The 225,770-nt window shown below is 68.1% G+C and carries 214 protein-coding genes and 2 pseudogenes (2 of these 216 cut by a window edge); 127 read left to right on the top strand and 89 right to left on the bottom strand.

Annotation, left to right across the window (positions count from 1 at the left end; genetic code table 11):
- A protein-coding gene (locus tag AB0M15_RS01895) for a toxic anion resistance protein (protein WP_363812937.1) crosses the window boundary here: on the bottom strand, positions 1-949 show its 5' portion. 332 nt of this gene lie to the left of the window's left edge; the window shows 949 of its 1,281 coding nt (coding positions 1-949); the start codon lies at positions 947-949; the stop codon falls past the left edge of the window.
- A gap of 218 nt (positions 950-1,167) precedes the next feature.
- Between AB0M15_RS01895 and AB0M15_RS01890 the strand changes: the two genes are divergently transcribed.
- Positions 1,168-2,988, top strand: a complete 1,821-nt coding sequence (locus tag AB0M15_RS01890) for a hypothetical protein (protein ID WP_363812935.1) — start codon at positions 1,168-1,170, stop codon at positions 2,986-2,988.
- Here the strand turns inward: AB0M15_RS01890 and AB0M15_RS01885 are convergent.
- Complete coding sequence (locus AB0M15_RS01885) at positions 2,985-3,443, bottom strand: dihydrofolate reductase (protein ID WP_363812933.1); 459 nt, start codon at positions 3,441-3,443, stop codon at positions 2,985-2,987. The genes AB0M15_RS01890 and AB0M15_RS01885 overlap by 4 nt on opposite strands.
- On the bottom strand, positions 3,440-4,231 hold the full coding sequence (locus AB0M15_RS01880) for a thymidylate synthase (protein WP_363812931.1): 792 nt from the start codon (positions 4,229-4,231) through the stop codon (positions 3,440-3,442). Before AB0M15_RS01880 ends, AB0M15_RS01885 begins: the two co-directional genes overlap by 4 nt.
- A gap of 49 nt (positions 4,232-4,280) precedes the next feature.
- On the opposite strand from AB0M15_RS01880, the gene AB0M15_RS01875 reads away from it, so the two are divergent.
- Positions 4,281-4,955, top strand: coding sequence for a peptidyl-tRNA hydrolase (locus AB0M15_RS01875; RefSeq protein WP_363812929.1), 675 nt, complete (start codon positions 4,281-4,283; stop codon positions 4,953-4,955).
- 54 nt (positions 4,956-5,009) lie between these two features.
- Positions 5,010-5,342: a hypothetical protein gene (locus AB0M15_RS01870; RefSeq protein ID WP_363812928.1), complete on the top strand. Its 333-nt coding sequence runs from the start codon at positions 5,010-5,012 to the stop codon at positions 5,340-5,342.
- Between the two features lie 5 nt (positions 5,343-5,347).
- On the opposite strand, the gene AB0M15_RS01865 is transcribed toward AB0M15_RS01870, so the two are convergent.
- The 3 genes from AB0M15_RS01865 to AB0M15_RS01855 are packed head-to-tail and all read right to left on the bottom strand — an operon-like array spanning position 5,348 to position 6,746.
- Positions 5,348-5,932 (bottom strand): dihydrofolate reductase family protein, encoded by a 585-nt coding sequence (locus tag AB0M15_RS01865; protein ID WP_363812926.1) that lies wholly within the window; start codon positions 5,930-5,932, stop codon positions 5,348-5,350.
- On the bottom strand, positions 5,929-6,411 hold the full coding sequence (locus tag AB0M15_RS01860; protein WP_363812924.1) for an SRPBCC family protein: 483 nt from the start codon (positions 6,409-6,411) through the stop codon (positions 5,929-5,931). The genes AB0M15_RS01865 and AB0M15_RS01860 overlap by 4 nt, the downstream gene beginning before the upstream one ends.
- The gene (locus AB0M15_RS01855) at positions 6,408-6,746 is read right to left on the bottom strand and encodes a metalloregulator ArsR/SmtB family transcription factor (protein ID WP_363812922.1); all 339 of its coding nucleotides are present in this window, start codon (positions 6,744-6,746) and stop codon (positions 6,408-6,410) included. Before AB0M15_RS01855 ends, AB0M15_RS01860 begins: the two co-directional genes overlap by 4 nt.
- A 125-nt stretch (positions 6,747-6,871) precedes the next feature.
- On the opposite strand from AB0M15_RS01855, the gene AB0M15_RS01850 reads away from it, so the two are divergent.
- Genes AB0M15_RS01850 through AB0M15_RS01840 form a run of 3 tightly spaced genes read left to right on the top strand, consistent with a single transcriptional unit; the run spans position 6,872 to position 8,222 of the window.
- Positions 6,872-7,096 carry a hypothetical protein gene (locus AB0M15_RS01850; RefSeq protein ID WP_363812921.1) on the top strand — a complete coding sequence of 75 codons (225 nt, stop codon included), beginning with the start codon at positions 6,872-6,874 and terminating at the stop codon, positions 7,094-7,096.
- Positions 7,096-7,587 carry a Clp protease N-terminal domain-containing protein gene (locus AB0M15_RS01845; protein ID WP_363812920.1) on the top strand — a complete coding sequence of 164 codons (492 nt, stop codon included), beginning with the start codon at positions 7,096-7,098 and terminating at the stop codon, positions 7,585-7,587. Before AB0M15_RS01850 ends, AB0M15_RS01845 begins: the two co-directional genes overlap by 1 nt.
- Positions 7,587-8,222 carry a DUF998 domain-containing protein gene (locus AB0M15_RS01840; protein WP_363812918.1) on the top strand — a complete coding sequence of 212 codons (636 nt, stop codon included), beginning with the start codon at positions 7,587-7,589 and terminating at the stop codon, positions 8,220-8,222. Before AB0M15_RS01845 ends, AB0M15_RS01840 begins: the two co-directional genes overlap by 1 nt.
- Here the strand turns inward: AB0M15_RS01840 and AB0M15_RS01835 are convergent.
- From AB0M15_RS01835 to AB0M15_RS01810, 6 genes are all read right to left on the bottom strand, one after another.
- Positions 8,219-9,739 carry a multicopper oxidase domain-containing protein gene (locus tag AB0M15_RS01835; protein WP_363812916.1) on the bottom strand — a complete coding sequence of 507 codons (1,521 nt, stop codon included), beginning with the start codon at positions 9,737-9,739 and terminating at the stop codon, positions 8,219-8,221. The two genes, AB0M15_RS01840 and AB0M15_RS01835, sit on opposite strands and share 4 nt — an antisense overlap.
- Positions 9,736-10,089 (bottom strand): hypothetical protein, encoded by a 354-nt coding sequence (locus AB0M15_RS01830; RefSeq protein WP_363812914.1) that lies wholly within the window; start codon positions 10,087-10,089, stop codon positions 9,736-9,738. The genes AB0M15_RS01835 and AB0M15_RS01830 overlap by 4 nt, the downstream gene beginning before the upstream one ends.
- Before the next feature lie 20 nt (positions 10,090-10,109).
- Positions 10,110-10,475: a hypothetical protein gene (locus tag AB0M15_RS01825; RefSeq protein WP_363812913.1), complete on the bottom strand. Its 366-nt coding sequence runs from the start codon at positions 10,473-10,475 to the stop codon at positions 10,110-10,112.
- A gap of 61 nt (positions 10,476-10,536) precedes the next feature.
- A complete protein-coding gene (locus AB0M15_RS01820; RefSeq protein WP_363812911.1) occupies positions 10,537-10,881 on the bottom strand; it encodes a hypothetical protein in 345 nt (114 codons plus the stop codon).
- A 75-nt stretch (positions 10,882-10,956) separates the two neighbouring features.
- Entirely contained in the window at positions 10,957-11,178 is a 222-nt protein-coding gene (locus AB0M15_RS01815; RefSeq protein ID WP_363812909.1) for a hypothetical protein, read from the bottom strand.
- Between the two features lie 73 nt (positions 11,179-11,251).
- Positions 11,252-12,292 (bottom strand): LacI family DNA-binding transcriptional regulator, encoded by a 1,041-nt coding sequence (locus AB0M15_RS01810; protein ID WP_363812908.1) that lies wholly within the window; start codon positions 12,290-12,292, stop codon positions 11,252-11,254.
- 122 nt (positions 12,293-12,414) lie between these two features.
- On the opposite strand from AB0M15_RS01810, the gene AB0M15_RS01805 reads away from it, so the two are divergent.
- The 3 genes and pseudogenes from AB0M15_RS01805 to AB0M15_RS01795 all read left to right on the top strand — a co-directional run.
- Positions 12,415-13,119, top strand: coding sequence for a copper homeostasis protein CutC (locus tag AB0M15_RS01805; protein WP_363812906.1), 705 nt, complete (start codon positions 12,415-12,417; stop codon positions 13,117-13,119).
- Positions 13,116-13,385, top strand: a complete 270-nt coding sequence (locus tag AB0M15_RS01800) for a DUF4031 domain-containing protein (RefSeq protein WP_363812904.1) — start codon at positions 13,116-13,118, stop codon at positions 13,383-13,385. The genes AB0M15_RS01805 and AB0M15_RS01800 overlap by 4 nt, the downstream gene beginning before the upstream one ends.
- A 102-nt stretch (positions 13,386-13,487) precedes the next feature.
- Positions 13,488-14,312, top strand: a pseudogene (locus tag AB0M15_RS01795) (serine hydrolase domain-containing protein); the annotation flags it as partial.
- A gap of 40 nt (positions 14,313-14,352) precedes the next feature.
- On the opposite strand, the gene tuf reads toward AB0M15_RS01795, so the two are convergent.
- Positions 14,353-15,540: an elongation factor Tu gene (tuf, locus tag AB0M15_RS01790; RefSeq protein WP_363812903.1), complete on the bottom strand. Its 1,188-nt coding sequence runs from the start codon at positions 15,538-15,540 to the stop codon at positions 14,353-14,355.
- 286 nt (positions 15,541-15,826) lie between these two features.
- On the bottom strand, positions 15,827-16,393 hold the full coding sequence (locus AB0M15_RS01785; RefSeq protein ID WP_363812901.1) for a TetR/AcrR family transcriptional regulator: 567 nt from the start codon (positions 16,391-16,393) through the stop codon (positions 15,827-15,829).
- Between the two features lie 108 nt (positions 16,394-16,501).
- On the opposite strand from AB0M15_RS01785, the gene AB0M15_RS01780 reads away from it, so the two are divergent.
- Positions 16,502-17,935, top strand: coding sequence for a DHA2 family efflux MFS transporter permease subunit (locus tag AB0M15_RS01780; protein ID WP_363812898.1), 1,434 nt, complete (start codon positions 16,502-16,504; stop codon positions 17,933-17,935).
- On the opposite strand, the gene AB0M15_RS01775 is transcribed toward AB0M15_RS01780, so the two are convergent.
- The 3 genes from AB0M15_RS01775 to AB0M15_RS01765 form a co-directional block, all read right to left on the bottom strand.
- Positions 17,889-18,551: a DNA alkylation repair protein gene (locus AB0M15_RS01775; RefSeq protein ID WP_363812896.1), complete on the bottom strand. Its 663-nt coding sequence runs from the start codon at positions 18,549-18,551 to the stop codon at positions 17,889-17,891. The genes AB0M15_RS01780 and AB0M15_RS01775 overlap by 47 nt on opposite strands.
- A 140-nt stretch (positions 18,552-18,691) precedes the next feature.
- Entirely contained in the window at positions 18,692-19,618 is a 927-nt protein-coding gene (gene bla / locus AB0M15_RS01770) for a class A beta-lactamase (RefSeq protein ID WP_363812894.1), read from the bottom strand.
- 21 nt (positions 19,619-19,639) lie between these two features.
- Positions 19,640-22,021, bottom strand: a complete 2,382-nt coding sequence (locus AB0M15_RS01765) for a hypothetical protein (protein WP_363812892.1) — start codon at positions 22,019-22,021, stop codon at positions 19,640-19,642.
- Between the two features lie 102 nt (positions 22,022-22,123).
- Here AB0M15_RS01765 and AB0M15_RS01760 point away from each other — a divergent pair, with 102 nt between their 5' ends.
- The gene (locus AB0M15_RS01760) at positions 22,124-23,008 is read left to right on the top strand and encodes a Gfo/Idh/MocA family oxidoreductase (RefSeq protein WP_363812890.1); all 885 of its coding nucleotides are present in this window, start codon (positions 22,124-22,126) and stop codon (positions 23,006-23,008) included.
- Here the strand turns inward: AB0M15_RS01760 and AB0M15_RS01755 are convergent.
- On the bottom strand, positions 22,992-25,256 hold the full coding sequence (locus AB0M15_RS01755; RefSeq protein WP_363812888.1) for a PQQ-binding-like beta-propeller repeat protein: 2,265 nt from the start codon (positions 25,254-25,256) through the stop codon (positions 22,992-22,994). The genes AB0M15_RS01760 and AB0M15_RS01755 overlap by 17 nt on opposite strands.
- Before the next feature lie 70 nt (positions 25,257-25,326).
- Entirely contained in the window at positions 25,327-25,641 is a 315-nt protein-coding gene (locus AB0M15_RS01750) for a helix-turn-helix domain-containing protein (RefSeq protein WP_343979849.1), read from the bottom strand.
- Positions 25,642-25,732: 91 nt separating this feature from the next.
- Between AB0M15_RS01750 and AB0M15_RS01745 the strand changes: the two genes are divergently transcribed.
- The gene (locus AB0M15_RS01745) at positions 25,733-26,923 is read left to right on the top strand and encodes an MFS transporter (protein WP_363812886.1); all 1,191 of its coding nucleotides are present in this window, start codon (positions 25,733-25,735) and stop codon (positions 26,921-26,923) included.
- A 12-nt stretch (positions 26,924-26,935) separates the two neighbouring features.
- Here AB0M15_RS01745 and AB0M15_RS01740 read toward each other — a convergent pair whose 3' ends face one another.
- The 6 genes from AB0M15_RS01740 to AB0M15_RS01715 all read right to left on the bottom strand — a co-directional run bounded on the left by AB0M15_RS01740 (position 26,936) and on the right by AB0M15_RS01715 (position 34,257).
- On the bottom strand, positions 26,936-27,808 hold the full coding sequence (locus AB0M15_RS01740) for an RNA polymerase sigma-70 factor (RefSeq protein ID WP_363812884.1): 873 nt from the start codon (positions 27,806-27,808) through the stop codon (positions 26,936-26,938).
- A 16-nt stretch (positions 27,809-27,824) separates the two neighbouring features.
- A complete protein-coding gene (locus AB0M15_RS01735) occupies positions 27,825-29,834 on the bottom strand; it encodes an AAA family ATPase (RefSeq protein ID WP_363812882.1) in 2,010 nt (669 codons plus the stop codon).
- A 47-nt stretch (positions 29,835-29,881) separates the two neighbouring features.
- The gene (locus AB0M15_RS01730; RefSeq protein WP_363812880.1) at positions 29,882-30,679 is read right to left on the bottom strand and encodes a phosphatase PAP2 family protein; all 798 of its coding nucleotides are present in this window, start codon (positions 30,677-30,679) and stop codon (positions 29,882-29,884) included.
- 168 nt (positions 30,680-30,847) lie between these two features.
- Entirely contained in the window at positions 30,848-31,735 is an 888-nt protein-coding gene (locus AB0M15_RS01725; protein WP_363812878.1) for a carbohydrate ABC transporter permease, read from the bottom strand.
- Positions 31,732-32,634 (bottom strand): ABC transporter permease subunit, encoded by a 903-nt coding sequence (locus AB0M15_RS01720; RefSeq protein WP_363812876.1) that lies wholly within the window; start codon positions 32,632-32,634, stop codon positions 31,732-31,734. The genes AB0M15_RS01725 and AB0M15_RS01720 overlap by 4 nt, the downstream gene beginning before the upstream one ends.
- Positions 32,635-34,257, bottom strand: a complete 1,623-nt coding sequence (locus AB0M15_RS01715) for an extracellular solute-binding protein (protein WP_363812874.1) — start codon at positions 34,255-34,257, stop codon at positions 32,635-32,637.
- A 59-nt stretch (positions 34,258-34,316) separates the two neighbouring features.
- Here AB0M15_RS01715 and AB0M15_RS01710 point away from each other — a divergent pair, with 59 nt between their 5' ends.
- The 3 genes from AB0M15_RS01710 to AB0M15_RS01700 are packed head-to-tail and all read left to right on the top strand — an operon-like array spanning position 34,317 to position 36,980.
- Positions 34,317-35,366, top strand: a complete 1,050-nt coding sequence (locus AB0M15_RS01710) for a sialidase family protein (RefSeq protein ID WP_363812872.1) — start codon at positions 34,317-34,319, stop codon at positions 35,364-35,366.
- Positions 35,363-36,304, top strand: coding sequence for a dihydrodipicolinate synthase family protein (locus AB0M15_RS01705; RefSeq protein ID WP_363812870.1), 942 nt, complete (start codon positions 35,363-35,365; stop codon positions 36,302-36,304). The genes AB0M15_RS01710 and AB0M15_RS01705 overlap by 4 nt, the downstream gene beginning before the upstream one ends.
- Positions 36,305-36,308: 4 nt before the next feature.
- A complete protein-coding gene (locus tag AB0M15_RS01700) occupies positions 36,309-36,980 on the top strand; it encodes an FCD domain-containing protein (protein WP_363812868.1) in 672 nt (223 codons plus the stop codon).
- A gap of 116 nt (positions 36,981-37,096) precedes the next feature.
- On the opposite strand, the gene AB0M15_RS01695 is transcribed toward AB0M15_RS01700, so the two are convergent.
- The 3 genes from AB0M15_RS01695 to AB0M15_RS01685 all read right to left on the bottom strand — a co-directional run bounded on the left by AB0M15_RS01695 (position 37,097) and on the right by AB0M15_RS01685 (position 40,325).
- Entirely contained in the window at positions 37,097-38,737 is a 1,641-nt protein-coding gene (locus AB0M15_RS01695; protein ID WP_363812866.1) for a DNA repair helicase XPB, read from the bottom strand.
- A 174-nt stretch (positions 38,738-38,911) separates the two neighbouring features.
- Entirely contained in the window at positions 38,912-39,535 is a 624-nt protein-coding gene (locus AB0M15_RS01690) for a carbonic anhydrase family protein (RefSeq protein ID WP_363812864.1), read from the bottom strand.
- 28 nt (positions 39,536-39,563) lie between these two features.
- On the bottom strand, positions 39,564-40,325 hold the full coding sequence (locus AB0M15_RS01685; protein ID WP_363812863.1) for a carbonic anhydrase family protein: 762 nt from the start codon (positions 40,323-40,325) through the stop codon (positions 39,564-39,566).
- Between the two features lie 152 nt (positions 40,326-40,477).
- Here AB0M15_RS01685 and pepN point away from each other — a divergent pair, with 152 nt between their 5' ends.
- Complete coding sequence (pepN, locus tag AB0M15_RS01680) at positions 40,478-42,910, top strand: aminopeptidase N (RefSeq protein WP_363812861.1); 2,433 nt, start codon at positions 40,478-40,480, stop codon at positions 42,908-42,910.
- Between the two features lies 1 nt (position 42,911).
- Here pepN and AB0M15_RS01675 read toward each other — a convergent pair whose 3' ends face one another.
- Positions 42,912-45,200: a helicase C-terminal domain-containing protein gene (locus tag AB0M15_RS01675; protein WP_363812859.1), complete on the bottom strand. Its 2,289-nt coding sequence runs from the start codon at positions 45,198-45,200 to the stop codon at positions 42,912-42,914.
- A gap of 58 nt (positions 45,201-45,258) precedes the next feature.
- Positions 45,259-46,065, bottom strand: coding sequence for a GNAT family N-acetyltransferase (locus tag AB0M15_RS01670; protein WP_363812857.1), 807 nt, complete (start codon positions 46,063-46,065; stop codon positions 45,259-45,261).
- An 81-nt stretch (positions 46,066-46,146) separates the two neighbouring features.
- Between AB0M15_RS01670 and AB0M15_RS01665 the strand changes: the two genes are divergently transcribed.
- Positions 46,147-46,929, top strand: coding sequence for an alpha/beta hydrolase (locus AB0M15_RS01665; RefSeq protein ID WP_363812855.1), 783 nt, complete (start codon positions 46,147-46,149; stop codon positions 46,927-46,929).
- On the opposite strand, the gene AB0M15_RS01660 is transcribed toward AB0M15_RS01665, so the two are convergent.
- From AB0M15_RS01660 to AB0M15_RS01640, 5 genes are all read right to left on the bottom strand, one after another.
- Positions 46,916-47,293, bottom strand: coding sequence for a DUF427 domain-containing protein (locus tag AB0M15_RS01660; RefSeq protein WP_363812853.1), 378 nt, complete (start codon positions 47,291-47,293; stop codon positions 46,916-46,918). The two genes, AB0M15_RS01665 and AB0M15_RS01660, sit on opposite strands and share 14 nt — an antisense overlap.
- Positions 47,294-47,361: 68 nt before the next feature.
- Positions 47,362-48,153, bottom strand: coding sequence for a metallophosphoesterase (locus AB0M15_RS01655; protein WP_363812851.1), 792 nt, complete (start codon positions 48,151-48,153; stop codon positions 47,362-47,364).
- Positions 48,154-48,160: 7 nt separating this feature from the next.
- Positions 48,161-49,396 carry an Nramp family divalent metal transporter gene (locus AB0M15_RS01650; RefSeq protein ID WP_363812850.1) on the bottom strand — a complete coding sequence of 412 codons (1,236 nt, stop codon included), beginning with the start codon at positions 49,394-49,396 and terminating at the stop codon, positions 48,161-48,163.
- A gap of 90 nt (positions 49,397-49,486) precedes the next feature.
- Positions 49,487-50,248 (bottom strand): hypothetical protein, encoded by a 762-nt coding sequence (locus AB0M15_RS01645; RefSeq protein WP_363812848.1) that lies wholly within the window; start codon positions 50,246-50,248, stop codon positions 49,487-49,489.
- A gap of 60 nt (positions 50,249-50,308) precedes the next feature.
- Positions 50,309-50,929, bottom strand: coding sequence for an SIMPL domain-containing protein (locus AB0M15_RS01640; RefSeq protein ID WP_363812846.1), 621 nt, complete (start codon positions 50,927-50,929; stop codon positions 50,309-50,311).
- Between the two features lie 27 nt (positions 50,930-50,956).
- Here AB0M15_RS01640 and AB0M15_RS01635 point away from each other — a divergent pair, with 27 nt between their 5' ends.
- Positions 50,957-51,898 (top strand): DUF6454 family protein, encoded by a 942-nt coding sequence (locus AB0M15_RS01635; protein WP_363812844.1) that lies wholly within the window; start codon positions 50,957-50,959, stop codon positions 51,896-51,898.
- Here the strand turns inward: AB0M15_RS01635 and AB0M15_RS01630 are convergent.
- From AB0M15_RS01630 to AB0M15_RS01620, 3 genes are all read right to left on the bottom strand, one after another.
- Entirely contained in the window at positions 51,891-53,354 is a 1,464-nt protein-coding gene (locus AB0M15_RS01630; RefSeq protein WP_363812842.1) for a restriction endonuclease, read from the bottom strand. The two genes, AB0M15_RS01635 and AB0M15_RS01630, sit on opposite strands and share 8 nt — an antisense overlap.
- A gap of 161 nt (positions 53,355-53,515) precedes the next feature.
- The gene (locus AB0M15_RS01625) at positions 53,516-53,893 is read right to left on the bottom strand and encodes a HEPN domain-containing protein (RefSeq protein ID WP_363812840.1); all 378 of its coding nucleotides are present in this window, start codon (positions 53,891-53,893) and stop codon (positions 53,516-53,518) included.
- The gene (locus AB0M15_RS01620) at positions 53,893-54,558 is read right to left on the bottom strand and encodes a nucleotidyltransferase domain-containing protein (RefSeq protein WP_363812838.1); all 666 of its coding nucleotides are present in this window, start codon (positions 54,556-54,558) and stop codon (positions 53,893-53,895) included. The genes AB0M15_RS01625 and AB0M15_RS01620 overlap by 1 nt, the downstream gene beginning before the upstream one ends.
- A gap of 91 nt (positions 54,559-54,649) precedes the next feature.
- On the opposite strand from AB0M15_RS01620, the gene AB0M15_RS01615 reads away from it, so the two are divergent.
- On the top strand, positions 54,650-56,272 hold the full coding sequence (locus AB0M15_RS01615) for an AMP-binding protein (RefSeq protein ID WP_363812836.1): 1,623 nt from the start codon (positions 54,650-54,652) through the stop codon (positions 56,270-56,272).
- Here the strand turns inward: AB0M15_RS01615 and AB0M15_RS01610 are convergent.
- Positions 56,208-57,377 (bottom strand): MFS transporter, encoded by a 1,170-nt coding sequence (locus AB0M15_RS01610; protein ID WP_363812834.1) that lies wholly within the window; start codon positions 57,375-57,377, stop codon positions 56,208-56,210. The two genes, AB0M15_RS01615 and AB0M15_RS01610, sit on opposite strands and share 65 nt — an antisense overlap.
- A 38-nt stretch (positions 57,378-57,415) precedes the next feature.
- Here AB0M15_RS01610 and AB0M15_RS01605 point away from each other — a divergent pair, with 38 nt between their 5' ends.
- The 10 genes from AB0M15_RS01605 (at position 57,416) to AB0M15_RS01560 (ending at position 66,651) form a co-directional block, all read left to right on the top strand.
- Positions 57,416-57,853, top strand: coding sequence for a helix-turn-helix domain-containing protein (locus tag AB0M15_RS01605; RefSeq protein WP_363812832.1), 438 nt, complete (start codon positions 57,416-57,418; stop codon positions 57,851-57,853).
- A gap of 160 nt (positions 57,854-58,013) precedes the next feature.
- On the top strand, positions 58,014-59,309 hold the full coding sequence (locus AB0M15_RS01600; protein WP_363812830.1) for an MSMEG_0569 family flavin-dependent oxidoreductase: 1,296 nt from the start codon (positions 58,014-58,016) through the stop codon (positions 59,307-59,309).
- A gap of 10 nt (positions 59,310-59,319) precedes the next feature.
- Positions 59,320-60,138, top strand: coding sequence for an amidohydrolase family protein (locus tag AB0M15_RS01595; protein ID WP_363812828.1), 819 nt, complete (start codon positions 59,320-59,322; stop codon positions 60,136-60,138).
- A 15-nt stretch (positions 60,139-60,153) separates the two neighbouring features.
- Positions 60,154-60,675 carry an MSMEG_0572/Sll0783 family nitrogen starvation response protein gene (locus AB0M15_RS01590; RefSeq protein WP_132190819.1) on the top strand — a complete coding sequence of 174 codons (522 nt, stop codon included), beginning with the start codon at positions 60,154-60,156 and terminating at the stop codon, positions 60,673-60,675.
- A 42-nt stretch (positions 60,676-60,717) separates the two neighbouring features.
- Positions 60,718-61,791 (top strand): MSMEG_0568 family radical SAM protein, encoded by a 1,074-nt coding sequence (locus AB0M15_RS01585; protein WP_363812826.1) that lies wholly within the window; start codon positions 60,718-60,720, stop codon positions 61,789-61,791.
- Entirely contained in the window at positions 61,788-63,263 is a 1,476-nt protein-coding gene (locus tag AB0M15_RS01580; RefSeq protein ID WP_363812824.1) for an MSMEG_0567/sll0787 family protein, read from the top strand. The genes AB0M15_RS01585 and AB0M15_RS01580 overlap by 4 nt, the downstream gene beginning before the upstream one ends.
- Positions 63,260-64,099 (top strand): carbon-nitrogen hydrolase family protein, encoded by an 840-nt coding sequence (locus AB0M15_RS01575; RefSeq protein WP_363812822.1) that lies wholly within the window; start codon positions 63,260-63,262, stop codon positions 64,097-64,099. The genes AB0M15_RS01580 and AB0M15_RS01575 overlap by 4 nt, the downstream gene beginning before the upstream one ends.
- A gap of 34 nt (positions 64,100-64,133) precedes the next feature.
- Positions 64,134-64,949 carry a carbon-nitrogen hydrolase family protein gene (locus AB0M15_RS01570; protein ID WP_363812820.1) on the top strand — a complete coding sequence of 272 codons (816 nt, stop codon included), beginning with the start codon at positions 64,134-64,136 and terminating at the stop codon, positions 64,947-64,949.
- A complete protein-coding gene (locus AB0M15_RS01565; protein WP_363812818.1) occupies positions 64,949-66,013 on the top strand; it encodes an MSMEG_0565 family glycosyltransferase in 1,065 nt (354 codons plus the stop codon). The genes AB0M15_RS01570 and AB0M15_RS01565 overlap by 1 nt, the downstream gene beginning before the upstream one ends.
- Before the next feature lie 23 nt (positions 66,014-66,036).
- Positions 66,037-66,651: a hypothetical protein gene (locus tag AB0M15_RS01560; RefSeq protein ID WP_363812816.1), complete on the top strand. Its 615-nt coding sequence runs from the start codon at positions 66,037-66,039 to the stop codon at positions 66,649-66,651.
- On the opposite strand, the gene AB0M15_RS01555 is transcribed toward AB0M15_RS01560, so the two are convergent.
- From AB0M15_RS01555 to AB0M15_RS01540, 4 genes are all read right to left on the bottom strand, one after another.
- On the bottom strand, positions 66,648-67,121 hold the full coding sequence (locus AB0M15_RS01555; RefSeq protein WP_363812814.1) for a GtrA family protein: 474 nt from the start codon (positions 67,119-67,121) through the stop codon (positions 66,648-66,650). The genes AB0M15_RS01560 and AB0M15_RS01555 overlap by 4 nt on opposite strands.
- A gap of 27 nt (positions 67,122-67,148) precedes the next feature.
- Positions 67,149-68,099 (bottom strand): R2-like ligand-binding oxidase, encoded by a 951-nt coding sequence (locus AB0M15_RS01550; RefSeq protein WP_363812812.1) that lies wholly within the window; start codon positions 68,097-68,099, stop codon positions 67,149-67,151.
- Positions 68,096-68,683, bottom strand: coding sequence for a TetR family transcriptional regulator (locus AB0M15_RS01545; RefSeq protein WP_363812810.1), 588 nt, complete (start codon positions 68,681-68,683; stop codon positions 68,096-68,098). Before AB0M15_RS01545 ends, AB0M15_RS01550 begins: the two co-directional genes overlap by 4 nt.
- A gap of 62 nt (positions 68,684-68,745) precedes the next feature.
- Entirely contained in the window at positions 68,746-69,666 is a 921-nt protein-coding gene (locus AB0M15_RS01540) for a TauD/TfdA family dioxygenase (protein ID WP_363812808.1), read from the bottom strand.
- A 90-nt stretch (positions 69,667-69,756) separates the two neighbouring features.
- Here AB0M15_RS01540 and larE point away from each other — a divergent pair, with 90 nt between their 5' ends.
- Complete coding sequence (gene larE, locus AB0M15_RS01535; protein ID WP_363812806.1) at positions 69,757-71,238, top strand: ATP-dependent sacrificial sulfur transferase LarE; 1,482 nt, start codon at positions 69,757-69,759, stop codon at positions 71,236-71,238.
- A 128-nt stretch (positions 71,239-71,366) separates the two neighbouring features.
- On the top strand, positions 71,367-71,750 hold the full coding sequence (locus AB0M15_RS01530; protein ID WP_363812804.1) for a cold-shock protein: 384 nt from the start codon (positions 71,367-71,369) through the stop codon (positions 71,748-71,750).
- A 9-nt stretch (positions 71,751-71,759) separates the two neighbouring features.
- On the opposite strand, the gene AB0M15_RS01525 is transcribed toward AB0M15_RS01530, so the two are convergent.
- A complete protein-coding gene (locus AB0M15_RS01525) occupies positions 71,760-72,485 on the bottom strand; it encodes a TetR/AcrR family transcriptional regulator (protein ID WP_363812802.1) in 726 nt (241 codons plus the stop codon).
- Positions 72,486-72,595: 110 nt separating this feature from the next.
- On the opposite strand from AB0M15_RS01525, the gene AB0M15_RS01520 reads away from it, so the two are divergent.
- Positions 72,596-74,191, top strand: a complete 1,596-nt coding sequence (locus AB0M15_RS01520) for an MFS transporter (RefSeq protein ID WP_363812800.1) — start codon at positions 72,596-72,598, stop codon at positions 74,189-74,191.
- 175 nt (positions 74,192-74,366) lie between these two features.
- Here AB0M15_RS01520 and AB0M15_RS01515 read toward each other — a convergent pair whose 3' ends face one another.
- Positions 74,367-76,403 carry an MFS transporter gene (locus tag AB0M15_RS01515; protein ID WP_363812798.1) on the bottom strand — a complete coding sequence of 679 codons (2,037 nt, stop codon included), beginning with the start codon at positions 76,401-76,403 and terminating at the stop codon, positions 74,367-74,369.
- An 85-nt stretch (positions 76,404-76,488) separates the two neighbouring features.
- Between AB0M15_RS01515 and AB0M15_RS01510 the strand changes: the two genes are divergently transcribed.
- A complete protein-coding gene (locus AB0M15_RS01510; protein ID WP_363812796.1) occupies positions 76,489-77,511 on the top strand; it encodes a DUF3027 domain-containing protein in 1,023 nt (340 codons plus the stop codon).
- A gap of 22 nt (positions 77,512-77,533) precedes the next feature.
- Here the strand turns inward: AB0M15_RS01510 and AB0M15_RS01505 are convergent, their stop codons facing one another.
- Positions 77,534-77,851: a DUF2530 domain-containing protein gene (locus tag AB0M15_RS01505; protein WP_363812794.1), complete on the bottom strand. Its 318-nt coding sequence runs from the start codon at positions 77,849-77,851 to the stop codon at positions 77,534-77,536.
- Between the two features lie 63 nt (positions 77,852-77,914).
- Between AB0M15_RS01505 and AB0M15_RS01500 the strand changes: the two genes are divergently transcribed.
- The 3 genes from AB0M15_RS01500 (at position 77,915) to AB0M15_RS01490 (ending at position 81,961) form a co-directional block, all read left to right on the top strand.
- Complete coding sequence (locus AB0M15_RS01500) at positions 77,915-79,357, top strand: NCS2 family permease (RefSeq protein ID WP_363812792.1); 1,443 nt, start codon at positions 77,915-77,917, stop codon at positions 79,355-79,357.
- Between the two features lie 118 nt (positions 79,358-79,475).
- On the top strand, positions 79,476-81,515 hold the full coding sequence (locus tag AB0M15_RS01495) for an AAA family ATPase (protein WP_363812790.1): 2,040 nt from the start codon (positions 79,476-79,478) through the stop codon (positions 81,513-81,515).
- 161 nt (positions 81,516-81,676) lie between these two features.
- Entirely contained in the window at positions 81,677-81,961 is a 285-nt protein-coding gene (locus tag AB0M15_RS01490) for a LuxR C-terminal-related transcriptional regulator (RefSeq protein WP_363814544.1), read from the top strand.
- Positions 81,962-82,018: 57 nt separating this feature from the next.
- Here the strand turns inward: AB0M15_RS01490 and AB0M15_RS01485 are convergent, their stop codons facing one another.
- Positions 82,019-83,371, bottom strand: coding sequence for an FAD-binding oxidoreductase (locus AB0M15_RS01485; protein WP_363812788.1), 1,353 nt, complete (start codon positions 83,369-83,371; stop codon positions 82,019-82,021).
- A 174-nt stretch (positions 83,372-83,545) separates the two neighbouring features.
- Between AB0M15_RS01485 and AB0M15_RS01480 the strand changes: the two genes are divergently transcribed.
- Positions 83,546-85,618, top strand: a complete 2,073-nt coding sequence (locus AB0M15_RS01480; RefSeq protein WP_363812787.1) for a prolyl oligopeptidase family serine peptidase — start codon at positions 83,546-83,548, stop codon at positions 85,616-85,618.
- Here AB0M15_RS01480 and AB0M15_RS01475 read toward each other — a convergent pair.
- Entirely contained in the window at positions 85,551-86,648 is a 1,098-nt protein-coding gene (locus AB0M15_RS01475) for a hypothetical protein (protein ID WP_363812785.1), read from the bottom strand. The two genes, AB0M15_RS01480 and AB0M15_RS01475, sit on opposite strands and share 68 nt — an antisense overlap.
- Before the next feature lie 58 nt (positions 86,649-86,706).
- On the opposite strand from AB0M15_RS01475, the gene AB0M15_RS01470 reads away from it, so the two are divergent.
- The 3 genes from AB0M15_RS01470 (at position 86,707) to AB0M15_RS01460 (ending at position 89,968) form a co-directional block, all read left to right on the top strand.
- Positions 86,707-87,156, top strand: coding sequence for a MarR family transcriptional regulator (locus tag AB0M15_RS01470; protein ID WP_343979687.1), 450 nt, complete (start codon positions 86,707-86,709; stop codon positions 87,154-87,156).
- Positions 87,153-88,484 (top strand): MFS transporter, encoded by a 1,332-nt coding sequence (locus AB0M15_RS01465; protein ID WP_363812783.1) that lies wholly within the window; start codon positions 87,153-87,155, stop codon positions 88,482-88,484. Before AB0M15_RS01470 ends, AB0M15_RS01465 begins: the two co-directional genes overlap by 4 nt.
- A gap of 86 nt (positions 88,485-88,570) precedes the next feature.
- Complete coding sequence (locus AB0M15_RS01460) at positions 88,571-89,968, top strand: mycothione reductase (RefSeq protein WP_363812781.1); 1,398 nt, start codon at positions 88,571-88,573, stop codon at positions 89,966-89,968.
- 193 nt (positions 89,969-90,161) lie between these two features.
- Here the strand turns inward: AB0M15_RS01460 and AB0M15_RS01455 are convergent, their stop codons facing one another.
- Both AB0M15_RS01455 and AB0M15_RS01450 read right to left on the bottom strand, forming a co-directional pair.
- Positions 90,162-90,854 carry a VOC family protein gene (locus tag AB0M15_RS01455; RefSeq protein ID WP_363812779.1) on the bottom strand — a complete coding sequence of 231 codons (693 nt, stop codon included), beginning with the start codon at positions 90,852-90,854 and terminating at the stop codon, positions 90,162-90,164.
- A 29-nt stretch (positions 90,855-90,883) separates the two neighbouring features.
- On the bottom strand, positions 90,884-92,365 hold the full coding sequence (locus AB0M15_RS01450; RefSeq protein ID WP_363812777.1) for an LLM class flavin-dependent oxidoreductase: 1,482 nt from the start codon (positions 92,363-92,365) through the stop codon (positions 90,884-90,886).
- A 110-nt stretch (positions 92,366-92,475) separates the two neighbouring features.
- Between AB0M15_RS01450 and AB0M15_RS01445 the strand changes: the two genes are divergently transcribed.
- From AB0M15_RS01445 to AB0M15_RS01420, 6 genes are read left to right on the top strand one after another with little or no spacing between them, the layout of a single operon-like run.
- Positions 92,476-93,249 (top strand): polysaccharide deacetylase family protein, encoded by a 774-nt coding sequence (locus AB0M15_RS01445; protein WP_363812775.1) that lies wholly within the window; start codon positions 92,476-92,478, stop codon positions 93,247-93,249.
- 16 nt (positions 93,250-93,265) lie between these two features.
- The gene (gene thpR / locus AB0M15_RS01440) at positions 93,266-93,829 is read left to right on the top strand and encodes an RNA 2',3'-cyclic phosphodiesterase (protein WP_363812773.1); all 564 of its coding nucleotides are present in this window, start codon (positions 93,266-93,268) and stop codon (positions 93,827-93,829) included.
- Positions 93,830-93,871: 42 nt separating this feature from the next.
- On the top strand, positions 93,872-94,720 hold the full coding sequence (gene efeU, locus AB0M15_RS01435; RefSeq protein ID WP_363812771.1) for an iron uptake transporter permease EfeU: 849 nt from the start codon (positions 93,872-93,874) through the stop codon (positions 94,718-94,720).
- Positions 94,717-95,853, top strand: coding sequence for an iron uptake system protein EfeO (efeO, locus tag AB0M15_RS01430; RefSeq protein WP_363812769.1), 1,137 nt, complete (start codon positions 94,717-94,719; stop codon positions 95,851-95,853). The genes efeU and efeO overlap by 4 nt, the downstream gene beginning before the upstream one ends.
- Positions 95,853-97,100 carry an iron uptake transporter deferrochelatase/peroxidase subunit gene (gene efeB, locus AB0M15_RS01425; protein ID WP_363812767.1) on the top strand — a complete coding sequence of 416 codons (1,248 nt, stop codon included), beginning with the start codon at positions 95,853-95,855 and terminating at the stop codon, positions 97,098-97,100. The genes efeO and efeB overlap by 1 nt, the downstream gene beginning before the upstream one ends.
- A 52-nt stretch (positions 97,101-97,152) precedes the next feature.
- The gene (locus tag AB0M15_RS01420; RefSeq protein ID WP_363812765.1) at positions 97,153-97,809 is read left to right on the top strand and encodes a hypothetical protein; all 657 of its coding nucleotides are present in this window, start codon (positions 97,153-97,155) and stop codon (positions 97,807-97,809) included.
- A gap of 1 nt (position 97,810) precedes the next feature.
- Here the strand turns inward: AB0M15_RS01420 and AB0M15_RS01415 are convergent, their stop codons facing one another.
- From AB0M15_RS01415 to AB0M15_RS01400, 4 genes are all read right to left on the bottom strand, one after another.
- On the bottom strand, positions 97,811-98,650 hold the full coding sequence (locus AB0M15_RS01415; RefSeq protein WP_363812763.1) for a carbohydrate ABC transporter permease: 840 nt from the start codon (positions 98,648-98,650) through the stop codon (positions 97,811-97,813).
- On the bottom strand, positions 98,643-99,620 hold the full coding sequence (locus tag AB0M15_RS01410; RefSeq protein ID WP_363812761.1) for a sugar ABC transporter permease: 978 nt from the start codon (positions 99,618-99,620) through the stop codon (positions 98,643-98,645). Before AB0M15_RS01410 ends, AB0M15_RS01415 begins: the two co-directional genes overlap by 8 nt.
- A complete protein-coding gene (locus AB0M15_RS01405) occupies positions 99,620-100,939 on the bottom strand; it encodes a sugar ABC transporter substrate-binding protein (RefSeq protein ID WP_363812759.1) in 1,320 nt (439 codons plus the stop codon). The genes AB0M15_RS01410 and AB0M15_RS01405 overlap by 1 nt, the downstream gene beginning before the upstream one ends.
- 132 nt (positions 100,940-101,071) lie before the next feature.
- The gene (locus AB0M15_RS01400; protein WP_363812757.1) at positions 101,072-102,109 is read right to left on the bottom strand and encodes a LacI family DNA-binding transcriptional regulator; all 1,038 of its coding nucleotides are present in this window, start codon (positions 102,107-102,109) and stop codon (positions 101,072-101,074) included.
- Positions 102,110-102,152: 43 nt separating this feature from the next.
- Between AB0M15_RS01400 and AB0M15_RS01395 the strand changes: the two genes are divergently transcribed.
- Positions 102,153-103,817 carry an acyltransferase gene (locus AB0M15_RS01395; protein WP_363812755.1) on the top strand — a complete coding sequence of 555 codons (1,665 nt, stop codon included), beginning with the start codon at positions 102,153-102,155 and terminating at the stop codon, positions 103,815-103,817.
- Here AB0M15_RS01395 and AB0M15_RS01390 read toward each other — a convergent pair.
- Complete coding sequence (locus tag AB0M15_RS01390) at positions 103,807-104,913, bottom strand: helix-turn-helix transcriptional regulator (protein WP_363814542.1); 1,107 nt, start codon at positions 104,911-104,913, stop codon at positions 103,807-103,809. The genes AB0M15_RS01395 and AB0M15_RS01390 overlap by 11 nt on opposite strands.
- 218 nt (positions 104,914-105,131) lie before the next feature.
- Here AB0M15_RS01390 and AB0M15_RS01385 point away from each other — a divergent pair, with 218 nt between their 5' ends.
- Together AB0M15_RS01385 and AB0M15_RS01380 are read left to right on the top strand one after the other, a co-directional pair.
- The gene (locus AB0M15_RS01385; protein WP_363812753.1) at positions 105,132-106,472 is read left to right on the top strand and encodes an FAD-binding oxidoreductase; all 1,341 of its coding nucleotides are present in this window, start codon (positions 105,132-105,134) and stop codon (positions 106,470-106,472) included.
- Between the two features lie 92 nt (positions 106,473-106,564).
- Positions 106,565-107,632 carry a hypothetical protein gene (locus tag AB0M15_RS01380; RefSeq protein WP_363812751.1) on the top strand — a complete coding sequence of 356 codons (1,068 nt, stop codon included), beginning with the start codon at positions 106,565-106,567 and terminating at the stop codon, positions 107,630-107,632.
- Between the two features lie 15 nt (positions 107,633-107,647).
- Here the strand turns inward: AB0M15_RS01380 and AB0M15_RS01375 are convergent.
- Both AB0M15_RS01375 and AB0M15_RS01370 read right to left on the bottom strand, forming a co-directional pair.
- Positions 107,648-108,799: pseudogene (locus tag AB0M15_RS01375) on the bottom strand (MFS transporter); the annotation flags it as partial.
- Positions 108,796-109,374: a helix-turn-helix domain-containing protein gene (locus AB0M15_RS01370; RefSeq protein ID WP_363812749.1), complete on the bottom strand. Its 579-nt coding sequence runs from the start codon at positions 109,372-109,374 to the stop codon at positions 108,796-108,798. The pseudogene AB0M15_RS01375 and the gene AB0M15_RS01370, both read right to left, overlap by 4 nt.
- Before the next feature lie 157 nt (positions 109,375-109,531).
- Here AB0M15_RS01370 and AB0M15_RS01365 point away from each other — a divergent pair, with 157 nt between their 5' ends.
- From AB0M15_RS01365 to AB0M15_RS01355, 3 genes are read left to right on the top strand one after another with little or no spacing between them, the layout of a single operon-like run.
- Positions 109,532-109,897, top strand: coding sequence for a hypothetical protein (locus AB0M15_RS01365; protein ID WP_363812747.1), 366 nt, complete (start codon positions 109,532-109,534; stop codon positions 109,895-109,897).
- Positions 109,898-109,949: 52 nt separating this feature from the next.
- Positions 109,950-111,197 (top strand): SAM-dependent methyltransferase, encoded by a 1,248-nt coding sequence (locus AB0M15_RS01360; protein ID WP_363812745.1) that lies wholly within the window; start codon positions 109,950-109,952, stop codon positions 111,195-111,197.
- Positions 111,194-112,303 (top strand): hypothetical protein, encoded by a 1,110-nt coding sequence (locus AB0M15_RS01355; protein ID WP_363812744.1) that lies wholly within the window; start codon positions 111,194-111,196, stop codon positions 112,301-112,303. The genes AB0M15_RS01360 and AB0M15_RS01355 overlap by 4 nt, the downstream gene beginning before the upstream one ends.
- Here AB0M15_RS01355 and AB0M15_RS01350 read toward each other — a convergent pair.
- The 3 genes from AB0M15_RS01350 to AB0M15_RS01340 form a co-directional block, all read right to left on the bottom strand.
- A complete protein-coding gene (locus tag AB0M15_RS01350) occupies positions 112,300-112,785 on the bottom strand; it encodes a GNAT family N-acetyltransferase (protein ID WP_363812742.1) in 486 nt (161 codons plus the stop codon). The two genes, AB0M15_RS01355 and AB0M15_RS01350, sit on opposite strands and share 4 nt — an antisense overlap.
- A gap of 83 nt (positions 112,786-112,868) precedes the next feature.
- On the bottom strand, positions 112,869-113,996 hold the full coding sequence (gene serC, locus AB0M15_RS01345; RefSeq protein WP_363814540.1) for a phosphoserine transaminase: 1,128 nt from the start codon (positions 113,994-113,996) through the stop codon (positions 112,869-112,871).
- Positions 113,997-114,097: 101 nt separating this feature from the next.
- Positions 114,098-114,931 (bottom strand): phytanoyl-CoA dioxygenase family protein, encoded by an 834-nt coding sequence (locus AB0M15_RS01340; RefSeq protein ID WP_363812740.1) that lies wholly within the window; start codon positions 114,929-114,931, stop codon positions 114,098-114,100.
- 90 nt (positions 114,932-115,021) lie between these two features.
- Here AB0M15_RS01340 and AB0M15_RS01335 point away from each other — a divergent pair, with 90 nt between their 5' ends.
- The gene (locus AB0M15_RS01335) at positions 115,022-115,798 is read left to right on the top strand and encodes an AraC family transcriptional regulator (RefSeq protein WP_363812738.1); all 777 of its coding nucleotides are present in this window, start codon (positions 115,022-115,024) and stop codon (positions 115,796-115,798) included.
- Here the strand turns inward: AB0M15_RS01335 and AB0M15_RS01330 are convergent.
- Positions 115,795-116,910, bottom strand: coding sequence for a citrate synthase 2 (locus tag AB0M15_RS01330; RefSeq protein WP_343979616.1), 1,116 nt, complete (start codon positions 116,908-116,910; stop codon positions 115,795-115,797). The genes AB0M15_RS01335 and AB0M15_RS01330 overlap by 4 nt on opposite strands.
- A 211-nt stretch (positions 116,911-117,121) precedes the next feature.
- On the opposite strand from AB0M15_RS01330, the gene AB0M15_RS01325 reads away from it, so the two are divergent.
- The gene (locus AB0M15_RS01325; protein WP_363812735.1) at positions 117,122-119,149 is read left to right on the top strand and encodes a hypothetical protein; all 2,028 of its coding nucleotides are present in this window, start codon (positions 117,122-117,124) and stop codon (positions 119,147-119,149) included.
- Between the two features lie 10 nt (positions 119,150-119,159).
- A complete protein-coding gene (gene pdxH / locus AB0M15_RS01320) occupies positions 119,160-119,798 on the top strand; it encodes a pyridoxamine 5'-phosphate oxidase (protein ID WP_363812733.1) in 639 nt (212 codons plus the stop codon).
- On the opposite strand, the gene AB0M15_RS01315 is transcribed toward pdxH, so the two are convergent.
- A complete protein-coding gene (locus AB0M15_RS01315) occupies positions 119,767-121,944 on the bottom strand; it encodes an MMPL family transporter (RefSeq protein WP_363812731.1) in 2,178 nt (725 codons plus the stop codon). The genes pdxH and AB0M15_RS01315 overlap by 32 nt on opposite strands.
- Positions 121,945-122,054: 110 nt before the next feature.
- Here AB0M15_RS01315 and AB0M15_RS01310 point away from each other — a divergent pair, with 110 nt between their 5' ends.
- From AB0M15_RS01310 to AB0M15_RS01300, 3 genes are all read left to right on the top strand, one after another.
- Positions 122,055-122,771: a TetR/AcrR family transcriptional regulator gene (locus AB0M15_RS01310; RefSeq protein ID WP_363812729.1), complete on the top strand. Its 717-nt coding sequence runs from the start codon at positions 122,055-122,057 to the stop codon at positions 122,769-122,771.
- A 284-nt stretch (positions 122,772-123,055) separates the two neighbouring features.
- The gene (locus tag AB0M15_RS01305; RefSeq protein WP_363812727.1) at positions 123,056-123,682 is read left to right on the top strand and encodes a CGNR zinc finger domain-containing protein; all 627 of its coding nucleotides are present in this window, start codon (positions 123,056-123,058) and stop codon (positions 123,680-123,682) included.
- Positions 123,683-123,750: 68 nt separating this feature from the next.
- Positions 123,751-124,515 (top strand): GDSL-type esterase/lipase family protein, encoded by a 765-nt coding sequence (locus AB0M15_RS01300; RefSeq protein ID WP_363812725.1) that lies wholly within the window; start codon positions 123,751-123,753, stop codon positions 124,513-124,515.
- Here the strand turns inward: AB0M15_RS01300 and AB0M15_RS01295 are convergent.
- A complete protein-coding gene (locus tag AB0M15_RS01295; protein WP_363812723.1) occupies positions 124,508-125,230 on the bottom strand; it encodes a hypothetical protein in 723 nt (240 codons plus the stop codon). The two genes, AB0M15_RS01300 and AB0M15_RS01295, sit on opposite strands and share 8 nt — an antisense overlap.
- A gap of 192 nt (positions 125,231-125,422) precedes the next feature.
- Here AB0M15_RS01295 and AB0M15_RS01290 point away from each other — a divergent pair, with 192 nt between their 5' ends.
- The 5 genes from AB0M15_RS01290 to AB0M15_RS01270 all read left to right on the top strand — a co-directional run bounded on the left by AB0M15_RS01290 (position 125,423) and on the right by AB0M15_RS01270 (position 129,978).
- Positions 125,423-126,061, top strand: coding sequence for a TetR family transcriptional regulator (locus AB0M15_RS01290; protein ID WP_363812721.1), 639 nt, complete (start codon positions 125,423-125,425; stop codon positions 126,059-126,061).
- Between the two features lie 75 nt (positions 126,062-126,136).
- The gene (locus AB0M15_RS01285; RefSeq protein ID WP_363812719.1) at positions 126,137-127,090 is read left to right on the top strand and encodes an ROK family protein; all 954 of its coding nucleotides are present in this window, start codon (positions 126,137-126,139) and stop codon (positions 127,088-127,090) included.
- Entirely contained in the window at positions 127,087-128,217 is a 1,131-nt protein-coding gene (gene nagA, locus AB0M15_RS01280; protein WP_363812717.1) for an N-acetylglucosamine-6-phosphate deacetylase, read from the top strand. The genes AB0M15_RS01285 and nagA overlap by 4 nt, the downstream gene beginning before the upstream one ends.
- Positions 128,205-129,125: a hexose kinase gene (locus AB0M15_RS01275; protein ID WP_363812715.1), complete on the top strand. Its 921-nt coding sequence runs from the start codon at positions 128,205-128,207 to the stop codon at positions 129,123-129,125. Before nagA ends, AB0M15_RS01275 begins: the two co-directional genes overlap by 13 nt.
- A 16-nt stretch (positions 129,126-129,141) precedes the next feature.
- Positions 129,142-129,978, top strand: a complete 837-nt coding sequence (locus AB0M15_RS01270; protein WP_363812713.1) for a class II fructose-bisphosphate aldolase — start codon at positions 129,142-129,144, stop codon at positions 129,976-129,978.
- On the opposite strand, the gene AB0M15_RS01265 is transcribed toward AB0M15_RS01270, so the two are convergent.
- A complete protein-coding gene (locus AB0M15_RS01265; RefSeq protein ID WP_363812711.1) occupies positions 129,975-130,229 on the bottom strand; it encodes a hypothetical protein in 255 nt (84 codons plus the stop codon). The two genes, AB0M15_RS01270 and AB0M15_RS01265, sit on opposite strands and share 4 nt — an antisense overlap.
- 82 nt (positions 130,230-130,311) lie before the next feature.
- Here AB0M15_RS01265 and AB0M15_RS01260 point away from each other — a divergent pair, with 82 nt between their 5' ends.
- The 3 genes from AB0M15_RS01260 (at position 130,312) to AB0M15_RS01250 (ending at position 132,830) form a co-directional block, all read left to right on the top strand.
- On the top strand, positions 130,312-130,872 hold the full coding sequence (locus AB0M15_RS01260) for a TetR/AcrR family transcriptional regulator (protein ID WP_363812709.1): 561 nt from the start codon (positions 130,312-130,314) through the stop codon (positions 130,870-130,872).
- 85 nt (positions 130,873-130,957) lie between these two features.
- Positions 130,958-131,479 carry a hypothetical protein gene (locus AB0M15_RS01255; RefSeq protein WP_363812707.1) on the top strand — a complete coding sequence of 174 codons (522 nt, stop codon included), beginning with the start codon at positions 130,958-130,960 and terminating at the stop codon, positions 131,477-131,479.
- The gene (locus AB0M15_RS01250) at positions 131,472-132,830 is read left to right on the top strand and encodes an APC family permease (RefSeq protein WP_363812705.1); all 1,359 of its coding nucleotides are present in this window, start codon (positions 131,472-131,474) and stop codon (positions 132,828-132,830) included. Before AB0M15_RS01255 ends, AB0M15_RS01250 begins: the two co-directional genes overlap by 8 nt.
- Here AB0M15_RS01250 and AB0M15_RS01245 read toward each other — a convergent pair.
- From AB0M15_RS01245 to AB0M15_RS01230, 4 genes are read right to left on the bottom strand one after another with little or no spacing between them, the layout of a single operon-like run.
- Entirely contained in the window at positions 132,811-133,857 is a 1,047-nt protein-coding gene (locus tag AB0M15_RS01245) for an ABC transporter permease (protein ID WP_363812703.1), read from the bottom strand. The genes AB0M15_RS01250 and AB0M15_RS01245 overlap by 20 nt on opposite strands.
- Positions 133,854-134,744 (bottom strand): ABC transporter ATP-binding protein, encoded by an 891-nt coding sequence (locus AB0M15_RS01240; RefSeq protein ID WP_363812701.1) that lies wholly within the window; start codon positions 134,742-134,744, stop codon positions 133,854-133,856. The genes AB0M15_RS01245 and AB0M15_RS01240 overlap by 4 nt, the downstream gene beginning before the upstream one ends.
- Positions 134,741-135,133, bottom strand: a complete 393-nt coding sequence (locus AB0M15_RS01235) for a GntR family transcriptional regulator (RefSeq protein WP_363812699.1) — start codon at positions 135,131-135,133, stop codon at positions 134,741-134,743. The genes AB0M15_RS01240 and AB0M15_RS01235 overlap by 4 nt, the downstream gene beginning before the upstream one ends.
- Before the next feature lie 60 nt (positions 135,134-135,193).
- Positions 135,194-136,450: a deoxyribodipyrimidine photo-lyase gene (locus AB0M15_RS01230; protein ID WP_363812697.1), complete on the bottom strand. Its 1,257-nt coding sequence runs from the start codon at positions 136,448-136,450 to the stop codon at positions 135,194-135,196.
- A gap of 97 nt (positions 136,451-136,547) precedes the next feature.
- Here AB0M15_RS01230 and AB0M15_RS01225 point away from each other — a divergent pair, with 97 nt between their 5' ends.
- The 6 genes from AB0M15_RS01225 (at position 136,548) to AB0M15_RS01200 (ending at position 141,891) form a co-directional block, all read left to right on the top strand.
- Positions 136,548-137,252: a metal-dependent transcriptional regulator gene (locus AB0M15_RS01225; RefSeq protein WP_363812695.1), complete on the top strand. Its 705-nt coding sequence runs from the start codon at positions 136,548-136,550 to the stop codon at positions 137,250-137,252.
- A gap of 74 nt (positions 137,253-137,326) precedes the next feature.
- Positions 137,327-138,100 (top strand): methyltransferase domain-containing protein, encoded by a 774-nt coding sequence (locus AB0M15_RS01220; RefSeq protein WP_363812693.1) that lies wholly within the window; start codon positions 137,327-137,329, stop codon positions 138,098-138,100.
- A gap of 55 nt (positions 138,101-138,155) precedes the next feature.
- Complete coding sequence (gene pabB, locus AB0M15_RS01215; RefSeq protein WP_363812691.1) at positions 138,156-139,517, top strand: aminodeoxychorismate synthase component I; 1,362 nt, start codon at positions 138,156-138,158, stop codon at positions 139,515-139,517.
- A complete protein-coding gene (locus AB0M15_RS01210; RefSeq protein ID WP_363812689.1) occupies positions 139,514-140,212 on the top strand; it encodes an aminotransferase class IV in 699 nt (232 codons plus the stop codon). The genes pabB and AB0M15_RS01210 overlap by 4 nt, the downstream gene beginning before the upstream one ends.
- 548 nt (positions 140,213-140,760) lie before the next feature.
- Positions 140,761-141,675 (top strand): SPFH domain-containing protein, encoded by a 915-nt coding sequence (locus AB0M15_RS01205; RefSeq protein ID WP_363812686.1) that lies wholly within the window; start codon positions 140,761-140,763, stop codon positions 141,673-141,675.
- A 9-nt stretch (positions 141,676-141,684) separates the two neighbouring features.
- Positions 141,685-141,891 (top strand): hypothetical protein, encoded by a 207-nt coding sequence (locus tag AB0M15_RS01200; RefSeq protein WP_363812685.1) that lies wholly within the window; start codon positions 141,685-141,687, stop codon positions 141,889-141,891.
- Here AB0M15_RS01200 and AB0M15_RS01195 read toward each other — a convergent pair whose 3' ends face one another.
- Positions 141,892-142,290 (bottom strand): VOC family protein, encoded by a 399-nt coding sequence (locus tag AB0M15_RS01195; RefSeq protein WP_363812683.1) that lies wholly within the window; start codon positions 142,288-142,290, stop codon positions 141,892-141,894.
- Between the two features lie 97 nt (positions 142,291-142,387).
- On the opposite strand from AB0M15_RS01195, the gene AB0M15_RS01190 reads away from it, so the two are divergent.
- From AB0M15_RS01190 to AB0M15_RS01170, 5 genes are read left to right on the top strand one after another with little or no spacing between them, the layout of a single operon-like run.
- Positions 142,388-142,747 (top strand): GntR family transcriptional regulator, encoded by a 360-nt coding sequence (locus AB0M15_RS01190; protein ID WP_363812681.1) that lies wholly within the window; start codon positions 142,388-142,390, stop codon positions 142,745-142,747.
- A complete protein-coding gene (locus AB0M15_RS01185) occupies positions 142,744-143,652 on the top strand; it encodes an ABC transporter ATP-binding protein (protein WP_363812679.1) in 909 nt (302 codons plus the stop codon). Before AB0M15_RS01190 ends, AB0M15_RS01185 begins: the two co-directional genes overlap by 4 nt.
- Positions 143,649-144,419 (top strand): hypothetical protein, encoded by a 771-nt coding sequence (locus tag AB0M15_RS01180; RefSeq protein ID WP_363812677.1) that lies wholly within the window; start codon positions 143,649-143,651, stop codon positions 144,417-144,419. The genes AB0M15_RS01185 and AB0M15_RS01180 overlap by 4 nt, the downstream gene beginning before the upstream one ends.
- Before the next feature lie 39 nt (positions 144,420-144,458).
- On the top strand, positions 144,459-145,397 hold the full coding sequence (locus tag AB0M15_RS01175) for an ABC transporter ATP-binding protein (protein ID WP_363812676.1): 939 nt from the start codon (positions 144,459-144,461) through the stop codon (positions 145,395-145,397).
- Positions 145,394-146,122, top strand: a complete 729-nt coding sequence (locus AB0M15_RS01170; protein WP_363812674.1) for an ABC transporter permease — start codon at positions 145,394-145,396, stop codon at positions 146,120-146,122. Before AB0M15_RS01175 ends, AB0M15_RS01170 begins: the two co-directional genes overlap by 4 nt.
- A 397-nt stretch (positions 146,123-146,519) precedes the next feature.
- Here the strand turns inward: AB0M15_RS01170 and AB0M15_RS01165 are convergent, their stop codons facing one another.
- From AB0M15_RS01165 to AB0M15_RS01145, 5 genes are all read right to left on the bottom strand, one after another.
- Positions 146,520-148,991, bottom strand: coding sequence for a glycogen debranching protein (locus AB0M15_RS01165; protein WP_363812672.1), 2,472 nt, complete (start codon positions 148,989-148,991; stop codon positions 146,520-146,522).
- Positions 148,992-149,174: 183 nt separating this feature from the next.
- Positions 149,175-150,185, bottom strand: a complete 1,011-nt coding sequence (locus AB0M15_RS01160; protein WP_363812670.1) for a LacI family DNA-binding transcriptional regulator — start codon at positions 150,183-150,185, stop codon at positions 149,175-149,177.
- 138 nt (positions 150,186-150,323) lie between these two features.
- Positions 150,324-151,112 (bottom strand): LLM class flavin-dependent oxidoreductase, encoded by a 789-nt coding sequence (locus AB0M15_RS01155; RefSeq protein ID WP_363812668.1) that lies wholly within the window; start codon positions 151,110-151,112, stop codon positions 150,324-150,326.
- 106 nt (positions 151,113-151,218) lie between these two features.
- Entirely contained in the window at positions 151,219-151,959 is a 741-nt protein-coding gene (locus AB0M15_RS01150) for an SDR family oxidoreductase (protein WP_363812666.1), read from the bottom strand.
- 73 nt (positions 151,960-152,032) lie between these two features.
- Entirely contained in the window at positions 152,033-152,479 is a 447-nt protein-coding gene (locus AB0M15_RS01145; RefSeq protein WP_363812664.1) for an SgcJ/EcaC family oxidoreductase, read from the bottom strand.
- 77 nt (positions 152,480-152,556) lie between these two features.
- Here AB0M15_RS01145 and AB0M15_RS01140 point away from each other — a divergent pair, with 77 nt between their 5' ends.
- Genes AB0M15_RS01140 through AB0M15_RS01120 form a run of 5 tightly spaced genes read left to right on the top strand, consistent with a single transcriptional unit; the run spans position 152,557 to position 156,229 of the window.
- Positions 152,557-153,012, top strand: a complete 456-nt coding sequence (locus tag AB0M15_RS01140) for a MarR family transcriptional regulator (protein ID WP_363812662.1) — start codon at positions 152,557-152,559, stop codon at positions 153,010-153,012.
- A 35-nt stretch (positions 153,013-153,047) separates the two neighbouring features.
- Complete coding sequence (locus AB0M15_RS01135) at positions 153,048-154,559, top strand: AlkA N-terminal domain-containing protein (RefSeq protein WP_363812660.1); 1,512 nt, start codon at positions 153,048-153,050, stop codon at positions 154,557-154,559.
- Positions 154,556-155,104: a GNAT family N-acetyltransferase gene (locus AB0M15_RS01130; RefSeq protein ID WP_363812658.1), complete on the top strand. Its 549-nt coding sequence runs from the start codon at positions 154,556-154,558 to the stop codon at positions 155,102-155,104. Before AB0M15_RS01135 ends, AB0M15_RS01130 begins: the two co-directional genes overlap by 4 nt.
- Positions 155,105-155,106: 2 nt before the next feature.
- Positions 155,107-155,592 (top strand): methylated-DNA--[protein]-cysteine S-methyltransferase, encoded by a 486-nt coding sequence (locus tag AB0M15_RS01125; RefSeq protein ID WP_363812656.1) that lies wholly within the window; start codon positions 155,107-155,109, stop codon positions 155,590-155,592.
- A gap of 46 nt (positions 155,593-155,638) precedes the next feature.
- On the top strand, positions 155,639-156,229 hold the full coding sequence (locus AB0M15_RS01120) for a YdeI/OmpD-associated family protein (protein ID WP_363812654.1): 591 nt from the start codon (positions 155,639-155,641) through the stop codon (positions 156,227-156,229).
- A 77-nt stretch (positions 156,230-156,306) separates the two neighbouring features.
- Here AB0M15_RS01120 and AB0M15_RS01115 read toward each other — a convergent pair whose 3' ends face one another.
- Together AB0M15_RS01115 and AB0M15_RS01110 are read right to left on the bottom strand one after the other, a co-directional pair.
- On the bottom strand, positions 156,307-157,527 hold the full coding sequence (locus AB0M15_RS01115; protein WP_363812652.1) for a cation:proton antiporter: 1,221 nt from the start codon (positions 157,525-157,527) through the stop codon (positions 156,307-156,309).
- Position 157,528: 1 nt separating this feature from the next.
- Positions 157,529-158,005 (bottom strand): TrkA C-terminal domain-containing protein, encoded by a 477-nt coding sequence (locus AB0M15_RS01110; RefSeq protein WP_363812650.1) that lies wholly within the window; start codon positions 158,003-158,005, stop codon positions 157,529-157,531.
- A gap of 138 nt (positions 158,006-158,143) precedes the next feature.
- Between AB0M15_RS01110 and AB0M15_RS01105 the strand changes: the two genes are divergently transcribed.
- A complete protein-coding gene (locus AB0M15_RS01105) occupies positions 158,144-158,689 on the top strand; it encodes a PadR family transcriptional regulator (protein ID WP_363812648.1) in 546 nt (181 codons plus the stop codon).
- Positions 158,686-160,689 carry an NADPH-dependent 2,4-dienoyl-CoA reductase gene (locus AB0M15_RS01100; protein ID WP_363812646.1) on the top strand — a complete coding sequence of 668 codons (2,004 nt, stop codon included), beginning with the start codon at positions 158,686-158,688 and terminating at the stop codon, positions 160,687-160,689. The genes AB0M15_RS01105 and AB0M15_RS01100 overlap by 4 nt, the downstream gene beginning before the upstream one ends.
- A 98-nt stretch (positions 160,690-160,787) precedes the next feature.
- Here AB0M15_RS01100 and AB0M15_RS01095 read toward each other — a convergent pair whose 3' ends face one another.
- Positions 160,788-162,203, bottom strand: coding sequence for a M1 family metallopeptidase (locus tag AB0M15_RS01095; RefSeq protein WP_363812644.1), 1,416 nt, complete (start codon positions 162,201-162,203; stop codon positions 160,788-160,790).
- Positions 162,204-162,310: 107 nt separating this feature from the next.
- On the opposite strand from AB0M15_RS01095, the gene AB0M15_RS01090 reads away from it, so the two are divergent.
- The 8 genes from AB0M15_RS01090 to AB0M15_RS01055 all read left to right on the top strand — a co-directional run bounded on the left by AB0M15_RS01090 (position 162,311) and on the right by AB0M15_RS01055 (position 172,568).
- Positions 162,311-163,606, top strand: a complete 1,296-nt coding sequence (locus tag AB0M15_RS01090) for an alpha/beta hydrolase-fold protein (protein WP_363812642.1) — start codon at positions 162,311-162,313, stop codon at positions 163,604-163,606.
- A 67-nt stretch (positions 163,607-163,673) separates the two neighbouring features.
- Positions 163,674-164,498 (top strand): ABC transporter ATP-binding protein, encoded by an 825-nt coding sequence (locus AB0M15_RS01085; RefSeq protein WP_363812640.1) that lies wholly within the window; start codon positions 163,674-163,676, stop codon positions 164,496-164,498.
- 9 nt (positions 164,499-164,507) lie between these two features.
- The gene (locus tag AB0M15_RS01080; protein WP_363812639.1) at positions 164,508-165,479 is read left to right on the top strand and encodes an iron-siderophore ABC transporter substrate-binding protein; all 972 of its coding nucleotides are present in this window, start codon (positions 164,508-164,510) and stop codon (positions 165,477-165,479) included.
- Entirely contained in the window at positions 165,476-167,572 is a 2,097-nt protein-coding gene (locus tag AB0M15_RS01075; RefSeq protein ID WP_363812637.1) for an iron ABC transporter permease, read from the top strand. Before AB0M15_RS01080 ends, AB0M15_RS01075 begins: the two co-directional genes overlap by 4 nt.
- A gap of 142 nt (positions 167,573-167,714) precedes the next feature.
- Positions 167,715-169,016 carry a metallophosphoesterase gene (locus AB0M15_RS01070; protein WP_363812635.1) on the top strand — a complete coding sequence of 434 codons (1,302 nt, stop codon included), beginning with the start codon at positions 167,715-167,717 and terminating at the stop codon, positions 169,014-169,016.
- A gap of 104 nt (positions 169,017-169,120) precedes the next feature.
- The gene (locus AB0M15_RS01065; protein ID WP_363812633.1) at positions 169,121-170,278 is read left to right on the top strand and encodes an MFS transporter; all 1,158 of its coding nucleotides are present in this window, start codon (positions 169,121-169,123) and stop codon (positions 170,276-170,278) included.
- Positions 170,275-171,306 (top strand): hypothetical protein, encoded by a 1,032-nt coding sequence (locus tag AB0M15_RS01060; RefSeq protein ID WP_363812631.1) that lies wholly within the window; start codon positions 170,275-170,277, stop codon positions 171,304-171,306. Before AB0M15_RS01065 ends, AB0M15_RS01060 begins: the two co-directional genes overlap by 4 nt.
- 53 nt (positions 171,307-171,359) lie before the next feature.
- Complete coding sequence (locus AB0M15_RS01055) at positions 171,360-172,568, top strand: YibE/F family protein (RefSeq protein WP_363812629.1); 1,209 nt, start codon at positions 171,360-171,362, stop codon at positions 172,566-172,568.
- 798 nt (positions 172,569-173,366) lie between these two features.
- Here AB0M15_RS01055 and AB0M15_RS01050 read toward each other — a convergent pair.
- On the bottom strand, positions 173,367-173,954 hold the full coding sequence (locus AB0M15_RS01050; protein WP_363812628.1) for an HhH-GPD-type base excision DNA repair protein: 588 nt from the start codon (positions 173,952-173,954) through the stop codon (positions 173,367-173,369).
- A gap of 124 nt (positions 173,955-174,078) precedes the next feature.
- Here AB0M15_RS01050 and AB0M15_RS01045 point away from each other — a divergent pair, with 124 nt between their 5' ends.
- Positions 174,079-174,669 carry a TIGR03086 family metal-binding protein gene (locus AB0M15_RS01045; RefSeq protein ID WP_363812626.1) on the top strand — a complete coding sequence of 197 codons (591 nt, stop codon included), beginning with the start codon at positions 174,079-174,081 and terminating at the stop codon, positions 174,667-174,669.
- Positions 174,670-174,754: 85 nt separating this feature from the next.
- Here the strand turns inward: AB0M15_RS01045 and AB0M15_RS01040 are convergent, their stop codons facing one another.
- Entirely contained in the window at positions 174,755-175,717 is a 963-nt protein-coding gene (locus AB0M15_RS01040) for a DJ-1/PfpI family protein (RefSeq protein ID WP_363812625.1), read from the bottom strand.
- A gap of 133 nt (positions 175,718-175,850) precedes the next feature.
- Between AB0M15_RS01040 and AB0M15_RS01035 the strand changes: the two genes are divergently transcribed.
- Positions 175,851-176,480 carry an HD domain-containing protein gene (locus tag AB0M15_RS01035; RefSeq protein ID WP_363812623.1) on the top strand — a complete coding sequence of 210 codons (630 nt, stop codon included), beginning with the start codon at positions 175,851-175,853 and terminating at the stop codon, positions 176,478-176,480.
- On the opposite strand, the gene AB0M15_RS01030 is transcribed toward AB0M15_RS01035, so the two are convergent.
- The gene (locus AB0M15_RS01030; RefSeq protein WP_363812621.1) at positions 176,452-177,660 is read right to left on the bottom strand and encodes an FAD-dependent monooxygenase; all 1,209 of its coding nucleotides are present in this window, start codon (positions 177,658-177,660) and stop codon (positions 176,452-176,454) included. The genes AB0M15_RS01035 and AB0M15_RS01030 overlap by 29 nt on opposite strands.
- Before the next feature lie 99 nt (positions 177,661-177,759).
- Here AB0M15_RS01030 and AB0M15_RS01025 point away from each other — a divergent pair, with 99 nt between their 5' ends.
- From AB0M15_RS01025 to AB0M15_RS00980, 10 genes are all read left to right on the top strand, one after another.
- Positions 177,760-178,755, top strand: a complete 996-nt coding sequence (locus tag AB0M15_RS01025) for a GntR family transcriptional regulator (RefSeq protein ID WP_363812619.1) — start codon at positions 177,760-177,762, stop codon at positions 178,753-178,755.
- A gap of 53 nt (positions 178,756-178,808) precedes the next feature.
- The gene (locus AB0M15_RS01020; protein WP_363812617.1) at positions 178,809-179,690 is read left to right on the top strand and encodes a hypothetical protein; all 882 of its coding nucleotides are present in this window, start codon (positions 178,809-178,811) and stop codon (positions 179,688-179,690) included.
- A 10-nt stretch (positions 179,691-179,700) separates the two neighbouring features.
- On the top strand, positions 179,701-180,375 hold the full coding sequence (locus AB0M15_RS01015) for an SDR family oxidoreductase (RefSeq protein ID WP_363812615.1): 675 nt from the start codon (positions 179,701-179,703) through the stop codon (positions 180,373-180,375).
- 66 nt (positions 180,376-180,441) lie between these two features.
- Complete coding sequence (locus tag AB0M15_RS01010; protein ID WP_328328766.1) at positions 180,442-180,708, top strand: hypothetical protein; 267 nt, start codon at positions 180,442-180,444, stop codon at positions 180,706-180,708.
- A 331-nt stretch (positions 180,709-181,039) separates the two neighbouring features.
- Entirely contained in the window at positions 181,040-182,671 is a 1,632-nt protein-coding gene (locus tag AB0M15_RS01005; RefSeq protein WP_363812613.1) for an LCP family protein, read from the top strand.
- A gap of 112 nt (positions 182,672-182,783) precedes the next feature.
- A complete protein-coding gene (locus AB0M15_RS01000; RefSeq protein WP_363812611.1) occupies positions 182,784-183,161 on the top strand; it encodes a YciI family protein in 378 nt (125 codons plus the stop codon).
- Between the two features lie 137 nt (positions 183,162-183,298).
- A complete protein-coding gene (locus AB0M15_RS00995; RefSeq protein ID WP_363812609.1) occupies positions 183,299-184,549 on the top strand; it encodes an RNA polymerase sigma factor in 1,251 nt (416 codons plus the stop codon).
- A 96-nt stretch (positions 184,550-184,645) separates the two neighbouring features.
- Positions 184,646-185,422, top strand: a complete 777-nt coding sequence (locus AB0M15_RS00990; protein ID WP_363812607.1) for an alpha/beta hydrolase — start codon at positions 184,646-184,648, stop codon at positions 185,420-185,422.
- A complete protein-coding gene (locus AB0M15_RS00985) occupies positions 185,419-186,210 on the top strand; it encodes an alpha/beta hydrolase (RefSeq protein ID WP_363812605.1) in 792 nt (263 codons plus the stop codon). The genes AB0M15_RS00990 and AB0M15_RS00985 overlap by 4 nt, the downstream gene beginning before the upstream one ends.
- Before the next feature lies 1 nt (position 186,211).
- Positions 186,212-186,658: a YdeI/OmpD-associated family protein gene (locus tag AB0M15_RS00980; RefSeq protein WP_363812603.1), complete on the top strand. Its 447-nt coding sequence runs from the start codon at positions 186,212-186,214 to the stop codon at positions 186,656-186,658.
- A gap of 185 nt (positions 186,659-186,843) precedes the next feature.
- Here the strand turns inward: AB0M15_RS00980 and AB0M15_RS00975 are convergent, their stop codons facing one another.
- Both AB0M15_RS00975 and AB0M15_RS00970 read right to left on the bottom strand, forming a co-directional pair.
- Positions 186,844-187,473: a superoxide dismutase gene (locus tag AB0M15_RS00975; protein WP_363812601.1), complete on the bottom strand. Its 630-nt coding sequence runs from the start codon at positions 187,471-187,473 to the stop codon at positions 186,844-186,846.
- A gap of 176 nt (positions 187,474-187,649) precedes the next feature.
- Complete coding sequence (locus tag AB0M15_RS00970) at positions 187,650-188,468, bottom strand: alpha/beta hydrolase (RefSeq protein WP_363812600.1); 819 nt, start codon at positions 188,466-188,468, stop codon at positions 187,650-187,652.
- Between the two features lie 84 nt (positions 188,469-188,552).
- Between AB0M15_RS00970 and AB0M15_RS00965 the strand changes: the two genes are divergently transcribed.
- Positions 188,553-189,530, top strand: coding sequence for a LysR family transcriptional regulator (locus AB0M15_RS00965; protein ID WP_363812598.1), 978 nt, complete (start codon positions 188,553-188,555; stop codon positions 189,528-189,530).
- 25 nt (positions 189,531-189,555) lie between these two features.
- Here the strand turns inward: AB0M15_RS00965 and AB0M15_RS00960 are convergent, their stop codons facing one another.
- A complete protein-coding gene (locus tag AB0M15_RS00960; RefSeq protein WP_363812597.1) occupies positions 189,556-190,512 on the bottom strand; it encodes an NADP-dependent oxidoreductase in 957 nt (318 codons plus the stop codon).
- A 62-nt stretch (positions 190,513-190,574) separates the two neighbouring features.
- Between AB0M15_RS00960 and AB0M15_RS00955 the strand changes: the two genes are divergently transcribed.
- The 5 genes from AB0M15_RS00955 to AB0M15_RS00935 all read left to right on the top strand — a co-directional run bounded on the left by AB0M15_RS00955 (position 190,575) and on the right by AB0M15_RS00935 (position 201,638).
- Positions 190,575-190,955, top strand: a complete 381-nt coding sequence (locus tag AB0M15_RS00955; RefSeq protein ID WP_363812595.1) for a helix-turn-helix domain-containing protein — start codon at positions 190,575-190,577, stop codon at positions 190,953-190,955.
- A gap of 87 nt (positions 190,956-191,042) precedes the next feature.
- Complete coding sequence (locus AB0M15_RS00950) at positions 191,043-194,030, top strand: glycine--tRNA ligase (RefSeq protein ID WP_363814538.1); 2,988 nt, start codon at positions 191,043-191,045, stop codon at positions 194,028-194,030.
- Positions 194,031-194,328: 298 nt separating this feature from the next.
- Complete coding sequence (locus AB0M15_RS00945) at positions 194,329-196,431, top strand: hypothetical protein (protein WP_363812593.1); 2,103 nt, start codon at positions 194,329-194,331, stop codon at positions 196,429-196,431.
- A gap of 358 nt (positions 196,432-196,789) precedes the next feature.
- The gene (locus tag AB0M15_RS00940) at positions 196,790-197,959 is read left to right on the top strand and encodes an InlB B-repeat-containing protein (protein WP_363812591.1); all 1,170 of its coding nucleotides are present in this window, start codon (positions 196,790-196,792) and stop codon (positions 197,957-197,959) included.
- A 268-nt stretch (positions 197,960-198,227) separates the two neighbouring features.
- Complete coding sequence (locus AB0M15_RS00935) at positions 198,228-201,638, top strand: CHAT domain-containing protein (protein ID WP_363812589.1); 3,411 nt, start codon at positions 198,228-198,230, stop codon at positions 201,636-201,638.
- Here AB0M15_RS00935 and AB0M15_RS00930 read toward each other — a convergent pair.
- The 4 genes from AB0M15_RS00930 to AB0M15_RS00915 are packed head-to-tail and all read right to left on the bottom strand — an operon-like array spanning position 201,623 to position 204,680.
- Positions 201,623-202,555, bottom strand: coding sequence for a hypothetical protein (locus AB0M15_RS00930; protein ID WP_363812587.1), 933 nt, complete (start codon positions 202,553-202,555; stop codon positions 201,623-201,625). The two genes, AB0M15_RS00935 and AB0M15_RS00930, sit on opposite strands and share 16 nt — an antisense overlap.
- Complete coding sequence (locus AB0M15_RS00925; protein WP_363812585.1) at positions 202,552-202,944, bottom strand: hypothetical protein; 393 nt, start codon at positions 202,942-202,944, stop codon at positions 202,552-202,554. The genes AB0M15_RS00930 and AB0M15_RS00925 overlap by 4 nt, the downstream gene beginning before the upstream one ends.
- A gap of 53 nt (positions 202,945-202,997) precedes the next feature.
- Positions 202,998-203,999, bottom strand: coding sequence for a GDSL-type esterase/lipase family protein (locus AB0M15_RS00920; RefSeq protein WP_363812584.1), 1,002 nt, complete (start codon positions 203,997-203,999; stop codon positions 202,998-203,000).
- Positions 204,000-204,005: 6 nt separating this feature from the next.
- Positions 204,006-204,680, bottom strand: coding sequence for a GntR family transcriptional regulator (locus tag AB0M15_RS00915; protein WP_363812582.1), 675 nt, complete (start codon positions 204,678-204,680; stop codon positions 204,006-204,008).
- A 171-nt stretch (positions 204,681-204,851) separates the two neighbouring features.
- On the opposite strand from AB0M15_RS00915, the gene AB0M15_RS00910 reads away from it, so the two are divergent.
- The gene (locus AB0M15_RS00910) at positions 204,852-205,943 is read left to right on the top strand and encodes an isocitrate/isopropylmalate family dehydrogenase (protein ID WP_363812580.1); all 1,092 of its coding nucleotides are present in this window, start codon (positions 204,852-204,854) and stop codon (positions 205,941-205,943) included.
- Positions 205,940-208,378 (top strand): aconitate hydratase, encoded by a 2,439-nt coding sequence (locus AB0M15_RS00905; protein ID WP_363812578.1) that lies wholly within the window; start codon positions 205,940-205,942, stop codon positions 208,376-208,378. Before AB0M15_RS00910 ends, AB0M15_RS00905 begins: the two co-directional genes overlap by 4 nt.
- Here AB0M15_RS00905 and AB0M15_RS00900 read toward each other — a convergent pair whose 3' ends face one another.
- On the bottom strand, positions 208,379-209,251 hold the full coding sequence (locus tag AB0M15_RS00900; RefSeq protein ID WP_363812577.1) for an LLM class flavin-dependent oxidoreductase: 873 nt from the start codon (positions 209,249-209,251) through the stop codon (positions 208,379-208,381). It abuts the gene before it with no gap.
- Between the two features lie 145 nt (positions 209,252-209,396).
- On the opposite strand from AB0M15_RS00900, the gene AB0M15_RS00895 reads away from it, so the two are divergent.
- From AB0M15_RS00895 to AB0M15_RS00885, 3 genes are read left to right on the top strand one after another with little or no spacing between them, the layout of a single operon-like run.
- The gene (locus tag AB0M15_RS00895; RefSeq protein ID WP_363812575.1) at positions 209,397-210,116 is read left to right on the top strand and encodes a VIT1/CCC1 transporter family protein; all 720 of its coding nucleotides are present in this window, start codon (positions 209,397-209,399) and stop codon (positions 210,114-210,116) included.
- The gene (locus AB0M15_RS00890) at positions 210,113-211,963 is read left to right on the top strand and encodes an FAD-binding protein (RefSeq protein ID WP_363812573.1); all 1,851 of its coding nucleotides are present in this window, start codon (positions 210,113-210,115) and stop codon (positions 211,961-211,963) included. Before AB0M15_RS00895 ends, AB0M15_RS00890 begins: the two co-directional genes overlap by 4 nt.
- Before the next feature lie 25 nt (positions 211,964-211,988).
- Positions 211,989-212,573 (top strand): Chromate resistance protein ChrB, encoded by a 585-nt coding sequence (locus AB0M15_RS00885; RefSeq protein ID WP_363812571.1) that lies wholly within the window; start codon positions 211,989-211,991, stop codon positions 212,571-212,573.
- Positions 212,574-212,582: 9 nt separating this feature from the next.
- Here the strand turns inward: AB0M15_RS00885 and AB0M15_RS00880 are convergent, their stop codons facing one another.
- Positions 212,583-213,515 (bottom strand): MurR/RpiR family transcriptional regulator, encoded by a 933-nt coding sequence (locus AB0M15_RS00880; protein WP_363812569.1) that lies wholly within the window; start codon positions 213,513-213,515, stop codon positions 212,583-212,585.
- A 171-nt stretch (positions 213,516-213,686) separates the two neighbouring features.
- Between AB0M15_RS00880 and AB0M15_RS00875 the strand changes: the two genes are divergently transcribed.
- The 12 genes from AB0M15_RS00875 to AB0M15_RS00820 form a co-directional block, all read left to right on the top strand.
- On the top strand, positions 213,687-214,874 hold the full coding sequence (locus AB0M15_RS00875; RefSeq protein ID WP_363812567.1) for a C45 family peptidase: 1,188 nt from the start codon (positions 213,687-213,689) through the stop codon (positions 214,872-214,874).
- A 46-nt stretch (positions 214,875-214,920) separates the two neighbouring features.
- A complete protein-coding gene (locus AB0M15_RS00870) occupies positions 214,921-215,943 on the top strand; it encodes a Fe(3+) dicitrate ABC transporter substrate-binding protein (RefSeq protein ID WP_363812565.1) in 1,023 nt (340 codons plus the stop codon).
- 1 nt (position 215,944) lies between these two features.
- On the top strand, positions 215,945-217,006 hold the full coding sequence (locus AB0M15_RS00865) for an iron ABC transporter permease (RefSeq protein ID WP_363812563.1): 1,062 nt from the start codon (positions 215,945-215,947) through the stop codon (positions 217,004-217,006).
- Positions 217,003-218,031: an iron ABC transporter permease gene (locus AB0M15_RS00860; protein WP_363812562.1), complete on the top strand. Its 1,029-nt coding sequence runs from the start codon at positions 217,003-217,005 to the stop codon at positions 218,029-218,031. Before AB0M15_RS00865 ends, AB0M15_RS00860 begins: the two co-directional genes overlap by 4 nt.
- Before the next feature lie 10 nt (positions 218,032-218,041).
- A complete protein-coding gene (locus tag AB0M15_RS00855; RefSeq protein ID WP_363812560.1) occupies positions 218,042-218,851 on the top strand; it encodes an ABC transporter ATP-binding protein in 810 nt (269 codons plus the stop codon).
- 10 nt (positions 218,852-218,861) lie between these two features.
- Positions 218,862-219,842, top strand: coding sequence for a threonine/serine dehydratase (locus tag AB0M15_RS00850; protein WP_363812558.1), 981 nt, complete (start codon positions 218,862-218,864; stop codon positions 219,840-219,842).
- Positions 219,843-220,017: 175 nt separating this feature from the next.
- Positions 220,018-220,812, top strand: coding sequence for a hypothetical protein (locus tag AB0M15_RS00845; RefSeq protein ID WP_363812556.1), 795 nt, complete (start codon positions 220,018-220,020; stop codon positions 220,810-220,812).
- Entirely contained in the window at positions 220,809-221,027 is a 219-nt protein-coding gene (locus AB0M15_RS00840) for a hypothetical protein (protein ID WP_363812554.1), read from the top strand. Before AB0M15_RS00845 ends, AB0M15_RS00840 begins: the two co-directional genes overlap by 4 nt.
- Positions 221,028-221,235: 208 nt before the next feature.
- The gene (locus tag AB0M15_RS00835) at positions 221,236-222,687 is read left to right on the top strand and encodes a TldD/PmbA family protein (protein ID WP_363814536.1); all 1,452 of its coding nucleotides are present in this window, start codon (positions 221,236-221,238) and stop codon (positions 222,685-222,687) included.
- Positions 222,684-224,033 (top strand): metallopeptidase TldD-related protein, encoded by a 1,350-nt coding sequence (locus tag AB0M15_RS00830; RefSeq protein ID WP_363812552.1) that lies wholly within the window; start codon positions 222,684-222,686, stop codon positions 224,031-224,033. The genes AB0M15_RS00835 and AB0M15_RS00830 overlap by 4 nt, the downstream gene beginning before the upstream one ends.
- 70 nt (positions 224,034-224,103) lie before the next feature.
- A complete protein-coding gene (locus tag AB0M15_RS00825; protein WP_363812550.1) occupies positions 224,104-224,721 on the top strand; it encodes an MBL fold metallo-hydrolase in 618 nt (205 codons plus the stop codon).
- Between the two features lie 8 nt (positions 224,722-224,729).
- Positions 224,730-225,770: the 5' portion of an aminotransferase class III-fold pyridoxal phosphate-dependent enzyme gene (locus AB0M15_RS00820; protein ID WP_363812548.1), read on the top strand. 1,239 nt of this gene lie beyond the right edge of the window; 1,041 of the gene's 2,280 nt are visible here — the first part of the coding sequence; its start codon is at positions 224,730-224,732; the stop codon falls past the right edge of the window.

The following is a 225,770-nucleotide window of genomic DNA, read 5'->3' as shown; positions in this document are numbered from 1 at the left end:
TGCCCAGCGCCTGCGCGACGATGACCGCGGTCCGGAGCGCCGAGACGGTCGTCGTGGACGCCCGGTCGACACCCTTGATCAGCTCGATGTTGTTCTTGATCACGATGTCGATGGCCAGGTAGTTCTGGATCGACACGGCCAGCTGGACCAGCAGGTCCTGGTGCTTCTGGCGGACGTAGAACAAGACGTCCTCGCGCAGCGCCCGGGCCTTGTCCGGGTCGGTCGCCTCCAGCTCGGCGATGGTCGCCGACAGCCGGGCGTCGAGCCGCTCGGCGACGTACACGTACTGGTTCAGCCGGCCCATCGCGTCCCAGAGCTGCTGCTTCTCCAGGTTGAGCGCCGCATTGTCCTTGCCGAGTTCGTCCTGGCCGTTGCGCAGCGAGTGCAGGATGCCCTCGAGGTGGCTCTGGGCGCTCTGGTACTTGCGGAAGTAGTCCTCGATCTTGTCCCCGAACGGGATCATCCCGAGCAGCTTCTTCGGGCCGGTGGCTTCTTTCGGGTCCAGGTTCTCGACCGTACGCCGAAGCTCCAGCAGCGTCTTGCCGACCGTCGAGCCCTCCGCCAGCCCGCCGCTGGTCAGTGCCTTGACCGGCGACTGCAGCAGCCGGTTCGAGCTCTCCGCGGCGTGCCGGATGTCGACGTCACCCATGCTGCGGACGTCGCCGGCCTTCTGGGCGAACTCCGGCGAGCGCGGCGCGGCGGTCATCAGCGAGGTCAGGAACGAGTCGACCTTCGAGTCCAGGCCGGGCAGTGCGGCCGGGTCGACCGCCGGGGCCAGGCTGGGCGCCGCAGTGGCCGCTACTGGCTGTGTCGGTGCCGGCGCGGTTAGTATCAGGCCAGGCGCGGTCGCGGTGGGCGGCTGCAGTGGCGACATAGCCGGTGCAGCGGCTGCTTGCTGCGCTGCTGCCGGTGTAGCCGCGGCGCCCTGTGTGTTGTCAGCTTCGGTCATCGTCGTTCCCCTCGGTGGCCTACCGCGAGCCTCCGGCTCGCGTCCCCTGTCACACACTCCGTGACGCGCACACAATCTACGCGGTTCCCGGTCATCTGCGGGGAACCTTCCCCGATCCGTGATCAGCTCCTTGCCAGAGACCGATGGCGGAGCCCAGAATCGGTGACTGACCGAGGGGGGCCTCGATGAAACGGTTACAGCGTGGAGTGAACATCCGTTTGCTCACACTCGTATTCATAGGAACATTGATCGCGGTACTGCTGACCGCAACCGGCGGCCGCACGGTACAGGCCGCCACCGATCCCGGCTACGACTGGGACGACGGAACTCTTCAGGGGTGGAGCCTGGACTGGGGCGACGCAGCTCCGGTGAACTCCACGACAGCCGCCCGCAGCGGCGACCGATCGCTGGCGCTGCCGGTGGACGGGGACGAGTACCCCGGCTTCCAGTCGCCTGCCAAGCCTGCGGGACTCGGCGTCGGGTCGGTGGTGACGTACCACGTCTATGCGCCGAGAAATGCCAGGACGCTCGCTGTCCAGCCTTACGTGACCGACGATGCGTTCCTGGAACACTTTGGCGCCAAGGTGGACCTCAAGCCGGGCGAGTGGACCACGGTCACGTGGACGGTGCCGTCGGTACCGAACCTCCACCACTTGGGCATCGAGGTCGACAGCGCTTCGTGGAGCGGACGCGTGTATCTGGACGACGTGCAGTGGACGGCACCGACCGAGTTGCCGCCCATCGTGACGACGGGGCCGGTGCGGGAGGTTCGCAGTACGACGGCCGTCGTCACCGGGACCGTGGATCCGCGCGGGCTGGCGACCACATGCCACTTCGACTACGGCACCTCCAAGCGGTACTCCGCTGCGACGCCTGACGTAGCTGCCACGGCGGACGTGTCGGCCAAGCTGACCGGCCTCAAGGCTGGTACGGCGTACCACTACCGCCTGAACTGCCAGAACTCCGGCGGACGTCTCACTGGCGCCGACGCGACCTTCACGACGGCCACCAAGGCGACGGACCCGCGCGGCCCGCTATTCGAGGCGCAGAACCTCATCTACGGCTCGCATATCGGCGCCTGGGACATGGACGGCGGTACTGCGATCAGCAACGCCACCGCTAGCGCCAACGTCACGGCCGCCAAGATCCGGGTCATCAAGTGGCAGATGTGGAAGCCGCCGTGCGAGTTGCGGCCGACCGACTGCCAGACGGAGGCGCAGTTCAACGCAGCCATCGACGGAATCCGCCGACTCGGTGCAGAGCCCCTGGTCGGCCTGCCGCCGATCTGGGACCAGCAGTGCGCGACAGCGCCCGACCCATGGTCGCTTGCCTGGCAGCAGTGGATCATCCGGACCGCAGGTAGCCGGGTGAAGCTCTACGAGCTGGGCAACGAGCCTGACCACTACTGCAATATGACTGGGCAGCGGTACCACGACGAGCTCTGGGTGAACGCGCCAGTGCTGAAGGCCTACGCCCGGACGCTCGGCCACCAGATCTTCATCGGTGGACCCGGCTGGTCCAACAGCGACACGGCGGACCTTGCAGAGCTGAAGGTCTGGCTGGCCGCGACCAAGGCCGACTACCTGGCCCATGCGCAGGACCGCGACTGGCTACCGGACTACATCTCCACCCACACCTACCTGGTGACGCCGACCGAGAACGACACCCAGGCTCACGCCCAGGCCCGGATAGATGCCTGGGGCACCTTCTACGACGGCCTGCAGGCCTACGTGAGTACGACCTTCGCCGGCCTCACCGACGAGGGCTACCCGATCGCCGACGAACTCAAGCTCGTCGACAGCGAGTGGAACGACACGATCGAGCTCACCTGGCAAGGCAACGAGGACCAGGCGTGGACCGACTTCTATGTGCACGCCATGTTCACGATGCTCCGCAGCCACAACGTCTGGCTCTCGAACCAGTCCACCATCGCCTCCCACACCGGCCAGGCGCTGGACCTGCTCCAGACAGACGGCACACCCAAACCGGAGTACAACTCCTACAAGGCCGAGAGCACGACCGACCCGCGCAACAACTAGCGAACGTAGGTGACGAACGCGAAACCGTCGTGCTCGATGCGGGCGGTTTCGCGCCAGTCGGTGCGGTCGAAGGTGGGGAAGGTGACGTCGCCGTCGGGGGACTGGTCGACCTCGGTCAGTTCCAGGCGGTCGGCGTACGGGAGGGCCTGGCGGTAGATCTCGCCGCCGCCGGCCACGTAAAAGTCGTTGCCATCAGCAAGTTTCAGGGCGTCGTCGAGATCGTGCGCGACCTCGACGCCGTCCACGGACCAGTCGAGCTGCCGGGTGACGACGACGGTACGCCGGCCAGGCAGCGGCCGGCCGATGGAGTCATAGGTCTTCCGCCCCATCACCAGCGTGTGGCCGAGCGTGAGCGCCTTGAAATGCTGCAGGTCCTCACGAATCCGCCAGGGCAGATCGTTGTCCCGCCCGATCACGCCGTTGGCGCCGACCGCAGCGATCAGAATGACGGTCATACCGCGATCGGTGCCTTGATCACGGGGTGCGGGTCGTAGCCGTCGAGTACTACGTCCGCGATCTCGTACGAGTCGATCGAGTCGCGCTTGGCCAGCTGCAGTGTCGGCAGCGGACGGGGCTCACGGGTGAGCTGGAGCTTGGCCTGGTCGAGGTGGTTCAGGTAGAGGTGCGCGTCGCCGAGCGTGTGGACGAAGTCGCCGACCTCGAGACCGGTCTGCTGGGCGACCATGTGGGTCAGCAGGGCATACGAAGCGATGTTGAACGGGACGCCGAGGAAGATGTCGGCGGAACGCTGGTACAGCTGGCAGGACAGCTTGCCGTCGGCGACGTAGAACTGGAACATCGTGTGGCACGGCGGCAGCGCCATGCCGTCGACGTCGGCGACGTTCCAGGCGTTGACGATGTGCCGGCGGGAGTTCGGGTTGGTCTTGATCGACTCGATCAGGGCGGCGATCTGGTCGATGTGCCGGCCGTCCGGGGTCGGCCAGGAGCGCCACTGGTAGCCGTAGACCGGGCCCAGCTCGCCGTCGGCGTCGGCCCACTCGTCCCAGATCTTGATGTTGTTCTCGTGCAGCCACTTGATGTTGGTCGAGCCGCTCAGGAACCAGATCAGCTCGCCGATCACCGACCGCAGGTGCAGCTTCTTCGTCGTCACCGCGGGGAAACCCTGGGTGAGGTCGTAGCGCGACTGGTAGCCGAAGACACTCAGCGTGCCGGTGCCGGTGCGGTCGCCCTTCTCGACGCCGGTGGTGAGGACGTGGTCGAGAAGCTCCAGATACTGCCGCATGCCGCCAAACTAACAGGCCGCGAAGTCGGCGACCTGACAGACTCGGCGGGTGAGTTCTGATGAGTATGCGGCGACGCCTGAGTATGTGCTGACGCTGGTGCTGCAGGTGGAGAAGGCGGAGCGGCCTGGGCAGACGGATGCGCTGGAGACGGCAGCGCGGGCGGCGCTGGCGATTCTGGCGGATGAGCGGTCTGTTGGTGAGGGGGAGTGGGCCGAGGCGATGCGCGGCTGGCAGGACGCGCGAATCCGGAAGGTGGTCCGCCGGGCCCGCGGCGCCGAGTGGCGCCGAGCGGAGGCGCTGCCCGGGATCACGGTGACGGGCGGGACGGCCGTAGTGCGGGTGTTTCCCCCGGTACCACTGGACGACGTACCCAAAGACCTAGCGAAGCTCCAGGTCACCGGAACCGACCTGGAGGATCCGGAGGAGCTGCCCGCGCTGGCCACCGGGGTGCCGGTGTTGTGGGTGAATCCGGGCCTGGAGATGTCGACCGGCAAGACGATGGCGCAGGTCGGCCATGGGGCACACCTGGCCTGGTTCGAGTTGCCCGACGCTGATCGGAAGGCCTGGCAGGAGGACGGCTTCCCCCTCGCCGTCCGGACCGCCACCCCCACCCTGTGGAAAGACCTGATGACCACCGGGCTCCCCGTAGTACAAGACGCAGGCTTCACCGAAATCGACCCCGGCAGCTACACGGTCATCGCGGACCACCCCGCACTTCGCTAGCCGTCCTCGTCTAACTGTTCGTGCCGGGTCGGTCACCGTGGCTACGTTCGCCGTATGAGCAAACGAATCGCAGGAGCCTTCGCAGCCTCGGTGCTGCTGGTGACCGGTTTGTCCACCCAGGCTGCCTCGGCCTCGACCTCCACCGTCAACGCGTGCGCGCCGGGCCGCGTCTGCGGCTACAACCAGGGCAACCTCGTCTTCGACATCCTGCCGATCAACCCCGGGCAGTGCATGCGGATCAGCCAGTCGTCCGTCGACTACGTGGACAACGAGTCGCACCTGGATCAGCGGATCTGGTCCGGCACCAACTGCACCGGCCGCAACACGGTGATCCGCTCCGGCGGCCAGGGCCCCGTCAACCTCTTCTGGAGCGTCGGCGGACTGTAAGTGCTCTAGCTGATCTTGTAGTGCAAGTGGGTGACTCGGTCGCCTTCGGTGACGGTGGGGTTGTCGAAGAGTTGCCGGCGGCCGGTGTAGGTGCCGAAGAAGGGGATGCCGGTGCCGAAGACGACGGGGGCGATGTTGAGGACGAGTTCGTCGATCAGGCCGGCTTCGAGGGCTTGGCCGGTGAGGGTGCCGCCGGGGAGGGCGACGTTGCGGTCGCCGCAGAAGGCTTTGGCCTGGGCGATCGCGTCCTCGAGGTTGTCGACGAAGGTGAAGGGGGCGTCCGGGAAGGGCCAGTCCGTGGGGGCGTGGTGGGTGACGACGAAGACGTGGTCGCCGACCGCCGGGACGCCGTTCCAGCCGTTGGTCAGGTCGAACAGGCGGCGGCCCATCATGGTCGCGCCGATGTTCGGCCACGTCGACCTCATGTAGTCGGCGCTGGCCTGGCTGACGTGGAACGGGCGTCCTTTGTCGGTGCCGTAGATCTCGACCGGCCCGTTGTCGTACCAGTCGAACAGCGGGCCGACGGCGTCGGAGGTGTCGGCGATGAAACCGTCCATCGAGACCACCGCGGTGGCGATCACCTTGCTCATGCGCCCTCCCCACGGGCGAGCAGCTCGGCGAGCCGGTCCATCGAGTCGTTGATGCCGTGCTCCATCCCGCTCTGCACAGCGGCATCGCGGGACTCGACCGACGGGAACACGGACTGGGTGTGCAGCCGTACGCCGGTGTCGGTCTTCTCGTACGTCGCGCGCTCCAGGCAGACCTCGCCGGGCGCCCCTTCCCACTCGAAGGTCTGGATCACCAGCGTCTCGGGCTCGACGGTGTGGAAGACGCCGCGGAACGCGTACTCCTCGTCGCCGCGCCGGTGGATGTACCGGTACCGGCCGCCCGGGCGGACGTCGTACTCCTCGATCGTCATCTCCAGGTCGCGCGGGCCGAGCCACTGGGCGACGAGTTCGGGATCGGTCTGGACCCGGAACAGCTGGGCCGGGGTCGCGTCGAACTCACGCGTCGTCGAGACGAACGGAGTCCCCGCGGGGGCCTCGATGATGGTCGGGTTGGTGCTCATCTGTCCTGCTCCTTCACGGTGTCGAGTACGGCGTCGAGCCGGCGGAACCGGGCCTCGGCGGCCAGCCGGTATCCGTCGATCCAGCTCGTCAGGCTCTCCAGAACGGCCGGGTTGAGATGGCACGGACGGCGCTGGCCGTCCCGGCTGCGGGTGATCAGACCGGCGGCCTCGAGCACCTGCAGGTGCCGCGAGATCGCCTGCTTGGTGATCTCGAACGGCTCCGCGAGCTCGTTGACCGTCGCCTCACCGCGCGACAACCGCGCGATCAGCGCCCGGCGGACCGGATCGCCGAGCGCGGTGAACGCCCGGTCCAGTGCCTCTTTGTCAACCGACATCTTTATCAACCATTCCGTTGATCAACTGATGTGTTGACTATAGGCAGAGCCTGGCCGCGGGGTCAAGATGCCGCTTTTAGCAACCTGGGTTGACATCACCTGATTGTCAACCTAAGTTGCTAGGCATGGAGAAGTTGGTGGAGACGGACGATCCCGGTGCCGGCCTGGCGTCGGTCGTCGCGTTGCGACGGCTGGCCGACCGGATCGAGGACAGCCAGGTGGAGCAGGCGATGCGGGCGGGCTGGAGCTGGTCCGACGTCGCCGAGGTGCTGGGCGTGACCCGGCAGGCCGTGCACAAGAAACACGCCAAGCGGCTGATCGCCGCCGGCGTCGCCCTGAGGAGGCGTTGATGACGACGAAGGTGAACGATGTCCGGGCTGTTCTGGTCCGCGGTGCCCGCGCCGAGGCTCTCGAGGATGGCTCCCCAACGATCGAGGCCGAGCATGTACTACTCGCCCTGACTGAACTATCCGGTACTACGACCGCCCGCCTGCTAGCCGATGCCGGCCTGACCCACGACTCCACCCGAGCGGCACTCGACCGCGAATGGGAACAGAGCCTCTCGACCGCCGGCGTCGCCGTGACCATCGCCGAGTTGCCCAAGGCAACACCGGATCGCACCCGAAGCCCGCAGATCGGCGAAACCGCCAAGCTGCTGCTCAAGCGCGCGATGGCCACAGCATCAGCCACCGGCGGCGGCCGCATCGGCGCCGCCCACCTCCTGGTAGGCGCCCTCGACAGCACCCTCGGTCGCATCCCCCGCGCCCTGGACCTGTCCGGCATCGACCGCAAGGCCCTCCGCGACCAGGCCTACCAAGCAGCCACCCGAGCCGAGCACTGATGACCACCACCGCCCACCTCCCGGCGATGCGAACCCGCCTGCTGAACTGCGGACTGCTGGCCGGCCCGCTCTTCGTCCTCACCTTCCTGCTGGAGGGAGCCTTCAAAGGCAACGGCTACAGCCAACTACGTCACCCCGTCAGCTCCCTTGCCCTCGGCAACAACGGCTGGATCCAGACGGTGAACTTCCTGGTGGCAGGAGTGTTGACGGTCCTGTTCGCCATCGGCCTCTGGCAGACGTCCGCTCCGGAGGCGGTACGAAAGGCGCGCCTGGGCGCAGTACTGGTCGGCGTCTGGGGCGTCGGCCTGCTCGGCGCCGGTCTCTTCACCACCGACCCGGTCAGCGGATTTCCGCTGGGCACACCCGCCACGGTGGAGTACACAACCTCCGGTGCGCTACACGACGCCTTCTCCCTGCCGGCCTTCTTGGCCTTGGGGGTGGCGATGGTCGTGCTCGCTCGTGGCTGGGTGCTCTACTCCCTGCTGAGTGCCGCCTCTTTCGCGATGACCTTCATGCTCGCCAGCGCCGGCTTCTCGCAGACCGAATCGTTGGTCGAGGTGGGCGGGTTCTTCCAGCGGATCGCCGTGATCATCGGCTGGAGTTGGCTGGCTGCGCTCGCCTGGCGGAGGCGTTAGAGGGTTTCGAAGGCGGCCATCATCGCCATGTCTTCGTGTTCGAGGTTGTGGCAGTGGATCAGGTATTTGCCTTTGTGGGTGGTGAATTTGACCAGGACGTCGACTACCTCGGCGGGGCGGATGTCTACGGTGTCTTTCCAGCCGGTGTCGTAGGGGCCGGGTTCGGCGCCGCCTCGGCGGAGGATCTGGAAGGGGGCGAGGTGGACGTGGACGGGGTGGTGGACGTCGGTGACGAAGGACCAGACCTCGTACTGGTCGAGCTTGACCGATGCCTGCATCTGCTGGAGATCGAAGGGTTTGCCGTTGATGGTCCAGCCCTGGTGGCCGTTGGCCGTGCCTCGGCGGAAACGCCATTCGCGGTGGATCAGGCCGGACGGTTCGGGGATGGCGGCGTACGACGAGAGTTTGGCGGGGATGTTGCTGTCGTCACTGGCTTTGCGGGCGACCTTGAAGCGCATGACCTGGCCGGGTCGGCCGCTGTCCAGTTTGTTGAGGAGGATGACTTCGCTGCCGGGCTGGTAGTGCGAAAAGTCCACCACCACGTCGAATCGCTCGGCCGGCGCGATCGCCAAGGTTTTGTGCTCGACGGGTGAGCCGAGCAAGCCGCCATCGCTACCGATCTGGACAAACGTCGCCGGGCCGGGATCCAGGGCCAGCTCGTAGCGCCGGGCGTTCGAGGCGTTGAGGATGCGGAAGCGGTACCGCGCCGCGTCCACCTCGAGCACCGGCCAGGGAGCGCCGTTGACCAGCATGACGTCGCCGATCACGCCCTCCATGTACTTCTCCTCGACGCCTGGTCCATCCTTCGCCGCCGGATAGAGGAACGAGCCGTCGGCCGCGAAGGCCCGATCCGCCAGCACCAATGGGATCTCCCGATCGCCACCAGGCAAGGGAAGTGCGTCCTCCTCGGCGTCGCGGATCAGATGCAACCCGAACAGCCCGCGATAGACCTGCGGAGCCGTGTAGTCCATCCGATGATCGTGGTACCAGAGCGTGGCGGCGCGTTGCGTGTTCGGATACGTGTACGTCCGGCTGCCCATCGCCATGTCGCCGTCGCCCATACCGCTGTGCTCATGATGCGCACCGTTCGGCATCAGCAGATCCAGCGGCCAGCCGTCGCTCGCGGCCGGTGTGTGCCCGCCATGCAGATGCACAGCCGTCGGTACGTCGAGCTGGTTGACCTGCTCGACGACGGTCGTCCTGCCGCTGCGTACATCGAAGGTCGGACCTGGCAGCAACCCGTCGTACCCGAGGATCTCGGTCTTCAAGCCGGGCAGGATCTCCAGCGACGCCTTCTGCTGGACGACTCGGTAGTAGTCGATCCCTGCCTGCGTGCGGATCGGCTTCTTCACCGGCGGGATCGGCAGCGGCACCTTGAACGCTTCGGGCAACGGCGCCTTGCTCTTCAGGAGTTCGGCGCTCTGGGCGGGGGAGGCGTCGAGGCCGCAGTTGGCCAGTGTCAGCGCGAGGCCGGTACCACCGGCCGCTCCCAGGAATCCACGGCGGGACAGCTTCATTTGTTGACCTTTCGGCGTGCGCCGGAGTGGAAGGACCAGACCGTCATCCAGAGCACGGTGATCACGATGGCGGTGCCGAGCGGCACGTGGACGGCGAAGTTCTGCTGGTAACCGAAGACGACCTGGGTCAGCTCGGCGACGATCAGGCCGACCGTGACGAGTGCGGGCCAGAGGCGGCCATGGCCCGGGCGCCAGTACAGGATCGCGGCGACGAGCTGGATGAAGGCGACCAGGAACAGCGACGATCCGATCGGTCCGTGCCACGCCATCGCGTCGACCTCCCCGGAGAGGAAGTAGCCGGCGAGGATCGGCTGCGCTGCGACCAGTACCGCATGCAGGAGAAGAGTCATCCTCAGCAACCACAGGGTGATCACGAGGGCCTCGCTGCCGGGCGGAAGGTCCAGACGGCGAAGGCGCAGACGAGCGCGACGATCGTGATGCCGAGTGGGATGTGGACGGCGAGCTGGCGGGTGTAGCCCATCGAGATCTGAACGGCTTCCGCGGCGAGGAGCAGCAGCGTCGCCAGGACGGCCGAGCCTCGGCCGCCGGAGCGCCAGTAGATCGTCGCGGCCAGCAACTGGCCGAGCGAGAGGAAGGCGAGGCCGAGCCCGATCGGCTCGTGCAGTCGCAGCGCGGCGCCCGAGCCGTTCAGGTAGACGCCCGCGAGCACGGGTTGCAGGCAGACCGCGACGGCATGCGCCACCGCGACAGCCCGAAGGACCACCAAAGACTTCATGGTGGCGAGAGTAGTAGCCTGTCTACATGTAGCGCGACCAGTTAAAACCCTGGCCGAACCCTCAGGTCAAATGGCCGAGAGGAGATACCGATATGCCTGCACGCTCGCAGACCCAGTGCGGGTCTGGGCCGAGCTCGGGCTCGATTCGGAGTTCGTGGTCGTTGAGGTCGTCGCAGGCTGTGCAGCGTGGCCAGCGGACGCCGGAGTCGGAGAGGCGGTCCTGGACGTCCTGGGCGACCAGGCCGGCGATGTGCTCGGCTCCGTCCGGCCATTGGTCCAGCCACCATTGCCGTCCGGCGACGGCGTCCTCCAGCAGGGACACCATGATGGCGTCGTCGAATCCCCGCGCGGCCAGGTCGTGAAGCACCTGTGCCCGGGCCGTCAGCAACACACCTGGTTCGTTCATCGCCCTTCAGAGTGCCAGACGGAACCGACAAAACCCCAGGCCGATCGGCCTGGGGTTCTGTCGCCTTGGGAGAGGTCAGCTAGCCAGCGGCTCGCACCGGGGTGCCGGGTCGAGCCGATCGGCGAGTTTGAGCTCGCGTTCGGCGGCGGTCCGCAGTACGGCGCCAAGGCGTGCCCGGACGGCGATACCGCGGCGTGCCGGCTCGTAGTACTCCTCCTGAGGAGCGTTCGGCAAGGCGGACTGGGCGAGGGACCTCGCGTTCTCCACTGCGGTGTTGCCGGCGATGAAATAAGTCATGGTCGTGCTCCCTTCCGAGGGCGTGGTGATCAGAACCCATGGCCAGGCGGCCATCGGCGAGATGTGGGTTGATTCAGTTGCGGGGTGCCGGACCGCTGCTGGCGCGGACGACCAGCTCGGTCGGCATCGTGAGGTGCCGCTCGGTCTCGTTCGGGTCGAGCAGCAGCCGGCCGACCGCGCGGCCCTTGTCCTTGATCGGCTGCCGGATCGTGGTCAGCCCGGCCGTCTCGGCGGCGGGGATGTCGTCGAAGCCGGTGACGGTCAGATCCCGGCCGGGGACCAGTCCGCGCGTCTTCATCGCCTCCATCGCGCCGAGCGCCTGGACGTCGCTCAGCCCGGCGATCGCGGTCGGCCGGTCCTGTGAGTCGAGCACCCAGCCGGCCGCGGCCAGCCCGGACCCGAAGGCGTTGTGGCCGCCAGAGACGACCCGGAACCGTGCGTCGGGCATCGTCTTGCGCAGACCCGCGATCCGGAGCTCGCAGTCGTCACAGCCGATCTGGTCGAAGTCCAGCTCGATCGGCTGACTGCTGGTGGCCTGGTGGTTGTCGACCAGTACGACGACGTCGCGGTGGCCGAGCCTGGCCAGGTGCTCACCCATCGCCGCGGCACTGTCCAGCTCGTCGATGGCCACCCAGCCGTCGGCCAGGTCGTGACCGCGTTGGGTCGAGACCATCGGGATGCCCCGGTTCTTCAGCATCTCCAGGGCCGGGTGGCCGTGGTCGACGCAGAAGATCGCGGCGGTGTCGATCGCGGCCTGACGGACCGCGTTCGTCCCGGACTCGATGTCGACCGAGCTGATCGGCATCAGCAGCAGGCTGGTGGTGAACTCCTCGGCGACCTCGGCCAGGCCGGCCAGGAAGCCGACCGCGTACGGGTCGGAGAACGCGTACGACAGCTTGTCGGTGAACAGCACGCCGACCGCGCCGGCCTTGCCGCTGCGCAGGGCGCGGGCGGAGGCGTCGGGGCCGGCGTACCCGAGCTCCTGGGCCTTGGCCAGAACCCGCTCGCGGACTGCGGCGGAGAGCTGGTCGGGCTTGTTGTAGGCGTTGGAGACGGTCGACGGCGAGACCCCGGCGGCCTGCGCCACGGTCTTGATGGTGACTCTCGGTGTCATCGGTCCACCTCCTTCTGCATCGTTCTACTAAATCGTTCTAGAAAAACGATACAGAAGACTTCCGGAGAGTGCAACAGCTATTTCCGGCGCGGTGCCGTGGGCCGATGCAGGATGATGGCGGCATGGGTTCGTTGCTGGAGATCATCGCTTTGCATCCGGCGGATGCCGAGGCGGCTCAGGAGGGCGGCGCGGACCGGCTGGAGCTGTGCGCCTCGATGGAGGCCGACGGCCTGTGTCCGTCGGTGTCGACGGTCAGTGCGATCCGCCGGGTGACCGACCTGCCGTTGCGGGTGATGCTGCGGTTGTCGAACTCGTTCGGCACCGACGGCGCGGAGCTGAACCGGCTGACCGCCATGGCGCAGTCCTATCTGTCGGCGGGTGCGGACGGGTTCGTGTTCGGGTTCCTGAACGCGGACAACGAGGTGGACGTCGAGTCGGCTGCATCTCTTGCCAGCACCTTCGCTGGTACGCCGTGGACGTTCCACCGGGCGGTCGACGCCGTGCTCGAGCAGCAGAAGGCGTGGCGGGCGCTGCGAAGCCTGCCGGGTCTGGACTGCGTGCTGACGGCGGGGTCGTCGCTCGGGGTCGGGCATGGGCTGGACGATCTGCTCAAGCTGGCTTCCGGTGACGAGCAGGTGGCAAAGGTGATGATGGCGGGCGGGTCGCTGCAGCCGGAGCATGTGCCGTGGCTGTACGGCGCCGGCGTCCGCCGGTTCCATGTCGGCTCGTCGGTGCGGCAGGACGGGTCGTGGACGAAGGCATACGTGAACTCCCGCTTCGTCCGGGCATGGCGCAATCTGCTCGACGCGCAGGATGAGAAAGCATGATCTATATCGACCCGCCGGCCTGGACGGCCCACAACCGCCTGTGGTCGCATCTGGTCAGCGACACGTCCTACGAAGAACTGCACGAGTTCGCCCGTGCCGCCGGCATCCCCGCTCGTGGGTTCGATCGAGATCACTACGACGTACCGTCCGAAAGCTACGACGCCTTGGTGAAAGCCGGCGCGGTGCCGGTGTCGAGCCGGGTAATCGTCGAACGGCTGCTCGCGGCAGGGCTGAGGCATCGCAAGGGGAGCCGAGGTGGACGCTGAGCTGGACCTGTCGGCCTTCGCCGGTCTCGGAGCGGTGGTCGGCGTCTCGGACCGCGGCGACCGGCGGACGGCGGCGACCGGCGGACGGCGGCGACCGGCGCGACGGTGGATACGCCCTTCCGGATCGCGTCCCTGACCAAGACGCTGACAGCGGCGTCCATGCTGAGAGCCCTGTGGGACAAGGGGTTTGAGCTGGCGACGCCGGTGGCGGTGATCCTGCCAGAGCTGGATACCGAACTGACGGTCGAGCAGGTCCTCGCCCAATCCTCTGGTCTGAGGCAGACGGCGGAGGCCGCGGCGGTCGCCGCGCTGGGCGAAGGCGACGAGGTGTTCCTGGAGGCCGCGAAACTGGTGGTCGCCGGCGGGCAGGAGTATCCGCCAGGAGAGCGCTGGGCCTACTACAACGGCAACTACTTCCTGGCCGGTGCGCTGCTGGAGAGACTGACCGGAGGAACCTTCGAGGAAGGTCTCGCCGAGCTGATCTCGGCCGCCGGCCTCCCAGCCACCGGCTTCGCCGCGCCGCCGGCGCGCGCGGGCGAGGGAGCGGGCGGCGGAGCGGGGGCGCCTTATCCTCGGGCTCGCCGGCCCAGTGGTGGGCTTTGGTCCACGGTGCCCGACCTGTTGGGGTTTTGCGAGTTTCTGTTGCGGGACGAGGGGTTGCTGGCTGAGATTGCGCAGCCTCGGGTGTGGACGCCGTTGGTGTACGGGCTGGGGTGGGCGGTGGGGCCGGCGGGGATGCTGTACATCAACGGGCGGCTGCCGGGATATCGGGCGGGGATGCTGCTGTCGCCGGGGGATGGGTGGGCGGCTGCGATGCTGGTGGACGACACCGATGCGTTGCCGGCGATCGCGGAGTACCTGGATGAACTGCAGCGGCCGCTCACCGGCGTACCGATGGCTGAGATGATCGATGCGTTCGCAGCATGAAGAAAGGTGCCCCGGGCAACTAGCCCGGGGCACCCTCTCTTCAATCGAGTAGTTCGGTCACCGTGCCGGCGGCGACGGTGTGGCCGCCTTCGCGGACGGCGAAGCCGAGGCCTACTGTCATCGCGATCGGCTTCTCCAGTTCGACGCCGAGCTCGATCGTGTCGCCGGGCATGACCAGGGCGATGTCACCCAGGTCGATCCCGCCCGACACGTCCGTGGTCCGGAAGTAGAACTGCGGCCGGTAGTCCGAGGCGAACGGCGTGTGCCGGCCACCCTCGGCGGTCGACAGCGCGTGCAGTTGCGCCCGGAACTTGCTGTGCGGCTGCACAGTGCCCGGCAGTACCAGTACCTGACCACGACGGACCTCGTCGCGCTTGATGCCACGCAGCAGTACGGCCGCGTTGTCACCCGCCTCCGCGGACTCCAGCGACTTGCCGAACGTCTCCATCCCGATCGCCGTACTGGTGATCGTCGGGCCCAGACCCACGACCTCCACCGCGTCGCCGAGCTTGAGCGAACCCTGCTCGACCGCGCCGGTGACGACCGTGCCACGACCGCTGATGGTGAGGACGTTCTCGATCGGCATCAGGAACGGCTCGCCCAGCTCACGGTCGGGGACCGGTACGTAGTCGTCGACCGCGTCGAGCAGATCGCCGACGGCCTTCATCCACTCGGGGTCGCCCTCGAGCGCACGCAGACCGGAGACGCGCACGACCGGTACCTCGTCGCCCGGGAAGCCGTACTCCGACAGGAGTTCGCGGACCTCCAGCTCGACCAGGTCGAGCAGTTCGGGGTCGTCGACGGCGTCGGCCTTGTTCAGCGCGACGACCAGGTACGGCACCCCGACGCGGCGCGCGAGCAGTACGTGCTCACGGGTCTGCGGCATGGCGCCGTCCTGCGCCGACACGACCAGGATCGCGGCGTCCACCTGCGCGGCGCCGGTGATCATGTTCTTCACGTAGTCGGCGTGCCCGGGCATGTCGACGTGCGCGTAGTGCCGGTTGGCGGTCTCGTACTCGACGTGCGAGATGTTGATCGTGATCCCGCGCTGGACCTCCTCGGGCGCCCGGTCGATCCCGTCGAACGCGACGAACGAGTTGAGGTTCGGGTAGCGCTCGGCGAGCACCTTGGTGATCGCGGCGGTCAGCGTGGTCTTGCCGTGGTCGACGTGCCCCATGGTGCCGATGTTGAGGTGCGGCTTGGTCCGCACGAACTGGCTCTTGGCCATGATGTGTTTTCCCTTGCTGGTCAGAAGATTCGACTGAGCCAGGACCCCACGGCCCACACCGGCCAGCAACGGTCGGAGGGGGCCGGTTCTGAGGCCACCCTCCTCCGCGGGTCCTGCGGTCAGCAGGAGGAGGGTCGGCTTCGGGCGCCGGTGAAATCAGCTGAATCGACTGACGTCCACGCAACAGCGCCTGACAGGCTCAGGCCTGACAGGTACGCAACAGAATCCGCGCGGAACATGGTCATCACGTTATGGGTCAACGCTGCCGTCGGCAACGGATATTCCCCTACAGCAAGCGGTCGACCAGGTTGTCGACGTACTCCGGGGTCAGCGGGCCGATGCCGAACAGAACGCGGATGTACATCGGGGCCATCACGTGGTCCAGCACGTCGAGTGCGTCGAGTGCTTGCTCGCCGCGTTCGATGGCGCGGTCGAGCATGGACTGCAGTTGCCGGGCGCGGTCGGCGAGGAGGTCGTCGAGTGCCTGCAGGCCTTGCTGGCCGTTGCTCGACAGGGCGACGGCCAGGCGGAGCAATGCCAGGCCGTCGGGTCCGGTGATCTCACGGGCCACGTTGGCCGCGTAGGTGCGCAGGTCGCCGGCCAGACTCCCGGTGTCGGGCATTGGAGACCGTGCGTTGAGGCGGGTGAGCACCACGTCGCTGAGAAGGATCTCCAGGCTGCCCCACCGGCGGTAGATGCTGCTGTCGGCCACGCCCGCGCGTGCTGCGACGTCGCCGACGGTGAACTTCCCGTAGCCGCGCTCGCTGAGCAGGTCGGTGACCGCCTGGTGCACCGCCGCGCCAACGCGGGCGGCGCGCCCGCCGGGCCGCCGGGCCGGCTGTTGCTCGTCCATACCCGTGATCTTAACGCAGTCCTGGCTTGCGTTTACGGGACGGTCGCTCTACAGTCGCTTAACGCAGCCCAGAGCTGCGTTAGAGGTCATCGATCGAGAGGAATCCCCGTGGCTGCATCGCCCGCGGCCGTAGGCAGTCGACCGAAGCCGGTTGTGCTGCTCGCGGTGACCTGCCTGGGCCAATTCATGGTGCTGCTCGACAACACGATCGTCGGAGCGGCGCTGCCCGATATGCAGCGTCGGCTGCATACCGAGCTGACCGGTCTGCAGTGGATCGTCGATGCGTACGTGCTGTCGGTCGCCATGCTGCTGTTGTCCGGCGGCGTTCTCGCCGACCGGTTCGGCCGCAAGCGGGTGTACCTGGCTGGTGCCGTGGTGTTCACCGCCGCGTCGGTACTGTGCAGCCTCGCGCCCAGCGTCGGATGGCTTGTCGTCGGCCGGGTGCTGCAGGGCATCGGAGCCTCGGCGCTGAGCCCTGCCTCGCTGGCCCTGCTCGCGGCCGCCTATCCCGTTCCCCAGGAACGCATCAAGGCCATCGGGCTGTGGGCCGGATTGAGCGGACTCGGCCTGGTCGCGGGACCGGTGGCCGGCGGTGTGCTGACGAATGCCTTCGGCTGGCCCGCCATCTTCCTGGTCAATCTGCCCATCGGCGCGTTTCTGCTGCTGGTCGGCGTGCGTCACCTCGCCGAGTCCCGCAATCCGAACGCGCCGGCGAGCGACATTCCGGGGACGGCGCTGTCCGTACTGGCGACCGGAACACTTACGTACGGGCTGATCGAGGGCGGCTCCCGGGGCTGGACCTCACCGGTCATCCTGGGCAGCTTCGCCGCCGCGGTGATCCTGCTGGCCGCGTTCGTCGCCGTCGAGGCGCGTCGCTCCGCACCGATGCTGCCGTTGCGGCTGTTCCGCGAGCGGCTGTTCACCGTCGCCAACACCGCCATGATCGTGGTGGGGTTCGCGCTGATGGGTTCGTCGTTCTTCTTCTCCCAGTTCTTCGTGTACGTCCAGGGCAGCTCGATCCTGCGCGCGGGACTGCAGACCCTCCCGACCTCGCTCGCCATGGTGATGCTCAGCCCGTTCGCGGGCCGGCTCGCTGCCCGGTACGGCTTCCGGATCGTGGTGACCATCGGCCTGGCGCTGGCCGGAGGAGGCCTGGTGGCGCTGGGGATGGTGCACGCCGACACCGGCTACGGGAACGTGTGGTGGCGGTTGGGTGTCGTCGGCATCGGCTTCGCCCTGACGATGTCCCCACTGACAGGCGCCGCCATCCAAGCGGTCAGCCTGCAAGAAGGCGGTCTCGCCGCCGGTATCAGCAGCACCACCCGGCAGATCGGCGCGGTGCTGGGCGTGGCGGTACTCGGAGCCATCGTCCGTACCCGGCAATCCGGCGGCGCCTCCTTCGCGACCGGCCTCGGCAGCGCCTTCATCGCTGCCGGCGCCGTCACCTTGGCCACGGCGGTCTTCACGGGCCTGTGGCTGGCGAGGTCCAAGCGCGCTACTTCAGCTTCTCCCGGGCGTAGCGCAGAGTCGGTTTCTGCATAGCGGATTCATGGGTGCGGAGGAAGGCTCGCAGGGACGGTTGGTCCAGTACACCGGCGTATTTCAGGGCGATGCCGACCGGCTTGGAGACGACCGGGTTCTGGTCGTCGAGGAGTAGTTCGGCGAGGGCGTAGAGGTCGGTCAGGTCTGCTGGGGTGCCGTAGCGGGCGAAGTACAAAGGAGCTGTGATCGCCGTCCGCCGGCGTAGTGGGTCGGCGGTTCGGGCAAGGTCGAACAGTGGTGTCCTGTCGCGGTTCAGCAGGTGACGGCCGATCACGTGCGGCGCAGCCCGATCCACCATGTCCCAACTGTCGATGGCGTCGTGCCGGCGCAGATACAGCTCGTACGCCGCCTGCCGCTCGTCCTCCGACGTCTTCTTCCCGCGAGCCTTGAAATCCAGCACACAGAACCCAGCCAGCCGACTCTCGTACGACGTTTGGTCCAGCAGCCGCTCGACCTCCCCGAACGTCATCCCACTGAACACCTTGGCGGTGTCGAAGGTATTCCGCATCGGCACCCCGAGCACCTCGCCCGAGCCGGAGTAATGCTTGTGCACAACCTCACCCGGCCTGGCGTGCGCGCGTAGCGCCGCCATCAACGCGCCTGCGCTGAGATCCATCGGCCGAGCGTAGCTCCGCAACCGAGCGAAGCGAAGCCCATCCACAGACGAGGTCACGCTGCCCGCGACCTGGTCCAGGCCCCGGCAGCCGAGCGAAGCGAAGGCGATCCGGTCCGGGCCTCGGGACGGCCCCGCCTTCCTTACCCCAGAGCGTTGATCGCGGCCGCGGCAGCGGCTGCGATCAACGCGTCGTCTGTCTTTGCGTCTTTGATGCCCTTGGTGGACATGACGGCCAGCAGGATGGGGGCGTGGTTGGGCGGCCAGAGGACGGCTACGTCGTTGCGGGTGCCGTAGCCGCCGGTGCCGGTCTTGTCGCCGACCTTCCAGTCCTGCGGGACGCCGGCGCGGATGGTGGTGGCGCCGGTGGTGTTGGTGACGAGCCAGGTGTTGAGGATCGCGCGTTTGGCGGGTGGGAGGGCTCGGCCGACGGTGAACTTCTGGAGGCTGGTGGCCAGGGCTCGCGGGGTGGTGGTGTCGCGAACGTCGCCAGGGGTCGCCTCGTTGAGGGTGGGCTCGGTGCGGGTGGTGTTGCTGACGTGGTCGCCGAGTCTGCGGAGCGACTTCTGGAGACCGGGCGGCCCGCCGATCTCGTTGAGGATCAGGTTGGCGGCGGCGTTGTCGCTGTAGCGGATCGCGGCGTCGCAGAGTTCGCGCAGTGTCATGCCGGTGGCGACGTGCTTCTCGGTGATCGGCGAGTTGGGGAGCAAGACGGACTCGTCGTACCGGATCAGTTTGTCCAGGTCGGGGGCTTGGGCCAGCAGTACGCCGCAGGCCAGCGACTTGAAGGTGGAGGCGAAGGCGAAGCGTTCGCCTGAGCGATACGAGACGGTCCGGTGTGATCCGGTGTCCAAGGCGAACACCCCGAGCCGGGCGGCGTACTGCGCCTCCAGCTTCCGGAACTGCCCGGCACCCGGCGCGGGCTTGGAGGCAGCCACCGGCAGCGGGGTCGAGGGGCCCGCAGCGGGCGTTGGCGTCGAGGCTGGTGCGGCTGTTGCTGCGGGCTCCGAGGAGCAGGCGGTGCTGATCAGTACCGCGGCGGACAGGGCGGCAAGGAGGGCTCGTCGCATGCCCCGACCCTATTCAATCGATCAATTGAGGGCGAAGAGGCGGGTGCCGTCGGTGAAGATGGGCCGGCCGGTGGCTACGGTGACGGCCGGTTTGTTGCAGGTGACCTTCTTGGTTTCGGCTACCGAGGCCGCGGTCGGGCCGGGGACCAGGGGGCGTGGCTGGATGCCAGTAGTCCCGACCATGACGGGGGAGCAGCTGCCGTCCGCTTGTGGCATCAGGGTGACCACCCGGCCGTCCGGGAGCAGGCCGAAGCCATCGCGGGGGAACTCGGGCTGCTGCAATTTGGGCGGTACCTGCAGAAGGTGGTGCCACTGCGGTGTGCCGTCCGACGGGTTGAGGGCGGACACGTCGTACGTCTGGTCCTCGCCTTCCTCGGTGCTCGTCCGGCAGGTGACCAGCACGATCGAGTTGTGGGTCGCGGCGAGCTGGGCGTCGCAGGACGACTGCCCGAGCCGCGGCCTCGGCGTACCGGGCACTGGGTCGGTCCAAAGGATGCGGCCCGAGCCGACGTCCACTGACCACTGGTAGAGAGTGCCGCCGGCGGCGCCGGTCCAGACGAGCCCCGATACCTCGCGGGTGTCCGGTACTGCGACCAGCTCGCCGATCCACGTCGACGGGTCCAACTCGGCGCTGAGCTCGAACTGGATGCCCAGGTTGACCTCCCAGCGCTGATCCCCGTCCACGAGGTCCAGCCCACGCACGACCGCGCCGTTGCCGCCACAGGCGTCGACCACGACGGCTTGGTCGGCCAGCAGCACACCTTGGGTGACAGCGCACTTCAGCCGCGCCCGCCAGTGGGTCGGACTGCTCACGCCGTGGGCCACTACCTCCGTACCTTCGGCCACCAGCAGTTGGTTGGCGTCGACCGCAAGCGCCGTACCGTCCGTGTGAACCTCAGTGAGCACTCGCCCGCTCACAGCGTCCAGTACTGCGTACGTCGGCAAGTCGATCCCGCGAGGAGCGTTCCCGTTGTCGTACGGCAGATGCGCCGCGATCGTCCGGCCATCGCTGGAGACCAGTAGCCCGTCGGAGCCGCTGGACGCGGCGTCATCGACGTCTGCTCGGGTGTATCTCCACCGGGTCTGGCCAGTAGTCGCGTCGGACATCACGACACCGTCCGACCGCAGTTCGGCCACGCCACCCGCAGTACCGGCGATAGCGCCCGTCGGGGGTACCTCCCGGCTCCAGGCGACGCCACCGTCGAGCTGCACCGGCAGCGTGCCGGGTGCTTCATCAGTGGTCGTGCTCACCGTGTTGGCCGTCTCCAGCCGGGCCTGCACGAACGGCTCACCGGCAGACACCACGATCCAGGCGAGCAGTGAAGCGCACGCCACGGTCACGCCGAGACTCAGCGCCCATGGAGGAGTAAGCGCGTACGGCGGAGCGAGCCGTAGCCGCCGTGCCAGTCCGAGCAGCGCACCGGCGAGCAGGAGGGCGAAGGAGGCGAGGATGAGGTACGGCCAGCGCTCACTCATGGCTGCACCGGGCTTGGCCGCGGGCCACTGCCACCAGCAGACCCCGATGGAGATCACCCCGACGACGGCGAACACCAGCGCAGGGATCGTCACCAGTCGAGGCTGTGCCCGGCGGAACCAGGCGCACGCCAGCCCGGCCGCGACCGCAGTACCGGCGATCGGTGCCCAGACCGGGAAGCCATTGACGTCCCCGGGCCCGGCGGGCCAGCGGGCGGCCGCTCCGAGTCCGCGGCCGAGTAGTACAGAGGCAGCGATGACCACGCCGAGCGCTGCGCCCAGGTAGATCATCGGGATCAGCCCGGCGATGGGACGAGCCGCCTTGGGGCCCCACTGCTTCAGCTCGCGCTGGAGGTTCTCCCGGGCCGCCTGCTCCCAGTGCTCGCGACCGTGCTCCGTCGCGTACAGGGAAGTCTCGGACAGGCCCTGCAGGAACTTCGTCCGGCCCCTGGCGAAGTCGCGATCGGCGACGTGCGCGTACTCCGCACGGATGCCGACCGCGTACTCGTCGTACCGGGCCGCGGACATGCTCAGCACGCGCAGGTCCGCGTCGCACAGGACGGCGCCGTTCGCGTCGCCCGGCTCGCAGTCGTGCTTGGCGGTCAGCCGGATCAGCCGGCCGATCTCGGCCACCCTGGCGGCCTCGACGCCGTACGCCGAGAGTTCGAGCTCGGCCAGCTGGGCGGAGACCTCTTCGTTCTCGCCCGAGTCGGCCTGCGGGTCGTAGATCGCGTCGTGGAACCAGGCCGCCAGCCGGACCGCGTCGACGTCGTCGGCGACCGCGGCGAGCTCGTCGATGGTCTCGAGCATCTCGGTCAGGTGTCGCTGGTCGTGATAGTGGCGATGTTGCTCTGCGTAACGAGCCAGCAGATCATCGCCCAACGGCTGCGCGTGCGGCAGCAGGCGATTCCACTGGTCGCGCAGGTCCATGGCGGTGAGTCTCGCACCCGGTGACGGCCCGTACCGACCGATCCGGGGCTCCCGGTTAGGGTCGTGGCCAAAGCGATATCGGCTCGTCACAAGGGAGACACCATGCGCTTCGGATTGGTCGGAACAGGGCCTTGGGCTCAGTTGACCCAAGGGCCTGGCCTTCAGGCTGCCGAAGACGTCGAGTTGGTCGGTGTCTGGGGCCGGAACGATGGCAAAGCGAACGTCTTGGCTACAGATCTGAAGGTCACGGCCTATACCGATTACGCAGAGTTACTCGCCGATGTGGATGCGCTCGCCTTCGCGGTACCTCCGAACGTGCAGGCGTCGATGGCGCTGGAGGCCGCGGCGGTCGGCAAGCACCTGCTGCTCGACAAGCCGGTGGCCGATTCGCTCGACGATGCCAAAGCACTCGCCGAGGAGGTGACCAACGAGGGAATCGCCTCAGTGGTCTTCTTCACGGGCCGGTTTCAGCCGGAGACCCGGGCATTTTTCGATCAGACCCAGCAGGCGGGCGGCTGGAAAGGTGGCTGGTCCCGGATGCTCGCTTCGCTCGACGCACCCGGTAACCCCTTCGGCGGGTCGCCCTGGCGCCGGGAGCAGCGGGGCGCGCTCTGGGATGTCGGACCGCACGCCTTGTCCAACCTGATCGGTCTGCTCGGCCCGATCGGCGACCTGCGCGCAGTGGGTGGTCAAGGCGACCTCGTCCACCTCGTCCTCACCCATGAGTCGGGTACAACGAGCACTGCGAGCATGACCCTGTCGGCGCCGCCGGAGGGCATCAGCTTCGAGACCGCCGTCTGGGGAGAGACCGGTACTGCGATCCTGCCGACCCCCGAGACCACAGCCGTCGACGCGTTCGCCCTGGCCGCCACCGAGCTGGTAGCCGCCGCCGAGTCCGGCGACTCCCATCCGGTCGACATCACCTTCGGCACCCGAGTCGTAGAACTACTTGCCAGTGCCGAGTCTCAGCTCAGTGCAGGGCGATGACGCCGGCTGGACCTGAGGTGAGGACCAGATTGCCGATGGCTACCGGGTCGCGGCTACAAGAGATGCCGGTGGGGAGGGCGACTCGGCGGAAGCCGCTGCTGTCGATGATGTTGGCCGCACAGCCGCCCGAGCTGCTGCCGCCCAGCGACACGACCCGGCCGTCCGCGGTCACTGCGACCCGAGTGCGAGGGTCCACCGGCGCGGTGGTCTGCCAGGCGGTCTGACCGGTCTGCGCGTCGATCGCGGTGACCACCGTCTTGGTGTTCTGCTGACTCTCCGGCCCAGGGCAGTCCACGACGATCAGCAGCCGCCCCGCCGGCTTCAGTAGCGTCCGGCAGGACCAGTTCGCCGGTACCGGCCACCGCCACTTCGTCTCACCGGTACGCGGCTCGATCGCCACCAGCGCGACCGGTACGTCGGAATCGCCGCCCGGCTCGGCCACCACGACCAACCCGCCGACCACGACCGGCCGCCGGTACATGTCGGTCGGCGACTTGCTCCAGAGCTTCTTGCCGCTCTTCAGATCCAGCCCGGCCACCTCATCGGGCTGGCTGCCGCAACTGTGCCCGAGGAAGGCCACCACAGTCTCCGAGGTCGCCACTGCTCCGATGTCAGTACAGCGGCCCGGCTCGAAGGTCCACCGGCTGTCGCCGTCCGGGTCGACTCCATAGAGCTTGTCGGAGCCGCGGGAGAACCGCTGGCCGGTCAGCAGCGGGTCGGCCTGCTGGATGCTGTGGTCCCGCGTACTACCCGGCCAGGCCGCCTTGCGCTTGCCGGTGTTCGCGTCGAGGAGGAGGTACCCGATGTCGGGAAATGACGCCAGCACGTACTCACCGTTGCCAGTGGCGACGATGTCCGGCTTCTCGTCCGAGTCGGACCGGCTGTAGCGCCACCGCAGCTCACCGGTGGCGGCGTTCAGCATCTCGACCACACCGCTCTGCCGCGGTACAGCGATCCCGTACTTCGTCCCGACAGCCTCCTCGGCGCCGGCGCTGGTCAGAGCCCTGCTGACCCAGGTGACGCCACCGTCGAGCAGCGAAGCAGGCATCTGCGCGGCCGGCCCGCGTGGACCTTCCGACCGCTCGTTGGAGCCCAGCACATATCCCCGGGCGATCGGCTGCACGACCAGCAGAAGCAGCAACGCGATCACGCCCGGGACAGCGAGCCATGAGAGTTGCTGGCCCAGATTCCGGGTCGGCAGGAATCGTGCGTTCCTGGTTCGCAGCAGGGAGGCGACCAAGGCCGCAGTACCGGCTAGGAGAAGTAATAGGAGGGCGGCGATGACTAGTGGGACGCGGAGGCCGATTCCGACGGCAGGGTTGGTCACTGGGACCTTCGCCCAGGCAACCAACAGTCCGGTGACCGCAACGGCCACCACCGTGCCAGCGATCAGCCTTGCGGGCTGACTCGCGCTGCGGGACGTCCGGAAGAGCAGTGGCGCGCAGATGAGCGAGAACACGGCCAGAGCGACCGGCGGCCAACCAGCCTCGGGCTCCACCGCCGGCACCTGCCAGGGAGCTCCAGCCGCAGCTATCGAGGTCACTGTCGCCGCAATTGCCGAGAAGGTCGCAGTAGCCGCCAGGGCAGCCTGCTGCCAACCACGCCAGGGCGCCGGCAACTCGCTGTCGAGTCCGGTGAGCTCGGCCTCCAGGTTGGCGCGAGCGAGCGCGCCCATCCGCTGGCGAGCCAGTTGAGTCCGGTAGAGATGCCCGTCGAGCAGGACGCGCACTTCGTCGTACCGGCGTCCGATGGCGGTGGTGCGGTCGCCCGCGTCCCGGCGTACCTCGGAGGCATGCGCGGCATAGCGGGCCGGCGCCGTTGCCATGATGCCGTTGACCGCATCGAGCAACACGTCGCCGTTCGCGTCGCGCCGCGGCGGTGCATAGGAGTCGGTCGGCGGAGTCGCCAGATCGCCAGTGAGCCGGACGAGCCGGGCCACCTCGGCGATGCGGATCGGATCCACTCCGTACGCCGGGAGCGTCTGCTCGACCAACCGGGCCGACGACTCCGCGTCCTCGGCGGACCCGCCGCCGGGCTGGTGCACCGCCCGATGGAACCAGGCCGCGAGCCGCACCGAGGTCGGGTCGGTGCTCAGCTGGATCAGCGAATCGAGAGTGCTGAGGACTGCTTCGAGGTACTGATCGCGGTAAGCGCGACGGCTCCGCTCGACGTAGCGCGCGACGAGGTCGTCCGCCAGCGGCGCAGAGCCGGGCAGCAGCTCGTTCCACCGTTCACGCAGGACCACCACCGCCACAGTCTGCCAGCCCGACCACAACGGTGACCGCTCGATCGGCGCACCTCTGCCTTGCGGTTGCGGATCAGCGGCGTGCTGCGAGGACTCCGGACAGCAGGCCGGGGTAAAGCTCCTCCAGGTCTTCGCGCCTGAGCTTGCTGATCCGGCGGGTGCCCTCGGTGTGCGTCGAGAGCACGCCGGCCTCGCGCAGGGTGCGCAGGTGATGAGCCCGGGTCGAAGCCGTCACCGGCAGCTCGATCTCGCCGCAGGCGATGCCCTCGGGGACGTCCGCCAGGGCTCGGACGATCTGCAACCGGACCGGTTCGCCCAGTGCCTGCAGGACGGCCTCGACGCGGATCTCCTCGCGGTCGGGCTGTGGCAGGGCTTTCGAGGTGCTCATAGGTCCATAGTACGACGCCGGTCGAACTTCGATGACAATCGTAGTACGATCAACATCGAACAAACCCCTGAGTCTTCTGGAAGGTTGTTTCATGTCCGCACGGATCTACCTGCTGGCCGCCGGCGCCTTCGCCGTCGGCACCAGCGCGTACGTCGTGTCCGGGGTGCTGCCCGCCGTCAGCTCCGAGCTGCACGTCTCGCTGACCGCCGCGGGCCAGCTCGCCACCGCCTTCGCCCTCTCGTACGCCGTCGGCGCGCCGCTGCTGTCGACGTTGACCGGTCGCTGGGAGCGCCGCACGCTGCTGATCGCCGCGCTGCTGCTGGCCGCGCTCGGCAACGGGATCGCGGCGATCGCGACGAACTACCCGATCCTGATCGTCGGCCGGATCGTGGCGGCCTTCGGCGCCGCTGCTTACACGCCTGCGGCCACCCTGTTCGCGACCAAGTTCCTGCCGCCCGAGGAGCGGGGTCGAGCTGTCGCTGTGGTGTTCGGCGGATTGACCTTCGCGCTCGTTCTCGGCGTACCGGCGGGCAGTTTGCTCGGTGACAGCCTCGGCTACCGCGGGGTGTTCGCCCTGATCGCCGCTGTCTGCCTCGTGGTCACGCTGGCCGTCCGGTCCGCGCTGCCGACAGTCGAGGCTCCTGAGGCCGTTAGCCTGCGTGAGCGCTTCGCCGGCCTGGCGGACCGCCGCGTGCAGACCGTGCTCGCGATGACCGTGCTCGCCGTACTGGCGACCATGAGCGTCTTCATCTACGTAGTGCCGCTGCTGGCCGAGACTGCCCACCTCAAGGGCGGCACTGTCAGCATCCTGCTCCTCGTGTACGGCGTGGGCGCAGTGCTGGGCAATCTGGTCGGTGGTCGCGCCACTGACCGCTTCGGCAGCCTGCGGACGCTGACTGTCACCCTCATCGGCTTCACCGCCGTCATCGCCACTCTGACCTTGACGGCCACCACCGTGGCCGGTGCGGCCGTCGCACTGTTCGTGTGGAGCCTCTTCACCTGGGCGTTCAACCCGCCGATCCAGAACCTGCTGCTGGAGATGGGCGAAGGCGGTGGCCTGCTGCTGGCCATGAACGCGTCGGCGATCTACCTGGGCGCAGGACTGTCCGCCGTGGTCGGTGGCGTGATCATCAACCTGGTGGGGGTACAGATGCTGCCGCCGATCGCCGCAGTACTCGGCTTGCTCGTCATCGGCCTCCTGGTGACGCTCCGCCGCAACCCCGCGCTGCAGCAGGTCGAGCACCTGGACGAGGAGACCGAGTACGTGACTGAAGCGGCCTAGCGGCCCGTGTCGCTAGCTGAAGGACAGGTGGGCCAGCTTCTCCGGGTTCAGCATCCACTGGATCTCGTCGATGCCGTCGGCCGAGGCGCTGATGCTGATCACCACGAAGACCTCGCCGTCGCGGGAGGCCACGGCGGACCAGCCGCCGTTGGTCTCCGCGAAGGTGAGGTCCGAGCCGGTCCAGAAGGTGCCCGCGAAGGCGGCCGTGACCTTGGCGATGACGTCGCCGCCGACCAGCTGCACCTTGGTGGCGCGGACGATGCCGCCGCCGTCGGAGTAGCTCACGGCATCCTTGGCGAGCAGCTCGACCAGGGTCGCCAGGTCACCCTCCTGGGCGGCGGCCATGAAGGCCGCCAGCAACTTCCGCTGCTCGTCCTTGTCGACCGGCTCGCGCCGCTCCTCGGCCAGCCGCTTGCGCGACCGGCTGACCAACTGCCGGACGTTCGCCTCGGACAACTGGACGATGTCGGCGATCTGGTCGTACGGGTAGTCGAAGGCCTCGCGCAGGATGTACGCCGCCCGCTGGGTCGGCGACAACTTCTCCAGCAGCACCAGCATGGCCAACTCGAGCGCCTCACCCCGCTCGGCGCCCAGCGTCGGGTCGGCGCTGGTGTCGACCGGCTCGGGCAGCCACGGCCCGACGTACGTCTCCCGCCGGGCCCGGGCCGACTGGCTGGCGTTGATCGCCAGCCGGGTCGTCGTGGTCGCCAGGAACGCGGCCGGCTCCCGGACCGTACTGCGGTCGTAGGCCTGCCACTTGACCCACACGTCCTGGACCAGGTCCTCGGCCTCCTGGACGCTGCCGAGCATCCGGTAGGCGATCCCGAACAGCCGGGGCCGTACCCGGCCGAAGTCGACAGCAGCCTCGTCCAGGTCAGTAGTCACGAGACCCAGCCTACGATCAGGCCGTCAAGACCCCGGGTAGGTCCTCGCTGTGCAGGACGGCGAGCGAGGTGACCGCACGCGTCAGGCAGACGTAGAGGCGGCGCAACCCGGTCCGCTCGTCCGCCTCGCCCGCGACGATCCCGGCCGGCTCCACCAGCACTACGTGGTCGAACTCGAGACCCTTAGCCAGACCGGCCGGTACTACGTCCACGTGAGCCTCGACGTCGTCCTCGTCGCCCAGTACTGCGTAGCTCAGCCCCTTGCCGTCCAGAGCCTTCCGGGCCGCCGGGACCAAGGCGTCCGGAACGATCAGCCCGATCGAGCCCGGCCGGTCCATCACGCGGCCGACCGTGTCGACGGCGGCGGCCATGCTGTCGGGCACCCGCGTGATGTCCAGCTCACCGCGGGACCGTCGTACCGCGGTAGGCGGCGTCAGGTGGGGCGCGATCTGCGGGAGGAGGCGTGCGGCGTACTCGATCACCTGGCCGGGTACGCGGAAGCCTGCGGTCAGCTCCTCGGTGTGGGCGCCGCTCTTGCCCAGGTGCCCGAGCGCCTCGTCCCAGGACGGTGTCGCCCACGGGGTCGTGCCCTGGGCGATGTCGCCGAGCACAGTCATCGAGCCGGTCGAGCACCTGCGCCCGACCGCTCGGAGCTGCATCGCCGACAGGTCCTGCGCCTCGTCCAGTACTACGTGTCCCAGGCTGGGCGTCCGGTCGACCAGGTCAGCGATCTCGTCGATGAGGGTGGCGTCCGCAACCGACCACTTGGCGGCTCCTGCCGAACGGGGAGCCTTCTCCCAGAGCAGTAGCGCCTGCTCGTCCTCGGTGAGGACCCCTGCCGCGTGTTCGGCCAGTAGCTCGGCGTCGGTGAACAGCTGGAACAGCAGCTTGGCCGGGTCGATCGCGGGCCACAGCGCATCGGCGTACTGCTTCACTGGGCGGCTCCGGGCCACGGAGTCCTGCACGCGGTCGTCGGGGGAGTCACCGGCCGCTTCCATCCGCAGTAGGACGGCATGCGCGAGTCGCTGCGGCAGCATGGCCCGGCCGGCGCCGTACCGGACTCCGCGGGTCCGTAGCTCGTTGACGAGCTCCTCAGCCTGGTACGCCGCCACTCGCCATCGGTGAGATCCCCTAGGGACTACTAAGGGTTCCTTGGGCAGCTGGACCTGAGACCAGACCGCCCGATGCAGTACTTCCGCCAGCCGCGCATCTCCCTTGAGCACGTCCAGCGCGGCCGGACCGGGCCCGGAGACCTTGACCCGGGCGACCATCTCCTCGACCGTCGTCTGCTTGGCCTCGATCTCGCCCAGCGCGGGGAGTACATCGCCGATGTACCGCAGGAAGCTCGCGTTCGGGCCGACCACCAGGACCCCGGACCGGCTGAGCTGGTCCCGGTACGCATAGAGCAGGTACGCCGCCCGGTGCAGCCCGACGGCCGTCTTCCCGGTGCCCGGCGCGCCCTGGACGCAGATGGTGTCCTCGACGCCCGCGCGGACGATGATGTCCTGCTCGGGTTGGATGGTGGCAACGATGTCGCGCATCGGGCCGGAACGGGGCCGCTCGATCTCCGCGTCCAGGATGTCGCTGTGCTGCTCGGGAACGGCCGAGCTGGTCAGGTCCTCGTCCTCGAAGGCGGTCATCTCGCCGTGCGTGAAGCCGAACCGGCGGCGGATCCCGACGCCCAGCGGGTCGGTCTTGCTGGCCCGGTAGAACGGCACCGAGATGTCTGCCCGCCAGTCCACCACAAGCGGTTCGCCGGCCTCGTCGTTCACGTGCCGGCGGCCGATGTGGAAGGTCTCCTCGGCCGGTTCGAGGTAGTCCAGCCGGCCGAAGAACAGCGGTACGTCGGGGTCGTCCTCGAGCTCCTTCATCCGCCGCCAGATCGCGGCCTTGAGGAACTCGGTGTTGACCGGGTCGGCGCTGGCGATCTCCAGCGATCCGGTCTTCTCGCGCATCACCGCGAGCGCGGCGCGGGACGTGCTGAGGTAGGTCTTCTCGGCCTGAAGGATGGGGTCGTCGGGGGGCATGCAGGGACCTCCGCACAGCGGTCGAGGGTCAGGGAAGCCCCGTCACGTTACTTGAGCGCCAGCTCCGGAGCGACTGATTTATCCACGACAGGCCGGTCGGCGTGCAGTCCGGGCCTGAGCAGCAGCGGCAGCGTGACACCCAGCAGGATCAGCGCGACGATGCCGTCGAGCCAGTAGTGGTTCGCTGTCATGACCACCACGGCGAAGGTGATGATCGGGTGCAGCAGCCACAGCCAGCGCCACTTGGTCTTGGTGATCAGGATCATCGACAATGCGATCAGGGCGGCCCAGCCGACGTGCAGGCTCGGCATCGCGGCGAACTGGTTCGCCACCCCGCCGGAGGCGTCGGGGCCGTACACCGACTGGCCGTACAGCAGGCCGGTGTCGACGAATCCCGGCATCATCCGCGGCGGCGCGAGCGGGAACAGGATGTGACCGACCAGGGCCAGCCCGGTCAGCGCGACGATCGTCCAGCGCACGTTGGAGTAGGCCTGGGGCCGCCAGATGCTCAGCCAGATCAGTACCGCGCCGGTGAGTGGCGCGTGCACCGAGGCGTAGTACAGGTTTGCTCCCTCGACCAGATGGGGGACCTGCAGGGCCGCGTGCTGCAGCGTTGCCTCATTGGGCAGATGCAGCCAGTTCTGCCACGCCAGTACGTCGCGGGCGTGGCCGCGGGCCGATCCGGTGTGCTTGCCGGCGAACTGCCGGCCGGCCGTGTAGATCCCGAACATGGTGGCCAGCAGGACTGCTTCCCGCACCACCCGCCACACGACCGGCGCAGCCCCCGATGGGGCGCGCCCCCGCTCACCAGCCAGCTCCACCTGCTCCAGTGCGTGTGTCCCCATACGCCTCGACGGTACCGGTCAGAGCCTCGAGAATGACCCAGGCTGAACCCTGATGTTGCCCTGGGCAACCCCCGAGACACGCTTCGTGACCGTGCCGTCACCCCCCAATCCCCGGTTGTCTGCCTTCTATTACGCAACCCGGGGCGGGCCTGGTCCATTCCTTTTCGGTCAGCCCTTCACCGCGCCGGTCAGTACGCCCTTGGCGAAATGCCGCTGCAGGAACGGATAGACCAGCAGGATCGGCACGATCGAGACCACCAGGATCGCCATCTGGATCGACGCCTGGGGCGGCAGCCGCTCGGTGCCGAGCTCGGCGCTGCCCAGTTGGGTGTCGTTGATGACGTACGTGCGTAGTACCAGTTGCAACGGCCACAGCTTGCTGTCGTTCAGGTACAGCAGCGCGGAGAAGAACGCGTTCCAGTAGCTCACTGCGTAGAACAGGCCGATCACCGAGAGCACAGCCTTCGACAGCGGCAGCACGATGTAGCCGAACGTCTTCAGCTCACCGGCCCCGTCGATCCGGGCGCTCTCGGTCAGCTCGCCCGGCAGATTCGCGAAGAACGCCCGCAGCACGATCACGTTGAACGCGCTCACCATCGTCGGCACGATCAGCGCCCAGAGGCTGTCCAGCAGCCCGGCCCCCTTCACCACCAGGTACGTCGGGATGATGCCGGGCGAGAAGAGCATGCTGAACAGCACGACGAGCAGGATCGGCCGTCCGGCGGTGAAGCCCGGCCGGGCCAGCGAGTACGCCAGCAGGGCGGAGACCGTGAGGCTGAGCAGCGTACCGATCACCGTGACGAAAACGCTCACGAACAGTGCCTGGGTGACCACGCCACCGGAGAACAACGTCCGGTACGCCCCGAAGTCCACCGAATGCGGGAACAGCACCAGGCCACCCGACTCGTTGACCTGCTTGTTCGGCGCGATGCTGGTCGAGATCACCGCCACGAACGGCACGATCACCGCCGCACAGAACACCAGCAACACCGCCCCCTTGAACCCTCGCATCGGCCAGGACGGCAACTCCACGCCGTTGACGATCCGCCGGCTCATCTGCTGTACACCCCTTGCTCTCCGAAGATGTGTGCGACCTTGTTGGCGGCCAAGACCAGGACGACGCCGACGATGCCCTTCACCAGGCCGACCGCCGCGGCCACGCCCCAGGCGCCGCCGATCACGCCGTTGTTGTAGACGTAGGTGTCCAGTACTTCGCTGACGTCGCGGCCCACCGCGGCCTGCTGCAGGATGATCTGCTCGAAGCCGACGGTCAGCGAATCGCCCAGCCGCAGGATGAAGAGCAGGATGATGATGCCGCGCAGGCCGGGCATGGTGACGTGCCAGAGCTGTTTCAGCCGGCTCGCGCCGTCGACGCTCGCCGCCTCGTAGAGCTGCGAGTCGATCTGCGAGAGCGCCGCCAGGAACAGGATCGTCGCCCAGCCCGTGTCCTTCCAGATGATCTGCGAGGTCAGCAGGACGTGGAAGAGCTCGGAGTTGCCGATGATGTCGAGGGTCGCCAGGTCGTGGGATCTCAGGTAGTTGTTCAGCAGGCCGCTGCCGCCGAGCATCTGCTGGAACAGGGCGACGACGATCACCCAGGACATGAAGTGCGGGAGATACAGGATGCTCTGCGCGATCCGCTTGATGCGCTCGGAGAACAGTGAGTTCAGCAGCAGGGCCAGGGCGATCGGTGCGGGGAACACGAAGACGGATTGCAGGCTGGTCAGGATCAGGGTGTTCCTCAGGGCGTCGAGGAAGGCCGGGTCGCCGGTGAAGATGACCGAGAAGTTCTGCCAGCCGGCCCATTCGCTGCTGCCGATGCCGAGGAACGGCTGGTAGTCCTTGAAGGCGATCACGTTGCCGAGCAGCGGTACGTAGTGGAAGGCAACGATCAACGCCGTACCGGGCAAGGCGAACAGCAACAGCACCCGATCGCGTCTGAGCTTTTGGAGCATCTAGCGGCCTGCCGCGTCGGCGAAGGCCTGCTCCAGCTCGGTGCGCATCGCGTCGCCGCCGGCGGACCTCCAGGTCTTGACCGCCGTGCTCCAGTCCGTCACCGGCTTCTTGCCCTGGACGATCTGGTTCTCCAGGTCGGTCAGCGTCTTGGCGAGTTGCGTCTGCTTCTTCGACTGGGTGTCGGAGTACAGCCCGTACGACGCGTCGTAGGTGAGCCGCGACGCGACCTTCGCCTGGATCGCGTGCTGCTTCTGCGGTACGTCCGGCTTGCCCGCCCAGTAGAGCGCCAACGTGGAGTCGCTGATGTACTGCAGGCCGATCCCCGTCTCGACCGAGCCGAGCTTGGTCGGTACCGGATCGGTGCCGGTGAGCGCGTAGTGGCGGCCCTCGAGACCGTACTTGCGGAACAGGTACTCCTCCGTGCCGAACGGCGCCGCCATCCAGTTGGCGACCTTGAGCAGCGTCTCGACGGAGTGCTTGCTGCTCTTGCTGAACGCGGTGAGGTTGTTCAGCGCCGACCCCATCCAGGGCGCGCCCAGGCCACCGTCGAAGCCGGGGACGTCGAGCATGTTCACCGAGAACGCGTCGCCGGCCGAGTTGTCGGCGTAGTACTGGTTCCAGGCGACGAAGCTGTCGTAGTCGAACGCGGCCGTACCGCCGTTGAACCACTGCTTGCGTGCGGTCGCCTTGTCGTTGAACGCGTCCGGGTTGATCACCCCGGCGGCGACCATCTTCCGGCCGGCCTCCAGCGCCTCGGCCTGCGCCTCGTGTTCGTACATCGAGGTGAACTTGCCGCCGTCCTCCTTCCAGACGTTGGGCACTGCGAGCATCTGCCGGATGGTCGACAGTGGCACCCGGGTCCAGGCCCACTTGTTCTGCTTGGCCGCGGTCATCTCCTTGGCCAGGTCGAAGAACTCCTGGAAGTTCTTCGGCGCGGGGTCCTTGATGCCCTTGGCAGCGAGGAGATCCGCTCGATACAGAGGTAGTGACGTCCGGGACATTCCACGCGGGACCGGTACGCCGTAGATGCCGCCGTTGAAGACGCAGCCTTTCCAGTACTCGCTCGGGATGTTCGCCAGGAACGGGTACTTCGCGATCGCGTCGCCGGAAAGGTGCTCGGTGAGATCCATGCACTTGGCCTTCACCAGGCCGGGGATCTGCACGGTGTCGACCGGGATGTTGAGCAGGTCGGGCAGGTCGCCGCCGGCGATCCGGGTGGCGAACTTGTCCTTGTACTCGTCGTTCGACGCCATGCTGATCTGCAGCTCCGAGCCGAGCCGCTCGTTCAGCGCCTGCCAGAAGGCGTTCTTGTCCAGTGCCGGTGGGATCGCGCCGGGGATGTTGGTCAGGAACGTGATCGGCCGGCCGTCGCCCGGCTTGTCGGTGATCGTCTTCAGGGGGTCGGCCGGGTACTTGAGGAAGCCGTCGAGCACCAGGTCCGTGCCGGGCAGGTCGGGTTTGACGCCGGTGAAGCGCGTGAAGGTGGGGAGTTTGACGGCGAGGTTGGCGGCCGCCTGGTTCTTCTTGCCGGCCGCGCAGCCGCTGATCAGCGGGGTGCCGGTGACCGCGACCGCCGCCGCGGCCAGGCCGCCACCGAGGAACGTTCGTCTGCTGAGCTGCATGAGGCCTCACTTCAGGGGAGCGATTGTGACTGCGGCCTCACAGTGACATAGTACGTCCTATGTCTTCAAGAGTCGGCGATCCTTCAATCGTCTTCGAGCCGGGTGGTGGGCGCCATCACACGTATCGGACTCCGGCTGTAATCGCTGCTGGGGAGGCGTTACTGGCGTTCTGCGAGGGTCGGCGGCATTCGGCGGCGGATGCGGGGGAGATCGAGGTCGTCCTACGTCGGTCGGTGGATGGAGGTCGGACGTGGGCGCCGGAACAGGTAGTTTCTTCGGTTGCCGGGAAGACCTGTGGGAACCCGGTGCCGGTGGTCGACCCGGCGAGCGGCGACGTTGTACTGGTCACCTGCCAGAACGGGGCCGACGCGGACGAGCTCTCGGTTGCTCGCGGTCTGGATGCTGAGGTTGGGCGTCGGGTTTTCGTGCAGCGCAGTGGTGATGAGGGTTTGACCTGGACTGCGCCGGTGGAGATCACGGCGTCGGTGAAGGCCGCGGACTGGGGTTGGTATGCGACCGGGCCGTGTCATGGGATCGCACTGGCCGGCGGGCGGCTCGTCGTACCGGCCAATCATTCCTTCGTGCCTGAGCAGGTCGACGGTGGGCACTGCATCTTCAGCGATGACGGTGGGGTCACGTGGTCTTGCGGGTTCGTCGATCGGAACGACGGCGATGAGATCAATGCGAACGAGACGACTGTGGTGGAGCTCGGTGATGGGCGGCTCTACTTCAACGCGCGTAACCATCGTGGGACGGGGGCGGCGCGGGTGCATGCGTGGTCGTCGGATGGTGGGCGCACGCTGGATGCGCCGTACGAGGGGATCGCCGGTGTGATGGCGCCGGGGATCCAGGGGAGTGTGTTGCGGGTCGGCGATCGGTTGTTGATGTCCACGCCGGTGGATCCTTCGGTGCGGCGTGAGCTGACCGTTTTCGTCAGCGACGACTCGGGCGTGAGTTGGCGGCCGGGGGTTGTGGTCCATCCGGGGATGTCCGGGTACTCCGATCTCGTCGCGCTGCCTGGCGGGCGGGCCGGGATCTTGTACGAGGCGGGGGAGACGTCGTCCTTCGCCACTCTGCGGTTCGCAAGCTTCGATTGGAGATCTTTGTGACCACCACCGCCCAGAAGCTCACCGGGGTTGTGCCGCCGCTCGTCACGCCGCTGACCGCGGAGTACGACGTCGACACTGCGTCGCTCGCCTCGCTGGTCGCGCATCAACTCGAGGGCGGGGTGCGGGGCGTGTTCGTCCTCGGTACTTCGGGTGAGGGGACGTTCCTGACCGACGAGCAGCGGCAGACGGTGATGGAGACGGTGGTCTCGGAGGTGGCCGGCCAGGTGCCGGTACTGGCTGGGGCGATCGATACGTCGACGGCGCGGGCGGGGGCGTATGTGTCGGCGGCCCTGAAGGCCGGGGTGGACGGGATTGTTGCCACGGCCCCCTTTTACGCGGCGACGCATCCAGCGGAGATCGAGCGGCACTTCGTCCGGCTGGCGTCGGTTGCTGGGTCGACACCGCTTTATGCGTATGACATCCCGTCTCGCTTGGCTGGGATCAAGCTGCCAGCGGGCTTGCTGATCGAGCTCGGCCGGCAAGGCGTGCTGGCCGGGGTGAAGGACTCGAGCGGACAGGAGACGAGTCTGCGGCGGCTGGTGCTCGATCGGGCTGATGCCGGGCTGGCTGACTTTGCGGTGATGACCGGGTCGGAGCTGACCGTTGACTCGGCGCTTTCGTTTGGCGTCGACGGGGTCGTACCGGGGTTGGGCAATGTGGATCCGGCTGGGTACGTACGGATCTTCGACGCTGTGGCTGCCGGGGACGCTTCGGGTGCTCGGAGGGAGCAGGACCGGTTGTTCCGGTTGTTCGAGATCGTCGAGGTGGCGGACCGGGGGCGGATGGGGTTGAGCTCGGCAGCGCTCGGTGCCTTCAAGGCCGCGCTGTACCTGCTCGGGGTGATCGCTTGCCCGCTGACGGCGTACCCGTCGATCCCGCTCGACGCGGATGAGATCAGTCGGGTTGGCGAGTTGCTGGACCAGGCCGGGTTACGGTGACTGCGTGAACCAGTCCTTCATCCGCGATCAGATGAAGTCGTTCATCCTCGAACGCGGCCTGCAAGCGGGCGACCCGCTGCCCAACGAACAAGAGCTGATGGTCCAGCTAGGCGTCGGCCGCCACCCGCTCCGCGAGGCAATCAAGGCCCTGCAAGCAGTAGGCATCATCGAAATCCGCCACGGCCACGGCACCTACGTAGGCCAGGTGACCCTGCAATCCCTCGAGGACGGCCTGGCCTTCCGCATGTCCCAGTCGATGGCCGGCGACCTACGCGACGTCCGCAACGTCCTGGAAGTCCGCCAGGCTCTGGAGGTAGGCCTCGCGTCGGAGGTCGTCGCCCACTTCTCCACCACCGGCGTCTCTCATCTGGAAGCCCTGGTCTCCGCCATGGAGTCCAAAGCGTCCGCCGGCGAATACTTCCCCACCGAGGACTGGGCCTTCCACGAAGCCCTCTACAAACCCCTGGGCAACGCCCTCATCATCGACTTCCTCAGCGTCTTCTGGCGCACCTTCGCCGACGTGGACCCCCGCCTCCCCGGCCCCCGCTACACCCCCTCCGACGCCGCCTCTTGGCACCGGGACCTCCTCACCACCCTCAAGTCCGGCGACCCCGAATCCTTCGCCCACTCAATGAAGTCCCACTTCATCGGCATCCACACCAGGCTCGGCGAATGACCCTCCTAGGCATCCTCCTAGCCACCCGCCCACGACGCAGCTCAAGCCAACCGCTCCGCAGGCCCTTACCTCAAACGAGTCCCCTGCCCTTTGATCCTTTGCGACGATCTTCTGGACTAGGCGAAGAGGTTTTCGGCGTCGACGATTGTGTAGGCGTAGCCTTGTTCGGCTAGGAAGCGTTGGCGGTGGGCGGCGAATTCTGCGTCTACTGTGTCGCGGGCGACGATGGAGTAGAAGCGGGCTGTGCGGCCGTCGGTTTTGGGGCGGAGGACTCGGCCCAGGCGTTGGGCTTCTTCCTGGCGGGAGCCGAAGGTGCCGGAGACCTGGACGGCTACCGAGGCTTCGGGGAGGTCGATGGAGAAGTTGGCTACCTTGCTGACTACCAGGCGGTCGATTTCGCCGGTGCGGAAGGCTTGGAAGAGGCGCTGGCGTTCCTTGACCGTGGTTTCGCCTTTGATTACTGGGCATTCCAGGCGTTCGCCTAGTTCGTCCAGTTGGTCGATGTACTGGCCGATCACCAGCATCGGCTCGCCTTTGTGGTGGTCGGCGATCTGGCGGACCAGGCGGGACTTCGCCGGGGTGGAGGCGGCCAGGCGGTAGCGGTCTTCGGGCTCGGCGGTGGCGTAGACGAAGCGTTCGGTTTGTTCCAGGTCTACCCGGACCTCGACGCAGTCCGCGGGGGCGATCCAGCCCTGCGCTTCGATGTCCTTCCAAGGGGCGTCGTAGCGCTTCGGGCCGATCAGCGAGAAGACGTCGCCTTCGCGGCCGTCCTCACGGACGAGGGTCGCGGTCAGGCCGATCCGGCGGCGGGTCTGCAGGTCGGCGGTCATCCGGAAGATGGGGGCGGGGAGCAGATGCACCTCGTCGTACACGATCAGGCCCCAGTCGCGGGCGTCGAGCAGCTCCAGGTGCGTGTAGACGCCCTTCCGCCGGGTCGTCATCACCTGGTACGTCGCGATCGTCACCGGCCGGATCTCCTTGCGGGCACCGGAGTACTCGCCGATCTCGTCCTCGGTCAGCGTCGTCCGCTTGAGCAGCTCGTCCTTCCACTGCCGCGCCGACACCGTGTTGGTCACCAGGATCAGCGTGGTCGCCGACGCCTGCGCCATCGCGGCCGCGCCGACGATCGTCTTGCCGGCGCCACAGGGCAGCACGACGACCCCGGAACCGCCGTGCCAGAACGCGTCGGTCGCCTGCTGCTGGTACGGACGGAGGTCCCAGCCATCTTTGACCAGGTCAATCTTGTGCGCCTCGCCGTCGACGTACCCGGCGAGGTCCTCGGCCGGCCAGCCGATCTTCAGCAGCGTCTGCTTGAGGTGCCCACGCTCGGACGGATGCACCATGACGGTGTCGTCGTCGATCCGAGCGCCGATCATCGGCTTGATCTTGGCCGAGCGGAGTACCTCCTCCAGCACCGGCCGGTCCGTCGTGACGAGGACCAGCCCGTGCTGCGGGTGCTTCTCCAGCCGGAGCCGCCCGTACCGATCCAATGTCTCCGCGATGTCGACCAGGAGCGAGTGGGGGACCGGGTACCGGCTGTAGCGCAGCAGTACGTCGATCACCTGCTCGGCGTCGTGTCCGGCCGCCCGGGCGTTCCACAACCCCAGCGGCGTCAGCCGATAGGTGTGCACGTGCTCGGGCGCCCGCTCCAGCTCTGCGAAGGGTGCGATCGCCTTCCGGCAGTCGGTCGCCTCCGGGTGGGCGGTCTCCAGCAACAACGTCTTGTCGGACTGAACAATCAACGGCCCGTCAGTCACTACAGCTTCTCCCGTCACCAGCAACAGGTGGAACACTCCACCCGACCCTCCATTGTGCCTCGTGCTGGCAAATGGCCGCCTAGCGGACTCGGCGCTGGCGGTCGTCCTCCTCGGCCTGGCTACGGCCGCTCTGGTCGCAGCCCGTTGAGCTGACTCCGCTGGGCCGGAGCCGGCTCAGGTGCTCTGATCGCGGTAGTGGACCGTGCGGCCGTTCAGCGGCTGCATCATCCGGCTGTCACCGGCTGGGAAACGAAGACGGAGGTTGTGCAGCGACGCCGCCTGGATCGACCGGTGGCTCCTGAGGATCAGCCAGGACACCGGCTCGCTGTACGGCGGGGTGGTCAGTGAGCCCTCGTACCGGAAGGTCGAGAGGTCATCCGGCAAGCTGGCCGCCAGGGCGGCTTGTGGGACGTACACGTCCGGCCCACCCTCCTCCGGCACTACGGCGAGTACTTGGTCCTGGACGGTCCCGCCCTTGCCGCCGGAGGTCAGGAACAGCGCGATGACGAGCGCCTCACCACCCGGCCCGCTGTGCACGAAATGCTGCTCCAGCGGGAACTGCCGGCCGTCCAGCCGGTGCTCGGAGAAGGTGTGGAAGTGGAAGTTGACCAGGTCGTACCGGACCCCGCCCAGCGTCACCCAGGCCGCACCGGCCGGGATCGGGGCGAGCACTGTCCTGCCGCTGCCTTCATACCGGAGCGACAGGTCGAGTGCGGACGGGTAGTGGACCCGTAGGGCCGGCACGCCCGGGTTGTTCACCGCATGGATGCTGTGGATGTTGATCGGGCTCTGCGGCACGGCTGAAAGGTAGCCGATGCCGCAGTTCTCAGTGCTGCGGGCGGTACTTGACCGTGCGGCCGTTGAGCGGGTGGACCGGGCGGCTGTCCCCGGACGGGAAGCGGGTCTGGAAGTGGTGCAGCGACGCAGGCAGGATCGCCCGGTGGCTCTTCAGGACCAGCCAGGACACGTGCTCGGTGTACGGCGAGGTGGTCAGCGAACCGTCGTACCGGAACGTGGACAGGTCGGTCGGCAACGCGGTCGCCAGGTTGAGGTGCTGGAGGTGGATCTCCTCCCCGCACTCGAACGGCACATTGGTGAGCACCTTGTCCTGCAGGGTGCCGCCGGTCCCGCCGGTCGTGATGAACAGTCCGATGACGAGCTTCTCGCCGTTCGGCCCGGAGTGCACGAAATGCTGCTCCAACGGGAAGTGCCGGCCGTCCAGCCGGTGCTCGGACAGCGTGTGGAAGTGGAAGTTGACCAGGTCGTACCGGACCCCGCCGAGCGTCACCCAGGCCGCGCCGGCCGGGATCTCGGCGAGCACGGTCTCCTCGGCGGTACGCGACTCACACCCGCCGGGCTGGCCCTTGTCCTTGCTCTCGTACCGGACCGACAGGTCCAGCGTGGCGGGGTAGTGGATCTGTACTGCGGGCAGCTCAGGACTGTGCACCGCGTGAAGGGGCTGGATGTTGATCGGGCTCTGCTGCGGGACTTGCGCCGACGCGCTCGACAGCAGGCCGGGGGACGCTACGGCCGCGGCGGTCGCCGAGGCTCCGAACAAAACGGCACGACGGGATACGGAAGATGACACGGATGAACTCCGAATTCGGGCGGGAATAAGGGGTCGAACGACAGGTGCCTCATACACCTGTTCGAGGAAGGTAGCTGATCGTGCAGTTGGCCTCCGCGCGGGTTCCGGATAATTCGATGTCCCTGGAAACCGGTTCGTGGGAAGGTGCGGGGATGGCCGTCCTGAGTCTGACGCGCGCCGAAGCCGAGGAACGCGCCCGGCTACTGACCATCCAGCGGTACGACGTCGCCGTCGACCTCACCGACCTGCCCACCGGCACGCGGGTGGTCTGTACGTCGACAATCGCGTTCAGCTGCCACGAGCCGGGCGCGACCACCTTCGCCGACTGCGTCGCGGAGATCGAGAGCGCCGTCCTCAACGGCGTCACGTTGCTGGCCGCCGTCGACGGGCGGATCGCGCTGACCGGGCTGGCCGCGGACAACGTGCTCGAAGTGACGACCGTGATCGCCGACAGCACGGCGGCGCAGGGACTCCGCAAGGCGGTCGATCCGGCGGATGGACGGGTCTACTTCTGGACCGACCTGCCCCCGGAGGTCACCCGCTACGTGTGGGCTTGTTTCGACCAGCCCGACCTCAAGGCGCCGCATGCCTTCACGGTCACCGCGCCGGCCGATTGGCTCGTGCTGACCAACAGCGGCGACCCGCAGATCGAGACGGTCGAGGGCGGACGGCGGTGGGTCTTTCCGCCGACGCCGCCGCTGTCGACGTACAACCTGGTGATCAACGCCGGCCCGTACTACGAGTTGCGTCGCGAAGGTGCCGGGCATGACCTCGGGCTGTTCGCGCGGCAGTCGCTGGCGCCGATTCTGGATCGCGACGCCGATGAGCTCTTCACGCTCACCACGCAAGGGCATGAGTTCTTCGCCGAGGTCTTCGGGATGGCGTTCCCGCAGCGGAAGTACGACCAGGTCTTTGCGCCCGAATTCGCGGGTGCGATGGAGAACTACGGCTGCATCACGTGGATGGACTGGTTCCTGCGGCGCAGTACGCCGACCAAGGCCGAGTGGGATCTCTTCTCGCGCTATCTCCTCCATGAGCTTGCACACCAGTGGTTCGGGAACATCGTCACGATGCGCTGGTGGGACGATCTGTGGCTGAACGAGGCGTTCGCCGAGTTCGCCAGCAACTGGGCCGCAGTCCGTGTGACTTCGTACTCCGATGCGTGGGCCGCGCACCTGGCCGGCGAAAAACTCAAGGCCTACCTGGTCGACCAAGGCCCCACCACGCATCCGATCCGCCAGCCCGTCAACGATGTAGCCGAAGGCGCCGCCACCTTCGACGCCATCACGTACCCCAAAGGCGCGTCGGTCCTCCAGCAACTGATGACGTACGTAGGCGAAACCCCTTTCTCCAAAGGCTTAACCAAGTACTTCGCCAAGCACGCCTGGTCCAACGCCACCCTGGAGGACCTGATCACCGCCATCGCCGGCGAAACCGACCGCGACCTCCAACGCTGGAGCGCCGGCTGGCTGGACGAGTCCGGCACCGACCGCCTGACCCTGGAACAGGACGACACCGGCTGGACATTGGTTGCCGAGGGCCCCCACGGCGAACCCCGCCCACAGATCCTCGCCGTAGGCGCCTACCGCCGCCGACCCGAGGCGCTTGAGCGGGTTGCGTTGGTTGAGGTTGAGGTGGTTGGGCGGCGTACTCGGCTTGAACTACCTGCTGGGGCTGACTTTTTCCTTGTCAATGACGATGACCTGACCTTTGCGTCGACGCGGCCGGATGTGAAGACCCGGGGCAGCTTCTTCGGGGATGCGGCTGGGTTGCCTACTCCGATTTCGCGGGCCGTGGCGATTGCGACGGCGTGGGACATGTTGATCACCGGTGAGGCTACGGCGGCTGAAGCGGTGCGTTGTTTGACCGGTGTGGTGAGGGTGGAGACGTCCGAGTCGCTGGTGGAGCCGCATCTCAATCGGGCTGTCGATGGCGCGTTGCTATGGAGTTCGGAGACGGTGCGGGATGAGTTGGCGGCTGAGGTGGCTGCTACCTGCCGCGCTCTGGCCGGCAACCCGCGGGTTCGCAAGGTGGCGCTTCGGGGGTTTGCCAGGACTGCGGCGGACCTGGACAGCGTTGGATGGCTTCAGAGTGAAGCGGGCGACGACGTAGACCTGCAATGGCGAGCTCTGGTCCGCAAGGCTCAGCTCAAAGCTGATACCACCGCCGAGGTGAAGGCTCTGCTGGCCAGGGACCAAGATCCTGAAGCCTGGGTCAGCGAGCTGACGGTTCGTGCGGCGATACCTGAGCAGGGCGAGAAGCAGGCGGTCTGGGACCGGTTGGTGAATGAGCAGGACGTGCCGCTCGGCTCGCTGCATCAGGTGACAGCTGCCTTCTGGAGCCCGGGGCAGGACGAGCTGTTGAAGCCGTTTGCCGCGAAGTTCCTCGAACTGGTCCCCGAGATCAGCAACTGGGGACAGATGGCCGCGACGACCTACACCCGGGTCCTCATCCCAGTCTTCGGGGTCGACAACACCTTCGCCCCGAAGATCCAGGCACTGGCTGCGGACGCCGAGCCGGTGGTCCGCGCCAACCTACTGGAGAAGACCGACCTGCTGACCCGCATGCTGCGAGCCCGCGCCTGACCTACTTCTCGACCGGCCGCGCGTTCGCGATCCGGTGCAGCGCATAGGTCCGCGGCTGATCGGCATCTTCGTCGTACGCCGTAAGCCACCCATCCGCGACCCGCACCGGCTCCACGATCCGTTCCGCCGGCGTCCCGTTGTGGTCGACGTACGAGATCCAGGTCCGCGTATGCGCCTCAGCCGCCTCACTGAGCACGCTGATCGTCTCAGCAGGCGCCGTCGTATCGCCCGACGTGTGCTCAGCCGGCCGCTCGGCCGCGACCCGATCACCCGACCGGACCTTCTCGATGACCGCCTTCACCTGGTCCTCGGTCAGCTCCATCGCGTTGTCGGCGAAGTCCCGGCTGGTACGCCGACGAGGCGGCTCACCCCGCCGATGCCCAGCCGTCGTCACGTGCACGACGCCATCGAAGGTCTCACCCAGCGGCGCCAGCCCCGCATCCCGCAACCGAGCCAGCACCAGATCAGGCGCCGACGGCGACACGACCACAGTGGGCGCCAGCCGCCGGAAGCGGATACCAGGCAGGTTGGCGCTCAACAGCCCAGTCAGCACGTTCTCGTCATCACACCGCAAGTACGTCGAGGCAGCGCCGATCCGCAGCACACCATGCCGCCGCGCCACATCGTCGATCAAATACGTCAACGGCTGCGGCACAGGAGTCCGCGAGTGCTCAGCCAACCACTTGTGCAGCTGATCGCTGGTCTTCCCGAGATCGAAGGCCCGCCGCACCGAGCTCTCACTGAAGCGATAGACCCCACCGCCACCATGCGACTCCATGTCGGCCATGGAAGCCAACTCATCCTGTACTTCGCGCACAAGCGGCCCCGGCGCGACAGCGGTCAGATCAGCCTGCAGCAGCACCTCAGACACAGGCTCAGGCACCAGCGGCTGGATAGCAGCTGCCAGCTCATCAGTAGTCGGCTCATCCCTCAGCAGCACCGCAGAGTGCGAGGCAAGCGTGCCCAGCCCAGTGAGCCCGAGCAGAGCCGCCTCGGTGATGGTCCACTCGACCAGGTCATCCCGGAACTGCCCACCACGCCGCGGCCGATGCCACGCGACCCAGGTGACCACGGACTCGACAGCAGGCGCAGTACCTGAGGCAGCCTCCGACAGTGCCCGCAATGTGAGCAGCCGGATCTCCGGCGCCAGCAACCGCTCCAGATCCGGCGCCAGCGCATTCACCAGCCGCTCGCGAGCAGCAGCCGTCGCACCGCCGCTGTCCCGTCGACCGATGAGTCCGATTGCCCGCAGCCCGGTGAACCAGGCGTGGACCAGCACGGCCCAGCGGTGCGCGGTATCGAGCTCCAGCCAGTCGTCGTAGGCGCCAGTGGGCAACCACATCTCGCTGTTGCCGACCTCAACGGCCGCGACCAGCCCTGCGGAGTACGCGACCTCCAGGACGGCTCCAGCGGTCTGCTCCTCGGCGCCGATCTTGGTGGCGAGGGTGCGGAGCTCACGGACGCCGATGCCACCGGTACGGAGTACAGGCGGAGGTTCTGTGGCTAGTTGCTCAAGTGTGCGGTCCACCTGGCGTACGAGATCCAGTGCGGCTCCAGCCGCGGCACGGTCGGCTATGGCGTTCGATACCGGCTTGCCGTCCAGCGGGGGAGGCGTGGGCCGAGTGGAGGCCAGCACCCGACCACCGCGCAGATGCAGGCCGATCTGCCGCGGCAGCACGACAGTGGTCGCGTCCTTCGGTACTACGAGCCCGCGCGCCAGCAGTTGCTCGATCGGAGACCGGGCAGACGCGATCGTCACCGGGCGCTCGGCCTTCTCGACCGTGCCGGTGGGCGGACCCCAGGTGAGCTTGTCGAGCACCTCGCGGGCTTCCGGGCCGGCGTCCTCGATCAGCTGGTCGAGATCGCCGAAGTGCCGGGTCGTGAGCGGTCCGAGCCCGGCCGGTGTCGGCCCGAGGAGCTCGTGCACGGCCCTGATCGGGCGCAGGTCGTCCTCGGTACCCCAGACCAGCGCGAGTGCGAGCAGCTCGGTCACCCGCGGCTGAACCACCTCGACCGGCTGGTCGACGCCCTTGGCCAGCGCCTCGACGTCCACCGGCTCGGTGAGCGCTGACAGCGCCTCCAGCAGATCGACGCTGAACTCGTCGAGCCGGTTGATCGCGCGGGCGGCGGAGGCGTTGGTAGTCGCCCGGGCCGCGAGCTGGCCGGTGTCGGCCGGAATCGGGGTCGCCAGGTCAGGCCGGTGCCGGAGCAGCTGCCCGAGGGCAAGGTCGTCCCAGCCGCGCAGTGCCTCGGCGAGGGTACGGGGGCGGGTCCGCTCGGTGTTGCTCATCCCTCCAACGGTATGCCCATTACCCCAACCCGAACGATTCCCGGCTCAACTCTTGTCGCTATTCAGCAGGTTCAGCAGGCTCGGCGGCGCCCGCATGGCCGATCCGGCGGAAGCCGACTCGCTCGTAGACCGCCGCGATCGCGTCGCTGCCGGCGGAGAGCAGGACCAGCTCCACACCGTTGGCGAAGGCATGCTCGACCAGGCAGCTGGTGACCGCGGCGCCCAGACCCTGGCGACGCATCGCCGGGAGGGTGGCCACGCCGACGATCTCGCTGGCGTCGCCGACGGGCTGGTGGATGCCGGACGCGACGATCCCCTGGTCGCCGTAGACGCCGGCTGTGATGGACAGGCCAGCCTCGGCCCGCTCGACGAGGGCCGCAATCTTCTCGTCCGTGGATTCGGCTGCGCTGGCGTCCCGCGCCTCGATCCCGCCCTCGCCGATCGCCGTACCAGGCGTGCCGAAGCCCACATCGGCCACCGCGCGGGCCTGCCGCAGCAGGTCGGGGGTGGCCGGCAGGATCTCGCATTTCAGCGAGGTGGTCAGCGGGGTGAAGTCGGCCCGTTCGAGCACGAGCAGTGGGTACTCGGTCACCTCCAGCCCGGCCTCAGCAGCTGCCGGACCGAGCGAGGGACAGGTCTCGACCACCCACTCGAGGTTGAACGGCAACCCGAGTTCGGCACACCGAGCCCGCAGCTCTTCGAGGTCGGCGGCGGTGACGGTCGCACCCGACCCTGGGACCGGGCGAGCGTAGTACGGCCAGATGGTCGTGGACCGGAACAAGGTGAACGGCCCGACATCCAGCGCCTCGGCACCGGACAGCGGGGCGGCGTGCAGGTAGTCGTCGACTCTCGAGAGATAGCTCATCACCGCGCAGTGAAGCAGGCCGCCGGGCTCACCAGCAACCAAATATGTCGAGGACCGCCAGGCCGCTCCGACGTCACCGGCATGGACACCACACGCTCAGCAGACGGTACGACGATGGCCTACGACCGATCCGGCTCCGGTACGCCGGTGATCCTGGTCAACGGAGCACTCTCCACTCGCAGCGGCATGCAACCGTACGCCGAAGCGCTGGCGCCGGAGTTCACCGTCATCACGTACGACCGCCGAGGCCGCGGCGACAGCACCGACACCAGCCCGTACTCCGTCGCCCGCGAGATCCAGGACCTTCAAGCGCTCATAGACGCGGTCGGTGGAAGCGCAGCCGTCTACGGGCACTCGTCAGGCGCTGCGCTCGTCGCGATGGCCGCCAGTAGCCTCCCGATCACCCGGGTCGTGCTGCACGAGCCGCCGTACGGACCGGACGACGAGGAGTCGCAAAAGCAGTCCGATGAGGACGGCGCGGCAGTACTACGCCTGCTCGCGCAAGACCGCAGAATCGACGCCGTCGCCACCTTCCTCACGATGGCGGGCATGCCGTCGGAGGCTGCGACCGAATACGCGAAGACACCCGGCATGGCCGAAGTCGCGCACACGCTCGCCTACGACTTCGCCGTCATGGACCACCCCGCGAAGGGTGGCATCGTGCCGGTCAGCCTGCTCGAGACCATCCAGCAGCCGACGCTGGTCGTCGCCGGCTCGGCGAGTCCCCCGTTCATGACCGAGGCGGCGCGTTCCGTCGCCAAGGCGCTGCCGAACGGGAGGCTCGTCGAGCTCGACGGCCAGCATCACGTAGTACCGGCGGAGGTGCTTGCGCCGGTACTCGCAGAGTTTCTCAGTCCGCGATGATCTCGATCGAGACGCGGTCGGGGTAGAAGGCGACGTGGTCGCGGATGTCCGCCACCGCGTCGTACGGCTGCTCGTAGGTCCAGACGGCGTTCACGCCCTGCTCGCCACCGGGGACGATGCTGAAGTAGTTGGCGTCGCCCTTGTACGGGCAGTAGGTCTCGTTGTCGGTCCGCTGGAGGAGCGTCATGTCGACGTCCTTGCGCGGGATGTACTGCGCGGCCGGGTAGTTGGCCTCCTGCAGCGACAGCGCGTCACGGCTGTCCGCGATCACCTGACCGGCAACCTTCACGACCACGCGGTCCGGGTTCTTCTGGACCGTGATGGGGTGGTCGGGACCAGGAATCTTGACCGGCTTGTCAGACATGGCTCAGCTCCAAAGGGCGTGCGGCATCTACTTCAAGCGTCAACCACCCCTGGCGCCGGGGCATTCCGTCAGATCGGCAGCAGTTTGACGACCAGGCAGGGCCCGCCGTCGAAGGTACCGCCGTCGATGCCGAGTGCCAGCCCGTCGGCGTACAGCAGCGGACCGGTCAGGTACGCCGGGTCGATGCCGAGCTGGTCGGCCACGATGCTGTGCCCGTGCACGATCCGGCGGCCGCCGAGCCGGTCGAGCAGTTCGGCCGCGATCACCGGGCCGGCCTCGCCGCGGAACGCGTACCGCGACGTCATCCGGCGCCAGATCTCCCACCAGATGGTGATCTCGTCGCTGTGCAGCTCGGTCCGGACGTTCGCGTTGATCTCGTCGATCGAGTCACCCCAGGCGAGGTACTCCTCGGTGTCGGAGTGCATCAGCAGGTGATCGGCGTCCAGCCCGAGCATCGGCCGGTCGAGCAGCCAGGCCACGTCGTCGTCGGTGAGCAGCTCCTGGTCGCGGTCCTGGCCGCCGTTCAGCGCCCAGCTGCGCTCGAAGCTGCGCGACGTGATGCCCTCGTGCGGTACGAACGTGTCGCCGAACTTCCGCATCCCGAGCGCCAGGATCTCGTGGTTGCCGAGCAGCACCCGCACCTCGCCCTGCCCAGCCTCGGCCTGCGCCACCAGCCGGCGGACCAGCGCCAGTACGCCGACGCCGTCCGGACCGCGGTCGAAGAAGTCGCCCAGGAACCACAGCCGGACGTCCTGGTCAGACCAGTTGCCCTCGGCGTCGATCAGCCCGGCCTCCTGGAGCGCCGCGACAAGTTTGTCCGGATGGCCGTGAATGTCGCTGACCGCATACACCGCGGTCACGCGCGGTTCACCCGCGCAGCGTGAGCACGATCAGTACGACGTTGAGGGCCGTGACGGCGGTTGCTACCAGGCATGCCAGGAGAGTAGTCGGCAACCGGTTGACAAGCTCACCCATGACGCGCCGGGAAGCTGTGAGCCGTACCAAAGGCCACAGCGCGCACGGGATGCCGAAGCTCAGCACGACCTGCGAGACGACCAGCGCGCGGCTGGGGTCGATCCCGATCGCCAGGATGATCAGCGCCGGGGCCAGCGTGATCAGCCGCCGCGTCGCCAGCGGTACGTGCCGCTTCCAGAACCCTTCGAGAATGACCGAGCCCGCGTACGTACCGACCGAGGACGATGCGAAGCCCGACGCGAGCAGTGCGAGCGCGAACAACAGCGCCGCCGTATGACCGAGCCGATCGCCGATCGCGGCGTGGGCGGCGTCGAGCGAGTCGGCCCCGGTGCCCTTCAGCGCGGCGGCCGCGAGCACGACCATCGCCAGGTTGACCGCGCCGGCCAGCGCCATCGCGACCGCGACATCCATGCGAGTGGCGCGCAGTACCCGCTGCTTGCCCTTCGCGGACCGGATCGACTTCCAGTGCCGGTCCGTGACGAGGGCCCCGTGCAACCAGATCGCGTGCGGCATCACTGTCGCGCCGAGCATGCCGGCGGCGAGGACGATCGACTGGGTGCCGTCCAGGCGCGGTACCAAACCGCCCACGACGCCCGACGCGGATGGATGCGACTGGAACGTCGACACCACGAACCCGACCAGTACCACCGCCAGCAACCCGACGATCGCCGCCTCGAACGGCCGCTGCCCGCGTTTCGACTGATAGATCAGCAAGGAGAACGAGACCGCGCCGGTGATCACGCCGCCGAGCAGCAACGGGATCCCGAACAGCAGGTTGAGCGCGATCGCGCCGCCGACCACCTCGGCCAGGTCGGTCGCGACCGCCACCAGCTCGGCCTGCGCCCACAACCCGGACGAGGTGGATCGCTTGAAATGCTCCCGGCACAGCTGCGGCAGGGTCAGCCCGGTCGCGATGCTCGCCTTGGCCGCGAGGTACTGCACCAGCACGGCCATCAGGTTCGCGCCGACCACGACCCAGCAGAGCAGATACCCGTAGGTCGCGCCGGCCGCGATGTTCGTCGCGAAGTTGCCCGGATCGACGTACGCCACCGCCGCCACGAAGGCGGGACCGAGCAGCAACAGACCCGAACGATTCAGTTGTCGCCTGAGCGGAGCCGGTGCGTACATGGCTCGACCTTAGGTACCGGACCCCGTTCCGTCATCTGCGCAAGCGTAGGAGAGTCGTCTCAATCTGAGACGGCCCCAGCCAGGTACGGATCAGGTCCCGGTCTTGGGGGCGCCGAGCACCTTGATTGCCTTCGCGGCGGCGTCGCCGAGTGCTCCGTCCAGGACGTCGGGCGCGTCGAAGCTCATCGCGAGCACGACATCACCGATCCCGGTGAAGGCGAACAGCACCTCGAAGCCGTCCAGCGGACCGCCGCTCGCCACGAACCGGCCGCCGACCGGGCCGGTGCCCGCCTTGGGCACTGAGATCTCGCTGACCTGGACGGTCGAGCTGCCGGTGCCGGGGACGGTCAGCTTCGCCGACTTGCAGGACCTGATCGCCGTCCTGGTGCGGTTGAGCAGCGCGGTCGCCGCGGCGGGCGAGCCCATCGCATCCAGTTCCTCGTCGAAGAACGGGCCCTGCTGGCCGCCGGTGTACGTGCGGGTCGCGACGACTTTCGCGCCGGGCGGGGTCTCGGCATTGAAGAGCAGTACCAGGTCCTTGCAGCGGGCATCGGTCGACGACAGCTTGGTGTCGTCTGCCTCGTCGGGGGAGTTGTCGATCGAGAAGCCCGACGGGAGATCCGGCAGCTCCAGGAGTGCCTTGGTCAGCTCCGCCTTGGTCCGCGGCGCCGGGACCGGGACCGACTGGGTGACCGAGGGGGTCGTCGGTGCCGGCGTGGTGCTCGGCGGCGGGGTCGAGGAGGTGGTGGTGCTCGGCGACGTGGTCGCCTTGTCGGAGCTGCCGTTGCAGGCCGCCAGCGACGTCGCAAGCCCAGCGGCAAGAGCGAGCGACAGGAGGGTTCGAGTGTTCACCAGGGTCACCGTATGCCCTGCCGGCCGCTCCGGCGCCACTTTGCAGCTTTTTGCAACGTGTCAGGCCCAGTTCCAGCGGACGTCGAGGGAGATCTGGATGGTCTGCTCGCCAGGCGTGATGGTCAGGGCCGAGTCGTAGGCGCCGGAGGCCTTGGAGACACTGAGGGCCATCGGGATCGGGCCGTGGCCGTAGGTTTCGGTGACGGCGGCGATGGAGCCGAGGGACTGGCCGGCCAGCTCGGCCAGTTGAGCGGCCTTCTCGCGCGCCTGGGCGAAGGCGAGCTGCCGGGCCTGGTCCATCAGCGGCTGCTTCTCGGCGACGTCGAAGTTCAGCCCGTCCATCCCGAGATCGTTGCCTACCGCATCGACTGCGGCGTTCAGCAGGTCGCCGAAGCCGGTCAGGTTCCTGGTCGTCACGGTGATCGAGTGCGACGCGCGATAACTCGCTACCGCCATCGAGTCCTTGTACTGGGGGTACACGTTGACCGTGCTGGTCTCGATGTCCAACGCCTCGACCCCCTGCGCACTCAACGCAGCATGAACAGCATCGGTCTTCTCGGCTACTTGGGCGACAGCAGCCGCCACATCGGCCGCATCATGACCGACACTCAGAGTCAGCCGCAGTAGATCCGCCGGCGCAGTAACCTGCCCGGTTCCGGTAACCGTGATCCCAGTGTCCATACGGGCCAGTCTGACAGGAGAACCGTGATGCGCAGGAAGACATTGATGGCAAGCGTGTTGGCCGGGGTGCTGGTGGCCGGGTTGTCGGTCGTCGGCGCCGACGCCGCCGGGCGTGATGACAAGGTTGCTCGCGCTTTCGAGGCGACGACGCGGAGTACCGCGTGGACGCAGGTCGCGCGGATCCCCTTGAAGTTCCCGACGTACCACCCGCAGGGGTTCGCGCTGGTGGGCGACCTGATCTACCTGTCGAGTGTCGAGGTGCTGGAGGCGCCGGTGCCGTATCCGGTGCCGGTGGACGGGTACGACCGGACGCCGGGCAAGGGGATCGGGCATGTCTTCGTGCTGGACCGCCAGGGCAACCTGTTGAAGGACATCCGGGTCGGGGAGGGCACGGCGTACCACCCGGGCGGGATCGACTACGACGGCGAGAACGTGTGGGTGCCGGCGGCGGAGTACCGGCCGAACTCGCGGGGGATCGTCTACAAGATCAACCCCCGGACGTACCGGGTGACTGAGCAGTTCCGGGTGAAGGACCATGTCGGTGGGGTCGTGCGAGACCGGCGTACCGGGCTGGTGCACGGGGTGAGCTGGGGGTCGCGGACGTTGTATGCGTGGACTCCCGCCGGCAAGCAGGTGGACGCGCAGCCGAACCAGAGCCACCTGCTGGACTACCAGGACTGCGATTACGTCGGTCGGAGCAAGCAGCTGTGTGGCGGGGTCACTGGGCTCAAGACCCCGACCGGTGGCAACTTCGAGCTCGGTGGGCTGGCACTGCTCGACCTGAACGACGACAACCGGATCCTGCACGAGATCCCGTTCCCGGCGTACTCCACGGCCGGGCACTCGGTCACGCGCAACCCGGTCGCGCTGGAGGTCGACGGGTCCAAGCTGCGGCTCGTCACGGCACCGGACGACGGCGAGGGCGCAACCGGTACTGAGCTACTGATCTACGAGTCCCCGATTAGCTAGCGCGCGGGACGATCCGGGCAGGGATGTCGTGCTGATGGCAGAGGGCAAGCAGGCCGGTGCCGTCGATCAGCTGCAGTGGCTTCCCGTTGGCGAACTGGTAGCTGGACGGGCCGAAGCCACTGGTGGTGATCAGGATGCCCTTGGTGGCTCCGGCGTCCAGCACGGTTCCGAAGAGGTCCCGTACGGCCGATGGCGGGACGGTACGCGTGTAGAGCTTGGCCTGTACGACGAACTTGCCGCCGGTGATCGGTCGTGGATCGTAGGCGACGCAATCGATGCCACCGTCGTTGCCACTACGGAACAACCGCGTCTCCAACCCCATCCGGGTCAGCAGGTTGTGCACCAGATGCTCGAACTCGTCAGGGGTGAGCTCCAGCAGGTTCGGCCGGCTGTCGATCTCGCTGATGACGTCGATGGGCCGGATCGTGCGCGGGTCGGCCAGGTCGAAGTCCAGGACCGGTTCGACCGGCTGTAGTTCCTCTGGGTGGCGCGAGACCTCTGCGGCGAAGTAATGGCGGACGCAGGCAACTGGGTCGAGCTGGTCGAGTACCAGGGCTTCGAACTGCTCGCGGGTGGCCCTGAGGGTGATGAGGCACGGGCGGACGGTCTGGCCGGTGGGGAGGTCCACGGACTCGACCATGCCGTTGAACACCACGGTGTCGATGACGTTGTAGCGGTCGCTGCCGAAGACCACGTGCAGGGCCCGCAAGGCCAACTGGGCAACGAGTTGCTGGTACAGGAGTCGCACTTGCTTCTCCGGTCGGGGCACAGCGACTACCGCGTCTGCCTCACGGTCGTAGCGGTACGACGCCTCAGCCGGTACGACGCTGAGGTCGGGGAGGTCCCACTCGACGGCCAGCAGCGTCGACTCGGGCACGTAGCCGACCCTGCGCCGGCGGGGGAAGTCTGGCGGCTCGGTGACCCGTTCGAGGGCCTTCCGGAAGTACCGGGTGACCGCCTCCCGGTCGTGGTTCTCGACCGCGCGCTGGTAGGCGTCGATGCGGGCGTGCTGCTCCTCGGTCGCCTCGTCCAGCCGGCGCTGCTGCTCGGCCTGCTCCCTGACGGCCCGCGCTACCCGCTCACGCCGGGAATCCTCGGCCGCGCGGTGCCGGTCGATGGCCTCCGCGAACCGGTCCTCGGCCTCGGCCAGCCGCCGCGCGTACCGGCGTTCGGTGCCCCACCAGCGGAACCGCCCCAGCCGCGGGGGCACGAACGCGTCCCAGACAGGTCCGGGACGCGCCGCGAGATCAGCCGCCGGGACGGTCGGCGGGGCCCGCCGGGGTGCCCGCTTCAGCGTCTGCAGATCGGTGCCATGGACATCGATCGCCAACGCGCTCGCCAGGATCCCGCCCAGTTCCAGGACGCGCTCCTCCACCGCAGCGGTACGTTGTGCCGCCTCGGCGGTACGCCCGGGCGGCCGGTCGCTGCGGGCGTGACCTTCAGCGGTTCGGCCCATCGCCTCACACCTCTCCCCACCAAGGTAACCGCCCCACCACGCTCCGCGACCGAAATGACGGAGAGTTGGCAAGGACATTGCTTGCCGTCCACCCCTTGTTTCCTCCTGCACCTGCACCTGCAAACGCACCGTGTCCAAGGGATCCGGCGCCCGGCCGGGTACTAACTCTGCGCGACTTTCTGGGCGCTCTCGAGCAGCCTGGTCGCCCAATCCACGCTCTTGCTCGCATCCGCCGCACAGATCGACTCGGCCTGGTACTGCGATTTCGACTTGAGCCTGAGCAGCCGCGAGAACGTCGAGCTGATCTCCCGCCCTACCGGACCGGCCGACTTCAACTCCGCAACAGCTTCGGTGTGGTTGTCCCCCTTCCGGGTCCGGCCGGTCAACGTCAGGCAGATCGCATCCTTCGAGTTGATGCCCGAGGTGACCGCGTTGGACGCGGCAGCGTTGAAGAGCTCCAGGTCGTTGGTGAGCTCTGCCGCTTCGAGGAATTCCCGGGCTTTGGTGAGGTGGGCCCGGGCTTCGTCCAGTGCCGTCATCAAGCTGTCTTTCGGTTGAGGGTTTGCTGGGGGGAGGAGCCGGCGACGGGGACGGCGTCGCGGCGGAGTTCGGTGACGAGGCGTTCGCGGCGGCGGATCAGACGCTGCAGATCAGTGCTGCTGTACTCGACGATCTCGCACGGGTTGCCGGACCAGCGGGTGGCCAGGTCGGCGAGGGTTTCGAGCTGTGCCAGCCAGCGCGGATCCGAGTCGGAGACGTCGTCCGGACGCACCACCAGGACATCGACGTCACTGTCGGGCCCACCTTGTCGTCGGGAGGCGGAGCCGAACAACCAGACAGAAGCAGCCGGCACCTCCCAGTTCTGCGCCTCGGCCTGGAGCCGGCTGATGAAACGGTCTCGAAGGTTCGCCAGCTCGATGATCGCGGGAGCCGCGACATGTTCCCGGTTCAACGTATAGAGCTTTGCGCGCCCGGCGGGCTCGGCGAGGACGACGCCGTTGCGGACCAGTTCGTCGAGCACTCGCTGAACCCCGCTCACGCTCGAGGGAGGAGTCAGCAGTCCGCCGACAGCGCGGCCGGTCAGTGGTTGTTCGGTTCTGGCGAGCACACTCAACACCCGGCCATGGAGACCGGGAGCGACTGCCGAGATCGGGTTCGAGAACTGCATGCTGATCACCTTCCTGATGACCACTATAGCGGTCATATGTCCACTTTATCGGTCATATGACCGATAAAGTGGACACACCGATTCGTGTCGCCTTGTCGTTGGTGGGGTGTGGGGTGACGATGGCTGGATGAGTCTGCCTTCGTATGCGTCCGGGGTGTCTTCGGTTCCGTTGCTGGGGGAAACGATCGGGCAGAACCTGAGACGGACGGTTGCGGAGTATGGGGACCGGGAGGCGTTGGTCGAGGTCGTCAGTGGGCGGCGGTGGACGTATGCGTCGTTCGGGGCTGAGGTCGATGAGTTTGCCCGGGGGTTGATGGGGCGTGGGATCGCGAAGGGGGACCGGGTCGGGATCTGGGCGCCGAACTGTGCTGAGTGGACGATCACGCAGTACGCGACGGCGGCGATCGGGGCGATTCTGGTCAACATCAATCCGGCGTACCGGACGCATGAGCTGGCTTATGCGCTGAATCAGTCGGGGGTGAAGCTGCTGATCTCGGCGACCGAGTTCAAGACGAGTGACTATCGGACGATGGTCAGTGAAGTGCGGCCGGACTGTGCGGCGCTGGAGGATGTCGTCTACATCGGTACGCCGGACTGGGACGCGGTCGTCTCGGCGGCCACGGAGGTCAGCCAGGAGCAGCTGGACGAGCGCGCCGACGAGTTGAGTTTCGACGACGCGATCAACATCCAGTACACGTCGGGGACGACCGGCTTCCCGAAGGGCGCCACCCTCAGCCATCACAACATCCTCAACAACGGGTACTTCGTCACCGAGACGATCGGCTTCGGGCCGGACGACCGGCTCTGCATCCCGGTGCCGTTCTACCACTGCTTCGGCATGGTGATGGCGAATCTCGGCTGCACGACGCACGGTTCCTGCATGGTGATTCCGGGGCCGGCATTCGACCCGGCGGCGACGCTGAAGGCGGTTCAGGACGAGCGGTGCACGGGGCTGTACGGCGTACCGACGATGTTCATCGCCGAGCTCGGGCTGCCCGACTTCGGCTCGTACGATCTGAGCAGCCTGAGAACGGGCGTGATGGCCGGCTCGCCCTGCCCGATCGAGGTGATGAAGCGTTGCGTCGCCGACATGCACATGGCCGAGGTGGCGATCTGCTACGGGATGACCGAGACGTCGCCGGTGTCCACGCAGACCAGGCGCGACGACGATCTGGATCGGCGGACGTCGACGGTCGGCCGGGTGATGCCGCACGTCGAGGTGAAGCTGGTCGATCCGGCGACCGGTCTGGTCGTACCGCGCGGTGAACCGGGCGAGCTGTGCACCCGTGGGTACTCCGTGATGCTGGGCTACTGGGACGACCCGGAGAAGACCGCCGAGGCGATCGACCAGGCGCGCTGGATGCATACCGGTGATCTCGCCGAGATGCGCGAGGACGGCTACGTCAACATCGTCGGCAGGATCAAGGACATGGTGATCCGCGGCGGCGAGAACGTGTACCCGCGGGAGATCGAGGAGTTCCTTTACACCCACCCCGATATCGCGGACGTGCAGGTGATCGGCGTACCGGACGACCGGTACGGCGAGGAGCTGTGCGCCTGGATCAAGCTCAAGGACGGGGCTCCCGCGCTGGACGCCGCCGGGGTGAAGGAGTTCGCCACCGGCAAGCTCGCGCACTACAAGATCCCGCGCTACGTCCTGCTGGTCGACGAGTTCCCGATGACCGTCACCGGGAAGATCCGGAAGATAGAGATGCGCGAGAAGTCGCTCGGCCTGCTCGGACTGAAGTAGCCAGCGCGCCCAGACTGAAGGTTGCCCCTAGCAAGCAAACCGCGGTCCAGCCGGCTGCTTCGTACAGGGCGGTCGAGAGGATCGCGCCGAGCGCGCTGCCGATCGAGTAGAAGATCATGTAGCCGGCGATCAGGCGACTGGCCGCTTCGGGGCGCAGATCGATGATGCGGCTCTGGTTGCTGACATGGATGGCCTGTACCGCGAGGTCGAGCGCGATCATGCCGAACGCCAACGGCCAAAGGGAGTGTGGCGTCCAGACGATCAGGAGCCAACTTGCTGCCAGTAGCACCGAGGCGGCTGTCGTCACCAGCTGGCCGCGGCCCTGATCGTTGAGCCGCCCGGCAGGCCCCGCGGCGATCGCACCGACCGCCGCGATCAGGCCGAAGGCGCCGATCTGGGTGTGGGACAGGGATTGCTCGGTGAGTGGGAGAACGATCGAACTCCACAACGTGTTGAAGGCGGCGAAGATGAAGAAGGCCATCAGGGCGCGGGCTCGGAACACCGGCTCCTGCAGCCAGAGTGTGATTGTCGAGCGCAGCAGCGCCGGGTAGGAGAGCGCCGCCCGCGGTTGGGGTGCGGCCTTGAAGAGGGTCAGGGCGAGCAGCAGGCTCAGGCCGCAGGAGATGAGGTAGACCGAACGCCAGCCGGCTAGGTCGGTCAGTGCGCCTGACGTCGTACGGGCGAGGAGGATGCCGATCACCACGCCGCTGGTGACTGTGCCGACTGCTCGTCCTCGCTCGGCCGGTGCGCTGAGCGAGGCGGCGAAGGCGACCAGGGATTGGGTGACTACGGCTAGCAGGCCGACCGCGGCGAGACCGATCAGCAGCATGGCGGCGTTGCGGGCGATGCCGACGAGGAGGAGGGCCGCGGCCAGTACGACGAATTGCGCCCGGATGAGTTTGCGGCGATCGACGAGGTCGCCGAGGGGGACGAGGAAGAAGAGTCCCAGGCCGTAGCCGAGTTGGGTGACGGTGACGAAGACGCCGACCGTGCCGGGGGAGATGCCGAGGTCCGTGCCCAGCGTGGCCAGCAGGGGCTGCGCGAAGTACACGTTGGCGACCGCGACGCCGGCGGCGACGGCGAGGAACAGCCTCTGAGGTTGCATGTTGAAACCGTAAGGCGAAGTGGTAGCATTTTGCAACCATGGTGAAGCGAACGAGTTTCGGCGACGCGGATTGCCCGGTTGCGCGGTCCGTCGACGCGGTCGGCGACTGGTGGTCGCTGCTGATCGTGCGGGACGCGTTCGACGGGAGCCGCCGGTTCGGCGAGTTCCAGCGCAGCCTAGGCGTCGCGAAGAACATCCTCAGCGCGCGGCTCAAAGCGCTGACCGACAACGGCATCCTCGAGCTGGTCCCGGCCGGCGCGCACAACGAGTACGTCCTGACCGCCAAGGGCGAAGCGCTCTTCCCGGTGATCGTCGCACTGCGCCAATGGGGCGAGGCGTTCTCCTTCGAACCAGGCGAGCCACACTCCGAGCTGCTGGACACTCGAGACGGCAAACCACTGCGCCCGTTGGAGATCCATGCCACCGACGGGCGGATCATCACGCCGGCGGAGACCGAGGTCCGCAAGCTCGCGTGATCGCGGCGCGCACGGCCGGCTGCTGAGAGATCGTGGTTACCCACGCGAAACGTGCGGGGGTGATTCGGAAACCGGAGTTTGTTCCGGGGGCAATCGGGTGGCAATCGGGCGGTTCTTCACTGGATGACATCCAGGCCGCACCGAATCCCCGGGAGCCGACATGCCGCAGGTCAGTCTTCGTGAGGGCGCTCACTACCCGGTGGTCGTCGTCGGCGGTGGCCAGGCGGGTCTGGCGACCAGTTGGCAGCTGACTTCCCGCGGCCTCGATCACGTCGTACTGGAGGCCGACCGCGTCGGCAGTGAGTGGCGCAACCGCCGGTGGGACTCGTTCTGCCTGGTCACCCCCAACTGGCAGTGCAGGCTCCCCGGTCTCCCGTACTCCGGACCCGACAGCGACGGCTTCATGCTCCGCGACGAGATCGTGGCCTACCTGGAGTCGTATGCGGACTCCTTCGACGTACCGCTGGCCGAGGGTGTGCGAGCGACGGGCCTGGAGCAGACGGCGCAGGGCTTCCGACTTTCCACCGACTCAGCCACCGTGACGGCTGACCAGGTAGTCCTGGCGACCGGTCCTTACCAGCGGCCGAAGATCCCGCGTCTCGCTGATCGGCTGCCGGGTGGGTTGCAGCAGCTGCACTCTTCGGAGTACCGGAATCCGGAGCAGCTCGAGGCCGGCGAGGTTCTGGTGGTCGGTACCGGTCAGTCGGGCTGTCAGATCGCCGAGGATCTCCATCTGGCCGGTCGGCAGGTCCATCTGGTGACGGGCTCGGCGCCGCGGGTCGCACGGTTCTACCGCGGCCGCGATGTTGTCGCCTGGCTGGACGAGATGGGCTACTACGCCAAGGGGATCGACGAGTTCGACGACGTCGACGCCGTACGGTTCCGGGTCAACCACTACGTCACCGGCCGCGACGGCGGGCGCGACATCGATCTGCGCCGGTTCGCTTTGGAGGGTATGCAGCTCTACGGCCGGCTGGTCGACGTCGACGGCGGCATGCTGCGGCTGAAGGACGATCTCCGCGCCAACCTCGATCACGCCGACGCGGTCTCCGAAGGCATCAAGGACTCGATTGACGCCTTCATCGCCGCCCGCGGCATCGAGGCGCCCGAGGAAGCGCGCTATCAGGCGGTGTGGGAGCCGGTCGCAGAGCCCGAAAGCCTAAGTTTACAAGGGATCAGCGCCGTTGTCTGGAGCACCGGTTTTACCCGCGACGACGGCTGGATCCGAGTCCCGGTCTTCGACGGCCGCGGCTACCCGACCCATCACCGCGGCGTGACGAGCGTCCCCGGCCTGTATTTCGTCGGCCTGCCGTGGCAGTACACCTGGGGCTCCGGCCGCTTCGGCGGGGTCGCCGACGACGCGGCTTACCTGGCCGAGCAGATCGTCCAGCGCCGGATGCAGACCGGCGTCCGCTGGATCGCCGGCCTGCCGCGCTCCCAGAAGACGGTTGCGTAGGGCAATAGACATGTCGACAAACGACGCTCACCGGCATCTCGGTGTCCTCCCGGCCTACCCTTTCTACGGCGGCCCACCGGTCAACCCCGACCTCACCGCCCGCGCCACCATCGACGAGTTGCTCGCGGATCTCGACGCCGAGGGCACCGAACGCGCAGTGGTGATCCCCAACTACGGCGTACCGGACGTTGCGGTCTCCTTCGGCTTCAACGAGCTAGTCGTCGAGGCGGCGGCTCGCGACGACCGGATCCGGGCCGGCTTGTGGGTCTCGCCGCGACCGCAGGACGCCGAACTGACGGCCAAGGCGCTGACGCTGGCGACTGAACCCGGCGTACGGGCACTGAAGTTGAGCTTCCTGCTCGGCGGGCATCCGGCCGACGAGGAGGTCCGGCCGCAGCTGGACGAGATCTTCAAGACAGCAAGGCGAAACGGCCTCGTCGTCCACGTCCACACCTCTCCCGGCGCCGCGTCCGACATCGACCACATCGGTTTGCTGGTCGAGACCTACGCCGATCAGGTACCGCTGCATCTGGTCCACTTCGGCGGCGGGATGAGCGGGCACATCAAGCTGATCGGTTCGCGCTTCTTCGACTGGATCGAGGCCGGCAAGCGCGTCTACACCGATCTGTCCTGGGCGATCGGCTTCGCCCCGGCCTGGCTGGCCGCCGAGATCGAGCGGCGCGGCATCGGCCACGACCGGGTGCTGTTCGCCAGCGACCAGCCCTGGGGCGACCACGCCGGCGAGTACGCCAAGGTCCGCGCCGCGATGGGCGACGGCGAGCTCGGCGACCACGTTTTCCACCACACCTTCAACCATCTCTACGACTGACCCCGAGGAGTAGCAATGCCCGAACTGGCCGAACTGACCGAGCTCGAGACCAAGAGCCTGGAAGAGATCCCGCACCCGTCCCTGCCGCAGGGCTCCAGCATCTACGGCGGTACGAAGGTCTTCCCCGACTACCAGGCCGAGGACGGCGAGACCTACTTCACCCTCGTCCACGGCATCGCGCACGAGTCGTCGGTGAGCTTCGTCGCGATCCTGCAGGCGACCCGGGCACAGCGCAAGGGCTTCGAATCGGCGATCTACTTCTACGGCCCCGGCTCGCTGAACTGCCTGGCGACGCGGGGTTTCCCGACCACCGGCAACTCCGCGTTCCCCGGCGAGCACAACATCAACGAGTCGCTGAAGACCTTCATCGCCGAGGGCGGCAAGGTCTACTGCTGCCGGTTCGGGCTGTCGCTGCACGGGGCGCGCGAGGAGGACCTGATCGAGGGTGTCATCCCGACGCATCCGCTGGACGTCCAGGACGCGCTGATCCACTACGCCCGCAAGGGCGCCATCATCAACTCGACGTACATGTTCTGAGGGGTTGCTCATGCCAGACCGGGGCGGTGGGGTGGGGCAGAGATGAACACAGCTGGCACCGAAGAAGCTTTGGCGGCCCGGGCCGAGATGGCCGTGTACGGCGTACAGGTGGACGCCCCGGTCCGCCGCAGCAAGGGCGCCGGCCCGAGCGACGACGGGCACCTGGTCGTCGACGGTGCCAACGCCACCCTCCCCATCGTTGCTGACAGCCCCTATCAGGTGCGGGACGGCGGGGTTTACCGCAACGGCCTCAGCCTCGGCCTGTCGGTCGAGCCGGTCCGTCGTCCTCACTTCTACGACCTGACGACGGCCGAGGGCATCCCGTACCAGCAGATCGCCTTGCTGCACGGGAAGGACGTCTTGGCCACGACCGTCGTCCAAACCTGCATCCGGTACGACGAATCGACCCGTTGCCGCTTCTGCTCGATCGAGGAGTCCCTGCGCGGTGGCGCAACCGTCGCCGCCAAGACCCCACGCCAGCTGGCCGAGGTGGCCGAGGCCGCCGTCCGTCTCGACGGCATCACGCAGATGGTGATGACCACCGGTACCACCACCGGCCCCGACCGAGGCGCCCGCAACCTGGTCCGCTGCGTCCGAGCCGTCCTCGAAGCCGTCCCCGGCCTACCGATCCAAGTCCAGATCGAACCCCCGGGCGACCTCTCGGTCCTCACCGACCTCCACGACGCCGGCGCCACCTCAATCGGCATCCACGTCGAGTCGTTGGACGACGAGGTCCGCCGCCGCTGGATGCCGGGCAAATCAACGGTCCCCCTGTCCGAGTACAACGCCGCGTGGGACGAGGCCGTCCGAGTCTTCGGCCGCAACCGCGTCTCCACCTACCTCCTGATCGGTATGGGCGAAGACCCCGACGAGTTGGTAGCCGGCGCCGCCGAGCTGATCTCCCGAGGCATCTACCCCTTCGTAGTCCCCCTCCGCCCCATGCTCGGCACCCTCGCTCGTCTAGATGGCGTGCGCCCGCCCGATCCCCAGTTAGTGCGAGACATCACCGCCCGGGTGGCCGCTTTGCTGAAGACGGCCGAGATGCAAGGGGCGGATCAGGGCGCAGGGTGTGCCGCCTGCGGCGCCTGCAGTTTGCTCTCGGCGGCCGGCGCATGAGCAGCGCTGAGGCACTCAGCATGCGGCCGAGCGCGATGGCGGCTGTACCGCCGCAGCTGACCGGGGTCCGGCGGGCCGCTGACGTCCACGCGCTCTTGGGTGATCCGCCTCCGCGCTTTCTGATCGAGCGGGCAGCAGACGCTGAGACGCTGCGGGCCTACTACGCCCTGCGGCACCAGGCGTTCGTCGAGACCCAGGGCTTGTTCGCCGGCAGCGACCGCGACGACCGGGACGACGATCCACGCACCGTCGTCCTCGTCGCCCGGGCGCAGTCCGGGGAGGTGGTCGGAGGTGTCCGGCTGGGCCCGGCAGCAGACGGTCCAGATATCGGCTGGTGGCAGGGTGGCCGCCTGGTAACCGCGTCCGGCGCTCATCGCGCTGGAACTGGTGCGCACCGGGCAGCTGGTGGTGCGGTAGGCGGGGTTGGGGCGGCATTGGTTCGGGCTGCGGCGGCTTGGGCCGAGGCGGCGGGGGTGTTGCGGTTTGAGGCGACTGTGCAGATGGGCACCTACCGGTTCTTTCAGCGGTTGGGGTGGGAGACGGTTCGGCCGGTGGAGGTTGTGGGGAGTCCGCATGTGTTGATGCGGTGGCCGATCGGGCGGGTCCAGCGGTTGGTCGAGGCGACTAAGAGTGAGCTGGGTGAACTGCTGCAGGGGATCGGGCCGGCAGGGTTCGTCGGGGACGACGGAGCGCCGGTGCCGGGGAGTGAGCTCGTGGCTGCTTGCGATGCGATCGTGCCGGCGATGGTGGAGCGGGATCCCGAGTGGGCCGGGTGGTGTTCCGTGCTGGTCAACGTGAACGACCTGGCGGCGATGGGTGCGACGCCGGTGGGGTTGCTCGACTCGATCGGGGCGCGGGACAGTGCGTTTGCGATGCGCATACTGAGCGGGCTGAGGCAGGCTGCGCAGGCTTACGGTGTGCCCGTGCTGGGTGGGCATACGCAGTTCGGCGTACCGGCTGCCTTGAGCGTCACCGCGCTAGGGAAGGCGGAAGAGCCGGTACCTGGGGGAGGCGGCAGTCCGTGGGATGCGGTCAGGTTGACGGCTGATCTCGGGGGCGGGTGGCGGCCGGGCTATGCGGGACGGCAGTGGGATTCGACCAGTCATCGCAGCAGCGAAGAGTTGCAGACGATGGTGAAGGCTGTTCGTAGGGCGAAACCTCAGGCAGCGAAGGACGTCTCGATGGCGGGCATCGTCGGCACGCTGGGCATGCTCGCCGAGGCCAGCGGCTGCGGCGCGATCCTCGATGTCACCGACGTCCCCAAACCAGAAGCGGCGTCGATGGGCGACTGGCTCACCTGCTTCCCAGGCTTTGCGATGTTGACTGCCGGTCCACAGGAGCTCGACGCCGGGCCGGCTGAGAGCCGCGTCTGCGGGCGGCTGACCGAAGGGCAAGGCGTGAGCCTGCGCTGGCCGGATGGCGAGATCACGGAGGTCATCCCTGCCGGGGTGACCGGAATGGGAGTGGCATGACGACCGTGCGGATGGCGGCCGTCGCTGCCAACTTCGACCGTGACCTGGAAGCCGACTTCCAGCGCATCGCGCGGCTGATCGCCGATGCCCGCGCGGCCGGCGTACAGCTTCTCGCTCTCCCGGAAGGTGCCCTCGGCGGTTACCTCCTGAGCCTCGACGGTACGGCCGACTCCCCGCCCGCCTTCGCCCTCGACAGCGACGAGATCTCCAGGTTGTCGAAGCTGGCCGGCGACCTCACCGTCATCGCCGGGTACGCCGAATCCGACGGCGGGCTGATCTACAACAGCGCCGTCTGCGTCAACGGCGACGGCGTCCTCGGCCATCACCGCAAGGTCCACCAACCCCTGCAGGAAGATGCGCACTACGCGGCGGGCGATCGCTTCGAGGCCTTCGACAGTCCGGTCGGCCGGCTGGGCCTGATGATCTGTTACGACAAGGCGTTCCCCGAAGCGGCTCGCACTCTTGCCATGGACGGCGCCCAGATCATCGCCTGCGTCTCCGCCTGGCCGGGCGCCCGGACCAATTCCGATCCGGATCTCGCCAAGGACCGCTGGAAGCGCCGCTTCGACCTGTTCGACCGCGCCCGCGCCCTCGAGAACCAGGTCGTCTGGCTGTCGGCCAACCAGTCCGGCATGTTCGGCGCGCTCCGCTTCGTCGCCAGCGCCAAGATCGTCGACCCTGGCGGCGAGATCATCGCCGACACCGGCATCACCGAAGGCATGGCGATCGCCGAGCTGGATGTCGAGGCGGCGCTGGAGCAGGCTCGCCGGTCGATGGGCCACCTCCGCGACCGCCGCCCGGAGACGTACGGGACGCCCGAGCTAGTACGGACCTGAGGCCGGCCGTGCTGAGGACGGAGCGGAGGGCTGGATGCTGAAGATCGGGGCGGTGGCGGCTGGGTTCACGCGGGATCTGGAGTTCGATCTGGCTCGGGTGGAGCAGTTGATCAGGCACGGGCGGCGCGAGGAGGTACAGCTTCTCGTGTTGCCCGATGCCGCGCTGGGCGGTTATCTCTCCGACCTCAGTCGTTCCGATCACGACGACCTGCCGCCGGCGCTCAAGCTCGATGATCCGTTGATCGCCAAGATCATCGCGATGGCCGGGGAGATGGTCGTCTGCTTCGGGTTCTGCGAGTCCGCCGACGGCAACCGGTACAACACCGCCCTCTGCGTGACCGGCGACGGCGTGCTGGGCCGCCACCGCAAGGTGCACCAACCGCCTGGCGAGCGCGCCGTCTACACGCCCGGCGACCGCTTCGAAGCGTTCGACACCCCGATCGGCCGGCTCGGCCTGATGATCGACTACGACAAGACCTTCCCCGAAGCGGCCCGCGCGCTGGCCGTCGACGGTGCCGACATCATCGGTTGCCTCAATGCGTGGCCGACCAGCATCACCAACCGCGCGCCGCGGATGAACGAGGACCGCCAGTCCCGCCTCTTCGACCTGTACGACCGTTCGCGCGCCGCCGAGAACCAGGTCGTCCTGGTCTCCTCCAACCTGACCGGCTCGATCGGCGGCATGCGTTTCCTCGGCCAGTCGAAGGTGGTCGGCCCCGGCGGCGACATCGTCGCCCGCACCTGGTCGAAGGCCGGGATCGCGATCGCGTCCCTCGACGTACGGGCCGAGATCGAGACGGCGCGCCGCGTCCTGCATCACCTCGACGAGCGCCGCCCGGAGGCCTACTGATGCGCATCGCCCTGCTGAGCTACTCGACCAAGCCCCGCGGTGGCGTCGTCCACACCCTCTCGCTGGCCGAAGCCCTTGCAGCAAAGGGCGCCGACGTCACGGTCTGGTCGCTCGGGCGCGGCGGCGACACCACCTTCTACCGCGCCGTCGATCCGCGCGTCCGGCTCTCGGTGGTCCCGTTCCCGGACCAGCCCGGCGAGGGTGTCGGTGACCGGATCCTGCGCTCGATCGCGGTACTGCGCAACGCCTTCGACCCAACCGCCTACGACATCATCCACGCCCAGGACTGCATCAGCGCGAACGCCGTCGGCCGCTGCATCCGTACCGTCCACCACCTCGACACCTTCACCACCCCCGAGCTGGTCGCCTGCCATGAGCGAGCCATCGTCACGCCTTACGCGCACATCTGCGTCTCCACCGCCGTCGCCGCCGAACTGGCCACCGGATGGGGGCTCGAAGCAACAGTCATCCCGAACGGCGTCGACGCGGCCCGCTTCGCCGCGGCGGCGGCAGATCCCGCCGCACTCGCCCGCCAACGAGAACGCTTCGGCCGGTACATCGTCACCGTCGGCGGCATCGAGCCGCGCAAAGGCTCCTTCGAACTCCTGGAAGCATTTGCTCTGATCAACGACCCGGACCTCTCCCTGGTGATCGCCGGCGGCGAAACCCTCTTCGACTACCGCGACTACCGAGCGTCCTGGGAGAAACGCGCCGCCGAGCTAGGCGTCACCCCGCTCGTCCTGGGCTCGGTCGCCGACCCCGACCTCCCATCCCTGGTCGCCGCCGCCGAAGCCTTCGCTTTCCCTTCCATCAAAGAGGGTTTCGGCCTCGCCCCACTCGAAGCCCTCGCCGCCGGCGTGCCTCTGGTCGTCTCCGACCTCCCCGTCTTCCACGAGATCTTCGGCACCGCCGCCGCGTACGCCGCCACCCCGGCCCAACTAGCCGCCCACCTGACCGCCCCACCCGACCCATCTCGCCGCGCAGCCGGCCAAGCGCTGGCCACCTCTTACACCTGGCAAGCCGCCGCTACCGCCCACCTGGAGTTCTACTTTAAGAATCTCTGAAGGTCGGCCCCGACGATCGAGCCATGCGAACCTCACTCAAGAAAGCAGCCGGCATCGGTGTCCTCGCCGTCTCGATAGTCACGATCGGATCAGTGGCCTCGGCAGCAGCGCCGGAACCGACCATCAACGGCTGCGTCGGCAAGTTGACCGGCCTCCTCCGGGTCGTCGACCCGGCCAAGAACCAGCGCTGCTCGGGCCTCGAGACCCCGATCAGTTGGGCGCAACGCGGCCTGCCGGGAGCGCCAGGCGCGCCCGGGGCTGCTGGAGCGCCCGGTGCGACCGGCGCCCAGGGCCCGCAGGGCCTGCAAGGACCAGCCGGACCTGCCGGGAGCAGCAATGCACTGTGGGCCAGGGTGAAGACCCGGGACAGCGAGGACCACCACAGCTACGTCGCCAGCTTCGTCACCCAGAAGCACGCGATCGGGCTCAGCTACAACCAGCAGAACTCTCACTACCTGGTGCAGTTCGACCGTCCGGTCGATCAGTGCGGAGCACAGGCGACCATCATCAGCAGCAACAACAAACTCGCGATCGTCGACTACCCCGCCGACGCCCCCGACACCATCGACGTCACCCTGTGGATCGACGACTGGAGCTCAGCCCTCCCAGGCGATTTCGTGCTAACGGTCAACTGTTAGGCCTTGCGGAAGACGATCCAGCGCAACGCGCAGTACATGTAGACGCCTTCGCAGGCGCCGGCGATGATCCGGGCGACGTGGTACTCGACACCGAGTGCGCTGAGCCCGGCGCCGGCGCCGAGGATCCAGACGACGTAGTTGACGACCACCACGACGACGTACACCGCCAGCTGTGGACCGACCGCGCCGTGCGAGTGGAAGTTGAGTGCCCGGTTGAGGACGTAGCTCAGCCCGAAGGCGCAGGCATAGGCGATCGTGATCGACAACCACAAGGGCAGCTGGATCCACGACCGGAAGACGGTGAGCAAGCCGAGGTCCACCCCGAAGGTGAACCCGTTGATCACGATGAACCCGAGCAGGCTGGGCGGTACGACCCGCGACAGCCCCCACGGCAGACGGCGCACGATCGCCGCCATGGCCCCACTGAACGACGCGCCACGCTGCTCGGCACGGGTCAGCACCGTTGTCATGCGGCCCAGCCTGCCAGACCGCCAAAACTAACGAACGGCGGCCAGGGCTGCTGAGTCCTCGTCGCCGAAGACGTCTTCGAGCTTCTCGGGGGAGTAGTCGAGGTCGATGCCGGCGACATCCGCGCCGACCGCCGACTCGATCGCGCCGAGGCGGCGGGTCGCGCGGTCGCCGGCGTACGTCATCAGGGCGGTCGGGTCGATCTCCGGCGGGATCTCGGGCATGTTCTCGAGCGCCCATTGGATCTGGGTGAGGGCGTGGGGGAGCAGCTCCTCCATGGTGTCGGTGACGACCTGCCAGTTGGACTCGTCGGCGGCGATGTGGCGACGGCAGGTGAAGGTGCCCCAGGCCATGTGTCGACGCTCGTCGTCGCCGATGCGGCGTACCAGTTCCTGCATGCCGGGGAGGACGCCGCGGGCGGTACAGAGCAGGTTCCACGCGTGGTAGCCGGTGAGGGCCAGCGTGCCTTCCACTACGTGGTTGTAGGTGACGGATGCCTTCACCTGGTTCGCGGGGGACGGGTCGCCGGCCAGGGACTTCAGCGCGACCGGCAGCGCCTCGTAGAAGATCGCCCGGTAGCCGGGGTTGTTCTCGATGTACTTGTGCAGGTCGTCCTTGACCCCGACCGCGTCCAGCCACATCCGGAAGACCGCCGTGTGCTTGGCCTCCTCGAAGCAGAACTGGGTCAGGTACATCTCGTCCCCGAGCCGCCCCTCCGCGGCCATCGCGGCCAGGAACGGCTGGATGTCCTCGGTGACGGCCTCCTCGCCGGCGATGAACTGCGCGCACAGCATCAACGCCGCCTCGCGCTCGTTGTCGCTGAAGTTCTGCCAGTCCAGCGCGTCCTGGCTGAAGTCGATGTCGCGCGGGTTCCAGAACTTGCGGTTGCCCTTGTCGAACAGCCGCAGCGGCAGTGCGTCCCAGTTCAGCCCGCCTTCCCGCAATGAGCTGAAACCCTGTCTGTGAAGGGGATTCGTCATGTTGACCTCCGAGCGCTGAGAAAGGGACCGAGCACCCGGGCGACCTGATCGGCGACCACGGCCGGAGCCGCACCGGGGTTGACGATGTGACTCAGTACTACGCGCAGCGCGACGTCCACGCAGGTAGTGGCGTCCTCAGCCGGTACTTCGGGCCAGTGCTCGCGCACATGCGCATCAAGCCGTTGATGGCTCAACTCCAGCACCTGCTGCCCCCGCGTGGTGAGCAGCTGACTCGCCTGATCCGACCCCGGCTGCCCAAGCGCAGCCTTCACCAGCGGATTGTCCGCCGCCATCCGCAGCGCGCACTCGACCGCGGCCCGCAACCCATCGATCGGATCGGTGTGCGCGGCCAGTGCGTCGTTGACCTCGACCAGGAACCGCTCGGTCTCCCGGACCACAGTGGCCTGCAGGACACCCCACTTGTCGCCGAACTCGTTGTAGACGGTCTGCCGCGACACCCCGGTACGCCGCCCGACGTCCGCCATCCGCAACCCGTCGTACCCACCGGCGACGATCGCCTCGTACGCAGCGTCCAGCAACTCGTCCCGCAGCCTTCGCTTGGTCCGGTCCGTGAACGAGTCCATGCAGCTCAGGGTTTACATTTCCCGCCCAGATGTCAAGAGCCCGGACATCTGGGCGGTCGATGTCAACGAGAGAAGTGCGTCGCGTCTCCGGTCCGAGGTGTACTGCGGACGCCGTCGACGCTGACCGGGATGTCGCCGGCCAGCGTGATCCGGTGCAACCGGCGCGGCTGGTCGTCGTAGTCGGCGACGCCGTAGTGCTGGGTCGCCCGGTTGTCCCAGATCGCCAAGTCGCCAGGCTGCCACTGCCAGCGGACGGTGTTGTCCAGGTTCGTGACCCTGTTCTGCAGCAGCTGGAACAACGCCGTCGTCTCGGCCGAGCTGAGCCCGACGAACCGGCGGACGAAGTGCCCCAGTACCAGCGAACGCTCACCCGTCTCGGGATGCACCCGGACGACCGGGTGCTCGGTCTCGAACAGCTTCGACACGAACTGCTTGCGATGCTCCTCGACCTTCACGTCCACCCCGCCGATCCGCACCTCGTCCGCCGCGCCCACGTAGTCGTAGACGTTGCTGTGCACGGCCCAGAGCTTGTCGACCAGCGCCTGCAGTGCGACGGGCAGTTTCGCGTACGCCGCAACGGTGTTGGCCCAGGTGGTCGCACCGCCGTACGCCGGCAGCGTGACCGCCCGCAGGATGCTGATCGCCGGGATCCGGTCGACGAACGTGACGTCGGTGTGCCAGCTGTTGGCCTTGCCGTAGTCGGAGTCGATCGGCAGCACGTGCTCGTTGCCGTCGAGGCTGGTGGAGGTCGGGTGGGCGAGCGTCGGCGTACCGAGCAGCTTGGCGAAGGCGAGCTGGCCGGCGTCGTCGAGGTGCTGCTGGTCGCGGAAGAAGATGACCTTGTGGTCGAGCAGAGCCTGCCGGATGGCGGCGACGGTCTGCGGGCTGAGGTCGCCGCCGAGGGCGACGTTGCCGACGACGGCGCCGATCGCGGCGCCTGCCTTGGTGACGGTGATCGCGGGTGCTTCGAGCTGGGTTGTCATAACAGCTATATTCCAACTGAATTAGTAGACTATTGGGCCGTTTCGGGATGCGAGACCGGTTGCGGGAACGGGCCACGTAAGGTTGGGGACGTGTCAACCGCCGAGATTCAGCCGTCCCAGCCTGCCCAGCCGGGCTCTACCGACGTACCCGAGCTGGTCGTCGGGTTCGACCTGGACATGACGCTGATCGACTCGCGGCCGGGGATCAAGGCCGTCTGGGACCTGCTGGCGGCGGAGACCGGGGTGGCGATCGACACCGAGCTCGTGGTGAGCCGGCTCGGGCCGCCGCTGACCTGGGAGATGGCCAACTGGTTCCCCGCCGACCAGGTCGACGCGATGGTCGCGCGCTATCGGGAGCACTACCCGCACTACGCGATCACCGGCAGCCTGCCGCTGCCCGGGGTCGAGGAGTCGCTGGCCGCGGTACGGGCGCTCCGGGGGCGCACGGTCGTGGTGTCGGCGAAGTACCGGCCCAGTGTCGACCTGCACCTGCAGCACCTCGGTCTGGACGTCGATGAGCCCGTTGGTGACCTGCACGGCGCTGAGAAGGGCACTGCGCTTCGGGAGCATGCAGCGACCATCTATGTCGGCGATCACACGGCTGACATCGACGGCGCTCGCGCTGCTGGAGCAGTGGCGGTGTCGGTGGCCACTGGGCCGTTCACTCCGGATGAGCTGCGCGCTTACGGAGCAGACGTCGTACTGAACGACCTGACTGAGTTCCCGGCCTGGTTGGACGAGTATGTGCTCGAGCAGCGGCTGTCAGCGCTGATGGAGCGACTGTCCAGCTACGGGAGCCTGGTAGTCGCCTTCAGCGGCGGCGCCGACTCTGCCTTCCTGCTGGCAGCAGCGGCACGTGCTATCGGCCCGGCGAACGTAGTGGCGGCCACTGCCGTCAGTCCGAGTCTCCCGGTCGCTGAGCTCGAGCCGGCCGCTCACTTCGCCGACAGCATCGGCGTACGGCATGTCACGCCGCACACGCACGAGATGGAGCGCGAGGGGTACCAGGCCAACGCCGGTGACCGTTGCTACTTCTGCAAGGCGGAGCTGGTCGAGACGCTGCAGCCGATCGCGGACGAGTTCGGCATCGAGGCGATCGCGACCGGTACGAACGCGGACGACGCCATCGCCGGCTTCCGGCCGGGCATCCGGGCTGCCTTCGAGCGCGGCGCGATCACCCCGCTCCGCGACGCCCGGCTGACCAAGGCGCAGATCCGCGAGGCATCCCGCAGCTGGGGGCTCGAGACCTCGGACAAGCCGGCCGCTGCCTGCCTGTCCAGCCGGATCGCGTACGGCATCCGGATCACGCCGAACCTGCTCGCCCGGGTCGACCGCGCCGAGATGGCGGTCCGCAACCACCTCACGCCGTACGGCGTCCAGAACGTCCGGGTCCGTGACCTCGGGGAGTCGGCGAGCATCGAGATCGACGCGGATCTGCTGGGCACCGTCGACAACTCCGCGCTGGTCGAGTTGGTACGCGCCGAAGGGTTCGCGGCGGCCGCTGTCGATGCCCGCGGATTCCGCTCCGGCTCGATGAACGAACGCTTGACAAATCCGGACCGTTATCGCTGATCCGCGATAACGAGACGCCTGGGTGCGGAATCGTTCCCGCATCAGGTAATTTCCGGGGCGTGGGTACCCAGAGTCACGTACGCTGGGGCTTCCGTCCTGTTCCGACGATCAACACCGAAGAGGTTCCCGTGCCTGTTGGCAAGGTCAAGTGGTATGACTCCGAGAAGGGGTTCGGCTTCCTCAGCAAAGAGGAAGGCGGGGACGTCTATGTCCGTGCGGAGGCACTGCCGGCCGGTGTGACCAACCTCAAGCCGGGCCAGAAGGTCGAGTTCGGAGTCGTCGAGGGCCGCAAGGGCGAGCAGGCACTCCAGGTCCGGCTGATCGATCCGCCGCCGTCGGTGGCCAAGGCGATGCGGCCGAAGCCGGAGGAGATGGCCCTCGTCATCGAGGACCTGATCAAGATGCTCGACAACATCGGCGAGGGCTACCGTCGCGGCCGCCACCCGGACAGCAAGGCCGCCCGCGGCGCCGCCACCGTACTGCGCGGAGTCGCCGACCGCCTCGACATCTGATCCTCCGTACTACGCCCGCCGGGCGATCAGCGCCTCGATGCCGTCCAGTACCGCGTCCAGGCCGAAGATGAACTCACCGGCGTCGTAGTCCACATCGAAGTCCTCCGCGGGCCTCGACTGCAGGTTCCTGGCGATCGTCGGGAAGCGGTCGGGGTCCGCGAGCATTGCCAGCCGCTGGACGTAGAGCCGGTTGGCCTCCAAAACCTCCTCCGACCCTGACGGCGCACCGACCGTGATGGCGCCGGCGCCGCGGACGTAGATGTTCACCAGCAGCATCGCCGACAGGCTGTCGCCCGGGCTCAGGCCGGTGTCCTCGAACGCGCGCAGGCCGTTCTCCATCCACTCCAGCTGCAGCGGTGACAGCGGCGGCTCGACGATCGGGATCTGGAGCGCCCATGGGTGTCGCCGGAGTCCGTCGCGGAAGGCGAGCGCCCAGGTGGTGATGCGCTGCCGCCAGTCCGCGCCGGGGTCGACCGCGGCCGGTGGCCCGAACGCCTGCTCGAGCATCACGACGTACAGCTCGTCCTTGGAGTCGACGTACCGGTAGAGCGACATCGTGGTGAAGCCGAGCTCGGCCGCCACCTTGCTCATCGAGACCGCGCCGAGGCCGCCCGCGTCGGCGAGCTTGATCGCGGCGTTGCCGATGTCGCTGATGTGGAACGTCGGCTTCGGGCCCGGCCTGGCCGGACCCTCCATTCCCCACAACTGCTGCAGCACTCTCGGCAGCTCCGTCATCGATCGATCCCTTCTCGCGGCTATCTGTTTACATCATAGACAGATCGTGTGTATGGTCTGTGTATGGCGCACACAGTGTGCGGCGTAGACAGATCTTCGGAGGGGTAGACATGAGCGCATCGGAGCTCACCGGTCAGAAGGCCGGCCGCAAGGAATGGATCGCTCTCGGCGTGCTCGCGCTGCCGCTGCTGCTGGTCTCGATGGACGTCTCGGTGCTGTACTTCGCGGTTCCTTACATCTCGGCGGACCTCGGGGTGAGCGCGACCCAGCAGCTGTGGATCTTCGACATCTACGGCTTCGTACTGGCCGGCCTGCTGATCACCATGGGGTCGCTCGGCGACCCGATCGGCCGGCGCCGGCTGCTGATCTTCGGCGCGATCGCCTTCGGGCTGGCGTCGGTCGCTGCGGCGTACGCGCAGTCGCCGGAGCAGTTGATCGCGGCCCGGGCGGTGCTCGGGATCGGGGGCGCGACCTTGATGCCTTCGACTCTCGCGCTGATCCGCAACATGTTCCACGACCCGGTACAGCGCGGGAAGGCGATCGCCTTCTGGAGTGCGGTGATGCTCGGTGGCATCTCGCTCGGGCCGGTGCTCAGCGGCGTACTGCTGGAGCACTTCTGGTGGGGTTCGGTGTTCCTGATCAACACCCCGGCGATGCTTCTGCTGCTCGTCCTGGCGCCGCTGCTGCTGCCCGAGTTCAAGGCCGCTGTGACTGGCCGGTTCGACCTGTTCAGCTCGGTGCTGTCGCTGGCGGGGGTACTGCCGGTGATCTGGGGGATCAAGGAGCTGGCTGCCAACGGTTTCGACACCCTGCCGATCGTCGCGATCGTCGTCGGTCTGCTGATCGGTTACGTCTTCCTTCGCCGGCAGCGGACCGCTGAGCACCCGATGATCGAGCTGGGGATGTTCCGCAACCGCGCCTTCAGCGGGGCGCTGGCGGCGAACACCATCGGCACTCTGGCGCTGGTCGGCAACGCGGTCTTCATGACCCAGTACCTGCAACTCGTACTCGGCATGGGACCGCTCAAGGCCGCCCTCTGGTCACTCGCTCCGTCGGTCATCGTCGGTGGCGCCGCTCCGCTCGGTGCGGCGCTGGCCCGGAAGATCGACCGAGCGTACGTCCTGGGCCTCGCCTTCCTGATCGCCGCTGCTGGCTTCGCCGTACTGACCCAGATGCACGTAGACGGCCACCTGGTCGTCCTGCTCGGCGGCGCTGGTCTCCTCGCCGGCGGCCTGGTGATGGTGATGTCCCTGGTCACCGAGGCCATCGTCGGCTCGGTAGCCCCCGAGCGCGCCGGCTCGGCCTCCGCCCTGATGGAAACCTGCAGCGAATTCGGCGGCGCCCTCGGCATCGCCATCCTCGGCAGCATCGGTACCGCCGCCTACCGCAGCGACCTCCACCTGCCGTCCTCGGTCCCCGCCGCCGCAGCGGACGCCGCCCACGAAGGCCTGGCCGGCGCCACCGCCGCAGCCGCCCAACTCCCCGCGAACCTGGCCACCACCGTCCTGGACGCAGCCCGCCACTCCTTCAGCCACAGCATGAACGTCGCCGCTCTGGTCGGCACCATCCTCCTGCTCGCCACCGCAGTAACCGTCACCCTCGTCCTCCGCGGCACCACCCACACCCCCGACCCCATCAGCACCCCCGAAGCAGACCTCGCCGAGCAGCCCACCTCTCTGGAGCGCACCGCAGCAGCAGTCAGCTGACCCCGACACAACCAACGGAGGGTCCACCCGAACCACCGGGCGGACCCTTCGCAGGCGTCCGAGACTTGTGACCGGCGCCGGGGCGGATATTCGCCCTGTTCGGGGGCAAGATCCTCCCCAGGCCCCGCCCCACCCTGTCAGCGAGGTCGCCGAAGGCGACGAGCCCGGGTGGGGTTCAGCGGGGTGGGCGGCGCCGACGGAAGGGGTTGCTGCGGCGGGGTGGTTCTGGTGCGGCGGGATGTGGCTGGGTGGGCTTGTTTTCTTGGGTTTTCTCGGCTGCCCAGGGTGCCTCGTCGACGGTTGTCGCGTCGTCGTCCTCGTCAGGCTGACCACTCCACCACCGGCCGACCGGTGGGGTGGTTGGGCGTGGGGTGTCACGCGGGGTGTCTGGGGACTGGATGACGGTCGGGTCTACGCGGACTTCGACGGTGGGCTCCGTGACGCGGGGGGTTGCGGCGGCGCGGGCGCGGGCGGCTCGGCGTTCGGCGATCGACTCGGGGGCGTTCGGGGCGGGAGCGCTCTGGTCGGGTTCGCTGGTGAGGATCGTGCGGGTGGTGCTCGGCTCGCGGGTCGGCCGCCCGGCGTCCGGCTCGTGGTCGTGCGCGGAGCGGGCCTCGTGGTCAGGCGCGGGACGGGGCTCGTGGTCTGGTACTGGGCGGGATTCGCGGTGTTCGCCGGGGATGACGGTGTGGGGGCCGGGGCCGTTGGTGCCTGGGGTGCGGGGGCGGGATGGCGGGTGCGGGGCCGGCTTTTGGCGGATTACCAGGAAGACGGCGACGACCAGGACCGCGGCGAGGAAGCCGAAGCCGAGGCGGGGGATGAGGGGGAGGAGGATGCCGCAGCCGCCGCCGATCACCCAGGCGAGTTGGAGGACAGTCTCCGAGCGGGCGAAGACCGACGTACGGACCGTCTCCGGGACATCTCGCTGGATCATCGCGTCCAGCGACAGCTTGCCGAGGGAACTGCACAGGCCGGCGACCAGGCCGAGCACGATCAGCAGTGGGAAGCCATACAAGACGGCGACGGCGACGGCGACCACCGTGTCCGCGAGCAGGACGGCCAGTACGACGGCCTCCGGTTTACGGGCCTTGAGCAACGATCCGGAGAGCGTGCCGAGGCTGTTCCCGATCCCGGCCGCCGCGATCACCGCTCCCGCCGCGACCACACCGTCGATCCCGCTGATCGGTTTGTCTCGCAGCAGGAACGCCAAGTACATCGTCAGGAAGCCGGATACGAACCGCAGGCCCAGGTTGCAGCGGATGCCGCGAGCCACCGCGGCGGTGATCGCCTTACGCCGGGCGTCGCGCCCCGCAGTACCGGTCATCTCTTCGCCGGCGGGCGAGTCGACGCGAGCAGGCAGCCGGATCGCGAGGATCAGCCCGATGAGGTAGACGAGCGCCGCCCATCGCAGTGACCACTCCGGGCCGATCGCGGCGAAGGCTCCCGCGATACCGGCGCCGATCGTCGCGCCCGCCACACCCGCGAGCGAGATGCGCGAGTTGGCGGTGACGAGGGTGACTTCTTTGGGGAGCAGCCGCGGTACTGCGGACGCACGCGTCACGCCATAAGCCTTCGACGCGACCAGACATCCGAGCGCCGCCGGATACAACCAAGTCGAGCTGTCGTGGATCGACGCCGCCAGACTCCACACCAGGAACCCGCGCAGCCCGAGCGTCGCCCCGATCGCCCACCGCCGGCCGTGGCGGAACCGGTCGAGCACCGGCCCGATCAGCGGCGCCATCAACGCGAACGGCGCCATCGTCAGCAGCAGGAACAAGGCGACCCGGTCCCGCGCCTGCGAACTCGGCACGGCGAAGAACACCGTCCCCGCCAGCGACACCGCGAACGCCGTATCACCCGCCGAGTTCACGAACCCCAGCTCGATCAACCGCGAAAGCCCCGACTCCCGCGCCCCCTGCGCCCCCGTCAACCCACGGATCCGCCGCCCGGTCGCCTTACCAACCCGCCCGGTTACTCCCGCCGTCTTCTTGGACACGCTCGCAAACCCGGCCGCGCCAACCTTCGACGCATGCCCAACCTTCTTCCCCGCAGCGCCGACCTTCTTGGTGGCATCGCCAAGCCGCTCCCCAGTACTACGCTCACCCGCCCGCGACGACCCGCCGCCACCGCGTTCGCCCGGTCGTTCCGAGCCCGGACGTGGACCGCCTTCGGCGCCTTGGCGCGGGGGGTTCTGGGGGTCCGGGCGTTCCATGTCACCATCCTGCCTTGTGAGGGGGACAGACCGGAGTCTCCACGCGGTTCGGATCGTGGCGGCGGCCGTGCGAGAATGACCGATTGTGACTCCCGTCAAGACTCCGGAACCGGTCCGCGCCAAGCCGGACGCCATCAGCGTCGCGGCGGTCGAGCCTGCTCGCGAGGCGGCGATCGTCGAAGCCGGCGCCGCCCAGGTGGGCGATTACCTCGGTTATCTCGTCGAGGGTGAGCGGCTCGTCACGCACTACTTCGCCTCCACTCACCCCGGCTACCGCGGCTGGCGCTGGGCGGTCACGCTGACCCGCGCCTCCCGCGCGAAGAACGTCACGATCAACGAGGTCGTGATGCTGCCGGGCGAGGAAGCCATCGTCGGCCCCGACTGGGTGCCGTGGTCGGAGCGCGTCCAGCCCGGCGACCTGCGGCCCGGTGACCTGTTCCCGACGCTGCCGGACGACCCGCGGCTCGAGCCCGGCTACACCGAGACCGGTGCGCCTGACGAGGTACTGGCTGTCGTCGAGGAGCTCGGCCTCGGTCGTGAGCGGGTGCTGTCGGTCGACGGTCGCGAGGACGCTGCCGAGCGCTGGTACGCCGGTGACTTCGGTCCGGCCTCGGCGATCGCGCAAGCGGTTCCGTACAAGTGCTTCGCCTGCGGCTACTGGATCCGGCTGAACGACAGCCTCGGCCAGGCGTTCGGGGCCTGTACCAACGAGATGGCGCCGGGCGACGGCCGGATCGTCTCCTACGACTACGGCTGCGGTGCGCACTCGGACGCTGTGATCGAGGCGCCCGACCACCCGTCGACGGAGCACGCCTTCGACACCACCGGCTACGACGACCTGTCGATGGACGCCGTCGAGGCCGAGGTCGAGGTGACCGAAGCCGCGCAGGCCGAGCTCCAGGCGGCCGACGCTGCACAGGCCAAGGTGCAGGAAGCCGAAGCCGCGCAGGTCGAGGAAGCCGACGCCGTCCAGGTCGAGGTCGAGGCAGCCGCCGAGCCCCCGTCGGACGATGAGGTCCAGGCGACGACCGCCGAAGACGACGACATCGACGAGTTCCCGATGCCCACCGCGGAAGAGATCGCGGCGGAAGCGAGCGCGAACTACTAGCAGCCGGGCAGCGACCGGGGATTCAGTCCTCGGTCGCCGGGCGGTGGCCGGCCTGGATGGCGGCCCAGCGGCGGCGGCAGTACAGCAGGCCGATCCAGCCGAGCCCGAAACCGGCGACGGTGACCCACAACCACCACTCATCGCCGTCCTTCTTCAGGTCCGAGCGGAAGATCAGCACCACCACGAACGCGACCGCCCAGGCGCAGATCCCGAAGATCACCGTCGGGATGCCGGACAGATCCAGCGGCTTCACCTCGGCGTGCACGATCTCGCCGCGGGCCAGCTGACTGGTCGGGTCGTTCCGCTTCTTCGCGGCCGGTACCTGCTCGGGATCTGACACGCCACCACCTTAACTCTCCGGAATACCTCGCCATCGGGCGACGCCACCTGGCACCATTCCGCCATGAGCTCAGGCTTCCTGGATTCCTTCTTCAAGATCAGCGACCGCGGGTCGACGCTGGGCCGTGAGGTTCGCGGCGGCCTCGTCACCTTCTTCACGATGGCCTACATCGTGGTGCTGAACCCCCTCATCATCGGCACCGTCAAGGACGGCGCCGGCCAGTACATCGGCGGTGGCACCGACCCGGTCGCCGCGATCGCGAAGGTCGCCGTGGCCACCGCGCTGGTGGCCGGCGTGGTGACGATCGCGATGGGCCTGGTGGCGAACTTCCCGCTCGCACTGGCCGCCGGCCTCGGCCTGAACGCGTTCATCGCGTTCAGCGTGGCTTCCAAGATGACCTGGGCGGACGCGATGGGCCTGGTGGTGATCGAGGGCATCATCATCTTGATCCTGGTCCTGACCGGCTTCCGCAAGGCGGTCTTCGAGGCGGTGCCGGTGCAGCTGAAGATCGCCATCAGCGTCGGCATCGGCCTGTTCATCGCCTTCATCGGCGTGATCGACGCGGGCTTCGTACGCCGGCCTTCGGCGCCCGGCGGCCCGCCCGTCGAACTAGGTGTCGGCGGCAACCTCCGCGGCTGGCCGGTGCTCGTCTTCGTGGTCGGCCTGGTGCTGGTGATCGCCCTGTACGCCCGTAAGGTGAAGGGCGCGATCCTGATCGGCATCCTGGCCGCGACCGTGCTGGCGATCGTGGTCGAGGCGATCTTCGACGTCGGCGGCCGGACCGTCGACAACCCCGGCGGCTGGGGCCTGAGCGTGCCGAAGCTGCCCGACGACTGGTTCAGCAAACCCAACCTGGACACGATCGGCGAGTTCAACCTGTTCGGCTCGTTCGACAAGATCGGCGTGATCTCCGCGCTGCTGCTGATCTTCACCCTGATGCTGGCCGACTTCTTCGACACGATGGGCACGATGACCGCGATCGGGGCCGAGGCCGGGCTGCTGGACAAGGAGGGCAACCCGCCGCACGCGCAGCGGATCCTGATCGTCGACAGCGTCGCGGCCGCCGCCGGTGGTGCCGCCTCGGTGTCCAGCAACACGTCGTACATCGAATCGGCATCGGGTGTCGGTGAGGGCGCCCGGACCGGGCTGGCCAGCGTGGTCACCGGGATCTGCTTCCTGATCTCGATGGTGGTCGCGCCACTGGTCACCCTGGTGCCGTACGAGGCGGCCACCCCGGCGCTGGTGCTGGTCGGCTTCCTGATGATGACGCAGGTGAAGGGGATCGACTTCGACGATCTCGAGGTGGCCATCCCGGCCTTCCTGACCATCATCCTGATGCCGTTCACGTACTCGATCACCGCCGGCATCGGAGCCGGATTCGTCTCCTACGTGCTGCTCAAGCTGGTCCGCGGCAAGACCCGCCAGATCCACCCGCTGATGTGGGTGGTCTCGGCCCTGTTCGTCGTGTACTTCGCGATCGGCCCGCTGGGGGACTGGCTCACCTGAGCCTGGAAACCGATTACTCGCAGTTAGTTGTTTGCTAAATTATCGTCCGGCTCCTTGGGTCGGACGACGCTTTCCGGCTACGCTCCCCCGGGTATACGGCGACTCGGGGGAGTTCGGTGTGAGGCATGGACAGGCTCGTTTGATCGAGCGGGACCAGCACGTCCAGGAGTTGCTGGACGTGATCGCAGCAGGCGACAGCACGGCCGTCCTCGTCGCCGGCGAGGCGGGGATCGGCAAGACCAGTTTGATCCGGGAGATGGTGGCCCGGGTCGGCCCGGAGTACCGGGTGCTGGCCGGTTCCTGCGACGACTTCCTGGCGCCGCCGCTGTTGCAGCCGATCCGGGACGCCTTCCGCGTCGCGGGCGGCCCGATGGCGACGGCGACCGAGCCGGAGGCGGTGTTCAACGACTTCCTGGCCGAGTTCCGCCGGCCGACCGTACTGGTGATCGAGGACGTGCACTGGGCCGACGACGCGACCCTCGACGTACTGCGCTACCTCGTGCACCGGCTCGAACAGTTGCCGGGCGCAATCGTCGTGCTGACCTACCGGGAGGACTCGCTCGACGCGCGGCACCCGTTGCGCGGCTGGCTCGGATCGCTCGCCGACGTACCGATCCGGCGGATCAGCCTGCAGCCGCTGTCGCGGGACGCGGTCCGCTGGATGTCGGCGGGCAGCGGCCGGGACGCCGACGAGCTGCACGCACTGACCGGCGGCAACCCGTTCTACGTGACCGAGGTGCTGGCCGGCCCGATCGACGCGATCCCGGCGACCGTCGTCGACGCCGTACTGGCGCGCTTGAGCCGGCTCGACAAGGAGAGCCTGGCCGTTGTCGAGCAGCTCGCCGTGATCCCCACGACGGTCGAGCTGCAGCACATCACGCAGGTGATCGGCAGCAAGCTCGACGGGTTGAGCCGTGCCGAGCAGGCCGGCGTACTGGAGGCGCACGGCAGTACTGTCGGCTTCCGGCATGAGTGGGCCCGGCGCGCGATCGAGCAGGCCCTGCCGCCGGTCCGCCGACGGCTGCTGAACGCGCACATCCTCGAGCTGATGCTCCACTGCGACGACGTCCATCAGTTCCGGGTCGTCCACCATGCCGTCCAGGCGGGCAACATCGCAGTACTGCTCGATTACGGTCCCCGTGCGGCCCGCGAGGCGAGCGAGGCCGGCTCACACCGGCAGGCGCTGGCGGCCTTGGAAGCCGTACTGCCGTACGCCGATCGCCTGGACGTGCCGGAGCGAGCCGCGCTGCTCGACGCCTATGCGTGGGAGCTCCACATCGCCCATCGGTTCGCCGACGCCGTCCAAGCAGGACAGCAGGCGCTCGACCTGTTCGAGCAGTTGGGTGAGTCGCTGCCGTTGGTCGAGACCTTGATGCGGCAGTCCCGGTTCCTCTACATGGCCGGCGACACGGCCTTGGCGATCACCCTTGCGGACAAGGCGATTGCGATCGCTTCGCGGGTCGGTACCGTCGCAGTACGGGCCTCGGCCGCTGCTGGTCGGGGAATGCTGATGGCGCTCACCGGCGATGCCGTCGACGCCATCCCGGAGCTGGAGCGAGCCCACGATCTCGCCTGCGAGGCGGGCCGGTCGGACATCGACGCGCTGTGCCACAACTACCTCGGCCTGGCCTGGTGCGATCTGGGCTCGCCGACCGGGCTGAAGCATCTGCGGACGAGCATCGAGCTGGCGACGCAGACGGGCGACTACGAAGCCGTTGCCCGCGGCTACACCAACCTCGCCGAGATGCTGTACCGCGAGACGCACTGGACCGAGCTGGCCGACTGCCTGCGGGACGGGCTGGAGTTCGTCCGGGAGCGGGGCTTCGGCTCGCACGCGTACAACCTGGAGGTCCACCAGGCCCTGCTGGACCTGCGGCTGGGGGAGTGGGCGGCGGCCGAGAAGCGGCTGCGGCGGCTGATCGACTCGGTGGACGACCAGGGCATGCTGTCTGTACTGAGCCTGTCCAGCCTCGGCCGCGTACTGGCTCGGCGGGGTGCTCCGGAAGCGGGCGGCCTGCTGGCCGACGTGTGGCAGCGCGCCCGGCGGCAGCGGTCGCTGACGGGCTGGCGTATGCCGCGACGGCGTACGCCGAATGGGCCTGGCTCAACGACCAGCCGTTCCTGCTCAGCACGATCCGGGAAGAGATCCGGCATCTGACCGAAATCCAGGCGTTCCGCCGGCTGCCGGGAAGCTACGGCTGGACCAATCCGGACGACCCGTACGAGCAGGCGCTCGCGCTGGCCGAGTCGGACGATCCGGACGACGCGCTCCACGCGCTGGAGACGCTGGACCGGCTTGGTGCGGCGCCGGCCGCTGCGATGGTCCGGCGCCGCCTGAAGGAGCTCGGCGTGGCTAGGATCCCCCGAGGCGCCCAGACACGGACCCGGCAGAACCCGCGTGGGCTCACCGAGCGCCAGCTCGAAGTACTGGTACTGCTCGCGGACGGACTGACCAATCCGCAGATCGCTGCCGAGCTGGTGTTGTCCACGAGAACAGTCGACCGCCATGTCTCCGCCATCCTGGCCCGCCTGGACGCCCGCACCCGTCAAGAGGCAGCAGCGGCCGCTCGCTCGCTCGGGCTGTCCCGGGAGCGCTCGGCCTGATCCCGCTGAGGTGAGCGGGGCTCGGCTGAACCCTGCCCACCTCAGCGGGATTGTTGGTCAGACCAGCGGGCGGTTGCCGCGGATCAGGTTGGTGGGGTCGACCCGGTTCTTGATCTCGCGCAGCCGGGTCAGGGTGGCGGCCGGGTAGACGTCCTCGACCGGCTCGCCGTGCGCCATCGTCGGCGGCAACAGCCCGCCGGCCCACGGGGCCAGCCCGGCGACCACGGTGTCGATCTCAGCCTGGAGCAGCGGGCCGTGCTCCGGCGCCATCGCCATTCCGCCGAGCAGTACGAAGTACGGGTCGGTCATCGTGCCGACCGCGGACTCGTGGCCGCCCGGCCGGGTGAGGGCGCCGCCCACGTGCCGGACCTCGACCAGCATCAGCGGTGACGGCTGCGGCCGGTCCAGGACGAGCTCGAGCAGTGCGTCGATCGTGTACTGACTGAACTCCTTCAGCATCGCGACCTTGCCGATGCCGGGCATCGGGTCCTCCGGCTCCTGGGCGATCGCGCCGACCTGGTCGAGCGTGACCTCGCCGACCCCGTCGACCAACGGCTCGGCCACCGCCCGGATCGGCGCGAGCAGCTTCTCGGCGTCGTCGCCGTCCCCGAGGTAGGTGGAGTCGATCGCGACCATCCAGCGACCCCGCATCGGCGGCGGGACGAACTCGACGTCCGGCATGTTGATCAGCCAGGCCCAGAGGCTGAGCTCCTCCGGCGCGGCCGCGGTCACCTCGCTGAAGGCGCGCAGGAGTTCGCGGGCGTCCTCGGCGTACCACATCATCCGGCCGCCGTAGATCTTCGGCTCGGGCAGCAGGTCGAGCTCCATCGCGGTGACGATGCCGAACTCGCCGCCACCGCCGCGCAGCGCCCAGAACAGGTCCGGGAAGGCGTCCTTGGTGACCCGCAGATGGTGGCCCTCGGCATCGACCAGCTCGAACGCGCGGACGTGGTTCGCCGCGAAGCCGTGCTTGCGGCCGAACCAGCTCACGCCGCCGTTGAGGGTGTAGCCGACCACGCTCGGGTCGCCACTGCTGCCCGGCAGCGAGGTCAGGCCGGTGCCGGTCAGTGCGGTGTTCAGGTCGCGCCAGCGGACGCCGGCGCCGACCCGCGCCACACCGTCGGCGATGTCGATGGAATCCAGCGCGCCGGTGCGGAGCAGGATCATCGCGTCGCTCCCGGTCGCTTGCGTAGCGCCGTGCCCCACCGGCTGAGCCCCCACGGTCAGCCGGTGGCGGCGCGCCAGGCGGATCGCCGCCTGGACGTCCTCGGTTCCCGTCACGTGCACGACGGCGGCCGGACGCTGGTCGACCAGCAGGAACCAGGCCTGCCGCTGCACGTCGTACTCCGGGTCGCCGGGGCCGAACACCTCGCCCTTGACGGCCGCGCGCAACTCTTCGATCAGTGTCATCCGGTCTGCATCCTTCGTTCGTACGTTTCGGTGCCTCCATTGGACGGTGCCGGAGTCGCTGCCCACATCGGTCACGCCTGCTCACATTTGGGGGACCAGCTACCCACATCAGCCGGTATTGGTAGACTTACTCTCATCTGGGTGTCCCTTTCAGGGCTGCCCAGACTCCTGTTTATGGACACTTACGCATTCCCCACCCAGTCGGCCCGCACCCGCCGCTTCACCCTCGGCCTACCCCGCGACTTCACCCTGTCCCCGGACGGCGAGCGCATCCTCTTCCTGCGCACCCGAGGCCCCGAAGACCCAGTCGTATGCCTCTGGCTCCTCGCAGACAACGAGGAACACCTGCTGGCCACGGACGTCGGCACCTACACCACCGACACCGCGATGAGCACGGTCGCCTACACCACCAACGGCGAACTCTGGTCCCTCAGCCTCGACCCCACGCCGGGCGCGACTTCGCCGCCCGCTGCTTCTCCATCTTCTCCGCCGCCCGCCGCGGCGCAGCCGCGGCGGGCGGCGGTTCCTGGCCCGGTGTCGGACCCTCGCCTCGATCCCACGGGGCGTCGAGTCGCCTACGTCAGCGGGCGATCACTGCGAGTGGTTGATGTCGCTGGCAGCAACGACCAGTTGGTCGCCTCTGACGACGACCCCGAGGTGAGCTGGGGTGTGGCGGAGTACATCGCCGCCGAGGAGATGCACCGGACACGCGGACACTGGTGGTCGCCGGACGGCACTCGCTTGATGGCGGCCAGAGTCGACCTGACCCCAGTCCAGCGCTGGTGGATCGCCGACCCCGCCAACCCGGCCGAGCCACCCCGGCAGGTTCCCTACCCCGCAGCGGGCACCCCCAACGCGCTGGTCTCACTCCACACCTTCGACCTGGCCGGTGGCTCAACACAGCTGCGCTGGGACGCTACGGCGTACGAATACCTGGCCACCGCCGACTGGGACAGCCACGGCCCCCTCCTGAGCGTCCAGTCCCGCGACCAACGCACGCTCCAAATACTCGCCGCTGACCCCGATACCGGCGAAACCCACCTACTGCACGAGCAGCGCGACGCAGCCTGGGTGCAACTCATCGACGGCGTCCCCGGCCGCACGACATCCGGCAAGCTCGTCCACACTGAAGACGCGGGCGAGACCCGCTACCTGACCGTCGACGGCGCCCGCGTCACCCCGGACGGCCTTCAACTCCGAGTGGTCCTCAAGGTCGACGGCGAGTCAGTCCTCTTCCTGGCCAGCGACGAGCCCACCGAGTGCCACCTCTGGCTGTACGACGAAACGGGCCTCCAGCAACTAAGCGACGCCCCCGGCTCCCACGAGGGCTACCGCGCCGGCAACACCCTCCTGCTCAGCTCCAACACCGAGGCGGGCCGCACCTATGTAGTGCGCCGCAACGGCCAAGAGCACCCCATCACCTCCCATCGCGCCACCCCCGCGGCCACCCCACACATCACCTGGCTCCAAGCCGGCGACCTGCAGATCCGTACCGCCCTACTGCTCCCGTCCTGGCATCAACCAGGTACCAAGCTCCCTGTAGTCATGGCCCCCTACGCCGGCCCCGCTATGTCCCTCGTCATGAAGGTCGCAGCCCCCTGGTTCTACAAGGCCCAGTGGTACGCCGACGCCGGCTTCGCCGTAGTTATCGCCGACGGACGCGGTACCCCGGGCCGTGGACCCGCCTGGGAGAAGACCGTCCACCACGACCTCCTCGCCGCCCCGATCGAAGACCAGATCACCGCACTGCACGCCGCAGCCGAGCACTGCCCCGACCTGGACCTGACCCGCGTCGGCATCACCGGCTGGAGCTTCGGCGGCATGCTCGCGACAGCCGCCGTACTACGCCGCCCCGACGTGTTCCACGCCGGCATCTCCGGAGCAGGACCGGCTGAGCAGCGCCTGTACGACACCCACTGGCGCGAGCGCTTCCTGGGCCACCCGGACGAGTACCCCGCCGACTACGACCGCTCATCCACCGTCAACGAGGCCGCCAAGCTCGAACGGCCACTACTCCTGGTACACGGCCTCGCTGACGACAACGTGTTCGCCGCCCACACCCTGCGCCTCTCAGCAGCCCTACTGAAGGCAGGCCGCCCCCACCAGGTCCTGCCGCTGACAGGCGCCGCTCACTCACCCACCGACGAGGCCACGGTCGTCGGCCTGCTCCTGCACGAACTCAACTTCCTGAAGACGTCGCTGGGAGCAGACGAGCCCGCAGCTCCAGGTACTCCGCGCGAGCGGTGAACAGTTCGCGCAGCTCGATGGTGACGTTGTCGAGGAAGTCGGTGCGGTAGGTCGCGTCCGTCATCAGTGAGATCGAGTAGTACAGCCCGGTGAAGGTCGCGATGCCGGCCGCGACCTTCACCAGCGTCGCGCAGAGCAGTAGCGGGTGATCCAGCAAGATGAACTGGTGCGACCAGCTGCCGGGGTCGATGCCCCACAGCTCGTAGACGTGCCGGCTGATCGCGAGCAGGCCGAAGCCGACGAAGAACAGGCCGACGCCTGCGCTGACAACGAGCACCTGCATCCATTGCCGGATCACCAGGCTGATGCTGAGGTTCAGGCGCTGGATCGGGCGCAAGGGCGGCCCCGATCCGCTGTCGCGTTCGATTTGGTCCAGTTCGCGCGGCAGCCGGAGTACCAGGAACAGGTTGCTGAGCACGGCGAAGGCCGCGGCCAGGAAGACGATGAACACCGTCGGCATGCCCGCGAACACCTGCCACATGTCGGCGGTCATGAACAACACCAGTGAGAACACCAGCAGCAGAGGCAGGGCCCGGACCAGGCTGGCCACCGAGCTCGCCAGCTCCGAGCCGAGCCGGTGCAGGCCCCAGAACGTCGTACCGATCAGGCCGTAGCCGACCACCAGGTAGACCACCCCGACGAGCAGCAGGTTGCCGAGGGCAACGCCGAAGAACTGCCGCAGCTGGACCTCGGTGGCCAGCGGCAACAGGGCCGGCAGCAGCACGAAGACGGCCAGCTCCGGCGTACCGAAGCGGGTCGGGAACGACCAGAACCGGCGGCCCCGGACCCGGTTCAGCAGCCCGAAGCCGGCGATCAGGACGACCAGCCCGCCGATCGCGGCGAGCAGGTTCTGCCACCAGGTCCACTCCAGCGAGGTGGCACCGAGCATCTCCACCAGGAAGACCAGCACCAGCACCGGCGTCGCCCGGTTGAAGATGTCGTGGGCCGGTGAGAAGTCCTCGACGAACAGCGGCAGCCCGGCGCGCCGGAAGCGCTGCTCGTACCGGGCCAGCTCCGGTGGTGTCCCCATGGGCGGAACATTAACCTACTCGATTTTGTTAGCAAAGGTAATGAGCTATGCTAACGATATGCCCGAAATCGTCGCCCAGCAGGTGAAGAGTGACGTCGGACTGGCCAGTGCGCTCAGGTCGTCCACGTTGCGGTTGTCCCGGCAGATCCGCCGGCAGCGCGTCGAGGGCCACGACCTGACCGCGAACCAGCTCGGCGTGCTAGGTGCGCTCGGCAAACACGACGCGATGACGATCGGCGAGCTGGCCGCGCACGAGCAGGTCAAGCCGCCGTCGATGACGCGGATCGTGTCGAACATGGAGGAGGCGGGCCTGGTGGTCCGCCGGCCGCATGCCACCGACAAGCGCCAGATCGTGGTCGAGCTGACCCAGGCCGCGCACGACCTGATCCACGCCAACCGGCGCCGGCGCGACGAGTGGCTGCAGACGAAACTGAAGAAACTCACCCCTGAGGAGCGCGACATCCTGCGCAAGGCAGCACCTGTTCTCGAACGCCTGGCGGCCCAGTGAGTCCGACCTTCCGCGCGTTCAAGGTCCGCAACTTCCGGCTCTACGCCACCGGCGCGATCATCTCCAACATCGGCACCTGGATGCAGCGGGTCGCCCAGGACTGGCTGGTCCTCGAGCTGACCCACTCCGGTACCGCCCTCGGCATCGTCACCGGCCTGCAGTTCCTCCCCGCGCTGCTGATCTCCCCGTACGCCGGGCTGATCGCCGACCGGTTCCCCAAGCGCCGGGTGCTGACCATCACCCAGATCGCGATGGGCGCCGTCGCGCTCGTCCTCGGCACGATGACGGTGACCGGCATCGTCGAGGCCTGGCACGTCTACGCGCTCGCCTTCCTGTTCGGGATCGGTACCGCGTTCGACGCGCCGACCCGGCAGGCGTTCGTGGTCGAGATGGTCGGCAAGGACGAGCTGTCCAACGCGGTCGGCCTCAACTCGGCCTCCTTCAACGCGGCCCGGCTGATCGGCCCCGGGCTGGCCGGACTGCTGATCCACTGGATCGGTACCGGGCCGGTGATCATCATCAACGGCTTCAGCTACGCCGCGGTGATCCTGTCGCTGCACCTGATGCGCTCGAAGGAGTTGCACACACCGAAGGTGGCGGCCCGCGAGAAGGGCATGATCCGCGACGGGATGCGCTACCTGTGGCGCCGGCCGGACCTGATGATGGTGCTCGTCGCGGTGTTCTTCGCCGGTACCTTCGGGCTGAACTTCCAGATGACGTCCGCGCTGATGGCCACCCAGGCCTTCCACAAGGGCGCGGGGGAGTACGGCATCCTCGGCTCGATCCTGGCGATCGGCTCATTGGCCGGCGCGCTGCTGGCCGCCCGCCGGGTCCGGACCCGCGCCCGGCTGGTGATCGGCGCGGCCCTCGCCTTCGGGTTGATGGACATCGTCAGCGGCCTGATGCCGACGTACCTGTCCTTCGCCGTGGTCCTGCCGCTGGTCGGCTTCACCGCCCTGACGATGCTGACCGCCGCCAACGCGACCATGCAGCTGGGCATCGAGCCCACCATGCGCGGCCGGGTGATGGCCCTCTACATGACGGTCCTGATGGGCGGTACGCCCCTGGGCTCACCCTTCATCGGTTGGATCGGCCAGGAGTTCGGCGCCCGCTGGTCGCTGATCGTGGGCGGTGCCATCACCATGCTCGGCACCACCGCCTCAGTCCTGTACTTCTCCCGCCGCCGGGGCCTGGCGATCCGGCCCCGCCTGTTACCCCGCCCTCGCCTGGACGTCCTGACTCCCACCACCGACCTCCTCGGCGAGAAGTCCACCCTCACCGGAACCCCGCCCGCGCCGGAGCCGGCACCCAAACCCCAGGTCGCCTGACCCGGCTCGGCCCGCCGTCGGCTCAGGAGTCCGCCACATCCTGACCGCCGGTGGGTTCTGGTTGCCCGACAGGCGCACAATGGGGTGTGACTCATTACGACTTGGTGGTTGTCGGGACCGGCTCCGGGAACACGATCGTGACCAAGCAGTTCGCGGACCGGAAGGTGGCGATCGTCGAGCGCGGGATCTTCGGCGGGACCTGCCTCAACGTCGGCTGCATCCCGACCAAGATGTTCGTCCACACGGCGGACCTGGCGGCGGTACCGTCGCACAGCTCGCGGCTCGGCGTGGACGAGCAGCTGGTGGGGGTTCGCTGGCCGGACATCCGGGACCGGATCTTCGGGCGGATCGACCCGATCTCCGCGGGCGGAGCGGAGTACCGGGAGCACCACCCGAACAACGTCAACGTCACGCTGTACCACGGCACCGGACGGTTCACCGCTGAGCGCGAGCTGACCGTGACGGCGAACCACGGCGGTTCCACGGAGGTACTGACCGCTGACCAGTTCGTCCTCGCCGCGGGGAGCCGGCCGATCGTGCCGTTCATCCCGGGGCTGGAGGAGACGGGGTTCCACACCTCCGACACAATCATGCGGCTGCCGGAGCTGCCGCGGCGGTTGGGGATCATCGGGAGTGGCTTTGTCGCCGCGGAGTTCGCGCATGTGTTCTCGTCGCTTGGGGTCGAGGTGACGCTGATCGCGCGTTCCGACCGGATGCTGCGGCATGAGGACAGCGAGATCGCGAAGCGGTACACGGAGCTGGCTGCGGAGAAGTACACGGTGAAGCTGCTGCACGAGACGGTCCACGTCTGGCGGCGCAACGACGCGATCATCCTGAAGACCCTCAGCCCGGCCGGTGCCGACGAGATCGCGGTCGACGAGGTGCTGGTCGCGGTCGGCCGTACGCCGAACTCCGACCTGCTCGACGTCGGCGTCACCGGGGTCGAGGTGGAGAAGGACGGCCGGGTGGTGGTCGACGAGTTCCAGCAGACGGCGGTCGAGGGGATCTATGCGCTCGGCGACGTCTGTTCGCCGTACCAACTCAAGCACGTCGCCAACCACGAGGCACGAGTCGTCCAGCACAACCTCCTGCACCCCGACGACCGCATCAAGTCAGACCACCGCTACGTCCCACACGCCGTCTTCGGCTCACCCCAGGTCGCTTCGGTCGGCCTCACCGAGGAAGAGGCGATCGACCAGGGTATCTCCTATGCCGTCGGCCGCGAGGCCTACGCCGACATCGCCTACGGCTGGGCCATGGAAGACACCACCGGCTTCGCCAAACTCCTCGCCGACCCCGACACCGGCCTCCTCCTGGGCGCCCACATCATCGGCCCCCAAGCCTCCACAGTCATCCAGCCCATCATCCAGGCAATGTCCTTCGGCCTGGACGCCCACACCATGGCCCGAGGCCAGTACTGGATCCACCCCGCCATGCCCGAACTAATCGAAAACGCCCTCCTCAACATCAAACTCAAGAACTAAGAACAAGAGCAGCGGATGGTCCCGGCTGCTGCTGTTGGTCTACGCGGTGCCGGGCTGGCAGGGCGAGAGCTGGTGTGGTCCCGCTCGACAGGAGGTGGTCGACGGTGGGGCGCGCGCGGGTAGCTGGCTGAGCGTGGACAGAGTGCAAGTCGGCGACTACCTCCTGTCGAGCGGGACAGCGAGGCCAGCGTGTTCAAGGCGTGGGCTGATTGTCTCGGCCTTGCCAGGTGGTTATGCAGGCTTCGTTGCCTTCGGGGTCGGAGAGGACCCAGAAGGCTGGGGCTCGGTGGGCGGAGAGGAGGGTGCCGCCGGCGGAGAGGGCGGCCTTGAGGCGGTGGGGGGCCTCGTCGTGGGGGACGCAGATGTCCAGGTGGATGCGGTTGCGTTGGGGGCGGGGGTGGTCCATTTGCTGGAACCAGATTGCTGGGCCTTGGGATAGGGGATCGACTAGGGGCGCTTCGGGGGCGTCGGCGCCTGCTTCGGCGGTGTAGCCGAGGATTGCCTTCCAGAAGGGGCGGATTGCGGCGATGTCCAGGGCGTCGATGCCGAGTTCGACTAGTTGGACGGATCGTGGGGCTTCCGCGGTGATGTCAGGGTCGGTCTGGTGGACGGCGGCGGAGATTCGGTGGGCCAGGTCGGTGTCGCGGGTGGTTACGGCGGCGTGGGTCAGTGACTGGAGGGTGAGGATCACGCGGGTGGGGCGGAGGTCGATTTGAAGGTGCTGGTCGGCGTCGTCGCCACAGGCCTCTACCGCGCGGGACACGATCTGGGCTCCCTCGGTCAGGGATCCGATCGGTACGGTCGTTCGCAGTGTGCCGAGGAGGAAACGCCACCCCGCATCACTGACCGCTTCTGAGGCTTCCGTCCGGCTCAGCTTCTGGTCCATGGGTACATCCTCGCAGGACCCAGTGGCAGTCAGCGGAAGGCGGCGATCACCTCGGCCGCGGTTGCTAGTGGGGAGAGGGCGTCGTCCAGGTCGGGCAAGCTGAACATCACCTCGGTGGCGCCGGCCTCGGACAGTTCGCGGAAGCGGCCGATCTGGTCGGGGATGGTGGCTGCGTTGACCGAGGCGGCGTACTTGGCCGGGTCCTGGTTGCGGGGTCGGAGGCGGTCGATCAGTGCGGTGAGGTGCTGGGGATTCCGGCCGATGAGGGTGGTCGAGAGTTGGGTGAGGCGTGGTGGTTCCTTGCCAGGTGGGGTGTTTGCCTTCAGGTAGGCGGCTTTCTCCTTGACCTTGCCCGCGTTGCCGAAGACGTTGACGGCATCGGCGTACCGGGCCGCCAGGCGCAGTGTGCGGTTGCCGCTGCCACCGACCAGGATCGGTAGCGGGTCCTGCAGTGGACGCGGATAGCAAGCAGTCTCCGGTACGTCGAGAACCTTGCCGCGCCAGGGTTTGTTGCCTGGTCCCCACAACACGGGGAGCAGCTGCAACGCGTCCTCCAGCAAGGCATACCGATCACCAACCGACGGAAACTCCCACCCGTACGCCTTGTGCTCGGCCTCGAACCACGCCAGCCCCAGCCCGCACACCGCGCGCCCACCACTCAGCACATCGAGCGTCGCGACGATCTTCCCGAGGTGCGCGACGTTGCGATAAGTGATCCCGCTGACCAGCGTGCCGAGCTGCACCCGCTCCGTACTGGCGGCGAGATAAGCGAGCGTCGTCCAACTCTCCAGGAAGTCCTCCCACGCCCGCCCGACCTGCGGAATCTGCCGGAAGTGATCCATCACGTAGATCGCATCGAACCCAGCCGCTTCCGCCGCGGCGCCGACCTCCTTGATCCACTGACCCGTCGTCTTCCGCCCCGCCTTGTGCGTATAGCTGCTCAACTGCAACCCGAACCGCAGCTGCGCCGGCGCCTCTCGCTGCCGCTGCGCCGCTTCCCCAGCACCCACAAACGCCTCCGGTACGACGCGTACCGCCGTAGGCGCGAGCACTTCGTCATACCCTTCGCCCGGCAACTCCTTCTTGACCGCCGCCCAAGTCTTGAGCTGGCCGGTCAGCACCTCCGCCGGAATCCGCTTGGCCCGTTCCCGATTTCGCCGACGGCACTCCTCCGCCGGCGTATCGAACCCAACCGCCACACAAGCAATCCCGGCCGCCCGAGCCATCGCCAGCCAGTTCAGCCGCCGCTCCCGATCCAGCCCGAGCGTGTCGATCACCGTCGTCAACCGCCGCCCGATCCGCTGCCGAACCACGTCCTCCAGCAACGCGAACGCATCCGCACTCGCCGCCAGGTCGTCTTCCCCCGCCCCCACCAGCGCCCGCAACCGATCGCTCGACACCACCAAATCAGCCGCAAACGTCTCCGCAGCCCAAGTCGACTTCCCCGCCGCCCCCGGCCCCACCAACACCACCACACAAGGCGCCGGCAGATTCCGCCCCTCGATCTCCATACCCCAGTCTCACCCCGCGAATCGGGAACGCGCGAACTGAATCGGGACTTTCGGCGTCTCATCTTGTGCAAGGCCCCGGAAGGGGGCCGCTTGATCAACGAGGAGTCGTCATGTCCCGCAAGCTCGGTGCCTTCATCAACTTCGGCATCGGGGTGTCGGCGGTCTTCGTGATCGTCGGGGCGGTTGCTTTCGGGCTGGGACAGGCGAACCAGGCGGCGGCGAGCGCGCCGGTCAAGACGGTCTCCCCGACGAAGGTCTCGACCACGACGCCGGCGAAGCCGCCGGCCGTTGTGCCGAGTTCGACTGCTCCGGTTGAGCCGGCCGGGAACCCGAAGGCCGTTGCCGGGGGCAAGAAGGTGTTGTTCTTCACCTTCGACGACGGGCCGGATCCGGTCTGGACGCCGCAGATTCTCGAGGTGCTGGCGAAGTACGACGCGCACGCCACCTTCTTCGAGCTGGGCAGCATGCAGGCCGAGCACCCAGGTCTCAAGGAGCAAGTACTTGCCGCAGGCAACTCGATCGGCAGTCACTCGATCTCGCACGCCCAGCTGACCAAGGTGTCGGCGGCCAAGCGGCACCACGAGATCTTCGACGGACCGCAGTCGAAGTGTTTCCGGCCCCCGTACGGCGCGGAGAACGCCAAGGTCAAAGCCGACATCAAGGCAGCCGGTATGACCCCGGTGCTGTGGGACGTCGACACCCTCGACTGGCAACGGCCGGGCAAGCAGGCGATCGTGAACAGCATCCTCAAGGGCGCCCACGACGGCAGCGTCATTCTCATGCACGACGCCGGCGGCAACCGCAGCCAGTCCGTCGCGGCGCTCGACGAGGCGCTGGGGACGCTCAAGGCGCAGGGATATGCCTTCGCGGCGATGGACTGCTGACCTCTAAGGTCGGGGGATGCGACTGTTTGTGGCGGTCATCCCGCCGGTGGAGGTTGTCGAGCATCTGGCCGAGTTCGTCGGCCCCCGAAGAGATCATCCGGACGAGGACATCCGCTGGGCGTCGGACGAGAACTGGCACATCACGCTCGCGTTCCTGGGGGACGTACCGGAGTACAAGACCGAAGATCTGGCCGAAGGGCTCGAGCGGGTGGCCAACCGGCAGAAGCCGTTCGATCTCCGGCTCAGGGGATCGGGAGCGTTCCCGAGCGTGGCGGACGCGCGGGTGCTGTTCACCGGCGTCCAGGACGAGTCCGCAGCCCTGCCGCATCTGGCGATGACGACGAGGTCAGCGGCGAACAAGGCCGGCGTGACCGTGGACGGGCGCAAGTTCACCCCGCACCTCACGCTCGCGCGTTTGAAACAACCGATGGGCGTGGTCCGCTGGGTGCGGGTCTTCGACACCTACGAGGGGCCGTCCTGGACCGCGGAGAGTATCGAGTTGGTCTCATCGCGTCTAGGGGAGGGCCCGAGCCATGGTGCGGCGTACGACACAGTGGGCGAATGGGAGTTCTTAGGCTAACCTTCGGAAGGTTAGCCGTACCTAATATCTGGAGTTCCCGCCATGCTCGCCAACTATCTGATCGGCCTTCGTGAAGGTCTCGAAGCCTCGTTGGTGGTCAGCATTCTCGCCACCTTCCTGGTCAAGGCCGGACAGCGGGACAAACTCAAACTGGTCTGGGCCGGAGTGGTCGCGGCGCTCGCCGTCGCGGCCGTCGGCTGGGGTCTGCTGCAGTTCGTCACCGCGCTGACCGCCAAGTCGTTCACCGCCCAGGAGACGATCGGCGGGGTGATGTCGATCGTCGCGGTCGGCTTCGTCACCTGGATGATCTTCTGGATGCGCAAGGCCTCCCGCAGCATCGCCCGGGAGTTGCGCGAGCGGATGGGGGAGGCGCTGGAGCTCGGCTCCGGCGCCGTCGTCCTGCTCGCCTTCCTCGCGGTCTTCCGGGAGAGCATCGAGACGGCCTTCATCGTCTACGCCTCGGCCGCGAACGCGACGACGGCCGCGCCGCTCACCGGCGTACTGCTCGGGCTGATCACCGCGGTCGGGCTCGGCTTCGCGATCTACCGCGGCGCGGTGAAGATCAACCTGGCCGTCTTCTTCAAGTGGACCGGGGCGCTGCTGGTCCTGGTCGCGGCCGGCATCTTCGCCTACGGCTTCCACGATCTGCAGGAGGCGAACATCCTGCCCGGCCTGCAGAACGTCGCCTTCGACATCTCGCACGTGATCCCGCCGGACAGCTGGTACGGCGTGCTGCTCAAGGGGATCTTCAACTTCAGCCCGGCCCCGACCGTGCTCGAGGCGACCGCCTGGCTGGTCTACCTCGTACCAGTGCTGTTCCTGTACTTCCGCCCGATCAAGTCGACGCCGTCGCCCGCGGTGCCCGTCCGAACTGCCCAGGAGAACTCATGATCACCACCCGCCGGGCCGCCGCCATCGGCGCAGCACTGCTGCTGGCCGGCCTGACCGGTTGCGCGGACGACAAGCCCGCCGCCGGTGCCGACGACGGAACCGGCCCGGTCGCCGTCAAGGCGACCGACACGGAGTGCGGCCTGAGCCGTACCGACGTGAAGTCCGGGACCAGCACCTTCTCGGTCTCCAACGGCGGCAGCAAGGTCACCGAGTTCTACGTGTACGCCGAGGGCGACCGCGTCATGGGTGAGGTCGAGAACATCGGCCCCGGCCTCAAGCGGGAACTGATCGTCGAGCTGCCGACCGGCAAGTACCAGGCGGTCTGCAAGCCGGGCATGGTCGGCGACGGCATCCGTGGCGACCTCACCGTCACCGGTGACGCCGCGGCGCAGGTGAACGAGGACACCGCGCTCAAGCAGGCCGCCGACAGCTACCAGCGCTACGTGAACTCGCAGGCGATCGCGCTGGAGCAGAAGACCACCGAGTTCGTCACCGCGGTCAAGGCCGGCGACGTCGCCAAGGCCAAGGAGCTGTTCCCGGTGTCGCGCACCTACTGGGAGCGGATCGAGCCGGTCGCGGACTCGTTCGGCGACCTGGACCCGAAGATCGACGCCCGCGTCAACGACGTCGAGCCGGGCACCGAGTGGACCGGGTACCACCGGATCGAGCAGGCCCTGTGGGAGAAGAACACCACCGCGGGTATGGCGAAGTACGCCGACCAGCTGCTGGTCGACGTGAAGACCGTGGTGGCCAAGGCCAAGGTCGTGAAGCTCAACCCGCTGCAGCTGGCCAACGGCGCCAAGGAGCTGCTCGACGAGGTCGCCACCGGCAAGGTCACCGGTGAGGAAGACCGTTACTCGCACACCGACCTGTGGGACTTCCAGGCCAACGTGGAGGGCTCGCAGGCCGCGATACAGGCCCTGCGCCCGGCGCTGCAACAGCGCGACCCCGCCCTGGTCACCACGCTGGACACGAACTTCAAGGCAGTCTTCGCCGCGCTGGACAAGTACCGCGTCGGCGACGGCTTCAAGCCCTACACCGCGACCGAGGCCGAGAAGAAGGAACTCGGCGCGGTGGTGGACGCGCTGGCCGAACCGGTCAGCAAGGTCGCCGGCGTGATTGCGAAGAAGTGATGACCCAGCGCCAGGGAATCTCCCGTCGCGGCCTGCTGGGCGCGGCCGGAGCGGCCGTCGCCACCGGCGTCGCCGGGTACGCCGCACACTCGGCCCTGACGACCGAAGAGTCGCAGGCCGCTGACAACTCAGGTCCGGTCGAGTTCCACGGGGCTCACCAGGCCGGGATCGTCACGCCCGCGCAGGACCGGCTGCACTTCGCCACCTTCGACGTGACGACCGACAAGCGCGACGCCGTCATCTCCTTGCTCAAGGAGTGGACTGCGGCCGCCGCGCTGATGACGGCCGGGCGTGACATCGGCCAGTACGGCGCGGTGAACGGTCCGGGCGAGGCTCCGCCCGAGGACACCGGCGAGGCGGTCGGCCTGCCGCCGGCCCGGCTCACGTTGACGATCGGGTTCGGCCCGAGCTTCTTCAACCGCTTCGGCCTGAAGGACAAGCGTCCGGCCGCCTTGGTGGACCTGCCCCATTTCATCGGGGACAACCTGGATCCCAACCGTAGCGGCGGCGACATCGCAGTACAGGCTTGTTCGGACGACCCGCAGGTCGCGGTGCACGCGATCCGCAACCTGGCCAGGATCGGCTTCGGTACGACGGTCGTGCGTTACTCGCAGCTCGGGTTCGGGCGGACGTCGTCCACGTCGAGGGCGCAGACGACCCCGCGCAACCTGTTCGGCTTCAAGGACGGTACGAACAACCTGAAGCTGGAAGACACTGACAAGCTCGAGCAGCAACTGTGGGTCCAGCCCGAGGACGGCCCGGACTGGATGGTCGGCGGCTCGTACCTGGTGTCGCGGCGGATCCGGATGACGATCGAGATCTGGGACCGGACGTCGCTCGTCGAGCAGGAGCAGATCATCGGCCGCGGCAAGGGCACCGGCGCTCCGCTGGGCAAGGCGGACGAGTTCGACCAGATCGATTTCAACGCCAAGACGTCTGACGGTACGCCGAAGCTGGCCAAGGACTCGCATGTCCGGCTCGCGCACCCCCAGTTCAACAAGGGCGCCGAACTGCTCCGACGCGGCTACAACTTCGTCGACGGCTCAGACGGCCTCGGCCGGCTCGACGCGGGGCTGTTCTTCCTCGCATACCAGCGCGACCCCCGCAAACAGTTCATCCCGATCCAACAGCAGCTGTCCCGATCCGACGCGATGAACGAGTACATCCGCCACGTCGGCTCCGGCATCTTCGCCTGCCCACCCGGAGTCACCCCCGGCTCCTTCTGGGGCGAGAAGCTGTTCAATTAGACCAGCATCTAACTGTCTCGCCGCCGGACCGGTGCGGATCTAGGGTTCGGCCGTGAAGAACTTCGCGTTGGTGTTCTGCCTGGGCGTCGCCCTGGCCGCGGCGGGATGCGGTGCTGGGGACGGCAGCATAGGCGAGGTGGCCAAGCCATCCGCCAGCCGCCCGACAGCCGGCAGCAGCCCGCCCACCAGCCCGCAGCCGAGCCGGCCGACCACCAAGCCTGCGGCATGCAACGGCTGTTTCCCCGGCATCACCTACAGCGGTTTCGTCAAGCTCGTGAAGAGCAAGGGCTTCGTCTGCAAGGTCGACCGGATCCTCGGGACGGAGTGCGCGAAAGGCCTGCTGGAGCTGCACATCGAGACCGACTACAAGCTGAAGAACCAGATCAGCAACATCGACGTGACCGGTCGGGCCACCGGCAAGGGCGACTACGCGCGTGGCCCGAGCGACGCGTTCGCCAGACTGCAGGCCGGGCTGCCCGGCGTACTGCCGATGTTCATCGCCGATCCGGCCGTCCGGCAGCAGATCATCGTCTTCGCCGCGAAGAACACCGGGCACCCGGCGACCGGTCCCGCCGCGGTGCGGGACGCCAAGGCAGGTGGGTTCCGGATCTCCTGCCAAGGCGTCCACGGCTTCACCGTCCGCAAGAACGGCCGAAGCGCCTCCAGCTACTCCACATCAGTCGACATCTACGGCCCGTCGGCCTACTGACCTACTTCACGGCTCCAGCGGTCACTCCGGCGACGAAGTGGCGTTGGGCTAGCAGGAAGCCGATCACTACCGGGATGCTGACCACCAGGGCGGCGGCCATGATCTGGTTCCAGTAGATGTTGGTTTGGGTCGAGTACTGCCGTAGTCCGACCGACAATGTGCGGTTGGACTCGGTGGTCATCACCGAGGCGAAGAGCACCTCACCCCACGCGGTCATGAACGAGTAGATCGCCACCGCGATGACGCCCGGCCGGGCGGCCGGCAGTACGACGCGAGCCAGCGCGCCCATCGGACCGCAGCCGTCGACCAGTGCCGCCTCGTCGAGTTCGCGGGGGATGCTGTCGAAGTACCCGGCGAGCATCCAGATCGAGAACGGCAGGCTGAACGTCAGGTACGTGATGATCAGGCCCAGCCGGGTGCCGACCAGCTGCACCCCGACCGAGTTGTTGATGTTGACGAAGATCAGGAACAACGGCAGCAGGAACAGCACGCCGGGGAACATCTGCGTCGACAGCACCGTGGTGGTGAAGACGCTGCGGCCGCGGAACCGGAACCGGGAGACCGCGAACGCGGCCAGGATCGCGATCGCGACCGAGCAGACCGTGGCCGCCACCGAGACGATCGTGCTGTTCACGAAGTACCGGGCCAGCGGCACCGTCTTCCACATGTCCACGAACGGGTCGAGGGTGATCTGCGACGGCCACCAGGTGAAGGCGCCCTGGACGTCGCTCAGCGGTTTCAGCGACGAGGTCACCATCACGTAGAGCGGGACCAGCACGAACAGCCCCAGCACGATCAGCACGACCGCGCGATAAGCCTTGAATCCCTTGGTGTCACGCACGACGAGACCTCCGGCCGGTGACGAGCAGATAGGCGCCGGTGACGATCATCAAGAAGATCAGCAGCAGCACGGACATCGCCGCCCCGGAGCCGAAGTTCCAGGTCAGGAACGACGCGTTGTAGATGTGGAAGGTGATCAGGTCACCCGCGGGCGGCTGCGCGTTGCCGAACAGCACGTAAGGGGTGTTGAAGTCGCTGAACGTCCACAGGAACAGCACCAGTACGAGCACCAGGTTGACCGGCCGCAAGGCGGGCAGCGTGATGTTGCGCCACTGCCGGATGGAGCCTGCGCCGTCGACCGCGGCCGCCTCGTAGACATCGCGCGGGATGCTCTGCAGCCCGGCCATCAAGGTGAGGAAGGCGAACGGCCACAGCTTCCAGACCGCGACGGTGATCAGCGAGACGAGCGCGTTGCCACCGATCAGCCAGAACGGCCGGTCCGAGGTGAGGCCGAGGTTGTCGACCAGCACGTGGTTCACCGCGCCGGTGTCGCGCTGGAGCATGAAGTTCCAGGTCAGGATCCCGGCGTACGCGGGCAGCGCGTACGGCACCAGGAACAACGTCCGTACTGCGCTGCGCCCCTTGAACGGTGGTTGCAGGGCGACCGCCGCCGCCATCCCGAGAATCCACGAGATGACCAGCGTGATCAGCGAGAACGCGACCGTGACGCCGAAGGACTTCAGCAGGCCTTCGCCGACCGCGTTGTGGAAGTCGACGGCCACCCGGTAGTTGTTGAAGCCGGCCCACGGCGCCGCCGACCAGTTCGAGATGAAGAACTTGGTCAGCTTCACGAAGCTCATCCAGATGCCGACCAGCATCGGGATGATGTGGATCAGCAGCTCCAGCAGTACCGCCGGAGCGAGCAGCAGGTAGGGGAGTTTCCGGCTCAGCCCCGGCCGGCGGTCGAGCCCCCGCTTCGCCGGCTTGGTAGCCGGCGAAGCGGGGGCTGTCTGCTCGGTGACGACAGCCATCAGCTGCCGGCCGCCACTTGGTCCTGGGCCGTCTGCAGCACTGCCTTCACGTCGTCCGCGCTGACCGTGCCGCCGGTGGCGATCTTGGCGAACAGGCCGTTCATCGCCTTACCGACGGTGCTCTCGAACTGGTCCTCGGCCGGTACCAGCGGCAGCGGCTTGGACTTGGTGTTGTAGACGTCCTGGAAGGTCGCCGCCTCGGCCACGTCGGTGGTGAAGACCGGCTTGGCGTCCTTGAGCACCGGCAGCGAGGAGAACGGCTTGCCCAGCGTCGTCTGGGTGGTCGCGTCCGTCATGTACTTGACGAACTTCAGCGCCGCGTCCTTGTGCTTGGTGTTCTTGAAGATCGACAGGTTGATCCCGGCCACGTGGCTGGCGGTCTGGTTCGGCGAGCCGGCCGGCGCGGGGAACGGCACGACGCCGTACTCGCCGGCCTTCATCCCGTTGGCGACGATCGAGGAGTCGGCGTTGTTCTGGTTGATCACCATCGCCACCTTCTTGGTGGCGAAGTCGTTCACCGACTTGGTGCCGTTGTCGTACTGCGCGTTCGACGGGTTGGCGACCTTGTCCTTCTGCATCAGGTCGAGGTACCGCAGTACGCCCTGCACGTTGCCGTCACTGGTGAAGGTCGGCTTGCCGTCCTTGTCGAACCAGTCGGCGCCGTTCTGGGCACCGTTGATGAAGGCGAAGTGCACGTTCTCGGTGTAGCTGCCGGCCGCCAGCGCCATCCCCCAGGTCTTCTTCGCCGGGTCGGTCAGCTTCTGCGCGGCCGAGACCATCTCTTCCCAGGTCTTCGGCGGCTGCAGACCGGCCGCCGCGAACATCGCCTTGTTGTAGTACAGGCCGTAGGCCAGCCCGTAGAGCGGGACCGAGGTCGGGTCCTCGCCTTCCTTGCCGCCGGTCGCCAGAGCCGTCGGCACGAACTTGTCCTTGCCCCCGATCGCGGTCATCGCGTCGTTGTCGAACGGCAGGAACGCGCCGGTCGCCTGCAGGGACGCGGCCCAGGTGTTGCCGATGTTGAGCACGTCGGGGCCCTGGCCGGAGGTGGTCGCCGTCTGGATCCGGGTCTGCAGGTCGTTCCAGCCGATCACCTCGAGGTTGACCTTGATGCCGGTGTCCGCGGTGAACTTCTGCAGGACCGGCGTCAGCACCTCTTTGTCGTTGTCCAGGCTGGTGCCCTGGTTGCTGGCCCAGTAGGTCAGCGTCTGGTCTCCACCACTACCGCCATCGGAGCTGCCCGAGTCGCTGCCACCGCAGGCGGCCAGGCTGATCCCCAGGGCGGTCACCGCTGCTGCGGCTACAAACGAACGCAGTCTCACGTCGGACTCCCTCGTCCCGTCGAGCCTCCGGCAGGAGAGCGGAGGCTGGTGCGGCCATAGTGGCCTAACCGGTTAAGTAGCGGAACCCTAACCGGTTCAGTTGACCCGGTTTCGTTACTCCACCGTGACTTTTCAGGCTGGCGCCGTCGAGTCCCGCACGCGTAGTACCCCAGAAGGGGTCTCCCAATGCAGCCCAGACTCGCCGGCCGCGATCCGGAACAGCAGATCGGCCGCCATCCGGCCGCGCTCCATCGTCTGCTGGTCCACGGCGGTGATGCCCGGGAGTGCGAGCTCGCACAGCGGCGAGTCGTCCCAGGCGATGATCGAGAGCTCGTCCGGTACGGCGGTACCGAGCTCGACGGCGACCCGGAGAGCGGCGACCGCCATCAGGTCGTTGCCCAGGATGAGCGCGGTCGGGCGGTTCTTGCTCCTCAGCAGCTTGCGGGTCAGCGCGGCGCCGTCGGCGTACTGGTAGCTGCCTTCGAGGTGGGTGACCCGGATGCCGCGTGCCTCGGCGTGCTCCTTCAGCAGCTTCACTCGCAGCTGCTCGTGGACGAACGTGAACGGGCCGCTGACATGCGCGATGTTCTGGTGGCCGAGCTCTTCGAGGTGGTCGACCAGGAGTCGCACGGTCTGCTCCGGCGAGCTGATCAGCCGGCCGACGCCGTCGTCGGGCGCGTTGGAACTGACCACGACGCAGGGGACGCCGAGCTCCTTGAGCAGCGGGATCCGGGGGTCGTCGTCGTGCTCGTCGAACAGGATGAACCCGTCGACGCGGCCCTGTCGGCTCCAGCGGCGGAGTACGTCGAGGTCCTGGCCCTGCTCGCCGGTCAGCCGGAGCAGGAGCGAGGAGTCGACCTCGTTCAGGTACTGCTCGATGCCGACCAGGGTGCGCATGTAGAACGCTTCGGTCGAGATCAGCGCCGGGTCGCGGGCGATCACGATGCCGATCGTCCTGGTGCGGCTCGCGGACAGCGCGACGGCGGCGGAGTTCGGGTGGAAGCCGAGTTCGGCGGCGAGACTGAGTACGCGTTGCCGGGTCTCCTCGCTGACGCCGGAGCGGCCGTTCAGCGCGTACGAGACCGACGCCTTGGAGATGTCGAGCCGGCGCGCGAGGTCGCTGATCGTGACGCGCTGACTGCGCTGCCCCCCACTGCTGCCGCCTTGCATGGGCGGAACGTTAGCAGCGCAAATTTCTGGATAGCGTTATCCCATGACCTCGTCCGGTATGACGTCCGCCGCCCATCGCCTGGATTTCCTCCCCTGGGAGTACGCCGGCGCCTCGCCCGCCGAGCGTGAACGGCAGGCTGCCCGGTGCCGCGAACTGACCGGCTCGGTGTCGCTGGCCGCCGATGCGTATGTCGCGGAGAGCGCGGCGGTGTTCTGTGAGGTGCTGCGGATGGGGGCGCGGTCCTACATCGCCGCCCACGCCTACGTCACCGGCGAGGTGGTGCTCGGCGCCGACACCACGATCAACCCGTTCACGACGGTCCGGGGCAAGGTGGTCCTCGGCGACGGTGTACGAATCGGCGCCCACACCTCTCTCCTCGCCTTCAACCACGGGACCGCCACCGACCGCCCCATCCACCAGCAGCCCCACACCTCCTCGGGCATCACCGTCGGCGACGATGTGTGGATCGGCTCGAACGCGGTCGTCCTCGACGGCGTAACCATCGGCTCGCACAGCATCATCGGCGCCGGCGCGGTAGTAACCAAGAACGTCGACGCCTGGTCAGTCGTCGCAGGCAACCCCGCCCGAAAACTCCGCGACCGCCGCGACCCGCGCTCACCCGAGCCCAGCCCGGCGCCGGCCTCCACCACCCACCCGGCGCCGGCCTCCACCGCCCGCCCCGCGTACATCCCGGCCTCCGCGCCCGGCGCTCCCGCTCTTCTCGCCGCCGCGCCGCAGGCGCGGCTGCCTGAGTTGGCCGCCGACTTGGCCGGCAAGGCTCGAGCGCAGGTGGATGCCTTGTTGGCAAGGTGTTTTGAGGGTGGGCGGTTTGTGGATCAGCCTGGCGGTGAGGCTGCGGTCAGGCCTTGGTGTGATGCTGTGGAGATTGCTGATCTGCTGCTTCGGCGTGCTCCCGCCGGGCACTCGGCGGATGATCTTGTGCGGCGGTTGCGGACGGCTGAGGTGTCCGTGCTCGACGGTCCTGCGAGCTACCACGTGTTGTGCGTCGGCTACGCCCTCCAGCTGTTGGGTAGTGGCTTCGAGCAGCCAATTCCGTTGGACTTCGAGGTGGCGCGGCTCGATGAGTTGCCCTGGGCAAGGAATGCGTGGAGTGCGGGTGCTGCGATCGACTCCGTCGGTACGGCGATCGCCCGGAACCTCAAGGATCATGGCGATTCCACCATGCTCTTCACCTTGATGGGATGGCTCACCGCCCGCGCCGACCCCGAGACCGGCATGTGGGGGCAGCCGCACCCCGACGACGGCTGGCTGCAAGTGGTCAACGGGTTCTACCGGCTGACGCGCGGCACCTACGCGCAGTACGGACTCCCGTTGCCCTACCCCGAACAGGCGATCCGCACTCTGCTGGTCCACTCGCAAGACCAGCGTGTCTTTAGCGGCGACGGCCTCAACGCCTGCAACGTACTAGACGTCATCCATCCCCTCTGGCTGGTCGGCAAACAGACCGACTACGGCCGAGCAGAAGGACGCCAATGGGCCGAACGCATGCTGGCAGCAGCCCTCGATCGCTGGGTCGACAACGCCGGGTTCGCCTTCGCGGCCGACGGTACGCCCGGCCTCCAGGGAACGGAGATGTGGCTCGCCATCATCTGGCTCCTCACCGACTACCTCGGCTTCTCCGACGTACTCGGCTACCGCCCCCGCGGAGTACACCGCCCCGAACCACTCATCACGCTCACTCGTTGAACCAGCCGTCGGTGTGGAGGGTGCGGCCGAGGCGGCCGGCGTACTGGCTGAAGAAGATGCGGGAGGAGAGTTCGCGGCGGCTGGAGACGCCTACCTTTTCGAAGATGACCTTGAGGTGGTCCTGGACGGTGTAGGGGGACAGGTGGAGGGCGGCGGCGATCTGGTTCGTACTGTCGCCCAGGAGTACGTGCTGGACGACGTCGCGTTCGCGGTCGGTCAGACCGTAGGCCTCGACGATGAGGGGGATGACCTTGGCCGCGCCGGCGGCTTCGATCGTCACGGCGATCTGGGTGGTGAGGCCGTTGCGGTCGCGGATCGGCGTACCGTGCAGGGCTAGCCACTCGCCGGACCTGCTGCGGAGACGTAGGTGCGGCAGGTAGTTCGCGGAGCCGGCGGCGGCTGCGCGGGCGGCGGAGACGATAGTGGTGACCGTTGAGGGCAGCCGGCCCCACAGGTCGCCACCGAGCTCGGCGATCCGCTCCTCGGCGCCAGCGCTGGCCGAGATGACCTCGTTCGCGCCGTCGAAGATGACCACCGCGGCGGACGTGTCCTGCCCGGTCTGGTCGACGTTGGCCGCGATCAGTCCGCGCCGGAGCCCCAGTGCCATCGTCGTCTCGATGCGGTGCATGAATTCGGCCTCAGCCGGGGAGAAGCCGACCCGGCCGACAGAGCGGTACAGGGTGCAGACGCCCCACATCCGCTCGTCACTGCGGACCACACCCCGCAACTCGTGCTCCAGCCCGAGGGTGGGGAGGTAGTCGCGCTGCCGGGGACTGTGCAGCCGGTTGCCGTTCGTGGCGTCGTCGAGGATGCCGACCGCGACGTCGCGGCGGGCCAGGTCGGCGAAGTGGTTGAAGTCCGGGACCTCGTACTCGTACTGGACGAACAGCGCCTCGTCGGAGTGCTCCAGGTCGACCATCACCCGGCCGGTGATCAGGTGGGTCGCCGGGTCGGTGAGCCCGATACAGATCGAGTCGAACGGAATCGCCCGCTCGAGCAGCTCGACCGCGGCCAGCGAGAAGTCCTGCCAGGAAAGCCCTGCCTGCGCAGCAGCTTCGAGCCCTTCCCGCGCCGATTCCGCGTGGTACGTCTTCACCAAATCCCCAGATTACTGGGATACCGGCCCGCTGCCGCAGCGACGATCGTCGAACTCATGACCGACAACCTGCTCATCATTTCCCCCGTGACCCCGACCCGCGTAACCGCCGGCGCGTACCGGCGTCCTTGAATCAAGTATGGGCAGATGCCGGTGGCAACCAGAACCCCAGAAAACTGGGATAGCGCTCAGGTTCACCGGTGGCCAGGCTTCCCGGCATGATCGAATCACTGCGCGAAGTACTGACCGGCCGGGTGGTCACACCCGAGGACCTGGACTGGGAGTCCGTACGGACGGCCTGGAACCTCACTGTCGACCAGCGGCCGCTGGCAGTCGTCGAGGCCGCCGGACCGAGCGATGTCGAACACACCGTGGCGTTCGCCGCGGCCCATGGGCTGAAGGTCGCGGCGCAGGCCGGCGGGCACGGCGCGACCAAGTCCCTCGACCAGACGATCGTGGTGCGCACCAACGCGCTGGACGATATCTGGGTCGACTCGCACGCGAGGATCGCCCGGGTCGGAGCAGGGGTGCGGTGGGGTGCTCTGCAGTCGGCCCTGGACGGTACCGGGCTCACTGGCCTGCTCGGCTCGACCGGGAACGTCTCGGTGGTCGGCTTCTGCACCAACGGTGGTCTCTCCTGGTTCTCCCGCCCCTACGGCTCGGGGGCCGCTAGCTTGCGGGCAGCAGAGATCGTCGACGCGTCGGGATCCCGGCGGTGGATCGACGACTCCACCGAGCCGGACCTGATGTGGGCGCTGCGCGGTGGCGGCGGCAACTTCGCCGTCGTCACCTCGGTCGAGGTGGAGCTGTTCCTGGCGCCGGAGCTCACCGGTGGCCGGCTGATGTTCCCGATCCACCAGGCGGAGGCGGTACTGACGGCGTACAAGGAGGCGACCGAGTCTGCGGCCGGCCAGGTGACACTGTGGGCGTACCTGACTCACTTCCCGGATGCGCCGTTCATGCCGGAGCCGATCCGGGGCCAGTCGTTCTGCATGATCGACGCAGTCACCCCGTTCGACCCGGCCGCACTCGAGGCGGCCCTTGCTCCGATCAGGGCAGCCGGTACTGCGGTAGTCGACTCAGTCGGGCCGCAGACGCCTGGTTCGATCGGGGAGATCACCCAGGAGCCAGTGGAGCCGACTTCGTTCACCATCCAGACGGCGACCTTCGACGAGCTCACGCCTGAGCTGATCGGAGTACTGCTGAAGCATGCGGGCCAGCCGTCGCTGATCTTCCAGGTGCAGCTCCGGCATCTGCGGGCGAGCCAGGAGGTGGGCCACGAGGGGGTGGCGGCAGCGGATCCGGCGGCGAAGTACTCGTTCAGTGCGCTGGCGATCCTGCCGGTGCCTGAGCTGGAGCAGCCGGCGACTCAGGCCTTGCTGGCGCTGAAGGACGCGGTGGCGCCCTGGCACGCGGGGGACTCGGTTCCGTCGATGCTGCCGACCGAGGGAACGCTGCAGGACGTGATCAGCGAGCCGGACCTCGCCAGGCTCCGGGAGATCAAGCAGCGGGTCGATCCGGTCGGCCTGCTGGTCGGCAACTTCCCGGTGGTCCACTAACCTGGGCCGGTGGACCCCCGGACCCGACGGCTCGTCACCTCTGTCGTACTAGCGACGCTGGTCGCGATCGTGGTGATCGCGGCGCTGGTGAAATGACGACCAGGTCGTCGTATTTGCTCCGGGCCGGACTGGTCCGCAACGTGCGGACCGGGGAGCACCTGACGACCTTCGTGGTGTCCGGGGTCTCGACCGTCCTCATCACTCGCCTGATCCTCGGCCTGAGCGGCTACCCGCAGATCGGCGGCAAGGGCCTGCACATCGCCCACGTCCTGCCCGGCGGACTGCTGATGCTGCTGGCGATCTACCTGCTGCTCTCGTACGTCGGCCCGGTCGTGCGGCCGGCGGCGGCGCTGGTGGGCGGCATCGGCTTCGGGCTGTTCATCGACGAGGTCGGCAAGTTCATCACCTCGGACAACAACTACTTCTACCAACCGACCGCGGCGATCGTGTACGTCATCTTCGTGCTGATCGTGCTCGGCTCCCGGTACGTCAGCAACCGGCGGCCGATCGACGAGCGGGAGCAGTTGGCCAATGTGGTCGACCATGCGGTCGAGGGAGTCGCCGGTGGGCTGTCTCGGCGTCGGCGGGCACAGGCGTCCGCACAGCTGAGGGCTGTCGGGCTGGAGGTCGTCGGACGGCGGGAGACCCGTGCTCTGTTGGCTGCATGTCCGCCTGACGAGGTGGAGCTCGCTGCGCCGATCGATGCTGCCTGGCGGGCACTGCACCGAGGGTTCGACCGGCTGGCGACCCATCCGCTCGCCCCGGCCGTGGCGGTCTTCGTGCTGACGCTGCAGGCGCTCGGTGCCCCCGCTATCGCGGCCGGTCTTCGGTTGGGTGACGGGCGGTTGCTGACGGACCTGCCGGTGGTCGGGGTGGCCGCGGGGAGCTTGCTGTCGGCAACCTTCACGATCCGGGGCGGTTTGCGGTTGCGGGCTCGCGATCGGATGCGTGCTGTGCGGCTGTTCGAGCTCGCAGTACTGGTGTCGCTGCTAGTGACTCAGGTATTCCAGTTCGCCGGCACGCAGTTCGCTGCGGTCGGTGGGATGACGCTCGACCTTGTCCTGCTCGGCTTGCTCGGTGCTGAGGGGGAGCGGCTGCGACGACTGGCCGCCCCAACTCTCCTTGCGGCCGAACAGCACCGGAGCGATGGTGGCGAGTAGGTAGAGGGCACCGGCCACCAGGAAGGTGGGGGTCAGCCCGATACCGGCGATGGTCGCTCCGGCCAGGACACCGCCCAGCGGGACGCCGGCCCAGCCGACGGCCTCGGCCAGTGAATTGACCCGGCCCAGCATCGGCCGCGGTACCCGCTCGATGAACAGGGCGCCGAGAACCGGGTTGATGAAGCCGCCACCCACACCACCGACGGCGTAGGTCACCAGTACGACCCAGAGCGGGACGTCCAAGGCCAGTACTACGAAGCGCGGTGCGCCGCAGACCAGGAAGCTGAGGATGAACGCGGTCCGGCGGGGGATGCGCTCGCCGATGCCCGCGGCGACCAGGGCGAACGCGGTGGCGGTGACGAAGAAGGCGGTCAGGACCATGCCTGTCTGACCTGGCCCGTAGCCGTGCGTGCGCATCCAGACCGGGATCATCACTGCTACTACTGCCGCGTCCAGCAGGTTGGTGAGCGAGATCATCAGGACCAGCGGCATCATCAGCCTGTCCTTGCGCAGGAAGGTCCAGCCCTCGCGGAGGCGCTGGGCATAGCTGCCCTCCTCCTCTTCTGTCTTCGTCGTGGTCTTGTGGCGACGAGGCGCCCAGATGAGGAACAGGGCGGCGCAGAAGCCGAACGAGGCGGCGTCGATCCAGAGCGCGTTGACCTCGCCCAGCAAGGCGATCAGGCCGCCGGCCAGGCCGAACGCCAGGAAGCCGGCGAGGCGCTCGGTGGTGCTCTCCAGGCCGGTCACCCGCTCGAGCGGTACGCGGGCTGCCTCGGCGATCTCGGGGACGAGGGTTCCCTTGGCGGCGTCGCCCGGGCCGCGGAGGGCACCGGCGATCCCCACCAGGACCAGGAGAGTCGGAAAGTTCAGAGCGTGGAGCGAGTGGAGGAGGGGGATCAGCGCGACCACCAGAGTGCTGCCGGCGTCGGCGACGATGCTGACCCGGCGGGGGCCGATCCGGTCGATCAGCGGGCCGCCGAAGGCCTTGCTGAGCACCAAGGGGAGCATCTCCGCCAGCGAGACCAGGCCGGTCTTGGTGGGGGAGCCGGTGCTGATCAGCACGAACCAGGGGATGGCGATCGCGCTCACCCGGGTGCCGCAGACCGAGACGACGTTGGCGACCAGGAAGGCGATCAGGGGCGTGCGGTTCGGCGTACTGGTCGTCATCGTGTCTCCCTCGGGAAGGCCTGGATCTGGACGGTGACCTGCTCGGTGCCGTCGGGCAGGGGCTGGGTGAGGTCGGTGCTGTACTTCTCGAAGACGGCCTGGATCTCGGTCATCATCGACTTGAGTCCGGCCGGGCTGAGCTGGAACAGGTAGTCGGAGATCAGGCTGGCCTCGACCCACTCCGGTGACTGGGTCTGCAGCTCGTCGATCGCGCGGAACAGGTTCTCCGCGTAGAGCTGGCCGATGCCGTGCAGGAAGCCCATCGTCAGCTCGGGCTCGCTCTCGAGCAGGGCGCCGGTGTCGAACGAGGTGCCGAGGTGGGCGGCCTTCCACCAGCGGTCGCGGGCGTTGCCGCGGCTGTCGTCCTCCAGTACCAGCCCGGCGTCGGCGAGCTGGCGGAGGTGGTAGCTGGTGGCGCCGGTGTTGACGCCGAGGCGGTTGGCGAGCGTGGTGGCGGTGGCGGGGCCGTACATCCGGAGCAGGCCGAGCATCCGGTTGCGCATCGGGTGCGACAGGGCGCGCAGCGCGGCACCGGCCAGTTCGACGACGGGGTGTCCTGCTTGCTCATCGGTCATGGGTTCAGCGTAGGACTGCAAAATCTGTTTGCAAAGAGGTTTTGCAAACAGATTTTGCAGTTGGGTTGTCCACAGGTCCGGAATTCGTCGTCGGAGCGCGCTGGGATCGCGGCATCTTCTCTGGTGAGAACCCGATTCGACACGAAGGAGAAGACACATGGTCCGGGTGATGCTCGAGGACGCCGACTACTGCGACGTCCCGTCCGACCTGATGACATTCGACGACGGCGTGGTCGTCTTCTGGCGCGATGGCGAGGAGGTCGGCCGGCACCGGCTGCTCCGGATCAGAGCCCTGGAGCTGCCCGCCGGCCGCTCCTACGGCCGCCGCGTGGAGGAGGCCCGCAAGACCTATCCCAACGCCTATCGCGGCTGGACCGCGGAGCAGGAGGAGTTGCTCAGCCAGATGTTCCAGGACGGGGCCGGCAAGGAGGCGCTGGTGGCCGCCCTCGGACGCCAACCCGGCGGCATCGAAACCCGCCTGAAGGCCCTCAACCTCCTCCCCGAGGACGGCAAGCTGGTGTAGTCGAGGCGAGACCCTTTTGTGATCTCGCGGAGCGGTCGGCGACAATGGCGCGATGCAGGCTGACCAGGAAGCGATTGAGCGTGCCGGCGACGCGGGCGAGGAGTCTGTTGCGCGGGCGGCGGTTCGGGAGGCTTTGCTGGAGCCGGGGGCGTTGGTTCGGGCGGTCGGGTCTGGGCGGCGGCGTGGGGAGGACGCGCCGAAGTACCAGCGGGTGGAGCTGCGGTATGTCGATCTGAAGGGTGTTCGGCGGCTGCAGGTGACCGAGTTCGACGAGCGGCAGGCGCACACCCGCAACGCGGACGCCGGTGGCGCGGGCAAGGTCGTGGACGAGTTGCTGGGGCTTCCGTACGGGAACTGGCATGTCGAGACGACCTCCGAGACGCTGCGGCTGCGGTACACCAAGAAGGGCCGGTCGCTGCTGCACCGGCAGGCCGAGCAGCACGAGCAGGAGACCTCGCACGACCGGGCCAAGCACCGGCTGCTGGATCCTGCCGCGCCGTTCCTGGTCGAGCTGGGGATCAGTGACCATCTCGGGCGGGTGAAGCCGTCGCGACAGGCGAAGTACAAGCAGATCGAGGAGTTCTGCAAGCTGCTGCTGCCGGCCCTGGAGGACGCGGTGTCCGCGGGCCGGATCGCGACCGGGCGGCCGTTGCACGTGGTCGACCTCGGTTGTGGGAGTGCCTACCTGACGCTTGCGGCGTACCACTTGCTGACCGATGCCGGGCATGACGTGCGGATGACCGGCATCGATCACAACCCGGCCGCCCGCAAACGGAACACCCAGCGCGTCACCGCGCTGGGCTGGCAGGATCACCTGGAGTTCGTGGACGCGACGATCGCGGACGCCCGGCTCGACACGCCGCCGGACGTCGTGCTCGCGCTGCACGCCTGCGACACCGCGACCGACGACGCGCTCGCCCGGGCGGTCGGCTGGGAGGCGCCGCTGATCCTCGCGGCGCCTTGCTGCCACCACGACATCCAAAAACAACTCAAGAGCGTCGAACCACCGGCGCCTTACGCGCTTCTCACCAGATATGGCATCGTTCGGGAGCGGTTCGCCGACGTCCTGACGGATTCACTCCGGGCGGCGGTGCTCCGACAAGTCGGCTACCGGGTAGAGGTGGTGCAGTTCGTGGACAGTGAGCACACGCCGCGCAACCTGCTGCTCCGTGCTGCCCGGACGGGCGCGCCGGCCGGTCCGGAGGTGCGCGCGGAGTACGACACGCTGACCGCGGAGTGGCAGGTCACGCCACATCTCGCGACACTGGTGCTCGCCCCCGACCGCGAGGCGGTGCTTTGAGCTTGCTGCGCAATGCCCTGACCCTGACTGCCGTTGCTCTGCTGAGCCTGGCCGGGGCCACGATCCCGGTCGGCGCGGCCGACGCGGCCGATCCGACCCCCGGGGCGCCGAAGAAGCTGTTCACGATCGACGACTCCCGGGTGGACGAGTCGTCCGGGCTGGCGAAGAGCTCTCGCTACGAGGGCATCTGGTGGACGGTGAACGACTCCGGCGACACCGCCCGGGTGTTCGGCATCGACAAGACCGGCAAGGTCCGGGTCCAGCTGAAGTTCAAGGCACCGGTGAAGGACGTCGAAGCGATCGCGGTCGACAGCGACGGCACCATCTACATCGCCGACATCGGCGACAACAACAAGAACCGGGACCAGATCTACGTGTACACGATCCCCGAGCCCAACCAGCTCGAGGACGAGGACGACGTCAAGTTCCACCGGTACGACTTCGAGTACCCCGACGGCCCGCACGACGCCGAGACGCTGCTGATCGAGCCGCAGACCAAGCGGTTGTACTTCGTCACCAAGGTCAAGAAGGTCGCGGGCACCATCTTCGCGGCTCCCGAGACCGCGTCCCGGGAGGGCACCAACAAGCTGACCGAGGTTGCCGACGCGCCTGCCTCGACGTACGGAATCACCGACGGCACCTTCATGCCGGACGGCAAGACGGTCGTACTGCGGACGTACCTCGACGTCGCCACCGTGGCCTGGGGTGACACCCCGACCCTGGTCGCAAGGTCCGCGACGCCGATCGCGCAAGGCGAGTCGGTCGCGGTAGGACCGACGGGCAGCGACATCCTGGTCGGCAGTGAGGGCAAGAACTCACCCGTCTACGAGATGGCCGCGCCCGCCAAGAAGACCGCCGCGAAGCCACCGGCAGCCACGAACCCGGCCGCCACCCCGAAGCCGGCCGCGAACAGCAGTTCGACGGAGCCGAAGAAGAACCACAGCCTCCGCTGGATCGTCGTCGGCGCAGCCCTCCTGGCCCTCATCATCACCTTCGTCACCTTCCCCGCCGGCCGCCGCGAACGTCTCGACCGAATGGCCGAGAACGCCCGCCTCACCGGCCAGCCACCACCCAACCCGCACGGGCGCCGCCGCTCCAACGCCTAGTTGGATCCGACCGGTTTCCCGAAGTGGACCCGGCGATGGCCGTGGAGTTCTTCGCGATGAGTCTCCGTGTAGCCGTGCCGCGGGTAGTAGGCGAGGTTCTCGGTCATCTTCTCGTGCGTGTAGAGCACGATCCGCGAGAATCCGCGGGCCCGAGCCTGCTCCTCGACGAAGGCCAGCAGAGTGCTGCCTACTCCCTGCCCCTGGGCGTCCGGAGACACCGCGATGACATCGAGCAGCAGGGCATCCGGCTGGTCCTCGAGCAGTACGAATCCCAGCGCCAGGCCGTCGTCGGAGCTGCGCCTGGAGGGCAGAGTCTCGGCTTCGGCCAGCCAGACCTTGTGCTCGGCGATCGCGGCGGCGTAGTCCAAGGTCATCGGCATCGCGGGGCGGCCGATTCTCTCCGTGTACCGCTCGAAGGCAGCGATCGCCAGCCCGGTCACCGCCGCCGAGTCAGCCGCGACGGCAGGACGGATCGAGATCATGTCCCATCCTCACCCCAGCAGACCACCCGATAGCAACCGGCCGCCGCCCCGTGCGGGGGATGGCGGCCGGTCGAGTGGTCGGGTCAGCGCAGTTTCTCGACGGTGTAGTCGATGGCTTGGGTGAGCTTTTCGACGTCGTCGGGGTCGACGGCCGGGAACATCGCGACGCGGAGCTGGTTGCGGCCGAGCTTGCGGTAGGGCTCGGTGTCGACGATGCCGTTGGCGCGGAGCACCTTGGCGACGGCCGCGGCGTCGATCGAGTCGTCCAGGTCGATGGTGCCGATCACCAGCGAGCGGGCGTCGGCGTCCTCGACGTACGGGGTGGCGTAGTCGGACTTCTCGGCCCAGGTGTAGAGCCGGTTGCTGGAGTCGGTGGTGCGGCCGACGCTCCACTCCAGGCCGCCCTGGCTGTTGATCCACCCGGTCTGCTCGGCCATCAGGAACAGCGTGGACAGTGACGGGGTGTTGTAGGTCTGGTTCTTGCTGGAGTTGTCGACGGCCGTCGCCAGGTCCAGGAACGCGGGGATCCACCGGCCGGAGGCGGTGATCTCCTCGACCCGGGCCAGCGCGGCAGGCGACATCAGCGCGATCCACAGGCCGCCGTCGGAGGCGAAGCACTTCTGCGGCGCGAAGTAGTAGACGTCGACCTCGTTGATGTCGACCGGGAGGCCGCCGGCGCCGGAGGTGGCGTCGATCGCGACCAGCGCGCCCTCGTCGGCGCCCTCGACCCGCTTGATCGGGGCCATCACACCGGTGGAGGTCTCGTTGTGCGGCCAGGCGTACAGGTCGACGCCGGCCTCGGCGACCGCGGCCGGGCGGGTGCCCGGGTCGGCCTTGATCACGGTCGGGTCGCCCAGGTGCGGCGCGAGCTGAGCGGCCTTGGCGAACTTGGACGAGAACTCGCCGAAGCTCAGGTGCTGGCTCTTCTCCCGGATCAGGCCGAAGGTCGCGATGTCCCAGAACGCGGTCGAGCCGCCGTTGCCGAGCACGACCTGGTAGCCGTCGGGCAGCTGGAAGAGGTCGGAGACACCCTGCTGGACGCGGGCCACCAGGTTCTTCACCGGGGCCTGGCGGTGCGAGGTGCCGAGCAGCTTGGCCCCTTCGGTCGCCAGGGCCGCGACGGCCTCCGGGCGCACCTTGGACGGACCGGCACCGAACCGGCCGTCGACGGGCTTGAGCTCTGCGGGGATCACGATGTCGCTGGTCACCAGCGGTTCCCTTCGTCGTCTGGCTGAATCCTGCCGACGACGCTGTCAGCACTTCACAGTCTTCCACATCACCCCACGCCGTCCACCGCGGGTCTCAACAGCCGCTACTCGTGCTTGCGGGTGACCTTCTCCTGCCCGGTCATCACCGCGACCGGTCCGTCCTCGCCAGGCACCCACTCGCCGCAGGCTCCACCGCCCTCGGCGATCCCCAGCTCCAGCGGCGAGCCGTCCATCCGCAGTGCCGGGTGGTAGTACTCAGCGACCTGGGCGGCCTCGCCCTGGATGTAGTGGCCGATCAGCGCGCGCCGGAAGCGGTCACTGCTGACATTGGGCGCACTGCCGTGGACCAGTGCTCCGTGGAAGAACAGCACGTCGCCAGGGGCCATCTCAACCGGTACTGCCGACTCCTGCGACGGCAGCGGGACAGTGACGTCCGTGAAGCTCACCTTGGTGTCGGCCTTCTCGGTGCAGAGGATCGGCCAGCGGTGGCTGCCCGGTACGACCTCCAGGCACCCGTTCTCCACATCGACCGTGTCGAGCGCCATCCAGGCCGCTACGCAGGTGCCCGGCTCGGCCTTCAGATAGAAGTTGTCCTGGTGCAACGCCTGCCCCCGCGACCCCGGCGGCTTGAAGTAGATCATCGTCTGTACTGCGTAAGGCGACCGCCCGAGCAACCCCGTCATCACCTCGTCCAGCCGGCGGTCGATCAGCCACTGCAGCGACAACTCGTCCCACCGATGCATCTGCGCCATCCGCGGATACCGCCGCAACGGATCCCGGCTACCAGCCTGTACGCCGACCACGTCGCCCGGGTAGGACCCCTGCCCGCGCAACTCCATGTAGTGGTCCCGCAGCCGCTCCACCTCGTCCGCCGCGAACAACCCACGTACCAGCGTGTACCCCGCCGTATCGAATTCCTGCTTGTACGAAACGCTCACCGCTGGCTCCTCACGCACTAGGCTGACAGGAAGATCCTCCCCGTCCACAACAGCTGTGGCGACGGATGATTCACGCAAGGAGTTGACCTTTTGACGCATCCACCTGTTCTGGCCAAACCGGTCGCCCTGGAACTTCACTCGCCGCCGACCTTCTGGCGATGCGAGCCGTCCTGGTCGTGGGTTTCACCGCCGCAGCAGGATCACCTGCTCTGGTGCGTGCTGGACGGCATCGGCCGGCTGGAGCTCAACGGCAGCACCCGCGAGCTAGGGCCGGGCGTCTGCGCAGTGTTCGCGCCAGGGGATGCGCCCACGGCCAGCCACGATCCGCGGCGTCGGCTGCTGGTGTTCGGGATGCATTTCGCTGTCGACCCGCAGGGCGTAGTACCGGCGACGCGGTGGGCTGAGGTGCAGGACCGGGTGTTGCTCGGTGCGCTCGCCCGCAGCAGCGATACGGCGTACAGGCGGGGTGATCCGCTAGGACGACGGCAGGCCGAGCTATGCCTGGAACAGTTGCTCGGACTGATCTGGGACGCAGCGCACAGTCCTCAGCCCAGTGCGACCGACACTGCCGTCCAGGAGGTGGCCCAGGCGATCAGGCAAGACCCCAGCCGGGACTGGAGCGTCACAGAGATGGCCGCCCAGGCGGTGCTCTCGAGAGCCCAGTTCACCCGCAGATTCGTCGCCCAGCACGGCACCTCACCTGCCCAGTACCTGATCCAGGCCAGGGTGGAGCGAGCGCACCAGCTCCTGACGGAGACCGCTATGACGGTCACCCAGGTCGCTGCCGTGCTCGGCTACACCGACGTCGCTTACTTCAGCCGCCAGTACAAGTTCCGCACCGGCAGCTCACCGAGCCAGACCCGTTAGAGGGCCCACTTCTCGTTCCAGCCCTCGATCTCCGTGGCGGGGCGGGAGGCGGGGCCCGAGTAGATGGCAGAGGGGCGGATCAGGCGGCCGGTGCGCTTCTGCTCGAGGACGTGCGCGCTCCAGCCCGCAGTACGGGCGCAGGTGAACATCGAGGTGAACATGGGCGGCGGGACCTCGGCGAAGTCGAGCACGATCGCGGCCCAGAACTCGACGTTGGTCTCGAGGACCCGGTCCGGGCGGCGCTCACGCAGCTCGGAGAGGGCGGCCTGTTCCAGTGCCTGGGCTACCTCGTAGCGGGGTGCGTCCAGCTCTTGCGCCGTACGGCGCAGTACCCGCGCGCGGGGGTCCTCGGCCCGGTAGACCCGGTGGCCGAAGCCCATCAGGCGCTCGCCGGCGTCCAGCAGACCCTTCACGTACGAGCGGGCGTCGCCACTCTTCTCGACGCCCTCGATCATCGTCAGTACGCGAGCAGGAGCGCCACCGTGCAGCGGGCCGGACATCGCGCCGACCGCACCCGACAGGGCCGCGGCGACGTCAGCGCCGGTCGAGGCGATCACCCGGGCGGTGAAGGTGGAGGCGTTCATACCGTGCTCGGCGGCGGAGGTCCAGTACGCGTCGACTGCCTTGACGTGCTTGGGATCGGGCTCGCCGCGCCAGCGGATCATGAAGCGCTCGGTGATCGTACTGGCCTTGTCGACCTCACGCTGCGGGACCATCGGTTGCCCGATGCCACGAGCGGCCTGGGCGACGTACGACAGTGCCATCACGGCCGCCCGGGACAGGTCGTCGCGTGCCTGCACGTCGTCGATGTCGTAGAGCTGGCGCAGGCCCCAGGCCGGGGCCAGCATCGCCAGCGCGGACTGCACGTCGACCCGGACATCACCAGTGTGCACGGGAAGCGGGAAGGGCTCGGCGGGCGGCAGACCCGGCGTGAAGGCTCCGTCGACGAGCAGGCCCCAGACGTTCTCGAACGGCACCCGGCCGACCAGATCCTCGATGTCCACCCCGCGATAGCGAAGAGCCGAGCCTTCCTTGTCCGGCTCCGCGATCTGGGTGTCGAAAGCGACCACACCTTCGAGACCGTGCTGAACATCGACCTTTGGATCTGACATCCCCTGAGACTCCCTTGTCCGGCTGTTCGATCTAGGCGCTCAGGCAGCATAGTTCTCCGCCTGACCGCGCGGACAGATCTGTGACCGGTTCGGCGTGGACCCTGGTTGTGCCAGACTCTGGGCGCGCGGACCAGCCTGCCCACTGGTCTGGTACCGATCCGACCTTTCGCCGGGATGCAACTTTTCCGGCCTCAATCGCATCTGGCAGGGCATGGAAACTGTTGTGGCATACGCCTTCGACCGCTTCGCGGGTCCGGAGAAGGCAGCGGCCGGCGTACGACGCGTCGAGGCGTACTACGGCGAGCTCTGGCGGGGCCAGGCCCGACGGGACGGCTGCGACGCCGGGACGGTCGGCCTGCACAGCTGGAGCCGGCGCGAGCCCGACTACCACTGGCCCGCGTGGCGCGACGACGACGACCTCTGTGTAGCCAGTCTGCACGTGCCACTCGGCTACCAGCAGATAGTCGGCGACCTAGCGCCGCAGCGGGCTGCTACGCCACTCGCACGCGCAGTACTTGCCGATCCGGCCCGCATGGCGGAGCTGGCGCCTCCCTTCCTGCTGGCGGTGCTCGACCCGGCCGACGAGCGACTGGAGCTCTTCACCGACTCCGTTGGTCTCGGACGGCTGTTCCAGCTCCGTACTGCGGACGGCTGGGTGTGGAGCAACCGCGCGGCCGCCGCATGCTTGTTCGCCGACGTGCCTGCTGTCGCATCGGATCGAGGCTGGCGGTACGCCGCCGGCTGTGGCTGGTTCATGGGCGACACCACCCCGTACGACCGGGTGCTGACCGTACCGGGCGCCACCCGCATCGTGACCGAGGGACGGCGCAACCGTCGTACTGTCACGCGGATCGAGGCCACGAGCATCTGGTCCGGGCCCAGCGGCGGCGAACTGCCACACCGGCTGATCGAGGAGACCGCCGAGGCCCTGCGTGGCGTCGCTCGGTCCGTGAGCAAGCTGTGGCCCGGTACTCCGACAGTGGATCTCAGTGGCGGCAGGGATTCTCGTGTTGTCGCCGCGGCGTTCCTCTCGGCCGGAGTGGAACTCAAGCTCAACAGCTACGACGCCGTACCAGGGGAGCTGGCCGTAGCCGAGGAGTTGGTGGCAGCCCTTCCCTACAAGGTGGAGCACATCGTCACCGGCAAGCCCGCACCGGCGGCCACTGCCACTCCCGCACCGGTACCGCCGCCGATGACGCCCGTGATCGAGCGGATCCGGCGCTGGCACCGGTTCGCCGAGGGGCTGCGTCCGGCGAGCTACATCTTCCACAACCCGCCGGAGGGGCTGACCGATGTCGCCCACCTGGCGATCGGTGGTGCGGGCGGCGAGATCGCTCACGGGCACTTCTACCCGCCGGACGTGCTGAAGCTCGACCAGAGCCCGCTGGAGGAGAAGCTGGAGCTCTTCAACGCGCGTCTCCGGAATCGGCTCATCCCCGCGGTCGGTCCGTCGGAAGCGGTCAGGGACGCAGTGGCCGGGCAGATCGACAACGTGTTCCGCGAGGCGATCCAGGGCGGCTTCGAGGACGCCACGATGCTCGACTACTTCTATGTGGTCGAGCGACTGCGCCGCTGGGGCAGCGCGGGGGAGCGGACCGGCATCGTTTCGCCTCTGCTCGTACCGGCCTTCGTGCGGGGTGCTTTCTCGATGAGTGCGCCACAGCGGCTGGAGAATGCACTGCACCGCGCGCTGGTACGTGAGCTGGTGCCGGAGTGGGCAGACATCCCGTTCTTCAAGCCGCAGCCCGCAGCCGGGGCCACGCCTCGGCCGTCGGCACCGGTGAAGCGGCTGGGCGCGGCGCCCGACCGCGACCTGATCGGCGAACTGCTAACGACTGACCAGACCGGAGACTTCGACCCGGCGGAGATACAGCAGCTCTGGACCGCGTCACTGGCCGGCGAGAGCACAGTCGGCCAGGAGGTCGCACTGCGCCAGCTCCTCTGGCGAGCCGTCTTCGACGACCACCTCGCCGAGGTCAACAAGCACATCACCAACCCGCCCAAACCCAAACCCAAGCCGGTACCGGCACCGAAGCCCGTGGCCACAGTCCCGCCCGACCCACCGCCACCGCCACCGCCACCGCCTGTGCCCGCGCCAGCTCCGGCTCCGCAGAAGGCAGCAGCCCCCCTGGTGAGGAGCAGCTCCTTCAAGACCAGACTGCGCCGCAACCCGTCCGTACGCCGGCTGGCACGCAGCTCCGCCTGGCGTGCTGTTCGGAAGGTGCTGCGCTCCAACTAGGCTCGCCCCCGTGGACCTTCAAGACATGCGGGAGACGTACGGCCTGGGTGAGCTGCTCGAGGGGCAGGTGGACGCCGACCCGGTGAAGCAGTTCGGGGTGTGGCTGGCCCAGGCCGCCGAAGCGGGCCTGCACGAGCCCAACGCGATGGTGCTGGCGACCGTCGGCGGCGACAACTCGCCGTCGGCGCGGATCGTCCTGCTCAAGGGCCTCGACGAGCGCGGTTTCGTCTTCTACACCAACCAGCAGTCCCACAAGGCCGACGACCTGGCAGCCAACCCGGCCTGCGCCCTCGTCTTCCCCTGGCACGCGATGGAACGCCAGGTCCGCGTCGAAGGCACCGCCACCAAGCTCCCGACCGCCGAGGTCGACGCATACTTCGCCAGCCGCCCCCGCGGCTCCCAACTAGGCGCCTGGGCTTCCCAGCAAAGCCAGCCGGTCGACTCGCGTGAGGAGCTGGACCTCCAGTACGAGTCCTACGAGCGCCAGTGGCCCGAAGGCACCGAGATCTCCACCCCGTACTTCTGGGGCGGCTACCGAATCGCCCCAACCACCATAGAGTTCTGGCAAGGCCGCACCGGCCGCCTCCACGACCGCCTGCAGTACAAGCGATCCGGCGCTAGCTGGCAGTTGCAGCGTCTCCAACCTTAGGTTTCACCGCTGGCGGTGTGGCGGGCTCGGTCTCGCGGAATCCATACCGCTTCCACCAGCGGGCCAGGGGTGCGGGGGCCCACCAGTTTGCTCGGCCTAGTAGGCGCATTGTGGCCGGGACCAGGAGGGCCCGGACGACGGTGGCGTCGATCGCGATGGCGATCACCAGGCCGACGCCGATCATCTTGACGAAGACGATGCCTGAGGTGGCGAAGGCGCCGACGACGATGATCAGGAGCAGGGCGGCGCTGGTGATGATGCCGCCGGTGCGTTGCAGGCCGAGTGCGACGGCCTGGCTGTTGTCGCCGGTGCGGTCGTACTCCTCCCGGATCCGGCTGAGCAAGAACACCTCGTAGTCCATCGACAGCCCGAACAGGACCGCGAACAGCAGCACCGGGTTGGTCGCATCGAGGAAGCCTGCCGGAGTGAAGTCGAGGAAACCGGACAGGTGGCCGTCCTGGAAGATCCACACCATCGCGCCGAACGACGCGGACAGCGACAGCACGTTCATCAGCAACGCCTTGGCCGGCAGCACGACCGAGCCGAAAGCCAGGAACAGCAAGGCGAAAGTCACCAGCACGATGAACCCGGCCATCCACGGCGCCCGCTCCCGCAGTACGTGCAACAGGTCGACCAGCGCCGCCGTATCGCCACCGGCCTCGACCGTCACCCCGGCCGGCGGCTGGACCGCCCGGACACCCGCGACCACATCCCGGGCCGGCAGCTCCTGCGACGTGTAATGCGTGTGCACGACCACCGAGGCGACGCCGTCGCGATAGCCACCCAACCGCACATCGGTGACGTCCTTCACCTGCCGGAGCTCCGCGAGATAAGGCGTCAGCGCGTCCGGCGACGACGTCCGAGCCGCAACCAGTACGTCCGACCCGCCGGCCGCGGCGAAGTCGCTCTGCAGCACCTCGGTCACCGTCCTGCTGTTGGCGCCCGCGGGGAGCGCCCGATGGTCGACTCCACCCAATTGCGCTTGCAGGAAAGGGATTCCGAGAACCAGCAGCAACGGCACGAGCACTACGACGTACCGGATCGGGCGGCGCATCACGCTGTGGGCGAGCTTGTACCAGGTACCGTGCTCGCTTGAGCCGAGGCCGCCGCCGCGCCGCAGGAACGGGAGTCGCAGGTTGTTCACGCGGTGACCGAGAACGGCCAGCAACGCGGGCAGAGCCGTCAAAGCCGCGACCATGGCGACCAGGACCGCGGCAGCGCCGCCGTACGCCATCGAGCGCAGGAACATCACCGGGAACAACACGAGACTGGAGATCGCCACCCCGACGGTGACCCCGGAGAAGGCGACCGTCCGGCCGGCCGTGCTCATCGTCACCGACAGGGCCGTCTCGACATCATTGCCGAGGGCAAGCTGTTCGCGGAACCGGGTGACGATGAACAACGCGTAGTCGATCGCCAGGCCGAGCCCGATCATCGTCACGATGTTGATCGAGAAGACCGACACGTCGGTGAACGTGGTCAGCGCACGCAGGACGACGAAGGCGCCGAGGATCGCCAGACCGCCGACGAACAAGGGCAGGCTGGCCGCGACCAGGCCGCCGAAGACCACCACCAGCAGGATCAGCACGATCGGCAGCGAGATCGACTCGGCCTGCACGATGTCGTGCTCGGTCTGCGTGTTCACCTCGTCGAACACGGCCACCTCGCCGCCGACCTTCACATCGAGCCCGGCCGGCGAGGTCCGGACCTGCGACGCGATCTTGTGGAAGGTGGCCAGTCGCGCCTCCGGATCGGCGCCGGCCAGGGTCAGTACGGCGTACGTCGAGTGCTGGTCCTTCGACACGAAGGCAGCCGACTTGGTCGTCCAGAAGGTCTTGGTGTCCAGCACGTCGGCGGCCGGGAGTTGAGCGAGGTGGCTCTCGACGATCTGCTGGAAGGCCGGCGACGAGACGGTCTGCGAGTCGCTGCGATAGAGCACGATCACGTCCGTACCGGTCCGGCCGACGGTCTGCTCGATCGTCTTCACGGCCCGCGCCGCCTGCGTGTCCGGTGCCTCGAACCCACCGTTGGCCAGGGAGCCGAAGACGCCCGTGCCCCAGGCGATCGCGGCGACCACGAAGAGGCCGGTCAGGGCCAGCACCAGGCGGCGGCGCCGGTAGGTGAACCTGCCGAGTGTCTCGAACACGAAGCCCTCCCGAGGGCGTACTTTGAACAGTGATCGCTGGAGTGAACACCGTTAACAGTTAACGGTGTAAACTTTAAGCGGCTCTAGGGTGTGCTTGTCAAGGGAGAGATGTGGTTGAGCTGACCCGGCGGGACCGGCAACGGGCTGCGACGGTCGCCGAGATCAAGACCGCGGCGCGCAAGCTGCTGGTCGAGGGCGGCGCGCCGTCCGTCGGCCTGCGCGCGGTCGCCCGCGAGCTCGGCCTGAGCGCCCCCGCGCTCTACCGGTACTTCGGCAGCCACGAGGACCTGATCTCCGCCCTGATCGCGGACCTGTACGACGAACTGACCGACGCACTGATCTCGTTGCGCGACGGCGATCCCGACGCCGACCTCGGCGACAAACTGTTCCTGATCGCCGGCGGACTGCGGGACTGGGCGCTCGCGCATCCGGCCGAGTTCGGGCTGCTCTTCGGGGCGCCGGTGCCGAATCCGGACGCCGACGATCACGAGCTGACGCCCGGCCATCTGGCGGCGATGCGGTTCGCCGCGGTCTTCAAGGAGCTGGTGGCGCAGATCTACCACCACCAGCCGTTCCCGCATCCGGACGAGGAGTCGCTCGGCCCGGAGCTGCTGGCCCAGCTCCGGCGGAAGTCGGAGTTCTTCGACGGGATGCCGGCCGGCGCCGTCTACCTGTCGCTGACCTACTGGACGCGGCTCTACGGGCTGATCTGCATGGAGGTCTTCGGCCAGCTGCACTGGGCGTTCGAGGACGCCGGCGCCTACTTCCAGGCCCAGCTGTTCGAGATCGGCGAGGCCCTCGGGCTGGACTGCCCGGTCCCAGAATAAAAGTCCCAGAATAAAGAGACCCGCAGGCGCTTCCTGGGACACGACCGGGTGGTCGAACCAAGGGTCAGGCGGACTTTCCTGACTACCTGCGGGCCCGGTGACTGGCGTGAAACTGGCTAGCCACATGCCCACCACAAAACTTCAGTGGTTGACGGGACTCAGCCCGCCATCACCTCACGAGTCCGATTGCAATTCATGCGTTGGACCACCTCCCTTCGCGTGTACTCAGAACCTACGTCGCGAACAACCCGCGTTCAACCAGTTTTCGTGATCCCATGTGAGCCATGTCCGTACTGCCTTCGCACCTCGAACTGGTCCAGGGCATCGTGCTGCCGAAACCGGTCGGCGCCGACCCGGTGCTGGACTTCCTCAACACCCGCTCCGACTTCGCCGGCCGAGGGCTCGCGGTGAACGAGTGGCTCACCTCGTACGAGGCGTTCATGATCTGGAACGGGTACGTCGGGCTGCTGTCCGACGCGAGTGTGTTCCGGCTGATCGAGCAGGCCTCGCTCAAGCCGACCGACGCGACTCGGCGGCTGGGCGCGGTCCGCGAATTCAGGGCCGACCTGTACGACGTACTGACCGACGTTGCCGCATCGGGTTCGTTCGAGGCGGTGGCTCGCGTGGTCGACCGTGCCCTCGCTAGGCGGCACCTGAGCGCGGTACCGGCGGACGGGCTCGGAGTGCGGGCTACCTGGGAGTTGCCGGAGGACCTGGGGCTCCCACTGGATCAGTTGGCGTTGCTTGCATCGGAACTGCTGACCGGTGCGTCCCGGGACCACATCCGGCTGTGCCCGGGGGACAACTGTGGCTGGCTGTTCATGGATCCCCGCGGCCGTCGTCGCTGGTGCTCGATGGCGACCTGTGGCAACCGGGCCAAGGTCAGGGCATACGCGGCCCGCTCCCGCTAGCAATTGCAGCTAGCTGCAATTGCGGTCTGGGCCCCAACGTTCCGGACCGCTGGAGCGTGTTTACAAGTATGGAGAACTGGGGTGGGGTGTCGCGGCGAGTCTTGCTCGCAGGGGCTTTGGGGGTGGTCGCCGTCGGCACCCCGCTCTTCTGGGAGTCGACCGGCTCCGGGGTGCCGTTCCGAGCACCGACGCCGAAACCGGCGGCTTCGGTTGGCTTCGGCTCTGGCCAGCCGGCGGACTGGAAGAACTACAGCAAGCTGATCTCCAGCCGCCAGCAGATCGAGCGGGTGGTCCGCACGGATGGCGTCTTCATGTTCGGGGACAGCCTCGGCGTGACCGGCGGTCCTCTTCTGGCGGAGCGGCTCGCGGCCCGTACTCACGACACGCTGGCCATGGACGCCTGGTCGGGCCGGCCGACCGCACCGGCTGCGGATGTTCTCGCGCTCTGGGCCCGGACCTACGGACTGCCCGGCCGGATCCTGATCGAGACCGGGAGCAACGACATCTTCAACCCGCCGGTGATGACCGCCCAGATCGACAGGGTGATGCAGATCGTCGGTAAGACCCGGACTGTCATCTGGGTGAACGTGTGGGTCGCGCGCCGCAGTACGGCCGCCGCGGACCGGTCCAACAGCGCCCGGATCAACCGGCAACTGGCAGCGGCCACCCGCCGCCACTCCAACCTGCAACTCGTCCGCTGGGCCGAGTTCGTCAATGCGGACCCGAAGCGGGAGCGCCGCTATCTCCACGACGGCGTCCACACCACCCCACTGGGCCGGGATGCCCGCAACGAGCTGATCATCCGGGCACTGGCAGCCGCGAAGGTCAGTTGAAGAGAGCCGGGTCGACCAGGATCCAGGTATGGCGGGCACGAGCCAGTACGCGGCCGTCGGAGTCGTACAGGGTGCTGGCGGTGTGCGTCTTGCGGCCGTCCTCGCCGAGCACCCGGCCCATCACGACGCAGGGCTCGCCTGGTCGCGGGCGGGCGTCGATGCAGGCGGTCATCTGACCGAGTACGGAGGGACGGCCCTCCAGGTCGATCGCCCAGCCGCCAGGGCAGTCGAGTGCCGACCAGAGGTAGACAGGGTCGACCAGGCGGTCGCTAGCAGCCAAGTCGGCCGCCGGATGCCAGGTACAGGCCGTCCTGCCGTCGCCTAGCGGACCTGGCTTCAGTTGCAGCCCCTCGTGGTTCTCCGGGCCGCAGACGAAGCAGCCGGGGAACGGGTGGTCTACCAGCCCCTTGTACTTCGCTTCGGCCGCCAGCGCCTCGTCCGGGCCGACCGGGTCGACTGTCGCGTCGGCCAAAGTGGCCGCGCTCACCGGGACGCCCTCGGCAACGGGAGCAGTTCCGGCCAGCCGAACGCCGGACGGATCTACCGAGAGCTCTAGGTCGGTCTCCATCGGCGGAGGCACCAGTAGACGCACCCGCGGAACCGTGTCCGCAGGGGCTGCGGCAGCGAGCGCAGTACCGACCAAACCTGCGACATAGCCCCCGTTGCCTGACTTGGCCGGCCCCCGGAAGCGCGGCGCGATCCGCATCGTGGTCATGCGCAAAGACCTTAGTCCCCGCCGATTGCGCCCCGGAGCGCGGGGATTCCCGTGTTTTCTGAGCTTCTTTCCAGATTTACTGCTCTGACCACTCTCATTCAAACGTCCGTTTGAACTATGCTGTGGCCAGGCTACGGCGCGTAAGCAGGTGGGGTGCCTGAGCGAGCGGTAGCCGGGGGGAAGGAGAACTCTGTGGAAACACCCGTGGAATCCACCCGGGAGAGATTGCTCAACATCGCCGAGCAGAGATTCGGCGAGGGGGGTTACGAAGGAACGTCGCTGCGCGCCATCACGGTCGCGGCGGCCGCCAACATCGCGGCGGTGAACTACCACTTCGGCTCGAAGGAAGCGTTGTTGCGCGCGGCGGTGGCGCGCGCGATGGCACCGGTCAACACCGAGCGCCGGCGCCGGCTGGACCAATTGGAGGCGAAGGGCGAGCCGACTGCCGAGCAACTGATCCGGGCCTTCATCGAGCCGGGCCTGGATCTCGTCCTGCGCCGCGGCGAGCGCGGACCGGTGGTGGCCCGGTTCATCGGGCGGGTCGCCTTCGACCCGAGCCAGCGGATCCGGGAGCTCTACGCGGCCGAGTCCGATCCGGTCGAGGCCCGCTACCTGGCCGCGCTGCAGACAGCGTTGCCGAACGCGGCGCCGGAATCGGTCGCCTTCGGCTACCTGAACATGCTCGGACTGCTCGCTCTGCATCAGTCACAGGCGTTGACCAGACCACCGGGCGCCGAGCCGCCCGGTAGCGACGACGGGGAGGATCCGGGCAAGCTGGCGGAGAACCTGATCGCCTTCCTGGTGGCCGCCTTCGACCGGGGACTGCGCTGACCGGGCTCCCCGAAGTTGTCCAGAAACTGCTCACGGATGTTCGAACCGGCAGGTAACGCTGCATAATGGCGCTCCGTGGACCCCTGTGAAGTCGTGGTTGCCGTCGATCTCGGTGGAACCCGGATGAAATGCGGCCTGGTCGCCGCCGACGGTGCCGTGCTGCACCGGGAGACCAGGCCGACTCCGCGTGAGGCCGGGGGCCGCGCAGTGCTCAGCGCCCTGCTCGAAACCGTGGTGGAGCTGGCGCAGAAGGCCGCCGCCGACGGTCACCGCGTGCGCGCGGTCGGGGTGGTCGTACCGGGCATCATCAACGCCGAGCGCGGCACCGTCAGCGCGGAGAACCTCGCCTGGTCGGACACGCCGGTGCTCGCCGAGCTGCAGGCCGCGATCGGGTTCGACCAGCAGGTCCTGCTCGCTCACGACGTGCGCGCCGGCGGCTATGCGGAGCTACGCCAGGGAGCACTCACCGGTACGACGAACTCGCTGTTCCTCCCGCTCGGTACCGGTATCGCCGCCGCGATGGTCGTCGACGGCAAGCTGGTCAGCGGCGACGGGTACGCCGGTGAGCTCGGCCACACCAGATTCGTCCACGGCTCGGCCGCCGAGCAATGTGCCTGCGGCCAGTGGGGGTGTCTGGAGACGATCGCCTCCGCCGCCGCGCTGGCCCGTCGCTACGCCGTCCGGACCGGCCGGGTGGTCGACGGAGCGCGTGAGGTGATCGAGTTGCTGGCGCAGGGCGACGCCGACGCCGCAGTGGTCTGGCGCGAGGCCCTGGCCGCGCTGACCGACGCACTGGTCATGTACACGACCCTCGTCGCGCCGACCCGGATCGCGATCGGCGGCGGACTGGTCGGGGCGGGGGAGACCCTGCTGGCGCCGCTGCGGGAAGGTGTGCACGCGCGACTGACGTTCCAGCGCGAGCCGGAGATCGTGGCCGCGGAGCTGGGCGAAGAGGCCGGGATGCTCGGCGCCGCATGGATGGCCTGGGACCGGGTGGCTGCCGACGAGAGCGGAGAAGAGACGGTATGACGACCTACAGGGTGGCGCGGCTCGTCACCCCCGACGATGTCCTCGAGAACGCCTGGCTGCAGGTGTCCGGCGCCGACATCTTCGCCTTCGGGCGGCGCTCCGACGGGATGCCGGCCGACGGTCAGCGGCCGGAGGACCTCGGCGACGTCACGGTCGTGCCGGGGTTCGTCGACATCCACACGCACGGCGGGGGCGGGTCGACGTACTCGACCACCGACCCCGAGGAGGCGCGCAAGGTCGCGGCCTTCCACGCCAAGCACGGCACCACCACGACGATGGCCAGCCTGGTCACCGCGCCGCTCGACGACCTCGTCTCGCAGACGGCCTGCTTGGCGGACCTGGTCACCGATGGCGTAATTGCCGGTGTGCACCTGGAAGGGCCGTTCCTGTCGGCCGCTCGGTGTGGCGCGCACGAGCCGACGCTGCTGCGCGATCCGGTCGAGGGCGATGTGGCCAAGGTACTCAGCGACGCGGTGGCGATGGTGACGATCGCGCCGGAGCTGCCGAGCGGGCTGGATGCCATCCGCCAGGTCGTCGATGCGGGCGTCGTCGCGGCGCTCGGGCACACGGATGCGACGTACGAGCAGATGATCGCGGGTGCTGACGCCGGCGCGACGGTGGCGACGCACCTGTTCAACGGGATGCGGCCGTTCCATCACCGTGATCCCGGTCCGGTCGGTGCCGCGCTGAACGATCCGCGGTTGCTGCTCGAGGTGATCAACGACGGCATGCATCTGGACCCGCAGGTGGTTCGGGTCGCGCTGGCGGCGGCGGGAGTCGACCGGATCGCGTTGATCACGGATGCGATGGTCGCGACTGGGATGCCCAACGGGCGTTACATGTTGGGCAGTCTGGAAGTAGACGTGAAGGACGGGCTGGCGACGCTTGCCCATGGCACCCATTCGATCGCCGGCAGCACGTTGACGATGGACGTTGCCTACCGCAACGCGGTCAAGGCCGGGGTGTCGCTGGTCGATGCGTCGCGGATGGCGTCGACGACGCCCGCCGGGGCGTTCGGCTGGTACAACGTCGGTGCGATCGAGACCGGCAAGCGGGCCGACCTGGTGCTGCTGGACGAGGACTATCAAGTCCAGAAGGTGATGCGGGCCGGCGCGTGGCTGGACTGATCGGCACCGTCACCCTCAACCTGGCGCTCGACGTCACCTACGGCGTCGACGAGCTGGTGGTCGGTGGCAGTCATCGGGTCGACGCGCCGCAGCAGCGGGCCGGCGGCAAGGGCGTCAATGTCGCCCGGGTCGCCGCTACGTTGGGCCATCAGGTGCTTGCGCTGGGGTTCGTGGGCGGGCTGACCGGCGAGATCGTGGCCGAGGAGCTGTTCGACGCCGGGCTGACTGCGTTGCTCACCCCGATCCGCGGCGAGACCCGGCGGACCGTTGCCATCGTCAACGGTGTCGACGGCGACGCGACGATCTTCAACGAGGCCGGGCCGTCGGTGTCCGAGGACGAGTGGCGCGCCTTCCATGACCGGATGCCGTGGGCGCGACTCGATGTACTGGCGTGCTCGGGGAGTTTGCCGCCCGGCCTGCCGTCTGACGCCTATGCCGAGTTGGCGGTGCGCGCGCGGCATCACGATGTGTTGTCGGTGATCGACGTCGGCGGGGATGCCTTGGTGGCGGCCGCGAAGGCCGGCGCGGTGGTTCGGTCCAATGCCGCCGAGCTGCGCGAAGCGTTGGGGGATCTCAGCGTCGAAGAGGGTGCTCGGCAGTTGGTCGCCGCTGGTGCTACTGCGGCGGTGATCACGGACGGCGCCCGCGGGATGGTTGCTGCTAGCAATCAAGGCGCGTGGCGGGCGTTGCCGGTCGAGCGGGTCGCGGGCAACCCGACCGGCGCCGGGGATGCCTGTACTGCGGTCGTCGCGGCCGCCGTTGCGGGGTCACCCGAGCCCGACTGGCCTGTGGTGCTCAAATCGGCCGTCGCGGCGTCTGCGGCTGCCGTGCTGACCCCGGTTGCCGGGGACATCGATCTCGAGGCGTACCGACGGTGGCAGCCGCAGGTCGTCGTACAAGCGCTTTAAAACAAGGGAGTTCGCTATGCCGCTCGTTTCCGGGGCCGAGGTTGTGCTGGGTGCCGCCAAGGACGGTCGTGGGGTCGGCGCGTTCAACGTGATCCAGCTGGAGCACGCGACCGCGCTGATCGCAGGGGCCGAGCAGCTCGGCGCGCCCGTCATCCTGCAGATCAGCGAGAACGCGGTGAAGTACCACGGCTCGCTCAAGCCGATCGCCGTCGCCACGCTGGCTGCGGCGGCCGCGGCGACGGTGCCGGTCGTCGTGCACCTCGACCACGCGATGGACCGCGACCTGGTCACCGAGGCGGTATCGCTCGGCTTCACGTCGGTGATGTACGACGCGTCGAAGCTCGACTACGCCGACAATGTCGCGGCCACCACCGAGGTGACGAACTTCTGCCACGACCACGGCGTCTTCGTCGAGGCGGAGATCGGCGAGGTCGGCGGCAAGGACGGCGTCCATGCCCCCGGCGCCCGCACCAAGCCCGAAGAGGCCCTCGCCTTCGCCGAGGCCACTGGCGTCGACGCCCTGGCGGTCGCGGTCGGCTCCTCCCACGCAATGACCGAGCGGACCGCCGAGCTCGACTTCGAGCTGATCGCCGCGCTGCGCGCCGCCGTACCGGTTCCCCTTGTCCTGCACGGTTCCTCCGGCGTCGCGGACGCTGACCTGACCCGCGCGGTCGAGGCCGGCATGACGAAGGTCAACATCGCCACCCACCTCAACAACGTCTTCACCGCCACCGTGCGTCAGGTCCTCGCCGACCAGCCCAACCTGGTCGACACCCGCAAGTACCTCGGCCCCGCCCGCACCGCGGTCGCCACCGAGGTCACCCGCCTGCTCACCTTGCTGAAGGCGGTCTAGAGGGAGCAGTTACCCCGGATCCAGCCCGCGCGGAGCTCGTCGCGGGCGGTCTGGACCTGGCCGCGGGCGACCGGATCCGGGACCTCGTAGTCGTCGATCAGCCGGGTCAGCGCGAACTCGATCGCGGCCACCACGGCGTCCTCCTGGGAGACCTCCGCCTCGTTGACGCCGGACACCCCGGCCGTCAGCGCGACCACTCCGGCCAGCTCCTGCGGGGTCAGCCGGAGCAGGAAATCTGTTCTGGTCGGCACGGATCCTCCTTGTGTCCCGTCAGCGACGACGTTGGTAGAGTCATCCTGCAATGCAACGACCATGTTTCACAAGGGGAGCCCGATGACGGCAGCGGCGGTGGACGAGACCCTGCGCGCGGCCACGGTCGCGGTGCTGGCCGAGCACGGCTGGGAGGGCGTCACCCTCGAGCGGGTCGCCGAGCGGGTCGGCCGGTCCCGGGTCACCCTGTGGCGCCAGGGGCTGACCGTCGAGGGTCTGCTGAACGCGCTGCTGGACGAGTTGGCCGAGGACTACCGCGACACGATGTGGCCGGTGCTGACCGCGACCGGCACCGGGCGGGAGTTGCTGATCCGGTCGCTGAACGCGCTCTTCGACGTGATCGACCGGCACGTGCCGCTGATGTTGTCGTCCGACCTGGTCTTCCACCGGGAGCAGGAGCGCAACGGCTCGGTGTCCTTCATCGACCCGTTCGAGCGGTTCCTGCGCGAGGGTGAGGCGGACGGTTCACTGCATCCGCACGGCCGGATCAGCGACGTCGCCGAGGTACTGATGGTGGCGGCGGCCTTCACCTACGTGCACATGCGCGGCCGGCATCACTGGTCGCGGTCCCGGGTCCGCGCGCTGACCCTCGACCTGGTCCTGCGTGGCGTCGTCGATCCCTAGTGAGGATGCAACATAGGTGTTGCATTATTCGCAACGAGGGCGTTACATAGTTCACATCAGTCGCAGCGTTAGAGGGGACAGTCCGATGACCTTGCCGTATGCCGAACCGCTGACCCGCGTCGAGTTGGGACCGCGAGTGATCCCCGAGCCGCCGCGTGTCGGCGAGCCAGGTGGGGAACCCTGCGGGCTGTGCAAGTGGTTCGCCCACTTCGACGAGTCCGAGCACACGCCGATCTGGAGCAACGACGAGTGGGTCCTGTGCCGCGCCACCGAGGTCACCATCCCCGGCGTGGTGTGGCTGGCCAGTCGCGGCCACCATGATTCCTTCGCCGACCTGCCGGACAAGCTGGCCGCCTCCTACGGCCCGGTCGTGGCCCGGATCGAACGAGCCATCCTGAGCGTCGGCGACATCGCCCGAGTCCACGTCTACCGCTGGGGCGACGGCTCCGCCCACTTCCACATCTGGTTCTTCCCGCGCCCCCTCGGCATGCTCGAAGCCAGCCGCGAGATGCTCCCCCTCTGGGCAGACCTACTCCCAGAAGCCCCAAAATCCGAGGTAGCCGAAGCCGAACAGAAGATCGCCGCAGCGATGGCCGCCGGTGACTGACAACCGAGACGCCCACCACCCGGGCGGGGCCCCCGGGCCGGCCGGCGGGCCCGGGCGGGCTGACGGAGCTGGGCGGGCCGACCCGGCCGAGCGGGCAGGGGTGGCCGGCGGGGCTGGGCCGGGTCTTGCGCGGCGGTTGGGGGTCGGGGATGCGGCGGTGATTGGGCTTGGGTCGATGGTTGGGGCCGGGGTTTTTGCGGTTTGGGGTCCGGCGGCGCGGGCTGCGGGAGGTCTGCTGCTTGTCTCGTTGGTTATTGCTGGGTTGGTCGCCTACTGCAATGCGGCGGCGTCTGCGCAGTTGGCTGCCGTCTACCCGGTCTCGGGTGGGACCTACGCGTATGGCCGGGAGCGGTTGGGCGAGTGGTGGGGCTACACGGCCGGCTGCGCCTTCGTGCTCGGGAAGACGGCGTCGTGTGCGGCGATGGCGTTGACCTTCGCGACGTACGTAGTACCGGGTCATGAGTGGGTACGCCGGCTGGTCGCGTTGGCTGCGGTGCTCGTGCTGGCTGCCGTCAACTACCGCGGCGTCACCAGGACCGCCGCCCTCACCCGCGTCCTCGTCGCCTGCACGCTGGTGGTTCTCGCCGTCGTCGTCGTCCTGCTGCTCACAGCGGAGCACACCACCAGCTGGACCGCGGACACCAGCCCGTACGGCGTCCTGCAGGCAGCCGGGCTGCTCTTCTTCGCCTTCGCCGGCTACGCCAGGATCGCGACCATGGGCGAAGAGGTCCGCGACCCGGCCCGCACCATCCCGCGCGCCATCCTGATCGCCCTCTTCGTTGCTATGAGCATCTACCTGGTAGTCGGTGTCAGCCTGCTACTGGCGCTCGGCCCCGACCGCATCGGCGCGGCCTCCGCCCCACTCGCGACCGCACTGCAAGCGGTGGACGCCGCGTGGGCCCAGCCGGTCGTCAGAGTGGGTGCCGCACTCGCCAGCCTCGGAGCGCTCCTCGCCCTGATCACCGGCATCGGGCGGACCACGCTCGCGATGGCCCGTACCAAGGATCTGCCGACCTGGCTTGCAGCGGTGCACCCGCGTTTCCAGGTGCCGCATCACGCGGAGATCGCGCTGGCGGCGGTGGTCGGCGTCCTGGTGCTGACCACCGACCTCCGTGGCGTGATCGGGTTCTCGTCGTTCGGAGTGCTGCTGTACTACGCGATCGCCAACGCCTCGGCGTACACGCAACCGGCCGAGCAGCGGCGGTGGCCGCGAGTCCTCAACATCCTGGGACTGCTGGGATGCGTCGTCCTCGCGGTCACCTTGCCGCTGACCTCGGCCGTCACCTGCGCGGTACTGCTGGCGATCGCCTTGTTCGCCAGGTGGATCAGGCTCAGGTCAGGTCGCGCTTGATCCGCCAGAAGCTGAAGCCGGTCAGAGCCGCGGCCAGGAAGAGGAACAGGCCGGTCTCGCGCCACTGCAGGTCCCAGAAGCTGCTGGCGGGGAAGTACCGGATCTCTTGCCGGTATCCCTCGTCCGCGAGCCGCTGGAAGCAACTGCTCATCGGCGGCCTGGGCGCGGTCTCCTCCACGTTCGGTGGGGGCGGACCGCAGGCCGCGAGGTAGCTCGGCAAGGTCTTCTGGACCACGCCGGCCGAGTTGATGGTGTGCTCGGAGATCTTCCAGAACCCTTCGCCTGGGAGCTTCGCCTCGATCCGCATCACTTCGGCATTGTTTTCAGGGCCGGACAGTTGCAGTCCGCGCATGTTCTCGGTGGTGACGATGATGGTCGTCTCGGTCGGCGTCATCAGATGCGGCCGGAGCAGCATCGGCGACAGCACCTCCACCGCGACCACGGCTGCCAGCGTCACGGCGATCGCGACGATGCTGCGCCGGGTGACGAGCCCGATCGCCACCCCGAGTGCGAAGGCGAAGGCCGTGTAGCCGATCGGCACCACCCCTCGGGCGCCGAAGACAGCCGGCAGCAGCCGGGGGATCTCGTAGGGGCCGGCGGTCTGCCCGCCGTTGATCGCGTCGTCGATCGGGTCGGCCCACCAGGTCACGGCGAGGGTGAGCAGGCCGGTCACGGCCATCGCTCCCAGCCCGGTGATCGCGAGCTTGACGGCCAGCCAGCGCACCCGGCTGATGCTCTGGTTCCAGACCAGCCGGTGAGTACCGGCCTCGAGCTCGCGGGCGATCAGGGGAGCGCCCCAGAAGGCTCCGATGATCGGGGGAGCGGCGTACAGGCCGACCTGGCCGCCGTAGTACAGGTACTGGTTGATCCGATCGAAACGGATCCGGTCGAGGAAGCTTTCATGGGCGAGGTTGTAGTTGTGCAGCAGTCCAGGGCCGGTGACGGCGAGGAAGACGACGATCACTGCGACGGCCGCGGCGATCACCAGTACCTGCACGCGGAACTGCCGCCAGGTGAGCCAGATCATCGCTGCACCTCCAGTACGGGCCGGTCGTTCTGCCGGGACGGATGGGAGCGGCCCATGTAGGCCAGCACGAGGTCTTCGAGGGTGAGCTGGGTGACCGTCCAGGCCGGGTCGAGGATGTGCTCGTCGGTGCGGATCAGGAAGGTCGACTGGCGATCGGTATGGCTCGCGGAGATGACGTGCTGCCCGCTGGGCAACGACTTCTCGTCGCGACGCGGTCCGACCAAGCGGTAGTGCGTGGCGAGCAAGGTGTCGATCTCGCCGCTGACCTGGACACGCGAGTCGACCAGGACGACGAGGTAGTCGCAGGACCGCTCGACGTCGGAGACCAGGTGCGAGGACAGTACGACGCTCAGCTCCTGCTCGGCGACGGCCTCCATCAGGTCCTGCAGGAACTCCCGCCGGGCCAGCGGATCGAGCGCCGCGACCGGCTCGTCGAGGATCAGCAGCTCAGGACGCTTGGCGACGCCGAGGGTCAGCGCGAGTTGGGCGCGCTGACCGCCGGACAGCCGGCCGGCCCGCTGCTTCGGGTCGAGTCCGAGCCGGTCGATCCGGCCATTGGCGATCGACTCGTCCCAGCCCGGGTTGAGCCGGGCGCCGAGCTTGAGGTGGTCGGCGATACTCAGTCGCGCGTACGTCGGCGTGTCTTGCGCGACGAACCCGATCTTGGCCTGCTGCGTCGTACCGGCCGGGTTGCCGAGCACCTCGATCGAGCCGGTCGTCGGGGTCAGCATGCCGACCGCGAGGTTGAGCAGGGTGCTCTTGCCGGCGCCGTTCGGGCCGACCAGGCCGACCACGCGACCGGCCGGAACCTCCAGGGTGCAGTCGGTCAACGCCTGCTTGCGGCCGTACTTCTTGCCCAGTCCAAGGGCTTTCAGGGCGGCGCTCATGCTATGTCCTCCTGAGCGCCGGACCGAAAGGTAGTGGCGAACAACGCCTCGATACTGTCGTCGTCCAGACCCGCTTTACGGGCCTTCAGCAACCATTGCTGCAGGTCCCGGCGGAGCGGGGCATGCGCGGCCAGGCTGTGATCGGTCAGCGTCCGGGTGACGAAGGTGCCGCGCCCCGGCCGGGCCGCGACCAGGTCCTCGTGCTCCAGTTCGCGGTACGCCTTCAGCACCGTGTTCGGGTTGATCGCCAGTTGCCCGACGACGTCCTTCACGGTCGGCAGCTGATCCCCCTCCCGCAACAGCCCCAGCCGCAGCCCGTTCTTCACCTGCTGAACGATCTGCTGGTACGGCGACACCCCCGAGCGGCCGTCCAGATGGAACTCGATCATCCCCATCTCCATTCATCTAGTTAACTAGTACAATACCTAGATGACGGAGAAGGTCAAGTGTCAGCGGATCGCGTCGTACCGGCGCAGCGCCTCCAACCGGGCCTCGGCGTGGTCGACGATCGGCTCGGGATAGTCGGGCGTACCGAGTTCGGCGATCCAGCGGCGCTGGTACTCGCCGTCCGGGTCGAACTTCTTCGCCTGCGTCGACGGGTTGAAGACCCGGAAGTACGGCGACGCGTCGGCGCCGCAGCCGGCCACCCATTGCCAGTTCAGCGAGTTCGACGCGAGATCGCCGTCGATCAGGTTCTGCATGAACCAGCGGGCACCGAACTTCCAGTGCACATGAAGGTCCTTGACCAGGAAGGACGCCACCACCATCCGCACCCGGTTGTGCATGAACCCGGTCGCCGCCAGTTCGCGCATGCCCGCGTCGACGATCGGATAGCCGGTCATCCCACGGCACCAGGCGTCGAAGGCGTCGCCCGGTTCGTCGTACTCCATCTTGTCGAACTCGGGTCGCAGCGGCTTCCAGGCGGCGTCCGGGTGGCCGGCCAGCAGGTCCGCGCAGAACTCCCGCCAGGCAAGCTCGCGTCGATACCCCTCGGCTCCGGCGCTGCGCTTCCGGGCGAGATCGGCAAGCATCGTCCGCGGATGGATCTCCCCGTACTTGAGCGGCACCGACATTCGCGACGTCGCATCGAGATCCGGCCGATCGCGGACCTCCCCGTACTCCGCGACTTCGTCGAGGTACGCCAGCCACTGCTCGCGAGCAGCCCCTTCCCCGGCAATCACCTTGCTCGGTGGAAGCCGGTCGCCCTTGGTGTCCACCCATTCGACGTCGGCCGGCGCATCGACGGGCTGCCGCCACCCGTGTTCGAGCCAGGCGCGGAAGTACGGCGTGAAGACCCGGTAGGACGACCCCTGCTGCGTCAACACTCGGCCGGGCGCAACGGCGTACGGGGAACCGGTGCTGACGAGCGGACACCCAAGCGCCTTCTCGACCGCTGCGTCGCGCCGACGTCCGTAAGGCCCGTAGTCCGCCGAGATGTGCACACTCACCGCGTCGATCTCGGCCGCCACTTCACGCACCACCTCGACCGGATCCCCGCGCCGGACGACGAGCCGTCCAGCCATCGACTCGGACAGACTCCGCAAAGACCCCGCCAGATGCTCCCGGCGCGGCCCACCTGCCTGATCCCACAACAAAGGATCGAGCACGAACAGCCCGAGCACGTCACCAGTAGAGCCTGCATCCAGCAGTGCTGGATTGTCGTGCAGCCGAAGATCCCGCCGGAACCACATCACCGCAGTAGCCATTCCAAGATCCTCGCGGATGAACAACTTTTCACGACACTTCACGAGATTCGAACACACGATTGGGTAAGGCTTGCCTCAGTAGGTGAGAATGGATGTCGTGAGCGAGCTGATCGATACCACCGAGATGTACCTGCGGACCGTCTACGAGCTGGAAGAAGAAGGCATCCTGCCGCTGCGCGCGCGGATCGCCGAGCGGCTCCACCAATCCGGACCGACGGTCAGCCAGACGGTGGCCCGGATGGAGCGCGACGGGCTCGTCACGGTCCAGGGTGACCGTCACCTCGAGCTCACCCAGGTCGGCCGGATGCAGGCCACCCGGGTGATGCGCAAGCACCGGCTGGCCGAGCGGCTGCTGGTCGACGTGATCGGGCTGGAGTGGGAGGACGTGCACGCGGAGGCCTGCCGCTGGGAGCACGTGATGAGCGACGCGGTCGAGTTGCGGCTGCTGAAGATCCTCGACAACCCGACCGAGTCGCCGTACGGCAACCCGATCCCGGGTCTGGAGGAGCTGCAGAAGGAGAGCCTCGCGACCCCGATCGGCGAGTTCCGGATCGGCGTCGAGCCGCTCGACAAGGTGCTCGACCAGGCCACCGGCGACAGTGTCCGGGTGCTGGTCCGGCGGATCGCCGAGCCGGTGCAGAGCGACGACGACGCGATGTCGGTGCTGCGGCGCGCGGGTGCGCTGCCGGGCCGGGAGGTCGACTCGATGCTCGACGCGGAGGGTGTCCTGATGGGCAGCCGCGAGGCCGGCGGCGTGATCAGCGACGAGACCGCCGGGCACATCTTCGTCAGCCTGGTTTAAGACTCGACCAAGAAATCCCACGGACAGCGCTCGATGCTGTACTGAGCGTGTTCAGGCAGTAACGTCTGTCCGCGATGCCTGAGAACGATATCGACTGGCCGGGATACCTGCGGGAGTTCCACACCGCCGCCCCGGGCAGCACTGAAGCCCTGTTGTCACGAGCGGTGGCCGGGGACCACACGCCCTATCGCTGGTTGGTCCGCGCGGTCTCCGGCGAGGCGCGACGCATCCTCGACCTGGCCTGCGGCAACGGCCCGGTCGCCCGCGAGCTGTACGGGCGGTGGGTGGTCGGCGTCGACAACAACGCCGCCCAGCTGGCCGGCGCGCCCGGTCCGAAGGTCCAGGCGGATGCGCTCCACCTGCCCTTCGCCAACGAGGCCTTCGACGTCGTCACCTGCTCGATGGGCCTCGCGGTGCTGCAGCCGCTGCCGGACGTACTGGCCGAAGCAGCCCGCGTACTACGCCGCGGCGGCGTCCTCGCCGCCACGGTCCCCGCGGTGCGGCCGCTGCGCCGGGGTGACCTCCGCACGCTCACCAGCCTGACCACGCGGCTGCGCTCGACGCCGCAGTTCCCGGGTGGCGGTGAGATCAAGGACCTGAAGGATCAGCTGCGCGCGGCCGGTTTCGACGTGATGGAGTCCCAGCGCGAGCGGTACGCATACACCGTCCGCTCCCTCGACGACGCCCGCCGCCTGGTCGGCGCGCTCTACCTGCCCGGTACGTCGGACGCCCGCCGCGAAGCCGCCGCCGGCTGGCTGGCCGAACGCGGCGAAACCAAGGACGGCCTCGAGGTAGCCATCCCCGTCCGCAGGATCACCGCGATGCGCACCAAGGTCGCGCTGGCCTGAGCCGTCATCCGGACCAGGGGCGACTGACCGCCTGCCGGTAGGTACCGTTCATGCTGTGCCTGCACTGACCTGGTCGATCCGTGCGCTGGATCGTGCGCTGGACGGCGAGCGGTTCTACCGCGAGTTGCTGGCGGACGAGCCGGTCGCCTTCTGGCTGGACGGCAGCCTGACCGACCGCGGAGGCCGGCGCGTCTCGGTCCTCGGGACGTCTGCCGGCGCCGACGTCGTCGTCCGGGATGTCGCCGAGGGGGACGTCTTCACCGAGCTGCAGGACCTGCTCAGCGCGCGATCGGTGCAGCTGGGCGAAGTACCGGCGGTGCTGCGGGACGTCTTCAGTGGCGGTTACGTCGGGTACTTCGGGTATGAACTGAAGGCGCTCACCGGTGGCGCCGCCGCCCACGAGGCGCCGACTCCGGATGCGTTGTGGATCTGGGCGAACCGCTTCGTCGTCCTCGACCACGAGGAGGACCGCACGCTACTCGTCGCCGTCCATGCGCCGGGTGACAGCACGGTGGATCCTTGGCTGGATCGGGCCGAGGCCGCGGCGGCGAGCTGGTGGATGAGTTGGCGGGAGGCGCCGCCGATCGCCGAGCTCGACCTCGAGGCGCATCTGGAGCAGGACCGCGCGACCTACCTGGCCGGGATCGACGCCTGTATGGCCGCGCTCGAAGCCGGCGAGACCTACGAGGTCTGCCTGACGAACCGGGTCCGCCTGCCCGCCATCGACGACCCCTTCGAGTTCTACCTCTGGCAACGACAGAGCAACCCGGCCCCGTACTCCGCCTTCCTCCGGTACGGCGAACTGGCCGTGGCCAGCTCCTCGCCCGAGCGGTTCCTGACCGTGGACGGCGACGGCTGGGCCGAATGCCGCCCGATCAAGGGGACCGCGCCGCGGGTGGAGGACCCGGCGCAGGACCAGCTCGTCGCCAAGGCGCTCGCCGAGGACGAGAAGACCCGGGCCGAGAACCTGATGATCGTCGACCTGATCCGCAACGACCTCGGCCGGGTCAGCCGGCCGGGCACGGTACAGGTCCCGCAACTGATGGCGGTCGAGAGCTACCAGACCGTGCACCAACTCGTCACGACCGTCCGCGGGCGACTGCGCGACGGGGTGGACGCCGTGGATGCGGTCCGGGCGTGCTTCCCGCCGGGGTCGATGACGGGGGCGCCGAAGATCCGCACGATGGAGCTGCTCGACGAGCTGGAGTGGTCCGCGCGCGGGGTGTACTCGGGCGCCCTCGGCTACCTGACCGTCGACGGCCGGGCGGATCTCAGTGTGGTGATCCGGACCGCGGTGATGACTCCGGGGGAGACCGTGGTCGGAGCGGGTGGGGCGATCGTGCTCGACTCGGATCCGATCGCGGAGTACGACGAGATGGTGCTCAAGGCAACAGCGACGATCCAGGGGCGGGTATGAGTTCTTTACGGGTGGCGGATTCCTTCTTGGTTGCCAATGGCAAGGTTCGTGGGCTGGACCTGCATCGACGGCGGTTCACCGCGTCGTGCGCGGCAGCGGGAATCGATGCCGGGCCCTACTTCGACGACCAGGTGAAGCGCCTGCCCGGCTTCGGCCGCTGGTTCCCCCGCTTCGAACTGGATGCCGACGGCAACCTCTCCGTCCAGCTCCGCCCCGCGCCACCACAAGGCGGCCGCATCCGCGTGGTGGTCCACGACGGCCCGGACCCGCGCACTCGACCGCTGGTGAAGGGCCCCGACCTCGGTGCCCTCGGTGAGCTGAAAACCCAAGCCACCAAGCCCTTCCATGCCGATGAGGTCCTCCTCGCCGACCCCGACGGCGTGGTGGTCGAAGCGGCCTACTCGGCCGTCCTCTGGTGGGAGGACGACACCCTCTGCATCCCACCCACCGACCGCCCCTACCTCCCGTCGGTCACCTCAGAACTGGTACGCCGAATCGCCACCGCCGAGGGCCTGGAAATCGCCGAACGCCCCCGCACAGCAACCGACCTCGCCGACCGCGAGGTCTGGCTGGTCAACGCCCTGCACGGCATCCGCCCGGTAGAAGCCTGGAACCACGACCCGATAGACCCGCTGCCCTTCACCCGCTCGAAGAGCTGGCAACGAACCCTCCTCGCCTCAGCAACCCCCGTCTGACACACCGCCACCACGACCAGGGAAGGATGCAGCTGTCCCAGAGCCGCTGGGAAGTACGGCAACAAACGAAAGACGAGCCGGCGTCCGATGCCCGGCGGACCCGCTAGCCGGACCGCCATGCCCGCACAACCTCCGGCAACCACCCCGACACGCCGAAGGCAACCGCTTACCCACCGGATTCGGTATGCAGCCGCCACCACCCGTGCCCCAGATCAGCCCGACTTCGGCCGCCCGTCACCGCGCGACAGCCCCGTTCCCGGCCAAGCACCTGTCCCACCGAGACGAACCCAGCCGACCGAACCGCCAGCCCATCAAACACCCCACCCCAACCACCCCCGCACGCTGCGGCAACCGCCCCCGGCCGGCGATTGATGTACTGGAGAATCGCAACCATCCCGGCCACGAATCCACTCACGTCGAGCACAAAGTCACCCAAAACCGGCCGGCTCGGCCCACCCCCAACCCAGCCACCTGCCGCCGTCACCTCCGCGGGAGCCGGCAAACCACAGCCCCTCGTAAAACTGATATCACTATGCTAGCTTGAAGACATGACTTCAGAGACAGCTGTACTGGTGGAGATGCCGAAGCCGAAGGTGAGTGAGCGGTCGGCGGGAGATCTGAACGGGTGGCCGATGCTCGGGCTGGCGTTCGTGCTCGGGGTCGTCGGGGTCGTGTTGTTCATCCTGGGGGCGAACGGTGATCAGATCGCGCTGATCATCGTGGGGGTCGTCGCCTTCGTCGCCGCGCTGATCGTGGCGGCCGGACTGACCCCGGTGGCGCCGGGCCGCGCCCGCGTGGTGCAGCTCCTCGGCCGGTACGCCGGGACGATCCGTACCGACGGCCTGCGGTGGGTCAACCCGATCACCGCCCGCAAGGAGATCTCCACCCGGATCCGCAACCACGAAACGGCTGTTGCCAAGGTCAATGATGCCGACGGCAACCCGATCGAGATCGCCGCGGTGGTGGTCTGGCAGGTGCAGGACACCGCGCAGGCGATGTTCGAGGTCGACGACTTCGTCCGGTTCGTCGCGATCCAGACCGAGACCGCGGTCCGGCACATCGCTAACAGCTACCCGTACGACGTACACGAGGCGACCGACCGGATGTCGTTGCGGGACAGCACCGACGAGATCACCCAGAAGTTGTCGACCGAGATCGGCGCCCGGGTGCTCGCGGCCGGCGTCCACGTGATCGAGTCGCGGATCACGCATCTGGCCTACGCGCCCGAGATCGCCCAGGCGATGCTTCGCCGTCAGCAGGCGGGCGCTGTGGTGGCGGCCCGGCAGCAGATCGTCGAAGGTGCCGTGGGAATGGTCGAGCTCGCGCTGGCGCGGTTGTCCGAGCGCCAGGTGGTCGAGCTGGACGAGGAGCGCAAGGCGACGATGGTCAGCAACCTGCTCGTCGTGCTCTGCGGCGATCGCGATGCCCAGCCCGTGGTCAACGCCGGTTCGCTCTACCAGTAGGGCGCGCTCGTGGCCGTTGAACGCAAGAAGATCCTGCTCCGGCTGGATCCCGTGGTCCACGACGCCCTGGCCAGGTGGGCAGGAGACGACCTGCGCAGTACCAACGCCCAGATCGAGTTCCTGCTCCGCCGAGCCCTCGCCGACGCCGGCCGCCTCCCTGGCAATGTCGGCAAGATGCGCGGCCCTGGCCGCCCGGCCAAGGACGAAGAGGCCTAGCTACTCGCCGAGTTCGGTGAACAAGGTGAGTTGCACGCCTCCGGGGCCTTCGAGCCGTGCGTTCAGTGAGTTCCAGGGGGTCCGGGTCGGCTCGGCCACCACCTCGGCTCCGGCGGCCGCCAGCTTGGCGGTCGTCGCCGCCGAGTCGTCCACCTCGAAGGCGACCCGGTACTTCCCTGCCACCCGCCGCCCGACCTCGACCCGGTCGATGAAGTCGGCCTGGTTCGGATCAGCGATCTCCAGCGTCGCCCGGCCGGCCTCCAGAATCGTCACCCGCCCGTCCGCCGACTCGTAGGCCTCCCGCTCGGTCAGCCCCAGCACGTCGCGGTAGAACCCGACCGCTGCCTCGTAGTCGTCGACCGTCACCACTAGCCGCAGCTCCCGCACTCCATCAGTCACGGTTGCAGGGTATCGAGACTGGGTGCTACGGTTCGTTAGTCAAGTAATGAACCTATGAACCGAAGAACCTCGCGACGAACGGAAGGGGGAGTGCTGGATGTTCGACGATCGCAGTCCGATCTACCTCCAGATCGCGGAGCAGATCAAGAACGACATCGTCACCGGCGCCCTCGCCGAGGACGAGCAAGTCATGTCGACCAACCAGTACGCGGCGTTCTACCGGATCAACCCCGCCACCGCGGCGAAGGGCTTCGCCCAGTTGGTCGACGAGGGTGTGCTCTACAAGAAGCGCGGGATCGGGATGTTCGTCAGCAGAGATGCCCGCGACCTTCTCCGGACCGGCCGGCGCGACTCGTTCTTCGCCGACGTGGTCGACCCGATGATTCGTGAGGCCAAGGCGATCGGCGTACCGCTGGCCGACGTCGTGAAGCACATCCAGAAGGATGGTGAGCAGTGAGCGGCCTAGGTGTGAGGACCGAGAACCTGATCGTCGCGTTCGCCGGCGTACCGGCCCTGGACGGGCTGGATCTGCGGCTCGCGCCGGACAAGATCTACGGCCTGCTGGGCCGCAACGGCTCCGGCAAGAGCACGCTGGCTGCCGTCCTGGCCGGCTTCCGGCAGCCCGATGGCGGCCGGGTGCTGATCGAGGGCGACGAGTTGGGTGCCCTGCCGCCGTACGAGGATGCCGTCGTCACCAGCCGGATCTGTCTGATCCGCGAGTCGGGTGACCTGGTGGACTCCGCGCCCGTCCGGCATGTGCTCGGCCTGGCGAGCACCCTGCGGCCGTACTGGAACGAGGACCTGGCGGGCGAGTTGCTCGACAAGTTCGAAGTACCGACGAAGAAGAAGGTGCAGAAGCTCTCGCGGGGCAAGAAGTCGGCGCTCGGTGTCGTGCTGGGACTGGCCAGCCGCGCGCCGCTGACGATCTTCGACGAGAGCTACCTCGGCATGGACGTGCCGTCGCGCAACCTCTTCTACGACGCGCTGCTCGCCGACTACACCGAAGTACCGCGGACGATCATCTTGTCCACCCACCTGGTCAGCGAGGTCAGCGCGCTGCTCGAAGAGGTCGTCATCCTCGACAACGGCCGGCTCGTCACTCAGTCACCGGTCGACTCGCTGCGTGGTCGCGGCGCCTCGATCGTCGGCCCGGCCGCAGCGGTCGACGAGTTGACCGCTGGCTTGACAGTGCTTGCCGAGCAGCGGCTCGGCGGTACCAAATCGTCAACGGTGCTTGGCGATCTGGACGACGCGCTGCTCGCGAAGGCGCAGTCGGCCGGGCTCGAGATCGGCCCGGTCGGCCTGCAGGAACTGTTCGTCCACCTGACCGGTACGACGCGCTCGAAGGAGGGCTCCGCATGACCACCCAGTCCATCGCCCGTACTGCGGCCCTGCCGGGCGGCGCCACCTCGTTCGGCCGGCTCAAGCGGGTCGTCAACTCGATGATGATCGGCCTGCGCCCGATGATCGTCGGTTACTGGCTCGTGATGACCGGGTCGTTCCTGATCGGCGGGCTGATCTCCCAGCTGATCGGCGGCGGTCTCGACCACAGCATCTGGGACTACGGCACCCAGTCGCCGAAGTACTTCTCCTCCGCGATCGGTATCACCCTGGCGCCCGCGCTGTTCACGTTGCTGATCGCGCACGGTGTCACCCGGCGGATGTTCTCCGTTGCCGCCAGCATTATTCTGGTCGGCGCCGCCGCCGCGACCGCCCTGCTGTGGGTGGTCGCCTACCAGGTCGAGCGCGTCATCTACGACTGGGCCGGGCTGACCCAGGCGCTGGCCAATCCGCATCTGTTCACCAAGACCACCCAGGCCGGGCTCATCTTCACCGAGTTCTTCCTGCTGATCATCGCGCACGAGGCCGCCGGCTGGCTGATCGGTATCAGCTTCTACCGGTTCGGTTTCTGGAAGGGTCTCCTGCTGCTGCCGCTCGGCGTCCTGCCGGCTGCCGCCGCGGAACTCCTGCTGGTCGCGCAGTGGCTCGCCGACGCGCTGCGCAGTACCGGCTATCACCGTCCACCGCTGGCGATCGGCGTACCGGGAGTGCTCGCGGTCAGCGCACTCGGCCTGTACTTCGGTTACCTGATGCTTCGCCCGATGGCGCTCAAACCCGCCAAGGGCTGACCCCAACCCTTCAGCAGTAGTAGGTAGGGAGGCTCCGCCATGCCCGCAAACAGCTTCGAGGACGACCTGGTGGTCGTCAACTTTCTCCGCAAGACCTACGGCGAGACCGTCGCCGTCGACAACGTCTCGCTGACCGTTCGCGAGGGTGAGATCTTCGGCATCCTGGGCCCGAACGGCGCCGGCAAGACCACCACGGTCGAGTCGATCGCCGGACTCCGCCGGCCGGACGCCGGTACGGTCCGGGTCGCCGGGCTCAATCCGTACAAGCGGCGCAGCCAGATCACCTCGCTGATCGGCGTCCAGCTCCAGGCGAGCGAGCTGCCCGACCGGATCAAGGCCCGCGAGGCGCTCGAGCTGTACGCCTCGTTCTACCCGAACCCGGCCGACCCGACGGAGCTGCTCGAACGGCTCGGGCTGACCAAGGTCCAGCACACCGCGTTCGCCAAGCTGTCCGGCGGGCAGAAGCAGCGGCTGTCGATCGCGCTCGCGCTGATCGGCAACCCGAGGATCGCCATCCTCGACGAGCTGACCACGGGGCTCGACCCGCAGGCGCGGCGGGACACCTGGGAGCTGGTCAAGCAGATCCGCGACTCGGGCGTGACGATCATCCTGGTCACCCACTTCATGGAAGAGGCCGAGTACCTCTGCGACCGGATCGCCATCATCGACGCCGGCTTGGTCGTCGCGCTGGACACTCCGGCGGGCCTGGTCGACTCCGCTCGTGCCGAGCAGCGGATCAGCTTCCGGGTGCCTGGCGTCCTGGACGACGTGGTCCTGAAAGCCTTGCCCGCGGTCAGCTCCGTGGTCCACGACGGCGATCGGATCGTTGTCACCGGCAACGACGACCTGCTGGTCGCTGTCGTCACCGAACTCGCGAGCCGGGGCCAGGCGCCGCTCGACCTGCACACCGAACAGACAACGCTCGACGACGCCTTCCTGGCGCTGGCCGGCCGGAGCTTCGAAGGAGTGGACCGATGAGCCAGACCCTCACTCTCACCCGGATCGAGAGCAAGCTGTTCCTGCGCGAGTGGGCCGGGCTGTTCTTCGTCTTCGTGCTGCCGGTCGGCCTGCTGACGATCTTCTCGCTGATGGACGACGGCAGCGGGTCGAGCGACGGCGTACCGGCGAGCTTCCTGCCCACGATGGCGATCGGGATCGGGATCGGCATCCTCGGGATGGCGACGCTGCCGATGATCCTGGCCGGGTACCGCGAGAAGGGCATCCTGCGCCGGATGTCGACCACGCCGGTACGTCCGGTGAAGCTGTTGATCGCGCAGCTGCTCCTGCACCTGGCCGCGGGCGTCGTCGTGATCGCCCTCATCCTCGGCCTGGGCTCCGCCGTCTTCGGTGCCGACCTCCCGGCCGCGCCGTTGCCCTTCGCTCTCTCCGCCGTTCTCTACACGATCGCCGAGCTGTCGATCGGCGTGCTGATCGCCGGCCTGGTCTCGACCGCCAAGGGCGCGAGTATCGTCGGCAACATCCTGTTCTTCCCGAGCATGTTCTTCGCGGGTGTCTGGACGCCCGGCGACCTGATGCCGCACGCCCTGCGCTGGGTCCGCGACATCACTCCGATGGGCGCCGGGATGACCAGCATGCAGGACGCCTGGTCGGGTCACTGGCCGGGCCTGGAACACGTCGTCGCGTTGCTCGCGGTAACCGTCGCTTGTGTTGCAGTGGCTGCTCGATTCTTCCGTTGGGAATGAAGGTTATACACAGGGGGTGTGCATAACATCGAACGTTTCTGTGGATGGCCGGGTACACACTGTGGACGACACGCTGACAGTGGCAGATTCGCGGATCCTCTTTGTCAGAAAGGGTTGTGCGCGCACCGGCCCGGGAGGTAGAAATGTCGACACGCTGTTCCGCAGGGAACGGCGGGTCGGACGGAAACCGAGGACCCTCGCGGTGGGGATCCCCACTGAGGTAGACCGGTGACGGGGTCTGCCGGACCCGACGGACCCGTCTGGGAAGCTGGAGACGTCACCTTCCTTCAGCTCTTGTAGGCCCCTCCGACTCATACTCGGAGGGGCCTGCTTCTTTTGGCTAGACGAAACCGGCCGGTGCACGAAAGTGCACCGGCCGGTTCATTTGGTAGAGCGTTCAGCGAAGGGTGACCCTCAGTGTCGAGTGGTTCCCGTGAGCGGCCACCTGCACCTCGGTGCCCCGCGCCGTCGTGACGAGCTTGTACTTCGCCGCGCGGCCGTCGAGGCTCACCGCCTGCACCTTCGCGCCGGCCGGAAGCACCGCACCGACCGTGACGGTTGCTGACAGCCCCTTGCTGCGCACCTCGGTCCGAAGTTCCTTGTCTGCAAGGGATGCCGAGACATCGATCGACCCGTGGCCGAGCCGGATGTTGCTACCGGCCACTTTCTGCTGCCCACCCGGGATCTGCGGTACGACGGCCAGCTTCCCGTGCCCGAGATCCGGATCGACGCCGAGCTGCTGGTGTACGACCGGCCAGAGGATGCCGTACGCTCCCCACGCCTGCAACGTCATCGAGCGGTCGGTGAACGCCCGGTCGATGTTCGCCGGCGAGTCCGGCGACGGCGCGATCTCCGGCATGGCACCCGGTGTCTCCCAGACCTTCGGGTCGAGCTGGATCCGCGCGTTCCCGGTCGTGTAGACCTGCTGCTGGCTCTTGCCCAGCCGACCGAAGTTGCCCTCGGCAACCGCCATGATGGAGGTGTTCAGCGAGAAGATGCTCCGCTCGCTCTTCACTCCCGAGACCACCGTGTCGCAGGAAGCTCCGGGGTTGCCCGCGGGGTCCGAGGTCGGCCCGGTGCCGGTGTGGAACAGCCCGAATTCGCCTGTGTAGCAAGGCTTCTCACGCTGGTCGAGTGCCGTCTTGGCGTGCTCTGCGGAGGCCAGGGGAGTGGTCGGCTGCCCCGGGCGGACCAGCTCGGCCTCCATCGGCGTGACACCGGTCCAGTGCCGCTGGAAGATCGGCGTGTTGTCGTTCGCCGGATCGGCGGGGTCGTCGATCGAGTCGGCGTACCCGAAGGCCTGGTCGACCCACCACTGCGTCTCGAACCGCTTCTCCAGGTCGGTCGCCTTGGCGGTCGCCCACTGCTGCGTCGCCCGGTCGTGCTTCGACGCTGCGAGGTCAGCCAGGTCGCGCAGTCCGCGGGCAAGGTACACGGTGCTGTCGAGTTTCTCCGAGCCCATGCCGTTGCGCTCGACGTTTGCGAGGCCCTCGAGCCAGCCGTCGCCGTCCTTGTCGAGTTCGCGATAGACGTACTTGAGGTTGCGGACGCTGAAGTCGTACATCTCGTCGCGGAACCGGTCGTCGCCCGTCCAGCGCCACAGCAGCGCGACGATGCTGGGGAACTTGACCGTCTCGTCGGTGTTGCCGGCGCTGGTGTTGGAACCGAAGTAGACGTCGCCGGTCGGCGTCACCTCGTGGGCGACCTTGCCGCTGCGCTTGTTGAGGATGTCGCTCACGTCGCGCAGGGCGCGCAGGTGTGCTTTCACGGTGTCGAACTGGCCGGCTGCGACTGCGGCGTACGAGGTGTATTCACCATCGGTGGCGAACAGCCAGGGGTAGTCGGGGAAGCCGGCGCCGAACCAGCGGGCGACGTCGACGGTGCCGCTCGGTGCGGGGTAGTCCTTGCCCTCGTTGACGTCGCGGATCCGTAGGTTGTGCGCCTCCTGGACGGAGTCGGCCAGGTTCTGCTTGCTCCACTCGACGCTCTGCTGCAGTAGCCGGTCACCAGGCAGGTCCACTGCGGACATCTCGTCGATCGCGGCGCGACTCTTCTTCTTTGCCTGCAGCAACTTCTCGGGGTTGCTGATGGCGCGCTGGTACTCCTTCTGCGCGGCGTTCTTGCCTTCGTCCGATCCCGCGACGGCGAACCAGACGGTCGTCGTCCGGCCGGGCTTCAGGTCGACGTTGTAGGTGAGCCGCCCACCGGTGCCCTTGCCGAAGGCGGTGTCGTCGCAGTGCTTGGGTGCGTCACCGTCGGCCGGGCAGATGACCGCTGGGTCCTGCGGTCCGCGGTTGTTGACGCCCAGCGCGTGGTTCGTCGGTTTGAGCGTTGATCCGACAATCGCGCTGTAGTCGTGCTTGGCGGCGTTGGCGATCGGCGGGGTGCCCTGCTCGCGGAACTGCAGGGTGCCGTCGCTGTACGACCCGGTGTCCGGGAGGTTCATCTGCGCCGCGTTGGGCGTCGTCCAGCCCCAGGGGTAGGACTGCATCAGCTCCGAGTGGGCGTCCACATCGAGCGCGACCGTCTTGGCTGTGGCCGACTTGAAGGTCAGGCCGACCAACGTTGCGCGGACTCCGTCGGGCACGAAGTCGGTCCGCTCGACGCTGACGGCGCCCGGGTAGCTGATCCGCTGGTAGCCCTGGCCACTCGTGTACTTCGAAGCCGCGGTGTCCTTGCCCAGCCACGACCCGTCGACGCCGAACCAGATCCCGTCCAGCAACTTCAACGGGGCGGTCCAGAAGCCGCCCATCTCGCCGCGGGTGTGCCAGCCGGTCGCGGGGTAGAGGCCGTTCTCGTCGCCCATCGCGTAGGCCCGGTCGCCGACGACCAGCGACCGGCGATCCGCCAGCCGCGTCGATTCGGACAATTCACTACTTTGACCACCAGTGGGCTGTACTCCTGCAGTGGCAAGGGAGGGGATCCCGCTGAGTGCGAGGACCGTGGCCGAGGCGAGCAGGCCGGCGGCGCCGGCGTACCGTCTGCTGCTCGGTCTTGTGGTTCGTCTGCTTCGTCCGACAGGGCGGAGTGTCATGACGTACTTCCTCCTTGATCAGCCAGGGGCTGAGCTGCCCCTGACTACTAGCTCGGGTTGCAGAAGGCGTTCCGTCGGACCCTTGGGATCCGGTGCGGTGAGAATGTCGATCAGTTCGCCGGCGATCTCGTCCATCGGCTGCCGGATGCTCGTCAACGCCGGCGACACCACCGACGCCAACGGCGAGTCGTCGAAGCCGGTCACCGCGACGTCGACGCCGGCGACCAGGCCGCGCCGGCCGAGCTCTCGCAGGGCGCCCAGCGCGAGAATGTCGCTGATGGCAACGATCGCGTCGATCGCGGGGTCGGCGTCGAGGAGCTCCGCAGTAGCGCGTGCACCTTCGTCGATGGTGTCCACCCGACATCGGACGGCCAGTTCGTCGTGGCTCGGCAGGCCGAGCTCGACGCACCTCGCCTGCCAGCCGCTCAACCGGTTCTCTGCCAGTCCGGAGGTCCGCGGCCAGCTGAGGAAGCCGATCCGCCGCCGCCCGGTCTCGTACAGATGCTGTACCGCGGTCGCACACCCGCCCGCGCCGTCGACATCGACCCAGGGCCCGGGCTGGGTGGACTCCTCCCACACCCGCCCGAAGGACACGAAGGGGATCTGCTGCTCCTTCAGCCACGCGTGCCGCGGGTCGTGCGTCTCCGTCTGCGACAAGACGAACCCGTCCACCAGGCGCCGGGCGTGCAGGTCCTCGTAGACCGGCATGCCCTCGACTCCGACCGGTGCCGTGAACAACAAAATGTGCCGTCCGCTGCTCTCGGCGGAGGTGCACAACGCGTGCAGGAACTGGTCCATCACCAGATGGACCTGACCGTGCGGCCAGCTCGGCACGCAGTACCCGATCAGCTCGACAGCGCTCGTCCGGAGGCTGCGCGCGTTACGATTGGGGCGGTAGTTGAGCAGCTCGATCGATCGGGTCACCCGCTGCAAGGTGTCCGGCCGCAGCCGATGAGGCGCATTGAGGGCGTTGGAAACCGTCTGCACCGAGACCTCCGCATGAGCGGCAACCTGCTTCAACGTAGCCACGAACCAACCTCCCACCGCGCCAGAAGCCACCCGTTTTAACGTTCAAATCCACCTGCAGTCTCACCGCCAACCCCCTGCTCTGTCAACGGCTGGCCGGTACCCACCCCGCATCCGCCGACCCGGACCGGGCGACCAGGGTCAGCGAAGACGAGGCGGCCCGGCGCGCAGGATCTCGCGCGCTTCTTCGACCGGCCCGGGCGCGATCCACCGCCCCCACCACGTGGCGCCCGCCTCAGCGAACGCCATCGGGTCGCCTCCGCTCGCCTTCACCTCGAACCCACCCGCACCAGCAGCGTCGGCGAGCAGTTGGCGGACGTCTTCCGGGGTTGTTTGTTGTGGGGCTGCGGGGGTGCCCTTGTAGGCGCAGGAGCCGTCCCAGCGGAGGATCCGGCGGCGGACGGCGGGAACGAGGAAGTTGCCGCCGACCCAGATCGGGATCCTCGGCTTCTGCACCGGCACCGCGCTGAGTTGCGCGCCGTCGAGTTGGTAGTGCTTGCCGGCGTACCGGACGGGCTCGCCGGTCCACAGCGCGGTGATGATCTCCAGCGACTCGTCGAGCTTCTCGGCCAGCTCGCGTGGGGTGCCGGTGAGGAAGGGATCGCCCGGGTCGCCGATCCCGACGCCGAGGATCAGCCGGCCGTTCGACAGGTGATCCAAGGCGACGGTCTCGGCGGCGAGCTGCCACGGATGGCGGCGGGGGACCGGCGTGACGGTGGTGCCGAGGGTGATCGTCGACGTCGCGCACGCCATCGCCGCCAGACAGATCCACGGCTCGTGCGTCGGCTCCGCGACGTCCCCCTGGTAGACGAGGTAGTCCTCCAGGAACACCCCGTCCCACCCACAGTCCTCCGCCATCCGCGCCAGCTCAGCCAGCCCGCGCGGATCCCGCCCCGCCCCCACCGCCCCGAACGTCACCGAAAACCGCATGCCCAGAAGCTAGCGCTCCCCACCGACAGAACCACCCGCCGCACCTCGCCCCGGATGCTGCGTCGCCGCTGTCCATGGAGCTGCGCGTGTCGCCCGACGAGTGGAGTCAGGCTGCGTGGCCGCCGTCCACGTTCAGTTCGGTGCCGGTGACGTAGGAGCCGCCTGGCCCGGCGAGGTAGAGGACCGCCGCTGCGACGTCATCGACTGTGCCGAAGCGGTCGATCGCCAGGAACGACCGCTGCGCCTCGGCGAACGGTCCGTCGGCCGGGTTCATCGACGTGTCGGTCGGGCCGGGCTGGACGACGTTCGACGTGATGCCACGAGCGCCGAGCTCCCTGGCCAGCCCTCGGTTCATCCCGACGACAGCCGACTTGCTCATCGCGTACAGGCTCATCCCCGGACCGGTGTTCCGATCGGCGATGCAACTGCCGACGTGGATCATCCGCCCGCCATCAGCCAGCACACCGGCCGCGGCCTGCGCAGCGACGTACAGGCCGCGCACATTCACCGCCAGCACCCGATCCAGTTCCTCGAGGGTGACGTCGCCGATCATCCCCATCGTCCCGACGCCGGCGTTGTTGACGAACACATCCAACCCACCCAGTACTTCGTACGCCGTACCGACCGCCTCCCGCACCGCCCCCGCATCGGCCGCATTCGCCGGAATCGCGAACCCACGCTGCCCAACCGCCTCGATCTCCTTCACCACCGCCGCCGCCTCATCCGGCGAACGGTGATAGGTGATCGCGACATCCGCCCCACCCACCGCCAACGCAACCGCCACCGCAGCCCCGATCCCACGACTGCCCCCGGTCACCAATGCCATCTTTCCGTTGAGTTCTGTCATGCCTTCAGTCCACCCCCTTGAATCCGGCCGAGCTGGCGGAAATACGACCCGGGATCCTGGCGTCGTTTTTCCGCTACTGCGCGCCCAGCGGCGCACTGCGCGGCAGCAACCGGAAGGAGACCGCCTCCAGCAACCGCGCGCGCTTGGTGTTGTGGAACGCCGCTACCCGCCACTGCCCGTCGTCCTCGCGCACCAGCGTGAACGTCTGCACCTTCGACAGTCGCGCCGGCCGCTTCTTCCCGACGTCCCCGCGGGTCACCGCGATCGCAGTCCGGTCCCCGTACGTCCGCACCTCGACGAGCTCGCTGAACATCCGCGACCCCTTCAGGTACTTCCCGAACAACGCGTCATGCCCCGCCACCAGATCCACCCGGCCGCGGTAGACCGTCCCAACGAACGTCACATAACTCGCATCCACGGTGAAGTCCGCCCCGTAGGCCGCCGCATCGCCTGCGTTCCAGTGCGCAGCAAGTCGCTCGAGCAAGCTCTGGATCTCGGCGACGGTCTCGACGTCGGTCATGGTATTTTCTCCCTTGCAGTAGTTGCGTCAAGTAGTTATCTGCATTGATGCAGATATTAGATCGAAGGGGACCACTTGTGTCAACCGAATCCGCCGACCCGAGCGCGGTCTTCCGCCGGTACCTGAGTGCGATGGTGTTGCACAGTCTTGCCAGTGCGGAGGCGGCCGGGCTGAATGCGACCGACTACTTCGCGCTGAATCTGCTCGACCTGACCGGGCCGCAGACCTCGGGTGAGCTGGCTCGCTGGACCGGGCTGACCACCGGTGCGACCACCCGGCTGATCGACCGGCTGGAGGAGGGCGGTCATGTCCGGCGGGTGCTCGATCCGGCCGACCGGCGCAAGGTGATGGTCGAACTGGTCGCGCCGCCGGCCACTGTCGACCGGGCGGTCGAAGGGGCCCGGCGACGGTTGGGGGCGGTGATCGCGGAGTATGGTCCCCGGCAGCAGGCGACGCTGTTCGACTACTTCGGCCGGGCCGCCGAGGCGTACCGCGCCTCGACCGAGGAATTGGTCGAGCGGCGCGACGGCTGAGCACCTCGATGGCGTAAAACCGCTAGAAACTGTCGGTGCGGGCGGGGATGCTGGAGCACGTGTATGAATGCGTCGAGCGGTGCGTGCGAGCGGTCCAGTCGAAGGATGCCCGCTTCGACGGCTGGTTCTTCACCGCCGTACTGACCACCAGGATCTACTGCCGCCCGAGCTGTCCGGTCGTGCCGCCCAAGGTCAAGAACATGCGCTTCTACCCGAGCGCCGCCGCGGCCCAGCAGGCCGGCTTCCGGGCCTGCAAGCGCTGCCGGCCCGACGCGAGCCCGGGCTCCCCGGAGTGGAACGATCGCGCCGACCTGGTCGCCCGCGCGATGCGGTTGATCGGCGATGGGGTCGTCGACCGCGACGGCGTACCAGGCCTCGCGACCCAGCTCGGCTACTCGGTCCGCCAGGTCCAACGCCAACTGCAGGCCGAGCTCGGCGCCGGGCCACTGGCGTTGGCCAGAGCGCAGCGAGCCCAGACCGCGCGGCTGCTGATCGAGACCAGCTCGTTGCAGATGGCTGACGTCGCGTTCGCCGCCGGGTTCTCCAGCGTGCGGACCTTCAACGAGACCGTGCAGGAGGTCTTCGCGCTGTCACCCAGCGAGTTGCGCACCCGGGCCAAGCGCGGCGACGCGACCAGTGCGCCGGGGACGATTTCCTTGCGCCTCCCGTTCCGCCAGCCGTTGACGCCGGACAACCTCTTCGGGCATCTGATCGCCACCGGGGTGCCGGGGGTGGAGGAGTGGCATGACGGCGCCTATCGACGGACGCTGCGGCTCCCGCACGGTCATGGGGTCGTGGCGCTTCGCCCGATGCCTGACCACATCGCCTGCCAGCTCTCGCTCACCGATCAGCGCGACCTCTCGATCGCGATCAGCCGCTGCCGCCGGATGCTCGACCTCGACGCGGATCCGATCGCGGTCGACGACCTGCTCAAGACAGATCCTGTACTGGCTCCGCTGATCGAGAAGGCGCCCGGGCGTCGGGTGCCGCACACGGTCGACGGGGCCGAGTTCGCCGTACGGGCTGTGCTCGGTCAACAGGTGTCGACGGCCGCCGCTCGGACTCATGCGAGTCGTCTCGTGCAGGCGTACGGGGAACCGATCGATGATCCGCTGGGCAATCTGACTCATCTCTTCCCGACGATGGAGGCGCTGGCCGGGCTTGACCCCGAGACGCTGGCCTTTCCGAAGTCACGGCGTACGACGCTGACGACGTTGATCGCGACCCTTGCGGCCGGTGAGATCGACCTCGGCGCGGGCAGTGACTGGGACAAGGTGCGCGAGCAACTCGCGGCGTTGCCTGGCATCGGGCCGTGGACGGTCGAGTCGATTGCGATGCGCGCGCTCGGTGACCCGGATGCCTTTGTGGCAAGCGATCTGGGCATCAAGTATGCGGCTCGCGACCTCGGATTGCCGGAGGCGCCCAAGGCGCTGATCGCTCATGCGCGGGCTTGGCGGCCTTGGCGGGCGTACGCGGTGCAGTACTTGTGGGCGACCGGCGACCATGCCATCAACAAGATTCCGAACGACAGCGACGGAGTGAAATGAGCGAGCTGACCACCGACCGCCTGCTGCTCAGACAGTGGAAGGACAGCGACCGCGAACCCTTTGCGGCGCTGAACGCCGACCCGGCCGTGATGGAGCACTTCCCTGCAGCGCTCACCCGGGCGGAGAGCGACACGATGGTCGATCGGGTGAGCGCGGCGATCGACGAGCGGGGCTTTGGGTTCTGGGCGGTCGAAGTACGGGAGGCCGGGCAGTTCATCGGTATGACGGGGTTGTCCGTGCCGAGCTTCGATGCACCGTTCGGCCCGGGGGTCGAGATCGGCTGGCGACTGATGAAGGATGCCTGGGGCAACGGTTATGCGACCGAGGGCGCGCGGGCCTCGCTCGCGCATGCGTTCGGCCCGTTGGGCCTCGATGAGGTGCTGTCGTTCACCACGACGACGAATAAGCCGTCCCAGCGGGTGATGGAGCGGATCGGCATGACCCACGACGAGGCCGGCGACTTCGACCACCCGCGGCTGCCCGACGGGCATCCGCTGCAGCGGCATGTGCTCTACCGGATCACCCGCGCGCAGTGGGAGGCCTGACCATGTCGTACGCCGTCATGGACAGCCCGGTCGGCCCGCTCACCCTGGTCGCGGCCGACACCGGCGAACTGGCCGGCCTCTATATGGAACAGCACCGGCACCGCCCGCCGCTGGAGACCTTCGGTTCCCGCGACGACTCCCTCCTGCCTGAGGTCCAGCAGCAACTGAAGGAGTACTTCACCGGCGACCGCACCACCTTCGACGTACCCCTCAAACTGACCGGAACCCCTTTCCAGCAACAGGTCTGGTCCGCGTTGAAGGACATCCCATACGGCGAAGTCACCACCTACGGCCAACTGGCCGCCACCCTGGGCCTGGTCCCCGGCGCCTCCCGAGCGGTAGGCCTCGCCAACGGCAAAAACCCGGTAAGCATCATCGTCCCCTGCCACCGAGTCGTCGGCTCCACCGGCAACCTCACCGGCTACGGCGGCGGCCTCGACCGCAAACAGCACCTCCTCGACCACGAACGGGCCGACGTACTCTTCTGAACTAAGTGCTCACTAGATGAGCACTTATCTGATGCATGCTCTTGGTATGAGCACAGACGCGAAGGTCAAGCAGGTAGTCACCGACGACGAGGCATTCGCCCCCGCGTCGGTGCAGGAGTGGCGCGACTGGTTGGCCACGAACGGCCGGACCGAGCGCTCGGTCTGGCTGATCGTCCGCCGCGACGGTACCGGCGTCGAGCTGGCCGAGGCGGTCGAACACGCCCTCTGCTTCGGCTGGATCGACAGCAAAACCCTCCGCCGCGACGCGACCAGCACCTACCAAACCTTCACCCCCCGCAACCCCCGCAGTACCTGGAGCCAGGTCAACCGAGACCGCGCCGAGCGCCTCCTCGCCGAGGGCCTGATGGCGGCGCCCGGCCAGGAGCTGATCGACCTGGCACAAAGGACCGGCACCTGGGACTCCCTAGCCGACGCACAGAACGGCGTAATCCCCGCCGACCTACAGTCCGAACTAGCCCGCCACCCCAAGGCAGCCGCCCACTTCGCCGCCTTCCCACCCTCCTCCAAACGCCGAATCCTCGAATGGATAACCCTCGCCAAACGCCCCGAAACCCGAGCCAACCGCATCACCCAAACAATCACCCTCGCCACCACAAACCAACGCGCCAACCACTAACCCCACCACCAACCGCCCGGGCTGACCACACACCGCCTTCCCTTGCAGCCGTCAGGCTGCGCCGTGGGGAGGTGAGGTCAGTTTCGGGAGTCGGCGGTGTCGTCGAGGCGTTCGGCGAGCGGTGGGCCGATTGGGTCGGGCTTCTTGCGGAGGTTGGTTAGTTTGCGGGCGACCGGTTCGGTGAAGCGGGCGGTGATGGGGCCGAGGATTACGAGGATGAGGACGTAGGCGGTGGCGAGCGGGCCCAGCCGAGGTTCGACTCCGACTGCGAGGCCGGCGATGACGATGGAGAATTCGCCGCGGGCGACGAGCGTGCCGCCTGCGCGCCAGCGGCCGGCGGACTTGACGCCCGCCTTGCGAGCGGCGTACCAGCCGGTGGCGATCTTCGTCAGCGAGGTCAGTACTGCGAGCGCCAACGCGATCCCCAGCACCGGCGGAATGTCCGCCGGGTCAGTGCTCAACCCGAAGAAAACAAAGAAAACGGCGGCAAACAGATCCCGCAGCGGGCTCAGCAGATTGCGCGCCCCCTTCGCCACCTCGCCCGACAACGCGATCCCGACCAGGAACGCCCCGACCGCCGCCGACACCTGCAACTTCTGGGCGACTCCGGCGACCAGCAACGTCAGCCCGAGTACGACGAGCAGCAGCATCTCCGGATTGTCCGACGAGACAGCCCGGCTGATCACCCGTCCGTAGCGCAGGGCGACGAACAGTACGACGCTCACCGTCCCCAGCGAGATCAGCAACGTCACGCTGCCACCCGCCAGCCCGGCACCGGCGAGCAACGCCGTCAGGATCGGCAGATAGACTGCCATCGACAGATCCTCGAGCACCAGGATCCCGAGCACGATCGGCGTCTCGCGATTACCGAGCCGCCCGAGATCGCCGACCACCTTCGCGATCACCCCCGACGACGAGATCCACGTGACGCCGGCCAGCGCGACCGCCGCCACCGGCCCCCAACCGAGCAGCAATGCGACAGCCGCACCCGGCAACGCGTTCAGCAGGAAGTCGACCACGCCGGACAGGTACTGCGTCTTCAGCGTCCCGACCAGATCGGCCGCGGTGTACTCGAGCCCGAGCAGCAACAGCAGCAGGATCACGCCGATCTCCGCGCCGGTGGCAACGAACTCCTCCGACGCGTCCAGCGGCAACAGCCCGCCGTGCCCGAAGGCCAGCCCGGCTAAGAGATAAAGGGGAATCGGCGAGAAGCCGACCCGCCCGGCGATCCGGCCGAGGATGCCGAGGGCAAGCAGTACGGCGCCGAGCTCGATCAGCAGGCCGGTCGTCTCGTGCATCTCAGCCTCCCGTGATCAGTTCGGCGACGGCGTCGACGCCTTCGCGGGTACCGACCACGACGATCGTGTCCCCGGTGGCGAACCTGAAGTCGGGTGTCGGGGAGGGCACGGCGCCGGTACGGCGTAGTACCGCGACGATCGACGCGCCGGTCCGCGTACGCGCCTGGGTGTCGCCGAGCGTGCGGCCGGAGTACGGGGAGCGGCTGGTGATCGGGATCTGCTCGGTGACCAGGTCGATCTCGATGTCACCGCGCAGCGGCTCGATCGGCGCGGGGATCAGGAGCTGGCCGAGCGCGCTCGCCTCGGCCGGGCCGAGCGGGACGCTGCCCAGGCAACTGTCGTCGTCCTCGGGATCGTGGAACCCCAGGAATCGCCGGCCGTCCGTGTGCACCACCACCGAGACGTGCTTGCCGCCGTCGGTGATGAGGTCGTACCGGGTGCCGATCCCGGGCAACGTGGTCCTGATGGGGTGCTCCAAGGAATTTCTCCGCTCCGCAATAGCTGGCGTCTGCAACCATTCTCCCTCATCCGACCAACCGGTTGGATATCCCGCCGCGGTGTGAACTGCGTTGCAATCAGATGCACTGCAACTCGTTGCATAGGTATGGTCGGCGGCATGGCCCTCGAACACGCGATCCTCGTCTCGCTGACCGAGCGCGCCGGGTCCGGCTACGAGCTGGCCCGGCGGTTCGATCGGTCGATCGGATTCTTCTGGCCCGCGACCCACCAGCAGATCTACCGGGTACTGCGCCGGATGGACGACGCCGGCTGGATCACCCACACCGAGATCGCCCAGGACGGCCGCCCGGACAAGAAGGTCTACGAGGTGTCGCAGGACGGCCGCTCCGAGCTCACGCGCTGGTTGGCCGAGCCCGTCGATCCGGCTCTTCTGCGTGACGGGTTGGCGGTCAAGCTCCGGGGTGCTTCATTGGGCGACACTTCCGCAGTACTGCGGGAAGTCGAGCGGCACCGCGCCGAGCACGCGACCCGGCTGGAGACCTACCGCAGCATCCAGCGCCGTGACTTCCCGAAGCCCGACAAGCTCAACGGCCGTGAACTACACCAGTACCTCGTACTCCGCGGCGGCGTCCGCGCCGAGGAGTCGTTCCTCGGCTGGTGCGACGAAGTCATCCAGGCGATGCGATCGGAGAGCACCTCATGACCGAGTACCCGAACCTGCTGGCCCCGCTCGACCTCGGCCACGTCACCCTGAAGAACCGGGTGATCATGGGCTCGATGCACACCGGTCTCGAGGACCGCGCCAAGGACCTGCCGAAGCTCGCCGCGTACTTCGCCGAGCGCGCTCGCGGCGGCGTCGGCCTGATCGTCACGGGCGGCTACGCGCCGAACCGGACCGGCTGGCTGACTCCTTTCGCTTCGAAGCTGACCAATCGCCGGGAGGCTCGCAGGCACCGGGCTGTGACCGATGCTGTGCACGCTGAGGACGGGCTGATCGCGTTGCAGATCCTGCATGCGGGGCGCTATGCCTATCACCCGTTCAGCGTCTCGGCGTCGGCTGTGAAGGCGCCGATCAACCCGTTCAAACCGCGGGCGCTGACCGATCGCGGCGTACGGCGGCAGATCGCCGCGTACGTGAGGTGTGCGGCGCTGGCGCAGGAAGGTGGGTACGACGGCGTCGAGGTGATGGGGTCCGAGGGGTACTTCATCAACCAGTTCCTGGCCGAGCGGACCAACAAGCGACGCGATCGCTGGGGTGGCAGCGCGGAGAACCGGCGCCGGCTCGCGGTCGAGATCGTCCGGGGGATTCGCGAACGCGTCGGGCCGGACTTCCTGATCATCTACCGGCTGTCGATGGCGGACCTGGTCGAGGGCGGTCAGGACTGGTCCGAGGTTGTTGCGTTGGGCAAGGAGATCGAGGCGGCCGGGGCGTCGATCATCAACACCGGGATCGGCTGGCACGAGGCGCGGGTGCCGACCATCGTGACGTCGGTGCCGCGGGCTGCGTTCACGTCGATCACGGCGTCGTTCCGGCCGCATGTCTCCATCCCGGTGGTGACGTCGAACCGGATCAACCTGCCGCAGGTCGGTGAGGAGGTACTGGCTCGTGGTGACGCCGATCTGATCAGCATGGCCCGGCCGTTCCTGGCCGACCCGGAATGGGTGCTCAAGGCAACGGCTGATCGGGCGGACGAGATCAACGTCTGCATCGCCTGCAACCAGGCCTGTCTGGACCACGTGTTCGCCAGACAGCACGCGAGTTGCATGGTCAATCCACGCGCCGCCCGGGAGACCGAACTGGTGCTGCTGCCAACTCGGCGTACGCGTCGAATCGCCGTCGTCGGCGCCGGACCGGCCGGCCTTTCGGCTGCGGTCACCGCCGCCGAACGTGGCCATGACGTCGAACTCTTCGAAGCAGACGACGAGATCGGCGGCCAATTCGGTATCGCTCGACGGATCCCCGGCAAGGAAGAATTCGCCGAGACCATCCGGTACTACGAACGCCGACTCGCGTTGACCGGCGTCAAGCTCCACCTGGGCCACCGCGCCGTCGCCGCCGACCTGGAAGGCTTCGACGAGGTCATCCTCGCGACCGGCGTGGTCCCGCGGATCCCATCCATCTCCGGCATCGACCACGAGAAGGTCCTCTCGTACGTCGACGTAGTCCGCCACGGCCGCCCCGTCGGCAAATCCGTAGCCGTCATCGGCGCCGGCGGCATCGGCGTGGACGTCACCGAATTCCTCACCACCGTCGACTCCCCGACCTTGGACCTCGCCGCCTGGAAAGCCGAATGGGGCGTAACCGACCCCCGCACCACCCCCGGCGCCCTCACCAAACCCAACCCCGAACCATCCCCACGCCAGATCTACCTACTCCAACGCAAGCCCGGAAAAATCGGCGCCACCCTAGGCAAAACCACCGGCTGGGTCCACCGAGCAGCCCTGAAAAACAAACAAGTAGAGCTCCTGACCAACGTCAACTACGAACGCATAGACGACGAAGGCCTCCACCTAACCTTCGGCCCCAACCACGAAAACCCCCGCGTCCTAGCCGTCGACACCATCGTCATCTGCGCCGGCCAGGAACCAGTCCGCGACCTCTCCACCCCCACCACCCACCTGATCGGCGGCGCCCACCTAGCCACCGAACTGGACGCCAAACGAGCAATCCTCCAAGGCACCGAACTAGCCGCCACCCTCTAGCAGCCGCCCAGTTGTGGTGACCTTGAACACCAAACGGTGGGCTTGAACAAGTAATACCTTGTCCAAGCCCACCGTTTGGTGTTCAAGGTCACCGCTGGTTAGAGCTTGGGTTTGCCTGGTTGGTAGAGCCAGGTGTTGAAGAAGGGGGTTAGGTTGCGGTGGGTTTGGTGTTCGGCGTACTTGATGAAGGTTTGGGTTGAGACGATTGAGTGGCGATGGGTGGTGGGCCAGGACTTCAGGAGGTCGAAGAAGGCCTTGTCGCCGATTTTGAGGCGTAGGGCGTGGAGGGTGAGGGCGCCTCGGGTGTAGACGAGGTCGTCGAAGATTTGGTTTCGGCCGGGGTTGGCTACCTTGCCGGTCCAGTCGTCTTCGGCCGCGTAGGTCTGCTCGAAGGTTTTTTGGGCGGGGACGCCCTTGAACTTCTCCTGGTAGAGCCATTCGGAGTACGTCGCGAAGCCTTCGTTGAGCCAGATGTCTGACCAGCGGGCGGGGGTCAGGCTGTCGCCGAACCATTGGTGGCCCAGTTCGTGGGCGAGGAGGTCGCCGCTGACTTTGCTGCTGCGCTGATCGTAGACCGGGCGGCCTTGGGTCTCCAGGGCGTAGTGGACGCCCACGTCGCCGATGATGCCGCCGGTTGAGGCGAAGGGGTAGCGGCCGTACACCGACTGCTCCCACTCGACGATCTGCGCGGTGGTCTTGTTGAAGACCTTGCCCTGGCCGGCGACGGTGTCGACCGACTGGCCGATCGCGGTGATGTTCGGGCGGCCGTCGCGCAGCGTGCCGCGGGTGACGGTGTACTTCCCGATGGCGAGCATGCTGAGCTCGCTGGCCATCGGCTGGTTCATCGTCCACCGGAAGGTGGTCCGCCCGCCCCGCTTGGTGACGGGACCAGGCTCGCCGTTGGCCAGTACCGTCAGGCCGTTCGGCACGTTGACCGTCTGGCTGTACGTCGCCTTGTCGCGGGTCGTGTCGTTCACCGGGTAGTACGTCGCCGCGCCGATCGGCTGGTTGAGCGCGACCGCGCCGTCCTTCGTCGCAGCCCAGCCCGAAATCCCCAAAGCGGGGTCATCGATCTTGCGAGGTACGCCCGCATACGACACCGAAACGACGAACCTGCTCCCTCGCCGCAGCCCCTGCGCCGGGGTGATCACCAACTCCTGCGCGCCGGTTCGCTTGAAGGCCGCGCGCCGCCCGTTGACCGAGAGCTTGCTGATCTTCAGCGGCCCGAGGAAGTCCAGGTCGAAGCGGGACAGGTTCTGCGTCGCCCGAGCCGAGATCGTCGTCGTCGCGCTGATCGCATGAGTCGTCGGGCTGAACGCGAGCTTGATGTCGTAGTGACTCACGTCATAGCCACCGTTACCCATGTCCGGGAAGTACGGATCCCCGTCCCCGGCCGCACCGGGGGAGAACAGCGAGGAGGTCGGCGCGGCTGACGCCGCCGGACTCACCGCGGCCACCAGCCCAAGAGCCAACGCACCGGCAATCAACGAATGGCGACGGACGGCTCGTCCCATAACTCCTCCTAAAGGGGCCCAAACGACTCGCACTGCGTGCGGCAACCAAACTAGTCGGCAAGACGTCTACCTTCGGGGCAGGGGTGCCGGAGTCTACGGAGGATGACGTGGCATTAGAGGTGTCGCTGCTGAGCGGATGGCTGCCGTGGACCCTCGAGAGCGTCGCGGTAGTTGCTCTGGTCCTCGCAGTCGGGTGGCGGGACGCGCGGTGGCGCACCAGGAAGCTGCCGCTCATTGTCGTCGGCGCGGCGGTGGCTGGGTTGCTCACCGCCCGGGTGGTGCTGCCGGCGTCAGGGGTCACTGATCCGTTGCCGCTCTCGGTGTGGCTGTGGTTCGGGGTTGTGGTCGGCGCATTGCTGGTGCTGATCGTCGGCTGGAACGCGCCCCGGCGGGCGACCGGACACGCGGCACTGTCGCGGACCGTGAACTGGCGCCATCGAGGAGCAGCAGTCGTCGCTGCCACCTTGGCCGCGATCGTCTGCGCCAACGGTGTCAACCAGTTCGTCGGGTACTTCCCCACAGTCGGCGATGCGGTCGCGGGGATCGAGAACAAGCAGGTCCCGGGCGAAGTGTCACTCCACCAACTGACCAGCAAGCCGGACCCGGTAGCCCAGAAGAACGGCAAGCTGGTCAAGATCACCATCCCGGCGACACCCAGCGGCTTCAAGCACCGGCCCGAGCTGGTCTGGCTACCGCCGGCCTGGTTCCAGAAGAGCAGGCCCGCCTTGCCGGCGGTCGAGATGATCGCCGCCGAGCACTCCAAGCCGGAGAACTGGATCCGGATCGGACAGGCCGTCCGGACAGCGGAGGCCTACGCGGCAAGGCATCACGGCGCCGGCCCGATCCTGGTTTTCGTCGACCCGACGGGCGGGTTCGGCAACGACACCGAGTGCGTCAACGGGCCGCACGGGCAAGCTGAGGATCACCTCGTGCTCGACGTACCGCAGTACGTCGAGAAGCACTTCGGCGCCTCGACGGATCCGCGGAGATGGGCGATCGCCGGCTTCTCGATGGGCGGTACCTGTGCCATCGGACTCGTTACCGAGCACCCCGAGGCGTTCCGGCACTTCCTCGACATCTCCGGCGACGAGGCCCCGAACACCGGCGACGAGGCACAGACCGTTGCCAACCTGTTCGGCGGATCGCAGGCGGCGTACGACGTGCACGCCCCGCTGACCGTCATGGTCAAGCACGGCCCGTACCCACCGATCACCGGCCAGTACCTGGACGGCACGGAGGAGCTCACCCACATCCGCGTCGCCAAGGAGTTCATCACCGCAGGCAAGAAGGTCGGCATCACCTCGACCCTCACCGTCCAGCCCGGCGGCCACAACTGGCAATTCGCCACCCAGGCCTTCACTTACGCCTACCCGTGGCTGGCCGACCAACTCCTCAACACCTAATCTGTAGTCGCGGGGTTGCTGGTTGTGAGGATGACGGTGGTACTTAGGTGAGGCTATCCTTCGGGCCATGCGGGAGTCAGTGGGGCTGGCCGGGAGTGCGCTGAGTCTCGGCTATCACGGCAAGCAGGTCGTCGACGCGGCGTCGCTGGAGATCACGGCCGCCGAGGTCACCGCGCTGGTCGGGCCGAACGGCAGCGGCAAGTCGACGTTGCTGCGCGCTCTCGCCCGGCTGCACAAGCCTGACGCCGGTGAGATCAGCTTCCCCGACGGGGCCGATGCGCTCGCCCTGTCGTCGAAGGACTTCGCGCGGCGAGTGACCTTGCTCTCGCAGTCCCGCCCGACTCCCAACGGCGTCAGTGTGCGGGACGTCGTCGGGTACGGCAGGCACCCGTACCGCGGTCGCTGGCGCCACGACGACCCGGACGGCAATCGCGCCATCACCCACGCGATGGACGTCACCGGTGTCGCCGTGATGGCCGAGCGCGCCGTCGACGAACTGTCCGGCGGCGAACTGCAGCGCGTCTGGCTCGCCACCTGCCTTGCCCAGGACACCGGCGTCCTGCTGCTCGACGAGCCGACCACCTTCCTCGACCTGCGCTACCAGATCGAGATCCTCGACCTGATGCGCGACCTCGCCGACGATCACGGTGTCGCCGTCGGCGTCGTCCTGCATGACCTGAACCAGGCGGCCGCTGTCGCCGACCGGATCGCCCTGCTCGACCAGGGCCGGATCCGCGCAACCGGTACGCCGGCCGAGGTCCTGCAAGCCGATGCCCTGTCGGAGACGTACGGGATCCGGATCGAGGTCGGTACCGACCCCGCCACGGGCCTCGTCACCACCCAGCCCGTCGGCAAGCACCTGCAACGCCAAACCCTCCAGCAAACCAACTGAGGTCATTTGATGAAGAGACTCACCGCCCTAGCAACCCTGGCTTTGGTGCTGACCGCCTGCGGTAGCAGCGAGAACGTCACGCCGGAGGCCAACAGTTCGGCGACCAACCAGGGGCCCGTCTCCGTCACGGACGCGCGGAACAAGAAGGTCGACCTCAAGGCGCCCGCCACCAAGGTGGTCGGCCTGGAGTGGGGCATCGTCGAGAACCTGATCACCCTCGGCGTGCAGCCGGTCGGGGTCGCCGACGTGAAGGGCTACAACACCTGGGTGAGCGCGGAGAAGCTCGACGCGTCGGCCAAGGACGTCGGCACCCGCGGCGAGGCGAGCGTGGACGCGATCGTCGCGCTGACCCCCGACCTGATCATCACCACCACGGACGAGTCGTCGGCCACCATCGCCCAGCTGGAGAAGGCCGCGCCGGTCCTGGTCATCCGCGGCGCGGACGCGAAGAACGCGATCCCGCAGATGCGCACCAACCTCGAGCTGGTCGCCCAGGCCGTCGGCAAGACCGACCAGGCCAGGACGGCGCTCGCCGACTTCGACAAGAAGCTTGCCGAGGGCAAGCAGAAGCTCGCCGACGCGGGCAAGGCCGGTACGCCGTACACGATGGCCGACGGTTACAAGCAGGGCAGCACGATCTCGATCCGGATGTTCACCTCCGGCTCGCTGCTCGGTGCGGTGACGAACGAGCTCGGCCTGAAGAACGCCTGGACCGGCGCCGGCGACCCCGACTACGGCCTCGCGCAGACCGACATCGAAGGCCTGACCAAACTCAAGGACGGCGAGTTCCTCTACATCGCCAACAACGGCGACGGCGGCGACGTGTTCGGCGGTGACCTGGCCAAGAACGCGATCTGGAAGAACCTGCCGTTCGTGAAGAGTGGCAACGTGCACCGGCTGGCCGACGGGATCTGGATGTTCGGCGGACCGAAGTCGACCGAGCAGTTCATCGACGCGACGGTGCAGGCAGTCACCTCTTGACCCAGCTGACCGCCCAGCGGCCCGACCTCGCCACCGCGCCCCTGGAGCCTGTACGCCGGGTGCGCGTGGCGGGTGTCTTCGCGATCGCGGTCGTCGCGATCATCGTGCTGGCCGCGGTCCACCTCACCCAGGGCACGTCCTCGGTGAACGCCGGCGACCTGCTCGAGCTGGTGATCGGCCAAGGCACGGACAACTCGGCCAACGTGCTGGTCGCGTCCCGGTTGCCTCGGCTGCTGGCCGGCGTACTGGTCGGGCTGGCGTTGGGCGTCGCCGGTGCTGGTCTGCAGTCGCTGGCGAGGAACCCGCTCGCCTCGCCGGACACGCTCGGCGTCAACGCGGGCGCCTACCTGGCCGTAGTGATCTTCGCCGCCTTCGGGATCTCGCTTCCGGCCCTTCCGTCGGGTGGCATCGCGTTCGGCGGCGGGCTGGCGGCCGCGATACTGGTCTTGGGATTGTCGGCCGGTGGTACCGCCGGGCCGACCCGGTTGATCCTGGCCGGGTCGGCGGTCGCGATGGCGCTGGCCGGGCTGACCACGCTGCTGATGTTGCTGTATCGCGAGGAGACGATCGGCACCTTCGCGTGGGGAGCCGGGACGCTCGTCCAGACGGACCTCGTCGCAGTCGAGCAGATGGCGCCGGTCGTTGCCGTCGGCATCTTCGGGGCGATGATGCTGGCCTCGAAGCTCGACATCCTTGCCCTGGGCGACGATACGGCTTCCGTATTAGGTGTCCGGGTACGCCGTACGAGGGTGTGGATCACGCTCGTCACCGTGCTGTTGTCGGCCGCGGCGGTCACCGTCGCCGGCCCGGTCGGGTTCGTCGGACTGGTCGCGCCGGTGCTCGTCCGGCTGATCGCTCCGCTCGTCCCGGGCCTCATGCGCCACCGCGTGCTGCTGCCGTTGTCCGGACTGGCCGGCATCCTCGTGGTGATCGCGTCCGACGTCGTCCTGCGCGCGATCCTCGGCGGCCAAGCAGGCGTGGAGATCCCGACCGGCATCATGACGATGCTGGTCGGCGCGATCGTGCTCGTCTGGCTGGCCCGCCGGTTCCGCGACTCCGGACCGAGCCGGCAACAGGCCGGGGGAGCCGGTGGCGGTCTGCGGACCCTGCGGACGTTCTGGATCGTCACCGTTGCGCTGATCGTGCTGCTGGTGGCGGCGCTTGTCTTCGCGATGCTCGCCGGTGACGCCTTCCTGCGTACCGGCGACATCGTCAACTGGCTCAACGGCCGGTCCGGGCGGGCGATCACCTTCGTTCTCGACACGCGTTTCCCGCGGGTCCTGTCGGCCGTCCTCTGCGGGGCGGCGCTCGCGATCGCGGGTGCGACCGTACAGGCCGTCTGCCGCAACCCGCTGGCGGAGCCGGGCATCCTCGGCATCACGGGCGGCGCCGGTGTCGGTGCCGTCGTCGTGCTGATGGCGGTACCGACGGCCGGAATCTGGCTCCTGTCCGGCGTCGCCGCAGCGGCCGCACTGGCCACCTTTGCGCTGGTCTATCTGGTCTCCTGGAGGGGTGGGCTCAGTTCGGACCGGCTGGTGCTGATCGGGGTCGGCGTCTCGTCGGCGACGACCGCGATCATCACCTTCGTCATCGTCTACACCGATCCCTGGAACCTCAGCCTCGCGATGACCTGGCTGTCCGGCAGCACCTACGGGCGCACCCTGCCGCAGGTGATCCCGGTGGCGCTCGCGTTGCTCGTCCTCACCCCGGTGATGGTGCTGGCCCGGCGCGAGCTCGACCTGCTCTCGCTGGACGAAGACATCCCGCGCATTCTCGGCGTACGCCTGGAGCGCACCCGCCTCGTCGCGCTGGTCGGCGCCGCGCTGATGACCGCCGCGGCCGTCTCCGCGATCGGCGTCGTCGGGTTCGTCGGCCTGGTCGCTCCCCATGCGGCCCGGGCGCTCGTGGGTGGACGGCATGCCCGGTTGCTGCCCGTCGCGGCGTTGCTGGGCGCAGTACTGGTCAGCGTCGCCGACAGCCTCGGGCGGACGTTGCTGGCCCCGGCGCAGATCCCGGCCGGCCTGCTGACGGCGCTGATCGGGGCGCCGTACTTCGTGTACCTGCTGTGGCGGACCCGGGCCGTAAAACTCTGAACAGTCCGCTGGAAAACGGGTTCCGGGGCGTGCTTCACGCGGTGTTCATTCAGTGAACATCGGGTAGAGCTTTCCGGGGTGGTTGCTGATTGTGTTCAGCCCGCTACTTTGCTGTTCACCCCCTACCGCCCGAGGTGGAATCATGTTGAACAGACCGTCCCGCCGTACCGCGATCGCGGCCCTCGTCACCGGAGGACTGCTCGTCGGCGCCCTGACCATCGTCGTCACCAACAGCTCGTACGGCGATCCGCGACCGGTCGCCGCCACGCTGCAACCGCAGCAGGATGTCACCCAGCAACAGGACACGATCGTCGCGGGTGAGCAGCTCCAGCTCGCCGAGACCGGCGCGAAGACAGTGGCAGTCTCAGCCTTGAGCAAGGCTCGAACGAGTCAGCAGGTGTGTGCGAGCACGGACTCTCGGTGGGTCCGGGTTCGCTTCAGGGAGCTGACGCTGGCCGGCAAGGACACGGTCACCGTGACCGGCTCGGCCGGTGGAAGTTACACGCTCAAGGCAACCAATTGGGCCGGGAAAGCCTTCTACACCAGGGCTTTGCAGGGTAACTGCGTGACGGTCAAGCCGACCTTCGCGTCGTCGGCCAGCAGCTACCGGGTCGACGCCTACCAGGCGGGGATCCTGGCGACTGTGACGGTCGCGGCGGCCGGTGACATCTGCGGGTCGGCGTGCAACCAGACCCGCCCGCTGGTGGAGGCGATGAATCCGACGGCGGTGATCACGGCCGGCGACAACGCTTATGAGAGCGGGACGCTTTCGGAGTACAACAACAACTACAACCCGCAGTGGGGTGTCTTCAAGAGCAAGACGTTCCCGACGCCGGGCAACCACGAGTACGTGACGGCCAACGCCAAGGGGTACTTCGACTACTTCAACGGCGTCGGTCAGGCGACCGGCCGGGCCGGCGACCGGACCAAGGGCTACTACAGCTACGACGTCGGCGACTGGCACTTCGTCGCGCTGAACTCGAACATCGCCAAGACCTCCACGAGCACCCAGGTCCAGTGGCTGCGCGCGGATCTCGCCGCCAGCACCAAGCCCTGCACCGCGGCGTACTGGCATCACTCGCGGTTCGCTGCGGGCAACTACAGCGACAACACGTCGGTGCAGCCCTTCTTCCAGGCGCTCTACGACTACCACGCCGACCTGGTGATCAGCGGCCACGACCACAACTACATCCGCTTCGCCCCCTCGAAGCCGGACGGCACCCTGGACGCGGCGAACGGCGTCCGGGAACTCCTGATCGGCACCGGCGGCCGCGCCCTCTACGGCGCGGGCGGCACCACCAAGGCCACGATCGAGAAGAAGGACTACAACACCTTCGGTGTAGGCAAACTGACCCTCACCGCCACCGGCTACACAGCCGCCTTCGTCCCCGTCGCCGGCCGAACCTTCACAGACTCGGTCCAAGGCACCTGCCACGCTAAATGATGTACCTCTCCAGCACCCGGGCGGCAGACACCGCCCGGGTTGCGACCCCCAAAACAAGTTCGCCTGTACGCCGGGTGTCGGGAACTGTGGTTGCGCTCGGCTTGGTGAGCCTGGTGACCGACGCCTCCGCCGAGATGGTGACGGCGATTCTGCCGCTCTATCTCATGTACGGGCTCGGACTCGGCTTCCTGCAACTGGGTGCACTGGATGCGCTCTACACCGGCGCGACCGCGTTGCTGCGGTTGGCCGGCGGGCATGTGGCTGACCGGCTTGGACGGCCGAAGGCTGTTGCTGTTGCGGGGTACGGCCTGTCGGCGTTGACGAAGCTCGGGTTGCCTGCTGTCGGTGGATCACTGTCTGGGCTGAGCTCCGTGATCGCCGTCGATCGCGCAGGCAAAGGCATCCGTACCGCACCTCGCGACGCCCTCATCTCGCTCTCCACGCCCGTTGAAGACCTCGGACGCGCGTTCGGCGTGCATCGGGCGCTCGATACGGCGGGCGCCCTGCTCGGTCCGTTGCTCGGGTTCGCGATCATCGCCGCGATCCCGGGTGGGTACGACGTCGTCTTCAGCACCAGTTTCTGTCTGGCCGCGATCGGCGTCCTGATCCTCGTCTTCTTCGTCACGCAACCCCGCACCATCGTCACCAAAGCAGCGGTGAGCATCCGGGCCGGCCTGGCCGCGGCAACCGCACCAGAACTTCGCCGCCTGATCATCGCGGCGGGATTGCTCGGCCTGGTGACCGTCGGCGACATGTTCCTGTACTTCTCCGTCCAACGCACAGCCGGCCTGCCACCCGCCATCCTCCCGCTCCTACCCCTCGGCACCGCACTGACCTTCATGCTCGCCGCCATCCCGTTCGGCCGCCTGGCCGACCGCATCGGTCGCTGGAAGCTCTTCCTCCTCGGCCACGGTCTGCTGCTGGCCGCCTACCTCCTGATCGCCACCAATACCCAAGGCCGGCTGGTAGCAGCCGCGATCCTGCTCCTCCACGGACTCTTCTACGCAGCCAGCGACGGCGTCCTGATGGCGTACGCCGGCCCGCTCATCCCCACGTCGTTGCGTGCTACCGGAATGGCGACGATCCAGACCGCGCAGGCGTTGGCTCGAGCGGCTGGTGCCCTGGCGTTCGGCGCGCTGGCAGCCGCGGTCCAGCCGACGCTGACCTTCGCGCTCTTCGCGGTCGCGCTGGCGGCGGCGATCGCAGCCGGCGCTTGGCTCTGCCGCGAGTCGACGCCCGCTGCCGCGGTGGACACGCCATGACGGCCGCGATGGGTCGCAGCAGAATCATCGCCGGAGCCTTGGCAATAGCCGTCTTCGTTGCCGCCGGCATCGGCTACCTCGGCTGGCGCGTCGCGACGACCCAGCAAGCATCCGCCCAGACCGGCATCCAGCTAGATCGCCCAGGCACCCTCCTGTACGTCGAGCCGGGCACGAACCGAGTCCGCCAGATCGCCCTCGCCGAAGCCGAAGGCGGCGTCGGCGCCGTCTCCGGCGGGGGCGGCGCGGGCCGGGCCGGCGCCCCAGCGCGAGCCTCGGCCCCGGCTGCGGTCGGGGTTGGGCCGGTTTGTCAGCGGGTTTATGTGGGTGGGGGGACTATGGCTTGTCTGCGGGCGACTGCGGTGCCGATGGCGTCGGAGATCGATCTGATCAACACAGGCGGCAAAGTGGTCAAGACCCTTCAGCTGTGGGGGAATCCGAGCAGGGTAAGGGTTTCGCCGTCGGGGAGGCTGGCGGCGTGGACGGTGTTTCGGTCGGGGGACAGCTACATGATGGCTGGGGCGTTCTCGACGACGGCGGGGATTTATGACCTCAAGACCGGGACGCACTACGGCTCGCTCGAAGACTTCACCGCGTCCGTCGACGGGCGGGTGTACAGCTCGACCGACGTCAACTACTGGGGAGTGACGTTCGCATCCGACGACGTCACCTTCTACGCGACGATGGCGTCCAGGGGGAAGACCTGGCTGATGCGAGGCAACCTCCAGAACCGGACGCTGACAGCGATACGCGAGAACGTCGAGTGCCCGTCGCTGTCCCCGGACGGCACCCGGATCGCCTACAAGTTCCGCGACGGCAAGACGTGGCGGCTGCATGTGCTCACACTGGCCACCCAAAAGGACACAGCATTGGCCGAGACGAGTCACGTCGACGACCAGCCGGCCTGGGTCGACGGAGAAGTTGCCTACGGCAAGCAAGATAGCGGGGAGTCGGGCGTTTTCGTAGTATCGGCCGATGGCAGTGGGCAGCCGCGCAAACTCGTCGCGGGTTCGTCTCCGGCGGCTTGGTAGTGGGCCACCATCACGGTCCCGCTGGGCGGGTAGCCAGGCACACGCGCCTGCTGGTGTTGGGCCTTCTACTGCCGTTGCTCGGCCTGACGATCGTGCTGTTGGTGGTGCTGCGACCAAGCGGCGATCTCAAGATCGATGCCCTGCAGAGCGCCAAGGCCAAGGGCGTGGTCACGGCCGTCATCCCGTGTCCGCTGGCGCCCGACGAGTGCGACCGGGCGACGGTGAAGGTGACCGACGGAGTCGGCAAAGGGACCGTCGTGACAGCGCGAGCGGTCAAGCATCCGCTCGTACCGCGGGTCGAGACCGGCCAACGGATTCTGCTCGGCGTCGTGGAGCAGGCCGACCCCGCAGACCGCTACCTGTACGTCGACCAGGACCGGAGCCGCCCGCTCCTGCTGCTGGCCGGACTCTTCGCGGTGGCGGTGATCGCGTTGTCCCGCTGGCGTGGGGTAGCGGCGCTAGTTGCGCTAGCGGTGACAGCCGTCGTGCTGACGCAGTTCGTGCTGCCGGCGATCCTGTCGGGCTCGGATCCTTTGCTGGTGGCGGTTGTCGGCGGTACGGCGATCATGGTGCTCGCCCTGTACCTGACCCACGGGATCAGCGTGCACACGTCGGTCGCACTGCTCGGGACCATCGGCGCGCTGATGCTGACGGCGGTACTGGGCGAGGTGTTCCTCCGGCTAGCGCGGATCAGCGGGCTCAGCTCGGACGGGGCATCGGAGGTCGCGTCGTACGTCCCCGGCGTCGATCTGAAAGGGCTGCTGATCGCGGGTCTGGTGATCGGTGCGCTGGGCGTGCTGGACGATGTCGCGATCACGCAGACCGCTGTCGTCTGGGAGCTGGCTGCCGCCAAGCCGACAGCATCACGGCGGGAGCTGTTCGGCGCCGGGCTGCGAGTCGGGCGGGCGCATGTCGCCGCCGTGGTCAACACGCTGGTACTCGCGTACGCCGGCGCCGCGCTGCCGATGCTCATGCTGTTCAGCATCAGTGGGGTGCCGGAGAGCTACGTGCTGTCGACCGAGCGGGTGGCGGTCGAGGTGGTACGGGCACTGGTCGGCGGGCTGGGCATCGTGGCCGCAGTACCGATCACCACTGCACTGGCGGCCGCGGTACTAGAACCAGTCCCAGGCGAGGCTGTGGATGCCGGGCGCCGGGTCGATGACGGCGAAGGCAGCGGTGTGGCTGGCGCCGACGGAGAGGTCGGTGATGCTGCCGCTGTCGCTGACCGAGGAACGGTAGCTGCGGCAGACCCGGGCCGGTAGTACCGACGGGGCGAACGCAACCTGCATCGAGAAGTCGCGCATCGACTGCTGGACGCGCTGGTTGTGCAGAGTGTCCGGGAGGTCGGTACGGACCTTGTAGTGCAGTACTGCGAGCTCGCCCACTCGCAGCGGCCGGTCGAGGAGCAGCTCGAAGGTCGTGAAGCCCGTCGGCGCGTCCTGTCGCTGGCGGCCGACCCGGCAGCCGCGGGTGCTCGTGATGTCCAGCGGTTCGGTAGTACCGGCATCGCTGCGGACGGCGACGATCTTGCGGTCGAGCCCGTCGACGTCTGCGCGGGCGACCAGGTGGTAGGTGATCGACTCGAGCCGCCGCTCGGCGTCCACGCTCAACTGAAGATGCAGCCCGAGCTGGGCGAACTGGTGGAAGGCGTCGAGACTGCTCCCCATCCGCTCCAGTGCTCGCGCCAGCCCGTCCGGCCGCGCCCACGCCTGATCCGGCCGCAACGCTCCCGGCTTCTGTACCAGCCAACGCCCCCGCGGCCGGGGCGGCCCGAGCAACGCCGCCAACGCCCCGGCGTCCAGCCCGAGAATCTCCTCGATCACGGCAAGCGCCCGCAACGACTCGGCCCGCTCCGGCTGGTTGTGCCCGTGCTGCCAATAGCTCAACGCGGTCTTGCTCACCGGCGTACCGCGCTCCCGCAGTTTGAACTGCAGCCGCTCGAGACTGAGCCCGCTCTCCCGCACCGCCAACCGCAACGCGAGGCTGAACGGCCCGCGGTCGAGTGCCTCCGCCAGCCGTACCCCGTCAACCTGGGCGGAGTCGCGGGAAGCGGCCATCGGTCAGCCGACTGCGTTGTCTTGCTTGTCGCGCTTCGCCGCCTTGGCCGCCTTCTTCCACTCGCGGACCTTGGCCAGCGACTCCGGGCCGTCGATGTCGGCGACCGAGCGGGGTACGTCGTCGCCGAACATGCCGGCCGCCTCGCGCCAGCCGTCGGGGGCGACCCCTTGGGTCTTGGCCAGGATCGCGACGAAGATCTTCGCCTTCTCCTCGCCGTAGCCGGGCAGCGCGTGCAGTCGCCGGTACAGCTCGGCGCCGGTGTCGACGCCCTTCCAGATGTTCGCCGCCTTGCCGCCGTACTCATCGGCGAGCACCACGCAGACCTGGTGGATCCGCTTGCCCATCGAGCCCGGGAAGCGGTGGATCGACGGCTTCTCCGAACAGATCGCGACGAACTCGTCCACGTCCATCGCGGCGATCTTCTTCGCGTCCAGGTGGCCGAGCCGTTCCTTCAGCTTGGCCGGACCGCCGAACGCCCACTCCATCGGCACCTGCTGATCCAGCAGCATGCCGATCAACAGAGCGGTGCCGTCCTTGTTGAGCAGACCGTCGGCGGCCTTGTCACCTGTGATGTAGAGCGTCCCGGGCATGCGGTCAGGCTACCGGCTGCGGGTTATCCCGTGCACGGGCCCGGATCCACGCCGGAAAGCGGGCGAGGGCGAGCCGACCGGCCTATGCTCAGCGAGGGCAGGGCGACGACGTGGAGGAACGCGGATGGACATCCGGGATCTGGATCGGCGAGCCGGCGCAGTACTCGGCGAAGTAGTCATGCAGGTGCGACCAGAGCACCTGTGGTTCCCCACTCCCTGCCCCGACTGGACGGTCCGCGGCCTGCTCCGGCACATCGTCAGCGAGAACGAAGGCTTCGCCGCGGCAGCGCGCGACGGCTCGGCCCCGGTCCAGACCTGGACCGGCGGGCGACTCGGCGACAACCCAGCCGGTGCCTACCGGCGCTCCAACGTCCGCGTCGCCGAAGCCTTCGCCGATGGCGGCGCGCTCGACCAGCCGATGGAGGTCCGCGAGTTCGGCACCTTCCCCCGCCGGGTCGCCCTCACCTTCCGCCAACTGGACTGCGTAGTCCACGCCTGGGACCTGGCCCGCGCCATCGACGCCCCCTACGACCCACCCCAGGACATGGTCGAGATGGCCCTCACCCTGGCCCGGAGAATCCCCGACACCGAGGCGACCCGAGGCCCCGGCGCAGCCTTCGAACGCAGCCTCAAAACCCCCGGCGACGCCAACGACCTGCCCACCCTCCTCTCCCTCCTGGGCCGCAACCCCGACTGGTTCTCCCCGCTCGACTAACCGCCCCGAACAACAGGACGTCCGTCGCCCGGAGTGAAGCACCTGAGCGTGAGCCTGGTCGACGTGTACAGCGTCTCGCGGTGCACTACCTGTTCTTCGGTACGCCGCTGAAGCGCGCCCGATGCCGACCCGGCGTGGTGTTGAGCACCCGGGTGAAGGCGCGCCGGAGCGTCTCGGGAGACCCCAGCCCGACCTGGCGAGCGATCACGTCGAGTGGGTCCGTCGTTGCCTCCAGCAAGAGCTGGGCAGCCTCCACCCGGACCTTCTCGACGAACCGCGCGGGCGTGGTACCGACCTCGTCATGAAACAGCCTGGTCAGATGCCGACCGCTCACCCCGGCCCGCGACGCCAGTACTTCGAGACTGTGATCACCCGCCGGATCCGAGGTGATCGCGTCGAGCACCTTCCGCACCAGCTCATGCCGCGCCTGCCCAGCGCTCAGCCGCACACTGAACTGCGACTGCCCACCCGGCCGCTGCAGGAACACGACCATCTGCTTGGCGACCAGCCGCGCCGTCTCCGCGCCGAGATCCTTCTCGACCAGGGCGAGCGCGAGATCGATCCCCGACGTCACCCCGGCCGAGGTGATCACCGGCCCGTCCTCGACGAAGATCGCGTCGCTGTCCACCTCGATCAACGGGAACCGCCGCGCGAGCTGGTCCGCGAGTTCCCAATGCGTCGTCGCCCGGCGCCCGTCGAGCAATCCGGCCGCGGCCAGGGCGAAGGCTCCGGCGCAGACTGACGCAGTACGGGCTGATTGCCCCGAGAGCCGCCGGATCTGGTCGAGCAGGGCCGCATCGCTGATGGTGTGCAGCCAATTGGGACCACCCGGTACTACGAGAGTCGCGCCCCGCGCATCCGCCGACGACAGGCTCAGGTCGACCCCGAGTCGGGTGCCGGTGTTGGCGACCACGTCCCGCCCGTCGGGTGAGGCCAGGCGGGAGCGGTACTCGCCGCCCTGCTCGTTGGCGACCGCGAAGACCTCGAGCGGCCCGGTGACGTCGAGCAGCCGGACCCCGTCGTAGACGACCACCAGCACATCAGGCACTCCCCGAGTATGCGGTGCCGGCCGTCGGCGCCGCTCGGTCAGGTGTCCGGATGCGAGGGATACCCGTCCGGATCGCCCCGACCGCCCGCGCGTCGCGCGCGCGAGGCTGGACACCAATCCACGAGGAGGACGAATGTCCAGCATTGCAGGCATCGAGATCCCGGACAGCCGGCTCGCCCAGGAGGCGACCGAGCTGGTCCGCGACGTGACCGACGACCTGGTCTACGACCACTCCCGGCGGGTGTTCCTGTTCGGTTCGCTGAACGGCAAGGAGCTGAAGTACGACCCGGAGCTGTTGTACGTCGGCGCGATGTTCCACGATCTCGGGCTGACCGAGCGGTACCGCGAGTCGCAGCAGCGGTTCGAGATCGACGGGGCCGACGCGGCCGCCGACTTCCTGCGCCGGCACGGGCTCGGTGACGAAGAGACGCAGCTGGTCTGGACGGCCATCGCGCTGCACACCACACCGGAGGTCCCCGCACACATGGCGCCCGAGATCGCCCTCGTCACGGCCGGTGTCGAGGCGGACGTGCTCGGGATGGGCCTGGACCGGATCTCGGCCGACGAGCGCGCCGCGATCGTGGCGGCGCACCCGCGGCCGGACTTCAAGAACCGGATCCTGCAGGCGTTCAACGACGGGATCAAGCATCGGCCGGCGACGACGTTCGGCAACGTGAAGGCGGATGTGCTCGACCGGTTCGTGCCCGGTTTCGAGCGCACCAACTTCGTCGACGTCATCCTCGGGTCGTCTTGGCCTGAGTGATCGCGGGATAGGGCTTGAGGGTGATGGCGTCGGGCTGGCCGGCCAGCTTCGCGAGCAGCGGGCGGAACGGGCGCGACGTCATCAGCCGGGTCGAGGCGTCGCGCAGCCGGATGCCGGTGGCAGTAAGGGGCATCGCCATTTTGACTCCGCCGGGTGGCAGTTCGGTGCGCTGATCGACGTACGGCTGCATCTCCCGCTGGTACGCCGGGAAGGCGCGGGCGTGGTCGCCGTCGTACTCGATCAGCTCGCCGGCCAGGACGTAGGCGCCGACGAGCGACAGCGCAGTACCGTGGCCGGCCAGCGGGGAGCCGCAGTAGCCGGCGTCTCCGAGCAGGACGATCCGGCCGCGCGACCACTCCGGTACGACGACGCGGCTCGTCGTGTCGAAGTAGAAGTCGTCGGCGGCGGGCAGCGCGTCGAGGATGTGCGGCGCGTGCCAGCCGATTCCCTGGAAAGTCTTTGCCAGCAAGGCTTTCTGCTCAGCCTGCTTCAGACGGGGGAGCAGCGGTGAGCGGAAGCTGAGCAGCGCCTTCGCGTACTGCGGGTCGTGGTCCGGCCGCAGCGCGACCCACCGGCCGCCGGGGGCGGAGTGGATCTTGAACCAGCCGTCGAGGGGTTCGGGCGTCTTGACGGTGAAGAACGAGCCGTACCCGCCGAGGTGCTCGACGAACTCCGTTTCGTTGCCGAAGGCAAGCGCCCGGGTCCGCGAGTGCACCCCGTCGGCGCCGACGACCAGATCGAACCGGCGCTCGGTGCCACTCTGGAACGTCACCTGAACGCCGTCGTCGTCCTGACTGAGCTTGGTGATCGAGTCGCCGTAGAGGTACTCGATTTTCTGGCTGGTCGCGCCAAGCAGGATCTCCGACAGGTCCCCGCGCAGAATCTCGATCTCGGCAACCGGTCCGCCACCGTCGAGAATCTCCGCCGGCAGCGCGGCGGTTTGGCGACCGTCGGCGCGGACATACGCCATCCCACGCTCATGCATCCGCCGCTCCTTGATGACCTGCATCAGCCCCATCCGCTCAACCACCTCCCGGGCTGTACCGCGGATATCGACCGTCTGCCCGCCCGGCCGCGGCGCCGGCGCCAGCTCGACAACCGTCGGCTGAAAGCCCGCCTTCTGCAGCCAGTAGGCCAACGCGGGCCCGGCGATCCCTGCGCCGGAGATGAGGATCTTCATGGTGGTTCCTTCCGTCGGGGTAGTGCACGTACGGTGTACACGAGACAGCGTCACACCATCCGCCATCCCGTGCCCGGGTGCACTAGTTCGGAGGCCCTCATGCCAGCGCCGTACCAGGAGATCGCAGCGGACATCCGCCGCCTGATCGCAGCCGGCGACCTCAAGCCCGGCGACCGAATCCCCTCCACCCGTGCACTAGTACGCGACTACGGCGTAGCCATGGCCACAGCCACCAAAGCCCTCACCGCCCTCCAACAGGAGGGCCTGGTGCACCCGCTCCCAGGCGTCGGCACCGTCGTCGGCCCAGCTCCCCGCCAGCCCGGCTCCGGAACTGCCGGGAGGCGAGGCCTCGCCCCCAGCTCCACCGGCCGTGCCGCCGGCTCCGGCTCCAGCGGTGTTCTTCACCCCGCGCCCGGGTTGTTGAGCAAGGAGGAGGTGGTGCGGACTGCGGTTTGGATTGCCGATCGGGAAGGGCTGGGGGCTTTGTCGATGCGACGGATGGCGACTGAGCTTGGGGTTTCGACGATGGCGCTTTATCGGTATGTGGGCGGGAAGGAGGCATTGGTGCTGCAGATGGTTGATGTGGCTATCGGGGAGTTTCCGATGCCTCGGCAGGAGCCGGCTGGTTGGCGGGCGGTGATCGAGGCGGCGGCTCGGGCGCAGTGGGCGGCGTACAAGAAGCATTTGTGGTTGGCGAGTGCGGTGAGTATCGGGCGGCCGCAGGTGTTGCCCAATCTGCTGCCGCATACCGACGCCGTACTGCGGGCTGTCGGCGGCTTCGGCGTGGACGCGAACACCTCGATGTACGCGGCGATCACCGTCTTCGGGTACGTCCGTGGTGTCGCGCTCAACCTGGAGAGCGAGGCGCACGCCGAGCAGGACACCGGGCTGACCGCCGACGAGTGGGCGGACCAGCAGGCCGGGCGGCTGGCGGAGCTGATCGTCGAGCAGGATCTCGCCGGGTTCCGCGCGCTGACCGAGCCGGACGGGTTCGAGTTCGACTTCCAACTGGACGACTTGTTCGAGTTCGGGCTGGGAATCGTGCTCGACGGGCTCGCGGTCAAGCTGCAACGGCTGCGGACGCCGCTACGCTGAGTATCGGCAGGTTCGCAAGCGGCGTGCAGTATCAGCTCAGAGGGTGAGGTGCGATGGGCCCGGAACCGGTGTTCGCGCCGGACGTACCGGTGGAGGTCCGCCGGCTGTTCGAGCGGAAACCCGAGCTGTTCGTGCCCGCGAGCCACCCCAAGCCCAAGCGGCGGACCTCCTGGTCGACCGAACCGGCTGCGACCTTCGGCTCGCTGCTCGTCTGGCTCGCGGTCTGCGTCGGCGGCTGGATCCTCGCGCTGATCATCTTCGCGCTCACCCTGCCGACCGCGGTCGCCGCGTGGGCGGCGCTCGTGCTGGCGATCGTCGCCGTCGTCACCACCGGCGCGGTCGGGGTCGGTTCCGCCGTCGAGAACCGCAAGCAGAGGGCGGTCCGGCTGCAGCACGGGAAGTACCTGCTCGCCGAGGACTTCGACGAGGAGTCCGGCCGGCTGCTCGCCCGCGGCCAGCGCGCCGTCAAGTCGGTGCTGGAGGCAACGGTCACCCAGCGTGGCCTGCTCGACGACGTCAAGAACGAACTCGTCCTGCCCGAGCAACTCTGGGACATCGGCCAGGTCCTGCACGAACAGTCCGTACTCCGCGCGCGCCAGCGCGAGGTAGCCCGCGGCATGGCCACCGCCGAACTCGAGGCGGTCCTCGGCCCGCAGCGCCGAGCCCTCAACCGCTCGGTCGACGCCATCAAACGCAAAGTCGAACTCCTCGAGCACTACGCCGACCGAGTCCGCTCCGCCGACGCCGCCCTCCGAGCCGAAGCAGCCCTGGAAGACGGCGACCGCTACATAGAACTCCTGGCCCGCACCGAACCAGTAGGCGACACCTCACTAGTCCAAGGCTTCACCGACGAAGCCGACTCCCTCAAACAAACCCTCTCCCGCACCATCGCCGCCGCCCGAGACGCCGGCCGCACCCTAGCCCTCCCCGACTAGGCTCCCGGGTATGACTGGGACTGTGGTTGTTGCTGGGGGCACCGGTGGGCTTGGGGGAGCGGTGACTGCGGAGTTTCTGGCCGCCGGTTGGCGGGTGGTTGTGCCGGGGCGGTCTGAGAAGTCGCTTGGTGAGTTGGGGAGTGCTGAGGGGCTGCAGACGGTTGTCGCCGACTTGAGTGATCCGGTGAGTGTTGCCGAGGTGGCGCGGGTGGCTGGTGCGGATGAGGGGGCGCCGGTGCGGGGGTTGGTGAATTTGGTGGGTGGGTTTGCGGCGGGGGGTCGGGTGCATGAGACGCCGGTGGAGGAGTTCGAGGCGCAGCTCGCGGTCAACCTGCGGCCGACGTACCTGGTGACCCAGGCGATCCTCCCGTTGCTGATCGCCGCGGGTGGCGGATCGATCACCTGTACGTCGAGTATGTCGGCGCTGAAGCCGTTCTCCGGAGCGGCCGGATACATCACCGCGAAGGCTGCGGTGCTCGCCTTCGTCGACGCTCTCGCCGTCGAATATGCGAAGGACCACATCCGCGTCAACGCGATCCTCCCCGGCACCATCGACACCCCCACCAACCGTCGCGCGATGCCGGACGCGAACACCGCCAAGTGGACCCCGCCGAGCCAGATCGCGACCGTACTGCGCGTGCTCGCCGAGAACCCCGGAGTCACCGGAGCGCACCTGCCGGTCTGATCGCCGGCGTCTGGTCCGCCAGATCCGATTTGCGCTGTAATCGAATGCATGTGCGATGCTGAACCCATGGGGAGCAACCGGCGCTATCCGCGCGAACCGCCGCCCGACCGGAGCCGCCGGCACTGCTGGGTTCTCGGTACGGCGTACGAGCGCGGCCCGTGGCCCGGGCTGATCCTGGAGTGGCGGCGGAACAACTCCGACGACTGGATGGCCCGCGTCGTCTACGTGCCGAACACGAAGGAGGCGAAGTCCGTCGAGGCGTGGTTCGCCGCCGGGTTGCTGCGCCCGCTGGAGCCCTCCCGCGTGCCCCAGGGGCAGGTCGATTTCCGCTGAAGTAAACCTTGTGACCTTTTTCTGCGTCTAACGAGGTGTGCGACCGGGGTACTGGTCACGCATCCACAGGCGGACAGGGGAGGTCATGGGGCGTCGATCACGCGCGAAACGCGCCAAAGGCACGCCCTTGACCGGTGCCGATGGCCAGTCGAGCCCTACCCGAGACGAAGCGGATCTTGCGGGCCTGGCCCGCGCCGCCGACTCTGAAGGAGTGGGCTCCACTGACGGAGTAGGCGACACCGCTGGGGTGAGCGGTGATCCCGGATTTGGTGCCGCTGGGGATGCTGGCCGGACTGGGGAAGCTGCGAGCCGGGGGGACGGTGAGCGGGTCGTGGGGGAGACAAACGAGAGCGGACGGGATCAGCAGCGGGCTGCCGAGAACGCCGGTGAGAGCGGGCGGGCCGCGGAGCTGGGTGCTGAGAACGCCGGTGTGACCAGGCGGGATCGGCGGGCGGCGGAGCGGATTGCCCGGCGGGCTCGGTCGGTGCCGCGGTCGATGGGGCTGACGCTGCTGAGTGCGTTGCTGCCGGGGATCGGGCTGATCATCGGTGGGCGCAAGCGGCTGGGGACCTTCGTACTGACTCTGACGGTCGGCTTGATCGCACTGGGCGTGTACGTCGGGCTGACCCGGCGTGAAGAGGTGCTGTCGGCCGCCGTCGTACCGAGCCGGCTGTTGATGACCAGCGTGGTGATCGGCGCCATCGCGTTCGGCTGGATCGTGGTGATCGTCGGCTCGCACCGGTTGTTGCGTCCGGCAACGGCCGCCCCGGGCGGCCGGGCTGTCGGCGCGCTGCTGGTCGGCCTGCTCTGCTTCGCGATCGCCGCACCCGCCGCGATCGCGGTCGAGAACGTGCTCGCCCAGCGCGACCTGGTCCAGAACGTGTTCGTCTCGCAGGGCGAGAGCAAGAGCGCCACCCGGCCGAAGACGGTCAACGTCAAGGACCCGTGGGAGAACCGCCCGCGACTCAACCTGCTGCTGCTCGGCGGTGACGACGCGCCGAGCCGGCCTGGCGTCCGTACCGACACCGTGATCGTGGCCAGTATCGACACCAAGACCGGCGACACCTCGCTGATCTCGATGCCGCGGCAGCTCACCTTCATGCCGTTCCCGAAGGACTCGCCGCTGCACAAGTTCTACCCGGACGGTTTCGGCCGGGAAGGCCTCAGCCTCGAGGGCCGGCTGGAGTGGATGCTGACCGCGATGTACCAGAACATCCCGGACGCGCACCCCGGCATCCTCGGCCCGTCGGACAACGAGGGCGCCGACGTGGTGAAGCAGTCCGTCGGCGAGGCGACCGGGCTGAAGATCGACTACTACCTGCAGGTCAACCTGAAGGGTTTCTCGCAGTTGGTCCAGGCACTCGGCGGCATCACGGTCAACGTGAACGAGCGGGTCGCGATGGGTGGCGTCAGCAGCGCGCACATTCCGCCGAGCGAGTGGATCGAGCCAGGCCCGAACCAGCACCTGGACGGCCCGCACGCACTGTGGTTCGCGCGCGGACGGTACGGCGCGGACGACGACCAGCGGCAGATCCGGCAGCGGTGCACGATCAAGGCGCTCGTCGACGCGGGCAACCCGAGCACGCTCGTCACGAAGTACCAGGCGATCGCGAAGGCGGGCAAGAACCTGCTCCGTACCGACATCCCGCAGGAACTCCTGCCGGCGCTGATCCAGCTCGCCCTCAAGGTGAAGTCGGGCACCGTCTCGAACGTCTCGCTGGACGTCTCGAAGCTGAAGCTGAAATACCTCCACCCGGACTACGAAGGCCTCCGCGAGACGGTCGCCAAGGCCCTCGAGCCGAAGCCCGAGGCGCCGACCACTACCACCCCGCCCAGCACGCCGACCACCAAGGACCCGAAGACGCTCGCCCGTCCCGGCGCCGGCAAGACCACTCCGCCGCCGGCCACCGTCGACCTGGCCGACGCCTGCGCGTACCACCCCGAGGGCGATCAGCCGAGCTGACGGCCCGGAGGTGCCCCGGCCGAGCTGGAATTCCTTTCGGCCCGAGTGTCGATCTGGTGGTGACCCGGTCGACGTGAGATCAAAGGATCTCCAGGACGAGGGAGTTGGACCGATGCGTTACATGATCATCAACAAGGCGGACGACGACACCGAGGCCGGCCGGATGGTGAGCCAGCAGGTCGGCGAGGCGGTCGGCAAGGTCGTCGACGACCTGTCGAAGGCGGGTGTGCTGCTGTTCGCCGAGGGTGTGCACCGCAGTTCGCTCGGTGCCCGGGTGAAGGTGGCCGACGGCAAGCGAACCGTCACCGACGGCCCGTTCGCCGAGACCAAGGAGCTGATCGGCGGCATCATCGTCGTCGACGTCCGCACCAAGGACGAGGCAGTCGAATGGGCCGCCCGCCTGGCCGAGGCACTAAGCAACGAGGTAGAAGTCCGCCGGGTAGTCGAAGAAGCCGACTTCGCCCCCGACGCCGGCATCTTCACCAGCTGACCACAACCGGCGACCTTGAACACCAAACGGCGACCTGGGACATGAAATAACGTGTTCAAGGTCGCCGGTGGGTGTTCGAGGTCGCCGGTTCTGGCTTGCTGTTGGGGCGTGGGTGGGGTTCTATCGGGTGGGTGACGGTGACTGAGACGCACGGGGCGATCGATGCGGTTTGGCGGATCGAGTCGGCTCGGATCATTGCCGGGGTGGCTCGGATCGTGCGGGATGTCGGGCTGGCCGAGGAGCTGGCGCAGGATGCGCTGGTCGCGGCGTTGGAGCAGTGGCCGGAGTCGGGCGTACCGAACAATCCGGGCGCCTGGCTGATGGCGATCGCCAAGCGGCGGGCTATCGATCTGATCCGGCGGAAAGAGACGTACCAACGCAAGCTGGCCGAGATGGGGCACGAGCTCGAGATCGACGGGGACAGCGTCGAGGACGATGTCGAGGCGATTCTCGAGGACACGATCGAGGACGACCTGCTGCGGCTCGTGTTCACCGCGTGCCATCCGGTGCTGACCACCGACGCCCGGGTCTCGCTCACGCTGCGGCTGCTCGGCGGGTTGAAGACCGACGAGATCGCGCGCGCGTTCCTCGCGCCCGAGGCGACCATCGCGCAGCGGATCGTCCGGGCCAAGCGCAATCTGGCCAAGGCGGAGGTCGAGTTCGAAGTACCGACCGGTCAGGACCTGATCGACCGGCTCTCGTCGGTACTGGAGGTCATCTACCTGATCTACAACGAGGGCTACTCCGCGACCGCCGGCGACGACTTGATGCGGCCGAGTCTCTGCAACGAGGCGCTCCGGCTCGGCCGGTTGCTCGCCGAACTGATGCCGGCCGAGCCCGAAGTACACGGTCTGGTCGCGCTGATGGAGATCCAGGCCTCCCGCGCCAACGCCCGCATCGGCCCTAATGGCGAGCCTGTTCTGCTGCTCGACCAGGACCGCCGCCGCTGGGACCGCCTGCTCATCCGCCGCGGGCTGGAGAGCATCGACCGCGCCTGGAACCTCGAAGGCACCCCCGGCCCGTACCTCCTCCAGGCAGCCATCGCCGCCTGCCACGCCCGGGCAGCCGCGGCCGACGACACCGACTGGGCCCGAATCGCCGGCCTGTACGCCGTACTCGCACAAGTAACCCCATCACCCGTGGTCGAACTCAACCGGGCGGTCGCGATCTCGATGGCGTTCGGCCCCGAGCGCGGACTCACCGCGGTCGACGCGCTGGCCGACGAGCCGTCGCTGAAGGACTACCACCTGCTGCCGAGCGTCCGGGGTGACCTGCTGTTCAAACTCGGCCGCCTCGACGAGGCCCGGGCCGAGTTCGAGAAGGCCGCCGCCCTGACCCGCAACGAGCGCGAACGCACCTTCCTCCTCGACCGCGCCGCCGCCTGCTAGAAATCTTTTCGCGGGCGGTGTCGATCTGGGGACTGCTGGTTCGACGCAGCGGTGAAGGCCAGATGAGAGGCATCGGCCGCTGTGAAGGAGCACATCATGCAGAAAGTCACCTCGGCCGACGGCACCTCGATCGCGTACGACCGCCTCGGCGACGGCCCGGCCGTCATCCTGGTCTGCGGTGGGTCGGTCGATCGGATGTCGAACGCGCCGCTGGCCGCGCTGCTGGCGCAGAGCTACACCGTCTACAACTACGACCGCCGGGGTCGCGGCGACAGCGGTGACGCCGAGGTCTACGCGATCGAGCGCGAGTTCGAGGACCTCGACGCGATCTTCGCCGTCGCGGGCGGCTCGGCGCATCTGTACGGTACGTCGTCCGGCGCCGCGCTCGCGTTGCTGGCGACCGCGGCCGGCCGGCCGGTGAACAAGCTGGCGCTGTGGGAGCCGCCGTACTTCCTCGAAGGCGCCGAGGGCCGTCCGCGGCCCGACACCGCGTCGATCTACCGCGCGTTCGTCGCGGAGGGCCGGCGGGACAAGGCGGCGGAGTACTTCATGGCCGAGGTGGTCGGGATGCCCGCCGAGTTCGTGGCGCAGGCGAAGGCGTCGCCCTGGTGGCCGGCGCAGGAGGCGATCGCGCACACGCTCGCGTACGACGCGACGGTGATGGGCGACTACTCGGTACCGACCGAGGCGATCAAGGCGATCCACCAGCCGACCCGCGTGCTGACCGGGGGAGTCGCCTGGCCGTGGATGGCTGACAGCAACCAGGCGGTGGCGGAGCTGTTGGCGGATGGCAGTCACGTAGTACTGGCCGAGCAGCAGCACAACGTCGACCCCGCAGTACTGGCTCCCGCGCTGAAGGAGTTCTGGGTATGAAGACCACAGTCTCGAAAGACGGAACCACCATCGCCTACGACCGGGCCGGTGATGGTCCAGTGGTGATCCTGGTCGACGGCGCGCTGTGTAGTCGCGCGCAGGGACCGATGCCCGAGCTGGCCGGGTTGCTGGCCGCTGGATTCACGGTCTACAACTACGACCGGCGGGGGCGCGGTGACAGCGGCGACGCAGCGGAGTACGAGGTGGAGCGGGAGATCGAGGATCTTGCCGCGGTGATCGAGGCGGCTGGCGGGTCGGCGTACGTGTACGGCTCCTCGTCGGGGGCGGCGCTCGCGTTGCGGGCTGCCGCCGCGGGGGTGCCGATCAGCAAGCTGGTGGTCTTCGAGGCGCCGTACGTGATCGACGACAGCCGTAAGGCGATTCCGCGGACCTGGGTGGCCGACCTGCGGGCGTTGTCGGATCGGCCGGGGGAGGCGATCAGGTACTTCATGACGAAGGGGATCGGGCTGCCCGGGTTCGTCGTCACGCTGATGAAGCTGATGCCGGCGTGGAAACAGCTGAAGGCGGTGGCTCATACGCTTCCGTACGACGCTGCGGTGGTCGGGGAGAACGCGTTCGGGAAGCCGCTGGATGCGTCGCAGTGGGCGGGTGTCGAGTTGCCGGTGCTGGTGGTGGGTGGCGGGAAGAGTCCTGGCTGGATGCGGGCGTCGGTGAAGGCGGTCGCGGACGCGGTGCCGGGGGCTGTGCATCGGGAGATCCCGGGGCAGAACCACATGATCAAGGCGTCGGCGATCGGGCCGGTGCTGACCGAGTTCTTCGGGGGTTGAGATGAAGTTCACGACGACGATCGCCGGTACGACGGTGACCGGGATCGAGGTGCCGGCGGAGGTGATCGAGGCGCTCGGGCGGGGGAAGAAGCCGCCGGTGGTGATCACGCTGAACGGGTACACCTACCGGAACACGGTGGCGGTGATGGGTGGGCGGTACATGGTCGCGCTGAGCGTCAAGCATCGCGAGGCGGCCGGGGTGGTTGGGGGTGAGGAGCTCGAGGTGGACATCGTGCTCGACGACCAGCCGCGCGAGGTCGAAGTACCGGCAGACTTCGCCGAGGCCCTCGCTGCCGATCCGAAGGCCCGGGCGTTCTTCGACACCCTCTCCTACAGCCAGCGCAGCTGGGTCGTCCTCGGCATAGAAGAAGCCAAGAAACCGGAAACCCGCGCCAACCGCATCACCAAGGCGGTCGAACGGCTGGCCTCCGGCCGAGGCCAGCGCTGAGCACACGGGCTCGTGACGCTTCGCGTCACCTCGCCACCAGAAAGGGAGTGGCGCAGAGCGCCCGACACCGAGCGGTGCGCCCGGGGGGTCCGGGCGGTGCGCCGGAGGTCCGGGCCGGGCGGTTCGCCCGATGTCCGAAGAACCTCCGGCGGGTGGCCGGGGTTCTTCGGACGGTCAGGTGTGCGTCAGGCGACGGTGATGAGGCCGCCGGCGTTGGTGCGGGCCGCGTCGAAGCGGGCCTGGGCGTCGGCCCAGTTGACGACGTTCCACCAGGCCTTGACGTAGTCCGGCTTCACGTTCTTGTACTGCAGGTAGAAGGCGTGCTCCCACATGTCCAGCATGACGATCGGGATCTGCCCGGCGGGCAGGTTGCCCTGCTGGTCGTACAGCTGGTGGATGAGCAGCTGGCCCTGCAGCGCGTCCCAGCCGAGGATGGCCCAGCCGGACCCCTGGATGGTGGTCGCGGCGGCGGTGAAGTGGGCCTGGAAGGCGTCGAACGAGCCGAACGACTCGTCCAGCGCGGCAGCCAGCTCGCCGTCCGGCTTGTCGCCGCCGTCCGGGGAGAGGTTCTTCCAGAAGATGGAGTGGTTGACGTGACCGCCGAGGTTGAAGGCGAGCGTCTTCTCCAGCCCGACGATCGAACCGAAGTCACCGTTCTCGCGGGCCGCGGCCAGCTTCTCCAGGGTGTCGTTCAGGCCGTTGACGTAGGTCTGGTGGTGCTTGGAGTGGTGCAGCTCCATGATCTCGCCCGCGATGCTCGGCGCCAGCGCGCCGTAGTCGTAGCCGAGGTCCGGAAGCGTGTACTTCGTGGTCAACTCTGCTCCTTCGTCAGGGCCCAGGAGGGCCGGTGGCTCTACCTTGAGACTTCAACCAGTGTTGAGGTCAAGTGGGCACTTTCATGCCCACCTGTACCCGGCCGGCTAGCTCCTAGTCTGCCCCGTCCGTCCACAGCTCCGTAGGCCGCCTTGCAACAGTTCACCCGCTGGTCGTCTCACCCCTTGGCGAGTACCTCCCGAAGTACCGGCTCGAAGGCCGCCGGGTCATCGGCGAAGCCCGTGTGTCCGCCGGGGAAACGGGTCGGCTCGACCCCCAGAGCGGTGCCGAGAGCGGTCGAGGTCCGCTCACACAGCTGACCGCCCGACTCCGCCCCGATCCCGACCACGATCCGGACCGGCCCGTCTCGCAGTGTGTCGAGCTGAGGCTCCCAGCCGACGCTCGGCCCCAGCTCGTGCCCGAACCAGAACCGCTCGTCCGTCACCGACTGCGGGTCGCGCTCACCCCCGAACATCCCCTCGATCGCCCCCGGCGGCACCATGATGTTTGCCTGCGCGAAGAACTTCTCCCAGCCGCCGATCACGTCGCCCGACAGATACGTCGCCCGCATCTGTTCGGACAGCGCGTTCTGCTCGACCCGGTCGTCCAGCAGATTGAGCAACGGCGGCTCGTGCGCGATCACCATGCTGACCGCATCCGGGAAGAGCTCCGCCAGCGCCAGCACGCTGACCGCCCCGCCACTCGACCCCAGCGCGACGGCCGGCCCGGCACCGACGTGGGTGATCAGAGCAGCCAGATCGGCGGCGCGGAGTGCCGGAGTCGAGTCTTGATCAGGGTTGTCGAGCGGGCTGCGGTTGATCCCGCGCGGATCGGTCGTCAGCACCGTGTAGTCCGTGGCCAGCAGCTCGGCCAGCGGCGCGAAGGAGTCAGCGTCCATCGGAGCCCCGACCAGCACCACGAGCGGCCCGCTGCCGCGCAACTCGTAGTACAGGCGGGCGTCGTCGACATCGAGGGTCAAAGCGGTTTGTGTGGTCATGTCTCGACCATGCGGGAGAACGTGCCCCGGACTCCAACACCTGTTGACCGGTGATTGACACACCTGGTGTGTTAATAAGAACGCGTGCCCGACGACCTGGAGATCCGGCTGCTGCGGTACTTCGTCGTGGTGGCGGAGGAACTGCACTTCAGTCGCGCGGCCCAGCGGCTCTTCATCGCGCAGCAGGCCCTCAGCCGCGACATCCGCCGATTGGAGGACCGCCTCGGGGCGCGGCTCTTCGATCGCACCACCCGCCGGGTCGAGCTGACCCCGTCCGGCCAGAAGCTGCTGGTCAGGGCGCGAGAGCTGATCAGCCTGCACGACCTCACCGTGCACGAGTTGCGCGGCTTCGCCCCGTCGATGACCGTGGACGTGGTCGGCCCGGGGCTGACGCCCACGCTCGTGCTCGCGGCCGCCCGGCGGATCGCGCCGGAGCTGGAGTTCTTCGTCCGCTTCCACACCGGGAGCGAGGCCGCCGTACCGCTGGTGCAGGCCGATCGTCTCGACGTCACCTTCGGCCGGCATCCCGGCTCGGCCGAAGGTCTGCGTCAACGCGTCGTGCGGTACGAACCGCTGACCGTCCTGCTGCCCGAAGGCGACCCGCTCGCCGAGCTTGCCGAGATCCCGCTGCAGCACCTGAAGGGGACCGGATTGTGTTACCGGGCAGGGAATCACGCGACCCCGGCCTGGGACCACGCGATCCTGCAGGTGCTCGCGCCGTGGGGCATCGACCGGACACTCGCGCATCCACACGTCGAGGGCGGCGCCGACGAGCTCGCGCAGCACATCCGCGACCGCAGCTCCCCGATCCTGACGATGAGCACCCAACCGCCAGTCCCAGGCGCCGTCCTACGCCCGGTCATCGACCCAGTGATCCTCTACCCCTGGTCAATGATCTGGCGAGCAGACCTAACCCACCCCGCCCTGGACGCCCTAAACGCGGCCATAGACGAGCTAGCCACCGACGCCTGGCTCACCATCCCCGCCGACGCCTGGCTCCCCGACCCCGAACGCAACAACAGGAAGTCCGCGGCAATTCGGCCCACCGGCACGACGTCCTGAGCGGGGCGGGCTGCCTCAGCGGCGACTACTGCCCGTCGGTGCGTACGTCCAACACCAACTTGCCCTGGGTCCTACCGGTCGCCATCCGCCGATGGGCCTCGGCGGCGTCGGCCAGCGGGAAGGTCTCCTCGACCTCCACCTGTACTTCGCCGTGCTCCACCAGTACTGCGATCTCGCCGAGCGCATGTCCGTCCGGCTCGACCAGGAACGGCCGCACCCGCACACCGGCCGCCGCAGCCTTGGCGAGCAGCTCTGGTGAAGTACCGGACGGTACTGCGACCAGCAGCCCACCCGGCTTGAGTACCTTGATCGACTGGTCGAGCGTGGTCTCGCTACCGATCAGGTCGACCACCAGGTCCAGGTCGCCGGTCGCCGTCTCGACAGCCGTCGTCTGGAAGTCGATCACCTCGTCGGCGCCGATCGACAGCAGCCAGTCGTGCTTGGCCTTGCTGGCCGTGCCGATCACGTACGCACCAAGGTTCTTCGCGAACTGAACCGCCAGGTGCCCGACGCCACCACCCGCCGCGTGGATCAGCACCCGCTGCCCTTGCTGAAGCTCAGCCGCGGCCGTGAGGATCTGCCAAGCCGTCAGCCCGGCCAGCGGAAGCGCGGCCGCCTCGGCGTGACTGAGGTTAGCGGGCTTCTTGGCGAACTGACGGGCCGGCGCGGTGACGTACTCGGCGTACGCCGAAGCGGCCCGCGGGAACCACGGCATGCCGTAGACCTCGTCACCGACCTCCAGCGTGTGCACGCCGAACCCGATCTCCTCCACCACGCCGGACACGTCCCAGCCGAGGATGAACGGCGGCTCGCCGAGCACGCCCTGCATGCCGCCGCCTTCGCGGGTCTTGTAGTCGACCGGGTTCACCCCGGCCGCGTGCACGCGGACCAGCATCTCGGTCGGTAGTGGTTCGGGTCGCTCGACCTCGGCGACGTGCAGGACCTCGGGTCCGCCCAACTTGTTCTGGGTAATGGCTCGCATGGTCCGGGACGCTATCCGTGCGACCGTACTTTCCCGCAAGGGCTGCTACTATCTTCTGGAAAGTGACCAGCTCGGGAGGGGTATTCGTGACCGTCATCTGCTCGACCGGAGTGCACGACAAGCACGATGTGTACGCCCTCCAGTGCCCGTGCCGCGACGTCCTCGACCTGCTCGCGAACAAGTGGGCCGCGCTCGCGATCGGCGCGTTGGAAGACGGCCCGGTCCGGTTCGGCGAACTCCAGCGCCGGCTGCAGGGCATCAGCCCGAAGGTCCTGACCAACACCCTGCGCCGGCTCGAGGACAGCGGCTTCGTCAACCGCGAGATCTACGCCGAGGTCCCGCTCCGCGTCGAGTACTCGCTGACCGACCTCGGCCACAGCGTCTCGGCCCCGCTCAGCGGCCTCCGCACCTGGGTCGAAGCCCACCTCCACGAGATCAGCTGAGGTAACAGGTCAGTGGGGAGTCTCATAGACTGCGGCTCTCGATCCCCCGAATCTCGACCGAACCTGAGGAAGTTGTTCGTGCTCACGATGCAGGACGCGCTGCTCGCGCTGACGAAGTACTGGACCGAACGCGGTTGCATGGTGGTGCAGCCGTTCAACACCGAGGTGGGGGCCGGCACGCTGAACCCGGCGACCATCCTGCGCGTCCTCGGTCCGGAGCCGTGGCGGGTCGCGTACGTCGAGCCGTCGGTCCGGCCGGACGACGCGCGGTACGGCGAGAACCCGAACCGGCTGCAGACGCACACCCAGTTCCAGGTCGTGCTCAAGCCGGATCCGGGCAACCCGCAGGAGCTGTTCCTGAGCAGTCTCGAGGCGCTCGGCATCGACATCGACGCGCACGACGTCCGGTTCGTCGAGGACAACTGGGCGAACCCGGCGACCGGTTCCTGGGGACTCGGCTGGGAGGTGTGGCTGGACGGGCTGGAGATCACCCAGTTCACCTACTTCCAGCAGGCCGGAGGGATGACGCTGGACCCGGTGTCGGTGGAGATCACCTACGGCATCGAGCGGATCATGATGGCGCTGCAGGGGGTGTCGCACTTCAAGGACATCGCGTACGCGCCGGGCATCTCGTACGGCGAGGCGTTCGGCCAGGCGGAGTACGAGATGAGCCGGTACTACCTCGACGACGCCGACGTCGACAGCCAGAAGCGGCTGTTCGAGGAGTACGCGAACGAGGCCCGGCGGATGCTGGATCTGCGGCTGCCGGTGCCGGCGCATGTCAATGTGCTGCGGTGCTCGCACACGTTCAACGTGCTCGATTCGCGGGGAGCGGTCAGTACTACTGAGCGCGCCAAGGCGTTCGGTCGGATGCGGACGCTGGCGCGTGAGGTGGCGCAGTTGTGGGCGGAGCGGCGTACTGAGCTCGAGCACCCGCTTGGGATCGCCTCGCTGCCTGATGCGGTGCCGGCGCCGGCTGAGTTCCCGGTGATGAGTGGGACGCGTCAGCTGCTGTTCGAGATCGGTACCGAGGAGATGCCGCCGTCGGAGGTCACCAAGACGGCCGCCGCCGTTAAGGCTGCGTTGACCGAGAAGCTGGCTGCGACCCGGCTCGGGCATGGCGAGGTCACTACCTATGCGACGCCGCGCCGGGTGGTCGCTTTCGTGGCTGCTGTCCAGGCGAGCGAGCCGGACGCTGAGAAGGTTTCGCGCGGTCCGAAGAAGGCTGCCGCGTTTGATGCCGAGGGCAACCTTACGAAGGCCGCTGCCGGGTTTGCGCGTGGCCAGAAGGTGGAGCCTTCCGAGCTGCACGACTTGGTGGTTGACGGGGTCGAGTACGTCGCGGTGACCAAACCCGATCCGGGGCGTGGGGCTGCCGAGGTGCTCAGCGGCGTACTGGCCGAGATCGTCAGCGGGCTGCGGTCGGACAAGAACATGCGCTGGAACGACGCCAAGCTGTCGTTCACCCGGCCGGTCCGCTGGCTGGTCGCGGTGCTCGGTGACCAGGTCGTACCGGTGTCCGTCTCGTCGCTGTCGGCCGGGCGTACGACCCGCGTACTTCGTACCGCCGCGCAGCCGACCGTCGAGATCGCGTCGGCCGAGGGGTACCTCGACCTGCTGCGGATCCACGGCATCGAGGCCGACCCGGCCAAGCGCCGTCAGCGCATTGTCGAGGCCTCGGAACTGTTGGCGCGCGACGTCAACGGCAGCATCGACTTCGACGCCGAGTCCGCGCTGCTGGACCAGATCGTCAACCTGATCGAGGAGCCGACGCCGATCCTCGGCAACTTCTCCGCCGACTACCTGGACCTGCCCGCCGAGATCCTCACCACCGTGATGCGCAAGCACCAGCGCTACCTGCCGGTCCGTGGTGCTTCAGGCGAACTGCTGCCGCATTTCGTTGCCGTTGCCAACGGTTCGGTCAACGAGGCGACCGTACGCAACGGCAACGAGGGCGTGCTGCGTGCTCGCTACGAGGACGCCGCCTTCTTCTGGCGCGCCGACCTGCAGAGCACCCCCGAGGCAATGAAGCAGAACCTGGAGAAGCTCGCCTTCGAAGAGCGCCTCGGCTCGATGGCCCAACGCGCCCGTCGTATTGGGGCCGTCGCTCTGTCCCTGGCCTCTGCCGTGGAGCTGTCCGGTGATGATCTGGTGGCTTTGCAGCGCGCTGCGGAGCTCGCCAAGTTCGACCTCGGCTCACAGATGGTCGTCGAACTGACCAGCCTGGCCGGCACGATGGCCCGCGAGTACGCCCGCCGCAGCGGCGAAACCGAAGCTGTTGCTCAGGCGTTGTATGACATGGAGCTGCCGCGCTCCGCCGGCGACCCGGTGCCGTCAACTGTGCCAGGCGCTCTGCTCGCGTTGGCGGATCGCTTCGACCTCCTGGCCGGCCTGTTCGCCATCGGCGCCAAGCCCACCGGCAGCTCCGACCCCTTCGCCCTACGCCGCGCCGCCGCAGGCGTCGTCGCCATCCTGCGCGAACACCCGTCCCTGCGCGCAATCACCCTGTCAACCGGCCTCGCCGCTGCCGCCGCCGAGATCGAGGCCCAGGGCATCGAGGTCTCCGCCCCCGTACTGGCCGACGCCGCTGACTTCACCATCCGCCGGTACGAACAGCAGCTAACCGACCGCGGCGACGACCACCTCCAGGTCGCTGCCGTGTTGCCATTGGCCGAGGCCCCTGCCACTGCCGACGAAACCCTCGCCGAACTCCAACGCCAGGTGCAGAGCGACGGGTTCGCCGACCTGGTCGCCGTACTCCAGCGGGCTCGCCGCATCGTCCCCGCCGACGCGGTCGCCCAGTACGACTCCACCAAACTCACCGAACCGGCCGAGGTCGCCCTCCACGAAGCCGTCCAAAAGGTAGGCACCGCCCCCACCGCCCTGGCCGACTTCGTCACCGCCACCCAGCCCCTGGTGGCTCCCATCACCACCTTCTTCGAAGAAATCCTGGTCATGGCCGAAGACCCGGACCTCCGCGCCGCCCGCCTGGGCCTCCTAGCCACCATCCGCGACCTCGCGGCCCCCGTCCTCGACTGGCAAGCCCTAGGCACCAGCCTCACCAAAGAAAACTGACACGAGCTCCCGTCCGGCGTGGGGGTAGTCCCCACGCCGGCGCCTCGTTCGCTCCTGCGTCGCTCCCACGGCGCTGGACTCCCACCCACCCCCTGGTCGCGGGTCCTCCGTCACCCGCTAAAGCGAGAGCCCCGTGGCTGTCACGAACTCCCGTGTGGTGAGGCGTCGGCAGTTGGGCCAGGGTTTTGTTGCGGTGGTTGCAGGTTGTTGCAATCGCCGTAACGGACGTTGGAGTGTCTCGATATACGGGCGAACGAGAACCTTTCCGGTTCTCGCCGTCACCGATTCGAGGAACTCTGTGCGCACGACCTTCCGAGTGCTCGCGCCGATCGCGCTGGCCGCTGTCGGCCTGACCGCGACCCTGCCCGCCTCCGCGATTCCCGCCCCCACCAAGGTGACTCGAGCGGCGAAGTTGCCGTCCGCCCCGCTGGACGTCAAACTGGCCGGCACCCTGACCGGCGTGGATTTGCGCTGGACGGCGGCGCCCGACGCCAACGACGACGCCGTGACCGGTTACAACGTCCACCGGATCGTCGGCGGCACCGACACCGTCCTGCCCTGGACGCCCGCCTGGAACGACGTCGGGTACCAGTGGCACGAGTCGGAGCACATTCCCGGCGCGACCTACTCGGTCGCCGCGACGAACGCCGAGGGCGAGGGCCAGGCCAGTACGCCGATCACGCTGCCGGCTGCCCATCGGGCGATCACCGTCGGCCACACGATCTGGCTCGAGAACGGCAACACCCGGACGTACGCGGGCCAGATCGCCGTACCCGGCGGCCAGCAGGTCGTCCCGCTCGCGCCGGACGGCCCGACCCAGATCATCGGCGACGTCGTCGCCGCCTCGCCCGACGGACGGGAGATCGCCTTCGCGAAGGGGCAGGTCGCCATCTGGCGCGTGCGGGCCGACATCCCGCACGCGACGCCGGTGCAGATTCTGGACGGCTCCTCGGGCATCTTCCGCCTGGCCTGGTCGCCGGACGGGTCGAGGATCGCCTTCGAACGACTGCAGCCGAACGCCGGTTCCTGTGTGGAGATCGTCGCCGCGACCGGCGGGACGCCGGTCCGGGTCGGCTGCAACCTGCAGATGCCGACCTGGCTGAGCAACTCGAACCTGATCGTCAAGGACCAGATCAGCGGACGGCTGTCCATCGTCCAGGCCAAGGCGGCCGGAGTCGTGACCGGTACCTTCGCGGGCACCGAGCAGAGCACCATGCCGTCGGTGTCGCCGGACAACCGCTGGATTGCGTACATCGACGGCAACGCCCCCGCGATCGTCCCGGTCGCCGGCGGTACGCCGAAGCTCGGCACCGCGACCGAGCAGCGGCCGGCGGGCATCACGTGGTCGCCCGACGGCTCCGAGGTGCTGATGACGCAGCCGATCGCCTTCGGTGGCAGCGCCCTCGTGACGTTGCCGGTCGCGGCCGACGGAACCCTCGGAACGGGCGTGACGACCTACCGCACGCAAGGTACGGATCGCATCGGGTCAGCGGTGTGGCAGGGCGCCCGCGTCAGCCTCGGTTCGACCTCCACCCCGATGGGCTCCACCGTGAGCATCCCGTTCGACACCAACGGCATGGCAGGTCCGGTGACCACGACGTGCCAGCTGGACGACACGGCGGCCGTGCCGTGCACCTCGCCGTACCAGAAGAGCGGAGTGCCTGCCGGCTCCCACAAGTTCCGGGTGAAGGCGGTCGACGCCGACGGGCAGGCCAGCGTTGCCTTCCGGTACGTGCTGGTCGACCTGGCCGCACCCACGGTGCAGATCACCGGGCCGGTCTTCGACGTGACGAACGCGGCGACCGCCACGGTCACCTACACCGCCTCCGACGACAGCGGCACGCCGGTCGCCTCGTACGACTCCCGCTGGCGGATCGCACCGACGGCCGGGAACTTCGGCGCGTACGCCGCGATCAAGTCCGGTACGACGGCCACCTCGGTGACGATCGGCCTCGCGGCGGGGTACGAGTACTGCGTCTCGGTCCGGGCCCGGGATGCCGTCGGCAACGTGTCCGGCTGGACCGCCGACCGCTGCTTCTCCCGGCCCTCGGACGATCGCGCGATGGGCGCCTCGACCGGATGGACCCGGACGACGAACTCGGCGTACTACCTGGGCACCGCGACGGTCACCACCAAGACCGGGATCTCCGTTTCGCGCAGCAGCGTCCAGGCCAAGCGCCTCTGGCTGGTGGCGACGAAGTGCTCGACCTGCGGCAGCCTGACCGTCTACTACAACGGGAAGTCGGTCGGCATCGTCGACCTCAGCAACCCGTCACTGGTGTACCAGGCAGCCGTACCGCTGCCGGTCCCGTCGACCTTCCTGACCGGATCGGTGGTCCTGACCACCAGAACAGCCGGCAAGGTCTACCAGATCGACGGCCTGGCAGTCCGCCGTACCTGACCAACCCACTAGGCCCGGCGCTCCGGCGCCGGGCTCTTTGAGGAACCGCGCCAAAGGGTGGGTGGGAGCTATCGGCGTGGGGGCAAATCCCCACGCCGGCGCCTCGTTCGCTCCTGCGTCGCTCCCATGGCGCTGAGCTCCCACCCACCCCTGGTCGCGGGTTCCTCCGTCACCCGCTCGGTGAAGGCGACGGGACTCCCGCCTGGTGAGGTACCCGCGGCTCGTGTGCTGTTGCCGGGCGTGGGCGAGTGCCTCGGGATCCGCGGCGAGGAGAGTTGCCGTTGGTGACCTTGCTCGGCCCTATCGTGCGGAGACGTGCGGCTTCGCAGGGAAGTACCGCACCAGCGAAGGGGGCTTCATGCTTACTCGGGACGGAATCGGACGGCTGACGCGGACGGTGGGCGTGCTCGGCGTCGCCACCGCGCTCACCATCGGCGGCACGGTGACCGCGAGTGCCGCCTTGCCGAAGGTCACCGGTCCGACCCTGGCGGGGACCGCCAAGCCGACCTCGGCCAAGTACACGGCGCTCAACGGCGGGGTCACCGACGGCACGTACTGGTACAGCGTCGTGTCGGAGCACGCCAAGTCCGGTACCAAGGTCTACGACTCCACCCAGCTGATCAAGACCAAGCTGTACGCGTCCACGCCGACCAAGATCGCGACTTTCCGGATCCGCTCCGGTCACGCCACGAACCTGCTCGGGCACGGCAACGACATGGCCTACAACGCCGACACCAAGCGGTTGATGATCCCCGCCTGGACCAATGACGACTCGGTCCAGGGCGCCACCCAGGGACGGGCCGTCCGGATCATCAACCCCAGCACCCTCGCGATCGAGAAGACCGTACTGTTGCCGCACACAACGACCGGCCTGTGCTACGACGCGGTCAACAACCGGTACGCCGGCGGCACGCTGAACCAGTACTACGCCTACAACAGCGCCTTCAAGGAGACCGGAAAGTCGGCGAAGCTGACGATGACCGGCCTCGGGCAGGGCATCGACTGCGACCAGAGCTACGTCTACGTGATCACCAGCCCCAAGGGCACGCAGAAGACCAACCGCATCTTCGTCTACAACTGGTCCTTCAAGCTGGTACGAACCTACGAGCACGCCTCCGGGTCCGAGAGTGAACACCTCACCCACCAGCGCGGCACCTACTACCTGGGCTTCAACATCGGAGCCGGCCGGCTCTACCGCCTGGACAACTTCCAGTTCACGGTGACGTACGCCGCCGCGGGTGGCACCGGCTCGATGTCGTCCACCGTGGTGCTCTACGACCGGTCGACGGCCCTGCGGAAGAACGCCTTCACGCGCTCCGGCCACACCTTCGCGGGCTGGACCGCGAAGCGTTCCTACGACGACAAGACCCGCTACCAGAACCCGAAGGACACCAGCAAGACCGGCTGGTACGCCGCCGGCCACCAGCCGAGCGGCTGGAAGCCGTACCTCTACAAGAACGGCGCGACCGTCCTACACACCACCCCACGCGGAGCCGTCGCCCTCACCGCGGTCTGGCGCGCGGCGTAGTACCAGCTTCACCAAGGAAACAGAAGCGAGGTCTGTCCGGCGTGGGGTACTCACCCCACGCCCGCGACGCCTCGCTCCTGCGTCGCTCCCACGGCGCTGAGCTCCCACCCGCCCTTGAACGCGGGTTCCTCCGTCACCCGCTGAGCGAGAGCACCGTGGCTGTCGCGGACGCCCGCGTGGTGAGGTGACCGCAGTTGCCGGTGCGGAAGGGATCTGTCCTCAGCCACTCCCCAGCTCGCCGGCCGGCCGACATACTGACGGTGTGGCCGTGAGCTGGGGGCGAGGACCGAAAGCCAAGCGCGACCGCGCACTGCGCTTCATCCGCGGCGTCACCTCCCGGTACGAACGCTCGCAAGACCCGACCGAACTGTTGTCCGGGAAGTCCGCCGGGCGTGTACGGGACGCGATGGTTGACGTTCTGCGGAGCGACTTCGCCCTTCCCGTGTGGACTTCTGAAGTGGACGTCGAGCTGGCGAAGGCGATCGCGAAGTACTACTGGTGCCGGTACGAGGCCGGAGCTGACGAGATCGACCGGAGCATGGCGTTGGAGTACGACGGCCTGGCGGACCGGGGCGAGCTGACCTGGGAAGCGTTCGACCCGATGCTCAACCGCGAGCCGCCGCCCGAGACGTACGCCGAGGACGTCGGTGCTTCCGAGGCGCCCGACGACGGAGTGGCACGCGACGACGGGTGGGCCGTCGACGTCACCGCCGCCGAGTTGGTCGAAGAGTTCTTGCCGTACGCCGCCGAGCATGGCCCTGATGCGGCCGCCGCCAACCTGATGCCTCGTCTGTACCTCCACCGCAGCCTCGACGAGGCGGACGATCTAGCCGGCACGGTCGCCGCGTTGTTCATGCACGAGCCGCGTGCCCGGCGCCTGGGGCTCGACGTCGCCGAAGCCCTGTTCTCGGAGATCGCGGCGATCTCACCCGATCCCGCCGCCCGCAGCCAAATGGCCGCGAACATCGGAGTCGTCCTCCGCACCCGGTTCGAACGCTTCGGTGTGCCGGCCGACATCGACGGAGCGATCGAGGCCGGCCGGACCGCCCAGGTCCTGGCCGGGGTGCACCCCGAGCTCGACGCGGAGGCGTCGTACGTCCTCGGCCGCGCACTCCTGGTCCGTGGTGTGCAGCAATCCAGCGCCGAGGATCTGGCCGAGAGCGTGACCGCCTTCTTCCAGGCCACCCAACGAGCCGCGCCGAACAATCCGCGCCGGTGGATGTACCTGGAGGGACGCGCCGTCGCCTTGCGCGACCTTGCCTTGGCCACGGGGGACCTGCCGCGTCTGGACGAGGCCATCGAGTTCGCGCAGATCGCGATTCGCTTCGCGCCTCCCGACCAGCAACCGGGGCCGCGGGTGAACCTCTCGGCGGCCCTCATCTCGCGTCTGGACCGCACCGGCCGCCTGGCTGACCTGGACGATGCTTACGACGCCGCTGAACAGGCAGTGCGGGCCGGGGAGAGCCCAAGCCGGATGCAGCAACTCGCCCGGGTGCTGTTGCGGAGGTACGAGTGGCGGAACGGTGCCGAAGACCTGGACTCGGCGATCCGTCTGTACAGCGGCGCCCTCGACCTGCTCTACGTGGACAGCGCGCGCCACCGTGAGGGTGCGCGAGACCTCGGCCTCGCGCACCAACGGCGGTTTGCCCGCTACGGCGAGCGGTCCGATCTGTACAACGCGATCTATTACGGCGCGATGGCGGCCGAGCCGAACACCGACAGCGGACGGGACCGCCTCGAGCGGTTGGCGAACTACGGCCTCGAGCTGGGCCAGTCACTCAAGCAGGCCGACGATCAGCAACTGGCCGCCGAAGCGATCGCGGTCGCGCGGCGAGGCCTGGACGCCGTCGATACCGGCCATCCGGACCGGGTGGTCTACCTGCACAACTACGTCACCGCGTACCTGCGGGCCCAGCCAGACGGCCGGACCGGCGGCGCGGAGCTTGATCGGGTCATCAGTGCGGCAGAGGAATCGGTCGGTGCCCTCTCCCAGGACCATTCGAGCCGCCCGCGTTCACTGAACCTGCTGGCCACCAGTCTGGTCGCCAGGTACGACGTGAGCCTCGATCCCGCGGACCTGGCCGACGCCGAGCTGGCCTGCCGCGAATCGCTGGACACAGCTTCTGACGACGACCCACAGTTGCACCTCTACGTCATCGGTCTCGCCAACGTCCGAGTGCGTGAGTTCCGGGCTCACGGCGACCACGAGGTGGCTCGGACAGTCATCGGCCTCGCTCGTGACGTCGTCGCCGACAGCGCTGTGCCGACGTCCCTCCGGGCCCAGATCTCCAAGCTGTGGGGTGAGGTGGCGGCGGAGCTGGGTGACTGGAGCACTGCGCTCGAGGGCTTCAGCCTGGCGGTCGGGCTGCTGCCGGAGTTGGTGTGGCGCGGTCTCGAGCACCGGGAGCGGCGGCGGCTGCTCGCCGAGCTCGCAGGGTTGCCGTCCCAGGCCGCGGCCACCGCTCTGACCCAGGGCCGGCCGGAGCTGGCGATCGAGCTCCTGGAGACCGGTCGCGGCGTACTGCTCATGTCGCCGGGTGCCGAGGCGGACCCCGAACTCGCGGAGCTGCATGAACAGCTGAACGGTCTGACGGACAGACGTGAATACTGGGCGGGTTCGCGACGTCGCGAGCTCGCCCGGCGCTGGGACGAACTGACCGCGCGCCTGCGTGCCACCGGCGGATCGCAGTACAAGGAACTCCGCGACGCGGCGGTCGGAGGACCGGTGGTCGTGGTCAACGTGAGCCGCTACCGGTGCGATGCGTTGATCGTGACCGGCGCGGGCCTCACCGTGGTGCCACTGCCGGCCATTGATCTGCCCGACGTGGTGCGGCACGCGGAGGAGTTCGACCGTGCGGTGAGCGAGCCCGGCCGGCTGCGGTCTCGGGTGGTCGTACGACAGACCTGCGACTGGCTGTGGGAGACGATCGCGAGTCCGGTGCTGTCGGTACTGGAGCCGACGTCTGCAACCCGGGTGTGGTGGTGTTCGACCGGGCCGATGATGGCGCTTCCGCTGCACGCGGCGGGCGAGGTCCCGGATCGCGTGATCTCGTCCTACACCCCGACGCTGACGGCGCTGATCGCGGCGCGCGGCCGCGCGGATCAGGAGTGGCGCTCCGCGTTGATCGTGGCGATGCCCGAGACACCGGGCCTGTCGGCGCTCCCGCATGCCAAGAGGGAGAGCGAGGTGGCCGCGAGCCGGCTGCCGGTGCCTCAGGTGCTGTCGGGACCGGACGCGACCTGGCAGGACGTGGTGGCGGCGATGTCGCAGGCCGATGTCGTCCATTTCGCCTGCCACGGCAGGCAGGACGCCGACGTACCGTCTGACGGGCGACTCATCCTTGCTGACGACCCGCTCACGGTCGTCGAGCTGATCCGGATCGGCGTGGTACCGAAGTTCGCCTTCCTGTCTGCCTGCGAGACTGCCCGCGGCGACGTCGGGGTTCCGGATGAGTCTCTGCACCTCGCAGGTGCGCTCTTCCTCGCCGGCTGCCCGCAGGTCATCGGAACCGTCTGGCCGGTCAGCGATGCCCGGTCGGTCGACCTTGTGGCCGAGGTGTACGACGCCCTACCGGCCGACGGCGCGGCGTCAGCTCTGCACGCCGCCGTTGCGACCGTGCGCCGCCGCTTTCCCGACGACCCGATGCGGTGGGCGTCGCATGTTCACTTCGGTCCTTGATGGTCGTACGACGTCGACGAGGCGGCGCCCTGTCGCCAAGACGTGCACAGTTCGGCGGCCAGCTTCCGCTCCGCTTCCTGATCTGCGGGCAGCGGCAGGTGCAGCGCAGCGAGCAGGTCGAACCGGTGCAGATCGAACGCTGCCTCGATCGCTTCGCCGTACGCCATCGCTGCCTCCACAGCGCTGCGGTACGCCAGCAGGCCGATGGCGATCGGCACCAGCGCCAGGCAGAGCCACCACCCTGAGTCCAGGAGCAGGACCACGCCTGCGATACCAGTAGCCAGAGAAACCGCACACAGCCGGACGGAGAAGTCCATCGTGTCGCGGCGATCGTCGACGATCTCACGAACCCGCTCACCGAGCATCGGATAAAGCCGCGGCCAGGCAACTACCGCATCCCACCCGAATCGCGCTCCCGCGTACGCCTCAGCTGCCGCCAACGCGTTGCCGAACGCCGTCGCCCGGACGGCGTCCTCCGCCGGGTAATGCTTGGTCAACGTGGTCCCGGCGATCCCGATCCGGTTGAGCTCTTCCTGGGTGAGATCCTCCGGCCGCTCCGGCAATGCCGCAGCTTCGACCATCGCGTCCCGGCGGTCCTCGTGCCGCTTCCGCAGCCGGTCACCCAGCCAACTGAGCCGCCGCGGCCAATATCCCTCCACCAGTCGCACCAACCCCAACTGCAAGGGTTGAGTCGCCGCTCCGATCACAGTGAGCGCAACGGTAAGGAGCAGTACCTCGCCCAGCCCGAGCTTTCCAGCGGTGGCCCATGCCCGACCGAACCGCAACTCACCTGGTGCGCCGGCCCAGATCACCACCAGCAAGAACAAGGCGGCGCCGTAGAACGGAATGTAGTTCACGAGCACGAACCTGCCCCCGAACACGTCCCCGAGGGGCTTCGCAGCCGCGTCCAGGTTCATCGCTCCAGTTCCAATGCTCCGTGTCCGTCCACGCACAGCGGCGGGTCGCGCGGATCAACCTGAAGCCGGTACGTCACCCGCCCGCACTCCGCACAAACGAACCTCAACAACTCGTACTTTCCCGAGTAGCCCGGCAGCGTCGCGCCGTCGCCGGTCCCGACCGAACGCTCCTCTTCAACCGGCACCAAGACGTGATCACGGCTCGTACCGCCGACCACCGTATCTCCGACTACCAGCGCGACCGCGTCCAACCGGCTTTCCGCCGTGAACAGCTCCTCCAATACTTCGGCCGCCCGCAACACCTCGACACCGAGCGGAAGCTCCAACCGCGGCGCCTGGTCCGGCGCCTCGCTCTGGTCGCGGAGAACCCAGTACTCGTTGCCGGCCATGCCCGCATTATCCCCGTCAGCAGCCATCACAGGGTGGTGCATCGCGAGTGGAGTTAGAGAGGGAGGGTCAGGAGTGGGGCCAGGCGGGTTGCTATCAGGCGGTAGCCGTCGGGGTTGGGGTGGACGTCGTCGGCATACAGGGTTCGGGCTTCTTCGGGGGTGAGGATTGTTCGGCCGTCGATCAGCTGGAGGTCGGGGTCGTTGAGGGTTCGGGCGCCTAGGGACACGCAGGCCCGGATGTCGTCGAGGGTTAGGCCTACGGCGTTGGGTTTGCCTTCGAGGTTGGGGGCTACCAGCGGGGTGATGACGACTATCGGGGTGTGGGGGTGGCCGTCTCGGACGGTGTGGAGGAAGGCTTCTACCTGGCCGGGGAGGGTTCGGCCGTTGAAGGTTTCGCCGCCGTAGATGTTGATGCCCAGGCAGAGGGAGATCAGGCGGGCGGGGGTGTCTCGGATTGTTCGGGCGGCGATGGGGTCGAGGTGGCATTCGCCGGCCAGGCCTAGGGAGACGAGGTCCCAGCCGTGTTGGCGGGCGACCAGGGCGGGCCAGGTTTCGGAGGGGCCGTGGGCGCCGGTGCATTGGGTGATCGAGCTGCCGTAGGTGATCCAGCGGGGGCCGGTTGGTGGCAGGGGGACCGCTTCGCCGGTGAAGGAGACGGCCCGTACGGCGATCGCGCCGGCCTGGGGGAGCCAGATCTCCAGCTCGGCCGGGTCGCTGGGTAGGGGCACGGTGATTTGTTGTTCGCCGAGGTCCACGAGGTGGCGGTGGTGGAGTTCGCCGTTGATGAGGAAGTCGACGGGGGCGGTCTCCGAGTAGATGGTCGGGGTGTTTCGGATCTCGAGGGTTACCGAGGTTGCCGACGTACGCCAGGAGGCCCGTACTCCGGCCGGCGTTGCGGCGCGTAGCCAGAGGCGGTGGCCGGGGCGGTCGGGGCGGCCGAGCCAGTCGTGGAGCTCGAAGGGCTGCTCGCGTGGATCCAGTCGCCAGAAGGTCTGCCAGCCGTCGGCGTCGACCACCCGATGCCGGTAGCCGGTCCAGAGTGCTTCAGATCCCATTGCGTATCACCTCGTCCTGGTCTCGAGCCGGGTCGCCGCTCGGGCGCCGAGGCTGGCGTCGACGTGGTCGCGCATCACGGCCGCGGCGGTCTCGGCGTCGCCGGCGGCGATCGCATCCACCAGCGCCTGGTGCTCAGCATGGGTGCGGTCGAGGTCGGCCTGGCTGCGGTCGACCGTGAGCGCGAGCCGCCGGTAGCGGTCCGCCTTGTCCCAGAGTCCGTCGAGGGTCTGGACGAGTAGATCGTTCTGGGACGCCGAGTAGATCGCGTGGTGGAACCGGCGATGCGTGCCCAGCTCCTCGGCCTTCGGATCTCCGCGCAGCGGCGTCAGTTCGGCGGCGGTGGCCCGGATGGTCTCGAGGTCCGCGCGGGTCCGGCGTTCGGCCGCGAGCCCGGCGGCGAGAGGGTCGAGCGAACGGCGCAGCTCGACCAGGTCGCGGGCCTCTTCCGCTGTCAGTGCGCGCACCCGGGCGTCTCGGTGGGCGTCCAGTTCGACCAGGCCGTCGCTCATCAGCCGGCGCAGGGCTTCCCGCAACGGTGTCGTGCTGATGCCGAGGTCGCGGGCGAGCTGACCTTGCTGGATGACGCAGCCCGGGGCGAGGTCGCCGCGCAGGATCTGCTCGCGGACCAGGCCGTACGCGAGCTCGGCCTTGGTCGCGCGGGCGCCGTTCGGGTCGTCCATCGGTCCTCCTCCCCGTCCGCCGACGAGGCTATAACCTATCGCAAGCCCAGGCGCGGCCACGCTTATAACCAAAAACCCATCAACAGAACAAAATATTCACTACAACCAACCTCTTGACGCCACAGGTTATAACGAAGGACAGTAAGCCGTACCGCCGACGAGAGGAACCCCGTGCCGACCGAAGACCCCCAGACCCATCGCCTCGGCGTCCTGCTCGGCGACGGCATCGGGCCGGAGATCGTGCCCGCCGCCGTCGAGGTGCTGGACGCTGCCGTGGCGGCAGCCGGCGCCAAACCGATCGACTGGGTGCCCCTGCCGGTCGGCGCCGCCGCGATCGAGAGCCACGGCGATGCCCTGCCGCCGGCCGCACTGGAGACACTCGAGGAGCTGGACGGCTGGCTGCTCGGGCCGCACGACAGCGCGTCGTACCCGCCGGAGCACCGGGCGCGACTGAACCCGAGCGGGTTGCTGCGCAAGCACTTCGAGCTGTTCGCCAACATCCGGCCGGCGAAGGCGTTCGAGGGTGTCGAGGCCATGACGCCGGGGATCGATCTGGTGATCGTCCGGGAGAACACCGAAGGGTTCTACGCGGACCGCAGTACCTATCGGGGGACCGGCGAGTTCATGCCGACGGCGGACGTGGCGATCGCGATGGGGATCTTCACCCGGCCCGCGATCGAGCGGATCGCCCGGGAGGCTTTCGAGCTGGCCCGCGGCCGGAGCCGGCACCTGACCGTCGTCCACAAGGCGAACGTGCTGCGGACGACGACCGGCTTCTTCCTCGACATCTGCCGGGAGATCGGCGCGGAGTACCCGGACGTCGAGCTGGACGACTTCCACATCGACGCGATGACGGCCCATCTCGTCCGCCGGGCTGCTTCGTTCGACGTGATCGTCACCGAGAACATGTTCGGCGACATCCTGTCCGACCTGGCCGGCGAACTGGCCGGCTCACTCGGCATCGCAGGCTCGCTCAACGCCTCCCGTACCCGCGCGATGGCCCAGGCTGCCCACGGCTCGGCCCCTGACATCGCCGGTCAGAACCTGGCCAACCCGACCGCCATCATCAGGTCCGGTGCCATGCTCCTCAGCTGGCTCGGCGCGCGCTACGCCGACCCTGCTCTCCACCGAGCCGCCGCTCTGGTCGAAGCCGCACTGGCGACCACCATCCGCTCCGGGATCCGCACCCCAGACCTGGGCGGGACAGCCGGTACCTCGGACTTCGCCGCCGCAGTCGCCGCTGCGGCCACCGCCGGCCGATGACCGATCCAGCGCCGGCCCACCTGCCTCGCACGCTGCGGATCCTGTTGGAGAACGGGCTCCGGCACGGGACCAACACCGGCGAACTCCAGACCTGGGTGCCCGGCGTCACGGGCGAGATCGAGGTGCATCCGTCCCGGGTGTTCCTGCATGACACCAACGGCGTACCGGTGCTCGCCGATCTGGCCGCGATGCGGGATGCGGTCGTCCGGGCCGGTGGTGATCCGCGGTCAGTGGATCCGCTGGTGCCGGCCGAGTTGGTGATCGACCACTCGGTGATCGCCGACGTGTTCGGCCGGCCGGACGCGCTGCGCCGCAACGTGGAGCTGGAGTACCACCGCAACGCCGAGCGCTACCGCTTCCTGCGTTGGGGACAGCAGGCGTTCCAAGGGCTGAAGGTGGTGCCGCCGGGCTCGGGCATCATGCACCAGGTCAACCTCGAATACCTGGCCCGGGTGGTCGAGGAGCGCGACGGCGTGGTGTTCCCGGATCTCTGCCTGGGCACGGATTCGCACACCACGATGGTGAACGGCCTCGGCGTCCTGGGCTGGGGCATCGGCGGCATCGAGGCGGAAGCGGCGATGCTCGGCCAGTCGGTCTCGATGATGATCCCGCCCGTGGTCGGCTTCCGCCTTACTGGCGGTCTCCCGGCCGGCGCCACCGCCACCGATCTGGTCCTGACGCTGACCGAACGCCTGCGAGCGCACGGTGTGGTCGGCAAACTGGTCGAGTTCCACGGCCCCGGCCTGACGGATCTGCCGGTCGCCGATCGCGCCACCATCGCGAACATGAGCCCCGAGTTCGGCTCCACCGCCGCCTGGTTCCCGATCGACGACCAGACTCTCGACTACCTGACCTTCACCGGCCGTCCTGCCGCCCAGGTCTCCCTGGTCGAGACCTACGCCAAAGCCCAGGGCCTGTGGCACGACGACTCGGCGGCGATCCAGTACGACGAACACGTCGACTTCGACCTGACCACCGTCACCCCCTCGATCGCCGGCCCCAGCCGCCCCGACCAACGCATCGCCCTGGCCGACGTCAAGAAGACGGTCGGTACCACCGGAGTGGAACTCAGTGACGGGGCTGTGGTGATCGCGGCGATCACCTCCTGCACCAACACCTCCAACCCCGCGGTGATGGTGGCGGCCGGGTTGCTCGCGAAGGCCGCGGTCGAGCGGGGGCTGCTGAGCAGGCCGTGGGTGAAGACGACCTTGTCGCCGGGGTCGCGGGTCGTGATGGACTATCTCGGCCAGGCGGGGCTGACGCCGTACCTCGAGAAGCTGGGTTTCCACCTGGCCGGGTTCGGCTGCATGACATGTATCGGCGCGTCTGGTGCGCTCATCGACGAGGTCGCGCGAACCGTTCGGGACAAGGGCTTGTCGGTAGCAGCCGTCCTGTCCGGCAACCGGAACTTCGAGGGCCGGATCCAGCCCGACGTCCGCTCCAACTACCTCGCGTCGCCGCCGCTGGTGATCGCCTACGCGCTCGCCGGCCGGATGGACGTCGACCTGATCACCGAACCACTGGGGATCGGCGCCGACGGAGAACCCGTTTATTTGAAGGACATCTGGCCGCGCCCGAGCGAGATCGACGCGGTCATCCGGGAGGCCTTGCGGCCGGAGATGTTCACCGCGGCGTACGACAGGATCTTCGAGGGCGACGACCGCTGGCGCGACCTCAGTGACGGCGCGACCGGTGCGACCTTCAGCTGGGAAGAGGACTCCACCTACCTCAGACGGCCCCCGTACTTCGAAATGCCCGCAACCCCCGGCGATCTCCACAACGCCCGGGCGCTGGTCAGGCTGGGGGACTCGGTGACGACCGATCACCTCTCCCCGGCCGGCGCGATCCCGGCCGACAGCGTCGCCGGCCGGTACCTGCGCGACCTCGGTGTCGACGAGCTGAACACCTATGCGTCGCGGCGAGGCAACCATCTGGTGATGATGCGTGGCGCCTTCGCCAACCTCCGGCTTCGCAATGCGCTGGCCGACGGCGTCGAAGGCGGCGTCACCCGCAAGGAGGGCGTGCTGCTGCCGATCTTCGACGCCGCAATGGCGTACCAGCGCGACGGTGTCCCGGTAGTGGTCGTGGCCGGCGAGAACTACGGCACCGGTTCGTCTCGCGACTGGGCCGCCAAAGGACCGGCCCTGCTCGGCGTCCGCGCCGTACTGGCGAAGTCCTTCGAGCGGATCCATCGGTCGAACCTGGTCGGGATGGGCATCCTGCCGCTCGAGTTCCTTCCCGGCGAAGGTGACGACCTCACCGGCGAGAACCCGATCGACGTCGAACTCGGCGACGACGGCTTCGCGACGGTCACCTCGGCCGGCAAGTCGTACCGGTTGCGCATCCGCCTCGACACCCCGCGCGAGCACGAGTACTACCGGGCCGGCGGTGTCCTGCCCTACGTGCTCACGCGGCTCACCGAGACAGCGGAGTGATCAGCCATGCAGCAACGGTCTGACCTCCTCACCCAGGAAGCGCGCGAAGGCGGCGACATCCGGTTCGTCGCTGCAGGGCTGGATCGACAGGCCGGTCGCCCCGGCATCGGCCAGCTCCAGCAACTGATCGGCGATGGCGCGGGCATCGCCCACAGCGCCGACGCCCGGTCCACCCGGTATGCCGTAGTTGCCCAGCTCCGCATCGACCCGGGCGCGTGCATCCGGCCCGGTCGCGGCAATCAGACTGGCGAACACTTCATGAGGCCGTTCTCCGGCAGCCGCCAGCACTGTCGCGGCCGACTCCTTCACCGCGGCGGTGTCGAGGCCGAGCGAGAGCAGGGTGCCCGTACCCAGTTCGCCGGCAGCGGCGAGCGAGCGAGGTCCGGCGGCGCCGATCATCAGCGGTGCCGGTCGCAGTGGGGGATAGGCCAGTGCGACCTCATCCAGGTTCACATACCGCCCCGGCACGGAGACCTGCTCACCATCCAGCAGTCGTCGCAACGCCGTGGCGAACTCCCGCAGCAAGGTGAGTGGAGCCTCGGCCCGTACTCCGGCCTGCCCCATCCAGGCCTGGACGCCGTGCCCGATGCCGCCCACGAACCGCCCGGGGAACAGCCGGTCGATGGTGGCGAACTCCATCGCCGCTTGGACGACCGAGCGCAACGGCACCGGCAGCAGGCCGATCCCGACCCGCACCCGCTCGGTGGCCGCCAGCGCGGTCACCGCAGCGGCCACGGCGCTCTCCTTGAAGCAGTCCTCCGACACCCAGAAGTCGTCCAGTCCGGCGGCGTCGACCGCCGTCGCGACCGCCCGGATCGACTCCGGCGGCAACGACGGGGGAAACACGAATCCAAGTCGCAGTCGAGTGGTCATCGCTCCATCGTCGGACCGCCCACCGACAGTTTCGTCCCGGCAGCACAGACGTTGCCGAATCAGGAAAGTAACTAGTACGCTGTTGTAACAGGTGATGCAAGGTAACTGAGGTTATGCTCACCTACCCCTCGAAAGGAATCTGTAGATGACTGCGGAGCTGGCGGAAACCGCCTCCGAACTGCACCACTCGCACCGGGACGTGACCGGCGGCTGGCTGCGCCCGGCCACGTTCGGCGTGATGGACGGTCTGGTCTCGAACTTCGCGCTGGTGGCCGGCGTCGTCGGCGGCGGCGCGACCGGCAAGGTGGTGATCATGACCGGCCTGGCCGGGCTGGTCGCCGGTGCCTGCTCGATGGCGTCGGGCGAGTTCACCTCGGTGTCCTCGCAGACCGAGCTGATGCAGGCCGAGATCGAGGTCGAGCGGCGCGAGCTGCACAAGCACCCCGAGGAGGAGCTCAAGGAACTGGCGATGATGTACGAGGCGAAGGGCCTGCGCCCCGAGCTGGCCGCCGAGGTCGCCCGCGAACTGACCGCGGACCCGGAGGTCGCCCTCGACGTGCACGTCCGCGAGGAGCTGGGCGTCGACCCCAACGACCTGCCGTCGCCCTGGGTCGCCGCCGGGTCGTCGTTCACGGCCTTCGCGCTGGGCGCGGTCGTCCCGTTGCTGCCGTTCCTGTTCGGCGCCTCGAGTGTGCTGCCGGCGTTGCTGCTCAGCGTGATCGGACTGGTCGTCACCGGCGGGATCGTCGCCAAGATCACCGCCCGTCCGTTCTGGTACGGCGGTGGCCGGCAGTTGCTGCTCGGCGGGCTGTCTGCGGCCGTGACGTACGCGATCGGCCTCCTGGTCGGTACAGGGCTGTCATGACCGGCCGCCCGCTGCGCGTCACCGCACTGGTGAAGCAGGTCCCCAAAGGCGAGCACAGCGGTCGCCTCGACGCCGACGGCCGGCTCGAACGATCCGGCGCCGTCGCCGAAATGAACCCGTGGTGCCGCCGTGCCGTAGCTCAGGCTGTGCGCCTGGCGGCGGAGTCGGGTGGCCACAGTACGGTCGTCACGATGGGGCCGCCGGCAGCGGTCGACGTACTTCGCGAGGCACTCGCCTGGGGTGCGGACTCGGCGGTCCAGTTGAGCGACGCCGCACTGGCCGGCTCGGACTGCCTGATCACCGCGCGAGCCCTTGCCGCGACCGCCACGCTGGACGGCCGGCCCGACCTCATCCTGGTCGGAGCAAGCTCGGTCGACGGCAGTACCGGCGCGGTCGGCGCGATGATCGCCGAGCTCCTCGGCCTCCCGTACATCGGCCCGGTACTGAAGGTCGAGCCCGAGGGTGTTCTCCTGCGCGCGACCGTTCAGCACGACGACTGGACCGAGTCGGTGGAGGTCGAGCTCCCCGCCGTGGTCGCCGTCGCCGAACGGTCCTGTGACCCGTGCAAAGCCCCGGTCGACAACTGGCCTCCCGCAACCGCCGTCCGCCGGATCAGTACCACCGATCTACTCCAGCCCGACTCGCAAGCAGCCACCGCCGAAGGCTCTGCATCGGGGCGTTGGGGACTGCAGGGGAGCCCGACCAAGGTTGCCGGGGTGCGGCCGATCGCGCTCAAGCGTGATCCCGTCATCTTCCGCGGCGCCCCGCAGGTACAAGCAGCCCGGGCCGTCGCCGAGCTGCTGGCCCGAGGCTGCTTCGACGAGCTGGAGCTTCGGCAAGACTTCGAAGATCCGGTACCGGCAACCAGCGAGTCGGTGAGGCTGCCCGAGGTGGTCGTGCTGGTCGGACCCGGTCCTGATCTGGGAGTCCGCGCCTTGCTCGGCGAAGCTGCAGTGTTGGCGGCTGGAGCGGGCGCGAGTGTGACCGCTGTCAGAACCGGCGACTGTGCAGACGCGAGGGAGCTGTCCGGCTGGGGCGCTGATGCGGTGCTGACGCTGAGCAGCGACGAGCCCCGGCCGGCCGCCGCGGCCCTCGGTCGATGGATGGCCGCCAGGTCGCCTCTTGCTGTGCTCGGTGCCGCGGCGCCGTGGGACCGAGAGGTGCTCGCGAGACTCGGTGTCGCCTTCGGCGCCGGGTTGATGTCCGACCTGGTGAGCCTGTCCGCCGACGGCACCAGGCTGACCGGGCTCAAGCCTTCCGGCGGTGGCACGCTCGCCGAGATCGTCAGCCACGGGTCTCCACAGATCGCCACTCTGAGGACCGGGCTGCTTCCCCTGCGCAGCCCGCGCCTCCCGGTGCAGCCTCCGCACGCCGTGCTCGCGGTTGATCCCGATCCGGCGATCCGCCGCACGGACCGCCGTACCGGTGGCGAAGGCGACGCGCTCGACCGGGCCCGCGTCGTCATCGGAGTCGGCCGAGGTGTCGACCCCACGCAGTACGGCGAGCTGGAGCCGGTACGCCTCCTGCTGGGCGCCGAGCTGGCCGCGACCCGCAAGGTCACCGACCAGGGCTGGCTCCCGCACGGCCGTCAGGTCGGCATCACCGGACGCAGCGTCTCACCGCGGATCTATCTCGCGGTCGGCCTGTCCGGCAACCAGAACCACCTGGTCGGCACGAGCCGGGCGGGCACGGTCATCGCAGTCAACTCCGATCCGGCCGCGCCGATCTTCGCGCACTGCGACGTCGGCCTTGTCGCGGACTGGCAGGAGGTGATGCCCCACTTGGTCGAGCAACTCGGTCTCGTCACCGGACTGCCGGACCTGGAGCGCCATGTCACCACCGTCTGAGGGCAGGCCGGATAGCCTGTCCGGCATGGCGACCCGACGTACCAAGGAACCTGCTGGGAACAAGAGCGCGGCCGATGGCTGGCTGTTGCTGATCTACAAGGTCCCCAGCGAGTCCTCCCGGGCGCGGGTGTCGGTGTGGCGTGAGCTCAAGCGCCTCGGTGGGTTCTACGTCCAGCAGGCGGTCTGTGTCCTGCCCGACCGCGAAGAGTTGCGGGCCGGCATGGTGAAGGTGCGGGAGAAGGTGACCGAGCTGGGCGGCTCGAGCGTCTTCCTCACCCTGAACGATGTCGAGGCGGACGTCCGCGACCAGTTCGTGGAGGGTTTCCGGACCCAGTCCGCGAAGGAGTACGCCGAGATCGTCGAGGAGTGCGAGACCAAGTTCGTCAAGGAGATCGAGTTCGAGCGGTTCCGGGAGAACTACACCTTCGAGGAGGCCGAGGAGATCCGCCAGGACCTGGAGAAGCTGCGGCGCTGGCTGGTCAAGGTCGAGGGCCGGGACTGGATGGATGCCGAGGGCAAGGAACTGGCGCGGACCAAGGTGGCCGACTGCGAACGGCTGCTGGAGGAGTTCGAGGCGGACGTGTACGAGCGCACCGAAGGCAAGGTCTGAGGTCGGGGACTACTTCTTCGAGCGCGGCTTGCGTTGTGCCTTGGGCAGGACCAGCTGACCTTCGTCGGCCCGCGCGTAGCCGTTCAGTTCCTCGCGCAACTGGTTCATCCGGACGGTGGTGCCGAGCGACCGGTCGCGTTCCTGCGCAGCCACGGCGATCGTCAGCGCCTCCAGCAGGATCAGTGCGGTCGCCTGGCTGGTGAACGTGCCGGGCCGGCTCATCGGCGCGGACAGCACCACCTCGACCTCGTCGCGCAACGCCTCGCCGAGCGTGTCGGTCACCAGGATCACCGGTACGCCAACCTCGGTGCAGTGATCCAGGATGACCCGGCTCTCCCGGACCAGCCGGTTGTGCGCGAGCATCACCACGACGTCCTCGGGACCGAGTAGCAGCAGCCGGTCGGCCAGCCGGTAACCGGTGTCGGACGCGGACCGGGCCCGGTGCCCGATCCGTACCAGGTGGGTGGCGATGTACTCCGAGACGCCCTCCAGGCCGGCGAAACCACTGATCACCGTCTCGCGGGCGGCGCCGATCAGCTCCACCGCGCGCCGGAACTCTTCGGTGTCGATGCTCTGCTCGGCCTGGGTCAGCCGCTCGATGTGATCGCGCAGCGTCGCGGTGAGCAGGGCTCCGGGCTCGCTGCCGGTGGACTCGATGCTGTTGCTCAGCCGGTTCGCGGGCGTCAGCAGGCTCTGCAGATGCCCCTGCAGTGAACGCTTCAGGCCGGGCAGTCCGTCGAAACCGAGGGCCTTGGCGGTCCGCACGACGCTCGCGTCGCTGGTCGCGGTCGCTCGCCCGAGTTCCTCGGCCGACGAGAAGACCGCTTCCTGTGGATGCGCGGCCAGGTACTCGGCCACCCGCCGCTCGGTCGCGGTCAAGGTGCCGATCCGGGCGGCGACGCGTTCCTGCAGCGTGGGCGGTTTGGCTTCCGCAAGGGACATCTCGGCTCCTTCGCTCGCTGTCGTCCGGTCGATGACGGACAGCATGTCATTGCCCGGACCCGTTGACAGGCATTGTAGTGGTCACTACCGTCGTATGAATATTCGTAGTAAACACAACGAACTCCGCTCTTCCAGCGAACGCCGTCATCCGGCCCCCACCCAGGAGAATCCGTGACCGAGCTGCTCACCATCGACGTCTCCGCCGCCGATCCGCGCGAACGCGGCCGGCAGTACGGCGAAGCGGCCCGCGCGCCGATCGCCCGCTCGGTCGCCTTCTACGCCGAGTCGGTGGCCCGCGCGACCGGCCTGCCCTGGCCGGAGATCCTCGACCGGGCCCCGGCCTGGGTGCCGGTCATCGACAGCTACCTGCCGGACATCGTCGAAGAGCTGCGCGGCATCGCCGAGGGTTCCGGCCACAGCTTCGAGGAGATCCTCGCGCTGAACAGCCGGGGCGAGCTCACCCGGGGCAACCCGTTCAAGGCGGCCGACCCCGGTACCGACGACGAAGGCTGTACGTCGTTCGCGATCCTCCAGCAGGCCAACGCGCTCGGCCACGTCTGGGCCGGGCAGAACTGGGACCTGTGGGACGGCGTCGCCGACACGGTCGTCGTACTGCGGATCGCGCAGCCCGGCAAGCCGACCATCATCTGTCACGTCGAGGCCGGCCAGGTCGGCCGGCACGGCGCGAACTCGGCCGGGATCGCCCTGAACGCCAACGGACTGGGCGCCGGCTTCGGAACGGGACTGGGGGTTCCCGGAACCTTCGTGCGCCGCAAGGTGCTCGAAAGCTGGGACATGCACGACGCGCTGGCCGCAGTCTTCGGCGTCCGGCAAAGCCTGTCCAGCAATCTTCTGCTCACCCACGCCGACGGTTTCGCCATCGATGTCGAGACCACTCCCGGCCGGCACGGCTGGATGTACCCGACTGACGGTCTGCTGGTACACGGCAACCACTTCCAGTCGTTCGTCCCGCCACAGATCGAAGACTCCTACAAGCCGTTCTCGCTGGACTCTCTCTACCGGACACCGCGCGTCGAGGAGGGTCTGTCCCGGACCCGCGTCGACGGCACCAGCGAGGAAGCGGTCCACGACATCGTGCGGACCACGATGAGCGACCACTTCGGCCACCCCAACGCCGTCTGCCAGCACGTCGATCCGCGCCGGCACGAGCTCGACCGCTACTCCACGATCGTGTCCAGCCTGGTCGATCTGACCACCGGCGCGTATCGACTCACTCCGGGCCTGCCTTGTCGCCACAGCTACCAGCTGGCCCCCTGGAATCTCTTCGACGGTCCTGGTTCCGAGGACCGTCCGTACGTCCCGGGCCCGGCGGCCCAGTCCCTCGCCGCCGCCCGGTGATCCCCGAATCCCCTGCTCGGCATCTTCGACTCGAGGAGCGAATGCCATGTCACACCCCGCCAAGAGACTGCGGCGATCCGTCGCCGTTCTCACCCTGACCGCCGCCGCGGTCGCCCTGTCCGGCTGCGGCGGCTCATCGTCCTCCCCGGCCACCGGAGCGGCGCCGAACGCAGACCGCGCGGCCGCCGCCCAGGGCGTCAGCCCCGACCTCAACCTGGACCAGTGCGGCAAGGCCACCCGGACGATCAAGCACGACCTCGGTACGACGACGATCACCGGCAACCCGGTCCGGGTGGTGGCGCTGGAGTACTCCTTCGTCGACGCGATGGCCGCGGTCGGCCTGTCACCGATCGGTATCGCCGACGACGACCACCCCGAACGGATCATCGAACCGATCCGGGCGAAGGTCGGCAAGTACACCTCGGTCGGGCTGCGGGCGACGCCGAACATCCAGGTGATCACGTCGTTGAAGCCGGATCTGATCATCGCCGACAGCGGCCGGCACAAGGCGATCTATGCCCAGCTGTCCAAGATCGCGCCGACGATCGCCTACGCCAGTCTGAACGGCAATTACCAGCAGGTGCTGGACAGTGAGATGTCGTCGGCGATCGCGTTGAACAAGTGCGACGAGATGAAGACCCGGCTGGCCGAGCACGTGAAGCTGCTGACCGAACTCAAGGCCAAGGTGCCGGCCGGTGAGGAGCGCAAGGCACTGTTCGTCCGGGCCTCGGAGAAGGGCTTCACCGGCTTCCCGCCGAAGGCCTACACCCCGGGCGTACTGGCCGCCGTCGGGATCGGCACCGCGCTGCCGGACGAGAACGGCGACGCGTCGGTGTCGCTCACCCTCGAGACGCTGACCACCACCAAGCCCGAGGTGATGTTCATCGCCCCGAACCCGGGCCCGACGCTGACCGACCAGTGGAAGAAGAGCCCACTGTGGAAACAGGTCCCCGCGGTGAAGGACAACCGGACCTTCGACGTCGATCCGGACAGCTGGTCGCGGTCGCGCGGCCTGATCTCCGCCGAGGTCGTCGCCAAGCAAGCCATCGAACTGCTCTACGGGAAGTGACATGTCGCTCTCCACGGAAGCCGTGCCCAGGGCCGGTCAGGAGGCCGTCCACAAGCGGCCGAAGATCGTCACCAGCAAACAGCGCGTCACCTGGGTGACGCTGGCGCTGCTGCTCCTCCTGCTGGTGGGGGTTGCCTGGGCCCTCTCGATCGGCAGTCAGCACATCTCGCTGGCTCACTTGCCGGGGGCGATCTTCAAGGCCGACACACCGGAAGAGCTGATCATCCAGTCGATCCGGCTGCCGAGGGTGGTGCTGGCGTTTTGCGTCGGCGCCGCCCTGGCGGTCGCCGGCGCGCTGATGCAGGCGGTGGCGGCGAATCCGCTGGCGGCGCCCGAGATCATGGGTGTCAACGCCGGTGCGGTCCTGGTTGTCGTGCTGGCGGTCACCGTCGTTCCGTCGCTGTCGGGAGCGCCGACGATCCTGCTCTCCTTCGGAGGTGCGGCAGCGGCCGGTGTCTCGGTGATGTTGCTGGCTGGCTCGGGCCGCGGCAGGGTCAGTCCGGTCCGGCTCGCGCTGGCCGGAGTGACAGCCAGCAGCCTGTTGATCTCGTTGACGCAGGTACTGATCATCTTCGACGAGAACTCCACCGACAGCGTGTTGTTCTGGCTGGTGGGCGGCGTCAACTTCGCTGTCTGGCCGGACATCCGCAACCTCCTGCCCTGGCTGATCCTCGGTCTGCTCGGGGCGTTCTCGATGGCCCGCTCGTTGAACCTGTTGGCGCTCGGCGACGACATGGCCCGCGGGCTGGGCCAGAACGTCGAGCGGACCCGGCTGCTCGGATCCGCACTGGTGATCGTGTTGTGCGGTGCGGCGGTGTCCGTGGCCGGACCGGTCGCGTTCATCGGCTTGATCGTGCCGCACATCATCCGCAGGCTGGTCGGGTCCAACTACGCCGTACTGCTGCCGCTGTGCGCGCTGGGTGGCGCGGCGCTCGTGCTCTACGCCGACATCGTGTCGCGCTACGTCAAGCCGCCGTTCGAGGTGCCGGCCGGAGTCGTCACGGCACTCATCGGCGCACCGATCTTCATCTACCTCGCGCGTCGACAGAAGGTGACCTCATGACGAGTACCGCGATCGTCGCGCGGCAGATCCGCCGTACTTCGCTGGCCCGCCGGCATCCCGCGATCCTGATGGGCTCGCTCGGAGTCGTCGCGGTGGCCTTGAGTCTCTACAGCCTCAGCGTCGGCGCGACCGAGGTGTCGCTGGGCGACGTACTGCGGGCGTTGACCGGCGACACGTCGAACCAGGCCTCGCAGATCGTGATCGACTTCCAGTTGCCGCGGGTTTTGTTGTGCTGGTTGGTCGGTACCGCGCTGGCCGTTTCCGGTGCGGTGATGCAAGGGGTGATCCGCAACCCGCTGGCTGCGCCGGACATCATCGGTGTCACGAAGGGTTCCGGTTTCGCCGGAATGTTGCTGCTGTTGGCGATTCCCGCTCTGCCGGTGGTCGCGATCGTGCCGGCAGCCTTCGTGGGTGGCCTGGTCGCCGCCGGCCTGGTCTATCTGCTGGCCTACCGCCGGGGTGCGACGCCGGTGCGGATCGCGTTGGTCGGTATCGCTGTCAGTGCGGCCTTCGAGGCGGGGATCCGGTTCTTGCTGGTCCGCAACCCGTTGGATGTGAGCGCTGCACTGATTTGGCTGACGGGCAGTTTGTTCGGCCGGTCGATGTCATCGGTGTTCGAGATTCTTCCGTGGGTGTTGGTGCTGGTCCCGCTGATCATCGTGTGGGCCCGCAAGCTGGACGTTCTCGGGCTGGGTGACGATCTGGCCGCTGGGCTGGGTGAACCTGTTGAGCGGACCCGCCGGATGCTGTTGTTCTTCGCCGTCGCGCTGGCCGCCGCAGCCGTCGCGGTGTCGGGCACGATCGGCTTCGTCGGTCTGATCGCGCCGCATATGGCGCGTCGGGTCTTCGGTGGCAAGCATCTGGCTTCCATCCCGGCGGCCGCCTTGTTCGGCGTACTGCTGATGCTGGTCGCCGACATGCTCGGCCGCGGCCTCGCGCCGCCACTCGAGATCCCCGCCGGCCTGGTGACAGCCGTCGTCGGTGGTCCGTACTTCCTGTACCTGCTCGTGAAGACCGGAAAGTAGGAGATCCGCCATGCGTTTGCAGGCACAAGGCGTTCAACTGGCCTATGACAAGACCGTCATCGCCGACGACCTGACGCTGACCATTCCCGACGGCAAGGTCAGTGTGCTGATCGGGCCGAACGGCTGCGGCAAGAGCACCGCGCTGCGAGCCCTGGCGCGGTTGCTGCCGCCGGCCAAGGGCAGCGTGATCTTGGACGGTAAGTCGATCCATGACACCTCGACCAAGGAGGTGGCGCGGCTGCTGGCGATCCTGCCGCAGGTGTTGACCGCGCCGGAGTCGATCTCGGTGGAGGACCTGGTCTGGTTCGGTCGCCATCCGCACCGGACGTCGCTGAAGGTACCCAGCGAGGCCGACCGGGAAGCGGTCGAATGGGCCATGACTGTGACCAGTACCGCGGCGATTCGGCACCAACACGTCGATCAGCTGTCCGGTGGCCAGCGGCAACGAGTCTGGATCGCGCTCTGCCTCGCCCAGGGCACTGACCTGATCCTCCTCGACGAGCCCACCACCTACCTGGACGTGGCCTACCAGTTGGAGGTGCTCGATCTTCTGCACCAGCTCAACAAAGAGCAGGGCAAGACGGTCGCGATGGTGCTGCACGACTTCAACATGGCCGCCGAGTACGCCGACCACGTCTTCGTGATGAAGTCCGGCGCGCTGGTCACCCAGGGCACGCCCGAGGAAGTGTTCACCTGCGACATCATCCGGGACGTCTTCGGGGTCGAGTCGAAGGTCGTCCCGCATCCTGTCAGTGGCAAACCGATGTGCATCCCACTGCGAGCCGGCCTCCGGGCCCATCTCGCGGTGGCGACCGGATAGGGAGAGCTGAATGACTGAAGGACCCACACCCGCCGAGATCGCGAGCCGCTCGGAGCAGGTCGCGCCGAAGCTCCGCCGGCACCTGCCACTGACGCCGCTGCGGTCGTTCGGGGCGTTCAGCGACGAGCTCGGCGCGCAGGTACTGGTCAAGTGTGAGCACGAGCAGCGCACCGGCTCGTTCAAGGCCCGCGGCTCGATGGCGAAGATCCTGACCCTGACCGACGACCAGCGCGAGCGTGGCGTGGTGACGGCGTCGACGGGCAACCACGGCCTCGGCGTCGGCAACGCGCTGGCGACGCTCGGTGGCCGCGGCATCGTCTACCTGCCGGAGAACGCGTCACCCAGCAAGGTCGCGGCCTTGCGCCGGTACGGCCTGGAGATCCGCGCCGAGGGGACGGACTCCGGCGTACTGGAGCCGAAGGCACGGGCGTACGCCGCCGAGCACGACCTGACCTATGTGCCGCCGTACAACGACCCGGACGTGGTCGCCGGCCAGGGCACGGTCGGGGTGGAGATCCTCGAACAGCTGGCCGGCGAGAAGCTCGACGCGATCGTGGTCGCGGTCGGCGGCGGCGGCCTGGTCAGTGGGATCGCGGCGGTGCTCAAGAAACACCTGCCGGACGTGAAGGTGTACGGCGCCTCGCCGGTGCGGGACGCGGCGATGGCGGTGTCGGTCGAGGCGGGCGAGATCACCCTGGTCGACGGCCAGGACACGTTGTCCGACGGGACCGCGGGCAGCGTCGAGCCGGGCAGTATCACGTTCGACCTGTGCCGGCGGCTGGTCGACGACTGGATCCTGGTCAGCGAGGACGCGATCAGCGCCGCGTTGCGGATGGTGATCGACACCGAGCACCAGTTGATCGAAGGCTCGGCCGCGATGGCGTTCGCCGCCGCGCGGGCCCGGCGTACCGAGCTGGAAGGACAGCGGGTCGCGATCGTGTCGTGCGGCGGCAACATCTCGGCCGGCACGCTGGCGGCCGCGCTGGCCTGACCCCGGTACCGGCGGCGCCCGGAGATTCCCTGCCCCTGGGGCTCTCCGGGCGTTTCGCCATGCCCGGAAGTTGCTTCGGCACAAGGGGAAAACCGAGTGACGCATTGACATCATGAGAACAGCGTAACTACTGTTGCGTGAAACAGATGCTGCAATCTACCGAGGGAAGTGAGAGATGGACGCGGCAACGTGGGGGCTCGTGATCGCGACGTTCGTCGCGTGTTTCGTGGAGATGGTGGAAGCCACCACGATCGTGATGGCGATGGGCTTCACCCGGAGCTGGAAGTCAGCCATCGTCGGCACGCTGGCGGCGCTCGGAGCGCTGGCGGTGGTGACGTTGTTCGCCGGCTACGCGCTGGCCACCTGGCTGCCGGAGTCGGCGCTGCAACTGGCGATCGGCGGCCTGCTGCTGATCTTCGGGCTGCAATGGCTGCGCAAGGCGATCCTGCGATCGTCGGGGCGCAAGGCCGTGCACGACGAGGCGGCGATCTACAAGGAAGAAGTGGCGGCCGCGAAGGCAGCCGGAGAACCGACCGGTGGCCTGGACATGTTCTCGTTCATGGTCTCCTTCAAGGGCGTCTTCCTGGAGGGCATGGAGGTCGTCTTCATCGTCATCACCTTCGGCCTGAACGCCGACAACGTGCCGGCCGCCAGCGCCGGTGCGGTGGCCGCGGTGGTGATCGTGCTGATCATCGCGATCGCGGCCCGCAAGCCGCTGTCGATGATCAACGAGAACCTGCTCAAGTACGGCGTGGGCTTGCTGCTCGCGTCGTTCGGCACCTACTGGGCCGTCGAGGGCATCGGCATCTTCCGGGACGGCCGGGAGAGCTTGAACTGGCCCGGTCACGACCTGATCATCCTGGCCCTGCTGGCGGCCTGGTTCGTGCTCAGCCGGATCTTCGTCGCGGCCCTGCGGACGCCGGCTGCCGTCGCCACCCCCGGTGGCATCAGCGTGGAGGTGGAGAAGTGAAGTTCCTGAAGGGTTTCGGCGCGTTCTGGTACGACTTCATCATCGGTGACGACTGGAAGATCGCGGTCGCCGTCGTGACGTCGCTGGCCGTCCTGTTCGCGGCGATGAAGGCCGACGTGCTCGGTGACGGCGTGCTGGCGCTGCTCGGCGGGGCGGTGATCGTGGTCGCGTTCGCGATCAGCCTCGCCATCGACGTCCGCCCGAAGCGGCGGTAGCCGCTTTCGCCTGCTCCTGTTGACGATCGGCCCTGTCCCTGATGTCCAGGGGGCGGGGCCGATCGGCGTTGGGGTCCTCCTTGTTGTAGCGAATACAACGCTGTTCAGAAATCTCGTAGTATCTGCTACAGTCAAAACCGAGGCGCTCATCCCACGATTCGGAGGACCCAGACGTGACTGACTCCCGCCGTTCCAGGAGGTCCCGGTGATGCGAGATACCGCCGAAACCGTTCTCGCCCTGCTCCCCGCCGACGTCCAGTACGGCGATGTCCGGGTGGTCCGGCGGACCCATGAGCAGGTACTGGTCGAGCTCGAAGGTCCGGGCGAGGTGAACTACGACGACTCGCTCGGGCTGGGACTGCGGGTGGTGATCGGCGGCCACTGGGGCTTCGCCGCGACCCACCAGCTCGACGCGCACGGTCTCGACGGTGTCATCGCCCAGGCCGTCGGCCAGGCTCGCGCCGCCGGCGGCGGCGGGCACGTGGCGCTCGGCCGGCCGATCACGACGCACGACTCCTGGTCGTCGCCGATGGAGGTCGACCCGTTCACGGTCGCGCTGTCCACCAAGCTCGACCTGTTGCAGGCCACCGTCAAGGAGGCGGCCACCGCCGGTCCGCTGGTCCAGCAGATCGAGGCGTCGATGGACTTCTACCGCGACGAGAAGGTCTTCGCCAACACCGAGGGCGCGCTGATCGAGCAGACCCTGACCGAGAGCGGTGGCGGCCTGATGGTGAACGCCGGCGACGGCGACGACGTCCAGCGCCGCTCCTTCCCGCAAGGTGTGCCGCGCCAGATCCGCGGCCAGCGCGGCGACTTCGCCACGGCCGGCTTCGAGCACGTGCTGTCGCTCGGCCTGCCGGAGAACGCGGCCCGGGTCGCCTCGGAGGCGGTCGCGCTGCTGACCGCGCCGCAGTGCCCGGACGAGATCACCACGCTCGTTGCTGGGAGCAACCAATTGGCGATGGTGCTGCACGAGTGCGCCGGGCATCCGATGGAGGCCGACCGGGCTCTTGGTACCGAGGCGAGCCTCGCGGGTGGCACCTACGCCACCCCGGAGCGCCGGGGTAACTTCCGCTGGGGCTCGCCGATCGTCTCGGCGTACGCGGACGCGACGATCCCGGGCGGACTGGGCTCCTACAAGTACGACGACGAGGGCGTACCGGCGCAGCGCACCCAGCTGGTGAAGGACGGTATCTTCCTGGGCTACATGTCCGGCCGCGAGTCCGCCGCGACACTGGGCGACGAGCCGACGGGCGCCTCCCGGGCGGACGGCTGGCAGCGCCAGCCGCTGGTGCGGATGACCAACATCTGCCTCGAGCCGGGCGAGTCCTCGCTGGCCGAGATGATCGCCGGGACCAAGCGCGGCATCCTGGTCGACACCAACCGCGGGTTCTCGATCGACGACCAGCGGATGTCGTTCCGGTTCCAGACCGAGGTCGGCTGGGAGATCCGCGACGGCAAGGTTGGAAGGCTGCTGAAGAACTGCACATACCAAGGGGTCACGCCGCAGTTCTGGGCGGGACTCGACGCGCTCGGCGGACAGGACGAGTGGAAGCTGCACGGCGTCCCGTCCTGCAACAAGGGGGAACCGTTGCAGGTGGCCCACGTCGGGCACGGCACCGTTCCCGGCCGTTTCCAGGAAGTACAGGTGGGACGATGAGCATCGATCAGGCCCAGGTCGGGCAGGCGCTGGAGATCCTCGGCGCCGGAACGCGGCTCGACATCCTCGGCGAGAACACCGACCTGCTCCGGTACGCCGAGTCCGAGATCACCGCCCAGCACAGCGAACGCAGACTCCGCGTCCGGGTGCGCATCAACCGCGACGGCCGGGCAGTGGCCGGCTCGCTCGAAACGCTCGACCCCGCCGAGGTCCGCGTACTCGCCGATCGCCTGGGCGCCGCCCTCGCAGAGCTTCCGAGCTCAGCCGGGCCGACGGAGGGAACCGCCTTCGAACCGGAAGGGAGCGCCGTTGGACACGAGGCGCTACCGCAGCCGGTTGTTCCGGTCTGTCCGACGATCCTCGAGTCGGACCCGGGGGTGCGGCATCAGTGGTTCGAGACCGTGCGGGACGGGCTGCCGGCCGACGCCAAGCTCGGTGGTGCGATCCGGTACGAGGTGATGGACCGGGTGGTCGCCGACTCCAGCGGCCTGATCCGGTCCGAGACGTTGACGAAGGCCTCGATCCAGGCGATCGCCAAGCAGGACGGGCGGTCGGCGAGCGTCAAGCTGCTGCACCGGGACGCGGACCAGATCCCGATCGACGAGATCCCGGTCAGGTTGCGGGAGGCGCTGACGCCGTTGCCGATGGGGGAGGCGCATCACGGTACCTGCCGGGTGCTGCTGAAACCGCAGGCCGTCAACAGCCTGATCGCGACCTACGGCTATGTGGCGCTGGGTGCGAACGCCTACGCCACCGGCCGATCCACGGTGTCCGGCCGGCTCGGCGAGAAGGTCGCGAGCGAGTTGGTCACCCTGGTCGACGACGGCGGCGACACCGACGGGCTGCCCAGCGGGTTCGATGCTGAAGGCAACGTTCGGCGCAGGACCACGTTGATCGACCAGGGTGTGCTCACCGGTCTGGTATCCGACCGGCGCCGGGCTGGGCTGACGGGCGGTGTGCCGACCGGGCACGCAGTACCGGATGGCTGGCGGTTCGGCGGTGACCCGGTCCCGTCGCACCTGTTGCTGGCGGCTGGTGAATCCACCGAGGACGAACTGCTGGCCGAGTGCGGCAGCGGCCTGGTGGTGAACCGGCTCGACTACCTGCGGGCCCTGCACCCCAAGGAGACCCTGGTCACCGGGACGACGCGCGACGCCACGTACTGGGCGGAGGACGGCAAGCTCGTCGCTTGGCACCCGCAGGTGCGCTTCACCTTCCGGATGGACGACGTATTGAACGCGGTGCTCGGTGTCGGCTCGGTGCGCGAGCGCTGCGACCAGACCTTCATGGACAGCATCGTCGTCCCGTCCTTGCTGATCGAAGCCGGACCGTTGGTACTCCCCTGAACCAGCAGGGCCTCGCGGCGCGTGCTCATAAACCACGCGGGGCCCTGCTGCTCCACTCCGACGAGGTCAGATGATCACTGCGCTGCTCAACGGCTACCTGATGCCGACAGATCAGGGGAATCCGGCGTTCTGCGCGGTCTACCTGATCGAAACCCCGGCTGGGCGGGTGCTCTTCGACTGTGGTCACGTCGGACGCCGCCGAGCATTGCTGACAGCTCTGTCCGAGCGGGGCCTGTCGCCGGCGGATATCGACGCAGTGGTGCTCTCGCACGGCCATTGGGATCATCTGCAGAACGCGGACCTGTTCGGCCGGGTGCTCCTGCATCCGGCCGAACTGCGCTACCTGCGAAACCCCGCACCGGAAGACCTCGGTACGCCGCGCTGGGCCGCGGGTGTACTCGATGGGCTCGAGATCGGTGAGGTGGTCGAGGCCGACGAGGTGTTGCCTGGCGTGGCGGTGATCGAGCTGCCGGGGCACACCCCTGGATCGATCGGTCTGGTGGTCGAGCAGGACTCTGCTGTGTTGACCGGCGACGCGGTCCCCTCGGCAGGCGTGCTGGTCTCCCGGCAACCTCTGGGCCGCAGCTCGGACCCCGCTCGGGCCGAGGAGTCCATCGGGCGGGTTGTGAGCCTGGCCGGGATGGTCTATCCAGGTCACGACCGGCCGTTCCGGATCACCCAGAACTGAGAGGCATCATGGAGCAGAGTGTGGGGCAGACGTCCAGCCTGGTCGAGGAGCCGCCGGTGGTCGGGGCGGCCGCGGTGGTGGAGTTGCTGCGAGAGCGGTACGGGATCGCGGCCGAGCTGGAGCTGCTACGGAGCGAGCGGGACCTGAACTTCCTTGCGTTGGTCGACGCTGGGCGGCGGCTGATCGTGAAGGTGTCGAACTCGGGCGACGACCCGGCGCAGATCCAGATGGAGAGCGCGGCGATGCGGCACGTCGCCGCCGTCGATCCGGAGCTGCCCATCCCGCGGATCGTCGAGGCCGTCGACGGTACGCCGGAAGTGCTCCTGACGGCGTCCGACGGGCGGGTGCACCAGGTCCGGGTGATGACCGTGATGCCCGGTGCCGTCGGCGATCTCGCGGTCCTGCCGGACTGGTTCGCGGGCGAGTTCGGGACGGTGTGCGCCCGGTTGACGCAGGCGATGCAGGGGTTCACCCACCCGGCCGCGGATCGGCACCTGGACTGGGATCCACGGCTGGTCGGTTCCCTCCGGCCGTACGCCCAGGCGATCTCCGACGAAGCGAGGCGGGCGCCGCTGGACAAGTTGCTGGACCGCTTCGAAGGGCTGCGGGACGCGACCAGGAAGCTGCCGGCTTTCGTGCTGCACGGTGACGTCACGTTGAGCAATGTCCTGCTCGACGGCGAGGGAATCTCGGGCGTGATCGACTTCGGCGACATGCACCACACCGCCCGGGTCGCCGATCTCGCGATCAGCCTCACCTCACTGCTGCGCGAGTCCGCCGACCCGTGGCCGGCCGCGGGCCGGTTCCTCGACGGCTACCAGCGGCTGCTTCCGTTGGAGCCCGGCGAGGTCGACCTGATCGGCGAACTGGTGCTGGCCCGCTGTGCGGCGAGCGTGCTCATGTCGGCTTGGCGGGCACCGCTCTATCCGGACAACGAGGAGTACCTGACGAGCCTGGTGGCGGGCAGTTGGCAGGTACTCGACCAGTGGTCGGGCTTGCCGCCCGAGGATCTGGCGGCCCGGTTCCATCGGTTGTGTGGGACGTCGAGG

The sequence above is a fragment of the Kribbella sp. NPDC051718 genome (assembly GCF_040681515.1).
In the GTDB taxonomy this organism is placed as follows: Bacteria; Actinomycetota; Actinomycetes; order Propionibacteriales; family Kribbellaceae; genus Kribbella.
This window is presented reverse-complemented; position numbering and strand designations above follow the sequence as displayed.

Bases quoted from the DNA above. Each gene is read 5' to 3' on its own strand.
- AB0M15_RS01540 (WP_363812808.1), bottom strand. From the start codon at position 69,666: ATGACAACCCAGCTCGAAGCACCCGCGATCACCGTCACCAAGGCAGGC.
- AB0M15_RS01080 (WP_363812639.1), top strand. From the start codon at position 164,508: ATGAAGAGACTCACCGCCCTAGCAACCCTGGCTTTGGTGCTGACCGCC.
- AB0M15_RS01230 (WP_363812697.1), bottom strand. From the start codon at position 136,450: ATGGCTACTGCGGTGATGTGGTTCCGGCGGGATCTTCGGCTGCACGAC.
- AB0M15_RS01560 (WP_363812816.1), top strand. From the start codon at position 66,037: ATGCGAACCTCACTCAAGAAAGCAGCCGGCATCGGTGTCCTCGCCGTC.
- AB0M15_RS01070 (WP_363812635.1), top strand. From the start codon at position 167,715: ATGTTGAACAGACCGTCCCGCCGTACCGCGATCGCGGCCCTCGTCACC.
- AB0M15_RS01650 (WP_363812850.1), bottom strand. From the start codon at position 49,396: ATGTACGCACCGGCTCCGCTCAGGCGACAACTGAATCGTTCGGGTCTG.
- AB0M15_RS01805 (WP_363812906.1), top strand. From the start codon at position 12,415: ATGGGTTCGTTGCTGGAGATCATCGCTTTGCATCCGGCGGATGCCGAG.
- AB0M15_RS00960 (WP_363812597.1), bottom strand. From the start codon at position 190,512: ATGCGAGCCATTACCCAGAACAAGTTGGGCGGACCCGAGGTCCTGCAC.
- AB0M15_RS01180 (WP_363812677.1), top strand. From the start codon at position 143,649: ATGACCACCCAGTCCATCGCCCGTACTGCGGCCCTGCCGGGCGGCGCC.
- AB0M15_RS01325 (WP_363812735.1), top strand. From the start codon at position 117,122: ATGGAAACTGTTGTGGCATACGCCTTCGACCGCTTCGCGGGTCCGGAG.
- AB0M15_RS01480 (WP_363812787.1), top strand. From the start codon at position 83,546: ATGGACACTTACGCATTCCCCACCCAGTCGGCCCGCACCCGCCGCTTC.
- AB0M15_RS00930 (WP_363812587.1), bottom strand. From the start codon at position 202,555: ATGAACCTGGACGCGGCTGCGAAGCCCCTCGGGGACGTGTTCGGGGGC.
- AB0M15_RS01575 (WP_363812822.1), top strand. From the start codon at position 63,260: ATGACGACCGTGCGGATGGCGGCCGTCGCTGCCAACTTCGACCGTGAC.
- AB0M15_RS01485 (WP_363812788.1), bottom strand. From the start codon at position 83,371: ATGACACTGATCGAAGAGTTGCGCGCGGCCGTCAAGGGCGAGGTGTTC.
- AB0M15_RS00855 (WP_363812560.1), top strand. From the start codon at position 218,042: ATGCGTTTGCAGGCACAAGGCGTTCAACTGGCCTATGACAAGACCGTC.
- AB0M15_RS01830 (WP_363812914.1), bottom strand. From the start codon at position 10,089: ATGACTCTTCTCCTGCATGCGGTACTGGTCGCAGCGCAGCCGATCCTC.
- AB0M15_RS01785 (WP_363812901.1), bottom strand. From the start codon at position 16,393: ATGGACGAGCAACAGCCGGCCCGGCGGCCCGGCGGGCGCGCCGCCCGC.
- AB0M15_RS01170 (WP_363812674.1), top strand. From the start codon at position 145,394: ATGAGCCAGACCCTCACTCTCACCCGGATCGAGAGCAAGCTGTTCCTG.
- AB0M15_RS01395 (WP_363812755.1), top strand. From the start codon at position 102,153: ATGACCTCGTCCGGTATGACGTCCGCCGCCCATCGCCTGGATTTCCTC.
- AB0M15_RS01085 (WP_363812640.1), top strand. From the start codon at position 163,674: ATGCGGGAGTCAGTGGGGCTGGCCGGGAGTGCGCTGAGTCTCGGCTAT.
- AB0M15_RS01370 (WP_363812749.1), bottom strand. From the start codon at position 109,374: ATGACCGATGAGCAAGCAGGACACCCCGTCGTCGAACTGGCCGGTGCC.
- AB0M15_RS01450 (WP_363812777.1), bottom strand. From the start codon at position 92,365: ATGGAGATCGAGGGGCGGAATCTGCCGGCGCCTTGTGTGGTGGTGTTG.
- AB0M15_RS01810 (WP_363812908.1), bottom strand. From the start codon at position 12,292: ATGACACCGAGAGTCACCATCAAGACCGTGGCGCAGGCCGCCGGGGTC.
- AB0M15_RS01020 (WP_363812617.1), top strand. From the start codon at position 178,809: ATGGGCCCGGAACCGGTGTTCGCGCCGGACGTACCGGTGGAGGTCCGC.
- AB0M15_RS01865 (WP_363812926.1), bottom strand. From the start codon at position 5,932: ATGAGCAAGGTGATCGCCACCGCGGTGGTCTCGATGGACGGTTTCATC.
- AB0M15_RS01400 (WP_363812757.1), bottom strand. From the start codon at position 102,109: ATGCAAGGCGGCAGCAGTGGGGGGCAGCGCAGTCAGCGCGTCACGATC.
- AB0M15_RS00890 (WP_363812573.1), top strand. From the start codon at position 210,113: ATGACCGGCCGCCCGCTGCGCGTCACCGCACTGGTGAAGCAGGTCCCC.
- AB0M15_RS01385 (WP_363812753.1), top strand. From the start codon at position 105,132: ATGATCGAATCACTGCGCGAAGTACTGACCGGCCGGGTGGTCACACCC.
- AB0M15_RS01130 (WP_363812658.1), top strand. From the start codon at position 154,556: ATGAGCGAGCTGACCACCGACCGCCTGCTGCTCAGACAGTGGAAGGAC.
- AB0M15_RS01595 (WP_363812828.1), top strand. From the start codon at position 59,320: ATGTCGACAAACGACGCTCACCGGCATCTCGGTGTCCTCCCGGCCTAC.
- AB0M15_RS01150 (WP_363812666.1), bottom strand. From the start codon at position 151,959: ATGACAGAACTCAACGGAAAGATGGCATTGGTGACCGGGGGCAGTCGT.
- AB0M15_RS01660 (WP_363812853.1), bottom strand. From the start codon at position 47,293: ATGTCTGACAAGCCGGTCAAGATTCCTGGTCCCGACCACCCCATCACG.
- AB0M15_RS00870 (WP_363812565.1), top strand. From the start codon at position 214,921: ATGTCACACCCCGCCAAGAGACTGCGGCGATCCGTCGCCGTTCTCACC.
- AB0M15_RS01240 (WP_363812701.1), bottom strand. From the start codon at position 134,744: ATGAGCGCCGCCCTGAAAGCCCTTGGACTGGGCAAGAAGTACGGCCGC.
- bla (WP_363812894.1), bottom strand. From the start codon at position 19,618: ATGCGACGAGCCCTCCTTGCCGCCCTGTCCGCCGCGGTACTGATCAGC.
- AB0M15_RS01760 (WP_363812890.1), top strand. From the start codon at position 22,124: ATGCGCTTCGGATTGGTCGGAACAGGGCCTTGGGCTCAGTTGACCCAA.
- AB0M15_RS01630 (WP_363812842.1), bottom strand. From the start codon at position 53,354: ATGGGCCGAACCGCTGAAGGTCACGCCCGCAGCGACCGGCCGCCCGGG.
- AB0M15_RS01610 (WP_363812834.1), bottom strand. From the start codon at position 57,377: ATGCAACCTCAGAGGCTGTTCCTCGCCGTCGCCGCCGGCGTCGCGGTC.
- AB0M15_RS01550 (WP_363812812.1), bottom strand. From the start codon at position 68,099: ATGACGAATCCCCTTCACAGACAGGGTTTCAGCTCATTGCGGGAAGGC.
- AB0M15_RS00885 (WP_363812571.1), top strand. From the start codon at position 211,989: ATGGCGACCCGACGTACCAAGGAACCTGCTGGGAACAAGAGCGCGGCC.
- AB0M15_RS01025 (WP_363812619.1), top strand. From the start codon at position 177,760: ATGCCAGCGCCGTACCAGGAGATCGCAGCGGACATCCGCCGCCTGATC.
- AB0M15_RS01840 (WP_363812918.1), top strand. From the start codon at position 7,587: ATGACCACCACCGCCCACCTCCCGGCGATGCGAACCCGCCTGCTGAAC.
- AB0M15_RS01305 (WP_363812727.1), top strand. From the start codon at position 123,056: ATGTCCGTACTGCCTTCGCACCTCGAACTGGTCCAGGGCATCGTGCTG.
- AB0M15_RS01050 (WP_363812628.1), bottom strand. From the start codon at position 173,954: ATGCCCGGGACGCTCTACATCACAGGTGACAAGGCCGCCGACGGTCTG.
- AB0M15_RS01845 (WP_363812920.1), top strand. From the start codon at position 7,096: ATGACGACGAAGGTGAACGATGTCCGGGCTGTTCTGGTCCGCGGTGCC.
- AB0M15_RS01555 (WP_363812814.1), bottom strand. From the start codon at position 67,121: ATGACAACGGTGCTGACCCGTGCCGAGCAGCGTGGCGCGTCGTTCAGT.
- AB0M15_RS01060 (WP_363812631.1), top strand. From the start codon at position 170,275: ATGACGGCCGCGATGGGTCGCAGCAGAATCATCGCCGGAGCCTTGGCA.
- AB0M15_RS01190 (WP_363812681.1), top strand. From the start codon at position 142,388: ATGTTCGACGATCGCAGTCCGATCTACCTCCAGATCGCGGAGCAGATC.
- AB0M15_RS01670 (WP_363812857.1), bottom strand. From the start codon at position 46,065: ATGAGCTATCTCTCGAGAGTCGACGACTACCTGCACGCCGCCCCGCTG.
- AB0M15_RS01600 (WP_363812830.1), top strand. From the start codon at position 58,014: ATGCCGCAGGTCAGTCTTCGTGAGGGCGCTCACTACCCGGTGGTCGTC.
- AB0M15_RS01665 (WP_363812855.1), top strand. From the start codon at position 46,147: ATGGACACCACACGCTCAGCAGACGGTACGACGATGGCCTACGACCGA.
- AB0M15_RS01730 (WP_363812880.1), bottom strand. From the start codon at position 30,679: ATGGGGACACACGCACTGGAGCAGGTGGAGCTGGCTGGTGAGCGGGGG.
- AB0M15_RS01220 (WP_363812693.1), top strand. From the start codon at position 137,327: ATGCCTGAGAACGATATCGACTGGCCGGGATACCTGCGGGAGTTCCAC.
- AB0M15_RS01745 (WP_363812886.1), top strand. From the start codon at position 25,733: ATGTCCGCACGGATCTACCTGCTGGCCGCCGGCGCCTTCGCCGTCGGC.
- nagA (WP_363812717.1), top strand. From the start codon at position 127,087: ATGACGACCTACAGGGTGGCGCGGCTCGTCACCCCCGACGATGTCCTC.
- AB0M15_RS01825 (WP_363812913.1), bottom strand. From the start codon at position 10,475: ATGAAGTCTTTGGTGGTCCTTCGGGCTGTCGCGGTGGCGCATGCCGTC.
- AB0M15_RS00900 (WP_363812577.1), bottom strand. From the start codon at position 209,251: ATGACCACTCGACTGCGACTTGGATTCGTGTTTCCCCCGTCGTTGCCG.
- AB0M15_RS00920 (WP_363812584.1), bottom strand. From the start codon at position 203,999: ATGGGATCTGAAGCACTCTGGACCGGCTACCGGCATCGGGTGGTCGAC.
- AB0M15_RS00860 (WP_363812562.1), top strand. From the start codon at position 217,003: ATGACGAGTACCGCGATCGTCGCGCGGCAGATCCGCCGTACTTCGCTG.
- AB0M15_RS01095 (WP_363812644.1), bottom strand. From the start codon at position 162,203: ATGGGACGAGCCGTCCGTCGCCATTCGTTGATTGCCGGTGCGTTGGCT.
- AB0M15_RS01115 (WP_363812652.1), bottom strand. From the start codon at position 157,527: ATGCACGAGACGACCGGCCTGCTGATCGAGCTCGGCGCCGTACTGCTT.
- AB0M15_RS01520 (WP_363812800.1), top strand. From the start codon at position 72,596: ATGAGCGCATCGGAGCTCACCGGTCAGAAGGCCGGCCGCAAGGAATGG.
- AB0M15_RS01270 (WP_363812713.1), top strand. From the start codon at position 129,142: ATGCCGCTCGTTTCCGGGGCCGAGGTTGTGCTGGGTGCCGCCAAGGAC.
- AB0M15_RS01635 (WP_363812844.1), top strand. From the start codon at position 50,957: ATGCGCAGGAAGACATTGATGGCAAGCGTGTTGGCCGGGGTGCTGGTG.
- AB0M15_RS01545 (WP_363812810.1), bottom strand. From the start codon at position 68,683: ATGGACTCGTTCACGGACCGGACCAAGCGAAGGCTGCGGGACGAGTTG.
- AB0M15_RS01880 (WP_363812931.1), bottom strand. From the start codon at position 4,231: ATGCGGCAGTATCTGGAGCTTCTCGACCACGTCCTCACCACCGGCGTC.
- AB0M15_RS01255 (WP_363812707.1), top strand. From the start codon at position 130,958: ATGACCTTGCCGTATGCCGAACCGCTGACCCGCGTCGAGTTGGGACCG.
- AB0M15_RS00990 (WP_363812607.1), top strand. From the start codon at position 184,646: ATGCAGAAAGTCACCTCGGCCGACGGCACCTCGATCGCGTACGACCGC.
- AB0M15_RS01735 (WP_363812882.1), bottom strand. From the start codon at position 29,834: ATGCCCCCCGACGACCCCATCCTTCAGGCCGAGAAGACCTACCTCAGC.
- AB0M15_RS01445 (WP_363812775.1), top strand. From the start codon at position 92,476: ATGTCCCGCAAGCTCGGTGCCTTCATCAACTTCGGCATCGGGGTGTCG.
- AB0M15_RS01455 (WP_363812779.1), bottom strand. From the start codon at position 90,854: ATGGACCAGAAGCTGAGCCGGACGGAAGCCTCAGAAGCGGTCAGTGAT.
- AB0M15_RS00830 (WP_363812552.1), top strand. From the start codon at position 222,684: ATGAGCATCGATCAGGCCCAGGTCGGGCAGGCGCTGGAGATCCTCGGC.
- AB0M15_RS01000 (WP_363812611.1), top strand. From the start codon at position 182,784: ATGCGTTACATGATCATCAACAAGGCGGACGACGACACCGAGGCCGGC.
- AB0M15_RS01855 (WP_363812922.1), bottom strand. From the start codon at position 6,746: ATGTCGGTTGACAAAGAGGCACTGGACCGGGCGTTCACCGCGCTCGGC.
- AB0M15_RS01100 (WP_363812646.1), top strand. From the start codon at position 158,686: ATGACCGAGTACCCGAACCTGCTGGCCCCGCTCGACCTCGGCCACGTC.
- AB0M15_RS01870 (WP_363812928.1), top strand. From the start codon at position 5,010: ATGAGCAAACGAATCGCAGGAGCCTTCGCAGCCTCGGTGCTGCTGGTG.
- AB0M15_RS00970 (WP_363812600.1), bottom strand. From the start codon at position 188,468: ATGACCACACAAACCGCTTTGACCCTCGATGTCGACGACGCCCGCCTG.
- efeO (WP_363812769.1), top strand. From the start codon at position 94,717: ATGATCACCACCCGCCGGGCCGCCGCCATCGGCGCAGCACTGCTGCTG.
- AB0M15_RS01720 (WP_363812876.1), bottom strand. From the start codon at position 32,634: ATGCTCCAAAAGCTCAGACGCGATCGGGTGCTGTTGCTGTTCGCCTTG.
- AB0M15_RS01585 (WP_363812826.1), top strand. From the start codon at position 60,718: ATGAACACAGCTGGCACCGAAGAAGCTTTGGCGGCCCGGGCCGAGATG.
- AB0M15_RS01715 (WP_363812874.1), bottom strand. From the start codon at position 34,257: ATGCAGCTCAGCAGACGAACGTTCCTCGGTGGCGGCCTGGCCGCGGCG.
- AB0M15_RS00915 (WP_363812582.1), bottom strand. From the start codon at position 204,680: ATGGACGACCCGAACGGCGCCCGCGCGACCAAGGCCGAGCTCGCGTAC.
- AB0M15_RS00950 (WP_363814538.1), top strand. From the start codon at position 191,043: ATGCAGGACGCGCTGCTCGCGCTGACGAAGTACTGGACCGAACGCGGT.
- AB0M15_RS00985 (WP_363812605.1), top strand. From the start codon at position 185,419: ATGAAGACCACAGTCTCGAAAGACGGAACCACCATCGCCTACGACCGG.
- AB0M15_RS01570 (WP_363812820.1), top strand. From the start codon at position 64,134: ATGCTGAAGATCGGGGCGGTGGCGGCTGGGTTCACGCGGGATCTGGAG.
- AB0M15_RS00905 (WP_363812578.1), top strand. From the start codon at position 205,940: ATGACCGATCCAGCGCCGGCCCACCTGCCTCGCACGCTGCGGATCCTG.
- AB0M15_RS00845 (WP_363812556.1), top strand. From the start codon at position 220,018: ATGGACGCGGCAACGTGGGGGCTCGTGATCGCGACGTTCGTCGCGTGT.
- AB0M15_RS01525 (WP_363812802.1), bottom strand. From the start codon at position 72,485: ATGACGGAGCTGCCGAGAGTGCTGCAGCAGTTGTGGGGAATGGAGGGT.
- AB0M15_RS01245 (WP_363812703.1), bottom strand. From the start codon at position 133,857: ATGATCTGGCTCACCTGGCGGCAGTTCCGCGTGCAGGTACTGGTGATC.
- AB0M15_RS01860 (WP_363812924.1), bottom strand. From the start codon at position 6,411: ATGAGCACCAACCCGACCATCATCGAGGCCCCCGCGGGGACTCCGTTC.
- AB0M15_RS01580 (WP_363812824.1), top strand. From the start codon at position 61,788: ATGAGCAGCGCTGAGGCACTCAGCATGCGGCCGAGCGCGATGGCGGCT.
- AB0M15_RS00880 (WP_363812569.1), bottom strand. From the start codon at position 213,515: ATGTCCCTTGCGGAAGCCAAACCGCCCACGCTGCAGGAACGCGTCGCC.
- AB0M15_RS01750 (WP_343979849.1), bottom strand. From the start codon at position 25,641: ATGAGCACCTCGAAAGCCCTGCCACAGCCCGACCGCGAGGAGATCCGC.
- AB0M15_RS00895 (WP_363812575.1), top strand. From the start codon at position 209,397: ATGACTGCGGAGCTGGCGGAAACCGCCTCCGAACTGCACCACTCGCAC.
- AB0M15_RS00825 (WP_363812550.1), top strand. From the start codon at position 224,104: ATGATCACTGCGCTGCTCAACGGCTACCTGATGCCGACAGATCAGGGG.
- AB0M15_RS01820 (WP_363812911.1), bottom strand. From the start codon at position 10,881: ATGAACGAACCAGGTGTGTTGCTGACGGCCCGGGCACAGGTGCTTCAC.
- AB0M15_RS01675 (WP_363812859.1), bottom strand. From the start codon at position 45,200: ATGAGCAACACCGAGCGGACCCGCCCCCGTACCCTCGCCGAGGCACTG.
- AB0M15_RS01835 (WP_363812916.1), bottom strand. From the start codon at position 9,739: ATGAAGCTGTCCCGCCGTGGATTCCTGGGAGCGGCCGGTGGTACCGGC.
- AB0M15_RS01300 (WP_363812725.1), top strand. From the start codon at position 123,751: ATGGAGAACTGGGGTGGGGTGTCGCGGCGAGTCTTGCTCGCAGGGGCT.
- AB0M15_RS01210 (WP_363812689.1), top strand. From the start codon at position 139,514: ATGAGTTCTTTACGGGTGGCGGATTCCTTCTTGGTTGCCAATGGCAAG.
- AB0M15_RS01205 (WP_363812686.1), top strand. From the start codon at position 140,761: ATGACTTCAGAGACAGCTGTACTGGTGGAGATGCCGAAGCCGAAGGTG.
- efeU (WP_363812771.1), top strand. From the start codon at position 93,872: ATGCTCGCCAACTATCTGATCGGCCTTCGTGAAGGTCTCGAAGCCTCG.
- AB0M15_RS01710 (WP_363812872.1), top strand. From the start codon at position 34,317: ATGTCTTCAAGAGTCGGCGATCCTTCAATCGTCTTCGAGCCGGGTGGT.
- AB0M15_RS01360 (WP_363812745.1), top strand. From the start codon at position 109,950: ATGCAGGCTGACCAGGAAGCGATTGAGCGTGCCGGCGACGCGGGCGAG.
- AB0M15_RS01380 (WP_363812751.1), top strand. From the start codon at position 106,565: ATGACGACCAGGTCGTCGTATTTGCTCCGGGCCGGACTGGTCCGCAAC.
- tuf (WP_363812903.1), bottom strand. From the start codon at position 15,540: ATGGCCAAGAGCCAGTTCGTGCGGACCAAGCCGCACCTCAACATCGGC.
- AB0M15_RS00865 (WP_363812563.1), top strand. From the start codon at position 215,945: ATGTCGCTCTCCACGGAAGCCGTGCCCAGGGCCGGTCAGGAGGCCGTC.
- AB0M15_RS00925 (WP_363812585.1), bottom strand. From the start codon at position 202,944: ATGGCCGGCAACGAGTACTGGGTTCTCCGCGACCAGAGCGAGGCGCCG.
- AB0M15_RS01035 (WP_363812623.1), top strand. From the start codon at position 175,851: ATGTCCAGCATTGCAGGCATCGAGATCCCGGACAGCCGGCTCGCCCAG.
- AB0M15_RS01800 (WP_363812904.1), top strand. From the start codon at position 13,116: ATGATCTATATCGACCCGCCGGCCTGGACGGCCCACAACCGCCTGTGG.
- AB0M15_RS01120 (WP_363812654.1), top strand. From the start codon at position 155,639: ATGAGCACAGACGCGAAGGTCAAGCAGGTAGTCACCGACGACGAGGCA.
- AB0M15_RS01775 (WP_363812896.1), bottom strand. From the start codon at position 18,551: ATGGATCTCAGCGCAGGCGCGTTGATGGCGGCGCTACGCGCGCACGCC.
- AB0M15_RS01365 (WP_363812747.1), top strand. From the start codon at position 109,532: ATGGTCCGGGTGATGCTCGAGGACGCCGACTACTGCGACGTCCCGTCC.
- AB0M15_RS01725 (WP_363812878.1), bottom strand. From the start codon at position 31,735: ATGAGCCGGCGGATCGTCAACGGCGTGGAGTTGCCGTCCTGGCCGATG.
- AB0M15_RS01175 (WP_363812676.1), top strand. From the start codon at position 144,459: ATGCCCGCAAACAGCTTCGAGGACGACCTGGTGGTCGTCAACTTTCTC.
- AB0M15_RS01605 (WP_363812832.1), top strand. From the start codon at position 57,416: ATGGTGAAGCGAACGAGTTTCGGCGACGCGGATTGCCCGGTTGCGCGG.
- AB0M15_RS01030 (WP_363812621.1), bottom strand. From the start codon at position 177,660: ATGAAGATCCTCATCTCCGGCGCAGGGATCGCCGGGCCCGCGTTGGCC.
- AB0M15_RS01815 (WP_363812909.1), bottom strand. From the start codon at position 11,178: ATGACTTATTTCATCGCCGGCAACACCGCAGTGGAGAACGCGAGGTCC.
- AB0M15_RS01500 (WP_363812792.1), top strand. From the start codon at position 77,915: ATGAGCTCAGGCTTCCTGGATTCCTTCTTCAAGATCAGCGACCGCGGG.
- AB0M15_RS01765 (WP_363812892.1), bottom strand. From the start codon at position 22,021: ATGGACCTGCGCGACCAGTGGAATCGCCTGCTGCCGCACGCGCAGCCG.
- AB0M15_RS01015 (WP_363812615.1), top strand. From the start codon at position 179,701: ATGACTGGGACTGTGGTTGTTGCTGGGGGCACCGGTGGGCTTGGGGGA.
- AB0M15_RS01625 (WP_363812840.1), bottom strand. From the start codon at position 53,893: ATGACGGCACTGGACGAAGCCCGGGCCCACCTCACCAAAGCCCGGGAA.
- AB0M15_RS01010 (WP_328328766.1), top strand. From the start codon at position 180,442: ATGGGGAGCAACCGGCGCTATCCGCGCGAACCGCCGCCCGACCGGAGC.
- pepN (WP_363812861.1), top strand. From the start codon at position 40,478: ATGGCCGTCCTGAGTCTGACGCGCGCCGAAGCCGAGGAACGCGCCCGG.
- AB0M15_RS01145 (WP_363812664.1), bottom strand. From the start codon at position 152,479: ATGACCGACGTCGAGACCGTCGCCGAGATCCAGAGCTTGCTCGAGCGA.
- AB0M15_RS01475 (WP_363812785.1), bottom strand. From the start codon at position 86,648: ATGGGGACACCACCGGAGCTGGCCCGGTACGAGCAGCGCTTCCGGCGC.
- AB0M15_RS00940 (WP_363812591.1), top strand. From the start codon at position 196,790: ATGCTTACTCGGGACGGAATCGGACGGCTGACGCGGACGGTGGGCGTG.
- AB0M15_RS01295 (WP_363812723.1), bottom strand. From the start codon at position 125,230: ATGACCACGATGCGGATCGCGCCGCGCTTCCGGGGGCCGGCCAAGTCA.
- AB0M15_RS01260 (WP_363812709.1), top strand. From the start codon at position 130,312: ATGACGGCAGCGGCGGTGGACGAGACCCTGCGCGCGGCCACGGTCGCG.
- AB0M15_RS01850 (WP_363812921.1), top strand. From the start codon at position 6,872: ATGGAGAAGTTGGTGGAGACGGACGATCCCGGTGCCGGCCTGGCGTCG.
- AB0M15_RS01615 (WP_363812836.1), top strand. From the start codon at position 54,650: ATGAGTCTGCCTTCGTATGCGTCCGGGGTGTCTTCGGTTCCGTTGCTG.
- AB0M15_RS01045 (WP_363812626.1), top strand. From the start codon at position 174,079: ATGGACATCCGGGATCTGGATCGGCGAGCCGGCGCAGTACTCGGCGAA.
- AB0M15_RS01515 (WP_363812798.1), bottom strand. From the start codon at position 76,403: ATGGAACGCCCGGACCCCCAGAACCCCCCGCGCCAAGGCGCCGAAGGC.
- AB0M15_RS00980 (WP_363812603.1), top strand. From the start codon at position 186,212: ATGAAGTTCACGACGACGATCGCCGGTACGACGGTGACCGGGATCGAG.
- AB0M15_RS01490 (WP_363814544.1), top strand. From the start codon at position 81,677: ATGGTCCGGCGCCGCCTGAAGGAGCTCGGCGTGGCTAGGATCCCCCGA.
- AB0M15_RS01330 (WP_343979616.1), bottom strand. From the start codon at position 116,910: ATGTCAGATCCAAAGGTCGATGTTCAGCACGGTCTCGAAGGTGTGGTC.
- AB0M15_RS01470 (WP_343979687.1), top strand. From the start codon at position 86,707: ATGCCCGAAATCGTCGCCCAGCAGGTGAAGAGTGACGTCGGACTGGCC.
- AB0M15_RS00835 (WP_363814536.1), top strand. From the start codon at position 221,236: ATGCGAGATACCGCCGAAACCGTTCTCGCCCTGCTCCCCGCCGACGTC.
- AB0M15_RS01640 (WP_363812846.1), bottom strand. From the start codon at position 50,929: ATGGACACTGGGATCACGGTTACCGGAACCGGGCAGGTTACTGCGCCG.
- thpR (WP_363812773.1), top strand. From the start codon at position 93,266: ATGCGACTGTTTGTGGCGGTCATCCCGCCGGTGGAGGTTGTCGAGCAT.
- AB0M15_RS01590 (WP_132190819.1), top strand. From the start codon at position 60,154: ATGCCCGAACTGGCCGAACTGACCGAGCTCGAGACCAAGAGCCTGGAA.
- AB0M15_RS01410 (WP_363812761.1), bottom strand. From the start codon at position 99,620: ATGGCTGTCGTCACCGAGCAGACAGCCCCCGCTTCGCCGGCTACCAAG.
- AB0M15_RS01105 (WP_363812648.1), top strand. From the start codon at position 158,144: ATGGCCCTCGAACACGCGATCCTCGTCTCGCTGACCGAGCGCGCCGGG.
- AB0M15_RS01235 (WP_363812699.1), bottom strand. From the start codon at position 135,133: ATGATCGAGTTCCATCTGGACGGCCGCTCGGGGGTGTCGCCGTACCAG.
- AB0M15_RS01620 (WP_363812838.1), bottom strand. From the start codon at position 54,558: ATGACCGCTATAGTGGTCATCAGGAAGGTGATCAGCATGCAGTTCTCG.
- AB0M15_RS01565 (WP_363812818.1), top strand. From the start codon at position 64,949: ATGCGCATCGCCCTGCTGAGCTACTCGACCAAGCCCCGCGGTGGCGTC.
- AB0M15_RS01125 (WP_363812656.1), top strand. From the start codon at position 155,107: ATGTCGTACGCCGTCATGGACAGCCCGGTCGGCCCGCTCACCCTGGTC.
- AB0M15_RS01350 (WP_363812742.1), bottom strand. From the start codon at position 112,785: ATGATCTCGATCCGTCCTGCCGTCGCGGCTGACTCGGCGGCGGTGACC.
- AB0M15_RS00850 (WP_363812558.1), top strand. From the start codon at position 218,862: ATGACTGAAGGACCCACACCCGCCGAGATCGCGAGCCGCTCGGAGCAG.
- AB0M15_RS01885 (WP_363812933.1), bottom strand. From the start codon at position 3,443: ATGACCGTCATTCTGATCGCTGCGGTCGGCGCCAACGGCGTGATCGGG.
- AB0M15_RS01155 (WP_363812668.1), bottom strand. From the start codon at position 151,112: ATGCGGTTTTCGGTGACGTTCGGGGCGGTGGGGGCGGGGCGGGATCCG.
- efeB (WP_363812767.1), top strand. From the start codon at position 95,853: ATGACCCAGCGCCAGGGAATCTCCCGTCGCGGCCTGCTGGGCGCGGCC.